Origin of the sequence: Pseudomonas pergaminensis (assembly GCF_024112395.2) — a bacterium.
Lineage (GTDB): Bacteria > Pseudomonadota > Gammaproteobacteria > Pseudomonadales > Pseudomonadaceae > Aquipseudomonas > Aquipseudomonas pergaminensis.
In genome coordinates this window covers 5612501-5843186 of record NZ_CP078013.2, presented here as the reverse complement: position 1 = coordinate 5843186, position 230686 = coordinate 5612501, and the positions used below count along the sequence as shown (strand labels likewise).

The window sequence follows — 230686 nt, the reverse complement described above, 5'->3', positions numbered from 1 at the left end:
TTGCCGGGAATCAGTCGCGACAACGGGCCGGCAAGTTGTTCTGCCAGGCGTGGTTCCAAGCGTTCCCCCAACAGCAACGATGGCCGCACGATGGTCAGTTGTGGCCAGTCCTGGGCTTTGAGTGCCTCTTCCATTTCCCCTTTGACGCGGTTGTAGAAGATCGAAGACTTCGGGTCTGCGCCGATCGCGCTGATCACGATTAGGTGCCGCGCGCCCATTTCCCGCGCACGCTTGGCGAACGCCACGACCATGTCCAGGTCGACGGCGCGGAAGGCGGCTTCGGAGCCGGCTTGTTTGATGGTGGTGCCCAGGCAGCAGAAGGCGAGGTCCACCGGGCCGCTCAGTTGCGGCAGGAACACCGCTGGGTCGCCGACCGGGTTTTCCAGGTGGGGGTGTTCGGCCAATGGCCTGCGGCTGGGTGCGAGCACGCGGGTCACGGTGGGTTCGTTGAGCAGGCGATCGAGCAGGTGTTCGCCGGTAAGGCCGGAGGCTCCGGCGAGCAAGATATGCTGAGGCGTCAGGTACATGGTGTTTCCCCCTTGTTACACAGTTCAGCTTAGTTGCCTATGGCTTCCTTGCTATTCATTGAGACGCTTTCGAGCGCCTTTCGTGCCTGCTGTTTGCGTAATAATTGCCAATGGGCGATCACACCCTTGGGGGCCCAGATCTGCGGCTCGGAGGCTTCGAAGTTGTCCGCCTGTTCGCGTTCGGCCACATGCAGTTGCGCCAGCTTGAAGGCTTGCTGCAAGTCGTCGGTCTGGTTGAAGGCTTGGGCGAAGAGGGCGTCGCCGAAGTAGGTGAAGTCGGCCTCCTCGGAACAACCGAAGGACACACGGTCGGCCCGGGAGGCGGTCATGATCAGGGTGCGCTCATCTTTCAAGGCCGGGATGAAACCACCGGAGTAACAGGCGGAAATCACCACGATCTTGTCGCGGTTCTTCAGCGGCGCCAGCACTGCGGCCAGCTCATCGGCGGGCAGGTCAGCCAGCTCCATGCGCGGTTGGTCCAGCACCAATTCGTGTTCGTGGGTGCCGTGGCTGGTCATGTAGATAAACACCAGGTCTTCCGGGCCGGTGCGTTCGGCCAGGGTCAGCACGGCGCGACGCAGGCTTTCGCGGGTGGCCAGGGGGCGGTCGGCGATGTGGTCGCGGTGATTGACCAGGCGAATCTGCCCCCGCGCGCCAAAGCGGGTAGCGAGCATGTTACTGACGTAATCGGCTTCACGCAGGAACACGCTCTGCTTGCCATCGCCGGCCACGGCCAGGGTATACAGCTCGACGGCGGGGGTAGAGGCGGGTACGGCGGCGAGGGCGGTGTCGAGCAGGTGGCCCTGGGCCAGCACGCCGATCTCCAGTGGGTCGGGCAGCAGTTTTCCATCGGCGTCACGCACGCGCAGGCCGTTCACCCAGGTGCCGGCCTGCACGCTGCCGTCGGTAAGCACCAGGGTGCCTTTGCCTTGGTAGCTGTCGCTGTCGAAACCGCCGATATAGAAGCTGCCGTCAGTAAGGTTCAGGCGGCCTTCACCGGTAAAGCGCCAATCGCTGAACTGGCCGACATAGTGGCTGCCGTCGACACCGATCAACTCGCCCTTGCCGCTGAGCGCACCTTCCTTGAACTGGCCGATCCACACGTCGCCATCAGCGTTCTCGTAGCGGCCCTTGCCATTGAGCTGGTTCTGCTTGAACTGGCCGACATAAATATCGCCATCGGCGCTGTTGAAGGTGCCGTTGCCTTCCAGTTGGCCATCGACGAAATGGCCGCTGAACTGGTTGCCGCTGTCGTCGTTGCGCTGGCCTTCGCCATTCGGTTTGCCGTGGGCGAACTGGCCCTGGTACTGGCTGCCGTCCGCCAGCTCCAGGCGACCGAGGCCGGAATACTGGTCGTCCTTGAATTCGCCGCGATAGGTCATCTGGCCCTCTTTGAGGGTACCTTCGCCGTTGCGTCGACCGTTCTTGAAACCGCCCACATAGTGGCTGCCTGCGGTGGTCAGGCTGCCCTGGCCATCGAACAGGCCCTGCTGGAACTGGCCTTTATAGACTTCGCCATTGCTGCCATGCCACTCGCCCTGGCCGTGCCACTGGCCTTTGTCGAACTGGCCGGCGTACCAACTGCCGTTGGGGTAGTCCACGCGGCCCTGGCCTTGCAGCAAGCCATCGACCACATCGCCCCGGTAACGGCCGCCGTCGGGCAGGCGCGCATCGGGCGGCAACAGCGATTCGCCGTCTCCGCAAGCGGTGAGCAACAGGGCAAGGGCGAGGGGAGCGAGTGGGCGCATAGCGGGATCCGGATAATTGAGCGCCGAGTATGCCGCAGCTGCGAGTTTCATACATGAATTTGTGGTGTGCGGGCTTGCCCCGCGTTGGGTGGCGTAGCCGCCCCAAATACAGGCAACTCGTTCCTTCAGGAAGCATCAGGTTGCAGGTTCTGGAGCTGCTTCGCAGCCCAGCGCGGGGCCAGGCCGCTCACCACAAGTGAGGTTTTGTGCCACCGGCCTTACACGAAGTAGAGTGACAACGACTCCGCAATGTAGGCCGGTTTTTCCTGCCCTTCGATTTCCAGGGTGGCAGTGGCCTTGAGCAGCCATTGGCCGGGCTTTTTCTCGGTGACGTCATTGAGGGTCACGTTCAGGCGCACCTTGGAGTTGACCTTCACCGGCTGGATGAAGCGCACGCTGTCCAGGCCATAGTTGACGGCCATCTTCAGGCCTTCGGGCACGATCAGCAGGTCTTCCATCAGCTTGGGCATCAGCGACAGCGACAGGAAACCGTGGGCGATGGTGCTGCCAAACGGGGTTTGTGCGGCCTTGACCGGGTCGACGTGGATGAACTGATGATCGCCAGTGGCTTCGGCGAACAGGTTGATACGCGCCTGGTCGATGGTGAGCCATTCGGAACGTCCCAGTTCCTTGCCGACATAATCTTTGAGCTGCGCTACGGGTACATAGGGCATTGCGTCTCTCCTTGGTTCATCGGTGCTGTTTTTATGGGTTACAGAGAACCAATGTAGATCATCATGGCCAATCAGCCCGGTCAACCCACCATGCTTTTGGCGAATGCCGGTGCATAGGGCTGGCGTGCTTATAATGCGGGCGAGTCCTGAGGGGGGAAGAACGGATGCTGTTACGTGGCCTGACCTGGCTGGTGCTGTTTCAACTGATCGGCACCGCGATCAACCATTTGCTGTTGCCGGTGCTGCCGGGGCCGATCATCGGGCTGCTGCTGATGCTCGGCTTTCTGGTGTGGCGAGGCGAAGTTGGCGAGCCGCTGAGCCTGGCGGCCAGCAGCTTGTTGCGTTACTTGCCGTTGCTGCTGGTGCCGCCCGCGGTGGGGGTGATGGTGTATGCCAAGGACATCGCTGCTGACTTCTGGGCCATTGTCGGCGCGCTGGTGCTGTCGCTGGTGATTGCCATGGGCTTTGTCGGCGTGCTGATGCAGCAGATGGTCAAGCGCAAGGAGAAGGACCAATGACCTTCGACTGGCACGGCGCGTGGACGGCGGTGATTCACCATCCCTTGTTTGGCATCGGTATCACCCTTGGTGCGTACCAGTTGGTGCTGGCTGGCTTCGAGAAAACCCGCTGGATCTTCCTGCAACCGGTGCTGGTCTCGATGTTGCTGGTGATCGGTGTGCTGATCAGCTGTGGCCTGAGCTACGCCGAGTACCGCAAGAGCACCGAGATCATGGGCATCCTGCTCGGCCCGGCGACGGTGGCGCTGGCGGTGCCGCTTTACCTGAACCTGCGGCGCATTCGCCAATTGTTCTGGCCGATTTTTACTACGCTGGTGATAGGCGGGGTGTTGGCCACCGGCCTGTGTGTGCTGCTGGGCTGGTGGTTCGGCGCCGAACACATGATGCTGATGACCATGGCGCCCAAGTCGGTGACTTCGCCGATCGCCATGCTGGTGGCCGAGCAGATCGGTGGCGTGGCCGCGCTGGCGGCGGTGTTTGTGCTGATCACCGGCGTGATCGGTGCGATGATCGGCCCGGCGTACCTGTCACGCCTGGGCGTGCACAGCCCCGAGGCGCGCGGCATGGCGCTGGGCATGACCGCCCACGCCGTCGGCACGTCGGTGGCGCTGCAGGAAAGCGAAGAGTGCGGCGCCTTTGCAGCGCTGGCCATGAGTCTGATGGGTGTGGCCACGGCAGTGTTCCTGCCGCTAGCCGTGTCCGTGATCGTTTAAACCGGGTTTAAGGAAACCTTTATGAGTCTGGCGCTGTTCCCGCTCAATACCGTGCTGTTCCCTGGTTGCACCCTCGACCTGCAGATATTCGAGGCGCGCTACCTGGATATGATCAGTCGCTGCATGAAAAAGGGCGAAGGCTTTGGCGTGGTGTGCATCCTCGACGGCAAGGAAGTGGGCATGGCCCCGGACGGCTACGCGCTGATCGGCTGTGAAGCGCTGATTCGCGACTTCAAGCAGCAGGACAACGGCCTGCTGGGCATTCGTGTCGAAGGCGGTCGTAGGTTCCGGGTACGGGACGCCGGCGTGCAGAAGGACCAATTGCTGGTGGCCGACGTGCAGTGGCTCGAAGAACTGCCGGACCAGCCGCTGGAGGAAGAGGACGCCGATTTGCTGGCGCTGCTGCAGGCATTGGCCGAGCACCCGATGGTGGCTTCGCTGGACATGGACGCCCACGCCGAGGGGCAGCAAGCCTTGGGCAATCAGTTGGCGTATCTGCTGCCTTTCACTGAGACCGACAAGATCGACCTGCTGCAACTCGACGACCCGCAGCAGCGGTTGGATGCGATCCAGATGTTGCTCGACGAGTTGCAGGGCGAACTGTTCACCTAATAGGCGTAGCGCAGCAGAGCATGGGGGGTACCGGTCAACGCGATGAAGCTCAGCACCGCGACCAATGCCGGCAGCAACAGCCACCAGGTCTTTTGCGACATCGCCGGCAGCGGGCTTCGGTATTGGCTGATGCCCAGGCTGAACGCGCACACCGTCATTGCCAACAGCGTGCCGGCGAGGATGTCCGTGGGCCAGTGGGCGCCGAGGTAGACCCGCGACAGCGCAATGAAGGCTGCCGGGATGCAGCCCAGCAGCATCCACGTCAGGCGCAGCCGGATCGGTTGCCCGCGACCGGCCAGGATCGCCAGCGCCAGGAAAAACGCGAACGCGCCGGACGCGTGGCCGCTGGGCATGCTGAAGCTGGTCAGCGGGTCGGTGAGGATTTCCGGGCGGCCACGGGCGAAGAACAGCTTGGTCCCGGTGTTGATTACCGCCGCACCGGCGAGGGTCACGCCAACAAAAATCGCATGACGCCATTGCCGCGCCAGTAGCAGCAGGCCGGTAAAGATAGCGCTGGCTACGAACATCTTCTTGAACTCGCCCAACTGGGTGATGCGCACCATCACTTCGTCCAGCCAGGGGCTGCGGTGTTCCTGCACCAGGGCGCTCAGGCCCTGATCGAAGTCATTAAGGTGGGGGTAGCCGATAAACAGGGCGATCAATACCGTCAGGCTGGCGCAGCCGATCCACAAGGTGGCGCGACGATGGCCGCGCAGGCTGCTGTTCAGGCTTAGGCCCACCACCACCGCGATACAGGCCGCCACAACACCGGCCTCAGGCCAGAAACCCTCGGGCAGCGGCAGGCGGAAGGCCGCGCCGGTCGCCCAGCCCGGCAATAGGTAGGCCACCGACCAGCCGGCCGCGGCAACGATGCTCACCGCCGCGAAGCGCGGGAAGGGCATGTCGCACATCCCGGCCACCATCGGCAGCATGGGCCGCAGCGGGCCGATGAAACGCCCCACCAGCAGGCTGGCGATGCCGTATTTGTGGAAGTAGGTTTCGGCGCTGTTCATCCATTCGGGGTGGTGGCGCAAGCCAGGTAAACGCCGGATATTCTGGTGGAAATGTCGTCCCAGGTAGTAGGAAACCCCGTCACCCAAGAGCCCGCCCAGGAAGCCCAGCAGCAGGGTTTCGCTCAGGGACAGCGCGCCGCTGCCGGCGAGTGCGGCAATGGCAAACAACAATACCGTGCCCGGCACGATCAGCCCGGCGATGGCCAGGCATTCCACGCAGGCGACGATAAACACCGCGACCGCCAGCCATTCGGGATTCAGGGTCAACCAGCCGGTAATGCTATCGAGCCATTGGCCCATACAATCCACTCCATCCAAGTTCGTACACCGTGTAGGCGCCCGGTTTGCCGGCGATGGCCCCCATGGGACCGCCTTCACCGTCAAGCCGGGCGCTTACAGGTCGTGTTATCAAATCAAAAAATAGTCGCGGCCTTCGACCTGGCCCCGGCGCAGCGGGTTCCGCGTGCAATAAGGCGCATAGCCAGCATCGACGAAGCGGTACATCAGGTGCTCATCGCGCCCGCTGGGGATGCCCAGGCGGGTGGTCTGGATGATCTGGCTCGGTGCCTGGCCCACGTCTTCAACGTAGAGCAATTCCTGATCGAAGCGCTTGGCGTCCCACATCGGCACCTTCAGACCCAAGGCCTTGCACAGCAGGGTCTGGCCGGCGCACAGCTTTTGCGAGGCGCGCGGGCTGCCGTCGGCATTCGGGTTGTTCAGCAGCATCTGCGCCAGGCTGGTCGGGCCGGATAATTCATCGACCCATGGATAGGCCGATTTGATCAACACGGCATTGCCTGGCCCATGGGCGCTGAAGTTAAGGGAGTCGCCGCCACGGGCGTAGTACATGTAGATATGGCCACCATCCAGAAACAAAGCCTTACGCTTTTCTGTGTAGCCCAATGACGCGTGACTGCCTTTTTCGGCCACGTAATACGCTTCGGTTTCAATAATTCGCGCCGAAAGCCAGATTTCTCCCACGCGATGGCGTATGACTTTTCCGAGCAAATCGCGCGCGAGCGTTTGTGCGTCACGGTCGAAGAAGCTGTCGGGCAGGGCGCTGGCGGGGAGTTGCGGCGATGAACTGGGCATGGCGGTCAGGGTAAATACGGCTAAATGTGACGGAATCATAACAACTCCCACCTTAATTACCGCTGAACCCCAGGTTTTTACAGTTCATTTCGACCATCCGCCCCTCACCGCTGTCAGTCGGGCGGCGTCACAGCTATAATCTGCCGCTTTCCTCCCTGCCAAGACTCCCTGACCATGACTGAGTCCGTTCTTGACTACATGACCCGCCTGGGTCGCGCTGCCCGTCAGGCCTCGCGGTTGATCGCCCGTGCGAGCACCGCGCAGAAGAACCGTGCCCTGCTGGCTGCCGCCGACGCTCTGGATGCTTCGCGCTCCGAGCTCACCGCCGCCAACGAACTGGACCTGGCCAACGGCCGCGCCAATGGCCTGGAGCCGGCCCTGCTGGACCGCCTGGCGCTGACCCCGGCACGTATCGACGACATGATCGAAGGCCTGCGTCAGGTGGCCAAGCTGCCTGACCCCATCGGTGAAATCCGTGATATGCGCTACCTGCCGTCCGGCATCCAGGTCGGCAAGATGCGCGTGCCCCTGGGCGTGATCGGCATCATTTACGAGTCGCGTCCAAACGTGACCATCGACGCCGCGAGCCTGTGCCTCAAGTCTGGCAATGCCACCATCCTGCGCGGCGGTTCCGAGGCGATCAATTCCAACCGCGCCATTGCGGCCTGCATCCAGCAGGGCCTGGCCGTGGCCGAATTGCCTGCCGAAGTGGTGCAAGTGGTGGAAACCACCGACCGCGCCGCCGTGGGCGCGCTGATCACTATGCCGGAATTCGTCGACGTGATCGTGCCGCGCGGTGGCAAGAGCCTGATCGAACGCGTCAGCCGCGATGCCAAGGTGCCGGTCATCAAGCACCTGGACGGCGTGTGCCACGTGTTTATCGACGTCGCCGCCGACATCGACAAGGCGATCCGCATCGCCGACAACGCCAAGACCCACCGCTACGCCCCGTGCAACACCATGGAAACCCTGCTGGTGCACGTCGGCATTGCCGATCGCGTGCTGCCGCCGCTGGCTGCCATCTACCGCGACAAGGGCGTCGAGCTGCGCGGTTGCGGGCGTACCCGTGCGCTGCTGGGCGCGGACGTGATCGAGGCGACCGAGCTGGACTGGTATACCGAATACACCGCGCCGATCCTGTCGATCAAGATTGTCGACGACCTCGACGAAGCCATCGAACACATCAACACCTACGGCTCCAAGCACACTGACGCTATCGTTTCCGAGCATTTCAGCGATGCGCGACGCTTCCTCAACGAAGTGGATTCCGCCTCGGTGATGATCAACGCTTCGACACGCTTTGCCGACGGCTTCGAATACGGCCTGGGGGCGGAGATCGGTATTTCCACCGACAAGCTCCACGCCCGTGGCCCGGTTGGCCTGGAAGGCCTGACCAGCGAGAAGTACGTGGTGTTCGGCGACGGTCATGTGCGCACTTGATGGGTAAACGCATCGGGCTGCTCGGCGGTACTTTCGACCCCGTGCACATCGGCCATTTGCGCAGTGCCCTGGAAGTCGCGGATGCCCTCGCGCTCGATGAGTTGCGCATGATGCCCAACGCACGGCCGCCCCATCGCGATACGCCGCAGGTGTCACCGCAGCAGCGCCTGGAAATGGTGCGCCTGGCGGTGGACGGCATAGCGCCGCTGGTGGTGGACGACCGCGAGCTCAAGCGCGATAAACCGTCCTACACTGTTGACACCCTGGAACTGATGCGCGCCGAGTTGGCCGCGGATGACCAGTTGTTTCTGCTTTTGGGCTGGGACGCATTTTGCGGCCTGCCCTCTTGGCACCGCTGGGAGGAACTCCTCCAGCATTGCCACATCCTGGTTTTGCAACGCCCGGATGCCGACAGCGAACCGCCGGATGCCTTGCGCAACCTGCTGGCCGCGCGGTCGGTAAGTGACCCCTTGGCCCTGACCGGGCCGAACGGGAATATTGCATTCGTCTGGCAGACCCCGCTTGCGGTGTCCGCCACCCAGATCCGTCAACTGCTGGCCAGCGGGAAGTCGGTACGTTTCCTGGTGCCTGACGCGGTCCTGGCCTACATCGATGCGCACGGGCTTTACCGTGCGTCGAACTGAAAAGGCGTGCTTGAACCTACGCACAGTCGTAGAACGAGCGCCCGAACATACGAGCAAAACGAGTTTTATATGACGAACAAAGACGTAAGCAAAGTTAAGCGCAAAGGCACGTTCAAAAGCGCCCCGCTGCCAGTAGAAGCCCACACCGGCCCTGAGCTGGCTGGCGAAGAGCTGGTAAAAGTTGCCGTGGCGGCCCTGGAAGACGTCAAGGCCCAGGACATCCAGGTGCTGGACGTGCGCGACAAGCAGAGCATCACCGACTACATGATCATCGCCACCGGTACCTCGAACCGTCAGATCGGCGCGATGCTGGACAAGGTCCGCGAAGCCGTCAAAGCCCAGGGCGTGAAGCCGCTGGGTGAAGAAGGCAAGGGCGACAGCGACTGGGTGCTGCTGGACATGGACGACGTGATCGTTCACATGATGACCTCCAACGCCCGTCAGTTCTACGACCTGGAGCGTCTGTGGAAAGGCGCCGAGCAGAGCCGTGCCGCCGATGGCAAGCACCACAGCCCGGAAGTGGGCCATGCGCACTTCGACAAGCTGAACAAAGACCAGGAATAAGGAACGGCTGTGCGCCTGCGTCTGATTGCTGTCGGTTCACGCATGCCCAAGTGGGTGGAAGAAGGCTGGCACGAGTATGCCAAGCGTCTGCCCGCTGAGCTGTCGCTGGAACTGGTAGAGATACCGCTCAATACCCGGGGCAAGAATGCCGATGTGGCGCGCTTTATCCGTCAGGAAGGCGAAGCCATGTTGGCCAAGGTCGGCCCCAACGAGCGCATCGTCACCCTTGAAGTGCACGGCAAACCCTGGAGCACCGAGCAGCTGGCGGTGGAACTGGATCGCTGGCGCCTGGACTCGCGTACGGTCAACTTCATGGTTGGCGGCCCCGAAGGGCTGGCACCGGAAGTCTGCGCGCGGGCGGACCAGCGTTGGTCGCTGTCGGCGCTGACGCTGCCGCACCCGCTGGTAAGGATCCTGATCGGTGAACAGCTGTATCGCGCCTGGACAGTTCTGTCCGGGCACCCTTATCACAAATAATCTGCGCCCCTCCCGATGACCCAACCGATCCGCATCAAGGACCACGAGAAAGACGCACGTCTTGTACGCGCGCGCGTGGTGTTTGGCGCGATCATGGTGGTGGCGTTGTTGGGCGTGCTGATTGCCCGCCTGTATTTCCTGCAGGTGATCCAGTACGACTATCACTCCACGCTGTCGGAAAACAACCGGGTGCATGTGCAGCCGATCCCTCCGACCCGTGGGCTGATTTTCGACCGTAATGGCGTGGTGGTTGCGGATAACCGGCCCAGCTTCAGCCTGAGCATGACCCGCGAGCGTTCCGGCGACTGGCAGCAGATCCTCGATGTGATCGTCGAGGTGCTGCAGCTGACGCCGGAAGACCGGGTGATCTTCGAGAAGCGCATGAAGCAGGGGCGCCGGCCTTTCGAGCCGGTGCCGATCCTGTTCGAGCTGACCGAAGAGCAGATCGCGCGGATCGCGGTGAACCAGTTCCGTTTGCCGGGTGTGGAGGTGGTGGCGCAGTTGGTGCGGCATTACCCGCAAGGGCCGCACTTTGCCCACTCAGTCGGCTACATGGGGCGGATCAACGAGAAAGAGCTGAAAACCCTCGATCCGGTCAATTACAGCGGCACCCACCATATCGGCAAGACCGGCATCGAGCGCTTCTACGAGCCCGAGCTGCACGGCCAGGTGGGCTACGAAGAAGTCGAGACCAACGCCCGAGGCCGCGTGCTGCGGGTGCTCAAACGCACCGACCCGGTGCCGGGCAAGGACATCGTACTGAGCCTGGACATCAAGCTGCAGGAAGCGGCGGAAATGGCCCTGGGCGGTCGTCGCGGCGCGGTGGTGGCGCTGGACCCGAAGACGGGCGAAGTGCTGGCGATGGTCAGCCAGCCAAGCTTCGACCCCAACCTGTTCGTGACCGGCATCAGCTTCAAGGCCTACGCCGAGTTGCGCGATTCCATCGACCGGCCGCTGTTCAACCGCGTACTGCGCGGCCTGTATCCACCGGGGTCAACGATCAAGCCGGCGGTGGCGATTGCGGGGTTGGACGCGGGTGTGGTGACGGCCTCCAGTCGAGTCTATGACCCCGGCTACTACATGCTGCCCAACTACGATCACAAATACCGTAACTGGAACCGCACCGGTGACGGCTATGTCGACTTGGACACCGCGATCATGCGCTCCAACGACACCTATTTTTACGACCTGGCGCACAAGCTGGGTATCGATCGTTTGTCCGCCTACATGGGCAAGTTCGGCCTCGGCCAGAAGGTCTCCCTGGACATGTTCGAAGAATCCCCCGGCCTGATGCCGTCGCGGGAATGGAAGCGTGCGACCCGCCGCCAGGCGTGGTTCCCGGGCGAAACCCTGATTCTGGGTATTGGCCAGGGCTATATGCAGGCCACGCCGCTGCAACTGGCCCAGGCGACCGCACTGGTGGCCAACAAAGGCATCTGGAACCGTCCGCACCTGGCCAAGACCATCGAGGGCGAGAAGCCTTTGGACGAAAACCCGATCCCGGACATCGTGCTGCGCGACCCGTCCGACTGGACCAAGGTCAACCATGGCATGCAGCAAGTGATGCACGGCGCCCGTGGTACTGCGCGCAAGGCCGCGATTGGCGCCCAATACCGCATCGCCGGCAAGAGCGGTACCGCCCAGGTCGTGGCGATCAAGCAGGGCGAGAAATACGACCGCACCAAGGTCCAGGAGCGCCACCGTGACCACGCCTTGTTTGTCGGCTTTGCCCCGGCGGACGACCCGAAAATCGTGGTGGCGGTGATGGTCGAGAACGGCGAGTCCGGCTCCGGCGTCGCGGCGCCCGTGGTGCGCCAAGTGATGGACGCCTGGCTGTTGGCCGACGACGGCAGGCTCAAGCCCGAATATGGCGGCCCCCCTTCAAGCACCGAGGTTACGGCCCGTGAAGAGTAATTTTGACCGCATCCTCTCCAGTGAGGATGTGATGCGTCGCCGTGCGACGTTGCTGCAGCGCATGCACATTGATGGCCCATTGCTGATCCTGCTGCTGACCCTGGCGGCCGGCAGCCTGTTCGTGCTGTATTCGGCCAGCGGCAAGAACTGGGACTTGCTGATCAAGCAGGCTTCGTCGTTCGGCCTTGGGTTGTTGTCGATGGTGGTGATCGCCCAGCTTGAGCCGCGCTTCATGGCGCGCTGGGTGCCGCTCGGTTACGTGGCCGGCGTGTTACTGCTGGTGGTGGTGGACGTTATGGGCCACAACGCCATGGGCGCGACCCGCTGGATTAACATTCCGGGGGTGATTCGCTTCCAGCCGTCGGAATTCATGAAGATTCTGATGCCGGCGACCATCGCCTGGTACCTGTCCAAGCGCACCTTGCCGCCGCAGCTCAAGCACGTAGGGATCAGCCTGATCCTGATTGGCGTGCCGTTTATCCTGATCGTGCGCCAGCCCGACCTCGGCACCTCGCTGCTGATCCTGGCGGGCGGTGCATTCGTGCTGTTCATGGGCGGTCTGCGCTGGCGCTGGATCCTCAGCGTGCTGGCCGCCGCCGTGCCCGTGGCCGTGGCCATGTGGTTCTTCTTTATGCACGACTACCAGAAGCAGCGGATCCTGACCTTCCTCGATCCCGAAAGCGACCCGCTGGGCACCGGCTGGAACATCATCCAATCAAAGGCCGCCATCGGCTCCGGTGGCGTATTTGGTAAGGGTTGGTTACTGGGCACCCAGTCGCACTTGGACTTTTTGCCCGAGAGCCACACCGACTTCATTATTGCGGTAATGGGCGAAGAGTTCGGCCTGGTGGGCATTTGCGCGCTGTTGCTGATCTATTTACTGTTGATCGGTCGCGGCCTGGTGATCACCGCACAGGCGCAGACGCTGTTCGGCAAATTGCTGGCTGGCGCCCTGACCATGACTTTTTTTGTTTACGTTTTCGTCAACATCGGTATGGTCAGTGGCCTGTTGCCGGTCGTTGGGGTGCCGTTGCCGTTCATTAGCTACGGCGGAACTTCGCTGGTGACATTGCTGTCAGCGTTTGGGGTTTTGATGTCGATTCATACGCATCGCAAATGGATCGCACAGGTTTGAATAAGGTGAAGATGTCAATGCAAGTAATGCGCGGCTGGGCGACTCGGCACGCGTCCTGGATGGGCCTGATTGGGCTGCTGGGCGCAACGCAAGAGGCGCAGGCCGGTGACTACGATGGTTCACCCCAGGTCGCCGAGTTTGTCGGTGAAATGACCCGCGACTATGGTTTCGCCGGTGAACAGCTGATGGGCGTGTTCCGCGAAGCCCAGAAGAAGCAGGCGATCCTAGACGCCATCTCACGCCCAGCCGAACGCGTGAAACAGTGGAAGGAATACCGCCCGATGTTCCTCACCGACGCCCGCGTGGCACGAGGTGTGGACTTCTGGCGCCAACACGAGGCGGTACTGGCCCGCGCCGAGCAGGAATACGGCGTGCCGGCCCAGGTGATTGTCTCGATCATTGGCATTGAAACCTTTTACGGGCGCAATACGGGCAGTTACCGGGTGATCGACGCCTTGTCGACCCTGGGCTTCGATTACCCGCCGCGCGCTGACTTCTTTCGCAAGGAGCTGCGCGAGTTCCTGCTGCTGGCCCGTGAAGAACAGGTCGACCCGCTGACCCTCAAGGGTTCCTACGCCGGTGCGATGGGCTTGCCGCAGTTCATGCCAAGCAGCTTTCGCGCCTATGCGGTGGATTTTGACGGCGACGGGCATATCAATATCTGGAGCAACCCTGACGACGCGATCGGCAGTGTAGCCAGCTACTTCAAGCGTCATGGCTGGGTCGCCGGCGAGCCGGTGGTGATCCGCGCCGATGTCGCCGGGGACCGCGCCGACGAAGGCCTGACCCAGGGCATCGAGCCGGCCAAGACGGTCGGGGAGTTGCGGGCGCTGGGCTGGTCGAGTCAGAATGCGCTGCCGGATGATATGCCGGTCACGGCATTCCGCCTCGAAGGCGAAAACGGCCCGGAATACTGGATGGGCCTGAAGAATTTCTACGCAATCACGCGTTATAACCGCAGTGTGATGTACGCCATGGCCGTGCATCAGCTGTCAGACATGCTGGTCCAAGCACGGGGCAACAAGTAATGCGGGCATCGCCGTTCAATCAACCGCTCAAGCTGGTGGCGTTCGCCGCGTTGTCCCTGCTGGTCGTCAGTTGTTCCACCAGCCGTGGTCCGGTGCAGAAGTCGGGGGGCACGGCCGTCCGTTCCCAGCCGGGCCTGGACATCAACCGCGCGCACAAAGACGGCGCGCCGTGGTGGGATGTCGACGTGTCGAAGATCCCGGATGCCACGCCAACCCTGCACACCGGCGCCTACAAGGCCAACCCGTACACCGTGCTGGGCAAGACCTATTTCCCGCTGCAGGAATCCAAGACCTACGTGCAATCGGGCACAGCGTCCTGGTACGGCACCAAGTTCCATGGCCAGAACACCGCCAACGGCGAAGTGTATGACCTGTACGGCATGAGCGCGGCGCACAAGACGTTGCCGCTGCCCAGCTACGTACGGGTGACCAACCTGGATAACAACCGCACGGTCATCCTGCGGGTCAACGACCGTGGGCCGTTCTATTCGGACCGCATCATCGACTTGTCCTACGCCGCCGCGAAGAAACTCGGTTACGCCGAAACCGGCACCGCGCGGGTCAAGGTCGAAGGCATCGACCCGGCGCAGTATTGGGCCCAGCGTGGCAAGCCGGCGCCGTTGATGCTCAATGAGCCGCAGACTCCGCAACCGCAAATCACCGCGTCGGCCGGCAAGGTCGAGCAGTGGACACCGCCGCCACAGCAGCACGCCCCGGACACCGTGGCCGTGCCGCAAGCCGCCCAGGGCGCTTCGCTGGCAGGCGGACAATATTTGCAGGTGGGCGCTTTCGCCAACCCGGATGCGGCAGAACTGTTAAGGTCCAAGCTGAGCAGCATGGTCAACGCGCCGGTATTTATCAGCTCCATCGTGCGTAACCAGCAGACGTTGCACCGTGTACGCATGGGCCCGATCGGCTCGCCGAGCGAGGTCGCGCAGGTGCAGAACAGCGTGCGCCTGGCCAACCTGGGGCAGCCCAGCGTGGTCACAGCAGAATAAGTAAGCATTGATGGTTCAAGCTCGTGCGCGGGCTCGGACCCTGGTTGTTGGCTCGTTGAACAATAAAAACCCAGGGGCAAGGGGTGAGCGGGCAACCGAACACGTGACAGTCTGGAAGCGGGCTGTCTGAATAAGTTTTGCCCGCGAGGGCAAGTTTCCATAAGCAATTTCGAGAGACGGATGAACATCACCACCTTAGCCAAACGCACGTGCCTGCTTATCTCGCTGATCATCACCCCGGCCGCCTGGGCGGTTGAAATGGTGCCGGCTTCACCGCAACTGGCCGCCAAGTCCTGGGTCCTCATGGATGCCGCCAGTGGCAACGTGCTGGTCGAGAGCAACGGTGACCAGCGCCTGCCGCCTGCCAGCCTGACCAAGCTGATGACCGCCTACATCGCGACCCTGGAAATCCGTCGCGGCCAGATCGGCGAGAACGACCCGGTTACTGTCAGCGAAAACGCCTGGCGCACCGGCGGTTCGCGGATGTTCATCAAGGTCGGCTCGCAAGTCACCGTGAGCGACCTGCTGCACGGCATCATCATCCAGTCCGGTAACGACGCCAGCGTCGCCCTGGCCGAGCACATCGCCGGCAGCGAAGACGCATTCGCCGACATGATGAACAAAACCGTGGCCGACCTGGGCATGACCAACAGCCACTTCATGAACCCGACCGGTCTGCCGAACCCAGAGCACTACTCGTCGGCTCACGACATGGCGATCCTGGCGCGCGCAATCATCCGTGTCGACCCGGTGCACTACGCGATCTACTCCCAGAAGGAGTTCTTCTGGAACAACATCAAGCAGCCTAACCGCAACCTGTTGCTGTGGCGCGACAAGACCGTCGATGGCCTGAAAACCGGCCACACCGACGAAGCCGGCTACTGCATGGTGTCGTCCGCCGTACGTGATGGCCAACGCCTGATCGCGGTGGTCTTCGGCACCAACAGCGAGCAGGCCCGTGCGGCCGAGACGCAAAAACTGCTGACCTACGGTTTCCGTTTCTTCGAAACCCAGACCTTCTATCAGAAGGGTACTGAACTGGCGACCGCGCCCGTGTGGAAAGGCGCTACCTCCCAAGTCAAAGCCGGCCTGGCTGAAGACCTGACCCTGACCATGCCTAAAGGCCAGCTGAAAAAGCTCGCCGCCAGCATGACCATGAACCCGCAATTGGTTGCCCCAATCGCCAAGGGTGACGTGATCGGCAAGGTCGAAGTGAAGTTGGACGACAAAGTGGTTCACAGTGCCGACCTGATCGCGCTGGACGCCGTCGACGAAGGTGGTATCTTCCGCCGCGTCTGGGATAGCATCCGTCTATTCTTCTACAGCTTGTTCAACTGATTGTGTGCACCTGCAAAGCCCCGTGTTGATCCGACACGGGGCTTTGCCCGTCGCCACGGCTTACGCTTACGAGGCCGTTACGCCATGACCGATAAAGAAGTAAACGCGCCAAAGATCGAATTCCCAGTGGTGGACTACCCCATCAAGGTGATCAGCGATACCGGTGTCGGCCGTAAAGACCTGATTCTCGAGATCGTGCGTAAACACGCGACGATCAACGATCAGCGCGTGGATGAGCGATCCAGCTCTACCGGCAAATACACGACGATCCAGTTGCACATTGTTGCGACTGATCAAGACCAGCTCTACAACATCAACAGCGAACTGCGGGCCACTGGCTTCGTGCACATGGTGCTGTGATGTCTCACGTCCTGGGCTTTCGCGAGCTCGGCCGGATGGACTACGAGCCCGTCTGGCACGCCATGCAGCGCTTCACCAATGAGCGCGGCACGTCGGCCCCCGATGAGATCTGGCTGGTGGAACATCCGCCCGTCTTCACCCAGGGGCAGGCCGGCAAGGCCGAGCATCTGTTGCTGCCGGGGGATATTCCGGTGGTGCAGGTCGACCGTGGGGGGCAAGTGACTTACCATGGGCCGGGTCAACTGGTGGCTTATCTGCTGCTGGACGTGCGCAAGCTTGGGTTTGGCGTACGTGACCTGGTCAGCCGTATGGAGGCTTGCCTGATCGAGCTGTTGGCCAGTTACGGCGTGAGCGCCGCGGCCAAGCCCGATGCACCCGGTGTGTACGTGGACGGCGCGAAAATCGCCTCACTGGGGTTGCGCATTCGCCACGGGTGTTCCTTTCATGGCCTGGCCCTGAATGTGGACATGGACCTGGCACCGTTCCGGCGCATCAACCCGTGTGGCTATGCCGGGTTGGCGATGACGCAACTGAGCGACCACGCCACACCGATTAAATTTGCCGAGGTAAGTGCCCGGCTGCGTGCGCAGCTCGTCAAACACCTCGACTATGCTGAGCAGACGACCCTTACGGGCGGAATCGACTGATTATGACTACTGATGCAGTGCAAACCATGATCCCGACGCTGGACGTTACCGAGCGTCCGGCCCCGGCCCCGCGTGCCAAGGTGGAAGCCGGCGTCAAGCTGCGCGGCGCCGAGAAGGTTGCACGCATCCCGGTGAAGATCATTCCGACCACCGAACTGCCGAAGAAACCTGACTGGATCCGCGTGCGCATCCCGGTTTCGCCGGAAGTCGACCGTATCAAGGCCTTGCTGCGCAAACACAAGCTGCACAGCGTGTGCGAAGAAGCGTCCTGCCCGAACCTGGGCGAGTGCTTCTCCGGCGGTACCGCCACCTTCATGATCATGGGTGACATCTGCACCCGTCGTTGCCCGTTCTGCGACGTCGGCCACGGCCGTCCGAAGCCATTGGACGTCAACGAGCCGGAAAGCCTGGCCATCGCCATCGCCGACCTGAAACTCAAGTACGTGGTGATTACCTCGGTTGACCGTGACGACCTGCGTGACGGCGGTGCCCAGCACTTTGCCGACTGTATCCGCGAAATCCGCAAGCTGTCGCCGAACGTGATGCTCGAAACCCTGGTGCCGGACTACCGTGGCCGCATGGACGTGGCGCTGGAAATCACCGCCGCCGAGCCGCCGGATGTGTTCAACCACAACCTGGAAACCGTGCCGCGCCTGTACAAGGCCGCGCGTCCGGGTTCGGACTACCAGTGGTCGCTGACCCTGCTGCAGAAATTCAAGCAGATGATGCCGCACATTCCGACCAAGTCCGGCTTGATGCTGGGCCTGGGCGAGACCGATGAAGAAGTGATCGAAGTCATGAAGCGCATGCGCGAACACGACATCGACATGCTGACCCTGGGACAGTACCTGCAACCGTCCCGCAGCCACTTGCCAGTGCAGCGTTTCGTGCACCCGGATACTTTCGCCTGGTTCGCCGAAGAAGGCTACAAGATGGGCTTCAAGAACGTGGCCTCGGGCCCGTTGGTGCGCTCCTCGTACCATGCGGACGAGCAGGCCAAGCTGGTCAAGGCTAGCCTGGTTTCGTAATACAGATTCGGGCAACACCGCTGATCCAATGTGGGAGTGGGCTTGTGTGGGAGCCGGGCTTGCCCGCGATGCAGACGCCTCGGTACAACAGATGCACCGAGGTGATGCCATCGCAGGCAAGCCAGCTCTCACACAAGCCCGCTCCCACATTTGGTTCTGCGTTGGGTAAGGAGAATTGTGGATGACTGTCGCCGTACCTGCCTTGCGACCCGAAGGCACCATCGCCCTGATCGCCCCCGCCGGCCCCGCCACCCTGGACGTCGAAAAAGCCGGCCAATGGATGCGCGCCCGCGGCTACGACCTGCGAATCTTCCCCGGTGTCTATGAGCGCGACGGCTACCTCGCCGGTAGCGATAAAACCCGCCTCGCCGACCTTCACAAAGCCTTTGCAGACCCTGAAATCGATGCGATCTTCTGCTTGCGCGGCGGGTACGGCACGCCACGCTTGCTCGACAGCCTGGACTTCGACCTGCTGCGGGCCAACCCCAAACCCTTCGTGGGTTACAGCGACATCACCGCGCTGCACTTGGCAATCAGCCGCTACGCCGGTTTTGTGACCTTTCACGGCCCGATGCTGAATGCCGACCTGCTCGGCGGCAAGCAACAACCCACCGAGTCCTCCCTGTTCAGCCTGCTGCGCGGCCAACTGGGCGCCGGCAGCGAGTTGGTTCACCCGGTGGCCTACCCGTTGACCACCATCGAGCCTGGCATCGCCTGCGGGCGCTTGCTGGGCGGCAACTTGTCGATGATCGCCGCAGTGATGGGCACGCCTTACGAAATCGACGCCGACGGCATCATTCTGCTTATCGAGGATGTCAACGAGCCGATCTATCGCATCGACCGCCTGCTCACGCACCTGCGTCTGGCGGGCAAGCTGGCGCAGGTTGCCGGCGTGCTGGTGGGGGATGTGGCGGGCGTGGATAACGTGGCGTTGGAGCGGCTGTTGAAGCAGACCTTTGCGCCGCTGGGCGTTCCGGTATTGGCCGGCTGGCGCAGTGGGCATTGTGATCCGAACCTGACCTTGCCGATGGGCGCGTTGGTGAGGCTGGATGCGGGGGAGCAGCGGGTGGTGTTGGAGCAGGATGTAGTGCTTAAGCCTTGAGTTTGAGGTTGCCTGTCAGGCCGTCTTCGCAGGCAAGCCAGCTCCCACACTTGGAACGTATTCCCCTGTGGGAGCTGGCTTGCCTGCGATAACGGTAGTTGCCGTGCGACGGTTTACCGGTTCTGCAGCGATTCCAGCAGTTTCACCGTCGGATACCCATCCGCCGGCCAGCCCAGCGCCTGCTGCGCCGCACGAATCGCCTTGCGCGTGTTGGCGCCGATAATCCCGTCCGGGTTGCCCGCGTCATAGCCGTTGGCACTCAGGGCCGTCTGCAGGTCGATGCGCTGCGAGCGGCTCAGCGGCAGCTCATCTTTTGGCCAATCGCCACGAATCACACCACCGCCACCGAAGCGTTCCGACAACAGGCCTACCGCCAGTGCATAGGACGACGAGTTGTTGTACTTGAGGATCGCGCGGAAGTTATCCAGCACCAGGAACGCCGGGCCACGATAACCCGCCGGCAGCAGCAGGGCGGCGGACAGTTGGTCGACGTTGGGCGGCATGCTTGCGCCCGGTGGCAGTTGGATGCCCAGTTTCAGCCATTCAGCGACCGTCTTGCGGATACCTCCGTCGGCCAGGGCGTAATCGAAGTTCGCCGGCAGTTGTTTCACCTCAAAGCCCCACGGCTGGCCTTTCTGCCAGCCGGAGCTTTGCAGATAGTGTGCGGTGGAGGCGAGGGCATCGGACGGGCTGTTCCAGATATCGCGGCGACCGTCGCCGTCGAAGTCCACGGCGTGGGTGTTGTAGGTGGTCGGGATAAATTGGGTCTGGCCCATGGCGCCGGCCCAGGAGCCTTTCATCTGGTCGGCCTGGATATCGCCGTGCTGGATGATCTGCAGCGCCGCCAGCAACTGCGCCTGCGCGAACGCCGGGCGACGGCCTTCGTAGGCCAGGGTCGCCAAGGAGCGGATCACCGAGTTGTTGCCCTGGAATTGGCCGAAGTTGCTTTCCATGCCCCATACCGATACCAGCGCCTGGCGGTCGACGCCATAACGTTGTTCGATGCTTTGCAGGATATCGGCGTACTTGACCAGCAATGCCTGGCCGTTACGCACGCGCACGGGCGAGAGGGCGCCATCGAGGTATTCCCAAACCGGCCGGGAAAACTCCGGCTGGCTGCGGTCGGCGCGGATCACCGCCATATCGGGGGTGACGTCGGCGAAGGCGGTGTCGAACACGGCGGGGGTGATACCGGCCTGCAGGGCCTGCACACGAAAGGCTGCCTGCCATTCGGCGAAGGTCTGGGTCGGTTGGATATCAAGATTATCCACAGCCAGCGGGGCCACGACAGCGGGCGCTACCACTGGTGCGGTCTGGAGCTTGGGCAGCGGTTGAGCGTCGGCGGCGGTGGGTTTCTCCGCGCAGGCGACAAGCAGAATGAGGCTGGAGGCAGCGATCAATTGGCGAAGGTGCCAGCGACGGGAAAGACTAGAGGGCATGCACAGGTCCAGGGATTACAAATCAGGTGCAGACCTTATCATGCCAGAGGGGCGCTTGCCTTCAGGCAGCCAGAAAGTAAGAAGCCTCCCAGCTATTAGACTGGAAGGGTTCGCGGCGGTAGCTGCCTTTGCCCTTGCCGGCGCGTTCCTGACGGCTGCGGAACAGTGGCTGGGCGATGATGGATTTGGCCTTGTTGGGGCCATGCTTGGATGGCTTTTTGCTCATGATCGGTACTCTCGACAGGTGGGATAAAGCGGTGCGAATCATCTGCCGAAGTTGGGCTGCTGTAAAGCCCTGCGATATGTAGGCGTTTTCGCAACCTGAAGTGGGCACGGTTAATGTGGGAGCTGGCTTGCCTGCGAAATCAGTATGTCAGTGCCGGACATGCAAGCTGACCCACCGCTATCGCAGGCAAGCCAGCTCCCACAGGGAAATGTAGTGCCTGGACGGGGTTATTCGGCGGGGAGGGTCAGGCGCTGTCCAGCCATCAACAGCGACAAACGGCTCAGGCTCATCCACGGCGATCCCGCCGCCTGGCCCTTGATCTGCGCATCAATGCGCTGAGCCTCCAGCAAAAGCTGCGCCCAGCGTTGCGCTGAGTGCCGTTGCAACGCTTTGCTCATCAGCGGTTTGCGTTTGTCCCAGACCGGTGGCCTGGCTTGGCTGAAGGCTTTGTCCAGCGGCGTGCCCTGGCTGTATTGCAGGGCAATATTGGCCAGCACTCGCAGTTCGCGAGCCAGGGCCCACAGAATCACCGGTGGCTCCACGCCTTCGCCGCGCAGGCCTTCCAGCATGCGCAGCGCGTGGGCGGGTTCGCCATTGAGGATCGCGTCCACCAGCCCGAATACATCAAAGCGTGCGCTATCCGCCACAGCGCCCTGGACGGTCTCGACGGTTATCTGCCCGTCTTCGGCCATCAGCTTGAGCTTTTCGATCTCCTGGGCGGCGGCCAGCAAGTTGCCTTCGACCCGAGCCGCGATCAGCTCCACTGCATCCTGGGTCGCCGACAGCCCGGATTGGGACAGGCGTTGGCGAATCCATTGCGGCAGCTGGCTGCTGTCCACCGGCCAGATCTGGATGAACTGGGTCTGCGCCCCTTCCACCAAGGCCTTGCCCCATTTGGTTTTCTGCGCGCTGCCGTCGAGCTTGGGCAGGCTGATCAACAGCACCGTGTCCTCGGCCGGTCGCGAGCAGTACTCCATCAGGGCGGCGGCGCCTTTGTCGCCAGGCTTGCCCGACGGCAGGCGCAGTTCCAGCAGGCGTTTTTCGGCGAACAGCGACATGCTTGCGCCGGCTTGCAGCAACGTGCCCCAATCGAAACTGGCGTCGGCGCTGAAGACCTGGCGTTCGTCGAAACCTTGCTGGCGTGCAGCGGTGCGAATGGCGTCGGCGGCTTCCTGGCACAGCAGCGGGTCATCACCGCTGACAATGTAGACAGGCGCAAGGCCACCTTGCAGGTGTTTGGCGAGTTGAGCGGGGGCGAGTTTCATAGGCAGGGTAAACGGGGCGCTTGGGGCGCCCCGTTTGGCTTACTCGACAGGGACTTCAACAGGCGACTGTTTCGGCGTGTTGTCTTCGTACTCTTTGGCAGCTTTCAGCGCGTCGGCATCAGCCTTGGCCTTGTCGTCAGCGCGTTGCTGCAAGGTCTCAAGTTGTTCCGGCGTGATCATCGACAGGCGCAGAACCATGCGCTGCACCAGCTCGCGACGCATTTCCTTGCGCACCTGGATGATTTCGGAATCCGAACCCACCAGGTTGTTGCCGTCGTGGCCGACGATTTTCTGGATCTGGACGTCGTCACTCATCAATGGCAGGTGGTCGCGGCCCTGGACTTCAAAGCTGAGCACGGTGCTCAGTTCGATGTCGGATGCACGGCCAGCACTGGCGTAGCTCAGGTTGCGCTGGGTTTGCGTTTCATTGGCCAGGAACAGCTTGTAGGTCGCGCCGGTGTAGACGTGAACGCCGTTGTTTTCCAGGACCTGACGCAGCTGGGTCACTGTCTCGCTGTAGGCGTCACGGGCACTGACGTCCAGTTCCTTGATCGCCAGTTCGTTGGTGCCGGTACCGCGCAGATGGAAGCCGCAAGCGCTCAGCAGCACGGCAAGGCCCATAACCAGCAAATTGCGTTTGATCATTTTGTTGCTCCCCTTGAAACCATGTGGGCCTTATCGAGGCCCTGAAGGCTTTGTTCGGCGCAGGGCTCAAGCCCTGCGCCCGATCCGATTAGCTAGCGACGATATTGACCAGTTTGCCAGGCACCACGATCACTTTGCGGATCGTCAGGCCTTCGGTAAAGCGCAGCACGTTCTCGTTGACGCGGGCAGCCGCCTCGACGTCTTCGCGGCTGGCGGTGGCCGGCATGTCGATCTGGCCACGCAGTTTACCGTTGACCTGGATCACCAGTTGCAGCGTGTCCTGTACCAGGGCGCTGTCATCCTGTACCGGCCAGCGCGCATCGATGACGGCGTCGCTGTGGCCCAGGCGGTTCCACAGGTCGTGGCTGATGTGCGGCGTGATCGGGGCCAGCAGCAGGGTGACCGTTTCCAGGCCTTCCTGTACCAGCGCACGGTCCTGCTCAGTGACCTGTGGCGCTTTTTCCAGCACGTTCATCAGCGTCATCACCTGGGCGATGGCGGTGTTGAATTTGTGGTTCTGGCCCACGTCCTGGCTGGCTTGCTTAATGGCCAGGTGGGTACTGCGGCGAATGAGCTTCTGCTCGTCGCTCAAGGCTGCCACGTCCAGTTTGCCCGGCAGGCCCTGGCTGATGTGGGCGTGCGCCAGGCGCCAGACGCGCTTGAGGAAACGGTGCGAGCCTTCAACGCCGGAGTCGGACCATTCGGCGCTCATGTCAGGCGGCGAGGCGAACATCATGAACAGGCGGCAGGTGTCGGCGCCGAACTGATCGATCATCGACTGCGGGTCAACGCCGTTGTTCTTCGACTTGGCCATCTTCTCGGTGCCGCCGATTTCCACCGGCAGGCCGTCGGCGATCAGCTTGGCGCTGATGACCTTGGCTTTGCTGTCGCGCTCAAGCTCGACGTCCGCCGGGTTGAACCAGGTGTAGGCGCCATTGGCTTCACGGCGATAGTAAGTCTCGGCGACCACCATGCCCTGGGTCAGCAGGTTCTTGAACGGCTCATCGGAGCTCACCAGGCCTTCGTCACGCATCAGCTTGTGGAAGAAGCGCGCGTACAACAGGTGAAGGATGGCGTGTTCGATACCGCCGATGTACTGGTCCACCGGCAGCCAGTGGTCAGCCGCGGATTTTTCTACCAGGCCGCCCTCATAGTGCGGCGAGGCATAGCGGGCGTAGTACCACGAGGACTCGACGAAGGTGTCCATGGTGTCGGTTTCACGCTTGGCAGGCTGGCCGCATTTCGGGCAGTTGCACTCGTAGAACTCGGGCATGCGCGCCAATGGCGAACCGGCGCCGTCCGGCACCACGTCTTCCGGCAGGACGACTGGCAGTTGGTCTTCCGGTACTGGCACGTCGCCACAGCTTTCGCAGTGGATGATCGGGATCGGGCAGCCCCAGTAGCGCTGGCGGCTGATACCCCAGTCGCGCAGGCGGAACTGGGTGCGCGAGGCACCGAGGTTTTTCTTGATCAAGGCGACTTCGATGGCGTCGAAGGCGCCTTGGAAGTCCAGGCCATCAAACTCGCCGGAATTGATCAGCTCACCGTGCTCGCCGTAGGCGTCTTGCCACGGGGCCGGGTTGGTGTCGCCCGAACTGGTACGCACCACGGATTTGATCGGCAGGCTGTACTTGGTGGCGAATTCGAAATCGCGCTCGTCGTGAGCCGGCACAGCCATGACGGCGCCATCGCCGTAGTGCATCAACACGTAGTTGGCGACCCATACCGGCAGCTTTTCACCGGTGAGCGGGTGCTCGACGAACAGGCCGGTCGGCAGGCCTTTTTTCTCCTGGGTGGCGACGTCGGCCTCGGCCACGCTGCCGCCTTTGCATTCGGCGATGAAAGCCTGCAGCTCAGGGTTGTTCTGTGCAGCCTGGGTGGCCAGCGGGTGTTCGGCGGCCACAGCGACGTAGGTCGCGCCCATCAGGGTATCTGGGCGGGTGGTGAAGACTTTGAGTGCGCCCGCTTCGCCGATCGAGTCAACGTTGTACGGGAACTGCACTTCCATGCCCTTGGACTTGCCGATCCAGTTGCGCTGCATGGTCTTGACCTGTTCAGGCCAGCCCGGCAGGTCGTCGAGGCTCGACAAGAGCTCATCCGCGTAGGCGGTGATCTTGAAGTAATACATCGGGATTTCGCGCTTTTCGATCAGCGCGCCGGAACGCCAGCCGCGACCGTCGATCACTTGTTCGTTGGCCAGTACGGTCTGGTCGATCGGGTCCCAGTTCACGGTGCCGCTTTTCTTGTAGATCACACCTTTTTCGAACAGGCGCGTGAACAGCCATTGTTCCCAGCGGTAGTAGTCCGGCTTGCAGGTGGTCACTTCGCGGGACCAGTCCACCGCCAGGCCCAGGCTGCGCAGCTGGCTCTTCATGTAGGCGATGTTTTCGTAGGTCCACTTGGCGGGGGCCACGTTGTTTTTCATCGCGGCGTTTTCCGCCGGCATGCCGAAGGCGTCCCAACCCATGGGTTGCAGGACGTTCTTGCCTTGCATGCGCTGGTAACGGGAAATCACGTCGCCGATGGTGTAGTTACGCACGTGCCCCATGTGTAGCTTGCCGCTGGGGTAAGGGAACATCGATAGGCAGTAGTAAGTCTCCTTGCCTGGCTGTTCACTGACTTCAAAGGACTTTTGCTCGTCCCAGAAGGTTTGGGCGGCATTTTCTATTTCACGGGGCTGATATTGTTCGTGCATGGCTACTTTTGAACTGAATAGGGGTGGCCTAATCCTCTTCGGTGCAACATTCAGGTTGATCGACACCAAAAAGCGGCGCGTCCGTGCCCAAACCCTGCGGGAAGTGGAGTTACAGGAAGCGCCGTAGCATACATGACCCCACTCTATCGAGGGAAACCCTGATTGCGCCGGCAGGGCCGTCTGTCGCGGCGCCAGGCAGGTGCAGCCATGGGGGCTACGCTGTTTATTGGGGAGTGAGTCATATCTTCAATGAGGTGAGGGGATGGTTGAATCGCAGCGAATCGTAACGAAACCGGATATCTACGAAGGACTGATCGACCGATTGGGTCGTGCATTGGATGCAGCGAGGACAGCGGGCCGATTGCGTGATGAACGGCCTGTTGAGTTGGAACTGCGTGGGCTTAGCCGCGCGGAGCTGGAACTGATCAACGCTTATCTGGAACGCAATGGGCGCAGTGCGCCTCCCTGGGTGGCAACCCCGCCAGTCAAGGAGCCTACGCATTCAGCCAAGGTGGTGTGGCTCAAGGACTTGTCGGCCGGTCGTGGCCCGGAAAAGCTCCGGTCCGCCCGCTACAAGTAATTCACTCCCCCCTGAACTGCATCATCGCTCTATGTCACTGCAAGACAGGTCACCGTAAAGATTGTCGCTAAACCCCGTTACACCTTAGGCTTCGGGCATCTATGGAGATGCCCGATGCCTATTCGTTACTTCATCAAACAGCTGCTCCTGCCGCCCGGCATTCTCTTGCTGCTGCTGGCCCTTGCCTGGTGGTTTCGTCGCAGCCGCCCGCGCTTGGCCGCGTGCTGCTTTGCCCTGGGCCTGGGCGGCATGTGGCTGATCAGCCTGCCGGTGATGGTGGAGTGGGGGGCTCGTGCCCTGGAAACCGAGCCGCCGCTGGCCCGCGAGGACTGGAGCACCCTGGCCCAGCGTGCCGATGCCATCGTGGTGTTGGGTTCGGGGCGTGAGCGCGGTGACCCGGCGTGGGGCACCGACCAACCCACCGGTACCGGCCTGGAGCGCCAGCGTTACGCCGCACGACTGGCCAAGGCCTCCGGGCTGCCGGTGCTGACCACTGGCGGCCTGCATTACGGCACGCCGCCCAGCGAGGCCGAGTTGATGGCCGTGTCGATGCAGGATGACTTCGGCGTGGCGGTGCGCTGGAAAGAAGAACGCAGCCGTACCACTTGGGAAAATGCTCAGATGAGCGCCGAGATTCTGCTGCCGGAGGGGATCAAGCGCGTGGTGGTGGTGACCCAGGCCTGGCACATGCCGCGTTCGGTGTGGAGCTTCGAGAAGGCCGGCTTTACCGTGGTGCCGGCGCCCGTGGGGTTTCTGGGGGTGGACAACGCCAGGCCGCTGGGCGGGTGGATGCCGGAGTTTGTAGCGGTGTGGCGCAGCGGGCAGTTGATCAATGAAGCGGCGGGGCAGATAGGTTACCGATGGTTCTACCGATAACACTGCACATGCAAATGTGGGAGCTGGCTTGCCTGCGATGGCAGACTGCCGGCCGGCCCATTTGCTGGCTGACCCACCGCTATCGCAGGCCAGCCAGCTCCCACATTGTCATGTGCCTGTCGGTCAAACGGTCTTGGACATCCGGCCCGCCAGCAGCGCCCAGCCAAACAGCCCCAGGCACACAATGATCAACGGCCACGAACGCCAGTGCAGGTACGGCGTAAGGTTGTGCATCGGCACCACTTCCCCGTAAAGGATGCCGCGCTCGAATTGCGGGATCTGCGCGGTGATCTGCCCAAACGGGTTGATCAGGCCGGTCACGCCATTGTTGGTGGCGCGGATCATCCAGCGGCCGGCTTCCAGCGCACGCATCTGCGCCATTTGCAGGTGCTGCAGCGGGCCGATGGAGCGGCCGAACCAGGTGTCGTTGCTGATGGTCAGCAACAGATCGCTCTGGGCTGACAGGCCGGCAGCGAATTCCGGGTACACCACTTCGTAGCAAATGAACGGCGCAATCTGATAGCCCTTGGCCTGCAGCATCGCCTGGTCGGACGGGCCGCGCGCGAAGTCCGACATCGGCAGGTCGAAGAAAGCGATCAAGCCGCGCAGCATGTCCTGCAGCGGCACGTATTCGCCGAACGGCACCAGTTTCTGCTTGAGGTAGGTGCCGTCGCCTTCGCCGACCACGGTGATGCCGTTGAAGTAGCGCTTCTGGTGATGCACTTCCTGGCGGATCGGCACGCCGGTGATCAGCGCGGTGTGCCGGTCGGCGGCGAATTTGCCCATCATGCCCAAGTAGCCCTCGACAGACTCCTTGAGCACCGGCACTGCTGTTTCTGGCCACACCAATAGGTCGACGGGCTTGGAGCTGAAGCTCATATCGCGGTACAGCGCGAGCTGTGCATTGAGCTGCTCCGGGTCCCATTTCATGCTTTGTTCGACATTGCCCTGGATGGCCGCTACGGTCAGTGGCGCACCCGAAGGCGCCGTCCAGGCGTGGTGCTTGAGCGCCAGGCCGATGGCCCAGGGCGCAACCAGCAACACCAGGCCCGCACCGATAAATGCGTTGCGCTTGCCAGCCAGCAGGCGCGGCAGGTTGCACAGCAAGGCTGCCGTGAGTGCCAAGGCAAAGGAAATCAGCCACATGCCGCCCACTGGGGCCAAGCCCGTCAGCGGACCGTCGAGTTGGCTGTAGCCGGAGTACAACCACGGGAACCCGGTCAGGAACCAGCCGCGAAACGCTTCCTGGCCCACCCACAGCGCGGCGAACGTCAGCGCATCGGCCAATGGCGCTTCATTGCGACGCAACCAGCGGGCCCACAGCCAGGCGGGCAGGGCGAAGAACCAGGCAATCGCGGCGGTGAACAGCAGCATCAAGAACCCGGCCAGCAGCACCGAAGCGCCGCCGAAATGGTGGATGCTGTAGTAGATCCAGCTGGTGCCGGCGCCGAACAGGCCGAAACCAAAACACCAACCACGCCCCAGGGCCTGGCGCGGGCTCAGGTCCCGCAGCCCCACGTAGAACACGCCGACCGCGACCAGTGCAAACGGCCACAGGTCGAACGGCGCCAGCGCCAGGGTGGTGATGGCGCCGGCCACCACGGCCAGCAGATTACCGGGCCAGCCGGGGCGGGTTAGGCGCTGCATGTCATTCCTTAGCGGGCAATGGGTGTCAGGCGGATCAGATGGATCCTGCGGCTATCGGCATTCAGGATGCGGAAGCGATAAGCGCCGATCTCGGTGGTTTCGTTACGCTTGGGCAGGTGCCCGAACGCACTCATCACCAGGCCGCCGACGGTGTCGAACTCGTCGTCGGAGAATTCGCTGTCGAAGAACTCGTTGAAGTTCTCGATCGGCGTCAGCGCCTTGATCAGGAAGTCACCGCTGGGCAGCGGCTTGATGTAGCTGTCTTCTTCGACGTCATGTTCGTCTTCGATGTCGCCGACGATCTGTTCCAGCACGTCTTCAATGGTCACCAGGCCGGCCACGCCGCCGTATTCGTCGATCACAATGGCCATGTGATTGTGGTTGGCGCGGAACTCACGCAGCAACACGTTCAGGCGCTTGGATTCAGGCACGAAGGTGGCCGGACGCAGCAGGTCCTTGATGTTGAAGCTGTCGCCGTTCTCCTTGAGGATCAGCGGCAGCAGGTCCTTGGCCAGCAGGACACCCATGACGTCGTCATGGCTTTCACCGATCACCGGGTAGCGCGAGTGCGCCGAGTCGATCACGGCCGGGAGAAACTCCCGTGGGGTCTGGGTCGCCTTGATGCTGATCATCTGCGAGCGCGGGACCATGATGTCGCGTACTTGCAGGTCAGCCACCTGGATGGCGCCTTCGACGATGGCCAGCGCTTCGCTGTCCAGCAACTTGTTCTGATGGGCCTCGCGCAGCAGCTCAAGCAGCTCCTGGCGGTTTTTCGGCTCGTGGGCAAAAGCCTGGGTCAGTTTACCCAGCCATGACTTCTGCCCGTTGCTCGATCGGTCTTCGCTCATAGCGATTACTCTGAATCCTTTATTGTTACAGTTGAGTGTTTTTAAACGTCGTCGTCTGCATAAGGGTCCGGATGACCCAATTCTGCAAGCAACGTTTGTTCCAGTGTTTCCATTTCCTCGGCTTCGTCATCGTCTATATGGTCGTAACCCAAGAGATGCAAGCAGCCGTGGATGACTAGATGGGCCCAATGGGCTTCTAGTTCCTTGCCTTGTTCCTTCGCCTCGCGCTCCACCACCTCGACACAGATGACCAGGTCGCCCAGCAAGGGGATATCCAGCAGTTCATCCGGCACGTCGGCGGGGAAGGACAGCACGTTGGTCGCGTAATCCTTCTGGCGCCAGGTGTGGTTCAGCTCGCGGCCCTCGGGCTCGTCGACTAGTCGAATGGTCAGTTCCGAGTCGGCGGTGCGCTGGCGCAGGGCCAGGGCGCACCATTGACGGAACTGGGCTTCGCTGGGTGCGGGCGCTTCGGTGGCCAGTTGCAGGTCTAGCTCAAGCATCGCGGCGAACGTCCTTGGCCGGCGCGTCGTCGCGATGGTCGAAGCGCTCGTAGGCTTCGACAATGCGCTGCACCAGCGGGTGGCGGACCACGTCCTTGGGCATGAAGTGCGTGAAGCTGATGCCCGGCACGTCCTTGAGCACCTCGATCACCTGGGCCAGGCCTGACTTGGTGCCCTTGGGCAGGTCGACCTGGGTGACGTCGCCGGTGATCACGGCGGTGGAGCCGAAACCGATCCGGGTGAGGAACATCTTCATTTGCTCGACGGTAGTGTTCTGGCTTTCGTCGAGGATGATGAAGCTGTTGTTCAGGGTGCGGCCGCGCATGTAGGCCAGCGGGGCGATCTCGATCACCTGGCGCTCGATCAGCTTGGCTACGTATTCAAAGCCGAGCATCTCGTAGAGTGCGTCGTAGAGCGGGCGCAGGTACGGGTCGATCTTCTGGGCCAGGTCGCCGGGCAGGAAGCCGAGCTTTTCGCCAGCCTCGACCGCCGGGCGCACCAGCAGGATGCGGCGTACTTGCTCGCGCTCCAGGGCGTCGACCGCACAGGCCACGGCCAGGTAGGTCTTGCCGGTACCGGCTGGGCCGATGCCAAAGTTGATGTCGTTGCCGAGGATTTCCTTGACGTACTTCTGCTGATTCAAGCCGCGTGGGCGAATCATGCCTTTTTTGGTCCGCAGGGCCACGCTGGCTTCGGCCACAGGGTTGTTGGCCAGGTCTTCCACCGCCGATTCCTGCAGGTACAGGTGCACCGTTTCCGGCGACAGCTCACTGCCCTTGGTTTCGCGGTAGAGACGGCGCAGCAGGTTTTCTGCGGACGTGGTGTGTTGAGGTTCACCAATGAGCTCGAACTGATTGCCGCGGTTGCGGATCTCGATGCTCAGGCGTTGTTCGATCAAGCGCAGGTGCTCGTCGAACTGTCCGCACAGGTTGGCGAAACGGCGAGCCTCAAAGGGCTCGAGGAGAAAACGATGGGGTTCTACTGTGGGTGCGTTCAAGGTCGCTTTTAGCCGCCCTTTGGCTGTTGAGGTGAAAGAGAGAATAACGCCAGTGGCGCGGGTACGAAAGCACTTACGTTATCGGAATGCTGCGCGGTCCAAATGTGGGAGCGGGCTTGCTCGCGAAGGCGTTGGGTCAGTCAATGCATGTATCGACTGAACCGCCGCCTTCGCGAGCAAGCCCGCTCCCACATTTTGATCTCCGTCAGTCAATGATACCGATGGGTTACGGGATCAACGACCCACGCAACGAATGAGGCTGCGCCGCATCGATGTGCACGTCGGCAAACTGGCCGATCAGGGTCGGATTATCGCAACGGAAGTTTACGATTCGGTTGTTTTCGGTACGGCCCTGCAGCTCGCCCGGGTCTTTTTTCGAGTAGTCGGTGACCAGGATGCGCTGGGTGGAACCGACCATTTGTCGGCTGATCTCGAAACCCTGCTGGTTCAAGCGATGTTGCAGGGCATTGAGACGCTCTTTTTTCAGCGCTTCCGGGGTGTCATCCGCCAGGTCGGCGGCCGGGGTGCCGGGGCGCTGGCTGTAGACGAATGAATAAGAGAAGTCGAAACCGACGTCCTCGATCAACTTCATGGTCTGCTCGAAGTCTTTTTCGGTTTCACCGGGGAAGCCGACGATAAAGTCCGAACTGATGCAGATGCCCGGCACCGCCGCGCGCAATTTGCGCAGTTTGGATTTGTATTCCAGGGCGGTGTGGTTGCGCTTCATGGCCGCCAGGATGCGGTCCGAACCCGATTGCACCGGCAGGTGCAGGTGCTTGACCAGTTCCGGCACTTCCGCGTGGGCCTGGATCAGGCTGTCGGAGAACTCCAGCGGGTGCGAGGTGGTGTAGCGAATCCGCTCGATACCGTCCACGGCAGCCACCACGCGGATCAGCTCCGCCAGGTCGGCCAGGCGGCCATCGTCGGTGAGGCCACGGTAACCGTTGACGTTCTGGCCCAGCAGGGTCACTTCGCGCACGCCGTTTTCGGCCAGGTGGATGATTTCCGACAGTACGTCGTCAAACGGCCGACTGACTTCTTCGCCACGGGTGTAAGGCACCACGCAGAAGGTGCAGTACTTGCTGCAGCCTTCCATGACCGACACGTAGGCACTTGGCCCATCGATACGTGGCTCGGGCAAGTGGTCGAATTTTTCGATTTCCGGGAACGACACGTCGACCTGCGGCAGCTTGGTGAAGCGTGCGGCGTCGATCATTTCCGGCAAGCGGTGCAGGGTCTGCGGGCCGAAGACCACGTCGACATAGGGCGCGCGGTCGCGGATCGCGGCGCCTTCCTGGCTGGCCACGCAACCGCCGACGGCGATCACCATGTCCGGGTTGGCCAGTTTCAATTCGCGCCAGCGGCCCAGCTGCGAGTACACACGGTCCTGGGCCCGTTCGCGGATCGAGCAGGTATTGAGCAGGATCACGTCGGCATCTTCGGCGCGGGCGGTGACTTCCAGGGCCTGGTGTTCGCCCAGCAGATCGACCATGCGCGAGCTGTCGTACTCGTTCATCTGGCAACCGTGGGTTTCGATGTAAAGCTTCTTGGCCATGGGGATCGTCAACTGGTGGTAAAGAACCGCGCATTATAGGGGGCATGCCCATTGGTTCCTAGCGTTGTGCATCGGGTGCCATGCTATAGTTCGCGCCCTCTTTTATATCCCCGATGTGTTGTTCGCCCACCATGACCAAACGTGAAGCTCCAATCTACAAGGTGATTTTCCTCAACCAGGGCCAGGTGTTCGAAATGTACGCCAAGCAGATCTATCAGAGCGATCTGTGGGGTTTCCTGGAGGTGGAAGAGTTCGTCTTTGGCGAGCGCACCCAATTGGTCGTCGACCCGGGCGAAGAGAAACTCAAGGCTCAGTTTGAAGGCGTGGTGCGCAGTTTTGTGCCGATGCATTCGATTGTGCGCATCGATGAAGTCGAGCGCCTGGGCACGCCGAAGATCAGCGAGGCACGGGGCACCAGCAATGTGATGCCGTTTCCGATGCCGATGCCTGAGAAGTAGGGCTTCAGACCGCGTCGCGCCCATCGCAGGCAAGCCAGCTCCCACAGTTGGCCGCATTCCTATGCTGGAACTCGATCGAGTGTGGGAGCTGGCTTGCCTGCGATAGCGATAGAAGTGTCTAGATAAATTCAGGGCAGGGGTGAGAAGGGCGAGCGCCCATCGGCACTCTGCAATTCCTGTAGGTAGTTGCGGAAAATCTGGCCCAGTACCTGGGTGGCCACTTCCAACTCATCGCGCTGCATGTGCTCGGCGACTTCGTCGGCAGTGTCCAGTGCGTCTTCGGCGCCGTTGACCGCGGCCATTTTCAGCACGATGTAGGCCTGGACGTTGTTTGCCGGCACGCCTTCGCCTTTGAAGAACATGTTGCCCAGTTCGAATTGCGCCTGGGCGTGGCCCTGCAACGAGGCTTTCTCGAAGTAGCTCAAGGCTTGGTTGAGGTCGCGGGCAGGGTTTTTGCTGTCGTGGAAGTACTCGCCCAACTCGTATTGCGCCTGCGCATCCCCACCATCGGCCTGTTTCTGGCACGCGCTCAGCGCTTCGGCCTGGCTGTCTGGCTGGGTATTGAGGGTGCAACGACCCATCGCTGGGATTAACAACGAGTTGCCGCCTGCTTGTGCATGTGCCAGCAGCGGCTGAAGGAGCAACAGGCAGCCCAGAACCAGGGTGCGGCCGGTGCGTTTCATGGGAATCGACTTACCTCTGACGGGGCACGCGGACCCTCGGGGGATCCAATAAGCGCGCATTATGAAATAAGCAGGCCTCTGCTTACAAAGTCTTTACTCGTTTTTCTGCTGCTTGGGCAAGTTATCTGCCGGATTGCAGGTGATTTCTCGAAAAAACTCGGAAATCTCTGTAAGCAAAGTAGCAAATCAGACACCGTTTGGCCGGTGCCTGATTTTTTCGGCCTTTTATTTCAGTGCGGCGAAGGCGCGTTCGGCGGCGTCGAGGGTCAGTTTCAACTCGGCGTCGCCATGGGCGATCGAGGTGAAGCCGGCTTCGAAAGCGCTTGGTGCCAGGTACACGCCGCCTTCCAGCATCAGGTGGAAGAAGCGTTTGAACAAGTCGGCATCGCTGCCCATCACGTCATCAAAGGTGACAATGTCGTCGGCGCCGCTGAAGTACAGGCCGAACATCCCGCCCGCCTGGGTGGTAACAAACGGGATACCGGCGGCATCGGCACGCTGTTGCAGGCCGTCGAGCAGGCGTGTGGTGTAGTCGGTCAGCTCGGCGTGGAAGCCCGGGCGGCTGATCAGGCGCAGGGTGGTCAGGCCGGCGGCCATGGCCAGCGGGTTACCCGACAAAGTGCCGGCCTGGTACACCGGGCCCAGTGGCGCGATGTGCTGCATGATTTCACGCTTGCCGCCGAAGCAGCCCACTGGCATGCCGCCGCCGATGATCTTGCCGAAAGTGCTCAGGTCCGGCGTGACACCGTAGTGCGCCTGGGCGCCACCGAGGGCGACGCGGAAACCGGTCATCACTTCGTCGAAAATCAGTACCACGCCGTGCTTATCGCATTGCTCGCGCAGGCCTTCGAGAAAGCCCGGCGCTGGCGGTACGCAGTTCATGTTGCCCGCCACCGGCTCAACGATGATGCACGCCACGTCCTGGCCGACTTCGCTGAGCATCTGCTCGACGGCGGCGATGTCGTTGAACGGCAGGGTCAGGGTGTGTTTGGCAAACGCGGCCGGTACGCCGGCCGAGCTCGGTACGCCTTGGGTCAGCGCGCCGGAACCGGCCTTGACCAGCAGGCTGTCGGAATGGCCGTGGTAGCAGCCTTCGAACTTGATGATGCTGTCGCGGCCGGTGAAACCACGGGCCAGGCGGATCGCGCTCATGGTGGCTTCGGTGCCCGAGCTGACCATGCGCACCATCTCCATCGACGGCACGATGCTGCATACCAAATCCGCCATTTCGGTTTCCATGGCGGTCGGCGCACCGTAGGACAGGCCGTGTTCCAGCTGCTTGCGCACCGCGTCCAGCACGTCCGGGTGGCTGTGGCCGAGGATCATCGGGCCCCAGGAACCCACGTAGTCCACATAGCGTTTGTCATCTTCGTCAGTGACGTAGGCGCCTTCGGCATGCTTGAAGAACAACGGCGTGCCGCCGACGCTCTTGAACGCACGCACGGGGGAGTTCACACCGCCGGGGATGTGTTTCTGGGCATTGGCAAACAGCGTTTCGGAACGGGACATGATGGGGCTCTCTAAACTGAAATTTTAAGCAGATCGTTGAACGCGCGCGCGCGGCGCGTGACTTCCTGGGTCGTGTCGGCGCCAAACAGGCCGTGCACCACCGCCAGCAGGTCGGCACCGTGGGCCACCAAGGGTTCGGCGTTCTCAAGGGTAATGCCGCCGATCACACAGATCGGCAAATGCAAGCGCGCGCGGGCCTGGGCCAGCATCTCGACGGTGGCGGCGGGGGCGCCTGGCTTGGTGTTGGAGTTGAAGAAGCGGCCGAAGGCGACATAGCTGGCGCCTTCCTTGGCCGCCTGCTCGGCCAGTTCGATCTGGCTGTGGCAGGTCGAGCCGATGATGGCCTTGGATCCGAGCAGCGCACGGGCCGGGGTCAGTGGGCCGTCGGTCTGCCCCAGGTGCACGCCGACGCCAAGGCGCGCGGCCAATTCAGCGTCGTCGTTGATGATCAACTGGGTCTTGTAGCGCGAGCACAGTTCCCGCAGCTTTTCTGCTTCGCGCAGCCGGCGGGCTTCGTCGTTGCTTTTGTCGCGGTACTGCAGCAGGGTCAGGCCACCGTCCAGCGCCGCTTCGACGTAGGCAAGGAATTTGCCGGCCAACAGTTGGCTGTCGGTAATGGCGTAAAGGCCACGTAGTTTCATCGGGCAGGCCTCTTGGTCTTAAGAGCAGAAATCCAGCGGCAACCGGCGCGGTACAAACTGGCCCTGGCCGAGTTGTTCAGCGTCACGCAGGGTGCGCCAAGTGTAGTCGAGGGCCGATTGCACGGCGCTCACCAGCCCTTCGCCCTGGGCAATCCGACCCGCCAGTGCGCTGGCCAGCGTACAGCCCGAACCGTGATAACTGCCGGGCAGGCGCTGGCAGGTAAAGGTCTGGCGTGTGCCGTCGCGGCTGTAGAGGCGGTTGTGCACTTCGTGCTCGTCGCCGTGGCCACCGGTAATCAACAGGTGCTTGATGTAGGGCAGCAGCTTCTCGGCGCATTCGTCTGCGGTGCCCTCAGGCAGCTCGGCGAGGATGCGTGCCTCGGGCAGGTTCGGCGTGGCGATCAGCGACAGCGGCAACAACCGCTCGCGCATCGCATAGCCGACTTCGTCCTTGCCCAGGCTGCCACCGCCGCCGGCACGCAGCACCGGGTCGCACACCACCGGCAGGTGCGGATGCGCCTGCAGCAGTTCGACCACGGTGTCGACCATCGCGGTGGAACCGAGCATGCCCAGCTTGACCGCCGCCACTTCGGAGTCACCGAGCACGGCATTGGCCTGGGCCAGTACCCATTCGCGGTCGAGCACGCGGAAATCGCTGACGTTGACCGTGTTCTGCACGGTCAGGGCGGTGACGGCCGGAGCCGCATGGCAACCCTGGGCGAGCAGGGCTTCGATATCTGCCTGCAAGCCGGCGCCACCACTGGGATCATGGCCGGAGAGACAGAGGACAACAGGGCGAGAGCTGTAGATATTCATGGTGCGCGAGCTTACCACCAAACGCTTTTGGCGGGGCCGTCTGGCGATGGTTGAATTTTGCCGGGTGGGTGACGATTTTTTGGCGCGTGGCTTAACGTCAAAAAACCTCTGTAAGGCCTGTTCTAGAGCCTTTCAAAAAATTATTTCAATGGTGTCCAATAGCCTTTAGTGGCTATGCTAGAGTGGATCCAAACTACTTACTGTATTGCCGGTGTACGTCTTCTCAAAAGGAATGGGGGGCTTTTTGACATAACCGGACAGGCCACGCTGGGGCTCTATGCGCTATTTGCTGATTTTATTGTTGTGCGGGCTGCCGATGCTCGCCAGCGCCATCGAGTTCACTCAGGACACGCGAAGCCTGCCGTTGGGCCGAGCCATGCAAGTGCTCGAAGACCCGACCGATGCCCTGACCATCGCCGATGTCACATCCCCCACCTACGCCGCACAGTTCAAGACTCACGACAAAGCCACCCTCAATGCCGGTTATTCACACTCGGTGTTCTGGCTTAAAGTCGACCTGCATTACCTGGCCAAAGACCCGCGCTCCCCGCGCACCTGGTTCCTGGAGCTGGCCTACCCGCCGCTGAACCGCCTGGACCTGTACCAGCGCGACACCACCGGCAACTATCGACTCACGGCCCGCACCGGCAGCGCGTTGCCGTTTTCCAGCCGGCAAGTGAGCCAGAGCAATTATTTGTTCAAGCTCAACTTTGTGCCCGACCAACAGCAAACCGTCTACCTGCGCCTCCAGAGCCAAGGCTCGATCCAGGCACCCTTGACGCTCTGGTCCGGCACCGCGTACCTGGAAGAGCAGCCGCTGCGCTTGTACGTGCTGGGAGCGATCTACGGTGTATTGCTGGGGATGTTGATCTACAACCTGTTCATCTACCTGAGCGTGCGTGACACCAGTTACCTGTATTACATCCTTTATATCGCCTCGTTCGGCCTGTACCAGTTGTCGGTCAACGGCGTGGCCGCGGAGTATTTCTGGCCGAACAACCCGTGGTGGACCAACGCCGCGGTGCCGTTCCTGATTGGCTCGGCAGCGCTGTTCGGTAGCCTGTTTGCGCGCAGCTTCCTGCACACCGCCCAACATAGCCGCTGGATCAATCGTCTGTTGCTTGGGCTGGTGGGCTGCGGCGCCGTGGTGATGCTGCTGGCGCTGATGACCAGTTACGCCTTGGCGTTGCGCCTGGCGACTGGCCTGGCGCTGGTGTTTACCGTGACCATCTTCGTGGCCGCTATCAAGGCCTGGTATTGCGGGCAGCGCATGGCGCGTTACTTCATCATCGCCTGGTCGGCGTTCCTGCTGGGCGGGGTCGTCAACACGATGATGGTGCTGGGCTACCTGCCGAATATGTTCCTGACGATGTACGCCAGCCAGATCGGCTCGGCCATCGAAGTGGCCCTGCTGTCCCTGGCCCTGGCGGACCGCATCAACGGCATGCGCGAGCAACAGGCGCAGATCCTCTTCGACGCCAGCCAGAAGCTCGAAGTACTCAACCAGCAACTGGCCCGCAGCAACCGGCTCAAGGATGAATTCCTCGCCACCCTGACCCACGAACTGCGTACCCCCATGAACGGCGTGATCGGCTCCCTCGAACTGATGCAGACCGTGCCTTTGGATGCGGACCTGGCGCAGTACCAGCAAACCGCCGCCGGCTCGGCGCGGGACATGATGCGTATGGTCAACGGCATCCTCACCCTCACCGAGCTGCAGGCCGGACGCCTGAGCGCCCAGCCCCAAGTGTTCAGCCTGCGCGGCGCACTCGACACGCTGCGCCAGCAGTTCAGCGCCAGCGCCCAGAGCAAAGGCCTGGCGTTTTCCATCGACGTGGCGGACGAACTGCCAGACCGCGTGCAAGGTGACGTCAACAAACTGCTGCAATGCCTGGACTGCCTGCTGGATAACGCGTTCAAATTCACCCACGAAGGTTCGGTTCGCCTGCGTGTGGTCGGCGTGCCCCACAGTGACGGTCGCTTGCGCCTGAGCTTTATCGTCACCGACACGGGTATCGGCTTTGCTTTCCTCGATGAAGCGACCCTGTACCAGCGTTTCTTCCAGCTCGATGGTTCCACCACGCGCGAGTACGGCGGCCTGGGAATCGGCCTGGCCATCTGCCGACAACTGATCGAGTTGCTGGGCGGGCGCCTCACCCATCATTCCGAGCCCCGCAAAGGCAGCCGCTTCCAACTGGAAGTGGAAGTCAGCCCGGTGCCGGCCGAGTCCAAGCCTGCGCCCCATCGGCAACGCGCGCCTCAGGAGTGCGCGGTGCTGTTGGTGGATGACAACAGTGTCGGCCAACTGGTCGTGCGCGGCATGCTGCTCAAACTGGGTTACCGGGTGAAAACCGTGGACTGCAGCGCGAATGCCTTGGCTGCCTTGCAGAGTGGGAATTTCGACGCGGTGCTGTTGGATATTCCCGAAGGTGGTTTTTCGTTGTGCTGCCAGATTCGTGCACTGCCTGGCTGCGGTGAGCTGCCGGTGATCGCCTTGAGTACTTCGCTGAATGTGTCGGAGCGCGAGCATTGTCACGGTGTCGGTGTCTCGGACCGCCTGGCCAAACCGGTGCGTTTCGAGGCATTGCAGGCGGTGTTGGAGCGCCGGTTGCTGGGGCCGGTAGAGGGCGAAAGCGCCGGACATTCGGCGGGTATGCCACTTTTTTAAGCCGTATGACGGTGCTTAACTGAAATTCGGGCCTCAACTGAACGTGGCCTTTTTTCAGGAGGCCCGTCATGAACCTGCATCAGTTTGCCGAAACCCACGACGTCACCAACCAGCCGCCGTCCCTGGATGGCACCAACCTGTACCGTATCGATCTGCCTCTGCAGGAATGGTCGCGCCGCTTTGGCGCCGGCTGGGCGCAGGAACGCATCGATGCCTACGGTGCACTGGCCGGCGGGCCGTTGATGGAAGCCGGGTTCCTGGCAAACCAGAACAAACCCGTGTTCAGCAGCCATGACCGCTATGGCCATCGCATCGACCTGGTGGAGTTTCACCCGGCTTACCACGAACTGATGCGCGCTGCCGTCGAACATGGCCTGCCCTCGCTGCCCTGGGCGCACCCGCAGCCCGGTGCCCATGTGGCCCGCGCCGCCATGACCTACTTGCACAGCCAGGCCGAAGCCGGCACCGGATGCCCGCTGACCATGACCTTCGCCTGCGTGCCCGCCCTGCGTTTGCAGCCGGACCTGGCTGACACTTGGCTGCCGAAAATCCTCAACACCCAATATGACCCACGCAACGTCGGCATCGCCCACAAGGCCGGCGCTACGATCGGCATGGCCATGACCGAGAAGCAGGGCGGCACCGACGTGCGCGCCAACACCACCCGCGCCTATCCGGTGGGCGCCGGCGGCCCGGGCCAGGCGTATGAGCTGGTGGGCCACAAGTGGTTCTGCTCGGCGCCGATGTGCGATGCGTTCCTGACCCTGGCCCAGACTGACAAGGGCCTCACCTGTTTCCTGCTGCCCCGGCACCGCCCGGATGACACGCGCAACGAGTTCTATATCCAGCGCCTGAAAAACAAGCTCGGCAACTGCTCCAATGCCTCCAGCGAAGTGGAGTTTCGTGGCGCCCTGGCCTGGATGATCGGCGAAGAGGGCCGTGGTGTGCCGACCATCATCGAGATGGTCGCCATGACCCGCTTCGATTGCATGGTCGGCTCCAGCGCGCTGATGCGTCAGGCGCTGACCCAGGCTAGCCATCATTGTGCCCATCGTTCCGTGGGTGGCCGCGTGCTCAGTGAGCAACCGCTGATGCAAAACGTGCTGGCTGACTTGGCACTGGAAAGCGAATCCGCGCTGGCCCTGAGCCTGCGCATGGGCCGGGCGCTGGATCATCTGGGGGATGAGCAGGAAGCCAAGTTCGCCCGGCTGGTGACGGCGGTGGGCAAGTATTGGATCTGCAAGCGCGCCCCGGCGATGATCAACGAGGCCGCCGAGTGCATGGGCGGTGCCGGGTATGTCGAGGACAGCATCCTGCCGCGTCTGTACCGTGAGGCACCGGTGAACTCGACGTGGGAAGGTTCCGGCAACGTGCAGTGCCTGGACGTGCTGCGGGCGCTGTCCAAAGAGCCGGGTGTGTTGGAGGCACTGTTTGTCGAATTGGGCGATGGGCACGGCGACCGTCTGCTGGCGCGGCATATCGAGCAACTGAAGTCGGCATTTATGGACACCCAGGACATCCAATACCGCGCGCGGCAGCTCACCGAAGACATCGCCGTGGCGTTGCAGGCCAAGTTGCTACTGGAGGCGGGGAATGCGGCGGTGAGCGATGGGTTTATCGCCAGCCGGTTGGGCGACGCGTCCGGTCGGGTGTATGGCACCCTGCCGCGTGGCGTGGACGTGGCGGCGATTGTCGCCAGGTCCACACCTTGTTGATTGCATTCAAAGTTTGCGTCTGACGGGGATACAGGCAAGATAAAGGCCTGCACGTCAGAACACAGGATGCTTACCGTGACCGAAGCTTTTGTTGTCGTTCAAACCGCTGAAGAAGCCGTGGACCGGCTGGCGGCCCTGCATGAGCGTGCCACGGGCGCGCTCAATCAAGCCCTCAAGCAATACCTCAAAGACCGCGTCGAGCCCGACGCCGAACAACGTGCGCTGTTTCGCTACCCGGAACTGCGCCTGACCTACCACTGCCACGGCGAAGTCCCACAGACTACCCGGGCGTATGCCAAGGTCCAGTTGCCGGGGACCTACAGCGTCACCGTCACCCATCCTGCGGCGTTCCGTAAATACCTGCTGGAGCAGTTGGTGCCGCTGATGCACGACTTCACCGTGACGGTGGAAGTCGGTGTGAGCCAGCAAAACATCCCGTACCCCTACGTGGTGGAGCAGGGCGATGAGCTGGCCGGTTCGGGTGTAACTGCCGCGACCCTGGCCCGTGTGTTCCCCAGCACCGACCTGTCGGCGGCCACCGACGGCATCGCCGATGGCCTGTACGACTGGGAAAACACCGACCCGCTGCCCCTGGCGCTGTTCGATGCGGCGCGCGTGGACTTTTCCCTGCGTCGCCTGGTGCACTACACCGGCAGCGACTGGCGCCATGTGCAGCCGTGGATCCTGCTGACCAACTACCACCGTTATGTCGACCAGTTCATCCTGCATGGCCTGGAACAACTGCGCAGCGACCCGCGCTTTATCCGCATGGTGTTGCCGGGCAACGTGGTGATCGACAAAGCGATGGACCACGGTGAAGCCTCCGCGATTGCTGCCGGGGTGGTGTGGCACCGTTATCAGATGCCGGCTTATCACTTGCAAGCCACTGACGGCCACGGCGTGACCTTGGTCAACATTGGCGTCGGCCCGTCCAACGCGAAGAACATCACCGACCACCTGGCCGTGCTGCGTCCGCATTGCTGGCTGATGATCGGCCACTGCGGCGGCCTGCGCCAATCCCAGACCATCGGCGACTACGTACTGGCGCACGCCTATATGCGCCGCGACGGGATTCTCGACCGCGTGGTGCCGCCGAACATCCCGATCCCGGCGCTGGCCGAAGTGCAGCTGGCGCTGCAGCAGGCAGCCGCCAACGTCACTGGCGAAAAAGGCGAAGAGCTGAAAAAACGCCTGCGCACCGGCACCGTGCTGACCTATGACGACCGCAACTGGGAACTGCGCTGGGCCCAGGAACGCCCGCTGATCAATCTGTCCCGCGCGGTGGCCGTGGACATGGAAAGCGGCACCATCGCCGCCCAGGGGTATCGCCTGCGGGTGCCGTACGGCACTTTGCTGTGTGTGTCGGACAAACCGCTGCACAGCGAAATCAAGCTGCCAGGCTCCGCCAACGCGTTCTATGAGCGTGCGGTGAGCCAGCACTTGAAGATCGGCATCGAAGCGGTGGATTTGCTGCGCACCGAACTCAACTCGCTGCACTCGCGCAAGCTGCGCAGCTTCGACGAGCCGCCGTTCCGCTAAGCGGTTGGGATGGTCATTTAACGGTCAGGCCACTAGCATTGTCGGTCCTGACCGTTAGATGTTCCTTTGCCATGTCCCGTCCCACCCGTCCCGATTCGCGCCGCCCTGGTGTGAAACCCCCGTATTCCGCTGCGCGGCGTGTCGCCAAGGCACCGCCTGCCGAGCCGAAGCTGATCCTGTTCAATAAACCATTCGACGTACTGACCCAGTTCAGCGACGAAGGTGGGCGTGCGACGCTCAAGGATTTCATCGACATCCCCGGCATCTACCCGGCGGGCCGTCTGGACCGTGACAGCGAAGGCCTTTTGCTGCTGACCAATGACGGCCAGCTGCAGGCGCGGATTGCCGACCCCAAGCACAAGCTGGCGAAAACCTACTGGGTGCAGGTCGAAGGCGAGCCGACCGAAGAGCAGCTGCAATGCTTGCGCGAGGGCGTGGAGCTTAACGACGGCAAGACCTTGCCCGCCGAAGCGCGGCCGTTGGATGAGCCCGAGTTGTGGCCGCGCAACCCGCCTGTGCGGTTTCGCAAAAGCGTCCCGACGCACTGGCTGGAGCTGGTCATTCGTGAAGGGCGCAACCGCCAGGTACGGCGCATGACCGCCGCCGTGGGGTTGCCCACGTTGCGGCTGGTGCGCGTGCGGATTGGCGATTGGACAATCGATGGCCTGGATCAAGGCCAGTGGAAGGAAGTGCCAGCGCGCTTATAACGCGCCGGACTCGATCAGGCCGATCACCACGCTCTTGATGATGAACGCGGCCACGCCCAGGCCCAGCACGAAGAACAGGATGAACGAGCCAAAGCGCCCGGCTTTGGACTTCTTTGCCAGGTCCCAGACGATAAAGCCCATGAAAATGATCAGGACAGTGACCAGGCCGGTCATCATCCATTCTTCAAAGAGGGCGGGGTCGATGTTGTTCATGGCGAATTTTCCGACAAAGGCAGGCGGGCAGTATAAGGCAGCGTCTGAGGCGCAACATTGACCTGAGTCGGCGCGGTCAATATGGGAGCTGGCTTGCCTGCGATAGCATCACCTCGGTTTGCTGACACACCGAGTTGCCTGCATCGCAGGCAAGCCAGCTCCCACATTGTTGAGTGGTGATCTCAGGTTCTTAGGTGAGTCAGCGGCAACTCGGTGCTGTTGAGTACCTGGTTCAGCACAAAGCTGGAACGCACGCTGGTCACGCCTTCAATGCGGGTCAGGTGGCCCAGCAGCAGTTTCTGGTAGTGATCCATGTCTGGCACCACCACTTTCAACTGATAGTCAGCATCCATCCCCGTCACCAGGCTGCATTCCAGCACTTGGGGCAGCGTGCGGATGGCCGCTTCGAAGTTCTCGAAACGCTCGGGGGTGTGGCGGTCCATGCCGATCAGCACATAGGCCGTGAGGCTCAGGCCGAGCATCTTGCGGTCGAGCAAGGCGACCTGGCGCGCGATGTAGCCGTCGTCTTCCAGCTGCTTGACGCGGCGCGAGCACGGCGATGGCGACAAGCCGATGCGTTCGGCCAACTCTTGGTTGGAGATCCTCGCGTCGCGCTGCAATTCCGCCAAAATACTCAGGTCGTATCGGTCAAGCTTGCTCATTGGGTTGGCCTTTGTCGTAACTATTGCGGTGAATTATCCATGAAGGGTTAAAAATTGCGCAAGCACTGTTTATTGACGCAATCTTCGCAATCATCTGTCGGGCGCTGGCGGGTATCTTTATCAACAGAATCACCGCCTGGACAACAGTCCACTTGCAGCGAGCCCAATCAGGCCCGCAGCGGCCGCCACCCCAGCAGGGTTGAGCCGGCCTCCAGGCTGCACACTGTCCACAAGACGGCGTGAGGTGAGCCAACGTCAAAAGCGTTGAGCCAGGACGAAGTTCTCAAGGGGTGGCCGACGGGTCACCCCTTTTCTTTTGCCTGCTGATAACCTGTGCGAGAACCGGGCCTCGCTTTTCCAGTCTCATGGACAGGCCCTAATCCGCAGTGAGGAATAGCATGAAGCGCATCTGGCGTTTGGCAGGTGTAGGTTTGCTGATGGTCACCGTTGGCGCCCAGGCAGTGGCCGACGAGCGTGAAAATGCGCCGCGCGGTGAAGGCGGTGGTCAGCATGAACGAGGGCCGGAGGGCGGACGGCCAGGGGGAAGTGAACAGCCCCGCCCGCAGAACAACCCACCGCGTCCGCAGAATAACCAGCCAAGGCCGGAAAACAATCAGCCGCGCCCACAGAACCAACACTTCGATCGCGGAGGCCAGAACGGGGGTGGCCAATGGCAGGGGCGTCCCCAGGGTAATGAGCAGGGGCGACCGGTGCAGCCACCGCAACCACAGCCGTCTAACAACCTGCCGATCCAGAGTCGCCCCGACACCGTGCGCCAGACCCAGGAACCGCGCCAGGGCTATTACCGTGACATCCCGCGACGCAACGACGGCAACCAGCATTGGGAAGCCGGCGGCCCAGGCTCTCGGCCCGGTAACAATGGCGGCGGGTTCAACAATGGCCATCCCGGCGACAACCGCTGGCCAGGCCGCCCCGACGGCCATGGCAATGGTTGGGGCCCGGGCCCGCAACATCGTCCGGGTTACGTGATCGACCGTTTCCCCGACCGCAATTACCGCGTGCCTTACCGTGGCCAGGATTACTTCTACTCCGGCGGCTACTGGTACCGTCCGCAAGGGCCGCGCTACGTGGTGGTGACGCCGCCGTACGGCATCCGCGTGCATTACCTGCCGGACTACGCGCGTGAAGTGTGGATAGGCAGTGCGCTGTTCTTCCTCGCGGCGGGCTCCTACTACACCTACGAAAGCAGCTCCCAGCAGTACGTGGTGGTGCAACCGCCGGCCGCCGTACCGGCACCGCAGCCCGCGCCGCAAGGCAATGGCTATGACGTGGTGGCGTATCCCGCCAACGGCCAGTCACCGGCACAGGTGCAGCAGGACGGCTACGACTGTTATCGCTGGGCTGTGCAGCAAAGCGGTTTCGACCCGCAGCAAGTCACCTACGCCCCCGACCCGGCGGTGGTGCAAACCTACCGTCAGGCTCAGGGCAACTGCCTGAGCAGTCGCGGTTATCAGGTGCAGTACTAGGTTTTGTTGCCTGTGACCACTTCCCGCGGGTCGGCGTGCACCAGCACTTCGGCGCGCGGGTAGGCCTTGTGGATGGCATCGGCGGCCTGGTCGCTGATGCCGTGGGCCACTGACAGCGTCAATTCCCCTGGCAATTCCAAATGCAGCTGCACAAACCAGTGGCTGCCGGAAATCCGCGTGCGCAAATCATGCGCACCCAACACCCCCGGTACACCACGCGCCAGCTCCAGCATGTGCTGGCTGACGTCTGGCGGCAGCTCTTCATCCATCAACACCGCAAAGCTTTCCCGGGCGATCTGGATCGCGCTCCACAAAATGTAGGCGGCGATACCCAGGCCGAACCAGGCGTCGACTTGGTGAAAGCCCATGCCCGCCAGCACCAGCGCCACGAGGATGCTGCCGTTGAGCATCAAGTCCGAGCGGTAGTGCAGTGAATCGGCGCGCACGGCATTGGAGCCGGTTTCGCGGATCACCCGGTGTTGCAGCATCAACAAGGCCACGGTCAACACCAGGGAAAAGATGATCACGCCGATGCTCAACCACGGCGCGCCCACCGGTTCCGGATGTTGCAGGCGCTCGTAGGCCTGGAGCGCGATCAACACCGCACTGCCGCCGATGAACAGCGCCTGGGCCATGCCCGACAGCGACTCCGCCTTGCCATGTCCATAGCGGTGATCGTCATCGGCGGGGCGCAGGGCGTAATGCACGGCGACGAGGTTCAGCAGTGAAGTCACGCCGTCCAGCAGGGAGTCGGTCAAGCCGGCGAGCATGCTCACCGAGCCACTGAACCACCAGGCGATGGCTTTGGTGACAATCAGCACACAGGCCACGCCCACCGACGCGCGGGTGGCCAGGCGCAAGAGCCTGGCGTGTTCGGGGCTGCTGGTCATAGGCGGGTCGAATCCTTAAGCGGCGGGTTGCAGGCCCAGGGTGGCGAGTTGTTGCACGCTGCCTTTGAACTGGATCATGCGCGGGTCGTCGAGCGGCAGGCTGCGGCCGGTTTCTTTCAGGATGATGCTTTGCAGCTTGGCATTGTCGACCTGGCCGTCGGCGCCGATGGCTTCGTGGAGTTTTTGCGGGTCGACCTGGGCGGTCTTGCCCGGCTCGAAGTAGATCGCGCCGGTGGCGAAGTCCACGCCGAAGGCAATCAGGCCGGGGATGACGTAGAACAGCAGGCCGATGGCGTCGAGCACAGCGATGGTCGGGTCGATCTTGCCGTCGATCTGGCCACGGCGGTCCGGGTAGAAGATCGAACCGCAGGCCGTCAGTTGGCTCAGCAGGGTGACGGCGAGGACACCGCCAATGACACGGGAAGCGATACGCATAACATTCTCCTGAACACGATTTAAAGAGGACTATAAGCCAGATCAGCTGAACAACGCCGGTCCAACGTGGGAGCTGGCTTGCCTGCGAAAGCGGTGGAGCAGCCAGCAGTGCATTGGCTGACACGCCGCTATCGCAGGCAAGCCAGCTCCCTCCCTTGATTGCATTCACAATTGATGAGGGTGGCGTTTCTGAGACCATCGTCGGCACTTGGCAGTTCGCCGTTATACTCGCCGCTCTGCTTTGGAGCCAGTATGAATTCGTTGCCGATTGATGAAGTTTTACCCGCCCTGCGTGACGCCTTGGCGATTCGCCATGAAGCCGTTCTGGAAGCGCCCCCCGGCGCCGGTAAAACCACCCGTGTACCCTTGGCGTTGTTGAACGAGCCATGGCTGGCCGGGCAGACCATCCTGATGCTCGAACCGCGCCGTCTGGCAGCCCGGGCGGCGGCCGAACGCTTGGCGAGTGAGTTGGGCGAGAAGGTCGGAGAAACCGTCGGCTATCGCATTCGCCTCGACAGCAAAGTCGGCCCCAACACCCGTATCGAAGTGGTCACCGAAGGCATCCTCACCCGCCGTCTGCAAGACGACCCGGCGCTGGACGGCGTGGGCTTGCTGATCTTCGACGAGTTCCACGAACGCAGCCTCGACGCCGACCTGGCGCTGGCCCTGAGCCTGAACGGCCGCGAGCTGTTTCGCGATGAGCAGCCGCTGAAAATCCTGCTGATGTCCGCCACCCTCGAAGGCGAGCGCCTGGCCAGCCTGCTGGATGACGCGCCGATCCTGCGCAGCGAAGGGCGCATGTTCCCGGTGCAGATGCGCTGGGGCCGGCCTTACCAGCCCGGTGAATTCATCGAGCCGCGTGTGGTGCAAACCATCCTTGAGGCCCTGCATGACGAAACCGGCAGCGTGCTGGTGTTCTTGCCGGGGCAGGCGGAGATTCGCCGGGTCAACCAGCAATTGGCCGAGGCCTTGGGCGATCGCAGTGATGTGCTGCTGTGCCCGCTGCATGGCGAGCTGGACCTTGCCGCCCAGCGCGCCGCCATCGACCCGGCGCCCGCAGGTACACGCAAAGTGGTGCTGGCGACCAACATCGCCGAGACCAGTCTTACTATCAACGGCGTGCGCGTAGTGATCGACGCCGGGTTGGCGCGGGTGCCACGTTTCGACCCGGGCAGCGGCATGACCCGTCTCGACACCCAACGCATTTCCCGCGCCAGCGCCACTCAGCGCGCCGGTCGGGCAGGGCGGCTGGAGCCGGGCGTTTGCTATCGCTTGTGGTCCGAGGACCAGCATGAAGGCCTGGCCGCCTACGGCAGTGCGGAAATCCTTGCGGCCGACCTGGCCGGCTTGGCGCTGCAGTTGGCGCGCTGGGGCGTTACGCCCACGCAGCTGGTGTGGCTGGACGTGCCGCCCACCGCCGCGTATGCCCAAGCCCAGGATCTGCTCGTGCGCCTCGGCGCATTGGACGGCGACAAACTGACCGCCCACGGGCAGAAAATGGCCGAACTGCCGGCCCATCCGCGTATCGCCCACCTGCTGTTGCGCGGGCAGGACCTGGGGTTGGCTGCCACCGCCTGCGATGTCGCGGCCCTGCTGGGCGAGCGCGATATCCTGCGCGGCGGCGGCGCGGATTTGCACAGTCGCCTGGCGCTGTTGTCCGGCGAAGCACGTGCGCGTGGCACCCAAGGCGGGGTGCAGCGGGCCAAGCAACTGGCGCGACAGTATCGCGGCTACTTGAGAGGCCAGGCCACGCAACCGGTGGCCGACCCCGACCACTCGCGCTGGCTCGGCGCCTTGCTCGCCCTGGCTTACCCGGACCGTGTCGCTCAACAGCGTCGCGCCGGCGGCGCTGAATACCGCCTGGCCAACGGCCGCGCGGCGCTGTTCGCCGAAGCCGACAGTCTGATGAAACAGCCTTGGTTGGTCATCGCCGATCTGGGCAGCCGCCAGGGCCAGCGTGAGGAACGCATCTACCTGGCGGCGGACTTTGATCCGGCGCTGTTCGACACGGTGCTCGCCGAACAAGTGCGCAACGTCGACCAGCTGGATTGGGACGAACGCGAAGGCGTACTGCGCGCCGAGCGCCAGCGCAAAGTCGGCGAGCTGGTACTGAGCCGCGAACCCCTGACCGGCCTGGACGAGTCCGCGCGCAGCCAGGCGCTGGTCAACCTGGTGCGCCGCAAAGGCCTCGAGCTACTGCCGTGGACGCCCGAGCTGCGCCAATGGCAGGCGCGGGTCATGCTGCTGCGGCAGCTCGATGCTGGCAAAACCAGCGAGTGGCCCGATATCAGCGACAAGGCGTTGCTCGCCAGCCTTGAACATTGGCTGATGCCTTACCTGGGCAAAGTCTCGCGCTTGAGCCATTTCGCCAACCTGGACATTTCCAGCTTCCTGCACAACCTGCTGCCCTGGCCGCTGCCCCAGCGCCTGGACGAACTGGCGCCACAGCATGTGAAAGTGCCCTCGGGCTCGTCGGTGCGCCTGGACTACAGCGAACAGCCGCCGATCTTGGCGGTGCGCCTGCAAGAACTGTTCGGGCTGGCCGACACCCCGCGCATTGCCGGCGGGCGCCAGGTGGTGAAGCTGCACCTGCTGTCCCCGGCACGCCGGCCGGTGCAAGTGACCCAGGACTTGGCGAACTTCTGGCGCAGTACCTACGCCGAAGTAAAAAAGGATTTGAAAGGGCGATACCCCAAGCATTACTGGCCGGATGATCCGCTGGTGGCCGAGGCAACCGCGCGAATCAAACCGCGTAAATAATCAGCGCCCACAGGATGTGCCTTTATTCATTACGCGGCATCACAAATGATGTTCCCGCCGCCGCATTTATCCGCCCAAGGCAACATTCTAAAGTCTCCACACTTGCCGCCTCATCATGTCGATGAGGGGCGAAGTGGAGACTTTTCCATGCCTTTCATCAGCGTCCGTATTACCCGTGATGGCGTCACCCAAGAGCAGAAAGCCCAGGTCATCGCCGAAATAACCAACACCATGCAAACCGTGCTCAATAAGGACCCGCACCTTACTCACATCGTCATCGAAGAGGTGGATACGGATAACTGGGGCTACGCGGGAATCACCACCACCGAGTACCGAAAAAGAGTCGAATAAACGCGCACAGCCCGTGCTCCCATGGCAGGGATTATTGTGCGGCGGGCAGCAGGAAGCGAGCGATCACCGGCAGGTGGTTGGAAATGCGCAACGTGTCCTCCTGCCGCACTTTCGCCTCCACCCGCTTGATTCGCGGGCTGTAGAACAGGTAATCGAGCGTGCGGTCCGGCCCGTCGACGCTCGGGTCGTTGGGGAAGTGGGTCAGCCACTTCTCACGGTCAATCCCGCTGGATTGGCTGTTGCTCGGGATCATCGGGTATTTGTCCCACAGCAAATGCAGCTCGCTGTCCGGCGAATATTGCCCACGCTTGCCGGCGTCCAGCCGCAGGAATTGGCCCAGGGGCAGCAGGTTGAAGTCGCCGCCGATCAGCCAGGGTGTGCCGCGCCCTTCGAATTTATCCAGCAGCTTGACCGTGGTCTGGACCTGCTCCTGCACCGCGCTGCGCCCAGGGGCGTCACCGTCCAGGCGGGTGTTGAGCACGGCCAGTTGGCCACCGTCGCTCAGCGGCAGGTAGGTCAACAGCAAGGCCGGCTTGGGTTGGAACTGGCGGCTGATGAAGTTCGCCTCGGGGGCCGGCAATTGCAGGCGCTCGGCGTGTTCGATCTGGTAACGGCTGAGGGTCGCCAATTTACGGCCGACGCTGCCGAAGATATGCCGGTCGGGCACGAAGTCGGCTTTCCAGTCGAAGGCCTGGGCACTGCAGGGGTAGAGGTCGACCAGGCGCTCTTGCAACAGGGCAAGCTGGTCTTGGTAATGGGAGGGCTTGGCGTTTTCGTCGAGTTCCTGCAGCAGCAGGATGTCGGGTTGTTCGTCACGGATCACCCGCGCCACTTCGTCGAGGCTGGCGGCCATGTCTTCCACGGTCGGGCGGTCGTCCGGGCCACTGCCGTCGGCGGTGTCGTACCAGAACACGTAGTTCTTGCCGGCGAGGTACTGCACGTTCCAGGTCATGACCTTGAGCGCCTGCCCCGGCAGCAGCGTGGGCGCACGGGGCGCGACACAACTCACCGGCAGGGTTTGCTTCGCCTCGGGGCGCCAGGTCAGGCTGTAGATCAGGGCGGCGAGCAGGCCTGCAATGATCAGCAGGCCCAGCAGGGTTATGCGCAATAAACGGGTCATCGGCTCGGCTTATAGCGTTTCAGGAGTGGCACGGAGCATATCACCGCGCGTCGGCATCGCCACCGATCAGCATGAATAACCGGAACAGCACCACGCTGGTAAACAGTTGCAGGAAGCTGTGGGCACTGTCCAGAAACAGGCCCAGCAGCGGCGCAGGCGTGGGGTAGGCCGCAACGCTGGCGCCCTTGAGCAGCCACAGTGGCGTCATCACGCACAGCAGGCACACCAGGATCAGCCAGAAATGCCCACGGCTCAGGCGGAAGCTTTCCTTCATCGCCTCCAGCGCCGGCATGCCGCGCAGCACCAGCAGGTACTCGGCAAAGGCCAGCACCACCATCAGCCACAGGCCCGGCAGGAAATACAGCGACAGCCCCAGCAGGATCAGCAGCGTGCTCATGGCCGTCAGCAGGGCGAAGCGCGGCCACAGGGTCAGGGCCATGGCCCATACATCCTTGGTAGTCGGTGACTCGCCACGGGTGCGGGCATCCAGAAACAGGATCAACGCGCCGGTGTACAGCGGGTACACCAGCAACCCCACCACCACGCTGTAGCCAGGGAATGCATCCGGGCCCACCACGTGGTTGAGCACCTGTTGCAGCAGGGCTTCGAAAATCACCAACGGCAAACACAGCTGGACGATAGCGCCCAGGTTGCGTTGGGTGAAACGGAAGGAGTCGCGCAGCACGTCTAACGGATTCATCGAGTTCATCGCAGGCCTGAAAGCAAGGGCAACACTTTAACCGATCATCACGGGCGGTAAGCAAACGTAAACCTTGAGTAAAGACCATTGAAACAACTCGTAACACCCCCATAACTAGAGCGGCGCCTGATCACAGGCGAGACCACGATTTCTACCGGCAATCTAACGAGGTCGCCATGAACAGCGAAGAGCAAACCCTGATCGATGGACTGTTTTCACGGTTGCAACAAGCCGAAACGGACTCAGCCCCCCGCGACGCCCAGGCCGAAGCGCGGATCAAGGAGCACATGACGCGCCAACCGGCAGCCGGGTACTACATGACCCAGTCGATCCTGGTGCAGGAGCACGCGCTCAAAAGCCTCGACGCGCTAAACAAGGAGCAGGCGCAGCAGATCCAGCAGTTGCAGGATGAGCTGCAGCGGGCGAAATCCGCGCCAGCCGCTCCGGCGAGCAGCGGTGGGTTCTTGTCGAGCATCTTTGGCGGTGGTTCCCGCGACCCCCAGCCTGCGCAGAGCGCCCCGGCCTCTTCCGGTGGCGGCTGGCGTGAACCGGGGCGGCCTGGGTTCAGCCAGCCTGCGCCGCAGCAGAACTACGGCGCGCCCCAGCAGAACTACCAACAGCCGCAACAAGCGCCGGCAGCCCCGATAGGCAGCGGTTTCCTCGGCGGCGCGATGAAAACCGCAGCCGGCGTGGCCGGTGGTGTGTTGCTGGCCGAAGGCATCAGCAGCCTGTTCCATCACAACCAGCAACCGCAGGTGGTCGAGGAAATCATCGAACAGCCGGCGCCCGCCAGTGACCAGAGCGGCTGGGGCGGCGATGACCAGAAGTACGCCGGCAATGACAACTGGGGCAGTGACAACTCGGACAGCTTCACCGACAGCGATTATTCCGACGATTCTTCTTCCTTCGGCGACGACGATTCCTTCGTCTGACCCACCTCGGCCGGGGCGCTTCGTCGCCCCGGTCTGATTTTTCCCGGAAACCTTCTCGCGGCTGGCATACTGGCACCCTTTCCGGGCCCTGGCGCCTGGCTGTCATGAGGAAGTGCGGTGAAGAAAATTGCAGTGTTCGCCGATGTTCAAAACCTCTACTACACCGTTCGCCAGGCCTATGGCTGCCACTTCAACTACGCCGCGTTGTGGGCTGATATCAGCGCGCGCGGGCAGATCGTCGAGGCGTACGCGTATGCCATCGACCGTGGCGACAGCAAACAGCAGCAATTCCAGCAGATCCTGCGCAACCTGGGTTTCACGGTAAAACTCAAGCCCTACATCCAGCGCAGCGACGGCTCGGCCAAGGGCGACTGGGACGTGGGTATCACCATCGACATCATGGACGCCGCCGACCACGTCGACGAAATCGTGCTGGCCTCTGGCGACGGTGATTTCGACATGTTGCTCGACCGGGTTATCCACAAGCATGGCGTCGAGGCCGTGGCCTATGGCGTACCGGGGCTGACGGCCAATTCATTGATACGCGCCGCCAGTCGCTACGTGCCGATTGAAGGCGCGTTGTTGCTCAAATAAATGCTAAGACGGAGTTGGAACAGGTTTGGAACGTATAGCGGTCATCGACTTTGAAACCACCGGCATCACCCCGAGCAGCCATTGCCGGGCCACTGAAATCGCGGTGGTCATCCTCGAACGTGGCCAGATTGTGGACCGCTACCAGAGCCTGATGAACGCCGGCGTGCGCGTGCCGGGTTTTATCGAGCAACTCACCGGCATCAGCAACGCCATGCTGCGCAGCGCGCCGCCGGCCGAGCGAGTGATGAACGAGGTCAACGAGTTCGTCGGCACCACGCCACTGATGGCGCACAACGCCGCGTTCGACCAGAAGTTCTGGGACTACGAACTGGGCCTGATCCGCCGTACCCGCCTGCAAAAATTCGCCTGCTCCCTGCTTCTTGCACGCCGCCTCATGCCGGCTGCGCCCAACCACAAGCTCGGCACCCTCAACACCTACGCGCAACTGCCCCACACCGGCAAGGCTCACCGAGCGATGGCCGATGCGGAAATGGCAGCTAACCTCACAGCCCACCTGGCCCAGGAACTGCGCCGCACCCACGGCTTGCGCGAACTGTCCCATGAGTTGCTGTGCACCTTGCAGAAAGTGCCGGCGGCGAAGATCAATGAGCACCTGAAGAAGCATCGCGGGTTCTGACCTCGCCACAATCTCCTGTGGGCCCGGTCTTCTCTGTGGTGAACGGGCTTCTGTGGTGAGCGGGCTTGCCCCGCGCTGGGCTGCGGAGCAGCCCCAAAACCTGACACTCCGTGCTAACTGAAAGAACGCGGCGCCCTTAATTGGGGCTGCTTCGCAGCCCAGCGCGGGGCAAGCCCGCTCACCACAAAGCTAGTGTGGCTGCACACACTCCAACGCCCGATCCACCACGCCCTTCGCCATCCCCACCAAATGCATCACCGCCCGCTGCTGCGCCTTCATCGCCCACTCGGCGCTTGCGCCGTCTCCACTGCGCAATGCAGCAAATCCGCCGCATGGGCGATGGCTACGGTTCAGCCACCATTTTTCCCATTGCCCTCCAACTGCCCCAACGGTACCCGCCGCTCTATCGCACTCGACAAAATAATCGAGGTCTTGCTGAACCCGAACTTGGCCACCCGGTTGATCAGGTTCTCCAACTCCGGCATCGACCCCACGGCTGCCTGCATGATCACGCACGGGTCGCCGGTCACCCGATGGCACTCCGTCAATTCAGGGATTTCCGCCAACGCGTCATACACCTTCTGGCTGCCATGATTGGTCAGCCGCAGTTCAATCACGCACTGGATCGGCAACCCCACTTTGGACAGGTCCACCTTGGCCTGATACCCAGTGATCACGCCGCTGGCCTCCAGCTTGGCCACGCGCTCGGCCACGGCGGGGGCGGAGAGGTTTACCGTGCGCGCCAGTTGCGCGTAGGACGCGCGGCCGTCTTCGAGCAGGGCGCTGAGGAGCATGCGGTCGTATTTGTCCATGAGAAGGCTCCCGTTGCGCGTGGCTTTCGAAAACACGGTTTATAGCCTTCACAACCATGCTTTGAAAAGTGTATTGGCGTTTTAAACAGGTTTTGTAACTTATGTTTAACGACCTGTCTTTTTAGAATAAGCCTCCCATCTCCTGCCATAGAGCCGCCCAATGCCTGGCCCACGTCGCTTTCCCTTACCGTTGATCGCCGCCTTTTTTGCGCTGTATGTGATCTGGGGGTCCACCTATCTGGTGATTCGCATCGGCGTGGAGTACTGGCCGCCGTTGTTGCTGGCGGGGATTCGGTTTTGCACGGCGGGGGCGTTGATGTATGGCTTCCTGCGCTGGCGTGGGGTGCCGGCACCGACGTGGCCGCAGTGGAAAGCAGCCGGGATGATTGGTCTTTTGCTGCTCACCGTGGGCAATGGCGGTGTCAGCGTGGCGGAACACATGGGGGTGTCGTCCGGCGTGGCGGCGCTGGCCGTGGCGACGGTGCCGTTGTTCACCTTGCTGTGTGGGTATTTCTGGGGCGCGCGCAACACTCGCTTGGAGTGGGCGGGGGTGATTCTGGGGATCATCGGCATCGCCATGCTCAATATGGGCAGCACGTTGCAGTCGAGCCCTATGGGTGCTGTGTTGCTGTTGGTGGCGGCGGCTTCCTGGGCGTTTGGTTCGGTGTGGAGCCGGCAATTGCCGTTGCCCCTGGGCGCCATGGCCAGTGCTGCGGAGATGCTGGTCGCCGGTGTGGCGCTGTTGTTCGTCAGCGCGCTATCCGGTGAACGCCTGCAGGCCACGCCGCCGCTGGAAGGCTGGCTGGCCCTGGCCTATCTGACGGTGTTTGGCTCGATCATCGCCTTCAACGCCTATATGTACCTGCTCAAGCACGTGCGCCCGGCGGCGGCGACCAGCTATGCCTACGTCAACCCGGCGGTCGCGGTGTTGCTGGGGATCGTGTTCATCGGCGAGACCATCGGCCTGGAAGAGGCGTTGGCCATGCTGGTGATCATCAGCGCCGTGCTGTTGATCAGCCTGCCCCAGTGGCGCAAGCCCAAGCCGGAAATAAGGTAAACTGCGGCGCATTACGCCCTTGCGCTGAATTTTTCCTACGGTAAACACATGACTTTCGCCACCCTTGGCCTGATCGAACCCTTGCTGCGCGCCCTTGAGACGCTTGGCTACCAGACCCCTACGCCGGTGCAGGCGCAAGCCATACCGGCAGTGCTGGCCGGTCGCGACCTGATGGCTGCGGCCCAGACCGGCACCGGCAAGACCGCCGGTTTTGCCTTGCCGCTGCTGCAGCTGCTGACGATGGAAGGGCCGAAAGTCGCCGCCAACTCAGCGCGCGCGCTGATCCTGTGCCCGACCCGCGAGCTGGCCGAGCAGGTTCACGCCAGCGTTGCCGAGTACGCGCAACACCTGCCGCTGACCACTTACGCGGTGTACGGCGGCGTGAGCATCAACCCGCAGATGATGAAGCTGCGCAAGGGCGTCGACATTCTGGTCGCCACGCCTGGCCGCCTGATCGACCTGTTCCGCCAGAACGCACTGAAACTCAACCAGCTGCAAACCCTGGTGCTGGACGAAGCCGACCGCATGCTCGATCTGGGCTTCTCCGAAGAGCTGGCGAACATTTATCGCATGCTGCCGAAAAAGCGCCAGACGCTGCTGTTCTCCGCGACCTTCTCCGATGACATACGCCTGCTGGCGGGGCAGATGCTCAACGACCCGCTGAGCATCGAAGTCAGCCCGCGCAACGTCGCCGCCAACACCGTGAAGCAATGGGTGGTGCCGGTGGACAAGAAGCGCAAGCCGGAGCTGTTTGTGCACTTGATGCGCAAAGGCCGCTGGAAGCAGGTGCTGGTGTTCGCCAAGACCCGTAACGGCGTGGACGCGCTGGTGGATAAGTTGCAGGGCCTGGGCATCAATGCCGACGGCATCCATGGCGACAAGCCCCAGGCTACCCGCCAACGCGCGCTTGACCGTTTCAAATCCAGCGAAGTGCAGATCCTGGTGGCCACCGACGTGGCGGCCCGTGGCCTGGATATCGAAGACCTGCCGCTGGTGGTCAACTTCGACCTGCCGATCGTGGCCGAGGACTACATTCACCGCATCGGCCGTACCGGGCGTGCGGGTAACACCGGGGAAGCGATTTCCCTGGTGTGTGCCGATGAAGTCAACATGCTGTCGGCCATCGAAATGCTGACGCGCCAGACCTTGACCCGCAAGATGGAGCCGGACTTCGAGCCGGAGCATCGTGTGCCGGACACCGATGCCAGCGGGCAGGTGGTGAAGAAACCGAAAAAACCGAAGAAGCCTAAAGCGTCGGGTGGGGGCGGTAAGCGCAACCTGGGCAAGTGGGTGGACAGCGGCGACGTCGCGCCGGCTGAGCCGTCGATCAAGCCGGTGCGCAAGGTGCCGGTGTTCAATACCGGGCCGCGTAAGAAGAAGTAAGTTTTTCAGCGCTGCTGATGGCCTCTTCGCAGGCAAGCCAGCTCCCACATTTGACCGAGTTCCAACATTGGAATGCAGTCAAAGGTGGGAGCGGGCTTGCCCGCGAAGGCGGCTCGGAATTCACCGCAAATCTCCCACATTTGACCGAGTTCCAACACTGGAATGCAGTCAAATGTGGGAGCGGGCTTGCCCGCGAAGGCGGCTCGGAATTCACCGCAAATCTCCCACATTTGACCGAGTTCCAACATTGGAATGCAGTCAAAGGTGGGAGTGGGCTTGCCCGCGAAGGCGGCTCGGAATTCACCGCAAATCTCCCACATTTGACCGAGTTCCAACATTGGAATGCAGTCAAAGGTGGGAGCGGGCTTGCCCGCGAAGGCGGCTCGGAATTCACCGCAAATCTCAGCGGTGAAGCCACTCCAACATCCCCCGCCCAGCCGCTCTGCCACTGGCAAAACACCCGGTCAACAGATACCCGCCCGTTGGCGCTTCCCAGTCCAGCATCTCCCCCGCACAGAACACCCCCGGCAATGGCTTGAGCATCAATCGCTCATCCAGCGCCTCGAACGGCACGCCACCCGCGGTGCTGATCGCCTCATCCATCGGCCGGGTCTTCACCAGGGTCAAGGGCAGCGCCTTGATATCCACCGCCAATTGCGCCGGATCGGTGAAGTGCTCGGCAGGCGTCAACTCACGCAGCAGCGCGGCCTTCACGCCGTCCAACCCCAACTGACTGTGCAGATGCTTGCTCATCGAGCGAGAGCCACGGGGTTTTGCCAAGGCTGCCTGGACTTTGTCCAATGGCTTGCTCGGCAACAGGTCGATATGCACGGTGGCTGAACCATCGCGGTTGATCGCTTCCCGGATCGGCGCCGACAGCGCGTAGATCAAGCTGCCCTCGATCCCCGTCGCGGTGACCACGCATTCGCCCAGGCGAGGCTCGTCATCCCCCAGCCCGATGGCGACGTTTTTCAACGGTGCGCCAGCGAACTTGCTGACCATCAGCTCGCTCCAGGCCGACACCTCGAAGCCACAGTTGCTGGGTTGCAGCGGGGCGTAGGGTACGCCACGATCTTCCAGCAACTTGAGCCACGCACCGTCGGAACCCAGGCGCGACCAACTGCCGCCACCGAGGGCCAGCAGCACGGCATCGCTGTGGACCGTTTTTTCGCCGTCGGGGCTGTGGATAAGTAAGTCGCCCTCGGCATTCCAGCCCAGCCAACGATGACGGGTGTGGATAACCACGCCTTGGTCACGCAGGCGCTTGAGCCAGGCGCGCAGCAGCGGGGCGGCTTTCATATCCGTAGGAAATACCCGGCCCGAGGTGCCGACAAAGGTCTCGATCCCCAAACCGTGGATCCATTCACACAACGCCTCGGCCCCAAATGCGCGCAGCAATGGCGCCATGTGTGGCGCACGTTCGGCGTAGCGCGACAGAAACGCGGGGTAGTCCTCGGAGTGGGTGATGTTCATGCCGCCCACGCCGGCCAGCAGAAACTTGCGCCCCACCGAGGGCATGCCGTCGTACAGGTCCACCCGCACGCCCGCCTGGCTCAGGACTTCGGCGGCCATCAGCCCGGCAGGGCCGCCGCCGATAATGGCAACGTGGGAAGGAGCAGTAGCGGACATCGGCAGGCCTGGTCAAAAACAAAGGGCGCCCATTGTAAGCAATGCGCGCCCCGTGCCGTTAGGCAAAACGTACTCAGGCAAAACCCGTGTTGGCGTACGGCGGGTACTCGTCCGCGCGGTCGGCGTCGGTGATCGGGCCGCCGGTGAGGCCATATTTATCCAGGGTCGGCACCAGGTTGCCAAAGAACGCGTCCTGTTGTTTTTCCCGCTTCACCACCTCGATGATCGGGAACACAAAGCTGGTCACGATGCCCAGACCGGCGGTGGCCCAACCCAGTACGCCGGCGAAGGTCCCCGCGATGGCCGCCGCATCGGCAATGCCGAACAGGCCCGCGCCGCCTTCGATGATCGAGGCGACTGCCGCGCCGGTGCCCAGGGCGCCGCTAGTGAGGGAGAAACCGGCGTTGAGTTTATCCCCGGCAAACGCGCTGTTGACCCCGCTGATCAGGCCGAACACGCCGCCGATAAAGCTGCCGGTGCCGCCGACGATCTTGCCCAGGTTGCCCAGGCGGTTGAGGCCGTCGGTGTTCTGCACCATTTTGCCGGTGGGGAAGTCGCCGATCCCTTGGGGTTTGTTCGGGTCGATCGGGGTGGGTTTCCAGGCCATGCCGTAGCCGGCTTCCTTGGCGTACTTGGTGCCGCCCTCGGTAATCAGGCCGGCAAACTGCATGCCCGCCGCCACGCGCCCGGCGTTGTCCGCCGGGCTGTTGCCGCCCGTGGCCGAGCGCGCCGCCAGTACGCCGCCGGCCAGCAAGGCGCTGCCGATGTGCAGCAGGCCTTGTTTGTAAGAATCGCTGGCGTTGAGCTTCAGCCCGTCCACGGCCTTGGGCAGTACGTCGCTGATCTTCTGGCCCTGACGGTTCACGTCCCACATCGAGCGGATCAACGAGATCACGTCCTGTGGCTTGATCTGCGCCCCCGTGGCGTCTTTGAACATCTCCGGGTCGTCGGCCATGGCTTTCTCGATGATGGCCGTGGTCTTGGCTTCGTCGAAGTTGCCATTGGCATCGCCGAACGCCCCCTTGAGCACGTCGTCGTTGGCGCCGTTGACCAGGGAGTCGGACACCGCCTGGTTGACGTACTGCTGCACCGTCGACGAATCCTGGGCCGAGACTTTGTCGCCGAGAAACTCTTTGAGCAATTCCGCGTGGGCGGCGTACTGGCCGATGACGGTCATCGGGTTGGCATTCGGCTGGGCGAGGGCGTCTTCCAGGTCCTTGCCGTTGAGGATGTGGTCCTTGAAGAACTGCTCGATGTCCCCGGACTTGCCGGACTTTTGCGCGATGACACTGAGGTCCACATGCCCATCGCCGCCCAGTGCCAGGTCGGTGAGGGTGGCGTCGGTGCCGGCCAGGCTCAGGGCGTCCATGAGCGACAGCGGTTTGCCATCAGCCCCTTTGGTGTTCAGGGCGGTGTTGAGCACATTGCCGCTGTTGATCTGGCCGTCCTGGTAGGCCTGCAGTTCATGCTTGATCGCCGGGTCGCTGTTGACGATATCGCGCATGCCGGACGCTTGGTTTTGCGAGAGGAAGGTCTTCACATCCGGGTCACTGGACAACTTGCCGATGGCGGCATCGAGCTGGTCGGTGACCTTGGATTTGGTTGGGTTGAGGTGGTATTCGGTGTCCGCCGTAATCCCCGCATACAGGTCGCCGTCGCCCACTTTATCGCTGGCGGCCATGCGCGCGCGGGCGTCGCTGATTTCCATCATTACGGCGGCTTTGGTCTTGCCGTCGTAGTTCTCCGGGTGTTCGAGCACGTCCTTGGTCAGTTTGGAGGTGTCGACGTCGGCCACCGAGCTGCGTACCGCGGCGTTGCTGAGCATCATCAACACGCCGTGGTCGTCCTTGGGCGCCTGGTTTTCCAGCCATGCGCCGATGTTTTTCTGTTGGGTGATGCCGTCGGCCTTGGCGGTGGCGGGCAGGTCGCCGGCCATGTCGAGGGTGCGCAGCATGCCAGGTGTGGACCAATAGCCTGCGGCGCCGGTCAGCTCGGGGCTCAGGCCCGAGTCATCCTTGATCGCCTTGAGGTTGGCGGTGTTCAGGCTGCCGTTGTTGGCGCGCTGGTTGGGCCCCTGCATTTCCGGGCCAGCGCTGCTTACCAGGGAGATATTGGCCATGACGATGGCGGCGGACTTGGCATTTTCCTTGGCCAGGTTTGTGGCGTCCGGGTTCTTGCTGAGGAAGGTGCCGTAGGACTTCGAGGCGGCCGACAGGTCCTTGTTTGATTGGCTGATGAACTTATCCACATCGGCGTGAGTAATTACTCCGTCGCTTTTGCCCAGGCCGCCGCTGTCGAGGGCGTTCATCAGGCTCGGGCTGCCGGCCAGGTACTTGAGGCAGGCCTGGGCTTCGGGCGGCAGGTCGGCGGGCGGGTTGGAGAAGTCGATGGGGCGGTCGTGCAGGCCCCATTTGTCCCAGTTGTCGCTGAGCATCTTCGAGGCGGCGCGCGGACGGTCGAGGTCGCGTTCTTCCTGGGTTGGCGTGCCGCTGGTGTTGCCGACGATCTTGTCCCAGTCCTTGGCGCTGGCGTACTTGGAGTTGTCGATCCAGTTGGTGTCCACGGCGCCGTCGACGCCAAAGATACCGTTGGATTCTTTCACCACCGAGGCGTACAGGTCGGGGCTGATGGCCTGGGACACGATGATCTTGTCGCCCGAAGCGGTTTCGTAGCGGATCAGCCCGTGGCCGAGTTCTTCCGGGGTGCCCACCAGGCTCACGCTGCCGGCTTCATCGGCACTGGCCAGGCGGTAGCCTTCGTTCTTGCTGTCGTTGATCAGGCCCCAGGTTTCGCCGTCGGACTTCACTTTTTCGTACAGGTCGAGGTTGGTTTCCTTACTGACGACCACCTTGTCGCCCGACAGGGTTTCGTAGCGAATCATCCCCGGCCCGACTTCGTCAGCCGGGCCGATGGCCTTGTAGGTGTCCAGGCCCGGTGCAGTGTCACCGGCCTGGGCGATGCGGTAGCCGTCGGCCTTGCTCTTGTTCAGCGCGTCCACGGCGTCGGCTTTGCCGGCCATGCCGTCAAACAGGTATGGGGTCATCTGCTTGATAATGATGATGTCCTTGCCGTCGCGGGTTTTCAGCTCCAGGACGTTATCGGAAATCTTGGTGATGCTGGCGATGTTGGCCAGCGGCACGCCGGTGTTGCTGATGTCGGCCAGGTTCGGGTCGTCGAGGCGCTTGATCGCTTCTTGGTCGCCAGTGGCTTTGACGTCGGCGATCTTCTGGTCCTTGGTGTTGTCGGTCACGGCCAGCACCTTGAAGTTGCCGGGGTGGGCGGCTTCCTTGAAACCGGACAGGGCGCGGGACATTGCCGCGTCGAAGGTGGCGGCGACTTTCTTCAGGGCGTCGTCATTGCCGGGTGTCGAGTTGCTGCCGATCTTGTACGTTGCCATCGCGGGGTACTCTGAAAGCGGGATAGGCCTTCAAGGTGACGCCAGCGTGCGGCAGTTTTGTTGCAAAACGGCCGCCGGCGCTAAGTTCCACAACGTTTCACTGCTGTGGAAAAGTGTCTGGTCAAAAAACGTACAGTTTCTTACAAGCCATACGGCTAATGGCTTTCAGGCCCTTACGCTCAAGTTATCCACAGGTGGTTCCACAGGGATTGTGGGTAACGCTCACAGTTCAGTGACAGCCTGATGACGTCCACACCCGTTGCGCGCTGTGGTGCAGGATGCCATGGCGGCGGGCGAGGGCCGGGCGGTCCTTGCTGTAGCCGCCGCCGATCACGCCCATCACCGGGATGTCGCGGCCCAGGCAGTGGCGCATCACACTTTCATCGCGGGCGGCCACGCCTTCGTCTGTCAGCTTGAGGTAACCGAGGGCATCGTCCTTGTGCACGTCGACGCCGGCGTCGTACAGCACCAGGTCGGGCTGGTAGAGCGGCAGCAGGTAATTGAGCGCGTCGTCCACCACCTTGAGGTAATCGGCATCGCCCATGCCCATCGGCAGCGGGATGTCCCAGTCACTCTGGGCCTTGCGGGCCGGGAAGTTCTTTTCGCAGTGCAGCGACACGGTGATGGCGTCCGGCGTGTCGTGGAGGATGCGCGCGGTGCCGTCGCCCTGGTGCACGTCGCAATCAAAGATCAGCACGCGATTCACTCGGCCGCTGGCCAGCAGGTAATGGCTGATCACCGCCAGGTCATTGAAGATGCAGAAACCCGCCGGGTAATCGTAGTGGGCGTGGTGGGTGCCGCCCGCCAGGTGGCAGGCCAGGCCGTGTTCCAGCGCCTGCTCCGCCGCCAGGATCGAGCCGCCGACCGCACGTACGGTGCGTCGGGCCAGGGCTTCGTTCCACGGCAGGCCGAGGCGACGTTGGTCTTCGCGAGACAGCTCGCCGCCCATGTAGCGTTCGATGTAGCCCCTGTCATGGGCCAGGGCCAGAATCTCTGGCGTGCACAGTTGCGGGCGCAGCAACTGGCTGTCCTCGGTCAGGCCGCTGTCCACCAGGTGGTCGCGCAGCAGGCGGAACTTGTCCATGGGGAACCGATGGTCCGCCGGGAACTCGGGGCTGTAGTCATCGTGGTAGATCAATGGCAAAGGCATGGGATTTTCTGACGGGAACCTGCGACGGATCTTAACAGCGCTGTACACTCACGCACATGGCAAGGGAGGGGACCCATGGAGCCGATACTGGAATTGGAAAGTGCACGCCTGGTGTTGCGCCAATGGCGCGACAGCGACTTGCCGGAGTTTGCGCGCATGTGCGCCGACCCGCAGGTGATGCGTTATTTCCCGGCCAAACTGAGCCACTTGGAAAGCGCCGCGTTGATCGGCCGCATTCGCGGCCACTTCGCCGAATACGGCTTTGGCCTGTGGGCATTGCAGCGCAAGGACACCGGCGAATTCATCGGCCTTACCGGGCTGCTGAATGTCAGCTTCGACGCCGACTTCGCCCCGGCGGTGGAGATCGGCTGGCGCCTGGCCCGCGAACACTGGGGCCTGGGATACGCCAGCGAGGCCGCGTGGACCGCATTGCGCTGTGGGTTTGATCGCTTGAGCCTGGACGAAATTGTTGCGTTCACCACGGAGGCCAATCTGCCATCACAAAAAGTCATGCAAGCCATCGGTATGCATTACGATCCGCTGGCAGATTTTGAACACCCCAAGGTCGCAGCTGATGACCCGCTGCGCCATCATGTTTTGTATCGCATCACCCGCGCCCAATGGTTGGACACGCTGCACGGATAGGCAGCCCGGAATGCCCCGTAGATTTTAGGAGTTGCTCTATGAGCCAAGTATTGGAAGATCTGGTGGACTTGCTGACCCTGGAGCCGATCGAGGAAAACCTCTTTCGCGGCCGCAGCCAGGACCTGGGCTTTCGCCAATTGTTCGGTGGCCAGGTGCTCGGCCAGTCGTTGTCGGCTGCCAGCCAGACCGTAGAAGAAGCGCGGCACGTGCATTCCCTGCACGGTTATTTCTTGCGCCCTGGCGACGCGAAGTTGCCGGTGGTGTACTCGGTGGACCGCGTGCGCGACGGCGGCAGTTTCAGTACGCGCCGCGTGACCGCGATCCAGAAGGGCCACCCGATCTTCACTTGCACCACCTCGTTCCAGTACGACGAACAGGGCTTCGATCACCAGACCACCATGCCCGTGGTGGTTGGCCCGGAAAACCTGCCGTCGGAGCTGGAACTGACCCAGCAGCGCGCGCACCTGATCCCCGAGCACATGCGCGACAAGCTGCTGTGCCCCAAGCCGATCGAAGTGCGCCCGGTCACCGAAAAAGACCCGTTCAACCCGCAACCGTCCGACCCGGTCAAATACGTGTGGTTTCGCGCCGACGGCGCCCTGGCTGACGCGCCGGCGCTGCACAAATACCTGCTGGCCTACGCCTCGGACTTCGGCCTGCTGACCACCTCGCTGCTGCCCCATGGCAAGACCGTGTGGCAGAAAGATATGCAGGTCGCCAGCCTCGACCACGCGCTGTGGTTCCACGCCGACCTGCGTGCCGATGACTGGTTGCTCTACGCCATGGACAGCCCATGGGCCGGCAATTCCCGTGGCTTCTCCCGTGGCAGCGTGTACAACCGCGCCGGGCAACTGGTGGCCTCGGTGACCCAGGAAGGCCTGATTCGCCATCGCAAGGATTGGGCATGAGCCTGGCGGACGTCAGGCACTGGGTGTTCGACATGGACGGCACCCTCACGGTCGCCGTGCATGACTTCGCGGCCATTCGCGTGGCCCTGGAGATTCCGCCCGAGGACGACATCCTCACTCACTTGGCGGCGTTGCCGACGGAGGTTGCGGCGGCCAAGCACGCCTGGCTGCTGGAGCATGAGCGGGCGTTGGCGCTGGGTTCGGTGGCTGCCGAAGGCGCGGTGGAACTGGTGCGCGAGCTGGCCGGACGTGGCTATCGCCTGGGCATCCTGACCCGCAATGCGCGCGAGTTGGCGCATATCACCCTGGAAGCGATCGGCCTGGCGGACTGCTTTGCCATCGAGGACGTGCTGGGGCGTGATGATGCGCAACCCAAGCCCGATCCGGATGGCTTGCTGAAGCTGGCGACCGCTTGGGACGTGGCGCCGAGCGAAATGGTGATGGTCGGCGATTACCGCTTCGACCTGGACTGTGGCCGGGCGGCGGGAACGCGGACGGTATTGGTGAACCTGCCGGAGAACCCCTGGCCGGAGTTGGCAGATTGGCATGCCGAGGATTGCTCGGTGTTGCGCCGGATGATTTAGATCGGTCTCTGAAGATCCAATGTGGGAGCGGGCTTGCTCGCGAATGCGGTGTGCCAGTCAACATTTTCAGTGACTGACACACCGCATTCGCGAGCAAGCCCGCTCCCACAGTTTTATCCGGTTCCGTCAGTTATTGGACGAACAACACCCGTTGGCCTTCCGGTGACGTAAACATCCCATCCCCGTTATGCCCCACCCCCGGCACTTCCACCAGCTGATGGCTCAACTGCGGATGACGCTGCTTGACGTAGTCAAAATAGTTGTGCCCGCGAATCAGGCGATAGGCGCCTTGGGTTTCGGCGGCGCAGCTTTTATCCAGCGCCGGGTGGTTCGGGTCAGTGTCCTGCTGGCCCAGCAGGTAGGTGATGTTGCGGGACACGTAGGCCTGCTCAAGCTGCTCGGCGCTCTGGCCCTTGGCATAGGCCGGCAGGTTTTGCAGGCCGTACTTCCAGTCGTTGAAATCGGGGCAACTGGCGGTGTCGAATTTCACCGGGCGCTGCGGGGTGAAATAGGCGTAGGAGGATGGATTGGCCACTACGTATCGCAGGCTGATGCCTTCGGTCTGCAGGGTTGGGTGGTCGTGTCCGGTGAGCGCGAAACGCTGCACCACCTGGCCGCCGCCGGAATGGCCGGCGACCACGATCTCTTTGAGCGCCGGGAACAGCTTGCGGTTGCCCAAGTGCTTGATGATCTGGTCGAGAACGCCATAGGAGCTGATCTGCCCCGGACCGGTGGAGGGGTCGCCGGCCATCCAGTCGTTGCCATTCCAGTGCAGCAGCTGGTTGTCCAGGTGGTTACGCTTCACGTCGGATTCATTTAGAAACTGCGGCGCAATCACCAGTGTATGGGCGGCCTGGCCCGCATGCTCGGCGGCGTCTTCACCGCTGTGCAGGTAAGTCTGCGCATTGCGCAGGCGACCATGCACGATGATCAAGGCGCGGGTGACCTGGGGCAGCGGTTTAGTCCAGTCCTGGCTTAAACCCAGGCTGAGGTCGCCGGCCTCCAGGTGGAAACGATCGGGACTGACTTCTTTTACGCCATGCTCTTTTACGGCAGGCCCGGCGGCCAAGGCGGAACAGGTGACCAACAAACCCAGCAGCAATCCCAATCGTTTATTCATCTAAAGACTCTTGGCGGTAAAGGTGTCGCATTGAGTGATCTGGCCCTGGGCGAAGCCGGTCTTGAACCAGCGAACCCGCTGTGCCGAGGTGCCGTGGGTAAACGAGTCCGGCACCACGCGCCCTTGACCCTGTTGCTGCAAGCGGTCATCGCCAATGGCGTTGGCCGCATTCAGTGCTTCTTCAATGTCGCCAGGCTCCAGCCAGTTCAGGCGCTTTTGCGCACGGTTGGCCCATACCCCGGCAAAACAGTCGGCTTGCAGCTCCTGGCGCACCAGCAGGCCGCCATCGCCTTGCATCTGCCGGCCCTGCTGGCGCGCGGCCTGGATCTTCGACGAGATGCCGAGCAGCGTCTGCACGTGGTGCCCGACTTCGTGGGCGATCACATACGCTTGGGCAAAGTCGCCGGCGGCCTGGAAGCGTTGCGACATTTCCCGGAAGAAATCCAGGTCCAGGTACACCTGCTGGTCAGCCGGGCAATAAAACGGGCCACTGGCCGAGGTGGCGCCACCGCAGGCCGAATTCACCCGGCCGCGGAACAGAATCAGTTTCGGGTTTTTGTAGGCTAATCCGTTTTCCTGGAACACCTGCCCCCAGGTGTCTTCGGTGTCGCCCAGTACGGCGCGGACAAAATCAGCTTGCTCATCGTTGGCCGGAGGGGCCTGGCGCGACTGCGTGCTCACCGACGGCGCCTGTTCCATCTGGCCGGTCAGCTGGCCGAGGATCTGCATGGGGTCTTGGCCGGTCAGCCAGCCGATGCCGACGATCAGCACGATGGCCGTGAGGCTCAGGCCCTTGCCGCCCCCAAAGCGCATGCCGCCACCACCGCCTCCAGTGTCATCGCGGGCATCTACCACGTTGTCGCTGCGTCGGCCTTTTTTCCATAGCATGGGGCAATCCTCTCGATGAACTCTGGAACAGTGTTGTTGGTGCGTAGGAATGGCGCCAGCCCGGCTGTCCGACAGGTTCGAGAGCTGCGTAGTATCGCTGCTCTCGGCCGGTCCCGGCAGGGGCGCCAGATGAAACTTGTGTCAGCAATACCGCTTCAGTCGCGGCAGTAACCTTCGCCGGTATCCACCACCAGGCAATCCTTTTTATCCGCCAGCCATTTCAGCCCGGTGGCGGCACCGTCGCCGGCACGCAGCAGTTGCGGGCCGTCTGGACGGGTGAAGGTGATGCCGTCCTCGGCTGCTTCACCCTTGAAGGTGCCCGAGTCATCGGCGTCGAGGCCGTATTGCATGGTGAGGATGTAGTGACCACGGCCGATGCTGTCGTCCTTGGCGATGGTCAGGTTGAGGCCTTCGACGCCGATCCATTTGCCGACCCATTTGTCGGTGGGTGGGGTTTGCGGCACCAGGGTGGCCTGTACGGAAGCCGGCGCGGGCTTGGGCGCGTCCTTGGCTTCTTGGTTGCAGGCGGTGAGCAGGGCAAGGGCAGAAAGAACAAAGAGTATTTTTTTCATAGCGGCAGGGCCTTGGTTAAAAAGTGTACAACGCAGGGGCTAAGGTGCAGCGTTGGACTCGAATCCGGTGATTTAGTGCGCTGTTCGCACGGTGTTTGGTTATGCTCTTGGGGCAGACGCCGACCCGGCTGCTAGATTACCGGGTTGAGTCCTACCGTGCGCCACGCAAGAGAATTCAATGACTGTCAGTACTCCGCTTTCCGGCGTCAACCACCCCTTCAAAGGCATTTTGCTGATTGTGGTGGCGACGTTTCTGTTTTCCAGCCATGACGCCTTGTCCAAATACCTGGCGGGGTTCTACCCGATCGTGATGGTGGTCTGGGCCCGTTACCTGGTGCACACCTTATTGATGGCAGGCATCTTCCTGCCGCAATCGGGCCTGCGGGTGTTGCGCAGCAAGCGGCCGGGGATGCAGGTGGTGCGGGCGCTGTGCCTATTGGGCACCAGCCTGTTTTTCACCACGGCGCTGCATTACATCCCCCTGGCGGAAGCCACGGCGGTGAACTTCCTGGCGCCGATCCTGGTGACGGCGCTCTCGGTGCCACTGCTGGGTGAGCACGTGACGCGTGGCCAATGGCTGGCGGTGATCTGCGGGTTTGTCGGCGTACTGATCATCATCCACCCCGGCGGCGAACTGTTCACCCCGGCGGTGTTGCTGCCGCTGTGTTCGGCGCTGTTCTTCTGCTTCTACCAACTGCTCACGCGCATCCTCAGCCAATACGACACGCCCACCACCAGCAACTTCTTCGCCGGCCTGTGCAATACCTTGGTGATGAGTGCGATGGTGCCGTTCTTCTGGCAGGTCCCCACGCTGTGGCATGGCGTGTTGATGCTGGCCCTGGGCACGTGCGGGATGACCGCGCACTTGATGCTGACCCAGGCGTTCCGCTTTGCGGCGCCGGCCTTGCTGGCGCCGTTCGGCTATTGCCAGATCGTGTTCGCGGGGTTGTTGGGCTGGTTGGTGTTCAACCACACCCCGGACCTGACCACGGTGGTCGGCATCGGGGTGATCTGCATGAGCGGGCTGGCCGCTGCCTGGCAGCAGCGGCGCAGATAGCTTAGACGTCTACGGTCGGGATCTTGCGCGGGGCCATGAAGTACATCCAGGTCAGCGCAATGAAGTACATCGCCGGGATCAGGGTGAACAACACGGTGTAGTTGTTGTTGGTCACCGTCAGGATGTGGCCGACGATCTGGGTCATGAACATGCCGCCAATGGCCGCGCACATGCCGCCGAAACCGAACACCGTGCTCATCATGTGCTTGGGGGTGTAGTCCATCACCAGGCTCCAGATGTTGGCCGTCCAGGCCTGGTGCGCGCCAATCGCCAGGGAGATGGCAAACACCGCGACCCACAGCTGGCTTGAGCCGGCGGCCATGATCACGCCGACGATGCAGCAGGCAAACAGCAGCATCGACAGCAACCGCGCCTTGATCGAGTTCATGCCACGACCGATCAGGAACGACGACAGAATCCCCCCACCTACGCTGCCGAAGTCGGCGGTCAGGTAAATGATGATCAGCGGGATGCCCATCTGGGTCACGTTGATGCCCAGGTTGTATTGCTGGTTCAGGAACGGCGGCAGCCAATACAGGTAGAACCAGAACACCGGTGCGGTCATCGAGTAGGCGAGGGCGAAGGCCCAGGTGCCGCGCATGCGCAGGATGCGGCTGAACGGTACGCGGGGCTGTTCCGGTTCGACTTCCTGCTGCACGTAGTCCAGTTCGGATTGTTTGACGGTGGGATGGTCTTCCGGGTTGAAGTACTTCAAGCCCCAGAACACCAGCCAGATCCCGCCGAGTGCCGACATGCACAGGAACGCCGCCTGCCAGCCCCACACGTGCAGGATCAACGGCAGCAGCATCGGCGTCATCATCGCGCCGACATTGGTACCGGCGTTGAAAATACCGGTGGCCACCGCCCGTTCGCCGGCCGGGAACCACAAGCGTGTGGTCTTGACGCAGGCCGGGTAGTTGGCCGCTTCAGTCAGCCCGAGGATAAACCGGCACACCATGAAACCCACCGCCGAAGTGGCCAAGCCGTGGGCGCCGGTCGCCAGGCTCCATAACAGCACCGCGCAGAAGAACACGCGTTTCACGCCCACCCGGTCGATCAAGCGGCCCTGCAGCACGAAGCCGATGGCGTAGCCGACCTGGAACCAGAAGTTGATGTTGGCGTAGTCCATCGCCGTCCAGCTCATTTCCTTGGCGAGGATCGGCTGCATCACACCGAGCGCGGCGCGGTCGATGTAGTTGAGGGTGGTGGCGAAGAACACCAGGGCCAGCATGCCCCAGCGCGTTTTACCCACGGCCAGGGCGCCGCGGATCTTGTCGCCGATGCCGGCGTGCGGGTTGCCCGGGCGCGCGGCCAGGGCGGAGTTTTGCAGAGGCATGAGGTCGTACCCGTTTTTTTGAAATTTTTATGGTGTGTTCTGGGTCTTTGTTACCGGATCGATGGTGAGCAGCGGCTAAAAAATCGTCAATTCGCCAAAGCGGCATAGTGTTCGATAATCGCACCAAAAACTAACCGGTTCGTACATTTTAATTGCTGTCGACAGTTTAGCGGCCAATAATTTGCCGTAAATAAGACCATCCTCAAATGCCGGGAGTCGCCCATGCAACGCTCTATTGCCACTGTTTCCTTGAGCGGAACCCTGCCAGAAAAGCTCGAAGCCATCGCGGCGGCCGGGTTCGACGGTGTAGAAATCTTCGAAAACGATCTGCTGTATTACGATGGCAGCCCCCGCGAAGTCAGGCAGATGTGCGCCGACCTCGGCATTGCCATTACCTTGTTCCAGCCGTTTCGCGACTTTGAAGGCTGCCGCCGTGACCGCCTGGCCCGCAACCTGGAGCGCGCCGAACGCAAATTCGACTTGATGCAGGAACTGGGCACCGACCTGGTGCTGGTGTGCAGCAATGCCTCGGCCGACTGCGTGGGTGACGAACGCATTTTGCTCGACGACCTCAGCCTGCTCGCCGAGCACGCCGGCCGCCGTGGCCTGCGCATTGGCTATGAAGCGCTGGCCTGGGGCAAGCACGTGAACACCTGGCAACAGGTATGGAACCTGGTGCGCCAGGTCGATCACCCGAGCCTTGGCGTGCTGCTCGACAGCTTCCACACCTTGTCCCTCAAAGGTGACCCGAGCGCCATCGCCGAGATCCCCGGCGACAAGATTTTCTTCGTGCAGATGGCCGACGCGCCGATCCTGGCCATGGACGTCCTGGAGTGGAGCCGGCATTTCCGCTGCTTCCCCGGCCAAGGCGAATTCGACCTGGCGGGGTTCCTCGCGCCGATCATCAAGAGTGGCTACACCGGGCCGCTGTCCCTGGAGATTTTCAACGACGGCTTCCGCGCCGCGCCGACTCGCGCGAATGCGGCGGATGGCCTGCGCTCCTTGCTGTACCTGGAAGAGAAAACCCGCGAGCGCCTGAAGCAGGAAGTGCCAGCGCAACCTGTCGAGATTCTGTTTGACACCCCGGCGGCCAGCGAATACGACGGCATCGAGTTCCTCGAATTCGCCGTGGACGAAAGCCTCGGCGCCAAGCTCACCCATTGGCTGGAACGCCTGGGGTTCGTCAAGGCCGGGCAGCATCGCTCCAAGAGCGTGAGCCTGTTGCGCCAGGGTGATATCAACCTGATCCTCAACTGCGAGCCCTATTCGTTCGCGCACAACTTTTTTGAGGCCCACGGGCCGTCGTTGTGCGCCACCGCGATTCGGGTCAAGGACAGCGCCAAAGCCCTGGAACGGGCGGTGGCGTACAAGGGCCAGCCGTATCGCGGCCTGGTCGGGCCCAACGAGCTGGAACTGGCGGCGGTGCGTGCGCCAGATGGCAGCCTGATTTACCTGGTGGATCAAAGCGAAGGCGGCTTGTATGACACCGACTTCAACCTGCAGCCTGCCGTGTCGTCCAGCGGCGGCTTGCTGCGCATCGACCACATGGCCATGGCCTTGCCGGCCGACAGCCTCGACAGTTGGGTGCTGTTCTACAAGAGCCTGCTGGATTTCGAAGCCGATGACGAAGTGGTGCTGCCCGACCCTTACGGCCTGGTGAAAAGCCGTGCCCTGCGCAGCCGTTGCAGCTCGATCCGCCTGCCGCTGAACATCTCCGAAAACCGCAACACGGCGATTTCCCACGCGCTATCGAGCTATCGCGGCTCGGGCGTGCACCACATTGCCTTCGACTGCGCGGATATTTTCGCCGAAGTGCGCCGCGCCAAAGAGGCCGGGGTGCCGCTGCTGGATATCCCGCTCAACTATTACGATGACCTGGCGGCGCGTTTCGATTTTGACGATGAGTTCCTCAGCGAATTGGCGTACTACAACGTGCTGTACGACCGCGACGCTCAGGGCGGTGAGTTGTTTCACGTGTACACCGAGCCTTTCGAGGGGCGGTTTTTCTTCGAGATCATCCAGCGCAAGAACGGCTATGCCGGCTACGGCGCGGCCAACGTGGCAGTGCGCCTGGCGGCAATGGCCAAATCGCGCAGCGGTGCGGCGCGCCAGGCACGTTTATAACGGCGGGTCGGGTGCTTCCTTCGGCGAGCGTCGCGGCCCATAATCACGGCCTGCATAACACTGGCCGTGAGCGCACCATGACCTCCGAGGCACCCCGCAAGAGTCGTAAGAACAATCCGGAAAAGACCCGCGAGAACATACTCCAGGAAGCCATCGTCGAGTTTGTCCAGCAGGGCCTTTCCGGCGCTCGCGTGGACGCGATCGCCGAGCGTATCCACACCTCCAAACGCATGATCTATTACTACTTCGGCAGTAAGGAGCAGTTGTACGTCGAGGTGCTGGAGAAACTCTACGGCGACATCCGCAACACCGAAACGCGCATGAACCTCACTGCGCTGGAACCGCGCGAGGCGATCCGCCGGCTGGTGGAATTCACTTTTGATCACCATGACCAGAACGTGGATTTCGTGCGCATCGTCAGTATCGAAAATATCCACAATGCCGAATATGTGAAGCGCACCGACACCATCAAGGCGATGAACAGCAAGATCCTTGAAGGGCTGGGCGAAACCTTGCGCCGTGGTGCCGAGCTGGGCTTGTTCCGGGAAGGGCTGGAGCCGTTGGACGTGCACCTGCTGATCAACTCGTTCAGCTTTTACCGCGTGTCCAACCGCCATACCTTCAGTGAGATTTTTCAGATCGATCTGTCGGATGAGGCGGTTAAACAGCGGCATCGGGACATGATTTGTGAGTCGGTGATGCGTTACTTGCAGGCTTGAGTAAGCGCGGCTCTCAAAACTGAAATGCAATCAATGTGGGAGCGGGCTTGCTCGCGAATGCAGTGGATCAGTCGCAACATGGTTGCCTGACCCGCCGCATTCGCGAGCAAGCCCGCTCCCACATTTTTTGATCCGGTTTCGGCAGTTAGGTATTCATGGCCTGGAAATGCGCCAACATACGCTGTGCATCCGGCACTTCCCCACTGAACAACTCAAACGCCTTCACCGCCTGAAACACCGCCATGTTGCCGCCGTCCAAGGTGCGGCAACCCAAGGCGCGGGCGTCGCGTAGCAGTTCGGTTTCCAGCGGGAAATACACGATCTCCGCGACCCACAATTGCGCCCGCAATAACGCTGCAGGCACCGGCGTGCCCGGCAGTTTGGCCATGCCCATCGGCGTGGTATTGACCAAGCCATCGGCCTCGGCCATCGCGTTTTCCAGGTGCTGGCCCACCTGGGCCCGACCAGCGCCGAAACGCAGCGCAAGGTTATCCACAAGGTCACGGGCGCGACTGGCGTCCACGTCGAAAATACTCAAGTGCTGCACACCTTCCGCCAGCAGCGCATGGGCCACCGCCGCGCCGGCACCGCCGGCACCCATCTGCACCACACGCTCGCGGGCGACGTCATTCAAGTTGCGCCGAAAGCCTTCGGCGAACCCCAGGCAATCGGTGTTGTGGCCGATGCGTTTGCCGTCCTTGAACACCACCGTGTTGACCGCGCCAATGCCGCGAGCCTCGTCGGACAATTCATCGAGCAACGGCAGGATTGCCTGTTTGCACGGGTAGGTAATGTTCAGTCCGGTGAAGTGCATGAGTTCGGCGGCGTCCAGCAGGTCGGGCAGGGCGTTGATGTCCAGGCGCAGCGGTTCGAGGTCGATCAGGCGATACAAGTAGCGCAGGCCCTGGGCATCACCTTCCTGTTCATGCAGGTCAGGTGTACGGGAAGCCTGGATACCGGCGCCGATCAGGCCGGCGAGGATGCGCGGTTTCATCGGGACGACCCTTTGAGCAACTGGCTGAAATGTTCCAGGGCCAAGTGGTAGCCATGGCTGCCGAACCCTGCGAGCACCGCCTTGGCGATAGGCGACACAAACGAGTGATGCCGAAAGGCTTCGCGGGCATGCACATTGGAGAGATGCACTTCGATCACCGGGACTTCACTGGCCACCAGCGCGTCGCGAATCGCCACCGAGGTGTGGGTCCAGGCCGCGGGGTTGATCACAATGCCAGCGCAGCGGGCGCGGGCGCCGTGGATCCAGTCGAGCAATTCGCCTTCGTGGTTGGTCTGGCGAAATTCGATGTTCAAACCGAGCTGATCGGCGCTGCGCCCACACAGGGCGGCGACATCGGCGAGGGTTTCGTGGCCGTAGGTAGCGGGCTCGCGGGTGCCGAGCAGGTTGAGGTTGGGGCCGTTGAGCACCAGCACGATGGGCGGCATAGGGTGGATCTCCACAGTTCTTGTTAGTTGCGTGGATAAAATGTACTGGTTGGTTAATTTGGTCAATTGATGGCGCCGGATGTGTTCGATTACCGAACTGTTAATCGGCTCATTGTTGCGGTGGAATCAGATTAGATATCAATTGAAAATCATTCTCGACAACGCTTAAGATGCCCGTCTGTTTCCTTAACATTCCAGGGAGTCGGTTTGTCGGACGTGGATCTCAAAGGCCTGTTTCTCAAGCACGCCGATACCTTGCGCGGGTATCTGGCGCGCAAGGTGCGGGACCCGCAGTTGGCCGCAGACCTGGTGCAGGAGAGTTTCCTGCGCCTGGCGGAAAAACCGGCCGGCGAGCGCATCGACAACTCCCAGGGCTATCTCTATAGAACGGCGAGCAATCTGCTGATCGACCATATTCGCCAGGAAGCGCGGCGCAAGACAGACTCCGTGCCCCACGAGGCGCTGGCCGAGATTGAAGATGAAGTGGCCGGGTTGGAGGCTCAGGCAATGGCGCAGCAACAGCGACAGGCATTGAAGCAGGCACTGGCGGAGTTGCCGGAACGCACCCAGCAGATTTTCCGTCTCAACCGCATCGAAGGCATGACCCACGCCCAGGTCGCCCGGCACTTGGACATCTCTGACAGCTCAGTGCAAAAGCATCTGGCCAAGGCGTTGGCCTACGTGATGCAGCGCTTGCAGGAAGGCGAGGTGGCGCCATCCGACGAATGAGTTACCGAAATGCACCAGGTCAGACGTCACAGCGTTATATAACGAAAAATTCGAGATTCACACGTGAATAGCCAGGGTCCGCAACAGCACAGCATTACCGAGGCGGCCGCCGAGTGGACGGTGCGCTTGCACGCCGGTGCCCTGACCGAACAGGAGCAGGCCGAGCTGCAGCATTGGATCGCCTGCGACAGCCGCCATGAAGCGGCATTGCGCTTTGCCGAGCAGACCTGGGCGGCATTGGGTGACGTGTACAAGGACGAACCGGTGCACCGTCAGCGCCCGCCAGCGGCGACGCCACTCGTGCGGCGTTCCACGCGGCGTCGGCCATGGCAGCGTGCGGCCGCCGTCGCGTTGGTTATGGTGGTGGCCGGTGTCGGCTGGGTGCGCGGGCCGGACATGGTGCTGCGGATGCAAGCCGACTACATCACCCAGAAAGGCGAGGTGCGCACCGTGCACCTGGCCGATGGCAGCAAGGTGGAGCTGGACTCCGACAGTGCCATCCGCCTGGACTACGACGGTGTGCAACGCCGTATCAGCCTGCTCCAGGGCTCGGCGATCTTTGATGTGGCGCCGATGGTGGGTGAGGAAACCCGGCCGTTCGTGGTGCAAAGCGCCGGGGGGCAAACCCGCGCCTTGGGCACGCGGTTTGTGGTGGAGCGCGAGGGCGATAGCCAGGCGTGGGTCGGCGTGCTGGAGCACAGTGTCGAGGTTTCCTTGCAAGCTATCCCGAAAAAGGGGCCGGCCGACCGGGTGGTCAAGGAGGGCCTGGCTGCGCGCTATAACCTCGAGGAGGGCATCGTGCCCCTGGACCAGCTCGATGTAGAGCGGGCCACCAGTTGGCGACGCGGCGTGCTGATTTTTGATCGCCAGCCGTTGGCCAAGGTTATCGAGCAGCTCAACCGCTACCGGCCTGGGCGTGTGGTGTTGGCCGATTCGGCATTGGGTGATCGCGAGGTCAGCGGGGTGTTTCGTCTCGACATGCTCGACACTGCCCTTGGCACGCTGACCCAGGAGCTGCAAGTGCAGCGCTTGGACCTGGCGGGCTTAAGCCTGATCTATTGATTGTCCTGTTGGCGCTGGCCAAGGGACCGTGCTCCCGCCAGCGGCCTGACAGCCGATCCAACTGTGGGAGCAGGCTTGCCCGCGAAGGCGGCCTAACTGCCGACCACTCTCCCACTGTCACCCCACGATCCAAATGTGGGAGCAGGCTTGCCTGCGAAGGCGGCCTAACTGCCGACCACTCTCCCACTGTCACCCCACGGTCCAAATGTGGGAGCTGGCTTGCCTGCGAAGGCGCCCTGACAGCCGACCACTCTCCCACTGTCACCCCACGGTCCAGATGTGGGAGCTGGCTTGCCTGCGAAGGCGGCCTGGCAGCCGACCACTCTCCCACTGTCACCCCACGGTCCAAATGTGGGAGCTGGCTTGCCTGCGAAGGCGGCCTGACAGCCGACCTGGATGTTGGGGCAGACCGGGTACATATCCGTTATTTGGGTAACGGCTGCTATGGGTTCCGCCCTTACGGCGGCTCACTTTTGAAAAGCGCAAAAGTAAGCAAAACGCTCTTGCCCCAACACTCGGCACCTCGCCTAGGCTCGGTGTGCCCGTAATCCGACAGGTATTTGGGGGGCCGCCGCCACGCGCCATCCATGGCGCGGGGCGGCTAAACCGGCATCCCTGCCGGTTTACCCCCCAAATCCCTGTCGAATTCCGGCCAGCGTGTTTGACGGGGCGCCTAAGATCAAAAGCCAGATCACAAGCCAGATCACAAGCCAGATCAAAAGCCAGATCAAGATCACGATCAAAAGCGGCTCGCTTCGCATCGTGGGTACCTGGGGCTAGCGTTGTGTTCGTACCTGTGGTTATCGCCGGCAAGCGGCTCCTTTTTGCTGCCTGACATCCCTTTGTTAAAAAACTTTTGAAAAAGTCTTACTGACTTCCTGCGCGTCGTACGTCTTGCTAGGTGAGAAGCATTCGCATAAACAAAAAACGCTTAGCGCAGGGAACATCCTAAATGTCAGCACTCAACAAGGGGCGTATCACCGGTAGCCGGTTAGCCCTGGCCATTCATCTGGGGCTGTTCGCCGCAGTCGCTCCGGTGTGTGCCGCGCAGCCGCAGTCGGGCGCGACTCAACCTGCCGTGCTGACGTTTGATATTCCCGCGCAACCTCTGGGCAGTGCCGTGCTGGCCTTTGCTGATCAGGCCGGTTTGCAGGTGTTGTTCGACAGCCAGCGTCTGCAAGGCTTGAGCAGCACGGCGATCAAGGGCAGTTTCAGCGTGCAGGAAGGCCTGGGCCGTTTGCTCGGGGCCGCGCCGGTGGAGTATCGCTTTACCAGCGAGCGCCAGGTCACGCTCAACCGTGTCCGCGACGATCACGACGGCGCCATGACCGTAGGCACCACAACCATCACCGGCAACACCACTGGCCAGGCCAGTGATTGGGTGTATCAGACCCCAAAGTCCGTGGCAGTCATCAGCCGTGACATGATCGACAAACGCCCACCCCGTCACGCGGCCGACATGCTTGAGGAAACCGCCGGCGTCTACACCGCCGTCAACCAGCGTGACCCCGGCCTCTCGGTGAATATCCGTGGCGTGCAGGATTACGGCCGCGTGAACATGAACATCGACGGCATGCGCCAGAATTTCAACGTCAACGGTCACCAGCAGCGCAACGGCACCATGGTGATCGACCCGGAGTTCGTTTCCAGCATCGAGATCGACAAGGGCAGCCAGTCGGGGCAGGGTGGGGCGGCCGTACTCGGCGGGATCGCCTCGTTCAAGACCCTGGACGCCAGCGAGTTCCTCAAGGACGGTAAAGAGATCGGCGGACGTTTTCGCGCGGGCAGCGGTATCGGTGAGTTGGGCAACGGTACCTACTTCAATGGCAGTGGCGTGTTTGCCTTTGGTGATGAGCGCGGCGATGTGCTGCTCGGCTATAGCGAGCGGCATTTCGGCAACTACCGCGCCGGTACCCACAATGACCAGAAGCTGGGCACCAACCTGCGTGCGCGCAAGGTCATGCCTGCCGCGTTCGATGATTGGTTGAACAGCGAAGTCGGCGACATGGGCAGCGTGACCCGTTCGCAGATCATCAAGCTCGGCCTCAACCTGCCGAATGACCAGCGTGTGCAACTGAGCTACCTGGAGAGTGACAGCGACAGCAACGATGCCTGGGCCTATACCTCCGATGACAATCAAAGTGTGTTCTACCACCGTGTCAGCAAGAACAACCTCAACGCCAAGAACTTTGCGCTGGACTACAGCTACACGCCGGATAACCCACTGGTCGATCTGAAGGCCAAGGTTTACTACGTCACCACTCAACTGGACCGTGCCAACACACCGAACATGGCGTCGGTGGGCACCGGCAACTACGTGGGGGCCTACACCGATCACTTCCAGACTGACACCTGGGGTCTACAGGGTGACAACACCTCGCGTTTTGATTTCGGCGAATGGGGACATGTGAGCTGGAACTACGGCGTGGAGTTGTACCAGGACGAGTTCAAGCCACGGACCAACAAGGTCGAAGCCGTCAACCTGCTCGGCCTGCTGCCCTATGCAGAAGGCGGCACGCCCGGCGGTAAACGTACCATCGCCAGCCTCTTCAATAACCTGCAATACGAATATGACGACTGGCTGACCGTCGACGGCGGCCTGCGTTACGACCGCTACAGGCTTGAAGGCGAAACCGGCATGACGCTGTACCGGCGTGATCGCTTCTACAGCAGCCTGGTGGGCGCCAAGCGCGTGTCCGAAGTGATTGATATCGACCGTGAGGAAGGCCAGTTTTCCCCGACCTTCGGCATCGCGGTTAAACCCGGCGTGGACTGGTTGCAGTTGTACACCCGCTGGGGCAAGGGCTGGCGCCCACCAGGGGTGACCGAAACCTTCATGACCGGTCGCCCCCACGGCGGCGGCTCGGGGGAGCGTGTGTTTCCAAACCCTTACCTCAAGCCGGAGGAATCCAAGGATTGGGAAGTGGGCATGAACGTGTTCAAGGAAGGGTTGTTGTTCAGTGACGACCGCCTGGGCATGAAGGTGGCTTACTTCGATACCAAGATCGAGAACTTCTCGTTCCTGAACACCAGCGTCAGCCTGCCGGAAACCACCGTCGGCGGCTTTCTCGGCACCATGGCCTACGTCAACAACACCAACCCCACGCGCTTTCGCGGCATGGAGTACCAGCTCAACTACGACATGGGCCGGGCGTACGCCAACTTCAGCTACACCCACATGATCGGCAGCAACGAGTTCTGTTCGAAGAACTACTACCTGGGCGGCGCGAAGAAGAACGGGCCGAGCACGTCGCGTATCGAACGCTATGTGGACGCAAACGGCGTTTCCCGCATCCGGCTCGTGACCCGCTACGAAGTGCTCGACGATGACGTCGCCAACAACAAGGAAAGTTGCGGCCGGATCATGGGTAACGCCACCTACATGCCCGCCGACCGCGGCTCCCTGACCCTGGGGGCGCGCTTCCTGGACAAACGCCTGGATACCGGCGTGCGTGTGCGCTACAGCGCGGGCAATGGGGAGAACCTGAATCAGCAGGGTTACGACCTGATCGACCAGGCGCTCTGGCCCCAGTACACCCTGTATGACCTGTACGCCAGCTACTGGATGACCGACCACTTGAACATTGCGCTGGCGTTGGAAAACGCCACCGATGAGGCCTATTTCGTCGCCATGGGCGATGCCAACAACCTCAGCCTGGCCCGCGGCCGGACCCTGAGCGGGATGTTGGAATACAAATTCTGATCAGTAGCAGCCTGTACTTGATCAATGGTTTTACCCAAGGGTGGGTAAAAAAGTGCGCCACTTGTGCGTGCTCATCAATAGCGTTGTTTAACGAGGTTTAGTGATGACTATTTCTGTTAGCTACGATTCTGGCTTGGGTTCTATCACTGTTAACGAGTACCTGAGCGCCTGGGCCCTGGGCTTCGCCACTGCGGGTCACGGCAGTAGCAATACCGGTGGTTTCAGCAATGGCTCCCTCAGCGGTGACCAGTACGCTACCCACGGTGCCAACAGCTCGGATTACGCCTTTATCGCCGACAGCGACACCAGCAATGGCCTGCACTACGTGTTCAACCCTACGCTGCCGGCGAGCAGCAACCAGAACCACTTCCTGTGGGGCGAGCTGGATAACGTTCAACTGGGCACTGGCCTGGGCGGCGGCGGCGGCAGCGATTTCAGCCTGACCGACTTCAAGGTGGCGTTCAACGGCCTCGACCTGAGCGCGGCGTCGGACGCCGGTCGCGTCGGCAACGAGGTGCAGAGCGTGATTTACGGCCTGATGCAGGGCAACACGTCTGCCCTGGAAACCGTCCTCACCGATCTGCTGGGTTCGATCGGCGAAGGCCTCAACAGCACCTTCGACGACATCGCCGCTGCGGTCGCCAGCCACGCCGCTTCCCCGGCGGCCACCGACGTTGCGCTGGTGGGCGTGCAAGACGTGGCGCAGGACTGGGCACTCGCGGCCTAAACCCTCTGCTGCATGAAAAAAGCGAATGGAAGATCGCTCTCCCATTCGCCGCATGACACACCGTCGTTGCCCAAGCCTTCTAATTCTTCAGGCGACGGCGGTGCCGAATTCTGCGCAGCGTCGCATGGCCTGTCAACGCGGCGACGCTGCCCGCTCAACCCTTTGAGAATCCCCAGATGCGCCACGCCGGCAACGAAACCCTGGCCGCCCTCACGGCCTATAAAAGTGGCTTCTTCAACATCGGCCTGTTCTCGGCGGTGATTAACCTGCTGATGCTCGCCCCGGCGCTGTACATGCTGCAGGTGTACGACCGGGTGCTGGCCTCGGGTAACCAGATGACCCTGCTGATGCTGACGCTGATGATCCTCGGCCTGTTCGGCCTGATGGGCGCGTTGGAGTGGGTGCGCAGCCAGGTGGTGATCCGCCTCGGCACGCAGATGGACATGCGCTTGAACCAGCGGGTGTACGACGCTGCGTTCGAAGCGCAACTCAAGGGCGGCACCCAGGCGGCCGGCCAGGCGCTGCATGACCTGACCACCCTGCGCCAGTTCGCTACCGGCCAGGCGTTGTTCGCGTTTTTCGATGCGCCGTGGTTTCCGGTGTACCTGTTGGTCATATTCCTGTTCCACCCCTGGCTCGGCGTGCTGGCACTGGTTGGCGCGGTGTTGTTGATGGCGTTGGCGTGGGTCAACCATCACGTCAGCCAGGCACCGATGGCGCTGGCCAGCCAGCTGTCCATCGGCGCGAGCCAGCAGGCCACGGCCAACCTGCGCAATGCCGACACCATCGAAGCCATGGGCATGCTCGGCACATTGCGCGCGCGTTGGTTCAGCCAGCATCAAGCTTTCTTGGCCCAGCAAAACCTGGCGAGTGAAAAGACTGCGGCCGTCAGTGCCTGGTCCAAGGGTGTGCGCCTGGCGTTGCAGTCCCTGGTGCTGGGCCTGGGTGCCTTGCTGGCGGTACAGGGCGATATCACGCCAGGGATGATGATTGCCGGTTCGATCCTGATGGGCCGGGTGCTGACCCCCATCGACCAACTGATCGGCGTGTGGAAACAATGGGGCTCGGCGCGCCTGGCGTACCAGCGCTTGTCGCAGATGCTGGCGGACAACCCCGCGCGGCCCGCCCGTATGAACCTGCCGGTGCCCAAAGGCCAGCTGAGCGTGGAGCACGTCAGCGCCTGTGCTCCCGGCAGCCGTCGGCCCGCGCTCGCCAACCTGGGCTTCACCCTGGCGGCGGGCGACGTCTTGGGCGTGATCGGGCCGTCGGGCTGCGGCAAATCCACCTTGGCCCGACTATTGGTGGGCGCCTGGGCGCCCCTGGCCGGCAAAGTGCGGCTGGACGGCGCCGACCTGGCCCTGTGGGACAAGCAGCAGTTGGGGCCGCACATCGGTTACCTGCCGCAAGACATTCAATTGTTCGCCGGCAGCATCGCGCAAAACATCGCACGCTTTGCCGAGGTGGAGGCGGACAAGGTCCTCGCTGCCGCGCAAATGGCCGGCGTGCATGACCTGATCCTGCAACTGCCCCAGGGCTACGACACGCAGTTGGGGGAGGGCGGTGCCGGCTTGTCGGGCGGCCAGAAACAACGCGTCGCGCTGGCGCGTGCGCTGTACGGCCTGCCTGCGCTGATCGTGCTGGACGAGCCCAACGCCAACCTTGATGAAGTGGGCGAGCAGGCCTTGCTCCAGGCCATCAACCAGCTCAAGCAACAGCGCCGTACCGTGATCCTCATCACCCACAAACCCAACGTGCTGACCCTGACGGACCAACTGCTGATCCTCAAGGACGGCCAGTTGCAGGCGTTCGGGCCCACTGCGCGCGTGTTGGAGGCCCGGCAAAAGCCCGCCGCAAACAAGCCGGTGTCGACCCTGAGCATGAGTTACCGCCTCGGTGAAGGAAAACAGGCATGAGCCAGAACAAACCGGTGTTGATCAGCGAGGCGCCGAACAATGTGCTGGCGCTGGATGACAAAAAGTATTCGCGCCTGGGGTGGCTGTTGGTACTCGGTGGCTTTGCCGGTTTCCTCGGTTGGGCGGCATTGGCACCGCTGGACAAGGGCGTGGCGGTGTCGGGCAAGGTCATGGTGTCGGGCCATCGCAAGACCGTGCAACACCCGGCCGGGGGCATCGTCGAGCGCATTGAAGTGCGCGAGGGTGAGGTGGTCAGCGCCGGCCAGGTGCTGCTGCGATTAAAAGAAACCCCATTGCGCGGGCAGATGCAGTCGCTGCGCAGCCAGTACCTGGCCTCCCTGGCCAGCGAAGCGCGCTTGAGTGCCGAAAGCGAAGGGGCGCCGGCGATCACCTTTGGTCCCGAATTGCTCAATGATCCGGAGGCGGCGGGCACCCTGAACCTGCAACGACAGCTGTTCAATAGCCGTGCCCAGGCCCTGGCCACCGAGCAACAAGGCCTGCGCGAAACCATCGCTGGCGCCGAGGCGCAGTTGCGCGGGACACGGGATTCGCAAGCCAGCAAAGTCCAGCAACGCGCGGCGTTGAATGAGCAACTGCAGGGCCTGCGCGAACTGGCGCGTGACGGTTACATCCCGCGTAATCGCCTGCTCGACAGCGAGCGCCTGTACTCGCAGGTCGACGGCGCCATCGCTGAGGACTACGGCCGTATCGGCCAATTGCAACGCCAGGTACTGGAGCTGCGCCTGCGAATCCGCCAGTTGGGCGAAGACTTCCAGAAAGACCTGCGCAGCCAATTGGCCGACACCCGCACCCGCAGCGACGACCTGCGCAACCGCCTGGCCTCGGCCGAGTTCGAACTGGCCAACAGCCGGGTGCGCGCGCCGGCGTCCGGCGTGGTGGTGGGGCTGGACGTGTACACCGAGGGCGGGGTGATCAAGCCCGGCCAGGCGTTGATGGACATCGTGCCCCAGGGTGAACCCTTGTTGGTGGAGGCCAGGGTGCCAGTGCAGATGGTCGACAAGGTGCATCCGGGCTTGCCGGTGGAGTTGCTGTTCTCGGCCTTCAACCAGGCCACCACGCCACGGGTGGCCGGTGAAGTCACCCTGGTCTCGGCAGACCGCCAGGTCGATGAACGCACCGACGAGCCTTACTACACGCTGCGTGCCCAGGTCAGCGCGGCGGGCATGCAACAACTGGACGGCGTGCAGATACGCCCGGGCATGCCGGTGGAAACCTTCGTCAAGACCGGTGAGCGCTCGATGCTCAACTACTTGTTCAAACCCCTGATGGATCGCACCCATATGGCCCTGGTGGAAGAATGAAGGCGCTGTTGTTTACCCTGTGTTTTGGTTGTACCTCGGCGGCGCATGCCCTGGGCTTGCTGGATGCCTACGACTTGGCCCTGCGTAACGACCCGACCTTTCAGGCCGCTATCCAGGAGCGTGAGGCCGGTGAAGAAAATCGTGTGATCGGGCGTGCGGCGTTGTTGCCGAACCTGTCGTGGAGCTATAACAACTCGCGCAACGAATCCGAAGTGACGGCGGGTGATGTCACCAGCGACCGTGACTACCGCAGTTACGCGTCGACCCTGACCTTGCAGCAACCGCTGCTCGATTACGAAGCCTACGCGCGGTTTCGCCAGGGCACTGCCCAGGCATTGATGGCCGATGAGCGTTTTCGAGGCAAGAGCCAGGAACTGGCAGTGCGGGTGCTCAACGCCTATAGCCAGGCCTTGCTGGCGCAAGAACGTATCGAGCTGAGTCGCGCACAGAAACGTGCGTATGCCGAGCGCCTGCAACTCAATGATCGCCTGCTCAAGGGCGGTGAAGGCACGCGCACCGATGTGCTGGAAACCCAGGCGCGCCTGAGCCTGGCCCAGGCCGAAGAGATCGAGTCCCAGGATGTCCAGGACAGCGCCCTGCGCGAGCTGGAAGCCATCGTCGGCCAACCGCTGCAGATCGAAGAACTGGCGCCGCTGACGCGCCAGTTCGACATTCCGCCCCTGCAGCCCAACCGTTTCGAAACCTGGCGCGAAATGGCCATGGCCAATAACCCGGAGCTTAAATCCCAGCACCACGCCTTGGACGTGGCTTCCTATGAAGTGGAACGCAAGCGTGCAGGTCATATGCCCAAGGTCAGCCTGTACGCCAGCAGTCGCCAGACCAGCTCCGATTCGGAAAGCAGCTACAACCAGAAGTACGACACCAACAGCGTCGGCATCCAGGTCAGCCTGCCGCTGTTTGCCGGTGGCGGTGTATCAGCCTCCACGCGCCAGGCGGCGAACCAACTGTCCCAGGCCCAGTACGAGCTGGACGCGCAAACCTCGGCCACGCTGGTGGAGTTGCGCAAACAGTTCAACCTCAACACCAGCGGCGCGGCCAAAGTGCGTGCTTATGAAATGGCCGTCAGCTCTGCCACGGCTTTAGTCGCTGCGACGAAAAAGAGTGTGGCCGGCGGTGAGCGGGTCAACCTCGACGTGCTCGACGCCGAACAACAACTCTTCACCGCCCGCCGCGATTTGGCGAATGCGCGACATGCGTATCTGTTGGCGAGGATTCAGCTGAAGTATTACGCGGGGTTGCTGAACGAGCAGGACTTGCGGGCCTTGGCGGGGTATTTCCAGCCCTCGGCATGAGTGGTTACAACCCGGCATTCGCCGGGTTTTTGTGCTTACTCATCTGTAAAACCGCTTCGGCAAGCCGGCTCCTGCAGTTTTTGCGGGTTAGCGACGGGTCAACAGCACCCCGGATTCCATGTGGTGGGTCCACGGGAACTGGTCAAACAGCGCACACTGGGTAATCTTGTGCGTATCGTGCAGTTGCGCAATATTCGCCGCCAAGGTCTCCGGGTTGCAGGAGATGTACAGGATGTTGTCGAAGCGGCGGGTCAGTTCGCAGGTGTCCGGGTCCATGCCGGCGCGCGGCGGGTCGACGAAGACGCTGCCGAATTCGTAACTCTTCAAATCGATACCGTGCAGGCGACGAAACGGACGCACTTCGTTCAGCGCTTCGGTGAGTTCTTCGGCAGAGAGACGCACCAGCGTGACGTTATCCACCGCGTTTTCATCAAGGTTGCTCAGGGCAGCATTCACTGAGGTCTTGCTGATTTCGGTAGCCAGTACTTTGCGTACACGCGTAGCCAGGGGCAGGGTGAAGTTGCCGTTGCCGCAATACAACTCCAGTAGATCATCCGGGCGATCACCCAGGGCTTCATAAGCCCAGTTGAGCATCTTCTGGTTCACCGTGCCGTTGGGCTGGGTGAAGGCGCCTTCGGGTTGGCGGTAGCTGAAGGTGCGGCCGCCCACGTCGAGTTTTTCCACCACGTAGTCATGGCCGATCACATCGCGCTTGCCCTTTGAGCGGCCGATGATGCTGACATTCAAGTCGGCTGCCAGCTGGTTTGCAGCGGTATGCCAGTGCTCATCCAGCGGGCGGTGATAGCACAGGGTGATCATCGCGTCGCCGGCCAGGGTGGTGAGGAACTCCACCTGGAACAGCTTATGGCTCAGGGCGGCGCTGGCTTGCCAGGCGGCCTTGAGCTGCGGCATCAACTGGTTGATGCGCTGGCTGGCGATGGGGAACTCTTCGATCAGGATCGGCGTGCGCTTGTCGTCCTGGGAGAACATCGCGTAGTGGCGCTCACCGCCTTCGCGCCACAGGCGGAACTCCGCGCGCAGGCGGAAATTCTGCAGCGGCGAGTCGAAGACCTGTGGCTCTGGCGCGTCGAACGGTGCCAGCAGGTCACGCAAGCGCGTGACCTTGTCTTGCAGTTGAGCGGTGTAGCGTGCGGCGTCAAAAGTCATGCGTTGAACCAGCCCAGCTTGATCACAAACAGAATCGACAGAATCACCAGCGCCGGGTTCAGCTCACGGTAGCGGCCCGAAAGCAGCTTGATGGCGGTCCAGGCGATGAAACCGAAGGCGATGCCGTTGGCAATGGAGTAAGTGAACGGCATCGCCAGGGCGGTGATCACCACCGGCGCTGCAACAGTGATGTCATCCCAGTCGATCTCGGCCAGGCCCTGGGTCATCAGCACCGCCACGAACAGCAATGCTGGCGCGGTGGCGAAGGCGGGAACGCTGCCGGCCAGCGGCGCGAAGAACAAGGCCAACAGGAACAGGACCGCGACCACGATGGCGGTCAAACCGGTACGGCCACCGGCACTCACACCGGCGGCGGACTCGATGTAGCTGGTGGTGGTCGACGTCCCCAGCAGGGAACCGGCCATGGCGGCGGTGCTGTCGGCAATCAGCGCACGGCCCATTTTCGGCATGTGGCCGTCCTTGCCCATCAGGCCGGCGCGCTTGGCTACGCCAATCAGGGTGCCGGAGTTGTCGAACAGGTCCACGAACAGGAACGCGAAGATCACACTGACCAGGCCAATGTCCAACGCGCCTTTAATGTCCAGTTGCAGGAACGTAGGGGCCAGGGACGGTGGCATCGACACGACGCCGCCGAACTCGGTGACGCCCAGCAGGATGGACACGAGGGTGACGGCCAGAATGCCGATCAGCACCGCACCGCGCACGGCGAGCGCTTCCAGCGCCACGATGAGCATAAAACCGAGGGTGGCGAGGATCGCCGCGGGCTTTTTAAGGTCACCCATGCCCACCAGCGTGTTCGGGTTGCCGACCACGATACCGGCGTTGTGCAGGGCAATCAGCGCCAGGAACAGGCCGATACCGGCGGCAATCGCCGAACGCAGCGGCAGCGGGATGCTGTTGATGATCCACTCACGGATGCGGAAGATCGACAGGATGAAAAACAGCACCGCCGAAATGAACACCGCGCCCAGTGCAACCTGCCAGGTGTGGCCCATGTGCAGGACCACGGTGTAGGTAAAGAAGGCGTTGAGGCCCATGCCTGGCGCAAGTGCGATCGGGTAGTTGGCGATCAAGCCCATCACGGTCGAGCCGATGGCCGCTGCCAGGCACGTCGCGACAAAGATGGCGCCCTTATCCATGCCGGTTTCGCCGAGGATGCTCGGGTTCACGAACAGAATGTAGGCCATGGCCAGGAATGTCGTGATGCCCGCGAGGATCTCGGTGCGCACGTTGGTGTTGTGTGCCTTGAGTTGAAACAGCTTTTCCAGCATGCCTGCTCCCTGTGACGCTCTGTGGCGTCGTGATTTGTTGACCTCTAAGTCAAAGCACAAACTGCGCCAAGCGCCTGTGGTTTCAGAGAGGATCGGAAAAAGCGGCGCATCATACCAGCAGCCGAGGCCTTGAGGCATACTGCGCCGACGTTTAAACGAAGGTCACCTGCAACATGAAAAACGCCAGCCCGTGGAGTCTAGCCCTGATCCCCTGTATCAGCCTGTTGCTCGGCGCACCACCGGCGTGGGGCGCGACTGCACCGCCCTTGAGCGAAGTGCGCGTGTTCAAGGTTGAGTCGGCCGGTTGCACGGAAACCATCCCCGAGCGCGCACAGGACACCGCGATGTGTACGCACCGCGGCCCCACCAAGGTGTCGGTGATGGAAGTGGGCCTGGGGAATAACCCGGTCGGCCTCTTCAATGGCGCGGTGTTGAATGGCCAGCGCACGGCGGTGTGCCAGGTCGGCAACGTTAGCGAAGCCTGCAGTGGCGCCGGCACCTTGATGGGCTACATCTATGTGTTTGACCTGAATGTCGAGGCCCAGGGCTGGTTCCAATACAGCAACTCGTCCATCAACCCGCCGCGCAACACCTTGTCGACGCAGCTCAATATCCGCTGATCAATCACCTTGAACGCTCAATACCCTGGGAAGTCGTACCCCTGAGACGGCGACTTTCCTGAACGCCGCGGATGTCCACCAACCCGTGAGGTGTTTATGAGCGCGACCCCCAATGGCGCGGCGGCCCAACCGTTCGCCAGCCACTCGATACGCCTGAGCCTCAACGGCCAGGACCGCCAACTGGATGTGTTGCCCTGGACCACGCTGCTCGACCTGTTGCGCGAGCAACTCGACCTGGTCGGCAGCAAAAAAGGCTGCGACCACGGCCAATGCGGCGCCTGCACGGTGTTGCGCGACGGCAAACGAATCAATGCCTGCCTGACCCTGGCGGTGATGTGCGACGGCGCCGAGCTGACCACCATCGAAGGCCTGGCCAACGGCGACCAACTGCACCCGATGCAGCAGGCGTTCATCAAGCACGACGCCTTCCAGTGCGGTTACTGCACCCCCGGCCAGATCTGTTCCGCCGTGGGCCTGGCCAATGAAGGTCGTGCCCACGACAGCGCGCAAATCCAGGAGCTGATGAGCGGCAACCTGTGCCGCTGCGGCGCCTACAGCAATATCCGCGACGCCATCGTGGAAGTCGTGGGAGGTGAGCAATGAACCCCTTCCATTACAGCAAGCCCGTCGATGTACAGGAGGCCGTGCACCTGAGCAGTGGCGCCTCGCGCTTTATTGCCGGTGGCACCAACCTGCTGGACCTGATGAAAGAGAACATCAGCCGCCCCGAGCACCTCATCGACATCACCGGCCTGCCGTTGCATGACATTCAGGAGACGACCGACGGGGGCCTGTTGATCGGCGCCCTGGTGAGTAACGCCGACCTGGCCTGGCACCCGCTGATCGAACAGCGTTACCCACTGCTGTCCCAGGCCATCCTCGCCGGCGCCTCGCCGCAACTGCGCAATATGGCCAGTACTGGCGGCAACCTGTTGCAGCGCACCCGCTGCTACTACTTTTATGACGCCACCGTGCCGTGCAACAAGCGCGAGCCCGGCAGTGGCTGCCCGGCGCGCACCGGCTTGAACCGGATCCACGCGATCCTCGGCGCCAGTGAGCAGTGCGTCGCCACCCACCCATCCGATATGTGCGTCGCCCTGGCGGCGCTGGAGGCGCGGGTGCATGTCGAAGGCCGTGGTGGTGCGCGGATCATCGAGTTTGCCGATTTTCATCGCCTGCCCGGTGATGCGCCGCAACGCGACAACCTGCTGGCCGACGATGAGCTGATCACCGCTGTCGAGCTGCCCGCCGACAACCTGGCGCACCATAGCAACTACCTGAAAATCCGCGATCGCGCGTCTTATGCCTTCGCCCTGGTGTCGGTGGCGGCAGCGCTGGAACTGGACGGCGACACCATCGTCGACGCCCGCCTGGCCCTTGGCGGCGTGGCCCACAAACCTTGGCGCGACCGCGCAGTGGAAGCCGGGCTGATCGGCCAGGTAGTCAGCCGCGAAACCTTCGGCCACGCCGCCGATGCCCTGTTGCAAGACGCCGAGCCGCTGGAACACAACGGGTTCAAGATCAAGCTGGCACGCCGGGGGATCATTCGTGCCCTGAGTGACGCCGCTGTCGCAGGAGAACGCTCATGACCGCTATCGGCAAACCTTTGGACCGGGTCGACGGTCTGCTCAAGGTCACCGGCCAGGCGCGATATGCCGGTGAGTTTCCCGAGGATGGCCTGCTGCATGGCAGCGTGGTGTCCAGCACCGTCGCCAAGGGCCGTGTGCTACGCATCGACGCCTCCAAGGCGCTGGCCCTGCCGGGTGTGGTGGAGGTTATCCACCACCTCAACCGGCCAAAAATCGCCAGTTATGACGATGCTTTCCAGGACGACGACGCCGCCGACGGCTCGCCGTTTCGCCCGCTCTACAACGACCACGTGCTGTACAGCGGCCAGCCCCTGGCGTTGGTGATCGCCGATAACCTCGAGCTGGCGCGGCATGCCGGCTCCCTGGTAGACATCGAGTACGAAACCGAAGCCTTCGAAACCGACCTGTTGGCCCAACAGGAGCAGGCGCATGCCTCGCCGCAGACCCCGCCCGCGCCGCGCGGCAACTTCCAGGCCGAATGGACCGGCGCTGCGGTCAGCCTGGACTTGCACTACAGCACGCCCATCGAACACCACAACCCGATGGAGCCTCACGCCAGCACCGTGCTGTATCAGCCGGACGGTACCCTGCACATCCATGACAAGACCCAGGGCCCACAGAATTGCCAGGCCTATGTGCAAAAGGTCTTCGGCCTGGATAAAAGCCAGGTGCGTATTTTTGCCGCGTTCGTCGGTGGCGCCTTTGGTTCTGGCTTGCGCCCGCAGTACCAGTTGCCGCTGGCGGTGATGGCCGCCCTGGCGCTCAAACGCTCGGTGCGCGTCACCCTGACCCGCCAACAAATGTTTACCTTCGGCTACCGCCCGCGCACATTGCAGCGTTTGCAAATGGGCGCCGCCGCGAATGGACGCCTTACGGCATTGGGGCACACCGCCATCGGCCAGACCTCGCGATTCGAGGATTTCAGCGAGCATGTGGTGGAGTGGAGCGGCATGCTCTATCACTGCGATAACGTGCAGCTTACTTATAAGTTGGTGCCACTGGATGTGTTCACGCCCCTGGACATGCGCGCCCCCGGTGCTGCCCTCGGTGTGATCGGCCTGGAGTGCGCGATGGACGAACTGGCCTGCGCCCTGGGCATCGATCCGGTGCAACTGCGGCTGATCAACTACGCCGAGCGCAACCAGAACGAAGACAAACCCTGGTCGAGCAAGGCCCTGCGCGAGTGTTACCGCGAAGGTGCCGAGCGTTTCGGCTGGAGCCAGCGCAACCCCGAGCCGCGCAGCATGCGTGACGGGCGCCAGTTGATCGGCTGGGGCATGGCCGGCGGGGTGTGGGAAGCCATGCAGATGAAGGCCAGCGCCAAGGCGCGGATCGACGCGCAGGGCAAGCTGACGGTCAGCAGTGCCACCACCGATATCGGCACCGGCACTTACACGGTGATGACCCAGATCGCGGCGCAAGCCAGTGGTGTGGCCGTCGAGGACGTGGTGTTTCTGCTTGGCGATTCGTCATTACCCACCGCGCCGTTGCAGGGCGGGTCGTTTACCGTGTCCTCGGTCGGCACGGCCGTGCAGCAAGCCTGCGAAGCGTTGACCGGCAAACTGCTGGCCATTGCCCGACAGACGTACCCGGTCTTCAAGGAGGCCGAATCCGTGCGCTTCGAAGACGGCCACCTGCATACCGGGGACGTGAGTGTGTCGCTGGCGCAGTTGGTCAAGGACAGCGGCGAGGATGGGTTGGAGGTGCAGGTCGACAGCGAGCCCGATAAGAAACGCGAGGGCTACAGCACTGCCACCCATTCGGCGGTGTTTGTCGAGGTGCAGGTGGATGAAGACCTTGGCACCATCAAGGTGCGCCGCGTGGTCAGTGCGATTGCCGCCGGGCGTGTGGTCAACCCGAAAATGGCCCGCAGCCAGATCCTTGGCGGCGTGGTGTGGGGGATCGGCATGGCCCTGCACGAAGAAACCCAGATCGACCATCAGCTGGGGCGCTACATGAACCACAGCCTGGCCGAGTACCACATCCCGGTTAACGCGGATATTGGCGAGATCGACGTGGTATTTGTCGAGGAGCATGACGAGATCGTCAATGCCCTGGGGTCCAAGGGCGTGGGTGAGATCGGCATAGTCGGGGTGGCAGCGGCGGTGGCGAATGCGATTTATCACGCCACGGGCAAGCGGGTGCGGGAGTTCCCGATCACCTTGGATAAGGTCCTCTGACCCGGACCTATGACCCACTGAAAATCAACTGTGGGAGCCGGGCTTGCCCGCGATGGCGGTGTATCAGTCAACGCATCACTGGCTGATACACCGCCATCGCGGGCAAGCCCGGCTCCCACAGGTATTGAGGCACACCTTAGACGTTGGGCTACTCCACCGGCACATGCATGCGGTCGCGATTCGCCAGGGTCGGGAACAGCTTGATCCACACCCCCGTCACCACCAATGTACCGATCCCGCCCATCACCACGGCGGGTACGGTCCCGAACCAGTGGGCGGTAATGCCCGATTCGAACTCACCCAGTTGGTTGGACGCCCCGATAAACAGGCCGTTGACCGCACTGACGCGCCCGCGCATTTCGTCCGGCGTTTCCAACTGCACGAACGATGCGCGAATGACCATGCTGATCATGTCCGCTGCCCCCAGCACCACCAGCACCGCCAGGGAAAACCAGAACGAGGTGGACAGGCCGAAGGCAATGGTTGCCACACCGAACACGCCGACGGCGGTGAACATCACGCGGCCGACATGGCGGTCCACCGAGAACCGCGCCAGCCACAGCGACATCAACAACGCACCCACGGCCGGCGCCGAACGCAGCAGGCCCAGGCCCCACGCGCCGGTCAGCAGGATGTCCTTGGCGAACACCGGCAACAACGCGGTGGCGCCCCCCAGCAACACGGCGAACAGGTCGAGGGAGATGGCGCCAAGGATGTCCGGGCGGCTGCGGATAAAACGGATGCCGGCCAACAGTGAATCCAGGGTGGCCTTGCCTTTGTTGAGCGGCGTCTGGCGGGCGGGCAGGTTGAGGGTCAGCACGCAGGCGATGAGGTATAGCACCACGGTGGGGCCATACACCCACACGCTGCCAAAGGCGTAGAGCAAACCGCCGAGCGCCGGCGCGACGATGGTTGCCAGTTGCTGGGCCGACTGCGACGAAGCCACGGCCCGTGGGAACAGTGCGCTGGGCACGATGCTCGGCAGTAGCGCCTGGGTGGTGGGCATTTCAAACGAGCGCGCGGCGCCCAGCAGGAACGCGAGGATAAAGATCATCTCGCGGGTCACGTTGCCGGTCAGGCCGCCTATGGCCAGGGACAGGGCAATCAGCGCCTGCACGGTCTGGCAGATGGCCGCGACCTTGCGCCGTTCATAGCGGTCGGCCACGTGCCCGGTGTGCAGCATGAAGAGCACCCGTGGCACGAACTCCACCAGCCCGACCAACCCCAGGTCCAGCACATTGCCGGTCAGTTGGTAGAGGTTCCAGCCGATGGCCACGGTGAGCATCTGGAAACCACTGGCGGTAAAGATGCGCGCCAGCCAGAACGCGATGAAAGGGCGGTGATGACGCAACAGCAACGCGGGTTCACTAGGCATCGGGAATTCAGGTCAGGGCCGGAGGGAGCGCCGAGATTATCATTAAGTTGTAACAGATAGTTGCAAGAACTGAGCTGAGGCAGTCTGTCACGCGGCAAAAGACCACACAGTTCATTCCTGAAAATGGGACTACTCTTTCAGCAATGCTTGATCCAGATCAATGCCCGCCCGGGCGTTGCCCTGGCGGCCCCAGGGCCAGATTCCCTACGCGGTGGGTTAAAAAAAGAAACGAATTGAAATTCGCCAGACTCCATATCCGTGGGGGCAGTGGGTGCAGGCTCCCGCCAGCAGCCGGTATTACCTGACAGAGGAAGACTTATGTTCGGTTTGGAGGCGCTAGATCTCGCCCGAATTCAATTTGCGTTCACCATCTCTTTCCACATCCTGTTCCCGGCGATCACCATCGGCCTGGCCAGTTACCTCGCGGTGCTGGAAGGCTTGTGGCTCAAGACCCGCAACGACACCTACCGTGACCTCTACCATTTCTGGTCGAAGATCTTTGCCGTCAACTTCGGCATGGGCGTGGTCTCCGGTTTGGTCATGGCGTACCAGTTCGGCACCAACTGGAGCCGCTTCTCGGATTTCGCCGGTGCCGTCACCGGGCCGCTTCTTACGTACGAAGTGCTCACGGCCTTCTTCCTCGAGGCCGGTTTCCTTGGCGTGATGCTGTTCGGCTGGAACAAGGTCGGGCGTAACCTGCACTTCTTCTCCACCGTGATGGTGGCTGTGGGTACGCTGATTTCCACGTTCTGGATCCTCTCGTCCAACAGCTGGATGCAGACGCCCCAGGGCTTCGAAATCATTGATGGCCGCGTGATTCCCACCGATTGGTTCGCCGTGGTCTTCAACCCGTCGTTCCCGTATCGCCTGGCTCACATGGCCACGGCGGCCTTTGTCGCCACGGCGTTCTTCGTCGGCTCCTCGGCGGCCTGGCACCTGCTGCGCGGCAAGGACAACCCGGCGATCCGCAAAATGCTCTCGATGGCCATGTGGATGGCCCTGATCGTTGCGCCTATCCAGGCGGTGATCGGCGACTTCCATGGCCTCAACACCTTGAAACACCAGCCGGCAAAGATCGCCGCGATCGAAGGCCACTGGGAAAACATCGGCAACGAACCGACGCCGCTGATCCTGTTTGGCTGGCCCGACATGAAGGCCGAGAAAACCAAGTACGCGGTTGAAATTCCGTACCTGGGCAGCCTGATCCTCACCCACTCCCTGGATAAGCAGGTACCGGCGCTCAAGGAGTTCCCGCCCGAGGACCGTCCCAACTCGACCATCGTGTTCTGGTCGTTCCGGGTCATGGTCGGCCTGGGCTTCCTGATGATCTTCACCGGCCTGTTCAGCCTCTGGCTGCGCCGGGGCGACAAGATGTATACATCCAAGCCGTTCCTGTACCTGGCGCTGTGGATGGGGCCGTCCGGCCTGATCGCGATTCTCGCTGGCTGGTTCACCACCGAGATCGGTCGCCAGCCGTGGGTGGTCTACGGGCTGATGCGCACGGCGGACGCTTCCTCCGGGCATAGCCTGGCGCAGATGACGATCACCTTGGTGTTGTTCGTGGTGGTGTACTTCGCGCTGTTCGGTGCGGGCCTGGGCTACATGATGCGCCTGGTGCGCAAAGGGCCTCAGACCCACGAAGGCAGCGAACCTACCCACGGTGGCCCTGGCCAGAAACGCACGCCGGCTCGTCCGTTGTCTGCAGCCGATGACGGCAGCGACGACGATCACGCGCACATCCAGCACAAGGGGAATTGAGATGGGTATTGATCTTCCGCTGATCTGGGCCGTGATCATCATCTTCGGCATCATGATGTACGTGGTCATGGACGGCTTCGACCTGGGTATCGGCATCCTGTTTCCGTTTATCCCCGGTAAGACCGACCGTGATGTGATGATGAACACCGTGGCCCCGGTGTGGGACGGTAACGAAACCTGGCTGGTGCTGGGGGGCGCGGCGTTGTTCGGCGCGTTCCCATTGGCCTATTCGGTGGTGTTGTCGGCGCTGTACCTGCCGCTGATCCTGATGTTGATCGGCTTGATCTTCCGTGGCGTGGCCTTCGAGTTCCGCTTCAAGGCCAAGGATCACAAGCGTCATCTGTGGGACAAAGCCTTCATCGGCGGCTCGCTGGCGGCGACGTTCTTCCAGGGCGTGGCGCTGGGGGCGTTTATCGACGGCATCCCGGTGGTGGATCGCCAGTTTGCCGGCGGCTCGCTGGACTGGCTCACGCCGTTCACGATGTTCTGCGGCGTGGCGCTGATCATCGCCTACGCGTTGCTCGGCTGCACCTGGCTGATCATGAAGACCGAAGGACCGCTGCAGGAGAAGATGCATAACCTCGCACGGCCGTTGGCCTTCGTGGTGCTGGCGGTGATTGGCATCGTGAGTATCTGGACGCCGTTGACGCACCCGGAAATCGCCTCGCGCTGGTTCACCCTGCCCAACCTGTTCTGGTTCCTGCCGGTGCCGATCCTGGTGCTGGTGACCATGTATGGGCTGATCCGCGCGGTGGCGCGTAACGCGCACTACACGCCGTTCCTGCTGACGCTGGTGCTGATCTTCCTGGGCTACAGCGGCCTGGGCATCAGCCTGTGGCCTAACATCATCCCGCCATCCGTATCGATCTGGGACGCTGCCGCGCCACCGCAAAGCCAGGGCTTCATGCTCGTGGGCACCTTATTCATCATCCCGTTCATCCTGGGCTACACCTTCTGGAGCTACTACGTGTTCCGCGGCAAGGTAACCCACGAAGACGGTTATCACTAGGAGGGTCGTCCGATGTCCGGTAAACCTTCGTTGCACGAGATTGAACAGGCCGAGAAGCAGCCATTGTGGCGACGCTTGGGGTGGCTGGCGATGATCTGGACCGGCAGCGTGCTGGCCCTGTTCATTGTGGCCAGCCTGATGCGCATGTTCATGAATGCGGCCGGCCTGACCACCCACTGACATCCCGATCCGGGCGTTGCAGCCCGGTTTTCAACCCTGCTTCTCGCCAGAGAAGCAGGGTTTTTTTATTTGCGCGCTTTGAGGATCACGAATTTAGGCGTGGTGGCGACTTGCTCGACACCCCGGAACAAGCGCGCCAGCTTGGTGTGATAACCCAGGTGACGGTTGCCAACTATATAGAGGGCGCCACCGACCACCAGGGCTTCCCGCGCCTGTTGGAACATGCGCCAGGCAAGGAAGTCGCCCACCACCTGCTGCTGGTGAAAAGGCGGATTGCATAGCACAACGTCCAGCGATTGCGGCTCTTGCCCGGCTAAACCGTCGGCGGCGCGCACGGCGACATCGCGTTCACCGAGTGCGGCGTGCCAGTTTTCGGCTGCCGACTGCACGGCCATGTAGGACTCATCTACCAAGGTGTAGTGTGCTTCGGGGTTTTGCAGGGCGCTGGCAATCGCCAGCACACCGTTGCCGCAACCCAGGTCCGCCACGCGGGCGCTGCCCAGGTTTTTCGGCAGGTGTGGCAGGAAGGCGCGGGTGCCGATGTCCAGGCTTTCGCGGCAGAACACGTTGGCGTGGTTCAGCAGCTCAATGGCCGGGGTGTCCAAGGTGTAGCGGGTGGGGTAGGGCGAGACGGCGGCGGGGCGTTCTTCAACAGTGGCGATCAGCAATCGCGCCTTCTTCACCGCGAGCGACGCCTGCATCGGCCCAATGTAACGCTCCAGCAACTCGCCGGCCGCCCGTGGCAAGTGCTTGATCATTGCCCCGGCGATCACTTCTGCGCCTGGCGCCAATTGGCCCTGCAAGCGGATCAACTGTTCCTCCAGCAAGGCCAGGGTTTTCGGCACACGGATCAGCACACGATCAAAAGGGCCGACCGGAACCTGGCTGGCGGGAATGAAGGCCACCGCATCAAAGGCCTTGCCGTTGCGCACCAGGTTTTTCTCCAGACCTTGGGCGGCCAGGAATGAATCGCCGCTGGACGTGACTTGCACCTGGCCTTGAAGGCTGGCGGCCAGGGCACCGAAGCTGTCATTAAGCACCAGCACGCGCGTCGCCACCGTCGGCTGCTGTTCGGCCAGATGACTGAGCAGGTACTCGTCGGCGGCATCGAAGGCTTGCAGCGGATCGTTATGTTGCTCTGGCTGGCGGATCAGATCGAGCTGGGCGAAGGGGCTTTCGAGCAGGGGCATGGCGGGGGAGGCTCTGGGTAAACGATGGGTGTTCGGCAGTCTTCGGCCAAACCGTCTGAGTGAACAACGGGCGGCCCCGGGGGCTGCTCAACACTCAGAATTGGGCGTAAATGTTACGTTTTTTTCAGCGGGAATACATGCGGTGTTTCTTTGCCAGTCAAATAATCCCGCTGCGCGCGGCGCAGAGCACGGCGGCAATCTTGTTATTGACCCCCAGCTTTTTGAAACAACTGCAGATATGAAAGCCAACTGTTCGTTCGGACAAGCACAGGATGGTGGCGATGTCTGCTGCGGTCTTGCCCTTGCCGGACCACATGAGGATCTCCCTTTCTCGTGAGGTCAATTTGCTGGCCGGGCTGACGTCCGGGGTCTCGGCATACTTCTGCGCCACCACGGCATGCATTGCATGGCACAACCACAATACCTGGCCGGCATTTTCGTACAGCTCCTCCGGGCTGACGTCGTTGTTGCCCCGTGCCAGAGTCAACATGCTGAACACACCCTGGAAATCATGTACGGCCTGGGTCCACCCCACGCTCACGCCCAAGGTCTGGGCCAACGACCAGAGGCCGGGTGCGTCTTTGAAGGTTTTTTCCTCCCAGACAATGGGCAATACACACTCTTTGCAGCGTTTCACAATGGGGTCTACGTCGAAGAAGCGTGCCTGTTTATACAAAGTTGTCCATTCGTTCGGGTAGTTGCTGATTTCAAATGGATTGGTTTGGTTGTTCGGCTGTTGGGACGTCATCTTGAAAGAGCAGTATTGAAAGCCCAGCTCATACGCCCGGTTGATGACCATCTCAAACACACTGGTGATCTCGTTCTCGCCTTCCAGCTTACGGAGTCGGGTATTTCGCCAATTGATCATTGGTCACTCTCCATGAATTTCCGTGGCCTGGGGTACGTCCTGAACCCCCAAAACCGCACGAAAGTGAGTGTAGGACACGGACTACACTGCGAGAGGAAATTTTTGTTCTTGCGCGGGCGGGTTTAAGAATTTTTCTGCCAGGGGTCAGTTGGTGCTGCTAGCTGCTAGTTGGAAAGTCCCGGCTTTTTAGGGGCTTGAAGATGCTGTAGCGGGCAACTAACAACCTGTTTATAAACCTGCCGGGAATGCTAATAGCGAATTAATTAGTTGTGCAATTATATTGCCATTATCGTGTGCGTTGATGATGCCACTACCCTGCGTGGGTGTTTCCGCGCGCGACTTTGAGGGACACTAGGGCACCTGTAGAACGGAGCCCCCCATGACGGCCAGTGCTGAGAAATTTACCCGCCAGACCTTGCTCGACGTGCAATCGCTGACCCCCAGCCTGTTTACCTTGCGCACCACTCGTGACCCGGGCTTTCGGTTTACCGCGGGCCAGTTCGTGCGCCTGGGGGTGACCAAGGCGGATGGGAGCACCGTATGGCGTGCGTACTCCTTGGTGTCATCACCGTTTGACGAGCACCTGGACTTCTTCTCCATCGTCGTCCCGGACGGTGAGTTCACCAGTGAGCTGAGCCGCCTGCGGGTGGGCGATACCTTGATGGTGGAGCGCCAGGCCACCGGGTTCCTGACGTTGAGCCGGTTCGTGGATGGCCGTGACTTGTGGATGCTGGGCACCGGCACCGGGGTAGCGCCGTTTCTGTCGATCCTGCAGGACTTCGAGGTCTGGGAGAAATTCGAACGCATCATCCTGGTGTACAGCGCACGCGAGGCCAAGGAGTTGGCTTACCAAACCCTGATCAAGGAACTGGGCGAACGCGAGTACTTGGCTGAATATGCGCACAAGCTCACCTACATCCCGACCGTCACCCGTGAACAGCATCCGGGCGCACTGAACGGGCGCATTACCACCCTCATAGAGAGTGGCGAGCTGGAGCGCGCAGCCGGCGTCGAGTTGACCCCGGAACATTCGCGCGTGCTGATTTGCGGCAACCCGCAGATGGTCGATGACACGCGCCAGTTACTCAAACAGCGCGACATGAACCTGAGCTTGAGCCGCCGCCCCGGCCAGGTGGCGGTGGAAAACTACTGGTAATAAAAAAGGCGCCTCAAGCAGGCGCCTTTTTTTTCAAACCGGTCTTTACTGAAGCGGCTTGTCGTTCTGTGCCTTGAGCAGATCGCGGATCTCACCCAGCAACACTTCTTCCTTGCTCGGCGTCGGTGGCAGGCTCGGCGCCACGGCCTCTTCACGCTTCAGGCGGTTGATTGCCTTCACACCCATGAAGATCGCAAACGCGATGATGACAAAGTCGATGATGCTTTGGATGAACTTGCCGTACGCCAGGACAACCGCAGGCAGATCGCCTTGCGCTGCCTTGAGCGTTATCGCCAGGTCGCCGAAATCCACCCCCCCGATCAGCAGACCGAGCGGCGGCATCACCACGTCGCCTACAAACGAGGAAACAATTTTGCCGAAGGCTGCGCCGATGATAATACCGACGGCCATGTCGACCACATTACCTTTGACCGCGAAGGCCTTGAACTCACTGATCACGCCCATAGGTTATTCCTTGTTACAGATGAGAAGGGTGGAACCCAGTGTAATTCAGTCATAGCGGGCTTGCCCGACACAACTGTTAACACTGTTAGTTTTTATCGACACATTAAATCGCAAATAGTTTGCAAAGTGCCACTAATCGCGCGCGAAATACCCGCTATATCAGTGGGTTACCACATTATTTTATTAATCGGGTTGGTACGGCTTTTCTATTTATCTTCTGACGCTCGGGTCACTAGCCTCTGGCAAGCACAACTGAATGTGCACCAAAAAAACCAGAGGAAACCTCGATGAAGAATCCAATGAGCCGCAGGCCTGTTTCAGCGCGATCTGCGTTGGTGCTGGTGACTGCCAGCCTGCTTTCCCTGTCTGTGCAAGCCGCCAACCTGACCCGCGATAATGGCGCTGCCGTGGGTGACAACCAGAACTCGCAGACCGCCGGCGCTACTGGCCCGGTGCTGCTGCAAGACGTACAGCTTATTCAAAAACTGCAGCGTTTCGACCGCGAGCGCATCCCTGAGCGGGTGGTGCACGCGCGTGGCACCGGCGCCCACGGCACCTTCACCGTCACTGACAACCTCAGCGACCTGACCAAGGCCAAGGTGTTCGCCGCCGGCGAAGCCACGCCGGTATTCGTGCGCTTCTCCGCCGTGGTCCACGGCAACCATTCCCCGGAAACCCTGCGTGACCCACGCGGCTTCGCCACCAAGTTCTACACCGCAGAAGGTAACTGGGACCTGGTAGGCAACAACTTCCCGACGTTCTTTATCCGCGATGCCATCAAGTTCCCGGACATGGTCCACGCCTTCAAGCCGGACCCACGCACCAACCTGGACGATGACTCCCGTCGCTTCGACTTCTTCTCCCATGTGCCCGAAGCCACTCGTACGCTGACCGAGCTGTACTCCGACTCCGGCACCCCGGCCAGCTACCGGGAAATGGACGGCAACGGCGTCCATGCCTACAAGTTGATCAACGCCAAGGGCGAAGTGCACTACGTCAAGTTCCACTGGAAGAGCCTGCAAGGCATCAAGAACCTTGATCCCAAGCAAGTCACCGAAGTGCAGGGCCGCGATTACAGCCATATGACCAACGACCTGGTCACGCATATCAACAAGGGCGACTTCCCCAAGTGGGACCTGTACGTGCAGGTGCTCAAGCCTGAAGACCTGGCCAAGTTCGATTTCGACCCGCTGGACGCCACCAAGATCTGGCCGAATGTGCCCGAGCGCAAAGTCGGGCAAATGGTGCTGAACCGCAACCCGGCCAACGTCTTCCAGGAAACCGAGCAAGTGGCCATGGCCCCGGCCAACCTGGTGCCGGGTATCGAACCGTCGGAAGACCGTCTGCTGCAAGGCCGGGTATTCTCCTACGCCGACACCCAGATGTACCGCCTGGGCGCCAACGCCCTGCAACTGCCGATCAACGCCCCACGGGTGACCGTCAATAACGGCAACCAGGACGGCGCGATGAACTTCGGGAAGACCACGACCGGCGTGAACTACCAGCCAAGCCGCCTGTTGCCACGGGAAGAGCCGCAAACCGCGCGCTACAGCCAGTCGGCACTGTCGGGCAGCACCCAGCAGGCGAAGATCCAGCGTGAGCAGAACTTCAAGCAGGCCGGTGACCTGTACCGTTCTTACAGCAAGAAAGAGCGCCAGGACCTGATCGACAACTTCGGCGGCTCGCTGGCGACTACCGATGACGAGAGCAAGCACATCATCTTGTCGTTCCTCTACAAGGCCGATCCCGAGTACGGCACTGGCGTGGCCAAGGTTGCCAAGGGTGACCTGGCGCGTGTGAAGGCGCTGGCGGCAAAACTCACCGACTAACCAGGCAGCCGCCCTATAGGAGCCGGCTTGCCGGCGATGGCGTCCTCGAATACGCCATCACCGGCCAGCCGGCTCCTACAAAGGGGGGTAATACGGAGGATTGGCTATGCGAATTTTCATAGGCGCTGTGTTGGCATGCCTGGCGTTCGGCGCGTGGGCCGAACCGGCCGACCCGGCGAAGCTCAAGACACAACTGCAGGACTATTACTTCGACGCCGCCCGCCGTGGCGACCTCGACATGCTCAACACCTTCATCGATTCCGGCTACAGCCTTAACACCCAAGACGATAAGGGCTACACCGCGTTGATCCTCGCCGCCTACCACGGCCAGGGCCCGTTCGTGGAGCGCCTGCTCAACGCCGGTGCCGACGCCTGCGTGCAGGACAAACGCGGCAACACGGCACTGATGGGCGCGATCTTCAAAGGCGAACTGAAAATCGCCCAACGCCTGCTGGCCACCGACTGCAACCCCGACCAGCGCAACGGCGCCGGGCAGACGGCAGCCATGTACGCCGGGCTGTTCAAGCGGATCGAGTTGCTGGACGAACTGAAAGCCAGAGGCGCCGATCTCAACGCCGAAGACCCGGTCGGCAACAGTGCTTCACGATTGGCCAGCGGTGAAATCCGGACCCCGGCGTCGCGCTGAGCTATCATCGCGGTTTTTCGGTTGGAGGTTCTCAAATGGCAAAGGCCAAGCGCATGTACGGCTGCACGGAGTGCGGCGCGACCTTTCCCAAGTGGGCCGGCCAGTGCACCGAGTGCGGCGCGTGGAACACCCTGACTGAAACCATGATCGAGAGTGGCGGCGCCGCAGCCCCCACCGGTCGTGCCGGCTGGACCGGGCAACAGGCACAGATCAAGACCCTGGCCGAAGTCAGCGTCGAAGAGATCCCGCGTTTCTCCACCGCGTCCGGCGAGTTGGACCGCGTGCTGGGCGGCGGCCTGGTGGACGGCTCAGTGGTGCTGATCGGTGGCGATCCGGGCATCGGTAAGTCGACCATCCTGCTGCAAACCTTGTGCAGCATCGCCAGTCGCATGCCGGCGCTGTATGTCACCGGCGAAGAATCCCAGCAGCAAGTCGCCATGCGCGCCCGTCGCTTGGGGTTGCCCCAGGACAAGTTGCGGGTCATGACCGAAACCTGCATCGAAAGCATCATTGCCACGGCCCGTATCGAAAAGCCCAAGGTGATGGTAATCGACTCGATTCAGACGATCTTCACTGAGCAATTGCAGTCGGCGCCGGGTGGCGTGTCCCAGGTGCGCGAGAGTGCGGCGCTGCTGGTGCGGTACGCCAAGCAGAGCGGCACGGCGATTTTCCTGGTCGGCCATGTGACCAAGGAGGGCGCTTTGGCCGGGCCACGGGTGCTGGAGCATATGGTCGACACCGTGCTGTATTTCGAAGGTGAGTCCGATGGCCGCCTACGTTTGCTGCGGGCGGTGAAGAACCGTTTTGGCGCGGTGAACGAGTTGGGTGTGTTTGCCATGACTGACCGTGGGCTGAAAGAAGTCTCCAACCCGTCGGCGATCTTTCTGACCCGCGCCCAGGAAGAAGTCCCAGGCAGTGTGGTGATGGCCACGTGGGAAGGCACCCGACCAATGCTGGTTGAAGTCCAGGCGTTGGTGGATGACAGCCATTTGGCCAACCCGCGCCGTGTGACCCTGGGCCTGGATCAGAACCGCCTGGCGATGCTGCTGGCCGTGTTGCACCGCCACGGCGGTATTCCCACCCACGACCAGGACGTGTTCCTCAACGTAGTCGGCGGGGTCAAGGTGCTGGAGACCGCGTCCGACCTGGCATTGATGGCGGCGGTGATGTCCAGCCTGCGCAACCGGCCATTGCCCCATGACTTGCTGGTGTTCGGCGAGGTCGGCTTGTCGGGCGAGGTGCGCCCGGTGCCGAGTGGGCAGGAACGTTTGAAGGAGGCGGCCAAACATGGCTTCAAGCGGGCGATCGTGCCTAAGGGCAATGCGCCCAAGGAATCACCGCCGGGCATTCAGATCATTGGGGTGACGCGCCTGGAACAAGCGCTGGATGCACTCTTCGAATAATCGAAGAACTCACTGGCACAGTGTTCCATGTGGGAGCTGGCGTGCCTGCGATTGCGGTGGATCAGCTTGCACAGCATTAGCTGACACTCTGCTATCGCAGGCAAGCCAGCTCCCACATTTTTTAGGTGTTGGTCGTTAGGCCTCTAACAATGCCGCCAACTCCCGGTGCAGTTCCTCCTCATCACCCAGGTTCAGCTCGATCAGCCGCCGCAAATGGCTGATCGACTCCACATCAATGTGCTCGCACTCAAAGCCCAACTGGCCATGATCGTCGTGGGCGAGTTTTACCTGCATCTTTATGTGCGCCTGCGGATCGAGGCGAATATCCACGTCGAAGGGCTCCGCGCGATCACCCCGCCAGTCGTCGGGCCGTTTCACCAGTAAGCCTTTCAGCGATAAATCCACCAGTTGCACCGGCCAATTCCAGCCGTCCTGTGCAATGGTCGTGCGCGCATCAAAGGCAATACGCCGAAAACGTCGGCGATCTGAGGGTTGCTCGCTCATGGTCAAATCCTCTGTGGATAGAGGGATTGTAGCCCCGAGCCATCATCGGGCATTTATTTCTGCTTTTTTTGCCGCCGCAAGGCTCTAGACCAACGTAGGGGGGTGGCCTTTAAGGCCAGTAGCGCTAAACTCCGGATGGCTGTCCTTTCTGTCCACCCTGGCTGGAATATAAAAATGAAAAATAATAATAGCCTGCTACGCCACCTACCCTGGCTGGTGCTGGCAATTGTAGGAGCGTGCGCCCTGGGCGTAGTGGCCTTGCGCCGCGGCGAGGCGATCAACGCCTTGTGGATTGTGGTCGCTGCTGTGGCCATCTACCTGGTTGCGTACCGTTACTACAGTCTGTTCATCGCTAACAACGTGATGCAACTCGATCCACGGCGGGCCACCCCCGCAGTGCTCAACAACGACGGTCTGGACTATGTGCCGACCAACAAACATATCCTTTTTGGTCACCACTTTGCGGCGATTGCCGGTGCAGGCCCGTTGGTCGGCCCGGTGCTGGCGGCGCAAATGGGCTACCTGCCCGGCACGCTCTGGCTGATTGCCGGCGTGGTGCTGGCCGGCGCGGTGCAGGACTTCATGATCCTGTTCCTGTCCACGCGTCGTAACGGTCGCTCCCTCGGCGACATGGTTCGCGAAGAGATGGGCCGCATCCCGGGGACCATCGCGCTGTTCGGCTGCTTCCTGATCATGATCATCATCCTCGCGGTGCTGGCGCTGATCGTGGTCAAGGCCCTGGCCGAGAGCCCGTGGGGCATCTTCACGGTGATGGCGACCATCCCGATCGCGATGTTCATGGGCATCTACATGCGCTACATCCGCCCAGGCCGCATCGGTGAAATTTCGATCATCGGCGTGCTGTTGCTGCTCGGGTCGATCTGGCTGGGCGGGCAGATTGCAGCTGACCCGGTCTGGGCCAAGGCCTTCACCTTCACCGGGATCCAGATCACCTGGATGCTGATCGGCTACGGTTTCGTCGCGGCGGTACTGCCGGTGTGGCTGATCCTGGCGCCACGTGACTACCTCTCCACCTTCCTGAAAATCGGCACCATTATCGCCCTGGCCATCGGCATCCTGGTGACCATGCCCGACCTGAAAATGCCTGCATTGACCCAGTTCATCGACGGCACCGGCCCGGTGTGGAAGGGCGGCCTGTTCCCGTTCCTGTTCATCACCATTGCCTGTGGCGCGGTCTCGGGTTTCCACGCACTGATCTCTTCGGGCACCACGCCGAAGTTGCTGGCCAATGAAAGCCATGCCCGCTACATCGGTTACGGCGGCATGCTGATGGAGTCGTTTGTGGCCATCATGGCGATGGTTGCCGCGTCGGTGATCGAACCGGGCGTGTACTTCGCCATGAACAGCCCGGCCGCGATTGTCGGCACCGACGTGGTCACCGTGGCACAGACTGTCAGCAGCTGGGGCTTTGCGATTACGCCCGAGGCGCTGTCTGCCGTGGCCCATGACATCGGTGAAACCACCATCCTGGCACGTGCCGGTGGTGCTCCGACCCTGGCGGTGGGTATCGCGCAGATCCTGCACAGCGTACTGCCGGGTGAGAACACCATGGCGTTCTGGTACCACTTTGCGATCCTGTTCGAAGCGCTGTTCATCCTGACGGCTGTCGACGCCGGTACCCGTGCCGGTCGCTTCATGCTGCAGGACCTGTTGGGCTCCTTCGTGCCGGCGCTGAAACGCACCGAGTCGTGGACCGCCAACCTGATCGCGACCGCCGGTTGCGTGGCCATGTGGGGTTACCTGCTGTATCAAGGCGTGATCGACCCACTGGGCGGCATCAACACCTTGTGGCCGCTGTTCGGTATCTCCAACCAGATGTTGGCCGGTATCGCGCTGATGCTTGCAACGGTTGTGCTGATCAAGATGAAACGCCAACGCTACATCTGGGTGACTATGCTGCCGGCCGTCTGGCTGCTGATCTGCACCACCACCGCGGGCTTCATCAAGCTGTTCGATGCCAACCCGGCGATCGGCTTCCTGTCGCTGGCCAAGAAGTACAGCGATGCATTGGCCAACGGCCAGATCCTGGCCCCGGCCAAGAGCATCGACCAGATGCAGCACGTGATCTGGAACGCCTACACCAACGCAACGCTGACGGCGCTGTTCCTGTTCGTGGTATTCAGCATCCTGTTCTATGCGCTCAAGGTCGGCGTCGCCGCCTGGGGCAACAAAGAGCGTACGGATAAAGAAGCCCCGTTCCAGGCGGTACCGGACGCGTAATCGAGGATTGCAACCATGTTCAATGACATCAGTCGCCTCGGTAAATACCTCGGTCAGGCCGCGCGCCTGATGGTCGGCATGCCCGACTACGACACCTACGTCGAGCATATGCAAACCAAACACCCGGACAAACCGGTGATGGACTACAAGGCGTTCTTCCGGGAACGCCAAGAGGCCCGTTACGGTGGCAAGGGTGGGCCCAAGTGCTGCTAACCCGATAGTTCGGGCGGGCAGTGATCCCTTGTGGGAGGGGGCTTGCCCCCGATAGCGGTATGTCAGTGACAGATAAGTGCCTGACACACGGCTATCGGGGGCAAGCCCCCTCCCACATTTGTTTTGTGTTTCTTCAAGGAGAATTCTTTGTCCTCTCCCATCCCGGTCACCGTCCTCAGCGGCTTCCTCGGCGCCGGCAAGACCACCTTGCTGCGCCACCTGCTCAAGGCCGAGCACGGGCTTAAAATCGCCGTGATCGAAAACGAATTCAGTGACGCCGGCATCGACACCCAGCTGTTGGGTGCCGAGCCTGTGCAAGTCATGACCCTGTCCAACGGCTGCGTGTGCTGCACCATCCACACCGACCTGACCAAAGCCCTGTACCTGCTGCTTGAACGCCTGGACAGCGGCGAGATCGCCTTCGACCGCCTGGTGATCGAGTGCACCGGCCTGGCCGACCCGGCACCCGTGGCCCAGACTTTTTTCATCGACGAGGACCTGCGCGAGCGCTACATCCTCGACGGCATCATCACCCTGGTGGACGCGGCCCACGCCGAGCACCACCTGACCCAGACCATCGCCCAGGCCCAGATTGGCTTTGCCGACCGCCTGCTGGTGAGCAAGCGTGACCTGGTGGATGACGCCACGTTCGACGCACTCAGCGAGCGCCTCACCCGCATCAACCGCCGTGCGCCGATTCGTGTGGTGGACCATGGCAACATCGACCTGGCGGAATTGCTCGATGTGCGCGGCTTCAACCTCAACGCCGGCATGAGTCTGCGCCCGGTCAGTGCCGCGCCGTCCATCGACCGCATTTCCAGCCTGGTGCTGCGGACTGAAGAGCCGCTGGATATCGACCGGCTCAGCGAATTTATGAACGACCTGCTGGAAGACCACGGCAAGCAATTGCTGCGTTACAAGGGCGTGCTGAACATTGCCGGCGAAGACCGGCGCATGGTGTTCCAGGGCGTGCTGAAGCTCTACGGCTTCGATTGGGATACCGAGTGGGCCAAAGGCGAGGTGCGCGAGAGCGTGATTGTGTTTATTGCCGATGAGCTACCGGAGCAGAAAATTCGCGACGGCTTTGCCAAGGTTTACCAGTCTTGAATTGAAATACGGCCCACTGTGGGAGCTGGCTTGCCTGCGATGGCGGTGGGTCAGCCAATGATGTGCCAGCTGTCAGGCCGCTTTCGCAGGCAAGCCAGCTCCCACTGTGGGAGCGCCGAACAACAGGCATAAAAAAGCCCGGCTCTAGAGCCGGGCTTCTTGTTCAAGCAACTGCAATCAAGCGCCGTACACCGGCAGCTTCTTGCAGATGGCCTTGACCTTCTCACGCACCGCGTCGATCACGGCTTCGTTGTTCAGGTCTGCCAGGATGTCGCAGATCCAGCCTGCCAGTTCCTTGCACTCTGCTTCCTTGAAGCCGCGAGTGGTCACCGCCGGGGTGCCAAAGCGCAGGCCCGAGGTGACGAACGGCGAACGTGGGTCGTTCGGCACGGAGTTTTTGTTCACGGTGATGAAGGCTTTGCCCAGGGCAGCATCAGCATCTTTACCGGAAATGTCCTGCTTGATCAGCGACAGCAGGAACAGGTGGTTCTCAGTACCGCCGGACACCACGTCAAAACCGCGCTCGATGAACACGCTGGCCATGGTCTGGGCGTTTTTCACCACTTGTTGCTGGTAAGTCTTGAACTCAGGCTGCAGGGCTTCCTTGAAGCAGATCGCTTTGGCGGCGATCACGTGCTCCAGCGGGCCACCCTGGGCGCCTGGGAATACAGCGGAGTTCAGCTTCTTCTCGATGTCAGCGTTGGCGCGCGCCAGGATCAGGCCGCCACGTGGACCGCGCAGGGTCTTGTGGGTCGTGGTGGTCACGACGTCAGCGTAAGGCACCGGGTTCGGGTAGACGCCAGCGGCGACCAGACCGGCCACGTGAGCCATGTCGACGAACAGGTACGCGCCCACTTTGTCAGCGATTGCGCGGAAACGTGGGAAGTCCAGGATCTGCGAGTAGGCAGAGAAACCGGCCACGATCATTTTTGGCTTGTGTTCAACCGCCAGGCGCTCGACTTCGTCGTAATCGATCAGGCCGTTGGCATCGATACCGTATTGAACGGCGTTGTACAGCTTGCCGGAGGAGGAAACGCTGGCGCCGTGGGTCAAGTGACCGCCGTGGGCCAGGCTCATGCCCAGGATGGTGTCGCCACCTTGCAGCAGGGCCAGGTACACGGCGCTGTTGGCTTGGGAGCCGGCGTGCGGCTGGACGTTGGCGTAATCGGCGCCGAACAGTTCCTTTGCACGGTCGATGGCCAGTTGCTCAACCACGTCGACGTATTCGCAACCACCGTAATAGCGCTTGCCTGGGTAGCCTTCGGCGTACTTGTTGGTCAGAACCGAACCTTGAGCCTCCATCACCGCAGGGCTGGTGTAGTTTTCCGAAGCGATCAGCTCAATGTGCTCTTCCTGGCGCACGGCTTCTTGCTCCATGGCGGCGAAGAGATCGGCGTCGTACTTGGCAATAGTCAAATCACGGCTGAACATGGCGGTCCTCAAGGATCGGGGGCAGAAAAGGAGGGCATTCTAACCCAATGGGTTTTAGATGGCATATGAAAGGACATCATGTCGCGGATAAGCGGGGCTCATCTGGGGATAAGCGGCGCCAGGGCCGGCCCTATCGCGGGCAAGCCCGGCTCCCACATTTTGATCGGTGAACCCATTCAAGGCTGGGAGCTGGCTTGCCTGCGATGAGGCCATCCGCCCCAGCAAAAAACTCAGTCGAACATGAAGAGGGCATCATTGCTGAACTGCGCCTCGAACCGGTTCGCCGGCATCGGCCGCCCGAACAGGTAACCCTGCACCTCGTCACACCCATGCTCACGCAGGAAGTCCAGCTGCTCATGGGTTTCCACACCCTCGGCGATCACCGCCAGGTTCAGGCTGTGGGCCATGGCAATAATGGCGCGGGCGATCTGCGCATCCTGTTCGCCGGAGGGCAGGCCATCCACAAAGGTGCGGTCGATCTTCAACACGTCGATGGGGAATTGCTTGAGGTAGTTGAGCGACGAATAGCCCGTGCCGAAGTCGTCAACCGCAATGCTCAGGCCCAGGTTTTTCAGGCTGTCGAGAATCTGCATGGCCTCGTTGACTTCGCGCATCAGGATACTTTCGGTCAGCTCCAGCTCCAGGCACGCCGGCGGCAGGCCAGTGTCCTTGAGGATGGTGGCGATGCGCGTGCCCAACTGGCCGTCGGAGAACTGCCGCGCAGAGATGTTCACCGAGACTTTCGGCACGCGCACCTTGTTCTGGTGCCAGGTCTTGAGCTGGCGACAGGCTTCACTGATCACCCAGTCACCCACGTCCACCACCAGGCCCAGCTCTTCCAGCACCGGGATGAAGTCCCCCGGCGGCACCAGGCCACGACGCGGGTGGCGCCAGCGCAGCAAGGCCTCCGCGCCGGTCAGGCGTTTGCCGTCGCCGCTGAACTGCGGTTGGTAATAGAGCACGAATTCGTTCTGGTCCAGGGCGTGGCGCAGGTCGCTTTCCAGCTCCAGGCGTTCCAGGGCGCTGGCGTTCATGTCGGCCTGGTAGAACTGGAAGTTGTTCTTGCCGCGCTCCTTGGCGTGGTACATCGCGGTGTCGGCGTTTTTCATCAGTTGGCTCAGCTCATTGCCGTCCTGCGGGCTGAGGGCGATGCCGATACTGGCGGTCACAAAAAACTCGCGGCCTTCCAGTACGAAGGGTTTCACCAGACTGGCGAGGATCTGCTCGGCTACATGAATCGCCCGGTTCAGCGCCATCTCGCGGCTGACCCGCGGTTGCAGGAGCAAGGTGAACTCGTCGCCGCCCATGCGCGCCACGGTGTCGTCTTCGGCCACGCAGCCCAACAGGCGCGTGGCCATTTCCTTGAGCATGCGGTCGCCGGCGGCGTGGCCGAGGGAGTCGTTGATCGGTTTGAAACGGTCGAGGTCGAGGAACATCAGCACCACCCACGACTTCTGCCGTTCGGCCGACTGCAGCGCGGTGTGCAGACGGTCCTGGAACAGCGTGCGGTTGGGCAGGTGGGTCAGGGCGTCGTAGTAGGCCAGGCGGTGGATGCGCTGCTCGCTGGCCTTACGCTCGCTGATGTCGCTGAAGAAACACACATAGCTGGCCAGGTCGCCTTCGTCGTCGAACACGGCGGTAATGCCGACCCACGCCGGGTAATGCTCGCCATTGCGACGCTTGAGCCACACTTCGCCTTCCCAGGTGCTGTGCTGGTGCAACTGCTTGAGCACGTAGCGCAGGTGGGCTTCCTGCTGTTCGTCGACGGTGAGCATGTTCGGCAACTGGTCGAGCACATCGCTGACCGCATAGCCACTCACCCGGCTGAAGGCCTCGTTGGCCTGCACGATATAACCCGCAGGGTCGGTGATCAGGATCGCCGAGGTGGAGTGCTCGAACACCGTCGCCGCCATGCGCAGGTCTTTTTCGGCGCGGCGTTGCTGGCTGATATCACGGCCTACGCCGAGGATGCCCTCGAAGGCGCCATGTTCGTCCCACACCAGCACCAGGCGCAGCTCGATCGGCACTTTGCGACCATCGGCGCGCAGGCAGTCGAACAAGAACAACTGGGTCTGCACTTCGTCGCGCAGGGTGTTCAGTGCCTCGGCATCGCCCAATGCTCGGCTGACCTGTTCCACCAGGCTATAAATGCCGGTCAGTTGCTGCGGGTTGGCGATGATCGACTGCCAGCCGTTCTTGAACACCCAGTCCACGTCATAGCCCAGCACGGCGTTGACCGAGGGGCTGATGTAGTTGAGGGCCAACTGGCTGTCAGTGGAGCAGATGACGTCGCTGATGCTTTCGGCCAGCATGCGGTAGCGTTGTTCGCTGTCACGCAGGGATTCGCTGGCTTCGATCTGGTCGGTGATGTCCTTGGCCACGCCGATGATGCGGGTGATCTGCGCGGACTTGTCGCGGGCCAGGGCCTGTTCGCGGATGTCAAAGCGCCGCCACTGGTTGTTGCGGTGACGGAAACGCAGCTGGCATTGCAACTGGGTGGTATAGCCGACCTGGCGTTGCGCCAGGCGCAAGTCGTGGTAATGCTCGGCGTCCTCGGGGTGTAGCAGGATTTCCCAGAAGTACTCGCCCATTTGCTGCAGTTCGGCCTTGTTGTAGCCGAGTGTGTGCCCCAAATGGTGGTTGCTGAAAATCATCCGTTGGCTGATCACGTCCTGCACGTACAGGTGGTCGGGCACAGTGCGCACCACGTCCGACCAAAAGCTCTCACGCTCCACCAGCGACAGCTCGATCAGCTTGCGGCTGGTGATATCGCTGATGCTGAGGATCACGGCCTTGAAGTCGTCCTGCTGCTCCGGCAGGCGCATCACCAGCCACAGGTATTGTTCGTTGCCGGCCACGTCCTTGAGCTGGATTTCCAGCTCCAACTGGTGCTGTTGGGTCAGCACGGCTTCGAGAATCTGGTAACCGATGGACGTGGCATTGCGCGGGCAGTCATCGATCAGGCGTTCCCAGGCCTCCTCACAGGAGCCCACGTTGAGCAGTCGCACCGCCACCTGGTTGACCTCGGTGATGCGCAGTTCCTTGAGCAGTTGCTGGCGCTGGTCGGGGTTGTCCTGCAGCCAAGCGTGCAACTGCTCGCGGGTTTCGAGCAGCGTCTTGTCGAAGAAGGCGTTCAGGCCCGACAGGTCAAGCACGCACAGGGCCACGCCGGTGCCTTCGAAAATGTCCTGGTAGCGCCGGCGGCCTTCGTGCACCTGGCGCTGGCGACGGCGCATGTTGAGCAGCACGATCACCAGGACCAGTGAGAACGCCAGGCCCAGCAGGCATTTGCCGATGAAGGCCGGGAGCAATTGCTCCAGCACGGCCGTGCGGTCGAACAGCCCGCGCAGTTGCCAGTCGCTTTTGCTCAGGGGCGTGACCAGTACGCTTTTATTCAGTTCGTCCGGGGTGAGGGCGCCGGCCCATTGGGCTGGCATGCCGCTGTCACGGTTGATGACGCGATGGTTGACGCGATTCTCGATGACCCACATCGGGCGCTGGCCCTCGCCGTCCTGGCGGGTGAGGTTGGCCAGGTAGTTGGGCGCCAGGCGCAATGCCCAGTACAGGCGTGAACCGCCGCTGGGCTGGTGCAGCAACAGATAGATGATGGTGCCGTCGTTGCTGTTGCTCAGGTAATAGGACTGGGCGTGGCTGCGCTGTACCAATTCTTCCAGCCAGGCGCCGTCCTGGCTGTCGGTGGCGCTGTCACTGATCATTGCGCCGCTGGGGGCGAGCAGGGCGACGCTGCGCAGTTCCGGCAGCGAGCGTTGCAAGGTGCGCATCAACGCCTGTTGTTGTTCGCTGTCGCGCGGTGGCTCGACCATCGGCAGCAGGTTCAGGGCGATCTTTGCGCTCAGGGCCATGTTCAGGCTGATCTGTTCAGCCAGGTCGGCGCTGTAGTCGATGGTGTATTGCTGCTGGTTCTTCTGGTTTTGCTGCAACTGGTCCAGCAACTGCCAGAACAATAACGCGAGCAGCATGAGGACAAGCGTCGCCAACGCGCCTTTGAGGGTGCCGTGCAGGGGCGCTCCCGGCGCAATATGAGCGGCGCGCAGAGGAGTTGGCGGCGTGACTTTGGACAAGCTGTGATCCTGCGGTTTGGCTGGACTGGCGCGCGACGTGCACTATAAGCCGGACGCCCGGAGGGCGGCTAGCATGCCTTGACTTGTGGCAAAGTGCCAGCCCCGCCTGGCGGGACTAAAGCACGCCGCCGGTGTGGATCAGGCTGTCCGCCAGCCGAGTCAGGATTGCCAGCGTGAAGAGGCCGATAACCACAGAGGCCGTGCGGTTGATCGTGTGCGGCGTCAACCAGGCGTAACCGCCCCGTTTGATGCGGGCGCCAAACAACACCCAGACACACCCAACCGGCACCACCACAAGGGTGAATTGCGCGACGAACTGCATATACAGGGCCACGTCGGCAAACGTCTGCAGCGGCACGATAAACGAAACGATCAGCAAACCCTTGGGGTTGATCAGCGTCAGCAAAAAGAAATGCAGCCTGGAGACGCGGGCTTCAGGCGCTGATTTGAGTGTTTCGTCGGGATTGCACCACAGCAGGTAGGCGGTCCTGATCAAATAACAGACCGACGCGAACTGCACCAGCTTCAGGCCCCAGGGCGCGCTGTCACCCAGATGGCCGAGCAGGTAGCCCCAAAAGGATATTTGCAGCAGGTAGGCCAGGCACTCCAAAAGGCTCAGTGGCCAGGCGCGCTTGAAGCCGGCGAGTAATCCCGAGCGCAACAACAGCGTATTGGTGGGGCCCGGCATTAATAGCAGCAACCCGAGTGCAGACATGACGCTGAGCATGGAGGGTGTTTCCTGGAGCCGCTGAGGGGGATGGCCAGCTAATCTAACAGATAGATTTCGATACGCTCGGTCACTTAGGTTAACCTTGAGGATTCGCAATGCTATGTACAGCGCCATGACGCTACGTAGGCCTGTTCTCACTTTTTCATGAGGTCCACATTTTGGCTCAATACGTCTTCACCATGCATCGGCTGGGTAAAGTTGTCCCTCCGAAGCGGGAAATCCTGAAAAATATTTCGCTGTCCTTTTTCCCAGGCGCCAAGATCGGCGTGCTCGGCCTCAACGGTTCGGGTAAGTCCACGTTGCTGAAAATCATGGCCGGCGTCGACACCGAGTTCGAAGGCGAAGCCCGCCCGATGCCCGAGCTGAACATCGGCTACCTGCCGCAAGAGCCTCAGCTGGACCCGGCCAAAACCGTGCGTGAAGTGGTCGAAGAGGCCGTCAGCGTGATCAAGGACGCCCAGGCGCGCCTGGACGAGGTCTACGCCGCCTACGCCGAACCGGATGCCGACTTCGACAAGCTCGCCGCCGAACAGGCCAAGCTCGAAGCCATCCTGCAGGCCGGCGACGGTCACAACCTGGAGCGCCAGCTGGAAGTCGCTGCCGACGCGCTGCGCTTGCCGGCGTGGGACGCGAAGGTCGAACACTTGTCTGGTGGTGAAAAGCGTCGTGTGGCCCTGTGCCGCCTGCTGCTGTCGGCCCCGGACATGCTGCTGCTCGACGAACCGACCAACCACTTGGACGCCGATTCCGTCGCCTGGCTGGAGCATTTCCTCCACGATTTCCCGGGCACCGTGGTTGCAATCACGCACGACCGTTACTTCCTGGACAACGTTGCCGGCTGGATCCTCGAGCTCGACCGTGGCGCCGGTATCCCTTACGAGGGCAACTACTCCGGTTGGCTGGAAGCCAAGTCCGACCGTCTGGCTGCCGAATCCAAGCAGCAATCGGCCCATGAAAAAGCCATGAAGGAAGAACTGGAGTGGGTGCGCAAAGGCGCCAAGGCCCGCCAGTCCAAATCCAAGGCACGTCTGCAGCGCTTCGAAGAAATGCAATCGCAGGAATTCCAGAAGCGCAGCGAAACCAACGAGATCTACATCCCGGCCGGTCCGCGCCTGGGTGACAAGGTCATCGAGTTCAAGAACGTTTCCAAAGGCTATGGCGACCGCGTGCTGATCGACAACCTGTCTTTCTCCATGCCAAAAGGCGCGATCGTCGGCGTTATCGGTGGTAACGGTGCGGGTAAATCCACGCTGTTCCGCATGCTGATGGGCAAGGAAACCCCGGACTCCGGCAGCATCGAGATCGGCGAAACCGTGCAACTGGCCTGTGTGGACCAGAGCCGCGACGACCTCGACGGCAGCAAGACCGTGTTCCAGCAGATTTCCGACGGCTCCGACCAGATTCGCATCGGCAACTATGAAATCCCGTCGCGTACTTATGTCGGTCGTTTCAACTTCAAGGGCGGCGATCAGCAGAAGTTCGTCAAGGACCTGTCCGGTGGTGAGCGCGGTCGCTTGCACCTGGCCCTGACCCTGAAAGAGGGCGGCAACGTGTTGCTGCTCGACGAACCGTCCAACGACCTCGACGTTGAAACCCTGCGTTCCCTGGAAGAAGCCCTGCTGGACTTCCCGGGCGCTGCCATTGTGATCTCTCACGATCGGTGGTTCCTTGACCGCGTCGCGACGCACATCCTGGCGTACGAAGACGACTCGCAAGCGGTGTTCTTCGAGGGTAACTACACCGAGTACGAAGCGGACCGTAAGAAGCGCTTGGGCGACGCTGCTGCCCAGCCGCACCGTGTACGGCACAAAAAACTGGCCTGATTTGGGTTGGTTTAAAAAAACGGAGCCTTCGGGCTCCGTTTTTTTATGTGTTTTTCAGGGAGATCGAGGTGGACCCATCGCAGGCAAGCCAGCTCCCACATTTGACCGCGCTGATGCAGATGGGCTCGATCAATGTGGGAGCTGGCTTGCCTGTGATGGCTGATTACTTATTGGTGCACGGCTTGAGCTGAAATCCCCATTTGGGGGCGAAATACGGTGTTTATTTATATCTAGTGCACCATTTAAATTCATAAAGGCGACATTATGCGCTTTTCAGGTGCGGCGTGAATTGCTAAGGTCCGGCTCAATCTCATTTAAAAACAATCAATTTGCCGAGACTTTTCATGATCGAATCCGTCGAATCCTTCCTTGCCCGCCTCAAGAAACGCGACCCCGACCAGCCAGAATTCCACCAGGCCGTAGAAGAAGTCCTACGTAGTCTGTGGCCGTTCCTTGAAGCCAACCCCCACTACCTGACCTCGGGTATCCTGGAGCGCATCTGCGAGCCGGAGCGCGCGATTACCTTCCGGGTGTCGTGGGTGGATGATCACGGCAAGGTCCAGGTCAATCGCGGCTTCCGTATCCAGATGAACAGCGCCATCGGCCCTTACAAAGGCGGCCTGCGTTTCCACCCGTCGGTGAACCTGGGCGTACTGAAATTCCTCGCCTTCGAACAGACCTTCAAGAACTCCCTGACCTCGTTGCCCATGGGCGGCGGCAAAGGCGGCTCGGACTTCGATCCCAAGGGCAAGAGCGATGCGGAAGTCATGCGCTTCTGCCAGGCCTTTATGAGCGAGTTGTACCGGCATATCGGCGCAGACGTGGACGTACCGGCCGGTGATATCGGCGTGGGCGCCCGCGAAATCGGCTTCCTGTTCGGCCAGTACAAGCGCCTGAGCAACCAGTTCACCTCGGTGTTGACCGGCAAGGGCGTGACGTATGGCGGCAGCCTGATCCGCCCGGAAGCGACGGGTTTTGGTTGCGTGTACTTCGCCGAAGAGATGCTCAAGCGCAATGGTCAGCGGGTCGAAGGCAAGCGTGTGGCGGTGTCCGGTTCCGGCAACGTGGCGCAATACGCGGCGCGCAAGGTCATGGACCTGGGCGGCAAAGTGATTTCCCTGTCCGACTCCGAAGGCACTCTCTACGCCGAAAGCGGTTTGACCGAAGCGCAATGGTCGGCCCTGCTGGAGCTGAAAAACGTGCAGCGTGGGCGCATCAGCGAACTGGCCGAGCGTTTCGGCCTGGAGTTCCGTAAAGGCAACACCCCCTGGGAACTGGCCTGCGACATCGCGCTGCCCTGCGCCACCCAGAACGAACTCGACGCCGAAGCCGCCCGCACCTTGCTGCGCAACGGCTGCATCTGCGTGGCCGAAGGCGCCAACATGCCGACCACCTTGGAGGCTGTGGATATCTTTATCGAGGCGGGGATTCTGTTCGCGCCGGGCAAGGCCTCCAATGCCGGCGGCGTCGCGGTGAGTGGCCTGGAAATGTCGCAGAACGCCATGCGCCTGCTGTGGACAGCGGGCGAGGTGGACAGCAAGCTGCATAACATCATGCAGTCGATCCACCATGCCTGCGTGCATTACGGCGAAGAAAACGGCCGGATCAACTACGTAAAAGGCGCCAACATCGCGGGCTTCGTGAAAGTCGCCGATGCGATGCTGGCTCAAGGCATCGTCTAAGCCTCGGCCTCGATACGCAGCACTTCGATCAACTGATCGCCGACGGGGCGTCGCCACAGTACCTCGTCGCCGACCTGGGCGCCCAGCAAGGCGCGGCCCAAGGGCGAGCCCCAGTTGATCAAGCCTGCGCCGGCATCGGCCTGGTCTTCGCCGACCAATTGAATGCGCTGCTGTTCATCCTGCTCATTGGCGAACGTCACCCAACTGCCGATCTGCACCTTGTCGGTGGAGGTGACGGGCGCCACGACCTGGGCGCTCTGCACCCGTTGATTGAAGTAGCGCAAATCCCGCTCAAGGTCCGCCTGGCGCTGTTTATCAGCGTGCTCACCCCTGGCGGATTCGGCGCTGTATTCCTGCTGCAACTGTGCAACCTTGGCCTGCAACTGCGCCAGCCCTTGCGCGGTGAGGCGGTTAGGTTGCTCACTGACCTGGCGCTCCACCGGCTGGTCGGCCTGGGCAGCAGCGTTGTCTTCGTTTACAAAAGCTCGGCTCATGACGTTCTCCCTCTATGGAGTTTGGGCCATGGTCGCCGCGCTTTAGTTTCGATGGATGTCTGAAAGCGACCTATTGCGAGCGATAGGCCCGGGCTGCGTCGCGGTCTTTCTCCTGTTGCCATTCGCGATCACGGTCGTCCCAGTGGCGCTCCTTGTAATCGCGCAACTCCTCGTTCTCGCGCATGGCCTTGCATTGGCGAAAACCATCCTCCCACCCTTCGGCGTATTGGCGGTCCTTCAGATACCGCGGCACGTTCTTGCGAAACTCCCCGGTAATCACCCCCGCCGCCTGGCGACCACTGCTGCAGCCATCATCAAAACCATCGGCAAACGCCGGTGGGTAACCTTTGGCCAGCAACTCCTCATGGGTCGATTGGCAGCCGGCCAACCACATCACTGCACACAGCAATACCGCAGACCGCCACATGGCGTACTCCCTGGCCGTTTCACGGCTGATAGGGAGAGTCTAGAAGGGGATTTGTCGGGGCGGTGTGAAAGGGAGGTGAGAAAGGCGTGGGCAAATCCAAAATTTGCAGGAGCCGGCTTCTCCAGGTTAAGCAGTGCCTAGCAGTGCAGAATGCTCCGCCAATTCCTGCTGGATAAACGCCGCAATCATCGCGCGATACACCTGCTCCGTGACCTCGGGGTTGGCGCCCGCTGCGTTGGACAACTCCCGCACCTTGTCAATCACCTGCTCAACTCGTTGCGCAGCCTTGACACTTTCAGCATCTTTCTTGAAACGCGCCGCTTGTGACACGTAGCGGCCGCGCTCTGCCAGGAGGGTGACGATTTGCTCGTCGACGCGGTCGATATTGTTTCGGACTTCTCCAAGGGTAGTGCAGTTAACGACCATGTTGGTTGAGCTCCTGGTTGGATAGGCCATGCGATGTATTTGAATACAGGGCGATCAGTGTGGGAGCGGGCTTGCTCGCGAATGCGGTGTATCAGCCCAAGTTTCCAGTGACTGGCACTGCGCATTCGCGAGCAAGCCCGCTCCCACCTGTTGATCGTCGCCAGGTTCCGGTCAGTAGTGATACCACTTCACTTCCAGCATCACTTCATTGACCGGTGTCGACAAATGGCTGTACTCGCGCTGTGCGCTCAGGCGCAGGCCCAGGTTGCGGGACAGTTCCCACTGCTGGTTGAGGCTGATGCTGCGGCGTACTTCGCCGTTGGTGAAGAAGTCGCCCTTGGCTTCCAGGCTCAGATTGCCCAATGGGTTTTTCCACAGCACGCCGGTGTTGAAGCCGGCCGCTGGGGAGATGGCTTCGTTGAAGTCGTTGTTGTGTTCCACGCGCACGGTGCCGAGGGCGAAGCCGAGCATGTCGTCGCGCAGTTGCCAGGTGCCGCCGGCGCCGCCGTTGACGTGGGCGACCAGGGTTTCGTCGTCGTGCTTGCCCGGTACCCGCTCCAGGCCGCCGGTGACTTGCCATGACCACGGCTGCAGCAGGGCGTTGCGCGGGGTCAGGGAGCGGATGGTGGCCAGGTCCAGTTGCTGCAGTTGCCAGTGGTTGCCTTCGTACTGGCGCAGTTTCATCTGCAGGATCTCGATCTGTGCGCCAAGGGGGAAACCTTCGGCGTTGTCGTTGAGGTCGTGATAGGCCATGCGCAGGCCGTATTCGCCGAAGGCCTTGTCGCCCCGGGTACCGATGCCGGCCTGCCAGGTGCGCGATTCATGGCCGTTTTCCGGGAGACCAGGGGGCGTGATCTTGAGGTCGGGCGCCGGGTTCTGGTTGATCGCGCGCAATAGTTCGAAGCTGCGCTGGGAGCGTTCGGTGTCGCGTTCCAGGCCGTTGGCGCGGTAGCGGCCAAGGCGGTAGGCGGCGTCGATGATCAGGGCCTGGCGGTCGCGGGGCAGGGCCTTGAAGGCCGGCTCTTGCAATTGCTTCTGGTCGTCGCTGACCTTCAGTACCCATTGCTGCTCGTCGCTGTCCAGCGGCTTGGCGCGTTCCAGCAGTTCGCGTTCACGGGAGGGCCGGTAGTCGATTTTCTCCACCAGGCCGGCATCTTTCACGGCCTTGACCGTGTCGGTCGGGATGGCCGTGAGCGGGAACTGTTCGGTCAGGCGCAGGCCGGGACGTGCCACTTGCAGCAGTTCCAGCAAGCGGTAGGAGCAGTTTTCGTCAAAGAAGAAGTAGTCGAACTGGATCTGCTTGAGTTCCCACACGTGCTCGACCATACGCTCGGTCTCGACCTGCGTGAGGTTGAGGCGGTATTCCCACAGGTCACGGTTTTCGAGGCTGCGGTATTCCGACAGCTTCTCTTGGTAAGGCACCAGGGCGAACAGGCCGGGATAGCCGCCCATCAGGCCTTTCCAGGCGTAGAGGATGCTGTTGTCGGAGCCTTCGATGTAGGCGCCAAAGTTGATCGCATAGCTGAGCAGGGCGGTGTTGTTGCTTTGCACATCGGCCTGGTCGATGCGCAGCAGGGTGTGGCCGAACATCGACGACGGGCTGTTGAGGTAAGCCGCCGGGAAGATCATCACCGCGCTGTGGGGGGCGACGTCCTTGAACCATTGCTTGAATTCTGTGCAGTCCACGGCGGGCAGGTCAGTGAGGTGCAACTGATCCTTGAGCCAGCGGGTACGTGCGGGGTAGGCGCATTGGGCGTGTTTTTCACCCAGGCTGGCCGGCGCGTAGAGCGCGTCAACGGTAGCCTTGAGCTCGGCATCCGGGTGGTGGGCACCGTCGGCTGCGAGGAAGAATTTCTTGTCGCTGACATAGCTGCGCCAGCCACTGATCTTGCCGGCTTCGTAATGGCCGAGGGACAGCCAGAACGGATCGTTGGCCAATTGCTGCAAACGTTGATCATCAAGATGCGGGGCCGCGTACAGCGGAGCGCAGGCAAAGAGTGCCATCCAGGCAAAGCGTTTGAGCATAGGGGCAACTTAAGTCGGAAATAATAAAGACCCAAGGAGGAGGCGGGTCCAAAAATAAAACCCGCGCCTTGGTAGGCGCGGGCTGGTCGAGCTTAAGCCTGGGTAGCGTATTTCGCCAGACGGGCATCACTTTTCAGTACAGCAATGGTGTTGTTGTGCACGTCATCAGCGGTCACGTCAGCCTTGCTGAAGATTTGCTGGAAGTGCTCGTGGGTCACGGCAGCGAAGTGCTCGCGATCTTCTGGTGCAACGCCCAGTACCACAGCGTAGGTAGTCAGCGCTTCGCCGTTACCCTTGGCCATGTCTTCGGACAGCTCGTTCATCATGCCATTCATGGCAATCCAGGACTTGCCGCCGTAGGTCAGGGCGCTGTTGGTGCTGCAACCGTTGGTGCCCGAGGTCATGCCGAAGGTGGCGTTACCCGAAGTACCGTTGGTGGTGGAGGCCAGGAAGTGAGCTGGAGTACCGCGCTGGCCTTCAAACAACATGTTGCCCCAACCGCAGTTCGGGCCACCTGGTGCTTCTGCCATTGCATTGAGGGAGACGACGGTGAAGAGAGTACCGAGAAGGATCCGTTTCATAGCTTTGTTCTCTTTGTGTGCAAACCAATGGACAAGGGTTCAGGCACTTCATAGCGCCCTAGGGATCGGTTATTAGTCCAACCCGCGCAGTTTGGAGTTTAGGCACGTTCCAAGGGTTCCGTGTGTTTTTATAAAACAATCAGAGTTGTTGCGTTTTTTTTGTAGGACGCATCCCCTGTCTATGCTTTCCCACAAGCGCGCCTTGCCAGGGTGCGTAACCGGGAGCCAGAATGCCGTCATCTGCCCCGCCTGATGTAAGGAAGCCCGATGCCTGATCCTGTTGCTGCCAGCTTGCGTCTAGCGCCCGAAGCGCTGACTCGCCCTTTCTCCGCTGAACAGTTCAGCTTCTCGACCACCAATGATTTGGAGCCCTTTCGCGGTGTGCTTGGCCAGGAACGTGCGGTTGAAGCCTTGCAGTTCGGTGTGGCCATGCCACGCCCCGGTTACAACGTATTTGTCATGGGCGAGCCGGGTACCGGCCGCTTTTCGTTCGTCAAACGTTACCTGAAGGCCGAAGGCAAGCGCCTGCAGACCCCGGCGGACTGGGTCTATGTGAATAATTTCGATGAGCCTCGCGAGCCTCGTGCCCTGGAATTGCCGGGCGGCGCGGCAGCGGCGTTCATTGCCGATATCAACGGTTTGGTCGACAACCTGGTGGCCACCTTCCCGGCGGTCTTCGAGCACCCGACGTATCAACAGCGCAAAAGCGCCATCGACCGGGCGTTCAACCAGCGCTACGACAAGGCCCTGGACGTGATCGAACGCCTGGCCCTGGATAAAGACGTGGCGCTGTACCGCGATAGCTCCAACATCGCATTCACGCCGATGCTCGACGGCAAGGCGCTGGACGAGGCCGAGTTCTCGCAGTTGCCGGAAGCCGACCGCGAGCGCTTCCACTCGGATATTTCCGAGCTCGAAGAACGCCTCAACGAAGAACTGGCGAGCCTGCCGCAGTGGAAACGCGAGTCCAACAACCAACTGCGCCAGTTCAACGAAGAAACCATCACCCTGGCCCTGCAGCCGTTGCTGGCGCCGCTGTCGGAAAAGTACGCGGAAAACGCCGCCGTCTGCGGTTACCTGCAGGCTATGCAGGTGTACCTGCTCAAAACCGTGGTCGAGCAACTGGTCGACGACGCCAAGACTGACGCCCAGGCGCGCAAGCTGCTCGAGGAACAGTACTGCCCCAGCCTGGTGGTCGGCCATCCTGTCAACGGTGGCGCACCGGTGGTGTTTGAACCGCACCCGACCTACGACAACCTGTTCGGCCGTATCGAATACAGCACCGACCAGGGCGCGCTCTACACCACCTACCGGCAGCTGCGCCCCGGCGCCCTGCACCGTGCCAATGGCGGTTTCCTGATCCTGGAAGCCGAAAAAATGCTCGGCGAGCCGTTTGTCTGGGACGCCCTCAAGCGTTCCCTGCAGTCGCGCAAGCTGAAAATGGAATCGCCGCTGGGCGAGCTTGGCCGCCTGGCCACCGTGACTCTCAACCCGCAGATGATCCCGTTGCAGGTCAAGGTGATCATCATCGGTTCGCGCCAGCTGTACTACGCGTTGCAGGACGCCGACCCGGACTTCCAGGAGATGTTCCGGGTGCTGGTGGACTTCGACGAAGATATCCCGATGGTCGACGAAAGCCTGGAGCAGTTTGCCCAGTTGCTCAAAACCCGTACGTCGGAGGAAGGCATGGCGCCGCTGACGTCGGACGCGGTGGCGCGGCTGGCGACCTACAGCGCACGCCTGGCCGAGCACCAGGGGCGTTTGTCGGCGCGTATTGGTGACTTGTTCCAACTGGTCAGCGAGGCGGATTTCATTCGCCACCTGGCGGGTGACGAGATGACCGACGCCGGCCATATCGAACGCGCACTCAAGGCCAAGGCCACGCGCACTGGGCGGGTGTCCGCGCGGATTCTCGACGACATGCTCGCCGGGGTCATCCTGATCGACACCGCGGGTGCCGCCGTCGGCAAGTGCAACGGGCTGACGGTGCTGGAGGTCGGTGATTCGGCCTTCGGCGTGCCGGCGCGGATATCCGCCACGGTGTACCCAGGCGGCAGCGGTATTGTCGACATCGAGCGCGAGGTTAACCTCGGCCAGCCGATCCACTCCAAGGGCGTGATGATCCTCACGGGTTACCTGGGCAGCCGCTATGCCCAGGAATTCCCGTTGGCGATTTCCGCGAGCATCGCGCTGGAGCAGTCCTACGGCTACGTGGATGGCGACAGTGCGTCCCTGGGCGAGGCGTGCACCTTGATCTCGGCCCTGTCGAAAACGCCGCTCAAGCAGTGTTTTGCCATCACCGGTTCGATCAACCAGTTTGGTGAAGTGCAGGCCGTGGGCGGGGTCAACGAGAAGATCGAAGGCTTTTTCCGCCTGTGTGAAGCTCGCGGGCTGACGGGTGAGCAGGGGGCGATCATTCCCCAGGCCAACGTGGCCACGCTGATGCTTGATGAGAAGGTGTTGCAGGCCGTGCGTGCCGGGCAGTTTCATATCTATGCCGTGCGTCAGGCGGATGAAGCGTTGAGCCTGCTGGTGGGCGAGCCGGCGGGTGAGCCGGATGCCGAGGGGCAATTCCCGGAAGGCTCGGTGAATGCGCGCGTGGTGGAGCGGTTGCGTGCTATTGCCGAGATGATCAGCGAGGAAGACCTGAAGGAGGCCGAAAAGGAGCTGGCACAACAGGCCCTGGCCGAAGCCAAGCCGACCTGATTTTTTGTCGTGACGCGGTCAAGTGTGGGAGCGGGCTTGCTCGCGAAAGCGGTGTGTCAGAGAAAACTATGCATGACTGACAGGCTGCATTCGCGAGCAACCCCGCTCCCACATTGGGCCTGTGGTGTGTTTAGAAATAGTTGGCAAGTTCGTCATTAAATTGACTAGGGTTGGGGGCCGATGCCCGTTGGTCCCTACAACCTTGGTTTGTTTTGGTTTTCTTCTATTCTGTGCTCAAGGGATATCCACAGGAGTCGCTGGATAGAAACAGCCTCGCCCCAGGCGCAGGTTGAACACCGATCTACCGAGGGTCGCCGCCATGCCGCGCAACCTCTGCCTTACTCGCCAGTGCTTCGGCCTGGTCACCCGTATCGAATGCTCCATTCGCCCTCTCGCGGGGGATAACGGGATGTGGACCTTGTTGTTTGCCGCCGGAATGACCGGTGAGCAGCCGTCCACCATCAAGTCCCAAGGCCCGTTTCCAGGGCCATTCGTGGCGGAAAATATTCTGGAATCCATCGTGGACAGCCTGACCCTGCACGGTTACGAGCTGGCGGGCGACCCGCAGATCTGGTGCCTGCACATGCAGGCCCATCTGCGCCAGCTCAACGGCGGGCATGACCGGTTGGCCCTGTAGCCATCCGGTTATTTGCTTTCGGGTTTGTCCAGCTTGACCTCGAAACCGTATTGCACGGTGCTCAGGTCGGTGCGCTGGTAGCTTTCCAGGGTCGTCGGCTGGCCGTAGAAATAATGCACATCAAACGTCGCCGTGCCGTATTCCTCGGCGCGGTGGCTGACGCCGAGGATTTCCTTGAGGTAGTTGCCGCTGGCGTCCTTGGCGTAGAAGCGCCAGCTGTCGGCGGGGAATTCCTTCTGGTCGACCACCAGCGCGTTGTCCTTGAGCGTCAGCCCTTTGGGCAGCTTCGCCACGTCTATCTCGGCTTTCTCGATGGTCGCCAGGAACAGCGGGATCGAGCCCACCACATACGCCGGGTTTTCCGGGAACAGGTTCAGGTCGTAGGTGAGGGTGCCGCGCGCGGGGTTCAGTTCGAACGCTTCGGTGGGCAATTCGATCGGCTCGCCACGTTCGCCTTTTTCGTCGGCGGTGAAGAAAGTCACCGGCGATTCACTGCTGTTGCGCTCACTGCCCACCAGGTCGTCATTGAACGTGAACGGGTGGTCGAATTCGATGTGCGCGGCGCTGGCATCTTCGACCGACTGGCTGATGGTGACGCTGTTTTTCAGCTGGTCCTCGGTCAGGCTTGCGTCTTTGAGCCAACTGGCGGCGCCGTCGTCATACACGGTGACCGGCATCGGCAAGGCCTGCACGGTGGGTTGCAGGCTGTTCTTGTCGAAGCGCAGCACTGGCAGGTCGAGGTCTTTGCGGGTGCGGGTAGCGGTGGAGAAGTCCAGTACGTTGACCTGCAGATTGTCGATCACGCCATTGAAGTACACCTTGGCGTAGTGGCTGCCCTGCTTGTGTTCGAAGGCTTTCTGTTCATCGGTGAGCTGTTTTTCGAAGGCGTCCGACCAGGCCTTCTGCTTTTGCATTTCGGCCAGTTGTTTCTCGTAGAACGCCACTTGCGCACTGCTTTCGTTGATCGAGCCCGAACGCGTGAGGAATTGCCCGGTGCTGTCCCGCGCCTGTACCAGCAGCGGGTTGGGCGATTCGTCGCCCACTTCGGGCGCCAGCGGTTGGCTGTTGGTCAGCTCGATCTCGGCGTAGTTTTTCTCCAGGAGCAGCAGCTTGAGGCTGATATTGCCTTCGGTACGCGTGTGGCCCACGTCCTTTTTCGACAGGTCAAACGTCAACACCTTGCCGGGCGCGACCACTTCTACCGTGCCCTTGAGGCTCACGGGCTGCGGCTGGCTCTTGTTTTCTGTCTCGATGCCGTCGATGAAGGGATAGGTCACCGTCAGGTCGTCGGGGTTGGTCAGGTTGGAACTGCTGGGGCTCAGCTGGATGCCAGGGTCGGTTTCCGACCATTCCGGTTGAAAGGGGATGACCTTGTTGTTGCTCAAGGTCACCGACTGCCATTCCAGGCCGTGGGGGAAGGGGAACTGGTCGGGGATGTTGAAGTTGAAGGGGAACACCGGCTGCAAGTCGGTCAGGTAGTCGGAATGGGACGTCTTGCGCAGCACGAACAGGCCATTGATGTAAGTGTCGACCAGCGCCTGGGGCGTGGGGTAGTGCTTGAGCAGGGCCAGGGTGTCTTCGCCGTACTCGGCTTCGATGGGCTTGGTGGCGAGCTTGACCCGCGCCCGTTCCAGTAACAGCAGCGAACCGCCCAGGTCGGCGACGGCGTCGCGCAGCTTGGGGTCCTGGATGCTGTCGAGGGATTGTTCGAACTTGGCGGTTTTCTCTTCGAGGGTGGTTTGCTTCTGCTCGTCGCTGGGGGAGCAGCCGCCGGCCAGCAGCAATGCCGCGCACAGGCCGATACTGGCCAAAGGGGATCGCACATCCATCATCTGAGTTTTTCCTGTCCGACGTCATCGAGCCGATTTATTGGGCTCGACACTAGCAGAAAAATTCCCTTACAGATGCCGCACAGGTCAGTTTTCTCGTGGTTACAGGTGTCTTGTAGTGGCTGGTATACTCGCCGCCATTTTTAGCCAAGCTGTGTGAGATCCAATGGAACGCTTTATCGAAAATGCTATGTACGCCTCGCGCTGGCTGCTGGCGCCGATCTATTTCGGCCTGTCCCTGGGGTTGCTGGCGCTGGCGCTGAAATTCTTCCAGGAAGTGATTCACTTGCTGCCGAGCGTGTTCTCGATGGCCGAGTCCGAGCTGATCCTGGTGCTGCTGTCGTTGATCGACATGGCCCTGGTCGGTGGCTTGCTGGTGATGGTGATGATCTCCGGCTACGAGAACTTCGTCTCGCAGCTGGATATCGATGACAACAAAGAGAAGCTCAACTGGCTGGGCACCATGGACTCTTCGTCGCTGAAGATGAAAGTGGCGGCCTCCATCGTGGCGATTTCCTCCATCCATTTGCTGCGCATCTTCATGGACGCCAAGAACGTCGATCCGCAGCACCTGATGTGGTACGTAATCATCCACATGACCTTTGTGGTCTCGGCGTTTGCCATGGGTTACCTGGACAAGGTCACCAAGCACTGATGCCCTGCGCCAGCCTTACTGCTCCACGAAGTAGTAAGGCTGGCGGTTGATCGAGATCTGCTTGATCACCTTTACCGGGGTGGCCAGGCCGTTGGTATGGTCCAGCAACGCAATGTTGCCGGGCTTGGCGCCGAGGTAACTGTGCAGCTCGGCCTCGGTCTGCAGGATCGGCAAGTAGGCCCGCAGATAAAACACACTGGCGCCGGCGATACGTTCGTTGGGCTGGAACAACACCACTTCCCTGCCTTCGTCTTTAAACGCCTGGACCTGGCTGATCGCCGGCACGAACGACTGGCGCACGTCGGCCTTGGGTGCAAACCAGAAGGCCGCGATCAGGTAGCAACCCACGGCCAGGGTGAACACGCCGCCCACCACGCTTGTGTGATGCTTGTGCAACGCGGGTTGGTGGGTTTTCAGCCAGTCCAGCAGTACCCGCGCGTATTCCGCGGCCAGTACGGCGGCGGCAGGTGTGAGTGCCATCAGGTACACGGTGCGTTTGCTCGACGCCAGGGTCAGCAAGGTGAACTGCGCCACCAGCCACACGCTGAAGAACAGGCGGTAACGATTGCGCACCAGGCTTTTACGAAAGTGCCACAAGCCCAAGTACACCAGGATGTTCCACGGCAGGAACGCCTCGGGCAGCTTGGCGATGTAGTAGTAGAACGGCTCGTAGTGCCCGGCTTCGACAAAGGAACCGCTGAACCGGCCGACGCTGTTGGTCAGCAGCACCTCGGTCACCGCCTGCATCCCGCCGCGCTGGTACAGGAAGCCCAGCCAGATGATCAGCGGCACCAACGCCAATACAGTAAACAGTGCCGGCTTGAGCCAGTCGCCAAGGTGCAGGCGCTTGTCCATCAGGCTCGTGCTGGCCAGGTACACAAAAATCACAATGCCTGGCATCGCCAGGCCCAGCACACCCTTGCTGAGCGTGGCGATCACCATTCCCGCGGTAAACAGTGCCCATGCGCCTGTGCTGGAACCTTGGCGGTCGGGCCGTACGGCTTGGTAGAACGCCAGCAACGCGGTGGTGACGCCGAGTGTCAGCAATGAATCCTCACCGACACCGCGCACATTGCTCCAGTAGCTGGCCATGGTCGCCAGAATCAAGGCGGCGCTGAACGCCAGCGTCTGCGGACGCCCGAACCTGCGCAGCATTCCATACAGCAGCATCACGCTGAACAACCCGGCAAACGCCGACGCCAGACGCACCGCCCAGGTGGTGCCGCCAAACAGACGAATCGCCCCGGCATCGATCCACAGGCTCAGGGGTGGTTTTTCCAGGAAGGGCTCACGAAACAACTGGGGCACCACCCAGTTGTTGTCCAGGTGCATGGCCATGGCGATCCCGGCCACGCGGGCTTCGGTGGAGCCTTGCAGCTCGTGGTTACCCAGGGCAAAGAAGAACAACAGACCAGCAAGCAGGAGCAGCAGGGGAGCGGGACGCGTCATGAATGTGGCTACCAAGGCAGGAGGACCGTCCGGGGGGAACGGTCATTGCAATGGGCTAGTATCCGTTGGTGTTTCTGAATATTTCGTGAACGAGTGTTGGATTTTTGTAAGGCTGATTTTGCCGTTATGGCGTTTTCAAACTGGGCACGGCAGCTTTGCCTTGGGCCGTCAGCACCGGCTCCAATTGCTCCCAGGTAAAGCTCAGCTCGTTATCACAGCCATCGCCCTGCGCGGGCGTCGAGAGCTGCAGGCCCTGGGTGTTAAAGCTCAAATCGAAGGTGGAGTAGCTGGTCACCGCCGGGCACCCTTCGTCGACGGTGGTTTGCTTGGAAAGCCAGGCGCTGAACGCAGCGGGCAGTTTGACCTGGCCCGAGTAGGGGCTGTCCCATTGCTCATGGCCTCCCAGCCACGTCCAAGGGTCAACCTTTTCACCGGTTTGCAGGTTCCAACTGTGCAGGCCCCAACTGATGCCCCCGCGCCCGTAGCCTGCCGACCAGCGATAGAAACGCACGGTGATCCAGTGCGATGACCAGTAGTACGGCTCCACCGTGATCTCGCTGGTCGCAGTGCCGCCACTCTGGTCCAGTGAATTACGCCGCTCTCTGTAGAAATCAGCCTGGCCTTCCGGGTTGATGGCCATGCGCGCGAGGTCGCGGTTTATTTCGTCGATGGCCGCCCCGTCGCCTTCGAGTTTCAGGATGACCTGCCCACCTTGGGTCTTCACTTGATAGGCGTGCTCGGCGAAGGTCTTCCTCTCGACCTTTACCGCAGGCGGCACGGCTTCAAGCGGGTTGTTGTAGGTGTCGCTGGCGCAGCCATCGGCGTCTGCACGTTTGAGCACCAACGCCAGGCTTTTACCGCCCAGGGCTTTGCTCCAGGTGCCGGTCAGCGTATCGCCTTGCGGATCATCCAACTGCCAGAACCCGGTTTGCCCGTCCTCCACCCACGGCTCACTGGCGTTGGCTTGGGTAAGCTGAATGGGCGTGAGAATACGCTGGTAGTAGTAGCTGCCATTGGCACCGTGGGCACCGTTGAAACAGGCGGTGATCGCGGACTTGCCCAAGGTGCCCGTCCAGACACCGGCCAGGTCGGCGGCGGTTGCGAGCAGAGGGGCGCAGGCGAGGGCGAGGGCGGCGAGTGGCTTGAACACGGGTATCGGACTTCCGGTTGTCTGATAGAGGAGAGCAGGGTAATCGCAAGTGGGGGCGGATTCCAGACTGACAGCAAAAGGCCGAGTCGCTGAACGCGTCTCGGCCTTTTTGTTACTGGAATGTTTGTGTGTCTTGGGTGAGGACCGGCACGCGCTCAACCAACAACTCGCCCAGCACGACCAGTTGCTGGGTGGCCAGCAGCTTGTGACGGTGGGCGCCCTCGAGTTCGAAAGCCAGGCCGGTGGTCATGGCGTTGAGTGAGGCGAGGGTTTCGCTGGCTTGAATTAGCAGGGTTTCGGGGGGATATCCGGAGCGATGGTGAAGAGGGTTGCGGAGGGGGATTGGGGGTGATCTTTTTCATGATGAAGCTCCCACACTGTTTAAGGAGCTACCGCCCCCTGCTGTCAAACAGGAATGGGTGGCAGCTGTACGCGGGTTGACAGACCGCAAGTGTAGGAACCCGGCGCACCCGAAACTACAAAGACCAATACTCCTACGACATAAGGTTATAAAAACACTTTTGAGCGAACTGCCTGAACCTGAACGATCCTCTGGATGACCACACTCGTTAGTTACGTTGCACTCACGGCAGTAAAGTCGCCGACCGCTTGCGCACATAGCCGCTGGCCGGAACCTCGGTGACTTGCACAGAAAGATCCACCTTATGGCGCAGCAGCGCAGGCGCAAAGATATCGGCCATCACCTCAAGCAGCGCCGTGCTGATCGCGCGTCGCTGCTCATCGTCGCCGGCCTTGCCGGTCACCGTGGAGACGTTGAGGTGGATGAAATGCTGGCGCTCGTCACAATCGCCAACGAACGCGTGGTCGTAGCTGACCAGGCGGGTTTTGACCAGGTCCAGTCGCAACCCCGATACTTCGACCAGTGTTCGATGCAGACGCTGGCAGGCACTTTTGAAATCAACCTCGTCAGCTACCCCTGCGGTGTACTCAAGATAGACATGTGGCATGTTCGGTTTCCCCTCATGTAATAGAACGCCGACCGGCAAGTGCCGGCCGGAGTACACGGCTGTCAGCGGGTCGGGATAACGGGAAACTTGGGGTGCTCCATGGGCATGTCGAGCGTCAGCCCAAGCGGGTCGGTGCGATGGTTCGAGGCGCCGGTGTAGCGCGCCGACACCGGCAGCCACAGGGTGGAATACACCCAGCGCGGCACATTGGAGCTATTGGCAGGCGCCGCATGGATCACGTTCATGTCGTGCACAGTGGCATCGCCGGCCTTGAGTGCAATGGGCGGCGACATCTCGAACTCGTCCAGCACCCATGGGTGCTCGTCGAGCAAGGTCACGTTGTCGCGGCGGTTGAAGTAACGCCCCAGCATGCCCGCTCGATGGCTGCGGCTGAGAAACTGCATGGTGCCCATTTCCGGCGTCAGGTCGACCAAGGCGATCCAGATATTCAACGCGCCCTGCCGATCCAGCGGGTGGTGAGGAAAGTCCTGGTGCCAAGGGGTGTCGCCACCGGCCTCGGACTCGGGGTTCTTGGCGAACACGTGGTCGGAATAGAACCGCACGTCCTCGCCCACCAGTTGCGACGCAATGCTGGCCAGCTGAGGCGAATGGCTGAGCGCCTTGATCTGCGGGCAGGTGCTGGAGACTTCATCCCAGCGCGCATACCAGCGGTAGGCATTCTCGATCTGCTTGCCTGGGTCGTTGCGATCGACCGTGCGCGCCACCTCGCCCATGCGGGTCTTGGCCTCCTGGAGCAACATCTGCACCGTCTCGGCGTTGATCACATTTTCCAGTTTCATCCACCCATTGGCCCGAAAATCCAGGATTTGCTGGGCATCCAGTTGGCGCGGCGCGTAGCCGGAATTTGCCTCGGTCTTCATGACTGCTTGCATGTTCAATCTCCATTGCTTCCAGGGTTTATTGAGCACTGCTTCAGGCGGCCGATTGCGCGGCCAGGGGGTGCTTGCGCAACAACACGAGCGTCAACGCCCAGCCCGCGGCCAACAGCAGCGAGGACAGGGCGATAACTTGGGCGAACCCGTGGCCGAACTGGGCTGCATCGGTCACGTTGATCAACAGGCTGAAGATGGCCACTCCGATCAGGCCACCCACTTGGCGCGAGGCATTGACGATGGCCGAGGCCACGCCGGACTTATCGCTGCTGACGTGGTTGACGGCGGTGGCGGTCAGGGTGGGCACCGTGAGTGAGATACCGAAGCCGATCACAAACATTTGCACGGCGATGTTGGCGTAAGGCGCGCCACCCACGAAGGGTGTCAGTGCCACCACGCCGAGCAACGCGATGGCCAGGCCCAGCGCTAGCAGGCGCCGCTCACCCAACTTGGGCAGCCAGCGGGCAGCCAGCTGATTGCCGAAGAACAGCACCCCGGTCATGGGAATAAAGGCCAGCCCGGTATTGATCACCGAGTAGTGATTGACCTGCTGTAAAAAGATGCTGAACACGAAAATCAGCCCGTAGAACACGAAGTTCACGATCACGCCCAGGATCGAGGCCAGGCTGAACGCCGCGTTGTTGAACACCGTAAGCGGCACCATCGGCCGGGCCGTGCGCGACTCGACCCACAAAAACCCGAGCAAGCCGCCGACAAAGCACACGGCATGCACCGCAACGCGCAGGTCGACACCGTTCTGGCGGCCCAACTCGATCACCGCGTAGGTCAAGTTGGCCAAGGTAAACAACGCCAGCAACTGCCCCCACAAATCGAAACCGCCTTTGTGGTTGGCCGGGATACGTGGCGCATTGATCAGGCACAGCACGATGCCGATCAGGCCAATGGGCAAGTTGATGAAAAAGATGCTGCGCCAGCCGAACACACCAATCAGCAAGCCGCCCACCACCGGGCCGGCGGCCAGCGCAATGCCGGCAACGCCCGCCCACAAGGCAATGGCCTTGCTGCGTTCGGCGGGCACCTCAAAGGTAATTCGCACCAGCGCCAGGGAAGTGGGCACCAACAGTGCCGCGCCGATGCCTTGCAGCGCGCGAAAGCCGATCAGCGCGGGCAAGGTGTCCGCCAGGCCGCAACCGAGCGAGGCCAAGGTAAAGACCGCATACCCCCACAGGAAGATTTTCTTGTGGCCAAACCGGTCACCCAACGCGCCACCGGTCAGCAAAAACGAGGCAAACAACAGCGTGTAGGCGTTGACGATCCATTGCAGTTGCAGCACGTCGGTGGCGAACTCGGCCTTGAAGCTTTCAAGGGCCACGTTGACCACGCTCACATCGAGCAGCACCACCACAAAGCCAAGGCAGGTGGCGAACAGGGTCAACTTCTTATTGCTGGAAGTATCCATTATCAATTCCTCAGGAGGTGTGGAGCGCAGCCGGCAGCGACTGCAGGGTCGCCTCGATCTGCGCCTTGAACGCCAGTGCCGTAGCGCGCTCGACTTTCAGCGAACTGAACGCCAGCGCCGCATGCCAGTTGCCATTGAACCTGCCCAGGTGCAGGACGAAGTCGTAGTTGCCGCCGGAGCGGTTAACCAGGGTTGAGAAGCCGAGCACAGCCGGCGCGGGGTGAGTCAAGAAGCGGTCCAGCGGCCCGGTATTGGTAAAAGCCAGTGCGGGTCGCGGGCTGTCGTTGGCCGCACTGGCTGGGGGGGCGCCCAGTTGCGCGCGGCCCTCGGCGACCGCCTGCGCATAGCGCTCAATACAGCCGAGCACGCCTGGGTTTTGCCGTGCAAAGGCGGTTCTGCGCACATCGATCAGGCAGGCCTTGGTCAACGGATGGCCATGGCTGGCGGGCTCACGCAGTGAATACGCGGTGAACAAGTCGAACGCCGGCACATCCGCGAAGCTCAGATAACTGTGCGCCAGCACCCCACCCCAAATGGCATTGGTGGTGAAGCCAGACCCCGCGCGCAGTTGATCCAGGCGTTCTGTGGCCTGGTGGCTGACCTGCAGCCGGACAAAATCGGCGTAGCTGGCTTTACCCGTCTCAAGGGGTGACCTGCGCCAATGCTTCAGGCGGATATGGAACGCCTGCGACACCCGGCTATCGAGGCTCGCGGGCGTCGCACCGAGGTAACCGGCCAGGCTGTTGACCAGCCTGGCGGTGCTGTAGCCGTCGGAGATCGCATGGTTACGCGTCAGCAGAATGTGGGTCTGGTTGATCTCGGCATCGGCAACCACTAACGCGCGCCAGCCCTCTTGATCCCCCAGCAAGCGGTTCAATTCAAGCTTGAGCAATACGTCGGTACGCTGCGACGGTGGCGTCGTGCTGGTCGACGACTGCACGTGATTGTCGACCGGCACAAACCCGTACTGGCCGTCACCGACTGGCACAATCTTCTGGTGCAGGAACGGGTACTCCGCCACCAATTGCGCGAACGCTTTGCGGGCCTGCACAGGGCCCACACACCCAGGCACCGTCAGCAACGAGGTCACCTGCGTGTTGCCGTTATGTTGCAAAAAGTTCTGGTGAAAGCGCTGTTCCGTTTCGTCGAGCAAGCGGTGCGGTTGCATGGCTGGCCTCCCTGGCAGTGCCTATCGGTCGATGAACTGCATCATTCGCTGCTCGTAGCGCTCACCGGCAACCGCCCACTGCCCCAGCAAGGCCTCGATCGCCTGAAGCTGCTCATCGCTGAGTACGCAGTCGTCGGCGGCGACGTTTTCTTCCAGGTAGGCCACTCGTTTGGTGCCGGGGATCACCGCCAGGTGCGGGCTGCGCGTCAGCAGCCAGGCCAGCGCCAGTTGCGCAGGCGTCATCGACCAGGAGGCGGCCAGTGCCAGAATCGACTCGGTCAGAAAGGTATTGGCGGCGAAGTTCTCTTCGCGAAAGCGCGGGTCCTGCTGGCGGAAGTCATTGGCGTCGTAGTGCGTGGCGCTGACGGCCTTGCCGGTCAAAAAACCTCGGCCCAAGGGGCAGAACGCGACATAGCCGATCCCCAGGTTGTGCAGCAGCGGCAAGATCTCTTGCTCGACATTGCGCTCCCACAACGAGTACTCGCCCTGGACTACAGATATCGGGTGGGTTTTATGGGCGCGCTCGATCGTGCTTGTCCCCACCTCACACAAACCCAGGTATTTGACCTTGCCCTGCTCAACCAGGCGCCCCATCGCGCCTACCACCTCTTCGATGGGAATGGTGGGGTCGAGCCGGTGCTGATACAGCACATCGATGTGGTCCGTGCCCAGCCGTTTGAGGGAGGCCTCGACGACCTTTTGCAGATTGCTCTGCGAGCTGTCGACGCCAACGATCTGGCCGTCGACGATGCGAAAACCAAACTTGGTGGCGATCACCACCTCTTCACGCCGACCGGCAAACGCGCGCTGCAACAACCGCTCGTTGGTAAACGGCCCATACGCCTCGGCCGAATCGAAGAAGTCCACGCCCAGCTCCAGCGCACGGTGCAGGGTACGCACCGATTCGTTGTCATCCGTCGCGCCATACCACTGGCTCATGCCCATGCAGCCAAGGCCGATGCGGCCGACACGCAGCCCTTGAGTACCCAATGTGATCTTGGAAACCATGGAATCGCCCTCCTTGTGATACTGATCGTTCTACATAATTTTCAAAAAATCGGTTCTCCGTCAACACAAAACTTCAATAAATAAAATTTAATTTTCGCCTCAGCGCCGAAAGAACGACCCAGAAACAGCCCTAAAAACCTTTGAATAACAGATGTTTGGTCAAGAAAAACGGCACTTTATTAATCTCGTCATACAATCCAAATGATTGGATCCAATAACTAGAAATATATTGACACATAAATTTCGGAGGACTAAACACTCACAACAGAGACATACCAGTCTCTCTTTCCTTTCACGTGATCGAGGACGAACGCATGGGCAAGATGGACTCTTGGATCGGCCATTGGGAACGCAGGGTGCCGACCTTCAAAGCTGAATGCGCCCAAGCGCAAGCGAACTATTTGGAAAGGCTCGACAAACCCCTCAGGACACAGGAACACGTGCTTGAGGACATCATTTCGGTGTGCCAGAAATCGCTGTTCTGGAAGGAAAACGGCTTTCACGTCAGCCACTGCAACGGCCGCATCACCCGCACCAACATCCCGGTCATGACCTACGAAGGGTTCCGCGAAATCCTGGTGCGTGAAGGCCAGCAAAAAGGCGGGATACTCAGCTGCAGCCCGGTGGTGCGCTGGCTCAAGACCAGCGGCACCACCGGCCAGTCCAAGCGCATTCCTTACACGTTGCACTGGATCCGCCAGTACCGGGTGCCCGCCATCCAGGCCATGTGGGGCTTTTTTGGCCATGACTACCCGGCGCTGCATGCCAACCCCTGGGCCACGCTGGACACCCAAACCGTGCGTGACCCGAGTAACGAATACGTGGAAGGCCTGCCCTACCAGGCCATCAGCAACCGCCACCCGCAAATCGGCAGCGGCGACTGGAACCCGCCTTGGTATGACGCCCCCTGGTTCACGCCGACCCAAGATGCCAGCCATGAACAAAAGATGTACGCCCGGCTGCTGTGGACGTTGGGCGAAGACGTAAGGCTGCTCACCGCGATCAACCCCAGCACCCTGCTTTCCTTGCACCACAGCCTGCTGGAAAACCGCGAGCGCCTGCTGCGTGACCTGCATGACGGCGCCCACACCGGCAGCCTTTTGCGCGCGGCCGACCCGGCCGCCGCGCGACGGCTGGAGACGGTGCTCGCGGCTGACGGGGTGTCGCTGACCGATGTATGGCCTGGGCTTGAGCGCTTCAGTTGCTGGACGGCGGCGTCGGCCAAGCTCTACAAGCCGCAGCTGGAACGGATCATGGGGCAAGCCAAGGTGCTGCCCTTCATGTCGTGCGGTACCGAAGGCGTGGTGACCCTACCGGTGGACGCTGACCAGGACAGCCAACCGCTGGCGGTGGACCAGGCGTTCTTCGAGTTCATCCCCGTGTCGGTGGACATGGATGCGCTGGTACGCGACCAGGTACAACCGGAAACCGTTGCCCTGGACCAACTCAAAGAAGGCGACGAATACCACCTGGTCATGTGGCAGGGCAACGGCATGGTCCGTATGTACACCGGTGATATTTACCGCGTGCACGGCTACTACCGTGGCGTGCCGCGCATCAGTTTCAGCCGCCGCAACGGCGTCATGCACTCCTTTACCGGCGAAAAGATCACCGAGACCCAGCTGCACGAAGCCGTGCAGATGTGCGGCATTCCCAATGCCGGGCTGTACCTGTGCGCTCCGGTCTGGCACGAAACGCCTTACTACGCCGTCGCCATCGAGGCCGGCGGCGCGTCGTGCGGCGAGTCGCAAACCCTCAGCCAACTGCTCGACGGGCACTTGCAGGCGATCAATATCGAGTACGAGTCCAAGCGCTCCAGCAAGCGCCTGGGGCAAATCAAGGTCATTACGGTGCCCGGCAACGCGATCTCCATGGCCATCGAGCGCGAAAAGGCCGCGAGGAAAACCCTGCAGATCAAATACAAGCCCTTCCAACCGGACCTGTCCCTGCTGGGCATCCAGCAATTCTGACTTTGAGAGGCAATCATGAATATGCACTTGTTTGCACACAGCATTGCGCGTGAAGTCCACCACTTGGCTCAGGCAGATCGGCGCATGGCCCTGCACGCCTGGCGTCCACAGCGGCCGCAAGGGGCCATTTTGTATTTTCATGGCCTGCAAAGCCACGCTGGTTGGCTGTGGTCGGTGGGCAACGCTTTCGCCAACCTGGGTATCGCGTTTTACGCTCTCGACCGCGAAGGGTGCGGCATCAGCAGCGGCCAGAAACATGGCTTTCCGGATGTGCGCACGCTGCACGCAGATGCGGCGGCGGCCATCGAGCACATTCGCCGTGAAGTGCCCGACGACATTCCGCTGTGCCTGTTCGGCCACTGCCTGGGCGGGTCGGTGCTGGCTGCCATCGCAAGCAGCGCTTACACGCCATTGCCCTATGACAATCTGGTGATCTGCTCGGCGTGGCTGGGCAAGATGCACGACCGGCTGAGTGAGCAGGAGCGCGCCAGTATCGACCTGGACGACCGGCAGATCCTGTGGGATTCGGGGCTCGACGCCGAAGACTTCACCGCCAACCCGCACCTGGTCGAATTTATCCGTAACGACGCGCTGGCGACCACTCACCTGCAGCATCGCGAACGCAAGAAGTTGCTGGCCCTGGAGAAGGTTTACCTGGCGGCCGACGCCCGTCCCATCGACGCCCCCAGCCTGTTTATCTGCGCCAATAAAGACCCGCTGGTGGACGTCAATGCCACGGTGGGCCACTTCCAGCGCCTGTGTCGCAACGGCTCGACCCTGCTGGTGAATCAAGACAAGCACTACCTGTTTTTTACCCCGGCCATGGGGCAGGTCGTGCAGTTCACCGCCGACTTCGTCAAAGCCAACGGACGCTACGCCTATGACGCCGCCTGAGGTCTACCTTGTGCGCCAGCCCATGGCCAATCCGTTCGTGCATGGCGCCCACCGACGCCTCACTTCAGACAGTGTGGTGCTCAGTTGGACGCTCGGCGCCTTTACCGGGATCGGTGAATGCGCGCCGCGCCGCTACGTGACCGGCGAAGACTGCGAGTCAGTGTTGACCCAACTGCGCAGCCTTGACTTCGCGCGCTTGGCCAAAGCATTGGCCAGCGGCGACCCGGTCGACCGAGGCCGCGCGCTTTATGAGCACGGCCTGCCCGGCGATGCCGATGTAAGCCTGGGCAACAATACCCGCTGCCTGGTGGAAATGGCGCTGCTCGACACTCTGGCGCAACAGGCCGGCCTGCCCATGTCCGCCTACCTGCTGCGCATCACCGATACGGCGCCGATGGCACGCCGCAGCCTGCCCGCGCAGGTCAACATCACCCAGGTGCTCGACCTGTCGCAGCCGGTGCACGCGTTCCTCGAACAGCGCAAACCGTTGCACTCGCTCAAGCTCAAACTGGCCGGCGATGCCCAGGCCAATAAAGAGCGCCTGGACAGCATCAACGCGCTGGCGCCGAGCCTGGCGTTGTATGTCGACCCGAACATGAGCTGGTCCCCCGCGCAACTCCACAGTAGCGCCGCGCAGTTTCGCGAGCTCGGCGTGGCGTTGTTCGAGGAGCCTTTGCCGCGTGGCAGCCTGGAGGATTACCGCCAGGCGCGCCTCAAGCATGGCGTGCCGATCATGCTCGACGAGTCGGTCACCTCGCCCCTGAGCCTGGAACGCGCCTGGCACCACCAGGCGCTGGATGCGGTGAACCTGCGCATTGCCAAGTGCGGGGGCTTGCTCAGCAGCGCAAGAATGATCGAGCAATGCCGCCGCTGGGGCTTGCCGGTTTACCTGGGCGTGCAGGTCGCTGAAGTCGGCCCGCTGATTGCCGCCCACCGCGCACTGCTGGCGGCCTTCGACGGCTTTATCGGCGTGGAGGCCGGCCAGCACGACCGCTTCTTCGACGACCACCTGCTCGACCCCATGCCGGCGATAGACCGGCAACACAACGCCATTCACTTGCCAGCCCACATGCAACCTGGCCTTGGCGGGCGGCTGACCGCCCACGTACTGCCCTACCGCTGCGCCCTCGGCGCAGACCAACATACCTATTTGCCCCACCACATGGAGCGTGCGCGATGAAGTATTTTTCCGATTTGCTTGTGGATCTGTTGATCAACCAGGGCATCGAGTACGTCTGCTTCAACCCCGGCGCGTCATTTCGCGGCATTCATGACTCGCTGGTGCATCACCCCGACGCTGCCGTGCCGGCCATCCTGATGTGCTGCCATGAAGAAATCTCGGTGGCCATGGCCCACGGTTATTACAAGGCCAGCGGCAAGCACATGGCGGTATTGGTACATGCCAATATCGGCTTGCAGCACGCGAGCATGGCCATCTTCAACGCCTGGTGCGACCGCGTGCCCTTGCTGGTACTGGGCGGCAACGGTCCGATCGATGCGGCCCTGCGTCGCCCGTGGATCGACTGGATCCATACGTCCCAGAGCATCGATAAAATCCTCTCCGGCTACACCAAATGGACGGACATGCCAGTCTCCCAGGCCGCCACCCTGGAGTCGGTGCAACGCGCGCTCAAACTCTGCGCCGCCGAGCCCCATGCCCCGTGTTATGTGGCCATCGACAGTGCAGTTCAGGAAGAGTCACTGGCCGACGGGCTCTCACTGCCCGCCGGGCCGGTGCGCCCGGAACGCTTACCGGCGCTGGATGACCAGCAACTGGCCGAACTGGTCACCCAGTTGATGAGCGCGCAGCACCCCGTCATCGCCATCGATTACGCCGCACTCGACGATAAGCAGGCCGAACAGCTGCTGGGTATCGCCAGTCTCACCGGTGCTGCAGTGATTTCACGCAATGGCCGGTATAACGTGCCCAACACTCACCCTCTGGTGTTCCAGGACCATGATGCGCACCTGCTGGGCGAATGCGACTTTCTGTTGGCCCTGGAAGTCCAGGACCTGTACGGCCTGCTGGCCAACTCCGGGCAAAAACCCCACCCAGGTTTGTACATCGCCACCCTGGGCACCCATTCCCTGCTCATCAGCAGTTGGGTGGCCGACAGCCAGAAACTGGTGTGCGCCGACCTGGCCCTGCACGCCAACGTGGTCGCCTCCATCGCACGTATTGCCGAGGCGGTGCAGGCATCCGCCGAACGCCGCGATAGCGCGACACAGGCCTTGGTCAATGAGCGCATCGCGCGTATTACGGCGCACAAACAGGTGCGTCGCCAGGCGTTGCTTGCACAGGTCATCGAACCTGCCGATGGCCTGACCATCGCCCAGGCGCTGATCGCGATCCACGAAGCCATCGGCCATCAGCGTTGGGTACTCACCAACACCGGCAGCGTGACCATCGACACCCTGGTGCGCCAGCTCTGGCCGATCGAACGCAGCGAGGCTTACATCGGCATGAGCGGCGGTGCCGGGCTGGGTTATGGCCTAGGTGCAGCCATCGGCGCGGCCGTTGCCCACAAGGTCACTGGCCGGCTGAGCGTCAACCTGCAATCCGATGGCGACTTGCTCTATACGCCGAGCGCCCTGTGGACTTTGTCGGCCTACGACATTCCCTTGCTGGTGCTGGTGATCAATAACCGCCTTTACCTCAATTCCAAGCAGCACGCCGAACGCATTGCCGACCTGCGCCAGCGGCCCAGCGACCTGTCCAACCTGGGCACCAGCTTCCTTGAAAACGAAGTGGATTTTGTCGCCCTGGCGAAAACCTTCGACCTCTATAGCCCCGGCAGCGCCGACACTCCGGCGGCGATTCAAGAAAAGATCGCCGACTGCCTGGCCTATATGGAAACCCACGGCAAACCCGCCTTGCTTGAAATCAAGACCCTCTAGGAGCTTGCCCATGTCGATCATTTTTGAATGCGTGCGGGACGGCCAGCGCTATGTCACCAGCGCCGGCGCCGCCGGGCAGTACAGCCTCTACCCGGTCGCCGACTTGTATGCGTTGTTGCGCGACACACCGGCGCGCGAATTCCCCGGTGGTCCACTGGCGTATCTGCGCGAACATTCGCCAGCGCCATTGACGGTTACCGACCTCGCGGGCTTCGAGCTGCTGCCATGCCTGCTGCCGCCCGACCCGCGCCAGGGCGTGGTGTGCGGCTTTGGCCTGACCCACCAGAGCAAAGTCGCGCAGCCACCGGAAAGCGACGAGCGCCCGGCCTTTTTTATCAAGGGCTTTGCCGACACGCTCAAGCGCAGCGGCGACGTGCTGCGCATGAGTCGCGGCGCGCTGTCGGCGTGTGAAGAGGCGGAAGTGGTGGCGCTGTTTCTGGTGGCTGACGACGGCCGCCCGAACTACATCGGCTACACCTTCGGCAACGACCTTACCGATATCGCCCTGGCCAAATCCAAGCGCAACTACCTGGCCTACGCCAAGTTGCAGCCCAGCGCCATTTCCCACCTGCTGTATTGGCAGCCCCTGCCCGACCTGATCAGGGGCACAACCTCCATCTACCGCGCGGGCGACCTGCACTGGGAACAGCGTTTCAGCACTGGCCTTTCCTGCCTGTGTTATGACGCCGATGACCTGTTCGACACCCTGTGGCAGCACCCGTCACTGCGCCTGCCCGGCACGCTGATCTACCTCTACATGGGCGCCGATCGCAACAGTGCCGACGCCGGTATCCACCTTAGCCACGGCGATACCGTGGTGTGCGAGTTCGACAGCGGCCCGCGCCTGAGCAACTTGATCGAATGGGAGAACCTCCATGTATAAGCGCATCGTTTTGCTCAAAAGCCCTGACGCCCCGGCTGTCTCGGCGCTGCTGCAGGAACTGCACGGCTTTCCCGGCCGTGTGCCCGGCCTGGTCGCAGTGGAGGTGATTGCCGACAGCGGCGACCGTTCGCTGGGTTACGACCAAGGTTTTATCCTCACCTTTACTGACGAATCCGTGCTCCCCGGCTGGCGAGAACACCCGTTGCACGCAGGCTTTCGCCCGCGCTTACGTGCGTTGTGCGAGATGTTGATTTTCGATTACCCGCTCACACACCCTTTGCCACAGAAGGAAGATCGCCATGCCTACGCTTGAGCGCAATACCCAGGTGCTGGTCATCGGCGGCTCCGCCGGTATCGGCTTTGCCATCGCCAAACTGTTCCACCAGCAAGGAGCCACGGTCACCCTGGCCGGGCGCAATGCCGCACGGCTAAGCCAGGCGGCGCATGACATCGGCGCCGAGGTTGCCACCGTGGCACTGGACGTCACGCAGCCGGCCGAATTGGAGCGCTTTTTTGCCCGGCCCACGCGCTGGAAGCACATCATTGTCACCGCCGCCTCGCTGACGTTCGGGCCGGTGCGCAGCGTTGCGCTAGAGGATGCGCAGCGCATCTTCGACAGCAAGTTCTGGGCGGCGTACCACATTGCCCGGCTGGCACCTTTTGACGAGGATGCCTCGCTGACCCTGGTCTCGGGGCGTTTTGCCCAGCGCGCCGGGCCGCAGACGGCACTGATCAGCGCGGTCAACGCCGGTATCGAAGGGTTTGCCCGTGGGCTGGCCAGCGAACTCTCGCCGGTGCGCGTCAACGTGCTGTCCCCGGGCTTTGTCGACACCGGCATGCACCCCGAAGCACTGGTACAGAAAATGCGCCAACGCAGCCAATCACTGCCTGTCAAACGCATAGCCCGGCCGGAAGACATCGCTTCGGCGGCGCTGCTACTGGCCACCAACCCGATGATCAGCGGCACGGTACTGGCCGTAGACGGCGGGGATACCGTGAGCTTTACCTGAGTTTTTGCGACATATGGGCGAAACACCGAATGGAGTCTGAGATAGACTGGTCTATATCATAATGTTACGGTTTTCGCCCATCCCAACTACTTGAACCTGGAGTTCCGAGTTGTCCGTATCGAAGAAGCAGCATGTCGTCGACACTGCTACCAGCCTGTTTTCCCAGCACGGTTTCCACCCCGTAGGTGTTGACTGGATCATCGAAGCGTCGGGCGTCGCCAGAATGACGATGTACCGTAACTTCAACGGTAAGGAAGACCTGGTCAAAACCGTGTTGACGCAACGCTCGGCGCATCTGATCGAGCAATTGAAAGCGCGCATGGATGAAAAACTCAGCCTGGAAGAAAAGATCATTTCGATCTTCGATTGGCGCGGGCAGTGGTTCTGCTCCACCAGCTTCGCCGGCTGCCTGTTCGGCCGCGCAGTGGCCGAATTTCCGGAGCACTCCGATATCCGCGAGATCGCTCTCGACTACAAGCACAAACTGCATGCGCTGGTAGAACACGAGATAGCCCGCCACCACACCCCCGATACAGCGAAGACCCTCGCGACCTACATCATGATGTTGCTCGACGGGGCCACGGTGAATGCCCAGGCCTTCAGCAAAAGCCACTTTGCCGGCGATGCCTGCGATGCGGCGCTGATGTTGCTTCGATTTAACATGGGCAAGCAGATTCGCTGAGCGTTTTAGCGGTGTGCAGCGATGTCTGACAGCTCCATCTCTCTCGCCTACCTTTGTCACACCCTGGATGATCGAGGCGTTCATTTGGGCGCAGGGAGCGCCAGATGTACTCGGCATAGGCCTTGGTAACGGAGTCTTTCTTCAGTAGCCTGAAAAAAGAACGCATCCGCAAGAGGATCTACAAAACCCGGGATATGGCCCGTGCCGACGTATTCGATTACATTGAGGCGTTTTACAACCGAACGCGTCGTCACAGTCACCTGGGCGGCGTCAGTCCTGAGGCCTTTGAAAGTGCCTCACTTTAAGGCTGGAAAATGTCTACGGGAGCGGGGGTAGTCCACTTCTTCAAGACTGGAAACGAAGGTTGCCGGCTGACACAAAGCGGGCTTTCAGCTTTCTGGGGTTCGCACTGAAGCCTGGCGCTCAGGTCATAAATTTCCGTCTAGGCCATGAGGTAGCTGAAGCCGCCTTGTCAGCCAAGAAAGGACCGACCGACTACCTTTCAGCATTCCTTAGAACAATCGGTATCGTAGTCCTGGTTTTTGTCTTGGAACTTGCCAGCAGTGACAGCGAAGAAAACCATCCCTTGCACCTTCATGGAGTCGCCTGCATTCCGGCGGCCCTCGCTATACAAGCCATCCCCAAGCTACTTGCACCGGAGCCAGACCTGGGCGCATCACCTCCGACAAGGGGTTATCGCCAACGCTGGAGCAATAAGGCAATTGCAGTGACTGAGCTTCAGACGCCGGGTGCTTGGGTATCCTATAGCGGTAAAGAGTTCGACTTTACCGCCCACAACTTGCAATCCAGTCCGGGATACGCCAGCCGACCAGCGACCGCGTTAGGCAAAGAGCTTTATGAGGGGATGCGGGTTTGGCTGCGCTCCTAGAATCACCTTTGCAGCCCTTATGCCGACATCGGGCGCTCATGCTCACGGATACCTTTTTGAGACCGCCAGCAAGCTTCCAGGGCAATCTTGGCTAATCATTGCTGGCGCGGCGAGACTGTCCCCTGGCGCTGCTTCTCTCCTGCTGCACCCTGCTATCGCCTTCGAAGGTGCGATACGTCATACTTCCTGATTTCGCAGAGCTTTCTCGGCGTGATCTCTGGGTGCCCCAGGCAAGCAATCCTCGATTGTCATTCGCTCATCCCCAAATGTAAGCGTTGCCTTGGGTAGGCTGAAAAACAGGCCCGGTTCCAGAAAAGTCCCGCCGAAAAACCTCCTCCGCATCTACCGTAAGCGCACGGCATTGCCCTCGCATTTGACCCCGGTATTTGCATTCAAACTAAAGAGCCGAGGAACGCTTGAGCAGTATCGACTACTCCGCCTTGACCAAAGAACAACTCGTCGAAGTCCTCAAACGGCGCGACGTGCAGGCACGGTGAATCGCCCCGGATTCTCTAGACACCTTGCAAGCTCATTGCGTAACGCTTTTCAAACTCTACCGGTGACAGCTGATTGTTGAAACCATGGCGGCGTTTTACGTTGTAGAACATCTCGATGTAATCGAACACATCACTACGAGCATCTTCCCGCGTGATGTAGATTTTTCGCTTGATCCGTTCCCGTTTTAGAAGCTGGAAAAAGCTCTCGGCCACGGCGTTGTCATGACAGTTGCCTCGGCGACTCATGCTGGCAACCAAATTGTTTGCGCTCAAAAAGCTGCGCCAGTCGGAGCTGCTGTACTGGCTGCCCTGGTCGGAATGAACCATCACCTCTTGCTTCGGTTTACGCCTCCAAACCGCCATCAACAACGCATCAATAGCCAAATCACTGGTCATCTGCGCCTTCATTGACCAGCCAACGACCTGACGAGAAAACAGATCCAGCACCACCGCCAAATACAACCAGCCTTCATACGTACGAATGTAGGTGATGTCGGTGACCCAAACCTTGTTGGGTTCCACGACATCGAACTGGCGCTTCAGCAAATTGGGTGAGGCGACCGCTGGCTTACCGCCGTACTTTCCAGGGCGGCGTCGATAACCTGTCTGAGAGCGCAGCCCTTCAAGACGCATCAGCCTTGCCACGCGATGGCGCCCGCAAACTTCACCGACCTCGCGCAGATCGTCATGGATTTTGCGATAGCCATAAACGCCGCCACTTTCCAGCCATGAATGCTTGATCAAACCCAGCAGTCGCTGGTTGTCTTTGGCGCGTGCAGATTGCGGCTCAGACAACCAGGCGTAATAGCCACTTGGATGGACTTTCAGCGTCAGGCAAAGCCGTCGAATGGAATAGTCGCCGGCTCGCTGCTTGATAAAGGCGTACTTCAACCGCACTCCTTGGCAAAGTACGCGGCGGCCTTTTTTAAGATATCTCGCTCTTCAGTGACGCGCTTGAGCTCCGCTCGCAGACGACGCAGTTCAGCGTGTTGATCATCGTCTTGCTGTCGTTCTTCTAGAGGTTTGCTGTAGCGCTTTATCCAGGCATAGAGGCTATGCGTCGACACACCAAGACGTGCTGCCACCTCAGCGACAGGCAGCTTCTTTTCGGCCACTTGATTGACCGCTTGGATTTTGAATTCTTCGGGATAACGTGGGTTGCTCATGGCACCTCCTAATTGGCCTCAGTTTAAGGCAAAGAGGTGTCTACGAAACCCGAGGCGATTCACGGTATGGGCTGCACTGGGAGCGTCAAAGCATTGACCCAGACAAGGCGCTGAACCGAGATTTTGTCGGGTTCGAGCTTGTTCCTGAGCACTCCTACGGAGAGGGGCCTTGGGAAAACTTGATCGTCGAGGGTGACAACTACGATGCCCTGAGGCATTTGGCAACCACCCACTCTGGTCAGTTTCACCTCATCTATATTGATGTCCCGTACAACACGGGCAATAAAGATTTTGTGTACAACGACAGCTTTTTCGATCCTCGGAACCGCTACCGACATAGCACTTGGTTGGAATTTATCTACCAGCGCCTAGTGTTAGCCAAGGCTCTCCTCAGGGATGGTGGTTCCATCGTGGTGAGCATTGATGACAACGAGCTCTTCAACATGGGGCTTCTGATGAACCAGGTCTTTGGCGAGCGTAGCTTCGTGGCGACTTGCATTTGGCAAAAGCGCTATAGCCGTGAAAATAGAAGCGCCATTGGAGACGCGCATGAATATCTGTTGGTCTACTCGCTGACTCCTGACGCATTCAAGCAACGTCGTGGGCGAATCCCACTAAATGACGCTCAGGCCAAGGTTTACAAGAACCACGATAATCCGTTAGACAAAGACCCGACCAAGCGGTGGCGGGGCATTCCGATGACCGCACAAGGGTTCCGTCCGAATCAGATGTACAAAATCACGTCTCCAACCGGAAAGGAGCATTTTCCGCCTGAGGGACGTTGCTGGTCGATGATTGAACCAGAGTTTCTCTCGCTGAAAGCTCAGAATAAAATTTATTGGGGGCGAGATGGGAGTGCGCAACCTAGCGTGATTCGATATCTCAGTGAGGTCGAAGGACTTGTTCCTTGGACCTGGTGGTCCCACGATGAAGTAGGGCATACCGACGAAGCGCGCAAAGAGATCCAGGATATTTTCGGCACTCAAACCGCTTTTGATACACCGAAACCAACTCGATTGCTTGAGCGTGTGCTGCAAATATGCGCGCCGGAAAAAGATGCTTTGGTGTTGGACTTCTTCGCTGGTTCCGGCACAACTGCCCATGCGCTACTTCGAATGAACAAGGCTGACTGTGGGCAGCGACGGTTTGTTTTGGTTTCCAGTCGTGAATCGACAATTGAAAATCCAGATAAGAATCTATGCCGTGACATTTGCGCCGTGCGTGTTCGCAAGGCAATCGAGGGCTATGCCTCAGAGAAAACAGGTGAGGTTGAGGCTCTCGGTGGATCATTCGCCTACGTCAAAGCCTTGCCAGTGCCCATGCATAGGCTTGAGGAGCGCCTTTCGGATTCCATGGTTTGGACATTTGCTCTTCAAGCTAGTGGACATCCAGTCAGCGCGGTAAAGCCGGCTCTTTCTACATCCATTCAGGGCAATCACTTGGTTGCGTATTGCACTAACAGCAAGCCGTCAACGATGGCAGCACTTCGTGAGTTGTTGGAGTCGCACAAAGGCCCAGCTGTAGTACTTAGCTGGGCTGTTCAAGCAGTCAAGGAAGCGCTTGTAGGAATTGATACCACCGCCAGTTATGTAGCTGTCCCGCAAGACCTACAACGTGCCTTCCGGCAAGGCAATGCGCAAATTCGAGAGCCTATTCCTGCGGAAACAGAAGCAGTTGAAGGGCTGGTAGACGATCAGCATTTGGGAGAGCAGTCGTGAGTCGAACCATCCCTATGCTGTTCCAGGATCAGCACATTGATGTACTGGTTGATCGGTTCAATGTATTGAAGTCTAGTTATGACGCTTTGGGAGCGAAACCGGATGAAGCTGAGCTCACTCGGCTTCGTCGCGATGGTGCTTGCGTGCTCTTGCAAGCGCCAACAGGTATAGGCAAGACGTTGATTGCTTGTGAGTTTATGGCGAGATTTTCGCCGATGGATCGCGTGCTCTGGTTTTGGTTCTCTCCATTTACAGGGGTTTTGTCTCAAGCCAAGGCCTCACTCAAGCAACAGGCCCCGAGCCTCGTGCAGTTGGACATTGACACTGACCGCCAAATCGAGAAGATCACGCCAGGCTCTGTTTTTGTGTTGAGCTGGCAGACAGTTGCGGCGCGTTCCCGTGATTCTCGGTTGGTTCGGCAAAGCGGCGATGTTGGAATGGCCGTAGATGACTTGATCGCGGAGGCCCGGAATGCAGGTTTTCGGATCGGCGTGATTGTTGATGAGGCTCACCACGGTTTCGTCCGCGCAACGGAAGCTGGGCGCTTCTTCGCGCAGGTGTTGGCGCCAGACTACGTCCTGCTAATGACCGCGACGCCACGGGACGCAGATGCAGCCAAGTTTGCCCAGCAGACGGGATACCGTATTGGAGCTCCTGACGAATGGGCCTCGATTACGCGTGCTGAAGGCGTGGAAGCGCAATTGCTCAAGAAGAGCGTAAAGGCGGCTCGATTCATCGCTCAAAACCAAGACGACGCGCAACTGCTGGCCTTCGAAGAAGTCGCCATGTCTGAGGCGACCGCTATGCACCGCTTAATCAAGAAGACACTAATTGATGAGGGGGTAGATTTAGTCCCTCTGATGTTGGTGCAAGTGCCTAACGGTGGTCAGATGCTGGAGAAGGCGAAGAACTACATTATAAACACGCTTTTATTCCCAGAAACGGCTGTGCGCAGCCACACTTCAGATGAGCCCGATCCTAATCTATCTGCGCTTGCTAACGATCCGCAGGTGGAAGTCATTTTATTTAAAATGGCAATCGCGACTGGTTTTGACGCACCGCGAGCATTTACCTTAGCAGCACTGCGTGGCGCGCGAGACGCAAGTTTTGGTGTGCAGGTCGTTGGACGAATCATGCGGGTTCATCGGTTACTTCAAGGTCGTCTCGAGCAGCTTCCTCCGCTGCTTCAGTATGGCTATGTCTTTCTAGCCAATGGTGAAGCTCAGGAAGGACTGCTAAACGCCGCTGCGCAAATTAACCAGCTACCAGGTCAATTGGCTGCTGCTTCACCAGCCACCGTTGTGACTATCGTCGGCGGCCAATCGAGCGTGCAAGTGGTGAAGCCGGGGCAGACGTTTTCACTTCTTGCGAATCAGTCTGTTTCTACGGCCTCTGAAAATGCCGCCGACATTGCAAATTCAGAGGCCTCGACCTCTGAGGTTATTACGTCGTCTAGGCAGGCTACACGGCACGTAACGCCCTTTGGAGGGGAGCAGGCTTCCCTATTTCAGGTGATAAATACGTCATCACGCACCGGAGCCGACAGTGGTTATGAAGATCCTGTAGATCCGCTGCATCCGGGGTTAACGCACGGATTTACAGAAGCCTCTCAATTGGCTAATGCATTCCAGCTTGAGGCAGAATCGACTAGTTTCAATTATCCACTTAGATCCACAGCTCCCCGCTCACTCCAGACCGAAACCTTGCCTGTTTTGTCTGAAGATTTCGAGCTTAGGCTGGCCCAGCACATAGATTTCGCTCGCGTTCTAGGTGACCGACTGAAAGTGCGATCAAGAGTCACGGAACGCGTGACGGACGTGTTTGCTGCGGGTACAACTCCAGAAGATAAAGACGTCTGGGCAACGGTGTCTTCAGCGGCCATCGCCCAGAAAGCCAGACAGATTGCCTTTCAGTTTGAAGATGTTGATCGACGGGAGCTGCTCCAAGCACTTCGGACACGCTTTCGTGAGGTCTTGGTCAACGAAGGACATGAGCCGCCCGTGGACGAGGAAGAGCTGACAAGGCAGCTGGAGCTGGTATTAGTGCGCAATGATAAACTCATTCGCGATGCTCACAAGCGATTAAGGGCGGAGCAGGTAAGCACTGCAACAGTACACCTTCCGGTCTCGGTTTCATCGTTGCTGCCACTAGCGCCAGCAGTCCGGAACCTCTACGGTGTTTTCCCTGATGACCTTCGTCCGCAGGAGCGCGAGTTTGCTGAATTGCTAGACACGTCGCCCGAAGTGATGTGGTGGCATCGCAACCCTAGTAGAAAACCTTCCTCGGTGGCCTTGTATGGTTGGGCCGAAGGTGTTGGCTTCTATCCTGATTTTGTCGTGGGTGTGACGGAGCGTGTTGAAGGGGGCGGAGTCGCTCTAAGTGAGGTAAAAGGGCCGCAGCTTCAACAGTTTGATAAAGCGAAGGCTGGTGCACACCACATTGTCTATGGCCGAGTTTATATGGCTGGTAAAGCCGGTGCTGAAGGTAACTTCCGGCTTTTGCGTCTTACCAGCGACAGCCAAACCTTGGTCGATGACGGTCCTTTCGAAGTTCAGCGACTGCGTTACTCATAGGCGTGATGTTAGCCTTCAACCATGAAAAACTTGAAGGCTACTCCTACAATCGGGGGCAGCCCTGGGTTCGTTAGCAAGAGCAATCATGGGGTTTGACGCGGAAAGACGGCCCCTTAAATTGATCCGACAATTGCACTTCAGCTATTCCTCGCTTCAGCCCCAATCGGGGACAATGCGTACAACCTCGCTGGACCTGAGGTAACCTTCGGAATGTTGGGCCTGGATGCTTAGATGATCCGCCGGATCGCAACCAAAGCTCGACATTAGTCATTGCCTCCAAATGCTCATAGGCCACAGCATTGCTTTCAGAACCGTGGTGTGGCGCCGTGGCGACGACCCATTGAGCGCGCTCTGTTGGCCAATCCAAGAGGCTAAGTCTGTAGCCAGATCCATGACCCAGCGGAGAGTCTCCGGTGAAGACCACGCCGCGGTGACGCCATGTAGGGCCGGGTGACAAGAACACCAGGCACTCTTCGTTCACCGGCGTCAAACGAAGCATGTACATCATCATTTCGGTGGGGGGTGGTGGTACGACAACCTCTACTGCGTTCAGAGGCACAAGGAGATCTGGCTCCCCTCCAGATGCTTGCTTCGTCTTCGCGAATTCACCGAAGTCGAACCAACGTACCTTGACGCTGTGGCGAATCGCCTGAACTGCAATTTTTCTGATCCGTTCTGCTGTGTCGATTAATTCAAGCCCGAACGCAGTCCAGTTCTGATCCATATGATTCTTTCGGGCTTGCTGCCTGAGTAACTTACGCCCTCTGCCAAATGCCTTGGCAGAATCTGCATCATTTAGCTCGTTGAGTTCGAGACTTTCTGTTTGTTTCTTCAACCATGCCAACCCTGCATTGCCTACTTGTTGCTCTGGGCTAAGTTGGTCGTCATTGCTCCTGCTGTCACGTTCAAATTTGCGTCGTTCTGAGGCAATGAGTGCATGCATGTGCGATTCGAACTCGTCGACATCCTGTTGCTCCGGACCTTCGTGCTCGTGCTCGCTCTTGCGTTGAGCTTCATGCGATTCCTCGACAATACTTTTACGCGCGTGAGATTCCGATCTGTGGTCCTGATTGAGGGTGGGGTTGTCTTGGGGCGAAAAATTATCAAACTCTGCAATGAGAGCGTTCACCACTAAATCAGGGTTTTTTAAGAGCTCTGGCAGCGATTCCGACCATGCACCTGGCAGCCAAAATTCACCAACACTGATGGATGACTTGTCTAGCAGGTCCGTGAGACCGCCAGCGTGATCTTTATCGGCATGCGTGCAAACCACGATATGCAAATGGCTGATGGCAAGACGGGGTTTAGAAAGTGCCGCAATCAGCATCCGGCTGCTGTATCCCCCATCTACCAGAATGTTGTAGTTGTCACGTCGAAGAAGAAATGAATCACCAGAAACCGGCAATGCCACAAGCGTGTCCATGCTAATCCAGATTTTTTAGGTAAGTACGCCAGCACAAAAGAGCCCCAGCCTCCTTGTCGTGCCACTTTGGTTTTGAGCGGATGGAAATGAACCAATCTTCATTTATGGTAGCAGTCACTGCTATCCGCTGTGGCCCAACAGGTTGCCTTATTGTGAGCTGGAGACTTTCAGTTCAGGTATGGGCTGAGGTATGGGGTGGAAGGGTTATTTCGCAGAAAGTTGTTATTTTACAAAGTCTTATGGCATTGAAAAGCCGGCTTGTGGCCGGGTTTCTACTGAACCTTAGCTGGAGACTAGCTTCGCGAGCCAGTCCTGCAGAGCGCTGGGGGCCGTGAAGCATCCTCCGTGCAGGCTAACTACTCGTCTATGCGCGCTAGCTAGTAAAGATTACTCGCGGCACGGCAAGGTTAGTGGGCGCTCAATCCGCCATACCAATGATTGCTGACATCGAGAGACTTCCGGTAGCCGCTGCCTGGATGTGCTCGCTCCACCATTTCATCATTGGACGCCTACGCTCGATATAGTCAGCCCGGTTGTAGGCGCTCCGTACCTCATCCTTGTCAACGTGCGCGAGTGCGACCTCAATCAACTCTGGATCCCATCAATGTTCGTTCAGTATGGTACTCGCCATTGAGCGCATACCGTGGCTCACTAGACGCCCCTCAAAACCCATCCGTTTAAGCGCCATATTCGCAGTCTGGCTGTTGCAGTGGGTACGCGGATTTCGATCTGCCGGGAACACATATTCACGGTGCCCACTGAAAGGTCTTATAGCCTCCAAAAGCTCAAGAGCTTGTTGGGTGAGCGGGATAATATGCGTGCGACGCTTTTTAATCCGTTCCGGAGGAATTGCCCATACCTTTTTCTCAAGGTCGATGTCGGCCCAGCGAGCCGTAGCCGCTTCCGCTGGACGAGTCATGGTGTGGAGTTGCCACTCAATCAAGCAGCGTGTTGTCCTCTTGATGCTGGCATTAGCGATAGCTAGCATCAGCTCTTTAAGCTCATCCGGCGCGAGCGCTAACATGTTTTGTTTCTTCGGCTTTTTGAAGACGGAGCGAATACCACTGAGCGGATTCGAGAAGATGAGTCCGGCGTTTACTCCGTAGGTCATGATCTCGTTAAGACGTTGGCTAAGCCGCTTGACCGTCTCTAGGCTGCCCTTTGTCTCGAGAGGTCTCAGCAATTTAATCACCGCTGGCGCAGTGATTGGTGAAATCGGAGTCAGCGCCAGATCGGGGAAGACGTGTAGCGTTAAAGAGCGCCAGATGTCTTCGGCGTACGCGGTGGTCACTGAATCTTTCTTGAGATCAAACCAGGCTGTGGCCACGTTCTTAAATGTGTGCTCCGTGGTCGCCTTCAACGTCTGGCGATCCGTGTCACGCTTTTCCTTAGGATCGAGACCTCGGCCAACTAGCTCTCTGGCGCTAACTGTGCGTTTCCGTGCTTGAGCCAGGCCTACCTCTGGGAAAGTACCCAAACCCATGTTGATCCGTTTCTTGGTAACCGGGTGGATGTAATTGAAGTTCCAGAGCTTCGAGCCATTGGCTCTAACTCTCATCTGAAGGCCGTCACCATCAGTGAGGATGTAGTCCTTCTCCTTTGGCTTGGCGGCCTTGACTTTGATGTCTTAAAGGCGCGCCGCTTGAGCTCCCATGGTGTATTCCAAAACTTAGCAGGTGAACGCTTGGAATACCACTTGGAATACACAGGCTAATAGATGTCATTGGACGAACAAAGACGGTTGTGGAACCTAACCCATTGTATTTTCTGGATTTAAGGCAAAAAAAAAGACGTCCGTGGACGTCTTTAGTTGATCAAATGGTGGAGCCGGGGGGATTTGAACCCCCGTCCGCCAGTACTCCGCTGTCGGTACTACATGCGTAGCCGTTTCTATTAAGTTAACCCTCAGCGACCCGAAGGGCAGGGTGCTTTGGGCGAGTTGTGTAAGTTTTAGCCGCTTCGTCCACAACGTACTGCACGGCGATTCTGTTCTATATGACAATCACTTTGGGTTTACAGACATCCCCTGGTGATTGCTGGACCCGAAGGTACCAGAAGCTCAGGGCTAAGGCTGCTTACGCAGCGAGAGCGAATTCCTGGCCGTAGTTATCGTCATTGGCAACTATAAGAAGTTGCAACAGTGGATTTACGAGTTCTGTTACCAACTCGGCATGCACCTAAAGTTTCGCGACCGGCGTCGAATCCTAAACGGCCCCGTGCTTGTAACTCGTTGTTTCTTAGTGAGTGACAAGCCTGTGCAGTGTACGCCAAACGGTCACGGAAGGCCAACCCGAAGGTGTGCCTTCCGTGACTGAGCAGCTTATTGGCCGCCTTTTTCGCTATTCTGCAGGTCCTGCAGCGCCTTCGAGGTGATCTCGATGCACTTTTTGTCATCGCCCGCGGCGTGGGCCGCTTTGGCCTGGGAGACGGCAGTGTCGATTTCGCCGCTTTTACCGCTGGTGTCAGTGGCGAGCAGCGCTTTACCGTTGTTGATTTTGTCCAGATTGATCTTGCACAGATCGGGTTCGCCCGCAGCGAACACGGGGGAAGCCAGCATCGCAGCGGTAATGAACAAGCCAGCAAGAGCGGAACGCTTCATAGGGTATCTCCTTGCGCAAAAGGGCTCGACGCTGCTGGCGTTCAACGGCTGCCAGCGACATCACTGATGAGCCTCGATTGTCGAGGCCTATGCAGATGACTACGCCGGCGCGCGAGGGTTCTGTTTTTTTTCGCAGCATTAATGGACGCGGGCTTGGGTGACGCGGTCCACCAGGTACACCAACCCGTGATAATCAATGCCGCCATGCTGGCTCAGGCCGATCTCGCAGGTGCGACTGGTGGAGATCCCTTCGCTGCAATATTGCACTGCATCCTTGAGGGTGCGCAGTGAGTGGGCGTTGAGTTCCGGCGTGGTGAAGCCTTTGTCGCCGGCAAAGCCACAGCAATGAATGCCTTCCGGGATGACTACGTTCTTGGAGCAGTGTCGGGCCAGGTCGATCAGCGCCTGGCTCTCGCCCAGGTGCTGGGTACTGCAGGTGACGTGCACGGCGATCGGAGCCTCCTGGGGCGTAAAGTCGAGGCGGTCCATCAGGTGTGTACGGATAAAACGCACGGGGTCGTACAGATCCAGGCGCGTTTCGCCCAGGTCTTGCACCAGGCGCAGGGTGCAGGGGCTGGTGTCGCAGTAGATAGGGTCAAGCCCGCCACGGCTGGCGTGAAGCAGCGCGCCGATCAACTCCTGGCGTTTGTGCTCGGCCTGTTCGGCATAGCCTTTGGAGGCGAATGGCTGGCCACAGCACAGGCTGTCCTGATTGTCGGGAGACACGACTTGGTAACCGGCTTTTTCCAAAAGGCTGCGGGTCTTGTCGTACAGCGACATCTGTTCTTTATCACCTGCCGCCGGGCCCATGGCGCGTGAGACGCAGGCGGCCAGGTAGACCACCCGTGGGCGCTCGTCCGTCACGGCCGGGCTGAAGCGAATGGCTTTTTCCGGCTGCGGCATGGCGTTGGTCCACTGTGGAATCTGCCCCTTGGACAGCCTGGTCACGCTAGCCGACAGCTTCGCCAGGCGAGGCGCGCCGAGCAGCATGCGTGCGCCATTGGCCACATGCAGCGTAAAACGCGCGCCTTGCAGTGCGGTGGCGAAATGAGTGGCAAGCCATTCGGCCGTTTTAGTACGGTCGGCATCGCGGCTACGCAGCTTTTTCACCAGATCGCCGGTATTGATTCCTACAGGGCAGCGCTGGGCGCAAAGTCCGGTGGCGGCGCAGGTGTCGATGCCCTGGTAGTGATACGCAGCTTCCAGCTCAGTGGTGTCGACACCGGCGCGTTTCTTTGCCTGGATGTCGCGCCAGATCACGATGCGCTGGCGCGGGCTCAACGTCAGGCCTTTCGACGGGCACACCGGCTCGCAGAAGCCGCATTCGATGCACTTATCCACAATCTCGTCGGCGGCGGGCAACGGTTTGAGGTGCTTGAGGTGGATTTGCGGGTCTTCGCTGAGCACCACGTCCGGATTGAGAATACCGTTGGGGTCCAGCAGGCGCTTGAGCTGCCACATCAATTGATAGGCGTCGCTGCCCCATTCCAGTTCCACAAACGGTGCCATATTGCGCCCGGTGCCGTGTTCGGCTTTCAGCGAGCCACCGAACTCCACTGCCACCAATTGCGCCACGTCGTCCATGAACGCTTGGTAGCGCGTAACTTCTTCCGCGCTGTTGAAGCCTTGGGTGAACACGAAGTGCAGATTACCTTCCAGTGCGTGTCCGAAAAGTATCGCTTCGTCGTAGTGATGTTTATCGAACAGTTCGATCAAGCGATTCACGCCGATTGCCAGTTGCTCAACCGGGAAGGTCACGTCCTCAATGATCACGGTGGTGCCGGTCTTGCGCACGGCCCCGACGGCTGGGAAGGTGTCTTTGCGGATTGCCCAGAGGCGAGCGTTCTCCGTCGGGTCTTCGGTGAAGTCGACCTGCTTCTCTACCGGAAAAGGGGCCAGTGAAGCCATGATCAGCGCCAGTTGCTCGTGCAGCAAGGACGACGACGCCGCACGGGATTCGATCAACAGGGCGCAGGCATTTTCCGATAGTTGCTGTACGAAAGCGGGCATGCCCGGCTTGTCCTGTACCGAGCGCATGCTGCGCCGGTCCAGCAGTTCGACGGCTGATACCGGTTGGGTTTTGAGGACGGTGACTGCGTTGCAGCAGGTTTCGACATCCGGAAACACAATCAATGCCGACGCTTTGCTCGGGTGATCGATCACGGTGTCGTAGGTGACGGCGCTGATAAACCCAAGGGTGCCCTCGGAGCCCACCAGCAGATGACTGAGAATATCCAGCGGCTCATCGAAATCCACCAGGGCATTGAGTGATAGCCCGGTGGTATTTTTAAGACGGTATTTGTGGCGAATTTTTGCCGCCAATTCAGTGTTGGCGCGGGTCTCATGACCCAGTGTCGCCAGGCGTTCAAGCAGCGTCCCGTGCTGTTCACGAAACGCCGTCACACTGGCTGCGTCTTCGGTATCCAGGCGGCTGCCGTCAGCCAATACCAGGCGTATCCCGGCCAGTGTGTGGTAGGTGTTCTGCGCGGTACCGCAGCACATGCCGCTGGCATTGTTGGCGACGATACCGCCGATTTTGCAGGCGTTGATCGACGCCGGGTCCGGTCCGATCTTGCGCCCGAATGGCGCCAGCCACGCATTCGCCTGAGCGCCAATGACACCGGGCTGCAGGCGGATTTGGGTGCCCTGCCCACGGATTTCGCGGCCATTCCAGTTGTCGCCCAGGACGATCAGGACCGAGTCACTGATGGCTTGCCCGGACAGGCTGGTGCCGGCGGCGCGAAAGGTGACCGGTACATGGTCACGTTGAGCCAGTTGCAGCAAGGCAACGACTTCGTCTTCCGACTCCACGCGGATCACCAACTGTGGGATCAGTCGGTAAAAGCTGGCGTCGGTGCCGAAAGCGAGGGTGGAAAGCGGATCGTCGAAACGCCGATTTTTCGGGATCAGTTGTGCGATGTCGCTTATGAAAGCAGCAGGCAGGCTCATCGGTCCTCCAGAAATAGCTGACGCCGGAATCGTATCCGGCGTCGATTCTTACCCTATTGCGTGCAGGTCTTAGTGCACCAGCATACCGGTGAACCAGTAGGCCTGGGCGAGGGTGATCAGCCCGACGATCGTGGCAAAGAACAGGCTGTGCTTGAGGGTAAAGCGGAACAGGTCGGATTCCTTGCCTACCAGGCCGGTGGCGGCGCAGGCCACGGCGATGGATTGTGGCGAGATCATTTTGCCGGTGACGCCACCGCTGGTATTCGCCGCAACCAGTAAGGTGTCGTTGACGCCGATCTGGTGCGCGGTGGTGGCTTGCAGCGAGCTGAACAGGGCATTGGATGATGTATCAGAGCCTGTCAGGAAAACCCCCAGCCAACCGAGGAATGGCGAGAAGAACGGGAAGGCTGCACCGGTGCCAGCCAATACCAGCGCCATGGTCGAAGACATGCCGGAGTAATTGGTGACAAACGCGAAGGCCAGCACCATACCGATGGAAAGGATCGGCCAGCGCAGCTCGTAGAAGGTCTCTTTTAAAGTGGTAAGACCAGTTTTGATGTCAATCTTCAGCACCAGCATTGAGACCAGCGCAGAGAAAAAGATAGCGGTGCCGGTTGCTGAGATCGGGTCCAGTTTGAACACGGCCGGGATTGCCGTGGGGTTGGTCACGATCGGTGCGACCTTGATCACCAGTTGGTCCAGGTGCGGGATGGCGAAGTTGAACACCCAGCTGTACATCGAGCCACCCGCGGCGAACATCGCCTTGAACGGCTTGAGGGTCCAGAGGGTGACCAGCACGGTGAGAATCAGGAACGGCGACCAGGCCTTGAAAATCTGCACCAGGCTGTAGGGCGAGGCAATCGTGTTGCGTGGCAGGCCAAAACCGCCGGCACTGGCGGTGACTGCTGCACTGGAAGTGGCGCCGGCAATCTGTGCGCCTGCGGTGCGCTTGGGTTGCCAGACTTTCAGGAACAGGGTCAGGGAGATCAGGCTGGCCAGGGCCGAGGTGATGTCCGGCAGTTCCGGGCCGATGAAGTTGGAGGTGAAGTATTGGGTGATGGCAAAGCTCAAGCCCGCGACCAGCGCAGCCGGCCAGGTTTCACGCACGCCGCGCAGGCCGTCCATCATGAATACCAGCCAGAACGGAACGAATAGCGACAGCAGGGGCAGTTGGCGACCGGTCATAGCGCCGATCTTGAATGCGTCGATGCCGGTGACTTGCCCGGCAACGATGATCGGGATGCCCAGGGCGCCGAATGCGACAGGCGCGGTGTTGGCGATCAGGCACAGGCCGGCAGCGTACAGCGGGTTGAAGCCAAGGCCGACCAACAGCGCGGCGGTGATCGCCACGGGGGCACCGAAACCGGCCGCACCTTCCAGAAAGGCGCCGAAGCAGAAGCCGATCAGCAGCACTTGCAAGCGCTGGTCGTCGGTGATCGACAGTACCGAGCTGCGGATGATCTCGAACTGACCGCTTTTGACCGTGAGTTTGTAGAGGAACACCGCAGCGACAATGATCCACGCGATCGGCCATAGACCGTAGGCAAAGCCATAGCCGGCTGCAGCCAGTGCCATGTCTACTGGCATCTGGAAGGCAAAAATTGCCACCAGGATCGACACCGCCAGGGTGATGCTGCCCGCCACGTGGCCTTTGAGGCGAAATACGGCCAGGGCCAGGAAGAAGAATACGATCGGAATGACGGCCGCCAATGCGGACAGGCCGAGGCTGCCGAGCGGGCTGTAGAGCTGTTGCCAGGTTTGCATATGGGGTGGCCCCTGATTGTTGTTGTTTGGTCAGCTTGGATAATTGGTAATACCAATTTACAATCGCTGTTGGCTAGAGTAAAAGCCTTGGCAGGGGTGTGTCAATTTGCCGCCCGAGAAACTTTGGTCTTAGGTGTGCGGGAGAAGTGGCTGATCGGTTGGAATGAGGGCGTTCTGACAGGTGCTGCATTGGCTGCGATAGGCGAGAATAGAGGGCCCGGCGGGTGGTCGGGATGGTGGAGAGTGAGTTATGGCATTTGATCAGGTGCGTCAGCGCCGTTTGTCTGACGATATCGTCGAGCAGCTTGAGGGCATGATCCTTGAGGGCACGCTGAAGTCAGGTGAGCGCTTGCCGGCTGAGCGCGCTTTGGCTGAGCAATTTGGTGTGTCGCGTCCTTCTTTGCGTGAAGCGATCCAGAAGTTGGCGGCCAAAGGTTTGCTCGTCAGTCGTCAGGGTGGTGGTAACTACGTGGCGGAGTCTCTCGGTTCCACCTTCAGTGATCCGCTGCTGCATCTGCTGGAGAACAATCCCGAGGCTCAGCGTGATCTGCTGGAATTTCGTCAGACCCTGGAAGCTTCTTGTGCCTATTACGCAGCATTGCGCGCCACCGAAGTCGATCGCGAGCGGCTTACGACAGCGTTCGAAGCGTTACAGGATTGCTACACCCGCTCTGATGAAGTGAGTCGAGCGGAAGAGGGTGCGGCGGACGCGCGGTTTCACTTGGCAATTGCCGAGGCCAGCCACAATGCTGTGCTGCTGCACACCATTCGCGGCCTGTTCGACCTGCTGAAACGCAACGTGGTCACCAACATTGGTGGCATGTACCAGCAGCGCACGGAAACCCGCGACATGCTGATCAATCAGCACCGGGATCTGTACCTGGCGATTATCGAGGGGCGTGCCGAGCAGGCACGGGAAGTCTCAACACGTCACCTGCTGTATGTGCAGGAAGTGTTGGAAGAAGTGCGTCAGGAAGTTCAGCGTGTGGCGCGTGCGGAACGGCGCAAGGGGATGTAGCCGAAGGAAGCTCCCGCGGCTGCATCACTGCAAGGATCAGTCTTCCTTGCCCTTGTTGCGCACGGCGCGATGCAGCTCACGGTTGGAATCGCGCTCGCGCTCGGTATCACGCTTGTCGTATTCCTTCTTGCCCTTGCCCAAGGCGATCTCGCACTTGACCAGGTGCTTGCTCCAGTACCAGGACAGGCACACACAGGCGTAGCCTTTCTGCTGTACCGCAGCGGCGAGCTTGTCGATTTCACGTGCATTGAGCAACAGCTTGCGCGTGCGCACCGGGTCGGCAATCACGTGGGTGCTCGCGGTGGTTAGCGGGGTGATATGACTGCCGAGCAGCCATGCCTCGCCATCCTTGAGCAGCACATAGCTGTCGACCAGCTGCAGCTTGCTGGCACGCAGACTCTTTACTTCCCAGCCGGCCAGGACCAGACCAGCCTCGAACCGATGTTCGATGAAGTAATCGTGTCGCGCCTTTTTATTTTGCGCGATGGTCCCTGTGGGGTGTTTCTTTTGTTTAGCCATAGGGGCGGCATTATAGGGAGTTGCGAGCGTGTCGGCTACGGTCAACCTGCGTGCTTGAGCGTGTTGGACGAATCCCGGACAATGCGGGCAGTTCTCTGGTTTTTTTCTTTCGCGGATTGGGCTGTTCTTTCGCGATGTTTGCCGCTCAGCTGTGGAAATAACGCACACATGACGACGCATATTCAACGTTCAGCGCTGTTGCCCTATCCGGCACAGGCGCTCTATGACCTGGTCAACGACGTGGCGCGTTACCCGGAATTCCTGCCGTGGTGCTCAACGGCCGAGGTGCTGGAAAGCGGTGATGAGCACATGGTTGCCAGTGTTGGGGTCGCGAAAGGCGGCCTTAGCCAGCACTTTGTTACGCGCAATGTGCTGGTGCCTGGGAAATCCATTGAAATGAATTTGCAGGAAGGGCCGTTTACTCAGCTGCATGGCGTGTGGGTATTCAAGGCGCTGACAGACAAGGCCTGCAAAATCAGCCTGGATCTTTCCTTCGATTACGCCGGGCCTATCGTGCGAGCAACCTTGGGCCCTTTGTTCAACCAAGCCGCCAATACGTTGGTGGACGCGTTTTGCCAGCGAGCCAAGCAACTGCATGGTTGAGATTGAGGTGGTGTATGCCGCCGTGGATCGTCAGGTGTTGCTGGCGGTGACGGTGCCGGCGGGCATGAATCTGCGTGCTGCGGTGCAGGCGTCGGGTATTGCAGTGCAGTTTCCCGAGCTGGATCTGGCTGATTGCCCTTTGGGTATATTTGGCAAAGTGGTAGCGGATGCTGAGGTGCGTGCCGTGCAGGCAGGTGATCGTATTGAGATCTACCGGCCGTTGCTGGCGGACCCAAAAGAGGTGCGCCGACTGCGCGCGGCCAAGGCGGCCCTGGCCAAGCAGAATTCCTAGGCTCGCCAAATGGCAGGCAACAAAAAAGCCCGGCATGCCGGGCTTTTTGCTGAGCGCCGCAATATTACTGCGGGCTGGTGTCCAGAGGTTGTGGCGTCGGGACGGGAACCGTTTCCACGCCGTCGACGTCCTTCTGGATCTTGTCGAGCAGTGAGCCTGGCTTGGCCGGTACTTCGGACTTCGGCTTTTCACCTTCCTGCGCAGGGGCAGTCACGTTGGTGCCGTTATCCTTGCCGAGCAGGGCTTCATCACGGCTCACGCCGGGCATGAAGTCGCCGGACAGGCTGACAAGCTGGTCATTGCCATTGAAGACGACACTGACGCGCTCCTGCTGGCGTTCACCGCCACCTGGTTGCAGGCTGTAGAGATAATCCCAGCGATCGGCATGGAAAGTGTCGGTCAGCAGGGGGTTACCCATGATAAACCGTACTTGCCGTCGGGTCATTCCGGGGCGTAACTGGTCTATCATGTCCTGCGTGACGACATTGCCCTGCTGGATGTCGATTTTGTAAACCCCGGGGAATGAACAACCGGCGAGTGCGAGCAGTCCCACAAAGGTGAAACTGGTTAGCAAGAGCTTGGTGTTTTGCATCGGTGGGCGACTTCCACTATCTTGGCTGGGACAACGTAAACGCCGATCATACCCGTATTAAGAGAAGCTGCGAAGCAGCATCCGCGAGAAAGCTAACCATGGTTGAAAATAGCGAACTACGCAAAGCCGGTCTTAAAGTGACTCTGCCACGAGTCAAGATTCTACAAATGCTCGATTCTGCTGAGCAGCGCCACATGAGTGCCGAGGATGTCTACAAGGCGCTGATGGAGTCTAACGAGGACGTTGGCCTGGCCACGGTTTACCGTGTGCTGACCCAGTTTGAAGCCGCAGGGCTGGTGGTTCGTCATAATTTCGACGGCGGTCATGCGGTGTTCGAATTGGCTGATGGTGGTCATCACGATCACATGGTTGACCTGGATACCAATGAGGTAATCGAGTTCACCAGCCCAGAGATCGAAGCGCTGCAGCACAAGATTGCTGAGGAGCATGGCTTCGATTTGGTTGATCACAATCTTGTGTTGTACATCCGTAAGAAAAAGTAAAAATCGAAGCAGATTCGCTCTGCAAAACGATTGAAGGCGACCCTAGGGTCGCCTTCGTGCTTTCTATAAGGGAGAAAATCGTCAGCTCAAGCTCTCGCTGCCACCACCATTTTCTTCGCGTGCGCCAAGGACTCCTTGGTCAGATCAATGCCGCCGAGCATGCGTGCCACTTCTTCCACCCGTTCCGACTTGTTCAGCTTGGACACGGCTGTGTGCGTTGCATCGCTGCCGCGTACCTTGTGCACGAACAGGTGTTGGTGACCCTGCGCTGCCACTTGCGGCAAGTGGGTGACCGTCAGCACCTGCCCCCGATCCCCGAGACGTCGCAACAATTGGCCAACAATCTCCGCCGTTGGCCCGCCGATCCCTACGTCGACTTCGTCGAATACCAGCGTCGGTACCCGAGAGGTTTGCGCCGTTATCACCTGGATCGCCAGGCTGATCCGCGACAGCTCGCCGCCGGATGCCACTTTGGCCAGGGCCTTGAGCGGCTGCCCGGGGTTGGCGCTGACCAGTAGTTCGACCTGCTCCAAACCGTGGGGCTGCAGTTCGTTGCTGGCGTTGGCGCGCAATTCAATGGTGAAGCGCCCGCCAGGCATGCCCAGGCGTTGGATTTCCACCTCCACCGCGCTGGCCAGGCTCGTCGCAGCTTGCTGGCGCAGGTCGCTGAGTTCGCGTGCCTTCTCCTGATAGTGGCGAGCGAAGGAGGCAAGTTCTTCACCCAGGCGCTCGATGGATTCGTCGTTGGCGTTAAGGGTCTCGATTTCATCCAGCAGTTTTTGCTGCATCGTTGCCACTTCGGTGGGCTGGATTCGATGTTTGCGCGCCAGGGTATAGATGGTGTCCAGGCGTTCTTCTATTTCCTGCAGGCGTGCCGGGTCTGCATCGAAGTGATCCAGGAAGCGGTTCAGTTCGCCGACGGCCTCTTCTACTTGGATCTGTGCACTGGTGAGTAGGGTGGTGGCCTCGCTCAGGGAGTCGGAGGCGTTGTTCACACTGGACAGGCGATTAAGGCTCGCCGTCAGCGCATTGAGTACGTTGCCGGAGTCGCTCTCGCTGCATTGCTCTACCACTTGGCGGCAGATACCCAGCAGGGTTTCCGCGTTGGTGAGATTCTTGTGTTCCTGCTCGAGTTGCTCCAGTTCGGTTTCGCCCAGGCCCAGGCTTTCCAGCTCCTCGAGTTGATAGCTGAGCAATTGATGGCGAGCACGTTGCTCGTCACCGGAGTTGGAGAGTCGTTCCAGTTCCTGCCGCGTCTGGCGCCAGCGTTGAGCGGCAAGTTGCACCTGGCGGGCGAGGTCTGTCGCGCCCGCGTATTCGTCGAGCAGGCGGCGATGAGTGTCGGTTTTCAGCAGGGACTGGTGTTCATGCTGGCTGTGGATATCTATCAGCAGTTCGCCAAGGGCCTTCAGGTCGCCCAGTGGGCAGGGCGTACCGTTGATGTAGCCGCGCGAGCGACCTTCTGCCGTGATGACTCGGCGCAGGATGCACGGGCCGTCATTATTAAGGTCGCGCTCTGCCAGCCAGGCCTCTGCCTCGGGAATATCCGCCAGGTCGAAGGTGGCCAGGATATCGGCCTTGTCCGCACCGGGGCGTACCACGCCGCTGTCAGCGCGATCCCCGAGCGTCAGGCCCAAGGCGTCGAGCATGATCGACTTGCCGGCGCCGGTTTCGCCTGTGATTACGCTCATCCCGCGATCCAGTTCGAGATCCAGGTGTTCAACGATGGCGTAGTTATGTACGGACAGGTGCACGAGCATGACGGCCGCTCCCAGGCTTTAGGTCTGGTTATTTATACAGTGTTTTGTTTGGGGCTGACAATCCTGGCGCTTAGCTCGATTTGCTTGAATGGGCTTCTTTTTTAGCGCAATCAGGAATGTGGAGGCAGGAATTGATCCCGATCACCGGAAAGACTTTTGGTAACGCCTGCGCCCTTGAACCTGGAAATTGTGGCCCCATATACCGGAACAGAAGCGCGAGTTGGGTTCGCGCATGATTTTGAAAGGAGAAATCTATGGCTGACGAACAGACGCAGGATACGCAAACTCCAGACGCCAATTCGGCTGTCGGCGATGAGCTGGCAACTCGTGTGCAGGTGCTCGAAGAGCAATTGGCCGCTGCGCAGGACCAGTCTTTGCGTGTTGCCGCCGATCTGCAGAACGTCCGCCGCCGTGCTGAGCAGGACGTAGAGAAGGCTCACAAATTCGCACTGGAAAAATTCGCCAGTGACTTGCTGCCGATCATCGACAGCCTGGAGCGTGGTCTCGAGTTGTCCAACCCGGATGACGAAAACATCCGCCCGATGCGCGAGGGGATCGAGCTGACCCTGAAAATGTTCCAGGACACCCTGAAGCGTTATCAGCTGGAAGCCATTGATCCAACCGGCGGCGAGCCGTTCAACGCTGAGCATCACCAAGCCATGGCCATGCAGGAAAGCCATGACCTGGAGCCTAACAGCGTGTTGAAAGTGTTCCAGAAGGGCTATCAGCTCAACGGTCGCCTGTTGCGCCCGGCGATGGTCGTGGTGAGCAAGGCGCCTGCACCGGTTTCGCCTTCTATTGATGAGCAGGCTTGAAATACGCCGCAAGGCCCCCATCTATAAGTCAAGCGTTTAAGTGCTACCGCAGTTAGCCACCACTGCTGCGGCATCCAAATTCAAGTTTCGGGAGAGTAAATCATGGGCAAAATTATCGGTATCGACCTGGGGACCACCAACTCCTGTGTCTCCGTCATGGAAAACGGCAAAGCCAAAGTTATCGAAAACGCCGAAGGCGCGCGTACTACGCCGTCGATCATTGCTTACGCAAATGATGGCGAGATCCTGGTTGGCCAGTCGGCCAAGCGCCAGGCTGTCACCAACCCGCACAACACCCTGTACGCGGTAAAACGTCTGATCGGTCGTAAGTTCGACGAAGAAGTCGTACAGAAAGACATCAAGATGGTGCCTTACAAAATCGCCAAGGCTGACAACGGTGACGCCTGGGTTGAGGTGAATGGCAATAAGATGTCTGCACCGCAGATTTCGGCTGAAGTCTTGAAAAAGATGAAGAAGACTGCCGAAGACTACCTCGGTGAAACAGTGACCGAAGCGGTGATCACTGTTCCGGCCTACTTCAACGACAGCCAGCGCCAGGCGACCAAAGACGCCGGCCGCATTGCGGGCCTGGACGTAAAACGTATCATCAACGAACCAACCGCAGCTGCTCTGGCTTACGGTATGGACAAGGCCAAGGGCGACCACACTGTGATCGTTTATGACCTGGGTGGCGGTACCTTCGACGTCTCGGTTATCGAGATCGCTGAAGTTGACGGCGAGCACCAGTTCGAAGTGTTGGCCACCAACGGCGACACCTTCCTGGGTGGTGAAGACTTTGACATTCGTCTGATCGACTACCTCGTTGACGAATTCAAGAAAGAAAGCGGCATGAACCTCAAGGGTGATCCGCTGGCCATGCAGCGCCTTAAAGAAGCTGCCGAGAAGGCCAAGATCGAACTGTCCTCGAGCATGTCGACCGACGTGAACCTGCCGTACATCACTGCAGATGCCACCGGTCCTAAGCACTTGAACGTGAAGATCTCTCGCGCCAAGTTGGAAGCACTGGTTGAAGACCTGGTTCAGCGCACCATCGAACCTTGCCGCATCGCCCTGAAAGACGCCGGTATCGACGTGGGTTCCATCAACGACGTGATCCTGGTGGGCGGTCAGACCCGTATGCCACTGGTTCAGCAGAAAGTGACCGAGTTCTTCGGCAAGGAAGCACGTAAAGACGTGAACCCGGACGAAGCAGTTGCCATGGGTGCTGCCATCCAGGGCGCGGTATTGGCTGGTGACGTAAAAGACGTGTTGCTGCTGGACGTTAGCCCGCTGACCCTGGGTATCGAAACCATGGGTGGCGTGATGACTGCGCTGATCGAGAAAAACACCACGATTCCTACCAAGAAATCCCAAGTGTTCTCGACTGCCGATGACAACCAAGGCGCTGTGACCATTCACGTGCTGCAAGGTGAGCGTAAGCAAGCGGCTCAGAACAAGTCCCTGGGCAAGTTCGACCTGGCCGAGATTCCACCAGCACCACGTGGCGTGCCGCAAATCGAAGTCACCTTCGACATCGACGCCAACGGCATCCTGCACGTCGGCGCGAAAGACAAGGCGACTGGCAAAGAGCAGAAGATCACCATCAAGGCCAACTCCGGTCTGTCTGATGAAGAAATTCAACAGATGATTCGTGATGCTGAAGCCAACGCTGATGCGGATGCCAAGTTTGCCGAGCTGGCTGGCGCCCGTAACCAGGGTGATGCACTGGTTCACTCGACCCGCAAAATGGTCGCTGACGCTGGCGATAAAGTGACTGCTGAAGAGAAGGCTGCTATCGAAGCTGCCGTAGTTGCCCTGGAAGCCGCCGTTAAAGGCGATGACAAGGCCGCTATCGAAGCCAAGATCGAAGAGCTGTCGAAAGTCTCTGCACCTGTTGCGCAGAAAATGTATGCCGAACAAGGTCAGCCAGCTGACGGTGCCGCGCAACAGGCAGAGCCTGAAGCCAAGCATGACGACGTTGTCGATGCCGAGTTCGAAGAAGTCAAAGACCAGAAGTAAGTTGGTCGCCCGGTTGACCGCTATCAAGCGGTGACTGGTAGGATGTCGCCGCGCGGGAGCTTGCTCCCGCGTTGGCGTGTCTGGGGTATGTGAATTTTTACAGCATGCGACAGTGTTCGGGTGCTGGCGGTGTGATCGGGAATGCTCCTGCTTTCCGAGCAATAAATACCGCATTTTGGCCGGGTACCTGGCTAAAAGTAGTAATGACCAGGATCGTTGAATTGACGTGAGTTGGGTCCGGGCCTGTATTGGGGCTCAACGAGTTTGGCAGGGCTCAGGAGGGTCTGGCTGAACGTCCTTAAGAGTGCAAAGACTTATGGCAAAGCGTGACTATTACGAAGTGTTGGGTGTGGAGCGCGGCTCCAGCGAGACGGACCTGAAGAAGGCCTACCGTCGCTTGGCGATGAAGCACCACCCGGACCGTAATCCGGACAGCAAAGAATCCGAAGAGATGTTCAAAGAGGCCAATGAGGCCTACGAATGCCTGTCTGATCCCAACAAGCGTGCGGCCTACGACCAGTATGGCCATGCCGGTGTCGACCCAAGCATGGGCGGCGGCGGTGCCGGTTTTGGCGGTCAGAACTTCTCCGACATTTTCGGCGACGTATTCAGCGACTTCTTCGGCGGTGGTCGGGGTGGTCAGCGTGGTGGTGCCCAGCGTGGCAGCGACTTGCGCTACACGCTGGAGTTGAACCTGGAAGAAGCCGTGCGCGGTACCAGTGTCAATATCCGTGTGCCGACGCTGGTCAACTGCAAGCCGTGCGATGGCTCGGGCGCCAAGAAGGGCTCGTCGCCCATCACCTGCCCGACGTGCGGTGGTATTGGTCAGGTCCGCATGCAGCAGGGCTTCTTCTCGGTGCAGCAGACCTGCCCGCGCTGCCATGGCCAGGGCAAGATCATTTCCGATCCGTGCGACTCCTGTCACGGCGAAGGTCGTGTCGAAGAGTACAAGACGCTGTCGGTAAAAGTGCCGGCTGGCGTGGATACCGGTGACCGTATTCGCTTGTCGGGCGAAGGCGAGGCGGGTACCCAGGGTGGGCCTACGGGCGACCTGTACGTGGTGATCAATGTGCGCGAGCACTCGATCTTCCAGCGCGACGGCAAGCACCTGTTCTGTGAAGTGCCAATCAGCTTTGTTGATGCGGCGCTGGGTGGCGAGTTGGAGATTCCGACCCTTGATGGTCGCGTCAAGCTCAAGATCCCTGAAGGCACGCAGACCGGCAAACAGTTCCGCATCCGTGGCAAAGGCGTTGCGCCGGTGCGCGGTGGTGGTGCTGGTGACCTGATGTGTCGTGTGGCGGTGGAAACGCCGGTCAACCTGAATCGCCGTCAGCGCGAACTGCTGGAAGAGTTCCGCAGTTCGATGGAGGGTGATGACTCCCACTCGCCGAAAACCGCGGGCTTTTTCGATGGCGTGAAGCGCTTCTTCGGCGACCTGTAAGGAATTGAGTATGCGACGTATAGCCGTAATGGGCGCTGCCGGGCGCATGGGCAAGACGCTGGTCGAAGCGGTGCAGCAGCGCTCGCCGGCCTCCGGGCTGACCGCGGCGATCGTTCGTCCGGGCAGCACGTTGATTGGCGCGGATGCCGGTGAGTTGGCTTCGTTGGGGCGTATCGGTGTTTCGTTGTCCGGCAACCTGGAGCAGGTAGCCGACGAGTTCGACGTGCTGATCGATTTCACCCTGCCGGATGTGATGCTGAAGAACCTGGCTTTTTGCCGCAAGGCGGGCAAGGCGATGGTGATCGGCACCACCGGTTTGACGCTTGATCAGAAGCAGTTGCTGGTGGAGGCGGGCAAGGATATTCCTATCGTCTTCGCAGCCAACTTCAGCGTGGGTGTGAACCTGTCGCTCAAGCTGCTTGATCTGGCGGCCCGTGTGCTCGGGGATGAAGCGGATATCGAAATCATCGAGACCCATCACCGCCACAAGATCGACGCACCTTCGGGCACCGCGCTGCGCATGGGTGAGGCGATTGCCGATGCGCTCGGTCGCGACTTGTCGAAAGTGGCAGTGTACGGGCGCGAAGGCCATACCGGTGCGCGTGCGCGTGACACCATCGGGTTTGCAACCGTACGCGGTGGTGATGTGGTGGGGGATCACACCGTATTGTTCGCCACGGAGGGTGAGCGCCTGGAAATCACGCACAAGGCGTCCAGTCGCATGACATTTGCCAAGGGGGCGGTACGTGCTGCGCTCTGGCTGGAAGGTCGCGAGGCGGGCCTTTATGACATGCGCGATGTGCTGGATCTGCACTAATCAGTAGCAAAAAAGGGGTCTCAAGCTTATGCTTAGGCCCCGTTTTTACCCGCTAAGCGACGCCCTGTCGCATTCCCCTGCCTTTAAGGCTCATTAGCGGTGGACCAAAAAAGCCTTTTTCTGTAAGCTACAGCTTTAGTGTGTCCACTAAAAGCGCGCAGAATAATTCAGTGAAGAAGCGGGGTGACGTGTCCATACGTCACTCCGCTTTTTTACAACCTGCGATCGCCCTTTCAGGCTTTATTTACGGGAGGTCTTCTTGACTAAGCCAGCCATACTCGCCCTTGCTGATGGCAGCATTTTTCGCGGCGAAGCCATTGGAGCCGACGGTCAGACCGTTGGAGAGGTGGTGTTTAACACTGCCATGACCGGCTATCAGGAAATCCTTACCGATCCTTCCTACGCCCAACAGATCGTTACCCTGACCTATCCGCACATCGGCAACACCGGTACTACACCGGAAGATGTCGAGTCTGATCGTGTCTGGTCGGCCGGTCTGGTGATTCGCGACCTGCCACTGGTTGCGAGCAACTGGCGTAACACGATGTCGCTGTCCGATTACTTGAAAGCCAACAACGTTGTGGCGATCGCTGGTATCGATACGCGCCGCCTGACACGCATCCTGCGTGAAAAAGGCTCGCAGAACGGCTGTATCATGGTCGGTGACAATATTTCCGAAGAGGCGGCGATTGCCGCAGCGCAAGGCTTCCCTGGCCTGAAGGGCATGGACCTGGCGAAAGTCGTCAGCGTCAAAGAGAAGTACGAGTGGCGCTCCACGGTCTGGGACTTGAAGACGGACAGCCACGCGACCATCGATGCTGCCGAGTTGCCTTACCACGTGGTCGCCTACGACTACGGTGTGAAGTACAACATCCTGCGCATGCTGGTCGAGCGCGGTTGCCGCGTGACCGTGGTGCCGGCGCAAACCCCGGCCAGCGACGTGCTCGCCCTGCAACCGGACGGCGTGTTCTTGTCCAACGGCCCGGGTGACCCTGAACCTTGCGACTACGCTATCCAGGCGATCAAGGACGTGCTGGAAACCGAGATTCCAGTATTCGGTATCTGCCTCGGCCACCAGTTGCTGGCCCTGGCCTCCGGCGCCAAGACCCTGAAAATGGGGCACGGCCACCACGGTGCCAACCACCCTGTGCAAGACCTGGACACCGGCGTTGTGATGATCACCAGCCAGAACCACGGTTTTGCGGTAGATGAAGCCACCTTGCCGAGCAACGTGCGCGCCATTCACAAGTCGCTGTTCGACGGTTCGCTGCAGGGTATCGAGCGCACCGATAAGAGCGCGTTCAGCTTCCAGGGCCACCCTGAAGCCAGCCCGGGCCCGAACGACGTAGCGCCGCTGTTCGACCGTTTCATCAATGAGATGGCCAAGCGACGCTGACTGAGCGGCCTGCGGGCGGCCCCGGATCTCGGTGGCCCCCGCAGGCTCTTCAAAGATTGTTCAAGACGGCTTGCCGACTGACCTGCGGATTTGAGTGACAAACCCATGCCAAAACGTACAGACATAAAAAGCATCCTGATTCTCGGCGCTGGCCCGATCGTGATCGGCCAGGCCTGCGAATTCGACTACTCCGGCGCCCAGGCCTGTAAAGCCCTGCGCGAGGAGGGCTACCGCGTCATCCTGGTGAACTCCAACCCAGCCACCATCATGACCGACCCGGCCATGGCCGACGCTACCTACATCGAGCCGATCAAGTGGCAGACCGTTGCCAAGATCATCGAAAAAGAGCGTCCAGACGCACTGCTGCCAACCATGGGCGGCCAGACTGCACTGAACTGCGCCCTGGACCTGGAGCGCGAAGGCGTCCTGGAAAAATTCGGCGTAGAGATGATCGGCGCCAATGCCGACACCATCGACAAGGCTGAAGACCGTTCGCGTTTCGATAAGGCCATGAAATCCATCGGCCTGGCTTGCCCGCGTTCCGGTATCGCCCACAGCATGGAAGAAGCTAATGCGGTCCTCGAGACCCTGGGCTTCCCGTGCATCATCCGTCCGTCCTTCACCATGGGCGGCACCGGTGGCGGTATCGCATACAACCGTGAAGAGTTCGAAGAGATCTGCGCCCGCGGCCTGGACCTGTCGCCGACCAAAGAGCTGCTGATCGACGAATCCCTGATCGGCTGGAAAGAATACGAGATGGAGGTGGTCCGCGATAAGAAGGACAACTGCATCATCGTCTGCTCCATCGAAAACTTCGACCCGATGGGCGTGCACACCGGTGACTCGATCACCGTGGCTCCGGCACAAACCCTGACCGATAAGGAATACCAGATCCTGCGTAACGCCTCCCTGGCGGTATTGCGCGAGATCGGCGTGGAAACCGGCGGTTCCAACGTTCAGTTCGGTATCTGCCCGAACACTGGCCGTATGGTCGTGATCGAGATGAACCCGCGTGTATCCCGTTCGTCGGCCCTGGCATCGAAAGCCACCGGCTTCCCGATCGCCAAGGTCGCTGCCAAGCTGGCCGTGGGCTACACCCTGGACGAATTGTCGAACGACATCACCGGCGGCAAGACCCCGGCGTCCTTCGAGCCATCCATCGACTACGTGGTCACCAAGCTGCCACGTTTTGCCTTCGAGAAATTCGCCAAGGCTGATGCACGCCTGACCACCCAGATGAAATCTGTGGGTGAAGTCATGGCCATCGGTCGCACGTTCCAGGAATCCCTGCAGAAAGCACTGCGCGGCCTGGAAGTGGGCGTTTGCGGCCTGGACGAGAAACTCGACCTGAGCAACCCGGAAAGCATGAGCGTGCTCAAGCGCGAGCTGACCGTGCCTGGCGCCGAGCGTATCTGGTACGTGGCTGACGCCTTCCGCGCCGGCATGACCGTCGAAGACATCTTCGGCATGAACATGATCGATCCGTGGTTCCTGGTACAGATCGAAGATCTGATCAAGGAAGAAGAGAAGGTCAAGACCCTGGGTCTGGCCAGCATCGACCGCGACATGATGTTCCGCCTCAAGCGCAAGGGCTTCTCCGACCAGCGTCTGGCCAAATTGCTGGGTGTGACCGAGAAGAACCTGCGCACACATCGCCACAAGCTGGAGATCTTCCCGGTCTACAAGCGCGTTGACACCTGCGCGGCCGAGTTCTCTACCGACACCGCCTACCTGTACTCCACCTATGAGGAAGAGTGCGAAGCCGCGCCGTCGGGTCGCGACAAGATCATGATTCTGGGTGGCGGTCCAAACCGTATCGGCCAGGGTATCGAGTTTGACTATTGCTGCGTCCACGCCGCCCTCGCGCTGCGCGAAGATGGCTACGAGACCATCATGGTCAACTGCAACCCGGAAACCGTTTCCACCGACTACGACACCTCCGACCGCCTGTACTTCGAGCCAGTGACCCTGGAAGACGTGCTGGAAATCGTACGCGTCGAGAAGCCGAAAGGCGTGATCGTCCAGTACGGCGGCCAAACCCCGCTGAAACTGGCGCGTGCCCTGGAAGCCGCCGGCGTTCCGATCATTGGCACCAGCCCGGACGCTATCGACCGTGCAGAAGACCGCGAGCGCTTCCAGCAAATGGTTGAGCGCCTGAACCTGCGTCAGCCGCCAAACGCCACTGTGCGCAGCGAAGACGAAGCCATCCGTGCAGCCAGCAAGATCGGCTACCCGCTGGTGGTGCGCCCGTCCTATGTATTGGGCGGCCGTGCGATGGAAATTGTCTACGAAGAAGAAGAGCTCAAGCGTTACCTGCGCGATGCGGTGAAAGTGTCCAACGACAGCCCGGTGCTGCTTGACCACTTCCTCAACTGCGCCATCGAGATGGATGTGGATGCGGTCTGCGACGGTACCGATGTAGTGATCGGCGCGATCATGCAGCACATCGAACAGGCTGGCGTTCACTCCGGTGACTCCGCTTGCTCGCTGCCGCCTTACTCGCTGCCGGCGCACATCCAGGACGAGATGCGCGAACAGGTCAAGAAAATGGCCTTGGAATTGGGCGTAGTCGGCCTGATGAACGTACAGTTGGCGCTTCAAGGCGAAGACATCTACGTCATTGAAGTCAACCCGCGTGCTTCGCGTACCGTGCCATTTGTTTCCAAGTGCATCGGTGTCTCCCTGGCCATGATCGCTGCCCGCGTGATGGCAGGTAAGACCCTGAAGGAAATCGGCTTCACCAAGGAAATCATTCCAAACTTCTACAGCGTGAAAGAGGCGGTGTTCCCATTCGCCAAGTTCCCGGGTGTGGACCCGATCCTGGGCCCAGAGATGAAGTCCACCGGTGAAGTGATGGGTGTAGGCGATACCTTCGGTGAAGCTTTCGCCAAGGCCCAGATGGGCGCCAGCGAAGTACTGCCGACCGGCGGTACTGCCTTCATCAGCGTGCGTGATGACGACAAGCCACTGGTTGCAGGTGTAGCCCGTGATCTGATCAACTTGGGCTTCGAAGTCGTGGCCACTGCCGGGACCGCCAAGCTGATCGAAGCTGCCGGCCTGAAAGTGCGTCGCGTGAACAAGGTGACGGAAGGCCGTCCGCACGTGGTCGACATGATCAAGAATGACGAAGTCACGCTGATCATCAACACCACCGAGGGGCGTCAATCGATCGCGGATTCCTACTCCATTCGTCGTAACGCCTTGCAGCACAAGATCTACTGCACCACCACCATTGCTGCTGGCGAAGCCATCTGCGAAGCGCTCAAGTTCGGTCCGGAAAAGACCGTGCGTCGCTTGCAGGATCTACACGCAGGATTGAAGGCATGACCAAATACCCAATGACCGTCCAGGGCTTTAAGGCCCTGGAAGAGGAGCACGCCCATCTGACCAAGGTCGTACGTCCAAAGCTGAGCCAGGACATCGGTACGGCCCGCGAGCTGGGTGACCTGAAGGAAAACGCCGAATACCATGCTGCCCGCGAGCAGCAGGGTATGGTCGAGGCGCGGATCCGTGACATCGAAGGCCGCCTGCAGAACTCGGTGGTCATCGACGTGACGACCATTCCGAAGACTGGCAAGGTGATTTTCGGCACGACTGTGGAAATCGCCAACGTCGAGACTGACGAAAGTGTGGTCTATCACATCGTTGGCGAAGATGAGGCTGACTTTAAACTCGGCAAGATTTCTGTCGGTTCCCCACTTGCCCGCGCCTTGATTGCCAAGGAAGAGGGCGATGTGGTGGCTGTGAAGACGCCAGGCGGCGTAATCGAGTACGAGATCGTTGAAGTTCGTCACGTCTGAAAGGCGGCGCCCGCTTCGTGCGGGCGCCATGCTTTGGCAGCTTTCCCAGATGCTTTGGGTCGGCGGCCTGTGGTTGTTGCATATTGGTGTACTGCCGGCGCTGGGCCTTATTGGCCTGGCACCGTTGCTGATCGATGAGATCGATGGATTGCTCAGCGCGTTGCTGGTGGGTTTCGCGGCGGCGTGCGTGACGCTCCAGGCGTTGGTGCTGGTCAAGGCCGAGGGCTTGGGGAGTCTATGGCGGGATATTCGCGGGCAACTGCTGTTGATGGCGCTGTATGCGTGCGCAATGTTTTGCGTGGTGCATGTCTGGCTGCCGGAGGCGTTGCGCTGGCAGCTGTTCAGCTATCTTGTGCTAGGGTTCTCCGGCCTGGTGCTGGTCATGCAGCCGGCACCGGGATGGAGTGGCAGGGCACGCGAAGCGCGCCCATGACCCTTTTGTAATTTAAACGCTACTTGAAGCGGTGTACGTTCGACAGTTGCTTGTTGACGCTGAAGTTCTTGCGATAAAGCAGCGCCATCTTGCCGATGACCTGGACCAGGTCCGCTTTGCCCACCTTGCACAGTTCTGCAATGGCGGCCAGGCGCGCTTCGCGGTCAAGGATGTTGACCTTGATCTTGATCAGTTCATGATCGTTCAGTGCACGTTCGAATTCGGCTAACACACCTTCAGTCAAACCGTTATCTGCCACAATCAGAACTGGTTTCAGATGGTGGCCAATGGATTTGTACTGTTTCTTCTGCTCTTGAGTGAGCGGCATAATCTGACCCCTGCGTCTGATCTTGTAAAAAGCGGCGGCCAGTTTACCCGAGCGAGTCCGGGACCGCCCAGTTAATCACGACCCGTTTTATTTTTCGAGGTGGCCCGTGGCCCGTTCCAAAACCAGCCTTAAGTGGCTACAAGAACATTTCAACGATCCTTACGTCAAAAAGGCGCAAAAGGACGGCTACCGTTCCCGGGCCAGCTACAAGCTGCTGGAGCTGCAGGACAAGGACAAATTGTTTCGCCCCGGCATGAGCGTGATCGACCTGGGCGCCGCCCCGGGTGGCTGGTCCCAGGTGGCCAGTCGTCTGATTGGTGGGCAAGGCCGCTTGATCGCTTCCGACATCCTGGAGATGGACAGTATCCCGGATGTGACCTTTGTACACGGTGACTTTACCCAGGACGCTGTCCTGGCCGAGATCCTGGAAGCTGTAGGAAATTCGCAAGTGGACCTTGTGATTTCCGACATGGCCCCCAATATGAGTGGATTACCGGCTGTTGATATGCCGCGCGCCATGTTCCTCTGCGAGTTGGCACTGGATCTGGCGGGTCGGGTATTGCGTCCGGGTGGTGATTTCCTGGTCAAGGTCTTCCAGGGTGAAGGCTTCGACGAGTACCACAAGAACATCCGCAAGCTGTTCGACAAGGTACAGATGCGCAAACCGGACTCTTCTCGTGACCGGTCTCGCGAGCAGTATCTGTTGGCGCGGGGGTTCCGCGGGATCGAAGGCGCCGCCAGTGATGAGCGTCTTTGAAGGTTTGAAGGGAGTCGATAGGTTTTTTTATATCGCTTTCGTCACGAAGCTTTACGAATATTGTGTAGTCAAAGTTTCACAAAGGGTTACAGACGGCGCCTGCCAGTGTTGTAGGTAATGTAGTAAGTTAGGCCGGTGAATATCATGCGAAGCGCGCGCCAGTAGCGGAGCTTGCTTCAGAGGGTAGTTAATTGAACGATATGGCAAAGAATCTGATCCTGTGGTTGATCATCGCGGCTGTCCTGGTGACGGTGATGAACAACTTCTCCAGCCCTAACGAGCCGCAGACCCTCAACTATTCCGACTTCATCCAGCAAGTTAAGGATGGCAAGGTCGAGCGCGTAGCGGTTGATGGCTACGTGATCACCGGCAAACGCAACGATGGCGACAGCTTCAAGACCATTCGTCCGGCAATCCAGGACAACGGTCTGATCGGCGACCTGGTGGACAACCACGTGGTTGTCGAAGGCAAGCAGCCTGAGCAGCAGAGCATTTGGACCCAGTTGCTGGTAGCCAGCTTCCCGATCCTGGTGATCATTGCCGTGTTCATGTTCTTCATGCGCCAGATGCAAGGCGGTGCGGGCGGCAAGGGCGGGCCGATGAGCTTTGGCAAGAGCAAGGCACGCCTGCTCTCCGAAGATCAGGTGAAAACCACCCTGGCTGACGTTGCTGGTTGCGACGAAGCCAAAGAAGAAGTGGGCGAGTTGGTCGAGTTCCTGCGCGATCCGGGCAAATTCCAGCGCCTCGGCGGCCGCATTCCTCGCGGTGTGTTGATGGTTGGTCCTCCGGGTACCGGTAAAACCTTGCTGGCCAAGGCGATTGCTGGTGAGGCGAAGGTGCCTTTCTTCACCATTTCCGGTTCTGACTTCGTCGAGATGTTCGTCGGCGTGGGCGCCAGCCGTGTTCGCGATATGTTCGAACAGGCTAAAAAGCATGCGCCTTGCATCATTTTCATCGATGAAATCGACGCCGTTGGTCGCCACCGTGGCGCCGGCATGGGCGGCGGTCATGATGAACGTGAGCAGACCCTTAACCAGTTGCTGGTTGAGATGGACGGCTTTGAAATGAACGACGGCATCATCGTGATTGCTGCAACCAACCGTCCGGACGTTCTGGACCCTGCGTTGCTGCGTCCAGGCCGTTTCGACCGCCAGGTTGTGGTTGGCTTGCCGGATATCCGTGGTCGCGAACAGATCCTGAAAGTACACATGCGCAAAGTGCCAATGGGTGACGACGTGGCTCCGGCCGTGATTGCCCGTGGTACTCCAGGCTTCTCCGGTGCCGACCTGGCCAACCTGGTCAACGAGGCTTCGTTGTTTGCTGCCCGTACCGGCAAGCGCATCGTGGAGATGAAAGAGTTCGAATTGGCGAAAGACAAGATCATGATGGGCGCCGAGCGCAAATCCATGGTCATGTCCGAGAAAGAGAAGCAGAACACCGCTTATCACGAAGCCGGTCACGCCATTGTCGGTCGCGTTGTGCCTGAGCACGACCCGGTCTACAAAGTGTCGATCATTCCTCGTGGTCGGGCGCTGGGTGTCACGATGTTCCTGCCGGAAGAGGATCGCTATAGCCTCTCCAAGCGTGCACTCATCAGCCAGATCTGCTCGCTGTACGGTGGCCGGATTGCTGAGGAGATGACCCTGGGCTTCGATGGTGTCACTACCGGCGCTTCCAACGACATCATGCGTGCCAGCCAGATTGCACGGAACATGGTGACCAAGTGGGGCTTGTCGGAAAAACTCGGCCCGCTGATGTATGCCGAGGAAGAAGGCGAAGTGTTCCTAGGTCGTGGCGGTGGCGGTCAAAACGCCAGTTTCTCCGGTGAGACAGCCAAGCTGATCGACTCCGAAGTGCGCAGTATCATTGACCAGTGCTACGGCACGGCCAAGCAGATCCTGACTGATAACCGCGACAAACTGGACGCGATGGCCGACGCGCTGATGAAGTACGAGACCATTGATGCCGACCAGATCGACGACATCATGGCTGGCCGCACGCCGCGTGAGCCTCGCGATTGGGAAGGCGGTTCGGGCACCTCTGGCACTCCGCCGGTGGTTCAGAATGAACGCCCTGAAACCCCGATCGGCGGCCCTGCAGCCGACCACTAAGGTTTGAAATGACTTCTGCGTTGTCCTCCACCCGGTTGCCTTGCGGCAACCGGGTTCTTGATTTGGCCCATACACATGTCATGGGCATTCTTAATGTAACCCCTGACTCCTTTTCCGACGGTGGCCGCTTCAGCCAGCTTGATGCTGCATTGCGTCATGCAGAGGCGATGGTCGCCGCAGGGGCGACGCTGATTGATGTCGGTGGTGAGTCGACTCGGCCTGGCGCTCGCGTGGTTTCTCCCTTGGAGGAGCTGGAGCGAGTCGCGCCAATAGTCGAGCGCATTGCGCGTGAGCTGGATGTGATCATCTCGGTGGACACCTCGACGCCAGCAGTGATGCGCGAAACTGCGCGGCTGGGCGCGGGGTTGATCAACGATGTGCGCTCCCTCCAGCGCGACGGTGCCCTTGATGCTGCTGCCGCGACCGGGTTGCCGGTGTGCCTGATGCATATGCTCGGAGAGCCCGGCAATATGCAGGACAATCCTCACTATGATGACCTTGTGGGCGAAGTCAGCGGTTTCCTCGCTGAGCGGGTCGCTCAATGTACTGTCGCGGGGATTGCTGCGGAAAAGATCATCCTTGATCCCGGCTTTGGCTTCGCCAAGACCCTGCAGCACAATCTAAGTCTGTTCAAGCATATGGAATCCCTGCATGCCCTTGGTCGACCCCTTCTGGTCGGCGTTTCGCGCAAAAGCATGATAGGGCTGGCCCTGAATCGCCCGGTGGGTGAGCGGCTGTACGGTGGTCTTGCACTGGCAGCGCTTGCAGTAAGCAAAGGCGCGCGTATCTTGCGTGTGCATGATGTTGCCGAAACAGTGGATGTGGTGCGCATGATTGCCGCAGTAGAATCAGCCGAATAAGAATGATGGAGCACTTATGACTAAGAAATACTTTGGCACCGACGGTATCCGTGGTCGGGTCGGCGAATACCCGATTACTCCTGATTTCATGCTCAAGCTAGGTTGGGCTGCGGGCATGGCGTTCCGGAGCATGGGCGCTTGCCGCATCCTGGTGGGTAAAGACACTCGTATTTCCGGTTACATGTTCGAATCCGCACTCGAGGCTGGCCTGTCCGCCGCGGGCGCAGATGTCATGCTGCTAGGCCCCATGCCGACACCGGCGATCGCTTACCTGACGCGTACCTTTCACGCTGAAGCCGGTATTGTGATCAGTGCTTCGCACAATCCTCATGATGACAACGGCATCAAATTCTTCTCGGGGCAGGGCACCAAGCTGCCGGACGAGATCGAGTTGATGATCGAAGAACTGCTGGATGCGCCGATGACGGTGGTTGAGTCCAGCAAGCTGGGCAAGGTGTCGCGAATCAATGACGCCTCTGGCCGGTATATCGAATTTTGCAAAAGCAGTGTGCCCAGCAGCACCAATTTCGCCGGCCTGAAGATTGTGGTCGATTGCGCACATGGCGCGACCTACAAAGTGGCGCCAAGCGTATTCAAGGAATTGGGCGCGGACGTTACAGTCCTGTCGGCCCAGCCTAACGGGCTGAACATCAATGACAACTGCGGCTCCACACACATGGAGCAATTGCAGGCCGCCGTCCTTGCCGAACATGCCGACCTGGGCATTGCTTTTGACGGTGACGGTGACCGTGTGCTGATGGTGGATCACACCGGGGCCATCGTTGATGGCGATGACCTCTTGTTCATCATTGCCCGCGACCTGCACGAGCGTAACAAGCTGCAAGGTGGTGTTGTCGGTACCTTGATGAGTAACCTGGGGCTTGAATTGGCCTTGGCGGACCTGGGTATTCCGTTTGTGCGCGCCAATGTCGGTGACCGCTATGTGATCGCCGAGTTGCTCGAGCGTAACTGGCAGGTGGGTGGCGAGAATTCCGGTCACGTTGTCTGCTTCCAGCACACCACTACGGGCGATGCGATCATTGCTGCGCTGCAGGTTCTGCTGTCGCTGCGCCGTCGCGAAGAGAGCTTGGCCCAGGCGCGCCAGGCGCTGCGCAAATGTCCGCAAGTACTGCTGAATGTACGGTTTGCCGGCGGCGAAAACCCGATCGAGCACCCGGCTGTCAAAGAGGCGTGCGAGCGCGTGACCCTGGCAATGGCGGGGCGTGGCCGCGTGCTGTTGCGCAAGTCCGGCACAGAGCCGCTGGTGCGCGTCATGGTCGAAGGTGACGACGAAACACAGGTTCGCGGCCATGCCGAAGACCTGGCAAAACTAGTAACTGAAGTTTGCGCCTGAATTCGGCTTGCCAGTGATGATGTGGTTGGGTAACATCTGCGCCCACTTTGACCGACGAGGTACAGCATGCGTCGCACTATGGTAGCTGGTAACTGGAAGATGCACGGTACCCGCGCCAGTGTCGCTGAGCTGATCAATGGCCTTCGTCACTTGGCCTTGCCTAGCGGTGTCGATGTTGCGGTTTTTCCGCCTTGCTTGCATATCAACCAAGTGGTTGATGGCTTGAAAGGCAAGTCGATCCAGGTCGGCGCGCAGAACTCTGCGGTGGAGCCGATGCAAGGTGCGTTGACCGGCGAGATTTCGCCGAGTCAGTTGATCGATGCAGGTTGTTCCTATGTGCTTGTCGGGCACTCCGAGCGTCGTCAGATGATGGGCGAGCGTGATGGGACACTCAATCGCAAGTTCGCAGCGGCACAGGCTTGTGGCTTGATTCCAGTGTTGTGCATAGGGGAGACCCTGGAGCAGCGTGAATCGGGCAAGACTCTTGAAGTTGTCTCGCGTCAGCTGGGCAGCATCATCGAGGAGCTGGGTGTTGGTGCGTTTGCAAAGGCAGTTATTGCTTACGAGCCGGTCTGGGCTATTGGTACCGGGCTGACTGCTACACCGCAACAGGCGCAGGATGTGCACGCAGCCATCCGCGCGCAGTTAGCGGCAGAGAATTCTGAAGTCGCACAAGGTGTGCGTCTTCTATACGGCGGCAGCGTGAAGGCGGCCAATGCGGTCGAACTGTTCGGCATGCCGGATATCGATGGGGGGCTCATTGGTGGAGCTTCCCTGAATGCAGATGAGTTCGGTGCGATCTGTCGCGCCGCGGGAAACTGAAAAAATGCTGGAAACAGTCGTAGTCGTTTTTCATCTGTTGGCTGCCCTGGGCGTAGTTGCCCTGGTTTTGTTGCAACAGGGTAAAGGTGCGGATGCTGGTGCGTCTTTCGGTGCAGGTGCTTCAAATACTGTGTTCGGAAGCCAAGGTTCCTCTACCTTTCTTAGTAAGTTTACTGCTATACTTGCCGCCGGTTTCTTCATAACCAGCTTGGGGTTAGGTTACTTTGCTAAAGAGAAAGCTCATGTGCTGACTCAAGTAGGTCTCCCAAACCCAGCAGTGTTGGAAGTGCCAAAAGCAAAACCGGCTTCTGATGATGTCCCGGTGCTTCAAGAGCAAAAGTCGGCTACTCCAGCGACTGACGTACCTCCAGCTCAAGAGCAGAAGTAAGAAGGTTGTAAACGCTGTATTGCCGAGGTGGTGGAATTGGTAGACACGCAACCTTGAGGTGGTTGTGCCCATAGGGTGTAGGGGTTCGAGTCCCCTTCTCGGTACCAATTATCAGGAGAGCCCGCTGTTGCGGGCTTTCTTGTAGGTGGAAGGTTACATTGACCCTGTAAGGGATCGGTCGTATACTTCCGCCCCAGCTTTGTCGCGGGGTGGAGCAGTCTGGTAGCTCGTCGGGCTCATAACCCGAAGGTCGTCGGTTCAAATCCGGCCCCCGCAACCAGTTTTAGCGGAGCCCCTTTTAAGGGGCTTTTTGTTAGCTGGACACTTTCAACGCCGCTGTTCGACGGCGTTTCAAGGATGGGCGTTTCGCCCATTTTTTTATTTTGCACAGCATGCACATACATGCACGAGGGGGTTCAGGTGTCGAGCAAGCTAGAAGAGTTGCAGGCCTTGTTGGCCCCGGTGGTCGTGGCCCTAGGCTATGAATGCTGGGGTATTGAGTTTTCGGCTCAAGGTCGCCACTCAATGTTGCGCGTTTATATCGATAAAGAGGGCGGCGTGCTGGTGGACGATTGTGCCATTGTCAGCCGTCAGATCAGCGGTGTGCTGGATGTTGAAGATCCGATCTCCGTTGAATACACCCTCGAAGTTTCCTCGCCAGGCATGGAACGCCCACTGTTCACTATTGATCAGTTTGCAAAATTTGCCGGTGAACAAGTGAAGATCAAGCTGCGATCTCCCTTTGAAGGGCGACGCAACTTTCAGGGCCTTCTGCGCGGTGTAGAAGAACAGGATGTCGTGGTGCAGGTAGAAGACCATGAATTCCTGTTGCCGATCGATATGATCGACAAGGCCAACATTATTCCCAGTTTTGACTGAGACGCGGATCCCGCGGATCCAATGGCTTGCGAAAGGCGAGGCGTACGATGAGCAAAGAAGTACTGCTGGTTGTTGAGTCGGTATCCAATGAAAAGGGCGTACCGGCAAACGTGATTTTTGAAGCGCTGGAGCTGGCCCTGGCCACTGCTACCAAAAAGCGTTTTGAAGACGAAGTTGATCTGCGTGTGGAAATCAACCGCCACACCGGTGCCTATGAGACTTTCCGTCGCTGGACGGTCGTTGAAGAAGCCGATCTTGATGATCCGGCCATCGAAACCTGGCCAAGCAAGGTTGCCGAAACGCATCCTGGCGCCAAGGTCGGTGATGTCGTCGAAGAAAAGATCGAATCGATCGAATTCGGCCGTATCGCTGCACAGACCGCCAAGCAGGTCATCGTGCAGAAGGTTCGCGAAGCCGAGCGCGCTCAAGTCGTTGACGCCTATCGCGAGCGCCTGGGTGAAATCATCTCCGGCACCGTGAAAAAAGTCACCCGCGACAACGTGATCGTCGACCTGGGCAACAACGCCGAAGCGTTGCTGGCCCGCGAAGACATCATCTCTCGCGAAACCTTCCGTGTCGGCGTGCGCTTGCGTGCGTTGCTCAAGGAAATCCGCACCGAGAACCGCGGCCCTCAGTTGATCCTGTCGCGTACCGCGCCGGAAATGCTGATCGAGCTGTTCCGTATCGAAGTGCCGGAAATCGCCGAAGGCCTGATCGAAGTCATGGCTGCGTCCCGCGACCCGGGTTCGCGTGCCAAGATCGCGGTCCGGTCCAAGGACAAACGCATCGACCCGCAAGGCGCTTGCATCGGTATGCGCGGTTCGCGCGTCCAGGCAGTGTCGGGTGAATTGGGCGGTGAGCGTGTGGACATCGTCCTGTGGGACGATAACCCGGCGCAGTTCGTGATCAACGCCATGTCGCCGGCTGAAGTGGCGGCAATTATCGTTGACGAAGATGCCCATGCAATGGACATCGCCGTTGGCGCAGACAATCTGGCTCAGGCCATTGGTCGTGGTGGTCAGAACGTGCGTCTGGCCAGCCAACTGACCGGTTGGACCCTGAACGTGATGACCGAATCGGACATCCAGGCTAAGCAGCAAGCTGAAACCGGTGACATCCTGCGCAACTTCATCGAAGAGTTGGAAGTCGATGAAGACCTGGCGCAGGTGCTGGTAGATGAAGGCTTCACCAGCCTGGAAGAGATTGCCTACGTACCGTTGGAAGAAATGCTCAACATCGACGGCTTTGACGAAGACACCGTCAACGAGCTTCGCGCTCGGGCCAAGGATCGTTTGTTGACTAAAGCCATCGCTACTGAGGAAAAGCTGGCAGACGCCCATCCGGCCGAAGACCTGCTCTCGCTTGAGGGTATGGACAAGGATTTGGCGATGGAACTGGCGGTGCGCGGCGTAATTACCCGCGAAGACCTGGCCGAGCAGTCTATTGACGATCTGCTCGACATCGACGGCATTGACGATGATCGTGCCGGCAAGTTGATCATGGCCGCCCGAGCCCATTGGTTCGAGTAACTAGGCGCGGCCTGAGGAGAGAAGTGCATGACGCAAGTCACGGTGAAACAACTGGCCGATGAGGTCAAAACACCGGTAGAGCGCCTGTTGCAGCAGATGCGTGAGGCAGGTCTGCCGCACACCGCCGCCGATGAAGGTGTGAGCGATAGTGAGAAGCAGTCTTTGCTGACTCACTTGAAGAGCAGCCACAAGGCGAAAGTGGAAGAACCGCGCAAGATTACATTGCAGCGCAAAACCACCAGCACCCTGCGTGTTGCTGGTAGCAAGAGCATCAGCGTTGAAGTACGCAAGAAGAAAGTCTTCGTACAGCGCAGCCCGGAAGAAATCGAAGCCGAGCGCAAACGCGAACTGGAAGAACGTCGCGCAGTAGAAAATGCTGCTCGTCAGAAGGCTGAAGAAGAAGCCAAGCGTCGCGCCGAAGAAGAAGCGCGTCGCCAGCCTGCTGCTGCGCAACCCGCTGCCACTGAAGCGGTCGCCGCGCCTAGCGCGCCGGTAGAAGCTGTGCGTGAGGCCGCTCCGGTTGCCGCTGCACCAGCACCTGCTGCTGACGCCCGTAAACGCGACGAACCTCGTCGTCCGGACAAGCCACGTGCTGACGATAACAATCGTCGCGGTGGTGGTGGCGATGGCGAGCGCAAAAACGCTCCACATCGTGCTTCGGTCAAAGAGAAAGCGCCTGCTCCACGCGTTGCCCCGCGTACTACCGACGAAGAAAGCGATGGCTTCCGTCGTGGTGGTCGCGGCAAGGCCAAGCTGAAGAAACGCAACGCCCACGGTTTCCAGAGCCCAACCGGCCCTGTCGTGCGTGAAGTGAAGATCGGCGAGACCATCACTGTGGGCGATCTGGCCCAGCAGATGTCGGTCAAGGCAGCTGAAATCATCAAGTTCATGTTCAAGCTGGGTACTCCAGCCACCATCAACCAGGTACTGGATCAGGAAACTGCCCAGCTTGTGGCTGAAGAATTGGGCCACAAAGTGACCCTGGTCAGCGACACCGCCCTGGAAGATTCCTTGGCCGAGTCCCTGAAGTTTGAAGGTGAGGCTGTTTCCCGTGCACCGGTTGTGACCGTAATGGGCCACGTTGACCACGGTAAAACTTCCCTGCTCGACTACATCCGTCGTGCCAAGGTGGCTGCGGGCGAAGCCGGCGGTATCACCCAGCACATCGGCGCGTACCACGTTGAAACCGACCGTGGCATGGTGACGTTCCTCGATACCCCTGGTCACGCCGCGTTTACCGCAATGCGTGCCCGTGGTGCCAAGGCGACCGACATCGTGATCCTGGTGGTTGCAGCCGACGACGGCGTGATGCCACAAACCATCGAAGCCGTTCAGCATGCCAAGGCAGCTGGCGTTCCGTTGGTGGTTGCGGTGAACAAAATCGACAAGCCGGGCGCTGATCTCGATCGCATCCGTAGCGAACTGTCGGTTCACGGCGTGACATCCGAAGAGTGGGGTGGCGACACACCATTCGTACCAGTCTCCGCGAAGATGGGTACCGGCGTTGACGAACTGCTCGAAGCCGTTCTGTTGCAAGCCGAGGTTCTGGAACTGACCGCGACTCCATCGGCTCCTGGCCGTGGTGTGGTGGTTGAGTCCCGTCTCGACAAGGGCCGTGGCCCGGTTGCGACCGTTCTGGTTCAAGACGGCACCCTGCGCCAAGGCGACATGGTACTGGTCGGTTCGAACTACGGCCGTGTACGTGCCATGCTCGACGAGAACGGCAAGCCAATCAAGGAAGCAGGTCCTGCTATCCCGGTCGAGATCCTCGGCCTGGACGGTACCCCGGACGCTGGCGACGAGATGAGCGTAGTTGCCGACGAGAAGAAAGCCCGTGAAGTGGCTCTGTTCCGTCAAGGCAAGTTCCGTGAAGTCAAGCTGGCCCGTGCTCACGCCGGCAAGCTGGAAAACATCTTCGAGAACATGGGCCAGGAAGAGAAGAAGACGCTTAACATCGTCCTCAAATCTGACGTACGTGGTTCCCTCGAAGCGTTGAACGGCGCCTTGAATGGCCTGGGTAACGACGAAGTGCAAGTGCGCGTTGTCGGTGGCGGTGTCGGTGGTATCACCGAATCCGACGCCAACCTGGCATTGGCTTCCAACGCTGTACTGTTCGGCTTCAACGTGCGTGCCGATGCTGGCGCTCGCAAGATCGTCGAGCAGGAAGGCCTGGACATGCGTTACTACAACGTCATCTACGACATCATCGAAGACGTCAAGAAAGCCCTCACCGGCATGCTTGGCAGCGACGTCCGGGAGAACATCCTGGGTATCGCCGAAGTACGTGACGTGTTCCGCTCGCCGAAATTCGGCGCGATCGCCGGCTGCATGGTTGTCGAAGGCACCGTGTTCCGTAACCGTCCAATCCGTGTACTGCGTGAAGACATCGTTATCTTCGAAGGCGAGCTGGAATCCCTGCGCCGCTTCAAGGATGACGCTTCTGAAGTACGTGCCGGCATGGAATGCGGTATCGGCGTCAAGAGCTACAACGACGTCAAGGTTGGCGACAAGATCGAAGTCTTCGAGAAGGTTCAGGTTGCTCGCAGCCTCTAACTCGCGCACTTCCGGAGCCACGCGGCGTGTGGGCATGGAGATGCCCCGCACCGCGTACGGACTCTAAACGCAACGCCCGGTCTGGCTTTTGTCAGGCCGGGCGTTTGCCGCTTTCAGACCCCACGGGTTTCACCGTGTGGCAGTAACAGGTAACAAGACATGGCAAAAGAATACAGCCGTACCCAGCGTATCGGTGATCAGATGCAGCGCGAGCTGGCCCAACTGATCCGTCGCGAAGTCAAAGACCCACGCGTTGGCCTGGTCACCATCACCGCCGTTGAAGTGAGCCGTGACGTGGGTCACGCGAAGATCTTCATCACCGTGATGGGGCAGGACAGCAGCGAAGAAATCGCGCAAAGCATCAAGGTGCTCAATTCGGCGGCAGGTTTCCTGCGCATGCAATTGGCCCGTGAAATGAAGCTGCGCAGTGTTCCTCAGTTGCACTTCCACTACGATGAAAGCGTCGTGCGGGGTGCGCACCTGTCGGCACTGATCGAGCGCGCCGTGGCTGAAGACAGCCAGCGCCCGTCCACACCTGAAGACGCCAAGGAGTAAGCGGTGGCTCAGGTCAAACGTATCCGTCGCAACGTCAGCGGCATAATCCTGCTCGACAAGCCCATTGGCTTTACCTCCAATGCCGCATTGCAGAAGGTCCGCTGGCTGCTCAACGCCGAAAAGGCCGGGCACACCGGTAGTCTCGACCCCCTCGCCACCGGCGTACTGCCGTTGTGCTTTGGCGAGGCCACCAAGTTTTCGCAATACCTGCTCGATTCCGACAAGGGTTACGAAACCCTGATGCAACTGGGCAAGACCACCACCACGGCCGATGCCGAAGGTGATGTTCTGCAGGTTCGCGACGTGACCGTTGGTCGTGCTGATATTGAAGCTGCTTTACCCGGTTTTCGTGGGGAAATCAGTCAGATACCGCCGATGTACTCGGCGCTAAAGCGTGATGGCCAGCCTCTTTACAAGCTGGCGCGTGCGGGCGAAGTAGTGGAGCGCGAACCGCGTTCTGTTACTATTGCGCGCTTGGAATTGCTCGCCTGTGAAGGCGACACCGCCCGGTTGGCCGTGGACTGCAGCAAAGGCACCTATATCCGTACCCTGGTGGAAGATATCGGTGAGAAGCTCGGTTGCGGCGCGTACGTTGCAGAACTGCGACGCACCCAGGCCGGTCCTTTCAGCCTGGCCCAGACGGTCACGTTGGAAGAGTTGGAAGCGGTACACGCCGAAGGCGGCAATGAAGCGGTTGATCGCTTCCTGATGCCATCGGACAGCGGTTTGCTCGATTGGCCATTGCTGCACTTCTCGGAACACAGCGCGTTCTACTGGCTAAACGGCCAGCCGGTGCGTGCCCCGGATGCGCCGAAGTTCGGCATGGTGCGGGTACAGGATCATAACGGTCGCTTTATCGGTATCGGTGAAGTGAGCGAAGACGGGCGCATAGCGCCGCGTCGACTGATTCGGTCAGAATGACCGAACGAGTGTGGCTGTTAACAGGCACGGTCAACACTCATTTTTAGATACAGGGATTTGTCCCTGGCCTGTTGAAACTGCCCTTTGGGTGGTTTCCTGAAAAAAGGATTGCCTCATGGCTCTCGACGTTCAAGAAAAAGCACAAATCGTTGCTGACTATCAGCAAGCTGTTGGTGACACTGGTTCGCCAGAAGTGCAAGTTGCACTGCTGACCCACAACATCAACAAGCTGCAAGGTCACTTCAAGGCCAACGGTAAAGATCACCACTCCCGTCGTGGTCTGATCCGCATGGTAAACCAGCGCCGTAAGCTGCTGGACTACCTGAAAGGCAAGGATCTGGGTCGTTATCAGACTCTGATCGGTCGCCTGGGTCTGCGTCGCTAATAAGCGATTGCGCTAGAGGTTGGTTGTCTGCCGTGTGTCAGTGGGATTCCCGCTGGCCCATGGCAGGCTCCCAGCCTCAAGTTTTATCTGGATACACGTTTTACCCTGGACTAGCGTCGGGCCGATTCCCGGCATTGCCCAAGAATTTCGCAAGAAGACAAGTTCCCCAAGAGCCACAAAGAAGGTAGGACACCGTGAACCCGGTTATCAAAAAATTCCAGTTCGGTCAGTCGACCGTTACCCTCGAGACAGGCCGTATTGCCCGTCAAGCCTCCGGCGCAGTGCTGGTTACCGTTGATGACGACGTTACCGTACTGGTAACCGTTGTTGGCGCCAAGACCGCTGACCCGAGCAAAGGCTTCTTCCCTCTGTCCGTTCACTACCAGGAAAAGACTTACGCTGCCGGTAAGATCCCTGGCGGTTTCTTCAAGCGCGAAGGCCGTCCTTCCGAGAAAGAAACCCTGACTTCCCGACTGATCGATCGTCCGATCCGTCCGCTGTTCCCAGAAGGTTTCATGAACGAAGTGCAGGTTGTCTGCACCGTCGTTTCCACCAGCAAGAAGACCGATCCGGACATCGCTGCGATGATCGGTACCTCGGCTGCCCTGGCCATTTCCGGTATTCCTTTCGATGGCCCGATCGGCGCAGCCCGCGTTGCCTTCCACGAAAGCACCGGCTACCTGCTGAACCCGACTTACGAGCAACTGAAAGCATCGAGCCTGGACATGGTCGTTGCCGGTACCTCGGAAGCCGTATTGATGGTTGAATCGGAAGCCAAAGAGCTGACCGAAGACCAGATGCTGGGCGCTGTACTGTTCGCCCACGACGAGTTCCAGGCGGTCATCAAGGCTGTCACCGAGCTGGCTGCCGAAGCTGCCAAGCCAACCTGGACCTGGGCTGCTGCCCCGGAAGCCACCGAACTGCTGGGCGCTATCCGCTCCGAGTTCGGCGCTGCCATCTCCGACGCCTACACCATCACCGTCAAGGCCGACCGTTACGCTCGCCTGGGCGAGTTGAAGGACCAGGTTGTAGCCAAGCTGTCCGGTGAAGAAGGCCAGCCTTCCGCCAGCGACGTCAAAGCTGCATTCGGTGAAATCGAATACCGCACCGTTCGCGAAAACATCGTTAACGGCAAGCCACGTATCGACGGTCGCGACACCCGCACCGTACGCCCGCTGAACATCGAAGTCGGCGTTCTGCCGAAGACCCACGGTTCGGCCCTGTTCACCCGTGGTGAAACCCAGGCACTGGTTGTTGCGACCCTGGGCACTGCCCGTGACGCACAGCTACTGGACACCCTGGAAGGCGAGAAAAAAGACCCCTTCATGCTGCACTACAACTTCCCTCCGTTCTCGGTGGGCGAGTGTGGTCGCATGGGCGGTGCTGGTCGTCGCGAAATCGGTCACGGCCGTCTGGCCCGTCGTTCGGTCCAGGCCATGCTGCCGGCTGCTGACGTGTTCCCGTACACCATCCGTGTTGTGTCGGAAATCACCGAGTCCAACGGTTCCAGCTCCATGGCTTCCGTTTGCGGTGCTTCCCTGGCGCTGATGGACGCTGGTGTGCCAATGAAGGCGCCGGTTGCCGGTATCGCCATGGGCCTGGTTAAAGAAGGCGAGAAGTTCGCCATCCTGACCGACATCCTGGGTGACGAAGACCACCTGGGCGACATGGACTTCAAGGTAGCCGGTACCGCCAAAGGTGTGACCGCGCTGCAGATGGACATCAAGATCAAGGGCATCACCGAAGAGATCATGGAAATCGCCCTGGGCCAAGCCCTGGAAGCGCGCCTGAACATCCTCGGCCAGATGAACCAGATCATTGGTCAGTCCCGTACCGAGCTGTCGGAAAATGCTCCGACCATGATCGCGATGAAAATCGACACCGACAAAATCCGTGATGTCATCGGTAAAGGCGGCGCGACCATTCGTGCGATCTGTGAAGAGACCAAGGCTTCGATCGATATCGAAGACGACGGCTCCATCAAGATCTTCGGCGAAACCAAGGAAGCGGCTGAAGCTGCACGTCAGCGCGTTCTGGGCATTACCGCTGAGGCCGAGATCGGCAAGATCTACGTCGGTAAGGTTGAGCGCATCGTCGACTTCGGCGCATTCGTCAACATCCTGCCGGGCAAAGACGGTCTGGTTCACATCTCCATGCTGAGCGACGCTCGCGTTGAGAAAGTGACCGACATTCTGAAAGAAGGCCAGGAAGTGGAAGTGCTGGTTCTGGACGTGGACAACCGCGGCCGTATCAAGCTGTCCATCAAGGACGTAGCAGCAGCCAAGGCTTCGGGCGTTTAATCCCCCCGAGCTTTCAGCTGAAAAAGGGACTCTTCGGAGTCCTTTTTTTATGGGCGCTGGAAAGTAGCGGGAAATCAGCCGTTTAGCTGAATCCAAAAGCCGCAACTTGCATGCAGCCACGATGGTATTCATGCAACTTGCACGATTCCGAAAATTACGTGTTTTTATAACTTGTTGTTTTATATGAGTTTTATTGGCTCATCAAACTTGGCACACTGCCTGCAATATCCCTGTTAACGCTGCAGCATCAAGGTTTACGTACTGCAGACTTTTAATAAAACAGGAGTTACTCGTATGAAGAAGTTCGCTCTCGCTACTGCTACCGCTCTGACCCTGGCCATGGGTGCTAACGTAGCCTTTGCTCAGACTTCCCAAGCCCCTATGACCCTGGCGGCCGGTGAAGTGACCAAGGCTAAAGAGTCCACCTCGGATACCTGGATCACCACCAAAGTGAAAGCTGACCTGCTGACCGAGAAAGGTATTCCTGGTTCGGACATCAAGGTTGAAACCAACAAAGGTGTGGTTTCCCTGTCCTCCGACGTCGCTATTTCGGACTCGCAAAAAGCGACCGCTGTAGCCATCACCAAGAAAATCAAAGGTGTGACTGCTGTTTCTGCTGATGGCCTACTGGCTGGCGGCGCAACCAAAGCTGATGGTATCGATAAAACCAAGGGCGCAGCTGCTAGCGCTAAAGAGTCCACCTCGGATACTTGGATCACCACCAAAGTCAAAGCTGATCTGGTAACCGAAAAAGGCATTCCTGGTACCGACATCAAAGTCGAAACCAACAAAGGTGTAGTTTCCCTGTCTTCGACCGTAGCGGTCACTGAAGCTCAGAAAACTACCGCGGTGAATATCACCAAGAAAATCAAAGGCGTTAAAGCTGTATCGGCCGACGGCCTGAAAGCAGAGTAACGCTGGAGGAATTCGTCTGAACTAGGCGGCAGAGAGTGAGCTAGTTATCCACTCAACGCACCACACAGGTTCATGCGACCGGCCACAAGGATGTGGTCATTAAAGGCCCCGACATTCGTGTCGGGGCCTTTTCTATTTCGCGCTGGATGCAATCTCACGCCAATACAAGTCATCTGTAGGACCTGGCTTGCCGGCGATAGCGTCACCACGGTTCAACTGAAAACCCGAGGTGCCCGCATCGCCGGCAAGCCAGCTCCTATAGATGTGCGGGGTCTATTCGGCGTCCAGGTGCATGGGCGTCACGACCCGTCCGTCCTTCTCAGCCTGACCCAGGTTGGCATCAATGAAGTACACCCGGTCGTCTTCCAGCTGGCCCTTATCCACCAAGTAGTCCTTGATGGTGCTGGCACGGTCCTGGCCCAGTTGACGCAGCAATACATCACTGGTGCTCCAGAACTTGATCACGCCGTCCTTGAGCCTCGCTGTGCGGTCATCGCGGCTCAGGTCTTTCCATTCCGCCGGCGGTTGCTGTTTCAAACGGGTGCGGTAAATGCCTTCAAGCAGAGGCGCCTTTTCACCTTCCGGGACGACCAGCAGCGACGCCTGTGCGGGCACCTTGTCACCCCGGCGCTGGAGCATTTTGTAGTAGTTGTATTGGTATTCACGTTCCAGGCGCTGCGCAGCGAGGAAAGGCCCGTCGCTGCTGGCAGCGGCAGTGCCTTCGATTTCCAGACGCAGGGTAGGACGCTCTTTCAGTGCCTTGGCCAGGGTGTTCAAGGCGCCTTCGGCGTCTTTGTTCAACTCGCTGGAACCTGGGGCGAACGACACATTCCCAAGGTCTTCCGAACCGCCGCCGGTCACCAACCCGCCGATGAATTTGAAGGGCGCTGTCGCTGCGCGCACCACCAGGTTACGCAGGGTCTGCCACACGATGGGCATCACACTGAATTGCGGGTTATTCAGGTCGCCGGTTACCGGCAGTTCGATGGAGATCTTGCCGTCGCTGTCCTTGAGTAGCGCGATCGCCAGGCGAATCGGCAAATCCACGGCATCGGCGCTGTCGACCTTCTCACCCAGTTGCAATTGCTCGACCACCACCTTGTTCTCGGCCTTCAACTGGCCCTTGGTGATCACGTAGTGCAGGTCGAGGTTGAGACGGCCCTTACGGATACGGAACCCGGCGAACTTGCCGGAATAGGGCGTCAGGGTGGTCAGCTCGACGCGTTTGAAACTGGTGGCAATGTCCAGCGCCGCCATCGGATCAAACGGGTTTACGCTGCCTTTGATCGTGACCGGCGCGTAGCGGTCGACCTTGCCCTTGATATCAACGCTGGCTGGTTTGGCCTGGCGGCTGTCAATGGTGCCGATCTGACCGTTGAGCTGCTGAATCGCCGTGGCGAAGTTGGGGGTGAGGCTGAAGTCGGCAAAGTTGGCGGAACCGTCGTTGATCGCAATCTGGCCGATGCGAATGCCCAAGGGCTTGTCCTTGCTGGCGGGCTTGGGTCCTTTGTCGGGGGCTTGCGGAATCAAGAGGTCATCAACGTTGGTGGTACGGTCATCGTTGATCATGAAGCGTGCATACGGCTGCAGCAGGTTGACCTTGTCGATCGACAGGCTGTCGCCGTGCTGGTAGTTGACGCCTTCGAGCACCAGGCGCTGCCATTTGAGGAAGTCGCGGGTCTTGAGGGTGTCCAGCGTGTGTAATTGGTCGACCTGGGCGCGGCCAGTGACCTGCAGTTTCAGAGGGTCAGTGCTTTTCAGGTTTACATCGAGGTTGCTGCCGAGCATGCCGCTGCGCAGTTCCAGGCGGATGAACGGGCTGATGTAGGACTGGGCAACCCGAAGGTCGATGTCCTGGGTGTTCACTTTGAGCTTGGCGCTGACCGGGTTGAGGTTGACCTCGCCGGTCGCCTGGATTTTGCCTTGCTTGCCCACGCCTGAGTCGACTTTCAGGGTAAACGGGCTCTGGTTAAGGCTATCGAAGTTCTGCAGGTCGACGTTCAGCGGGCCTACCTCCAGCGCGACCGCCGGTTTGGCCTGGCGGTCGGCCAGGTGCACCTGATAGTTGCGCAGTTGCACGTCCTTGAGCAGCACTTGCCAAGGCTTGCTCGGCGCGGCGGGCTCGGCTTTTGGCGAGTCGGCGGTCGCCGGTGCGGTGGCAGGCTCCGGCGCCTTGGCCGGTTTGCTCGGTTGGCTGGCGAACAGTTTCTGCCAGTCAAGTTGCCCGTCAGCCTCAAGGGCCGCCCAGGTTTCGAGTTTGTTGCTGCGGATCTTGCCCACCACCACTTGCTGTTTCGCCAGGTCTACCGTGGTCTCGCTGACGTCCAGGCGTTCCAGGCGCACCAGTGGGCGACCGTCGGGCGCCTTGATGGCAAATGGCGCGATGCTGGCGGCGGTGTTGGTGAGGTTCAGCTCGGTCTCTTTGGCCAGGCTGAACTTGTACTCGGTACTGAAGTTGAGCACGCCGTCTTCAAGTACCAGTGGCAGCGCATCACGTACATAGGGCCACCAGGCTTTCATCTTGCCATCGGTGACCTTCAACGTGCCTTCGGAGAGCATCGGCACCAGGCTGAAATTACCTTTCCAGTCGATTCGCCCACCTTCAGGCCCGGCCGCCACCAATGTCATGTCGGCATTGTCTTCAGGCAAGGTGCTGAGGTTTTTCAGTTCGAAGTCGAGCGTATCGTAGAGGAATTCGATCGGTTCGCTGGGGCGCAGGTCCTGAAAGTGCACATAGCCGCCCGCCAGCTTGATGCTGTCGATGCGCAACGGGAAGGGCTTGGCATCAGGATCGGCGGGCGTTGGCTCGCTGGGGGGCAGCTTGAACAACTGTGCGAGGTTCAACTGGCCGGATTTGTCGAACAGCAGCTCGGTCTTCGGCTTGTCCAGTTGCACATCGGCAAGGTGCAGGGCGCGGGTCCAGAGGCTGTCGATCTGAAGATTGGCATAGAGGCGTTCGAAACCCACCTGTTCCTTGCCGGGCTCACCGATCTGGAGCCCCCATGCCGTCACTTCCAGGCTGAACGGGTTGAGCTCGATCCGCTCGATCCGGGCCGGCACCGTGGCGTAATTGGCCAGTTGCTGGTTGGCAATCCGAAGCGCGATACCGGGGAGAATCAAAAAGCCCAGCAAGCTGTACAGGGCAAGAGCGGTCAACAAGGCGCCGGCGGCGCGAATCAATCCTTTGGGCATGGGGTGACGCCATCTATGTCAAACAGGAGTGCCTTGGAGTATGGCACGGGTTTTCGGTTCCGAAGAGCAAGGCCCTTTGAGAAACGTCTTACAGCTGGAGTATCAGGGTTTTCAGCGGTGGCTGTTGATCCTGCGAGGGGAAGTCCGCGCCTGGCGTCATGATTGTCCAGTCACGTACGGGGCGTCCGGCTTTCTCCGCGCAGCGCAGGACCTGTTCGCGCCAATCATCCATGCTGACTTTTGCCAGGTTGTTGCAGCAGATCAGCACGCCATTGTCGGCGGTGGCTAGCAGCGCGGGCTTGAGCAGACTCTGGTAATCGCGCAGCAAGTCGACTGTGCCAAACGCGCTTTTGGCCCAGGCTGGCGGGTCGAGCAGTACCAGATCGTATTGACGCTGCTCCAGGCGTGGATAACTCGGCAGCTTCTGCCCGCGCCGTTGGGTGATCGGCAGGCCCGCCAATTGGCGGATCGCCGGGAAGTAATCCGACTGCACAAATTCCATAGTCGGCAGTTGCGGGTTCAGCAGGCCATTTTCGCGGCCGACCGCCAAGTTGCCCTCGGCGAAGTCCAGGTTGCAAACCTCACGGGCGCCCCCGGCGGCCGCGCTCAGGCCCACGCCGCAGGTGTAGGCGAACAGATTCAGCACGCTTTTGCCGGCACTGTTTGCCTTGACCCAGCCACGGGTGTTACGCAAATCCAGGAACAGCAGCGGGTCCTGCCCGGCATGGCGCCCGCGCACGCGGTAATTGAGGCCCCACTCGTGGCCGATCAGGTCTTCCAGCGCAGCGGACTCGGCACGATAAACCGTGTCTTCGCGGTCGATGCGCGAATTGCCACGGGAGCGGTCGTTGTACACCAGCAACAATTCCAGGCCCATGTACTGGTTGACCTGTTGATGCAGCGCCAGCAGCTCTTCGGTTTCCAGGGCTTGGTGAAAGCTCTGCACCAGCAATTGCGGGCCGTAGCGGTCGATGGTCAGGCCGCCGGCGCCTTCCTGGCTGCCATGGAACAGTCGGTAGCAGTCGGTGCCTTGGGCGTGCAGTTCGCTGATCAGGTCTTGGCGATGATCGAGGGCGGCGCGCAGCGCCTGATTCAGGGAAAACATGGAGCGCGCCTTGCAGGGGAATTGAGGGCGCGAAGTTTAACAGCTATGCACCGTCGCCTACATCAACCCCATCCGTCGATGGGCGCGCTGCACCGAACCGTTGCGCATCGCCCAGCGCAGCATCGGCGCACTGCGCTTGACCCCGGCACGGATCATCTGGCGTTGCAGCGGGCTTTGGTGTTGGTCGAGCATGGCGCTGGCCCAATCCGGCAGCAGGTCGATTCCGGCTTGCATCATCAAACTGCCAAAGGGCTTGGCCAGTAGGCTGGGGGAGGGCGCGTCAAGCAGTAAACGCAGTACTTCGCGGCTGCGATCGTCGCACAGCAATTGTGGGCGGATACGTGCCAGATAATCTGAAATTTCCTGCCGAGAGCGCGGCACATGCCGCGCACCTAACTGTTCGGCGACCAAGGCAATTTCGCTGTAGTAACGGTCCTGGTCTCGACCTGAAAGCTGCGGGTTGCGATAGCGCAGGTGAGCGGCGAGGAAGTTACTGACCTCCGCCACATGCACCCAGGTCAGCAACTCTGGGTCGCTGGCCGCATAAGGTCGCCCGTCCGGAGCGTGGCCGACGACCTGGAGGTGAATGGTGCGGACTTTTTCGATCAGCCATTCGGCGTCTTTGCGCGAACCAAACGTCGTGCCCGAGATGAACTGCGAGGTGCGCCGCAACCGCCCGAGCATGTCCTGACGAAAGTTCGAATGGTCCCACACGCCCGCCAGGGCCAGTGGGTGCAAGGCTTGCAGCATCAAGGCGCTGATGCCGCCGATGAGCATGCTGCTGAAGTCGCCATGCACCTGCCAACTCACCGAATCGGGCCCGAACAGGCCGGGGTCGCCCTTGGGGTTTTCCAGGTCCAGTTGGCCCAGCGACAGGCCTGTAAGGCTCATCAACTGGCTTTCGATACGGCTGCGGATAAATTCCATGGCGACTCAGGGGTTCCTATCGGTTCAAGCGTTTGTCGATCAGGCCATCCACCACGCTCGGGTCGGCCAGCGTCGAGGTATCACCGAGGCTGTCGAGTTCGTTGCAGGCGATCTTGCGCAAAATCCTGCGCATGATCTTGCCGGAGCGGGTTTTCGGCAAGGCCGGTGCCCATTGAATCAGTTCCGGCTTGGCGAAGCTGCCAATTTCCTTGCTGACCAGGTCCAGCAGGTGTTTTTTCAGCGCGTCGTCGGGTTCCACGCCATTCATCGGCGTGACAAAGGCGTAGATGCCCTGGCCTTTGACATCATGGGGATACCCCACCACGGCGGCCTCGGCGACCTGGTCGTGCAGCACCAGGGCGCTCTCCACCTCGGCGGTGCCGATACGGTGACCGGACACGTTGATCACATCGTCGATGCGCCCGGTGATCCAGTAGTCGCCGTCTTCATCGCGTCGCGCACCGTCACCGGTGAAGTAGTAGCCGGGGTAAGGTTTGAAATAGGTGTCGATCATGCGCTGCGGATCGCCGTACACGCTGCGGATCTGCCCCGGCCAGCTCGCTTTGATCGCCAGTACGCCGCTGCCGGCCCCGCTGAATTCTTTGCCCTGTTCGTCGAGCAGCACGGGCTGTACGCCAAACATCGGCTGGGTGGCGCAGCCAGGCTTGATACGCTGCGCGCTGACCAAGGGGCTGAGCATGATGCCGCCGGTCTCGGTCTGCCACCAGGTATCCACAATCGGGCAGCGCTGTTCGCCCACCGCATTGAAGTACCAGTCCCAGGCTTCCGGGTTGATCGGTTCGCCGACGCTGCCCAGCAGACGCAAGCTGGCGCGAGAGGTGCTCTCCAGCGGACCATGGCCCTCGCGCATCAAGGCACGCAACGCGGTAGGGGCGGTGTAGAAAATATTGACCTTGTGCTTGTCGATCACCTGCCAGAAGCGTGAGCTGTCCGGGTAGCTCGGCACGCCTTCGAACATCAGCGAAGTCGCGCCGTTGGCCAGCGGGCCGTACACGATGTAACTGTGGCCGGTGACCCAGCCCACATCGGCGGTGCACCAAAACACTTCGCCCTCGCGGTAGTCGAGCACGTATTTGAAGGTCATTGCGGCTTGCAGCAGGTAGCCGCCGGTGGTGTGCAGCACACCTTTGGGTTTGCCGGTGCTGCCGGAGGTGTAGAGGATGAACAGCGGGTCTTCGGCGTCCATTGGCTCAGGCGGGCAGTCGCTGCTGGCCGCATCCAAGGCTTGTTGATACTTGAGATCGCGGCCTTCGCTCCAGTTAACGGTCGCTCCGGTGCGTTCTACCACCAGCACCGTGCTCACATTCGGGCAACTGGCCAGGGCTTTGTCGACATTCTGTTTCAGTGCTACCGGTTTACCACCGCGCACGCCTTCGTCCGCAGTGATTACGGTGCGGCAGTCGGCGTCGAGAATACGGTCACGCAAGGCATCCGGCGAGAAGCCGCCAAATACCACGGAATGTACCGCGCCGATCCGCGTGCAAGCGAGCATGGCGTAGGCGGCTTCAGGGATCATCGGCATGTAGATGCACACCCGGTCGCCTTTCTTTACGCCACGGCTTTTCAGCACATTGGCCAGGCGGCTGACGTTCTGGTGCAGTTGGCGGTAGGTGATTTTTGAAGATTTTGTCGGATCATCGCCTTCCCAGATGAAGGCCGGCTGATCGGCGCGCAGGGCGAGGTGACGGTCGATGCAGTTGTAGCTGACATTCAGTTGGCCGCCGGCAAACCATTGCGCAGCGCCGGTCTTGATGTCTGAGCGTTGAACGGTGTGCCACGGGGTTGTCCAGTCGAGAAAGCCTTTGGCCTGTTCAGCCCAGAACGTATCCGGCTGATCGATGGATTGGCGATAGAGGCGCTGGTAGTCCTCCTGACTGAGTTGCGCAGCCCGGCGGACGGCATCGGCGGTGGGGAACGTGCTGATATCGAACATGAGCGATCCTTATTCTTGTTTTGGCAACAAGTGATAAAGATGCACCCTGCAAGGGGAGGGTTCAAGGCCAACGTCCAAACGGACGTTGGCCCTGCGATACCTGGATCAGCCGCGGTGACGACCGCGGAAGTAGTTGATCAGGCCCTGGGTCGAAGCATCTTCGGCCGAGGTTTCTTCGGCGCCGGTCAGGCGGTTGTAGACGCCCTTGCCCAGCTCCTTGCCCAGCTCCACGCCCCATTGGTCGAAGGCGTTGATGCCCCAGATCACGCTCTGTACGAATACTTTGTGCTCATACATGGCGACCAGTGCGCCCAGGCGACGCGGGCTGATGCGCTCGACCACGATGGTGTTGCTCGGACGGTTGCCCGGGATCACCTTGTGCGGTGCCAGCTTCTGCACTTCGTCTTCCGGGATGCCTTTGTCGCGCAGCTCGGCTTCGGCTTCGGCGCGGGTCTTGCCGAGCATCAGTGCCTGGCTCTGGGACAGGCAGTTGGCGTACAGCCACTGATGGTGGTCGGACACCGGGTTGAAGCTGACGATCGGCACGATGAAGTCGGCCGGGATCAGTTGGGTCCCCTGGTGCAGCAACTGGTGATACGCGTGCTGACCGTTGCAACCTACGCCACCCCAGATCACTGGGCCGGTATCGGTCGCCACTGGGGTGCCGTCCTGGCGCACGCTCTTGCCGTTGGATTCCATGTCCAACTGTTGCAAGTGCTTGGTGATGTTACGCAGGTAGTGGTCGTACGGCAGGATCGCATGGCTCTGCGCACCCCAGAAGTTGCCGTACCACACACCCAGCAAGCCGAGCAGTACTGGCATGTTGGCTTCGAATGGCGCGTTCTGGAAATGCTGGTCCATGGTGTAGGCACCGGACAGCAGCTCCTTGAAGTTGGACATGCCGATCGCCAGGGCGATTGGCAAGCCGATGGCCGACCACAGCGAGTAACGACCGCCTACCCAGTCCCACATCGGGAAGATGTTTTCTTCGCGGATACCGAAGGCCACGGCTGCCGCGTTGTTGCTGGATACAGCGATGAAGTGACGGTACAGCTCTGCTTCCGAGCCACCCTGGGCCAGGTACCAGGCGCGGGCGGCCTGGGCGTTTTTCAGGGTTTCTAGGGTGTTGAAGGATTTCGACGAGACGATAAACAGCGTGGTCTCGGCGCGCAGCTTCATGGTCAGCTCGTGGAACTCGCTGCCGTCGATGTTCGCCAGGTAATGGCAGCGCACGCCTTTATGGGCGTAGGACAACAGGGCTTCGGAGACCAGCTCCGGGCCGAGGAACGAGCCACCGATACCGATGTTCACCACGTCGGTGATCGGCTTCTCGGTGTAGCCACGCCACAGGCCGTCGTGGATGCGCCCGACCAGGTCAGTGATCTGGTTCAGCACTTTGTGCACGTCCGGCATGATGTTCACGCCGTTCACCGACAACTTGTCGCCCACCGGGCGGCGCAGGGCGGTGTGCAGGGCCGGGCGACCTTCGGACGAATTGACGGGCTCGCCGGCGTACAGCGAGTCGATCGCGTCTTTGAGGCCGACTTCTTTGGCGAGGCCCACGAGCAGGTCACGGGTTTCGCTGGTGATCAGGTTTTTCGAGTAATCGAGGAAAAGTCCGCAGCTGCTCAAGGTGAACTGGGAGAAACGCTGAGGATCGGCATTGAACGCTTCGCGCATGCTGAAATCCTGCATGGCTTGGCGATGTTGATTGAGCGCTTGCCAGGCGGGCAGAGCGGTAACGTCATGAGGAGTGCGGTAGTACGCCATCGCTGCGGGTTTCCTTTTATTACGGGGACTGCCTTTAGGACACTTCTAAGCCCGGAACGTCCAGTCTTTTATCAAGCAATGGATTCCGGACAGCGCTAACCATAGCGCAGGGCGATTACATTAAACCTAGCGTGTCGATATGTCTTGGCTTTGTCTGCGCTAAGGCCGGTACTTTTTTATACCGGCACTTTTATTCACGCAACGAAGAGGGCAACGGGGAGGGGTCAGTCGAGGGTCAGGTGCAGGTTATCGATGAGGCGGGTGGCTCCCAGATAGGCGGCGACCAGGATCACGATATCGCGGTCCTCGGGTGTGGCGGGGCGCAAATGCACGCCTTGGCGTACTTCGAGGTAGTCCAGGCGCAGACCGGCGGCTTCGATCTGCAGCACCTGCTCGGCACGCAGCTTGGCGAAGTCGTGGTCACCGGCTTTGATTGCTGCGCCAATGTGGCTGAGGCTGCGGTACAGCACTGGCGCAATGGCCCGTTGTTCATCGGTGAGGTAGCCATTGCGCGACGACAGCGCGAGGCCATCGTCGGCGCGCACAGTGGGCTCGCCGATGATCTGGATCGGCATGTTCAGGTCATGGACCATGGCGCGGATCACGGCCAGTTGCTGGTAATCCTTCTGGCCAAACACCGCCATGTCCGGCTGGACCATGTTGAACAGCTTGCTGACCACCGTCGCCACGCCTTCGAAGTGCCCCGGACGGCTGGCGCCACACAGGCCTTCAGACAATTGCGGCACGCTGACGCGGGTCTGGCCGGTCATGCCACCGGGGTACATTTCCTCAACGGTGGGCGCGAACAACAGGTTGCAGCCGGCTTGCAGCAGCTTTTCCTGGTCGGCGGCGAGGGTGCGCGGGTATTTGTCCAGGTCTTCGCCGGCGCCAAACTGCAGCGGGTTGACGAAGATGCTGGCCACCACGAAGTCGGCCTGCTGGGCCGCCTTGGTCACCAGCGTGGCATGGCCACTGTGCAGGTTGCCCATGGTCGGCACAAAGCCAATGCGCTTGCCGGCGTTGCGGGCGTGGGTAACAGCGGCCCGCAGTTCACGTACGGTTTTAACGGTGTTCATGCAGAAAATCCGTGTTCGGCGCCAGGGAAGGTCACGCCTTTGACTTCGGCGACGTAGGCGCTTAATGCGTCGTGGATGCTGGCTTGGCCGGCCATGAAGTTTTTCACGAACTTCGGCACGCGGCCGCTGATCGACAGGCCGAGCATGTCGTGCAGCACCAGCACCTGGCCGTCGGTGGCGGAACCTGCGCCGATACCGATCACCGGCACTTTCACGGCCTGGGTGATCTCCGCCGCCAGTTCGCTCGGCACGCATTCAAGCAGGATCATTGCCGCGCCGGCCTGCTCCAGGGCAATGGCATCGGCACGCATCTGGCGCGCCTGGGCCTCATTGCGGCCCTGAACCTTGTAGCCGCCGAGGATGTTCACCGACTGTGGCGTCAGCCCCATGTGCGCGCAGACCGGCACGCCGCGTTCGGCCAGCAGGCGGATCGACTCGGCAAGCCACACCGCGCCTTCGACTTTGATCATGTGCGCACCGGCTTGCATCAGCTTGCCGGCATTCAGGAAGGTTTGTTCGAGCGTCGCGTAACCCATGAATGGCAGGTCGGCGATGATGAAGGCACCATCGTTACCGCGCTTGACGCTGGCGGTGTGGTACGCAAGTTCATCAGTGGTGACGGGCAGGGTGCTGTCATTCCCTTGAAGAACCATGCCGAGGGAGTCACCTACCAGCAGCACTTCAACCCCGGCCTGGCAACTGGCGTGGGCGAAGGTGGCGTCATAGCAGGTCAGCATGGCGATTTTTTCACCTTTGAGCTTGAGGCTCTGCAAGGTGGTCAGGGTAATGTCTGGCATGAAAAGGGTCCTCGTTCAGGCGCTTGGAAACAGCGAGTAACGCGCGTGAGTCTTCGTTTATACAGGCGCACTGTCTTGAGAGCAGTGCTTATAAGGCCTGGATTGCGCCCTTTAGCGCCGGGTTGGCGGCAGCGGGACGCCTATAGTCGTGAGGAGGACACGGGAAGTCAATTGGATGTGTTACCGCATTGTTACGATGGCGGTGTTACCGCTGTTACTGACGCGATTCAGCAAGTGGGAAAGCGATTTTGAGGGGCGTAGGTGAACAAAATGTGAGAGCTGGCTTGCCTGCGATGCAGGCGCCTCGGTCTTTCAGTGAAACCGAGGTGATGCTATCGCAGGCAAGCCAGCTCCCACATTGATCGAGTCAGTTTTGGGGCAAGCGTTCCAGGCCGACAAACGGGCAGGCTGCCAGTAAGTCGTCGAGGGTTTGGCCATCGGGTAACGTCAGGCTGGCGGGTGCCAGTTCGGCCAACGGGTACAGCACAAATGCGCGCAGGTGCATCTGGTAGTGCGGGACCTTGAGGCGCGGTTCATCGATCAAGCGATCACCAAACAGCAGGATGTCCAGGTCGAGCGTGCGTGGGCCCCATCGTTCAAGGCGTTCGCGGCCTTGGTCATTCTCGATGGCTTGCAGCGCGTCCAGCAGTTCCAGGGGCGCAAGGTGGCTGTCCAGGGCGGCCACCGCGTTGGTGTAGCGCGGCTGGCCCGGGAGCAGGGAGTCACTTTGATAGAAGGTCGAGACACCGGCGACGGTGGTGCCTGGCAATTGCGCCAGCGCGTCAAGAGCGCTGCGCAATTGCTGATCCGGGGCCGCGAGGTTGCTGCCCATGCCGACGTAGATGCGTTCCACGTTTATTCGCCTGCTGCGCCCGAGGCATCAGCGGCGCTGCGCTTGCGCTTGGCACCGCTGCGACGGCGCTTCTTCGGGCCTTCGCCGGCGCCATCGCCCTTGCTGCCGAGGTCGCGGATCATATCGCGGCGCTCGCTGTCGTTGGCGTCCTGGTAGTCGGTCCACCATTCGCCCAGGCCATCAGTCTGCTCACCGGCGCTCTCACGCAGCAGCAGGAAGTCATAGCCGGCGCGGAAACGCGGGTTGTCCAGCAACAGGTCGGCGCGTTTGCCGCTGCGGCGTGGCAGACGCTCCTGCATGTCCCAGATCTCGCGGATCGGCATAGTGAAGCGTTTCGGAATAGCGATGCGCTGGCACTGTTCGGCGATCAGCTCATGCGCGGCTTCCTGCATGGCCGGGATCGGCGGCATGCCACGTTCCTGCAAGCGCAGTACACGTTTTGGCAGGGCTGGCCACAACAGGGCAGCAAACAGGAACGCCGGGGTAACCGGCTTGTTCTGCTTGATGCGCAGGTCGGTGTTGATCAACGCTTCGCTGATCAAGGTGTGGGTGTACGTCGGGTTGTATTCCAAGGCCTCGGCGCTGGCCGGGAACAGTGGATCGAATAGCTGCAGGTCCACCAGCATTTCAAAGGTGTCGGCGGCGTAGCCCGAGAGGAACAGCTTGAGCACTTCTTCGAACAGGCGTGCCGAGGGAATTTCCCGCAGCATCGGTGCCAGGTCGCGAATTGGCGCAGCGGTGTGTTTCTCGATGCCGAAGTTCAGCTTGGCGGCGAAACGCACGGCCCGCAGCATGCGCACCGGGTCTTCCTGGTAGCGCTGGACCGGGTCGCCGATCAGGCGGATCAGGTTATTGCGGATATCGTGTACGCCATTGGCGTAATCGAGGATGCGCTCGCTGACCGGATCGTAATAGAGGGCGTTGATGGTGAAGTCGCGGCGCTGCGCGTCTTCTTCCAGGGTGCCGTAGACGTTGTCGCGCAAAATGCGCCCGCTTTCGTTGCGGGAGGACTGGTTAGTGTCTTCCTCTTCATCGTTTTGCGGGTGGCCTGCGCGGAACGTCGCGACTTCGATGATTTCGCGACCGAAGTGGATATGCACCAACTTGAAGCGCCGGCCGATGATCCGCGCGTTGCGGAATTCAGCGCGTACCTGCTCGGGTGTGGCGCTGGTGGCGACGTCGAAGTCCTTGGGCGTGATATTGAGCAACATGTCGCGTACGCACCCGCCCACCAGATAAGCCTGGTAGCCGGCGTTCTGCAAACGTTCGACGATGTTCACTGCATAACGGCTGAATTGAGCGCGTTGCAGCGAATGCTGGCTGCTATTGAGCACTTCAGGCGTGCTGCGTTTGTGTTGCGTACGACGCAAGGGAGAACGGAATGACTGGAACAACTTCTTCAGCATGGGATGCACTGTTTGAAGGAATGTTCGGCCATAACGAAGAATGACCGCATGATGGGCCGGGATTCTAGCATTTAGTCAGGGGATGGTGTAGGAACAAGCTGCAAGCCCCAAGCCAAAAGCTTCAAGAGATTGCTGGAAGGTCAAATCGCGGAAACTACAAGGGGAGCCGAAGCTCCCCCAGAAGTAGTTGCGTGCTCTATTTTTATTATTTATTTCGGGCTTCTTGTTTTTGTTGATCGCCCTCGCCATGAAGCTTCACCTTCATGACACTCCCAATCGGGAGTCAAGAGCAAACGGATTGCTTTGGTCGCTGTGTTGCTGATCTACGATCCAACCAGTTCAGGCTCTGCCTTAGGGCAGTTTTTGTTGTTCTCGGCCTGGTTGCGGGGCAAGCCCCAAATGCAACGCCTCTCCAAAAGAATCAGTTAGCTGCGCCTCCGCCGTGTTGTTTTTGTTATGCGTGAGTCGATTCGTCTTATTTTTATTGTCTTGTACAAAGCTTGTTATTGTTTTTGTACTAAGCATATAGCAGGGTGCGTGCCAACTTTTGCGCCACCCAGCAAAACCGGGGGGTTGAGGTGGTTTCGGGTTTTTGACGGGCCAAAAAAAGCCGGGGCTTCGTTACCGTAAGCCCCGGCTTTTGTTACGCGAAATATCCGCGGTAACAGTTTTTTCACATCGGTGGGTGTTACCTGTGGGCGCGCGCCCTCAGCTCTCGCTGGCCACACCCGTCTTGCGCCGTGGAATACCCAGGCGTTGGCGGCGCTCCCACAGGCATTTGCGGCTTACGCCCAGCTTGCGCGCCAGTTCGGTCTCGGTCATGTGGTCCTGATGCTCAAGGACGAAATGCTGGAAGTAGTCTTCCAGCGACAGGTCTTCAGTCGGCTCATGGCTGGTATTGCTGCCGCCGCCCTGTTGAGGCGCGAGGCCGATGAAGTCGTCATCCTCCAAGTCGCTGAGCTCGATGTCGATACCCAGCAGTTCGGCGGAAATTTCCGGGCTCTCGGACAGAATCACCGCACGCTCGACCGCATTTTCCAGCTCCCGCACGTTACCCGGCCACGAGTAATGCCGAATGGCCTGCTCGGCGTCCGGGGCGAACTTCAGGTCGGTACGGTTGATGCGCGCGCTCTGGCGCAGCAGGAACGCGCTGGCGATCTCGTTGACGTCGGCGCCACGCTCACGCAGGGCCGGCAGCTTGAGCGCGATCACGTGTAGACGGTAGTACAAGTCTTCACGGAACTGGCCGATCTTGGCCAGGCTCTTGAGGTCACGGTGAGTGGCCGCGATCAGGCGCACATCGACCTTTTGCGACTGCACCGAGCCTACGCGGCGAATCTCACCTTCCTGGAGCACGCGCAGCAAGCGCGCCTGGGCTTCCAGTGGCAGCTCGCCGATTTCATCAAGGAACAACGTGCCGCCGTCCGCAGCTTCTACCAGGCCCGCGCGCCCGGCACTGGCGCCAGTGAATGCGCCTTTCTCGTGGCCAAACAGTTCGGACTCGATCAGGGATTCAGGGATTGCCGCGCAGTTCACCGAGATCATCGGCGCCTTGGCACGCTTGGACAGGTTATGCAGGGCGCGGGCCACCAGTTCTTTACCGGTGCCTGACTCGCCTTGGATCAATACATTGGAGTCGGTGGGCGCGACTTTGCGGATCTTGCTGTAGAGGTCCTGCATCGGTGGGCAGGAGCCGATGATGCCGATCTCACCGTTGCTGTTGTCGACGCCTGGCTTGTCGGCCGTTTTTCCGGCCGGGCGCTGTTCGGCTGGCGCACTGCTGGCCGACTGGCGGTCACGCAGGATGCGCGCAACGGCCTGGAGCATCTCGTCATGGTCGAAAGGTTTGGCGATGTAGTCCACCGCGCCCATCTTCATGGAGTCCACTGCCGAACGCAGGCTGGCGTAGCTGGTCATGATCAGCACAGGGGTGCCCTGGCCAAGCTTGATCAACTCGGTACCAGGCGCGCCAGGCAGGCGCAGGTCACTGACAATCAGGTCGAACGTGGGAATGCTGAAACGCTCTTGGGCTTCCTGCACCGAGCCGGCTTCGCTGACTTGGTACTGATTACGTTCAAGCAGGCGACGCAAGGCAGAGCGGATAATGGTTTCGTCTTCGACGATCAAAATGTGCGGCATTGATTCAGTTCTCTCGACGGTCTCAGTTCACAGCGGACGTCGCTTCGACATGACGCGGCAAGGTCACCCGAATACGGGTGCCGCGTTGGCTTTCGGTGTCAGCCGGGCTGTCGATGGTGATTTGTCCATAATGCTCTTCAACGATGGAATAGACCAGTGCAAGGCCCAGACCGGTACCTTCACCTGGGTCCTTGGTGGTGAAGAAGGGTTCGAACAATCGGTCCATGATGTTCTGTGGAATACCGCTACCTTCATCTTCGACGATCAGATCGACCGTATGTTCGAAAGCCTCGGTCTTGACGCGTACCGCACCGCCGGCAGGGGTTGCGTCACGGGCGTTGGACAACAGGTTGATCAGCACTTGGGCCAGGCGTTGTGAGTCGCCGTCGACCCAATGGTCGGGGTCGCACAAGTTGAAGAACTGTACTTCGAAATTGCGCCGGTTCAAGGCCAGCAGCCCAATGGCATCCTGTGCTACTTCGGCCAGGCACACGGCTTCGTCCTGGTTCTGATGGGCGCCGGCATGGGCAAAGCTCATCAGCGACTGCACGATGCGTGAAACACGCTTGGTCTGTTCGAGGATCTGCCCGCTGATCTCGGTGATCTCGCCGTCTTCTTCGCGCTCTTCCCGCAGGTTCTGCGCGAGGCAAGCGATACCGGTGATCGGGTTGCCGATTTCATGGGCCACACCCGCCGCCAGTCGGCCAATGCTGGCCAACCGCTCGGAATGCACCAGCTTGTCTTCGAGCATCTGGGTTTCGGTCAGGTCTTCCACCAGCAACACCAGGCCGCTGTTACCGGGCGCCAGGGGTTCGTCGATGGCGGCTTTGTGCAGGTTGAGCCAACGGGTCTGGCCGTCGAGGGCCAGGTGCTGCTTGTGCAAGTGCTCGTCGGGCAGGTTGATGAAGCCTTGCAGCAATTCTTTCCACGGGTCGCCCAGGGTATTGAGGCGTGAACCGACCACCCGCTGTGCCGCGATACCGGTGAGTTCTTCCATGGCCTTGTTCCACATCAGGATCTCCTGGTCCTTGGCCAGGGAGCACACGCCCATGGGTAATTCCTGCAGGGTCTGGCGGTGGTAGCGGCGCAAGGCATCGAGTTCGGCGGCGAGACCGGTAAGGCGTGAGTGGTAATCCTCCAGCCGGCTTTCGATGAAATGGATGTCTTCGGTCACATAGTTTTCGCCGCCGGCCTTATAGGGCAGGAAGGTTTCCACCATGTCCTGGGACACGCTTGGCCCCATCAAGCCGGACAGGTTGGCCTCGATACGGTCACGCAGGCGCCGCAACGCATAGGGGCGGCGCTCGTCAAATGGCAGGTAGAGGTCGCGCAGCGCCTGTTCGACTTCCTTTTGCGCGGCCTTTGCGCCCAAGGGCTTGGCTAGTTGCGTGGCGAACTCCTGGGGGGAGGCCGCATGCAGTTCGCGGCGTTGCGGGCGGCGTACGTTATCCACCGCGCACGCTTCGGCGGCGCTGGTTTCTTCCGGGCTGGCGTTGGTGAACAGGGAGATCAGCGTGAACATCAAGACGTTGGCGGCCAACGACGCAATCGCCGCCATGTGCCAACTGGTGTCATCCAGCACGTAGATCATGTTCAGCAGCGGGATGTAGAAGCCCTGCAGATTGCCGACCAGCGGCAACAGCATGGTTACGATCCACACCAGGATCCCCGCCAGCAACCCGGCGATGAAGCCGCGGCGATTGGCGGTTGGCCAGTACAGCACCGACAACACGCCCGGCAAGAACTGCAAGGTGGCGACAAACGCGACGATACCCAGGTTGGCCAAGTCCTGCCCGGCGCCCAGTAACAGGTAGAACCCATAGCCGGCCATGATGATCGCGACGATCAGCGCGCGGCGCGTCCATTTCAGCCAGCGGTAGATATTGCCTTCAGCCGGCGGCTGGTACAGCGGCAATACCAGGTGGTTGAGTGCCATGCCCGACAGCGCCAGGGTTGTCACGATGATCAGCCCGCTGGCCGCCGACAACCCGCCTACGTACGCCAGCAGCGCCAAGGCCGGGCTATTCGCGGCAATACCGATGCCGAGGGTGAAGTATTCGGGGTTGGTGGTGGCGCCCAGTTTCAAGCCTGCCCACAGGATGAGCGGCACCGCCAGGCTCATCAGCAACAGGAACAACGGCAAGCCCCAGCTCGCACTGACCAGCGAGCGCGGGTTGAGGTTCTCGGTGAAGGTCATGTGGTACATGTGCGGCATCACAATTGCCGAGGCGAAGAACACCAGCAGCAGCGTGCGCCATGGGCCTTCCTGCAATGGGGTGTGCAGGGCGGCGAGGGCGGTCTGGTTCTGCAGCAGCCACAGTTCCAGCTGTTGCGGGCCGTCGAACACGCCGTACAGCGCATAAAGGCCGACGCCACCGATGGCGATCAGCTTGATCACCGACTCAAAGGCAATCGCAAACACCAGGCCTTCGTGTTTTTCGCGGGTGGCGATGTGGCGTGAGCCAAAGAAAATCGTGAACAACGTGATCAGTGCGCAGAAGGCCAGGGCGACCCGATGCTGTACCGGCTCGCGGGTCAGGATGCTGATGGAGTCGGCCACGGCCTGGATTTGCAGGGCCAGCAACGGCAACACGCCGATCAACATGAAGACAGTCGTCAGCGCGCCGGCCCAGGTGCTGCGAAAGCGAAAGGCAAACAGGTCGGCGAGGGAAGACAGTTGGTAGGTACGGGTGATTTTCAGGATCGGATACAGCAGCACCGGCGCCAGCAGAAACGCGCCGGACACGCCGAGGTAGCTCGACAGAAAGCCATAACCGTACTGATAGGCCAGGCCCACGGTGCCATAGAACGCCCAGGCACTGGCGTATACGCCGAGGGACAAGGTGTAGGTCAACGGATGGCGAATGATCGCCCGCGGAATCATTCCGCGCTCACTGATCCAGGCGACTCCGAACAACGCGGCCAGGTAGGCGGCGCTGATCAGCAGCATCTGGGTGAGGCTAAAGCTCATCGGCATCTTTTTGGCTCTGCAGGATGAAAGTCACGACGATCAGGATCAGCCACAGCAGATAAGGGCGATACCAGGCGCCCGTGGCGTCGATCCACCAATCCATGATGGCGGGGGAGAACAGGTAGATCCCGACGACCAGCAGCAGGACCAATCGATAGATGTACATGTTGGCCTCTGTCTAAAAACGTGCGGCGATGGTAACGGATGCTTGGCAAGCTGCAAGCGCCTTCAGCTCAATTGCGCTTCGGCCAGCGTGAGTGTGCGCGGTATCCGCGTGGCATCCCAGTGCGTAATCCCCCAATCCAGCAGTTCCCGTGGGCTGGCGTGCAACAGTTCGTCACCGGGTTGCTGGCCGAGGGCGCGCAGGGCTCTCAATAGCAAAGGCGTGGCCTGGTCGGGTGTCAACGGCGGTGAACGGTAGGATTTGCCCAGTTTATTGCCGTCCGGCTGGATGATCAGCGGCACGTGCAGGTAGCGCGGTTGGCGCAGGCCGAGCAGTTCTTGCAGGTAGAGCTGGCGTGGCGTCGAGTCCAGCAGGTCGGCACCGCGCACGATATCGGTCACACCTTGCCACGCATCGTCGAGCACGACGGCCAGTTGATAGGCGTAGAGGCCGTCGCGGCGACGGATAACGAAATCGCCTACATCGCGGCCCAGGTGCTGTCGGAATTCGCCCTGTACACGGTCGGTAAAGTGGTACTCAAGCTCAGGCACGCGTAAACGGATGGCGGCATCTTGTTGGTCGTGGCCAGCATTGCGGCATAGGCCCGGGTATATGCCGTTGTAGGGTTCCAGTTGTTTGCGCGAGCAGGTGCAGGCGTAGGCCAGGCCGTGGTTGAACAGGTCATTAAGCACTTTGGCGTAGGCTTCATGCCGCTCGCTTTGTCGGACCAATTCACCGTCCCACTCGAAGCCATAGCTTTCCAGGGCATGCAGGATTGCCGCCTGGGCACCGGGCTCTTCGCGCGGCGGGTCGAGGTCTTCCATGCGCATCAGCCAGCGGCCTTGGTTGGCGCGGGCGTCGAGGTAGGAGGCGAGGGCGGCGACCAGGGAGCCAAAATGCAAATGGCCGCTGGGTGTGGGGGCGAAACGCCCAATATAGGTAGAGGCTGTCATGGGCCGGATACTACTGGAAATTCGGTAAACGCCAGAAACAAAAATGGGGCGTTTGCACGCCCCATTCGTTCAGCTCGGCTGGATTACTTGCCGACCTGTTTTTCCTTGATTTCGGCCAAGGTCTTGCAGTCTACGCAGAGGTCCGCGGTTGGGCGGGCTTCCAGGCGACGAATACCAATCTCGACGCCGCAGGATTCGCACCAGCCGTATTCTTCGTCCTTGATCAGCTGCAGCGTCTTGTCGATCTTCTTGATCAACTTGCGCTCGCGATCACGGGCGCGCAGTTCAAGGGCGAATTCTTCTTCCTGGCTCGCACGGTCGGCCGGGTCAGGGAAGTTGGCTGCTTCGTCCTTCATATGGTCAACCGTACGGTCGACCTCCTGCATCAAGTCCTGTTTCCACTTGTTCAGGATCTTGGTGAAGTGCTCGCGCATGGGCTCGCCCATGTACTCCTCACCTTTCTTTTCTACGTAAGGTTCGAAGCCGTTGAGGCCTTGAGTCTGCTGTTGCTTTGCTTGGGTGGACATGAATAGACCGCCTCTCACTCTTCTAATCCATTGCGCAGGATTGCAACGTCACCGACACCTGCCGGCCCTGCGGCTGCAAGCGGGCGAACTTACCAGATAGATTCGGGGTGCGCCACTCCCGGTTGTCGAGGCCCACGGCAATGGGGTTGCAAACTGCATCAGCCCGTCGTTGCTGGGTATGTGTTGCCTCGAATGTTGATTTTAGTCGTTTTGCCGGCGCTTGCCCGGCCGGCACATGCCGCCGGGCAGGCAATAGAGCATGTTTTACGGCGCGGGTTCGGTAGAATCCAGATTTTGTCCTCACCGTTAAGGAAGGCTAATGGCTCAGCCCTACAGTGCGCGCAGTCGCGCCATCGAACCTTTTCATGTCATGGCATTGCTGGCGCGGGCCAATGAGCTGCAGGCCGCCGGCCATGATGTGATCCACCTGGAAATCGGCGAGCCGGACTTCACCACTGCCGAGCCCATCATTCAGGCCGGCCAGGCAGCGTTGGCCAACGGCAAGACGCGCTACACCGCGGCCCGTGGCCTGCCGGAACTGCGCGAAGCTATCAGCGGTTTCTATCAGCAGCGCTACGGTCTCAACGTCGACCCCGAGCGTATTTTGATCACACCGGGTGGTTCTGGCGCATTGCTGCTGGCCAGCAGCTTGTTGGTGGACCCGGGCAAGCATTGGCTGCTCGCCGACCCCGGCTACCCGTGCAATCGTCACTTCCTGCGCCTGGTGGAGGGCGCAGCCCAGCTGGTGCCGGTCGGCCCAGAGGTGCGTTACCAGTTGACTGCCGACCTAGTGGCCAAGCACTGGGATCAGGACAGTGTCGGCGCGTTGGTGGCCTCCCCGGCCAACCCGACCGGGACGATCCTCACCCGTGACGAATTGGCTGGGCTCTCTGCCGCCATCAAGGCACGCAATGGCCACCTGGTGGTGGACGAGATTTACCACGGCCTCACCTACGGCACGGACGCGGCCAGCGTGCTGGAAGTCGACGACGAGGCGTTTGTGCTGAATAGTTTTTCGAAGTATTTCGGCATGACGGGCTGGCGCCTGGGTTGGCTGGTCGCGCCCCCGGCCGCAGTGGGGGAGTTGGAGAAATTGGCGCAAAACCTCTACATCAGTGCGCCAAGCATGGCCCAGCACGCGGCCCTGGCTTGTTTTACCCCGCAGACACTGAGCATTCTGGAAGAGCGCCGCGCCGAATTCGGCCGTCGTCGCGACTTCTTGCTGCCTGCCTTGCGCGAGCTGGGGTTTGGCATTGCCGTCGAGCCGGAAGGGGCGTTCTATTTGTACGCTGATATCAGCGCGTTTGGCGGTGATGCCTTCGCATTCTGCCGGCATTTCCTCGAAACCGAGCATGTGGCCTTTACCCCTGGCCTGGATTTCGGTCGCTATCAAGCGGGCCATCATGTGCGCTTTGCCTACACGCAAAACCTCGATCGGCTACAGGAGGCGGTAGAGCGAATCGCCCGTGGCTTGCGGAGCTGGCAAGGCTGATGCGCTTTAATCCTCCCCTCGAAGAAGCGCGGCTGATTCGTCGCTACAAGCGTTTTCTTACCGATATCGAAACCGTTACCGGCGAATTCCTCACCATTCACTGCCCCAACACCGGCTCGATGCTCAATTGCATGGTTGAAGGCGGGCAGGTGTGGTTCAGTCGCTCCAATGACCCCAAGCGCAAGTTGCCCGGCACTTGGGAAGTTGCCGAGACGCCTCAGGGCCGCTTGGCGTGCGTGAACACGGCGCGTGCCAATCAGCTGGTCGAGGAGGCGCTGCTGGCTGGGGTCATCACTGAACTCAACGGCTTTACCGCGTTGAAGCGTGAAGTGCCATACGGTCAGGAGAAAAGCCGCATCGACTTTCGCCTGGACTATCCCGACGGCGCGGCCTACGTCGAGGTTAAAAGTGTGACCCTGGGGTTTGATGGCTCTGCGGTTGCAGCTTTTCCCGACGCAGTCACCCAGCGCGGTGCCAAGCATTTGCGCGAATTGGCCCATCTGGCGCGGGAGGGTGTGCGTGCGGTGCAGTTGTACTGCGTCAATCTCTCCGGGATTGACGCCGTGCGCCCGGCGGTGGAAATCGATGCCGGCTATGCTGCTGCCCTGCGCGAAGCCAAGGCGGCGGGGGTAGAAGTGCTGGCGTATGGCGTGCGGGTGACAGCCGAAGAAATCTGTGTGGACCGGCGGCTGGACGTGTTGATCGACTAGAGGTCGACCCACAGGCCTTGGGCGTCTTCGCGGCCGGGCAGGGCGGTGAGGCTTTGGCCGGCGCAGGGGCCGGCAATGCACTCGCCGCTCTCGATCAGGAACAGCGCGCCGTGGGTGGCGCACTGGATCAGGCTGGCGCTGGCGTCGAGAAATCGGTCGGGTTGCCATTCCAGTGGGATGCCACGATGGGGGCAGCGGTTGATGTAGAAGTAGGCAATGCCGTCCCGTCGCACGGCCAACAGCTTGCAACCGTCGATATCAAAACCGAGGCTGCAGTTGGGTGCGAGGTCGTCGGAGGGGCAGAGAAACTTCATTTCAATCCTTTAAGTGCCTTGACGTTCAAATGCAAACAATTATCAAATGCCGGCTTCGCCCGTTAGCTGACCGGGCGCTTTATACGATGCCAGGCGGGCGTTTCCTGTCACATCGATGAGTGCTTGAGCAGCCCTGCCCTTGGAAGGAAACCCTGTTATGCGCCTGAGTGCCAGCGCTATCGCGCTTGTTGTCGGACTGCTGGTCAACTACGGGGCTCAAGCCTCTGAACTGCCACACCGCTGGGTGAGTGCCGGTGGGGCGCTGTCGGAATGGGTGACGGCCCTGGGCGGTGAGTCGAAGTTGGTGGGCGTGGATACCACCAGTCAACACCCGGCGTCACTCAAGGCGTTGCCGAGCATTGGCTATCAGCGGCAATTATCGGCGGAGGGCATTCTGAGTCTGCGCCCGCAGGTACTGGTTGGCACTGAGGAAATGGGCCCGCCGCCGGTGCTGGCGCAGATTCGCAACGCGGGTGTGCAGGTGGAAATGTTCTCGGCGCAGCCGGACCTGCCGACGTTGAAAGGCAACCTTCAGCATTTGGGCAAGTTGCTGGGTAATGAAGCCAAGGCCAACGAATTGTTTACTGGATATGAGCAGGCGCTGGACCAGCAGAAACGCTGGGTGACCAAGGCCCAGTCCACGCAAAAGGCGCCAGGCGTGTTGCTGTTGCTCGGCCATGCAGGCGGCAAGCCACTGATCGCGGGCAGAGACACGGCGGCTGATTGGATGTTGCAACAGGCTGGCGGGCGCAACCTGGCGACCCACACCGGCTACAAGCCGTTTTCGGTGGAGTCGTTGGCAGGGTTGAGCCCGGATGTGCTGGTGTTTGCCGATCGTGCCCTGACCGGTGATGCGGCGCGGGCCGCACTGTTCAAGGAAAACCCGATTTTGGCGTCCACGCCGGCGGCCAAGAGCGGACGAGTGTTTGAGGTCGATCCCACCCTGCTGGTCGGCGGGCTTGGACCGCGCCTGCCGCAAAGTCTCGCGGACCTGTCTGCCGGCTTTTATCCGTCCCAGGCCAAGCCTGCCCCATGACCACTCTGGTTAAACCGAAGACGCTGTTTGTTGGGTTGGCGCTGCTGTGTGTATTGGCTATTTGGCTTTCGCTGGCGTTGGGGCCGGTCAGCTTGCCCTTGCTGGATACGCTCAAGGCGGCGTTGCGGTTGCTGGGCATGCCGATCGAAGCCCAAGGGCTGGAGCAAGCCGAGTTGATCCTGGGGCAGATCCGTTTGCCCCGTACGTTACTGGGGTTGGCCGTCGGTGGTGTGTTGGCTCTGTCGGGCGTGGCAATGCAGGGGTTGTTCCGCAACCCTTTGGCTGACCCCGGGTTGGTCGGGGTGTCCAGCGGTGCCGCGCTGGGGGCGGCGGTGGCGATTGTCGGGGGTTCGATTTTCGGTGGTTTGCCGGACGCGTTCGGGCCATATCTTTTGTCACTGTGCGCATTCCTCGGTGGCCTGGGGGTTACTGCGCTGGTCTATCGACTGGGCCGACGCAACGGCCAGACAAACGTCGCGACCATGTTGCTCGCCGGCATCGCCCTGACAGCCCTCGCCAGTTCGGCAGTGGGCTTGTTTACCTACCTCGCCGACGACGCCACCTTGCGTACCCTGACATTTTGGAACCTGGGCAGCCTCAACGGCGCCAGCTATTCGCGGTTATGGCCCCTGCTGCTCGTGAGTGCTGGCGTGGCGCTGTGGTTGCCGCGCCGGGCCAAAGCGCTGAATGCGTTGCTGCTCGGCGAGTCAGAGGCCAATCACCTCGGTATCGACGTGGAAGGGCTCAAGCGCGAGTTGGTCCTCTGCACGGCACTCGGTGTAGGCGCCGCAGTGGCCGCCGCGGGCATGATCGGTTTCGTCGGGCTGGTGGTACCACACCTGGTGCGTTTGCTGGCGGGGCCTGATCATCGCGTGCTGTTACCGGCGTCGGTCCTGGCGGGTGCGAGCCTGCTGTTGTTTGCCGATCTGGTTGCGCGCCTCGCCTTGGCACCGGCCGAATTGCCAATCGGTATCGTCACAGCGTTTATCGGCGCGCCGTTTTTTCTTTACCTGTTGTTGCGGGGGCGTGCCTGATGCTGCGTGTGGAAGACTTGCAGATCTGTCGCGGCCGAAAGACGGTGTTGGCAGCGGTCACGCTTGATCTACTGCCAGGCCAAGTGCTCGGTGTGCTGGGTCCCAATGGTGCGGGCAAGAGTACGTTGCTGGGGGCATTGTGCGGTGAGTTGCCACCCGACCACGGCAATGTGTGGCTGGATCAGCGCCCGTTGAGCGAGTGGAGTGGCGCGCAGCGGGCGCAGCGCCTGGCGGTATTGCCGCAGAGCTCGACGCTGGACTTCGCTTTCCGTGTAGAAGAGGTTGTTGGCATGGGGCGCTTGCCTCACCAGACCGGGCGCGTGCGTGATGACGAGATTATCGAGGCGGCCCTGCAGGCGGCAGATGTCAGCCACCTGAGCGGTCGCAGCTACCTGGCCTTGTCCGGTGGCGAGCGACAGCGAGTGCACCTGGCGCGGGTACTTGCGCAGTTATGGCCGGGCGAAGCGGGGCAAACATTGTTGCTGGATGAGCCCACTTCGATGCTGGACCCGTTGCATCAGCACACGACCTTGCAGGCCATTCGTACCTTTGCCGATCGCGGCGCAGCGGTGCTGGTGATCCTTCACGACCTGAACCTGGCTGCGCGTTACTGTGATCGTATCCTGCTGCTGGAGGCGGGTCGTCCCCACGCGCTGGATACGCCGGCGCAAGTCATGCAGCCTGAGCCGCTGAAGGCTGTATTTGGCCTGGATGTGCTAGTACAACCCCACCCGGAGCGCGGGCATCCGCTGATCATTGCGCGCTGAAATCGGCTTTTCTCTAGACGGCTTTTCCATAGGCAAAAAAAGACCCGGCAAGAGCCGGGTCAAATAACCGTGATTAGCCTGATGAGGAGATAATCTGAGAGTCCGAACCAATGGTCTTTCAGTTATCGGCTGATCTCGCGACCAGTTGTGATAATCATAACGATTCTCATTTGAGAGTCAACATTTGTTTTTGCATGATCTCCGCGTTTTCTCAAACGGGTGTTCGTAATGCCTGTGAATGCTGGGTTTTGTGGGCGATCTAATTTTTCTGACGCGTCGATATCGCGTCCAATTGTCGGTTCAGCGCCTCCTTGCGCTCGGCCGGGATATCGTTCCAGTGCACATCCATCAACGCCCCTTCGATGGCATATAGCAGCACTTTAGAGGCGCGAAACCCGCGAGTGCGCACAGCTCTGTACGCATCGACGGCACCCAGGCGACGCAAATCGGACGCACTGTGAATGCCCACCGCATGCAGCCACTGTGCTGACGTCTTGCCAAGGTTTTTCAGGTGTTGCAGCTCATCGTTCATCAAGCCTCCTTGCGACGGCCGAATGGTGCGGTGGGTATCGTGACCAGGCAAGCCTGAACAGGAGTGTAGCGCTCAGTAGGAAAAGCGTAGTTCTTTAGTCGGAATCGGCCTAAAGACATATAAGGATGGGGAGATCAGGCAGGCGGGATGTCCCCGGCACGCTTTCGCGAAACCGGGGCTGTTGCAGAGGGATTTAGCGAGTGCGGTAGCGCAGGCGAGTGCCGAAATTGACCGACATGAGGATTTCATCGGCGGTCAGTTCTGGCGGGAAGTAGGTCCCGGAGATCTGTGCATGGGCCAGGCTTGCACCTTCCAGCGGGCAGTCACGCAAATCCAGGCCGCGCAAATCGGCGGAGCGAAAATAGGCGTCGGTAAAATCCACGCCGCTGGCGTTCAGCTCACGCAGGTCCAAACCACGGAAGTCGCCACCGCGCATGTCGATGACGCCGTCTTTAGGGCGTTCCTGATTAAAGCCTCGAATATCGTCTTTATGCAGGAGCGAGTAGAGCGGAGTATCAAGAAGCTTGGGCTGACTCATGACGGCGACTCCTGTTGGATTTATGACGCCATTATAGTGCCACTATTGCTCGGTCGTGCGCCCTAAGTAGGCGACACGACCAAGAAATTTTTCTTACAGGCCTGGCAAGCGCTGGCGAATATGCGCCACCAATGCATCGAGGGTTCCGCTTTCATTGGTTTCGACGCGCTTGCTGAGGAGCAGTTCCTCGGCGGTCAGCGGGTCGCGATTGGCTTGCTGTTGTTCAATAACAGTCAGCGTGGCGTCGGAAGGATCGTTTTTGTCCGCCTGACGTTGTGCCAGCCAGCTGGCAATAACGGCTTGTGGGGCGTTGCAATCCAGGATCAGGAACGGCGCGCCGGTGGCTTCGGCAACCTTGGCGGCTGCATCGCGTTGTTCGCGTTTCAGGAAGGTCGCATCCAGCACAACCGGGTAACCGGCGCGCAATACCGTGTCGGCGATTTCATTCAGGCGCGCGTAGGTCGCTGCGCTGGCGTCGGCAGCGTAGATACCGGCCTGTGGCGTGTTCTCGACATGTTGTTCACCGAACAGACGCTTGCGCTCCACGTCCGAGCGCAGGCGCACGGCGCCCAAGGCTTCTACCAGGCGCATGGCCACGTGGCTTTTGCCCACGGCCGACACCCCGTGGGTAATCGCCAGGAAGCGCGACGGAATGGTGCTGTAGCTTTCCGCCAGGTTGGCGTAGTTGCGGTACTGGCGCAGGGTGGTGGCGCGTTGCACCGGGCTGGCTTCGCTCGGCATGCTGAACAGTGCGATCTTGGCGCGTACCAGGGCGCGATAGGCTTTATAGAAGTTCAGTACTTCCAGGCCTTGATAGTCGCCCGTCAATTCCAGGTACTGGCTGATAAAGCGGCGCGCCAGGGATTTGAGACCACGGTCTTCAAGGTCCATGGCCAGGAAGCCGGTATCGGCGTACACATCGGTGAAGCGGAAAGGCTCGTTGAATTCGATGCAGTCGAAGATCACCACGTGGCCATCGATCAAGGTGGCATTACCCAGGTGAATATCACCGTGGCATTCACGGGTGAAGCCTTCCTGCTTGCGCTGCGAGAACAGCGGCTTGAGGCGCTCGAAGCTGCTTTCGGCCCAGGCCTGCAGTGCTTCCAGTTGTGCCAGGTCGGCCTTGTCGCTGAGGAACGGACGGATCTGCTCGAAGTTTTGGCGAACCGGTGCCATCACTTCGTCTGGAGTCCCGGCCGGGTGTTCCTGCGGCACTTTCGGCGCAGCGAGGTGGAACTGCGCGATCTGCTTGGCCATTTCATCGATGTGCGCGCTGGTCAGTTCGCCGTTGGCTTGCAGCGTGCTGAGCAGTTGGCTCTGCGGGAACTGACGCATCTTCAGTGCGTACTCGATGACCGGGCCGTCGCCACCCAACTGCGGGGCCTCGGCAGTGCCAGTGATTGGCAACACTTCAAGATACAAGTCTTCGGTCAGGCGTTGGTTGAGGCGCAGCTCTTCATTGCAGAAGTGGCCGCGTTTTTCCAGGTCGGTGAAATCCAGAAAACCGAAGTTCATCGGTTTCTTCAATTTATAAGCGTAGGGGCCCGTCAGCACGACCCAGGAAATATGGGTTTCGATGACTTGGAACGCTTCAACCGGGTGGGGGTATAAAGCCGGATTTTGCAGGGCGGCGATCAGAGACTGGCTCACGGGCGATCCTTCGGAGTCGGTGGGAAAACATGGCGGGCATTATGGCGGTTGCAGCCGGTCGTGCAAACCGCTGTCCGGCTCATGTTGATCATCAATAAAGTGCGTATAATCCGCCGCCATGACTCGAACCCGATCTCCCCGTTCCCGTAAAAAACCTCCTTCCCGTGGCCTGCGTCCCTGGCTGGGCTGGGCGCTCAAGCTAGGCCTGGTAGGCCTGGTGGTGCTCGCCGGCTTTGCGGTGTACCTCGACGCCGTGGTGCAGGAGAAGTTCTCCGGCAAGCGCTGGACCATTCCGGCCAAGGTGTACGCGCGCCCGCTTGAATTGTTCACCGGGCAGAAGCTCAGCAAGGATGACTTCCTTACCGAGCTCGACGCCTTGGGCTATCGCCGCGAACCCGTGAGCAACGGCCCGGGTGCGGCCGCCGTCAGCGGTAACACTGTCGACCTGAATACCCGCGGCTTCCAGTTCTATGAAGGCCTGGAAAAAGCCCAGCCGGTGCGCGTGCGCTTTTCTGGCGATTACGTCGCCGAGCTGTCCTCCCTCAATGGTTCGAAGCTGCCTGTGGTGCGCCTTGAGCCACTGATGATCGGCGGCATTTACCCGAAAAACCTTGAAGATCGCATCCTGATCAAACTGGATCAGGTGCCACCGTACCTGCTGGAAACCCTGGTTGCCGTTGAAGACCGTGATTTCTACCATCACTGGGGCGTCTCGCCGAAGTCGATTGCCCGCGCGGTCTGGGTGAACACCTCCGGTGGCAAGATGACCCAGGGCGGCAGTACGCTGACGCAACAATTGGTCAAGAACTTCTACCTGACCAACGAGCGCAGCCTGACCCGCAAGCTCACCGAAGCGATGATGGCGATGCTGCTGGAGCTGCACTACAGCAAGCAGGAAATCCTTGAGGCTTACCTTAACGAGGTCTTCGTTGGCCAGGATGGCCAGCGCGCGGTGCATGGTTTCGGCTTGGCCAGCCAGTTCTTCTTTGGTCAGCCGCTGTCCGAACTGAAGCTGCACCAGGTTGCGTTGCTGGTGGGCATGGTCAAGGGGCCTTCGTACTACAACCCCCGCCGCAATCCAGAGCGTGCGCTGGAGCGCCGCAACCTGGTGCTCGATGTGCTTGAACAGCAGGGTGTTGCCACGGCCGAGCAAGTGGCTGCGGCGAAGAAGATGCCGTTGGGGGTTACCACGCGCGGCAAGCTGGCGGACAGCTCGTTCCCAGGCTTCATCGACTTGGTCAAACGCCAATTGCGTGAAGATTACCGCGATGAAGACTTGACCGAAGAAGGCCTGCGGATCTTCACCAGTTTCGACCCGATCCTGCAGATGAAAGCCGAAGCGTCGGTCAATGACACCTTCAAGCGCCTGACGGGCCGTAAAGGTTCCGATGAAGTGGAAGCGGCCATGGTCGTGACCAACCCGGAGACCGGTGAAGTGCAGGCTATGATTGGCAGTCGCCAGGCCAGTTTTGCCGGGTTCAACCGTGCGCTGGATGCGGTGCGGCCGATTGGTTCGCTCGTCAAGCCTGCGGTTTACCTGACCGCACTGGAAAAGCCTAGCAAGTACACGCTCACCAGTTGGTTGTCGGATGACCCTCTGTCAGTCAAAGGTGCCGATGGCCAGGTGTGGACGCCGCAGAATTTCGATCGTCGCTCCCACGGTACGGTGTTCCTGTATCAGGGGATTGCGCATTCCTACAATATCTCTACGTCGCGACTGGGCCTTGAAGTGGGCGTGCCGAACGTCCTCAAGACGATAGCGCGGCTGGGTGTCAATCGTGAGTTCCCAGCTTTCCCGTCGATCCTGCTGGGCGCTGGCGCGATGACGCCGATGGAAGTCGCGACCATGTACCAGACCCTCGCCAACGGTGGTTTCAACACCCCCATGCGCGGGATCCGCAGTGTGTTGACCGCCGAGGGCGAGCCGCTCAAGCGCTATCCGTTCCAGATTCAGCAGCGTTTTGACGCCGGCTCCATCTACCTGATCCAGAACGCCATGCAACGCGTGATGCGTGAAGGTACCGGGCGTTCGGTCTACAGCGTGCTGCCGGCGAACCTGACATTGGCGGGCAAGACCGGTACCAGTAACGATTCGCGTGACAGCTGGTTTGCAGGTTTCGGCCAGGATGTGCTGGCGGTGGTGTGGCTGGGGCGCGACGATAACGGCAAGACGCCGTTCACCGGTGCCACCGGTGCGCTGCAGGTCTGGACCAGCTTCATGCGCAAGGCCGACCCGCTGCCGTTGAACATGCCGCAGCCGGATAACATCGTGCAGGCGTGGATTGATCCGCACACCGGGCAGGGCTCTGATGCCAACTGTCCGGGCGCGGTGCAGATGCCGTATATTCGCGGCAGCGAACCGCCACCCGGCGCCGCATGCGGTGGCAGTGCCCCTGCTGACGCGGAATCGGTGATGGATTGGGTCAAGGGCTGGATGAATTAAGCAAAGAGGGTTTCAAGTGAACAAGTGGTGGATTCCAGCTATTACAGCTCTGGCTTTGCTCAATGGTTGCGCCAGTGTGCAGCGCGGCTCCATTCCCGTGGTGGACTCGAGCACGGCCGTGTCCAATAACGACCGGATCTCGGCCAATGGCGGTTTCCGCCAGACCGTGACCAATCGTCCCGCCCAAGCCAAGCCACAAGCCATGCCGCAGGATTCGGGCGTAGTGGTGATGGTGCCTGGCGGTGGTGCGGCCACATCGGCGCCAATCAGCGCCGAGCCGTGGACCCCTGGGCCGAGCAACTCCGCCCCGATCGATACCACGCCGATTCAGACGGCACCGGTCACCCAGGGCACCTACAACATGCCATCGACGCCGAGTGGCATTCCCTCGTCCTCCAGCGGCGGCGGCCTGTCGGCTGACGAGCAATTGGACGGGCCGGTGCTGGCCCTGTTGACCACTGCCCAGCAACAGCAGGCGGGTGGTGATCTGAACGGTGCATCGTCGAGTCTCGAACGTGCCCAGCGTGTTGCTCCGCGCGAGCCGCAAGTGTTGTACCGCCTGGCCCAGGTACGCATGGCCCAGGGTGATGCACCCCAGGCCGAGCAGTTCGCTCGTCGTGGCTTGACCCTGGCCAGCGGTCGTCCCGACCTGCAAGCCAGCTTGTGGGCGCTGATTGGCGACGCGCGTGCCGCACAAGGTGATGCTGCCGGTGCTGCCCAGGCACGCCAGAAAGCCAAGGTCAGCCTCTGATGGATGCACGTTTTCCCGCCATTGCCGAACAGTTATTGCTGATTGAGCGAGAGTTGCGCGTGCAGGGCTGGTGGGACGATGTGTCCCCCAGCGTCGAGGCGCTCAGCAGTGTCGAGCCGTTTTCGGTGGATACCCTGGATTTTCACCAGTGGCTGCAATGGATATTCCTGGTGCGCATGAAGCAGATCCTCGAACAGGACCTGCCGCTGCCCAATGCGTCGGGCATCCTGGAAATGGCCGAGATGGTCTACGCCGACCGCCCGTTGGAAAGCCTTGGCTTGCGTAATGCGCTGAAAAAGTTCGACCAATTGATCGTCGACGCTCGTTAATTGCCTGACTGCCGGTTTTTCCGGCAGTCTTGCGCACATTTCTACCGCTTGACGACATTCAGGCGAGTTTTATCCCTCCTCAGAGCCCTTTCTTCTACGTTCTCATGCGCTTAGTTGGAAAAAAGCGCAATTATTGCTTGACTTGAGGGGCCTGAAACAGAAGAATCCAAAGTCCGCTGTATCGGGACTGCCAGAAGCAGGCCCGCTCAGCAGATCATGAGGCGCACATCCGCGCCGACCTGTAACACCCGCAACGCGTTACCTCGCGCTGGGTGGGAAAAGCCCGCAACACTTGGGACGATCCCAATACTTGCTCAGTCAGTGCTGACGTAGTCGGCGACCACCGTCGCTCATGCTCTGTTGAGAAGTAAACCTATTAAGACCCGTCGGTTTTCAACGGACGGTATTCTGGCGTTTTAGAGGTGAACAACGTGGAGCTTTTATCTGGCGGTGAGATGCTCGTCCGCTTTTTGCGTGACGAAGGCGTCGACTATATCTATGGGTACCCAGGTGGTGCTCTGCTGCATGTCTACGACGCACTGTTCAAGGAACCGGCTGTTACCCACATCCTGGTTCGCCACGAACAGGCCGCGACCCATATGGCTGACGGTTATGCCCGTGCCACCGGTAAAGCCGGTGTAGTACTGGTAACGTCCGGCCCAGGCGCAACCAATGCCATTACCGGCATCGCGACTGCGTATATGGACTCCATCCCGATGGTGATCATTTCCGGCCAGGTGGCTAGCACCATGGTTGGTACCGATGCATTCCAGGAAACCGACATGATCGGTATCTCCCGGCCGATCGTGAAACACAGCTTCATGATCAAGCATGCGTCGGAAATCCCGGAAGTCATGAAAAAGGCTTTCTACCTCGCACAGTCCGGTCGCCCGGGTCCTGTGGTGGTCGATATCCCGAAAGACATGACCAACCCGGCGGAAAAATTCGAATACGTCTTCCCGAAGAAAGCCAAGCTGCGTTCCTACAGCCCAGCCGTCCGTGGGCACTCGGGGCAAATCCGCAAGGCCGCAGAAATGCTCCTGGCGGCCAAGCGTCCAGTGCTGTATTCGGGTGGTGGCGTGATTCTGGGCGGTGGTTCTGCACCGTTGACCGAGCTCGCCAAGCTGCTCAACCTGCCGGTGACCAATACCTTGATGGGCCTCGGTGCCTTCCCGGGTTCGGACCGTCAGTTCGTCGGTATGCTCGGCATGCACGGCAGCTACACCGCCAACCTGGCGATGCACCACGCCGATGTGATCCTGGCAGTGGGCGCGCGTTTCGATGACCGCGTGATCAACGGCGCGAGCAAATTCTGCCCGAATGCCAAGATCATCCATATCGACATTGACCCGGCGTCCATCTCCAAGACCATCAAGGCCGACGTGCCGATTGTAGGTCCTGTTGAAAGCGTATTGACCGAAATGGTCGCTGCACTCAAGGACATCGGCGAGACGCCAAACAAGGATTCCGTGGCCAGCTGGTGGAAGCAGATCGACGAATGGCGCGGTGATCGCGGCCTGTTCCCTTACGACAAGGGTGACGGCAGCATCATCAAGCCACAAACCGTGATCGAGACCCTGTGCGAAGTGACCAAGGGCGACGCCTTTGTGACCTCCGACGTGGGCCAGCACCAGATGTTCGCCGCGCAGTACTACAAGTTCGACAAGCCTAACCGCTGGATCAACTCCGGTGGCCTGGGCACGATGGGCTTTGGTTTCCCTGCGGCCATGGGCGTGAAGCTGAGCTTCCCGGACACCGACGTCGCGTGCGTCACCGGTGAGGGCAGCATCCAGATGAACATCCAGGAACTGTCGACATGCCTGCAGTACGGCCTTCCGGTGAAGATTGTCTGCCTGAACAACGGCGTGCTGGGCATGGTGCGTCAATGGCAGGACATGAGCTACAACAGCCGTCACTCCCATTCCTACATGGAGTCGCTGCCGGATTTCGTAAAATTGGTTGAAGCCTATGGCCACGTCGGCATTCGCATCACCGATTTGAAAGATCTGAAGCCGAAGATGGAAGAGGCGTTCGCCATGAAGGACCGCCTGGTGTTCATCGATATTCAGGTGGATACCAGCGAGCACGTCTACCCGATGCAGATCAAAGACGGCTCTATGCGCGACATGTGGCTGAACAAGACGGAGCGTACTTAATCATGCGGCACATTATCTCCCTGCTTCTGGAGAACGAACCCGGCGCTCTGTCTCGTGTTGTCGGCCTGTTTTCGCAACGTAACTACAACATCGAAAGCCTGACCGTGGCTCCGACCGAAGACCCGACACTGTCGCGCCTGACGTTGACGACTGTTGGCCACGATGAGGTGATCGAGCAGATCACCAAGAACCTCAACAAGCTGATCGAAGTGGTCAAGCTGGTCGACCTGTCGGAAAGTGCCCACATCGAGCGCGAGCTGATGTTGGTGAAGGTCAAGGCCACGGGCGCCCAACGTGCCGAGATCAAACGCACTACCGACATTTATCGCGGGCAGATCGTCGATGTGAGCGCCAGCGTTTATACCGTTCAACTGACCGGAACAAGCGACAAGCTGGACAGCTTCATCCAGTCGATCGGGACGGCCTCGATTCTGGAAACCGTACGCAGTGGTGTCACCGGGATTGCCCGTGGCGACAAAGTACTCAGCATCTAACCCAAATTAGCGAATGGCCTTACGGCCTGGATATATAGAGGAACCTCATGAAAGTTTATTACGATAAAGATTGTGACCTGTCGATCATCCAGGGCAAGAAAGTCGCCATCATTGGCTACGGTTCCCAGGGCCACGCTCAAGCGTGCAACCTAAAAGATTCCGGCGTTGACGTGACCGTTGGCCTGCGTAAAGGCTCGGCCACTGTTGCCAAGGCTGAAGCCCACGGCTTGAAAGTGACTGACGTTGCTTCCGCCGTTGCTGCTGCCGACCTGGTCATGATCTTGACCCCGGACGAGTTCCAGTCCGCGCTGTACAAGAACGAAATCGAGCCGAACATCAAGAAGGGCGCCACCCTGGCCTTCTCCCACGGCTTCGCGATTCACTACAACCAGGTAGTGCCACGCGCTGACCTGGACGTGATCATGATCGCGCCAAAAGCGCCGGGTCACACTGTACGTTCCGAGTTCGTCAAAGGCGGCGGTATCCCTGACTTGATCGCGATCTACCAGGACGCATCGGGCAACGCCAAGAACGTGGCACTGTCCTACGCTGCTGGCGTCGGTGGCGGTCGTACCGGCATCATCGAAACCACCTTCAAGGACGAGACTGAAACCGACCTGTTCGGCGAACAAGCCGTACTGTGCGGCGGTACCGTCGAACTGGTTAAAGCCGGTTTCGAAACCCTGGTTGAAGCGGGCTACGCGCCAGAAATGGCCTACTTCGAATGCCTGCACGAACTGAAGCTGATCGTTGACCTCATGTACGAAGGCGGTATCGCCAACATGAACTACTCGATCTCCAACAACGCCGAATACGGCGAGTACGTGACTGGCCCGGAAGTGATCAACGCCGAGTCCCGTCAGGCCATGCGCAACGCCCTGAAACGTATTCAGGACGGCGAATACGCCAAAATGTTCATCAGCGAAGGCGCTACCGGCTACCCTTCGATGACCGCCAAGCGTCGTAACAACGCCGCTCACGGTATCGAAGTCATCGGCGAGCAACTGCGCTCCATGATGCCGTGGATCGGTGCCAACAAGATCGTCGACAAAGCCAAGAACTAAGTCGTACGTATCAAGAGAAAACGCGGCTTAGGCCGCGTTTTTTCGTTTGGGAGGCGGGTTCTGGTATAAAGCTGCATCGTTTGCGGGCGAACACTCGCCGCAAGTATTTGTCGAATTTTTTCACACCGTTGCAAGGTAAAGTCCATGAGCGAACGTCCCGAAGAGCCAAACCAGGCTCCTGACGCCGAAAGCCTGCTACCGATCGATGAGCATGTCGAAGAAGGGCATGACGCTGAAGGCCGCAAGGTCCGGCATCGTGGCATCTATCTGCTGCCCAACCTGTTTACCACGGCGAACCTGTTTGCCGGGTTCTACTCCATCATCAACTCCATGAGCGCCCAAAGTGCGCTGGCGGCAGGCGATGCGGCGAACGCCAGCAAGTATTTTGGCTTTGCTGCAATCGCCATCTTCGTCGCCATGGTGCTCGATGGCCTGGATGGTCGAGTTGCACGCATGACCAATACGCAAAGTGCCTTCGGTGCCGAGTACGACTCGTTGTCCGACATGGTTGCGTTTGGCGTCGCCCCCGCGTTGCTGGCATTTGCCTGGGCGCTGGGTGATATGGGCAAGGTCGGCTGGATGGTTGCCTTCATCTATGTCGCGGGCGCTGCTTTGCGTCTAGCGCGCTTCAACACCCAGGTGGGGACCGCCGACAAGCGTTACTTCATCGGTTTGGCCAGCCCTGCTGCTGCAGGTGTGGTGGCGGGTATCGTCTGGGCGTTCAGTGATTACGGCATCCAGGGCTCGAAGATGTCGTTCCTGGTTGCCTTGATGGTGGCTGCCGCCGGCATGCTGATGGTCAGCAACATTAAGTACAACAGCTTCAAGGAGCTGGACCTGAAAGGGCGTGTGCCTTTCGTGGCGATTCTGGCGGTGGTGCTGGTATTCGCCGTGGTGTTCAGTGATCCGCCGCGAATCCTGTTGCTGGCGTTCCTGGTTTACGCCGCGTCGGGGCCGGTTCAGTACTTGCTGCATCTGCGCCGCGACAAAACATTGCCTTAATGTAATTTCCCCCATACTCCGCAGTCTATTGGTGCATCAGTTCTCCAATGCTGCGGAGTTGCCATGTTAATCAAATTGCCTAAAGCGTCCGATTGCCACGAATCGGATGTCACGCCTGAATCCTTCTACCTCTCTCGCCGCAGCCTGCTCGGTGGTGCGCTTGCCGGTATTGCAGCCAGCAGCTTGCCGCGTTGGGCCGGTGCTGACGAGGCCTCGCGTTATGCCGATGTTGAGTCGGGCAGGGCGCCGGGCTGGTTTGCCGAGAAGCTGCCAGGCACCAAATGGCAGGCCGTCACCGTTAAGGGCGAGGCCATCACGCCCTTCAAGGACGCAACGCACTACAACAATTTCTATGAGTTCGGTACCGACAAGGGCGACCCGGCAGCCAATGCGGGCTCACTCAAGACCGAGCCTTGGAGTGTGGTCATTGATGGCGAGGTTGCGAAGCCAGGCCGTTATGCCCTGGAAGACTTCATGAAGCCTTATCAGTTGGAAGAGCGCATCTACCGTCTACGCTGTGTTGAGGCGTGGTCCATGGTGATCCCCTGGATAGGTTTCCCGATCTCAGCGTTGCTCAAGCAGGTCGAGCCGACCTCCAAAGCCAAATACATCCGTTTTGAAACCCTTCAGGACCCGAAGAGCATGCCAGGGCAGCGTTCGAGTTTTGGTTTGATCGACTGGCCTTATGTAGAGGGCTTGCGTCTAGATGAGGCGATGAACCCTTTGGCGATCCTGGCGGTAGGTATGTATGGGCGCGAATTGCCTAACCAGAATGGCGCACCGCTGCGCTTGGTGGTGCCGTGGAAGTATGGCTTCAAGAGTGTGAAGTCCATTGTGCGCATCAGCCTCGTGAGCGAGCAGCCGAAAACCACCTGGCAAAGCATTGCTGCCAATGAGTATGGGTTCTATGCAAATGTGAACCCGACGGTCGATCACCCACGCTGGACCCAGGCCCGGGAGCGGCGCCTGCCGAGCGGCTTGTTCAGTCCGAATGTGCGTGAGACGCAGATGTTCAATGGTTACTCGGATGAGGTGGCCTCTCTTTATACCGATCTCGATCTGCGGAAAAACTACTGATGCGCTACCCGATCTGGCGCATTGGCGTCTTTATAACGGCGGCGGTATGGCCACTGTTTTGGCTCTATGAGGCGTGGAGTTCTGCTCTGGGGCCGGATCCGGGCAAGGTGCTGGTCGATCGGCTGGGGCTCGGTACTCTTATTCTTTTGCTGATCACCCTAGCAATGACGCCGCTGCAGAAGCTCAGTGGTTGGGCGGGGTGGATAGCGGTGCGGCGGCAACTGGGGTTGTGGTGCTTTGCCTATGTTGTGCTGCACCTGGCTGCATATTGCGTGTTTGTGCTTGGCTTGGACTGGTCACAACTGGGTGTGGAGTTGCGCAAACGGCCCTACATTATTGTCGGCGCGTTGGCTTTCCTGTTGCTGTTGGTATTGGCGGTGACGTCGAATCGTTACAGTCAGCGTCGTATGGGAAGTCGTTGGAAGAAGCTTCACCGCCTTGTGTATGCGATTCTTGGGCTTGGCTTGCTGCATATGCTGTGGATCGTGCGAGCTGATCTGAAGGAGTGGGCTATCTATGCTTCTATAGGTGCGTTGCTCTTGGTGTTGCGGATACC

At 60.5% G+C, this 230686-nt stretch carries 199 protein-coding genes, 2 tRNA genes, 1 other RNA gene and 4 pseudogenes (2 of these 206 cut by a window edge); 116 read left to right on the top strand and 90 right to left on the bottom strand.

Going from position 1 to position 230686, the window contains the following annotated elements:
* The 3 genes from KUA23_RS26565 to KUA23_RS26555 all read right to left on the bottom strand — a co-directional run.
* Positions 1–527, bottom strand: the 5' portion of a protein-coding gene (locus KUA23_RS26565; RefSeq protein WP_078050342.1) for an oxidoreductase. It extends 115 nt beyond the left edge of the window; only the first 527 of its 642 coding nucleotides appear in the window; its start codon is at positions 525–527; the stop codon falls past the left edge of the window.
* 29 nt (positions 528–556) lie between these two features.
* Entirely contained in the window at positions 557–2275 is a 1719-nt protein-coding gene (locus tag KUA23_RS26560; RefSeq protein WP_078050341.1) for a C13 family peptidase, read from the bottom strand.
* 218 nt (positions 2276–2493) lie between these two features.
* Complete coding sequence (locus tag KUA23_RS26555; RefSeq protein ID WP_010206803.1) at positions 2494–2949, bottom strand: MaoC family dehydratase; 456 nt, start codon at positions 2947–2949, stop codon at positions 2494–2496.
* A 164-nt stretch (positions 2950–3113) separates the two neighbouring features.
* Here KUA23_RS26555 and KUA23_RS26550 point away from each other — a divergent pair, with 164 nt between their 5' ends.
* The 3 genes from KUA23_RS26550 to KUA23_RS26540 are packed head-to-tail and all read left to right on the top strand — an operon-like array spanning position 3114 to position 4792.
* Positions 3114–3467, top strand: a complete 354-nt coding sequence (locus tag KUA23_RS26550) for a CidA/LrgA family protein (protein ID WP_015886074.1) — start codon at positions 3114–3116, stop codon at positions 3465–3467.
* Positions 3464–4180: an LrgB family protein gene (locus tag KUA23_RS26545; RefSeq protein ID WP_078050340.1), complete on the top strand. Its 717-nt coding sequence runs from the start codon at positions 3464–3466 to the stop codon at positions 4178–4180. The genes KUA23_RS26550 and KUA23_RS26545 overlap by 4 nt, the downstream gene beginning before the upstream one ends.
* Positions 4181–4201: 21 nt before the next feature.
* Positions 4202–4792, top strand: a complete 591-nt coding sequence (locus KUA23_RS26540) for an LON peptidase substrate-binding domain-containing protein (RefSeq protein ID WP_252993107.1) — start codon at positions 4202–4204, stop codon at positions 4790–4792.
* Here the strand turns inward: KUA23_RS26540 and KUA23_RS26535 are convergent.
* Both KUA23_RS26535 and KUA23_RS26530 read right to left on the bottom strand, forming a co-directional pair.
* Positions 4789–6105, bottom strand: coding sequence for a bifunctional DedA family/phosphatase PAP2 family protein (locus tag KUA23_RS26535; RefSeq protein ID WP_252993106.1), 1317 nt, complete (start codon positions 6103–6105; stop codon positions 4789–4791). The genes KUA23_RS26540 and KUA23_RS26535 overlap by 4 nt on opposite strands.
* A gap of 108 nt (positions 6106–6213) precedes the next feature.
* A complete protein-coding gene (locus KUA23_RS26530) occupies positions 6214–6897 on the bottom strand; it encodes a DNA-3-methyladenine glycosylase (protein ID WP_252994316.1) in 684 nt (227 codons plus the stop codon).
* 174 nt (positions 6898–7071) lie between these two features.
* Between KUA23_RS26530 and KUA23_RS26525 the strand changes: the two genes are divergently transcribed.
* The 13 genes from KUA23_RS26525 to KUA23_RS26465 all read left to right on the top strand — a co-directional run bounded on the left by KUA23_RS26525 (position 7072) and on the right by KUA23_RS26465 (position 19572).
* On the top strand, positions 7072–8337 hold the full coding sequence (locus KUA23_RS26525) for a glutamate-5-semialdehyde dehydrogenase (RefSeq protein ID WP_100492088.1): 1266 nt from the start codon (positions 7072–7074) through the stop codon (positions 8335–8337).
* Entirely contained in the window at positions 8337–8981 is a 645-nt protein-coding gene (gene nadD / locus KUA23_RS26520; RefSeq protein WP_078050336.1) for a nicotinate-nucleotide adenylyltransferase, read from the top strand. Before KUA23_RS26525 ends, nadD begins: the two co-directional genes overlap by 1 nt.
* A gap of 69 nt (positions 8982–9050) precedes the next feature.
* On the top strand, positions 9051–9545 hold the full coding sequence (gene rsfS / locus KUA23_RS26515) for a ribosome silencing factor (RefSeq protein ID WP_010206793.1): 495 nt from the start codon (positions 9051–9053) through the stop codon (positions 9543–9545).
* Positions 9546–9554: 9 nt separating this feature from the next.
* A complete protein-coding gene (rlmH, locus tag KUA23_RS26510; RefSeq protein ID WP_003176297.1) occupies positions 9555–10022 on the top strand; it encodes a 23S rRNA (pseudouridine(1915)-N(3))-methyltransferase RlmH in 468 nt (155 codons plus the stop codon).
* A 15-nt stretch (positions 10023–10037) separates the two neighbouring features.
* The gene (gene mrdA / locus KUA23_RS26505; RefSeq protein ID WP_078050335.1) at positions 10038–11936 is read left to right on the top strand and encodes a penicillin-binding protein 2; all 1899 of its coding nucleotides are present in this window, start codon (positions 10038–10040) and stop codon (positions 11934–11936) included.
* A 31-nt stretch (positions 11937–11967) separates the two neighbouring features.
* A complete protein-coding gene (gene rodA / locus KUA23_RS26500) occupies positions 11968–13071 on the top strand; it encodes a rod shape-determining protein RodA (protein WP_042570827.1) in 1104 nt (367 codons plus the stop codon).
* 17 nt (positions 13072–13088) lie between these two features.
* Entirely contained in the window at positions 13089–14099 is a 1011-nt protein-coding gene (mltB, locus tag KUA23_RS26495) for a lytic murein transglycosylase B (protein ID WP_078050334.1), read from the top strand.
* The gene (locus KUA23_RS26490) at positions 14099–15097 is read left to right on the top strand and encodes a septal ring lytic transglycosylase RlpA family protein (protein ID WP_078050333.1); all 999 of its coding nucleotides are present in this window, start codon (positions 14099–14101) and stop codon (positions 15095–15097) included. The genes mltB and KUA23_RS26490 overlap by 1 nt, the downstream gene beginning before the upstream one ends.
* Before the next feature lie 180 nt (positions 15098–15277).
* Positions 15278–16435 (top strand): D-alanyl-D-alanine carboxypeptidase family protein, encoded by a 1158-nt coding sequence (locus KUA23_RS26485; RefSeq protein WP_078050332.1) that lies wholly within the window; start codon positions 15278–15280, stop codon positions 16433–16435.
* Between the two features lie 84 nt (positions 16436–16519).
* Positions 16520–16795, top strand: a complete 276-nt coding sequence (locus KUA23_RS26480) for a DUF493 domain-containing protein (RefSeq protein ID WP_078050331.1) — start codon at positions 16520–16522, stop codon at positions 16793–16795.
* Positions 16795–17442: a lipoyl(octanoyl) transferase LipB gene (gene lipB / locus KUA23_RS26475; protein ID WP_010206783.1), complete on the top strand. Its 648-nt coding sequence runs from the start codon at positions 16795–16797 to the stop codon at positions 17440–17442. The genes KUA23_RS26480 and lipB overlap by 1 nt, the downstream gene beginning before the upstream one ends.
* Before the next feature lie 26 nt (positions 17443–17468).
* Positions 17469–18470 (top strand): lipoyl synthase, encoded by a 1002-nt coding sequence (gene lipA / locus KUA23_RS26470; RefSeq protein ID WP_162163623.1) that lies wholly within the window; start codon positions 17469–17471, stop codon positions 18468–18470.
* 181 nt (positions 18471–18651) lie between these two features.
* The gene (locus KUA23_RS26465; protein WP_100492089.1) at positions 18652–19572 is read left to right on the top strand and encodes a S66 peptidase family protein; all 921 of its coding nucleotides are present in this window, start codon (positions 18652–18654) and stop codon (positions 19570–19572) included.
* A gap of 113 nt (positions 19573–19685) precedes the next feature.
* Here the strand turns inward: KUA23_RS26465 and KUA23_RS26460 are convergent, their stop codons facing one another.
* From KUA23_RS26460 to leuS, 5 genes are all read right to left on the bottom strand, one after another.
* Positions 19686–21011: a lytic murein transglycosylase gene (locus KUA23_RS26460; protein WP_078050329.1), complete on the bottom strand. Its 1326-nt coding sequence runs from the start codon at positions 21009–21011 to the stop codon at positions 19686–19688.
* A 61-nt stretch (positions 21012–21072) separates the two neighbouring features.
* Positions 21073–21237, bottom strand: coding sequence for an alternative ribosome rescue factor ArfA (gene arfA, locus KUA23_RS26455; RefSeq protein ID WP_252993105.1), 165 nt, complete (start codon positions 21235–21237; stop codon positions 21073–21075).
* Positions 21238–21464: 227 nt separating this feature from the next.
* Positions 21465–22502 carry a DNA polymerase III subunit delta gene (gene holA / locus KUA23_RS26450; protein WP_078050328.1) on the bottom strand — a complete coding sequence of 346 codons (1038 nt, stop codon included), beginning with the start codon at positions 22500–22502 and terminating at the stop codon, positions 21465–21467.
* A 39-nt stretch (positions 22503–22541) separates the two neighbouring features.
* Entirely contained in the window at positions 22542–23147 is a 606-nt protein-coding gene (locus KUA23_RS26445) for an LPS-assembly lipoprotein LptE (RefSeq protein WP_078050327.1), read from the bottom strand.
* An 88-nt stretch (positions 23148–23235) separates the two neighbouring features.
* Positions 23236–25842, bottom strand: a complete 2607-nt coding sequence (gene leuS / locus KUA23_RS26440) for a leucine--tRNA ligase (RefSeq protein ID WP_078050326.1) — start codon at positions 25840–25842, stop codon at positions 23236–23238.
* Positions 25843–26104: 262 nt separating this feature from the next.
* On the opposite strand from leuS, the gene KUA23_RS26435 reads away from it, so the two are divergent.
* Complete coding sequence (locus tag KUA23_RS26435; RefSeq protein WP_078050325.1) at positions 26105–26422, top strand: hypothetical protein; 318 nt, start codon at positions 26105–26107, stop codon at positions 26420–26422.
* A 114-nt stretch (positions 26423–26536) separates the two neighbouring features.
* Positions 26537–27298 carry a YdcF family protein gene (locus tag KUA23_RS26430; protein ID WP_252993104.1) on the top strand — a complete coding sequence of 254 codons (762 nt, stop codon included), beginning with the start codon at positions 26537–26539 and terminating at the stop codon, positions 27296–27298.
* Positions 27299–27421: 123 nt separating this feature from the next.
* On the opposite strand, the gene lnt is transcribed toward KUA23_RS26430, so the two are convergent.
* The 5 genes from lnt to miaB form a co-directional block, all read right to left on the bottom strand.
* Positions 27422–28945, bottom strand: a complete 1524-nt coding sequence (gene lnt / locus KUA23_RS26425; RefSeq protein WP_099491071.1) for an apolipoprotein N-acyltransferase — start codon at positions 28943–28945, stop codon at positions 27422–27424.
* Between the two features lie 8 nt (positions 28946–28953).
* Positions 28954–29793, bottom strand: coding sequence for a CorC family transporter (locus tag KUA23_RS26420; protein WP_010206772.1), 840 nt, complete (start codon positions 29791–29793; stop codon positions 28954–28956).
* A gap of 41 nt (positions 29794–29834) precedes the next feature.
* On the bottom strand, positions 29835–30293 hold the full coding sequence (gene ybeY, locus KUA23_RS26415) for an rRNA maturation RNase YbeY (RefSeq protein ID WP_078050322.1): 459 nt from the start codon (positions 30291–30293) through the stop codon (positions 29835–29837).
* Positions 30286–31290, bottom strand: coding sequence for a PhoH family protein (locus KUA23_RS26410; RefSeq protein ID WP_078050321.1), 1005 nt, complete (start codon positions 31288–31290; stop codon positions 30286–30288). The genes ybeY and KUA23_RS26410 overlap by 8 nt, the downstream gene beginning before the upstream one ends.
* 226 nt (positions 31291–31516) lie before the next feature.
* A complete protein-coding gene (gene miaB, locus KUA23_RS26405; protein WP_100492092.1) occupies positions 31517–32845 on the bottom strand; it encodes a tRNA (N6-isopentenyl adenosine(37)-C2)-methylthiotransferase MiaB in 1329 nt (442 codons plus the stop codon).
* 131 nt (positions 32846–32976) lie between these two features.
* On the opposite strand from miaB, the gene KUA23_RS26400 reads away from it, so the two are divergent.
* Positions 32977–33303: a DUF1820 family protein gene (locus tag KUA23_RS26400; protein WP_003194436.1), complete on the top strand. Its 327-nt coding sequence runs from the start codon at positions 32977–32979 to the stop codon at positions 33301–33303.
* A gap of 128 nt (positions 33304–33431) precedes the next feature.
* Here KUA23_RS26400 and KUA23_RS26395 read toward each other — a convergent pair whose 3' ends face one another.
* The 4 genes from KUA23_RS26395 to KUA23_RS26380 form a co-directional block, all read right to left on the bottom strand.
* Positions 33432–33986, bottom strand: a complete 555-nt coding sequence (locus tag KUA23_RS26395) for a tetratricopeptide repeat protein (protein WP_252993103.1) — start codon at positions 33984–33986, stop codon at positions 33432–33434.
* A 225-nt stretch (positions 33987–34211) separates the two neighbouring features.
* Positions 34212–35495 carry a glutamate-1-semialdehyde 2,1-aminomutase gene (hemL, locus tag KUA23_RS26390; RefSeq protein WP_078050318.1) on the bottom strand — a complete coding sequence of 428 codons (1284 nt, stop codon included), beginning with the start codon at positions 35493–35495 and terminating at the stop codon, positions 34212–34214.
* An 11-nt stretch (positions 35496–35506) separates the two neighbouring features.
* Positions 35507–36136, bottom strand: coding sequence for a thiamine phosphate synthase (gene thiE, locus KUA23_RS26385; protein WP_078050317.1), 630 nt, complete (start codon positions 36134–36136; stop codon positions 35507–35509).
* Between the two features lie 18 nt (positions 36137–36154).
* Entirely contained in the window at positions 36155–36952 is a 798-nt protein-coding gene (locus tag KUA23_RS26380) for a hydroxymethylpyrimidine/phosphomethylpyrimidine kinase (protein ID WP_252993102.1), read from the bottom strand.
* A 277-nt stretch (positions 36953–37229) separates the two neighbouring features.
* Between KUA23_RS26380 and KUA23_RS26375 the strand changes: the two genes are divergently transcribed.
* The 4 genes from KUA23_RS26375 (at position 37230) to KUA23_RS26360 (ending at position 43581) form a co-directional block, all read left to right on the top strand.
* Complete coding sequence (locus KUA23_RS26375; protein ID WP_252993101.1) at positions 37230–39620, top strand: hybrid sensor histidine kinase/response regulator; 2391 nt, start codon at positions 37230–37232, stop codon at positions 39618–39620.
* 68 nt (positions 39621–39688) lie between these two features.
* On the top strand, positions 39689–41335 hold the full coding sequence (locus KUA23_RS26370; protein ID WP_078050315.1) for an acyl-CoA dehydrogenase family protein: 1647 nt from the start codon (positions 39689–39691) through the stop codon (positions 41333–41335).
* 66 nt (positions 41336–41401) lie between these two features.
* Positions 41402–42874 (top strand): AMP nucleosidase, encoded by a 1473-nt coding sequence (gene amn, locus KUA23_RS26365; RefSeq protein WP_161634128.1) that lies wholly within the window; start codon positions 41402–41404, stop codon positions 42872–42874.
* Positions 42875–42945: 71 nt separating this feature from the next.
* On the top strand, positions 42946–43581 hold the full coding sequence (locus KUA23_RS26360; protein WP_252993100.1) for a pseudouridine synthase: 636 nt from the start codon (positions 42946–42948) through the stop codon (positions 43579–43581).
* On the opposite strand, the gene KUA23_RS26355 is transcribed toward KUA23_RS26360, so the two are convergent.
* Both KUA23_RS26355 and KUA23_RS26350 read right to left on the bottom strand, forming a co-directional pair.
* On the bottom strand, positions 43576–43785 hold the full coding sequence (locus KUA23_RS26355; RefSeq protein ID WP_032884769.1) for a DUF2788 domain-containing protein: 210 nt from the start codon (positions 43783–43785) through the stop codon (positions 43576–43578). The genes KUA23_RS26360 and KUA23_RS26355 overlap by 6 nt on opposite strands.
* Before the next feature lie 191 nt (positions 43786–43976).
* Positions 43977–44456, bottom strand: a complete 480-nt coding sequence (locus tag KUA23_RS26350) for an Lrp/AsnC family transcriptional regulator (protein WP_003194418.1) — start codon at positions 44454–44456, stop codon at positions 43977–43979.
* A 398-nt stretch (positions 44457–44854) separates the two neighbouring features.
* On the opposite strand from KUA23_RS26350, the gene KUA23_RS26345 reads away from it, so the two are divergent.
* The gene (locus KUA23_RS26345) at positions 44855–45943 is read left to right on the top strand and encodes a DUF6515 family protein (RefSeq protein WP_099491064.1); all 1089 of its coding nucleotides are present in this window, start codon (positions 44855–44857) and stop codon (positions 45941–45943) included.
* Here the strand turns inward: KUA23_RS26345 and KUA23_RS26340 are convergent.
* Together KUA23_RS26340 and KUA23_RS26335 are read right to left on the bottom strand one after the other, a co-directional pair.
* Positions 45940–46833: a cation diffusion facilitator family transporter gene (locus tag KUA23_RS26340; protein WP_252993099.1), complete on the bottom strand. Its 894-nt coding sequence runs from the start codon at positions 46831–46833 to the stop codon at positions 45940–45942. The genes KUA23_RS26345 and KUA23_RS26340 overlap by 4 nt on opposite strands.
* Before the next feature lie 15 nt (positions 46834–46848).
* On the bottom strand, positions 46849–47268 hold the full coding sequence (locus tag KUA23_RS26335) for a polyribonucleotide nucleotidyltransferase (RefSeq protein WP_078050311.1): 420 nt from the start codon (positions 47266–47268) through the stop codon (positions 46849–46851).
* 252 nt (positions 47269–47520) lie between these two features.
* On the opposite strand from KUA23_RS26335, the gene hrpB reads away from it, so the two are divergent.
* Positions 47521–50028, top strand: coding sequence for an ATP-dependent helicase HrpB (hrpB, locus tag KUA23_RS26330; protein WP_252993098.1), 2508 nt, complete (start codon positions 47521–47523; stop codon positions 50026–50028).
* 147 nt (positions 50029–50175) lie between these two features.
* On the top strand, positions 50176–50379 hold the full coding sequence (locus KUA23_RS26325; RefSeq protein ID WP_078050309.1) for a tautomerase family protein: 204 nt from the start codon (positions 50176–50178) through the stop codon (positions 50377–50379).
* Between the two features lie 31 nt (positions 50380–50410).
* Here KUA23_RS26325 and KUA23_RS26320 read toward each other — a convergent pair whose 3' ends face one another.
* Positions 50411–51499 carry an endonuclease/exonuclease/phosphatase family protein gene (locus KUA23_RS26320; protein ID WP_252993097.1) on the bottom strand — a complete coding sequence of 363 codons (1089 nt, stop codon included), beginning with the start codon at positions 51497–51499 and terminating at the stop codon, positions 50411–50413.
* 40 nt (positions 51500–51539) lie between these two features.
* A complete protein-coding gene (locus tag KUA23_RS26315) occupies positions 51540–52199 on the bottom strand; it encodes a YciC family protein (protein ID WP_078050307.1) in 660 nt (219 codons plus the stop codon).
* Positions 52200–52375: 176 nt separating this feature from the next.
* On the opposite strand from KUA23_RS26315, the gene KUA23_RS26310 reads away from it, so the two are divergent.
* From KUA23_RS26310 to KUA23_RS26300, 3 genes are all read left to right on the top strand, one after another.
* A complete protein-coding gene (locus tag KUA23_RS26310) occupies positions 52376–53131 on the top strand; it encodes a DUF2076 domain-containing protein (protein WP_252993096.1) in 756 nt (251 codons plus the stop codon).
* A 117-nt stretch (positions 53132–53248) separates the two neighbouring features.
* Complete coding sequence (locus KUA23_RS26305) at positions 53249–53725, top strand: LabA-like NYN domain-containing protein (protein ID WP_057024475.1); 477 nt, start codon at positions 53249–53251, stop codon at positions 53723–53725.
* Between the two features lie 25 nt (positions 53726–53750).
* Positions 53751–54362, top strand: coding sequence for a 3'-5' exonuclease (locus KUA23_RS26300; RefSeq protein WP_078050305.1), 612 nt, complete (start codon positions 53751–53753; stop codon positions 54360–54362).
* 189 nt (positions 54363–54551) lie between these two features.
* Here KUA23_RS26300 and KUA23_RS26295 read toward each other — a convergent pair.
* Together KUA23_RS26295 and KUA23_RS26290 are read right to left on the bottom strand one after the other, a co-directional pair.
* A pseudogene (locus KUA23_RS26295) lies at positions 54552–54706 on the bottom strand (DUF3077 domain-containing protein); the annotation flags it as partial.
* Positions 54707–54712: 6 nt separating this feature from the next.
* Positions 54713–55174, bottom strand: a complete 462-nt coding sequence (locus tag KUA23_RS26290) for an Lrp/AsnC family transcriptional regulator (RefSeq protein ID WP_078050303.1) — start codon at positions 55172–55174, stop codon at positions 54713–54715.
* 160 nt (positions 55175–55334) lie between these two features.
* Here KUA23_RS26290 and yedA point away from each other — a divergent pair, with 160 nt between their 5' ends.
* Positions 55335–56231, top strand: a complete 897-nt coding sequence (gene yedA, locus KUA23_RS26285) for a drug/metabolite exporter YedA (RefSeq protein WP_252993095.1) — start codon at positions 55335–55337, stop codon at positions 56229–56231.
* Positions 56232–56279: 48 nt separating this feature from the next.
* Positions 56280–57614 carry an RNA helicase RhlE1 gene (rhlE1, locus tag KUA23_RS26280; RefSeq protein ID WP_100492099.1) on the top strand — a complete coding sequence of 445 codons (1335 nt, stop codon included), beginning with the start codon at positions 56280–56282 and terminating at the stop codon, positions 57612–57614.
* Between the two features lie 402 nt (positions 57615–58016).
* Here the strand turns inward: rhlE1 and KUA23_RS26275 are convergent, their stop codons facing one another.
* The 3 genes from KUA23_RS26275 to KUA23_RS26265 form a co-directional block, all read right to left on the bottom strand.
* Positions 58017–59243 (bottom strand): TIGR03862 family flavoprotein, encoded by a 1227-nt coding sequence (locus tag KUA23_RS26275; protein WP_252993094.1) that lies wholly within the window; start codon positions 59241–59243, stop codon positions 58017–58019.
* 73 nt (positions 59244–59316) lie between these two features.
* Positions 59317–62640 carry a type III effector HrpK domain-containing protein gene (locus tag KUA23_RS26270; RefSeq protein WP_252993093.1) on the bottom strand — a complete coding sequence of 1108 codons (3324 nt, stop codon included), beginning with the start codon at positions 62638–62640 and terminating at the stop codon, positions 59317–59319.
* A 229-nt stretch (positions 62641–62869) separates the two neighbouring features.
* On the bottom strand, positions 62870–63790 hold the full coding sequence (locus tag KUA23_RS26265; RefSeq protein WP_252993092.1) for a histone deacetylase family protein: 921 nt from the start codon (positions 63788–63790) through the stop codon (positions 62870–62872).
* 75 nt (positions 63791–63865) lie between these two features.
* Between KUA23_RS26265 and KUA23_RS26260 the strand changes: the two genes are divergently transcribed.
* The 3 genes from KUA23_RS26260 to KUA23_RS26250 are packed head-to-tail and all read left to right on the top strand — an operon-like array spanning position 63866 to position 65927.
* On the top strand, positions 63866–64435 hold the full coding sequence (locus tag KUA23_RS26260; RefSeq protein ID WP_078050296.1) for a GNAT family N-acetyltransferase: 570 nt from the start codon (positions 63866–63868) through the stop codon (positions 64433–64435).
* A gap of 38 nt (positions 64436–64473) precedes the next feature.
* Positions 64474–65343: an acyl-CoA thioesterase II gene (tesB, locus tag KUA23_RS26255; protein ID WP_025858197.1), complete on the top strand. Its 870-nt coding sequence runs from the start codon at positions 64474–64476 to the stop codon at positions 65341–65343.
* A complete protein-coding gene (locus tag KUA23_RS26250) occupies positions 65340–65927 on the top strand; it encodes an HAD family hydrolase (protein ID WP_252993091.1) in 588 nt (195 codons plus the stop codon). Before tesB ends, KUA23_RS26250 begins: the two co-directional genes overlap by 4 nt.
* A 130-nt stretch (positions 65928–66057) precedes the next feature.
* Here the strand turns inward: KUA23_RS26250 and KUA23_RS26245 are convergent, their stop codons facing one another.
* From KUA23_RS26245 to KUA23_RS26235, 3 genes are all read right to left on the bottom strand, one after another.
* Entirely contained in the window at positions 66058–67047 is a 990-nt protein-coding gene (locus tag KUA23_RS26245) for an alpha/beta hydrolase (RefSeq protein WP_252993090.1), read from the bottom strand.
* Entirely contained in the window at positions 67048–67935 is an 888-nt protein-coding gene (gene ypfJ, locus KUA23_RS26240; RefSeq protein WP_078050293.1) for a KPN_02809 family neutral zinc metallopeptidase, read from the bottom strand.
* 155 nt (positions 67936–68090) lie between these two features.
* The gene (locus KUA23_RS26235) at positions 68091–68507 is read right to left on the bottom strand and encodes a membrane lipoprotein lipid attachment site-containing protein (RefSeq protein WP_078050292.1); all 417 of its coding nucleotides are present in this window, start codon (positions 68505–68507) and stop codon (positions 68091–68093) included.
* A 178-nt stretch (positions 68508–68685) separates the two neighbouring features.
* On the opposite strand from KUA23_RS26235, the gene KUA23_RS26230 reads away from it, so the two are divergent.
* Positions 68686–69564: a DMT family transporter gene (locus KUA23_RS26230; protein WP_078050291.1), complete on the top strand. Its 879-nt coding sequence runs from the start codon at positions 68686–68688 to the stop codon at positions 69562–69564.
* Position 69565: 1 nt separating this feature from the next.
* On the opposite strand, the gene KUA23_RS26225 is transcribed toward KUA23_RS26230, so the two are convergent.
* The gene (locus KUA23_RS26225) at positions 69566–70900 is read right to left on the bottom strand and encodes an MFS transporter (RefSeq protein ID WP_099491020.1); all 1335 of its coding nucleotides are present in this window, start codon (positions 70898–70900) and stop codon (positions 69566–69568) included.
* A 222-nt stretch (positions 70901–71122) separates the two neighbouring features.
* On the opposite strand from KUA23_RS26225, the gene quiC reads away from it, so the two are divergent.
* Positions 71123–73024 (top strand): 3-dehydroshikimate dehydratase QuiC, encoded by a 1902-nt coding sequence (quiC, locus tag KUA23_RS26220; RefSeq protein ID WP_252993089.1) that lies wholly within the window; start codon positions 71123–71125, stop codon positions 73022–73024.
* A gap of 77 nt (positions 73025–73101) precedes the next feature.
* Complete coding sequence (locus tag KUA23_RS26215; RefSeq protein WP_078050288.1) at positions 73102–73743, top strand: TetR/AcrR family transcriptional regulator; 642 nt, start codon at positions 73102–73104, stop codon at positions 73741–73743.
* Between the two features lie 145 nt (positions 73744–73888).
* On the opposite strand, the gene KUA23_RS26210 is transcribed toward KUA23_RS26215, so the two are convergent.
* Positions 73889–74737, bottom strand: coding sequence for a shikimate dehydrogenase (locus tag KUA23_RS26210; protein ID WP_078050287.1), 849 nt, complete (start codon positions 74735–74737; stop codon positions 73889–73891).
* Positions 74734–75183, bottom strand: a complete 450-nt coding sequence (aroQ, locus tag KUA23_RS26205; RefSeq protein WP_078050286.1) for a type II 3-dehydroquinate dehydratase — start codon at positions 75181–75183, stop codon at positions 74734–74736. Before aroQ ends, KUA23_RS26210 begins: the two co-directional genes overlap by 4 nt.
* 207 nt (positions 75184–75390) lie before the next feature.
* On the opposite strand from aroQ, the gene KUA23_RS26200 reads away from it, so the two are divergent.
* The 7 genes from KUA23_RS26200 (at position 75391) to KUA23_RS26170 (ending at position 85952) form a co-directional block, all read left to right on the top strand.
* The gene (locus KUA23_RS26200) at positions 75391–75912 is read left to right on the top strand and encodes an RNA polymerase sigma factor (protein ID WP_078050285.1); all 522 of its coding nucleotides are present in this window, start codon (positions 75391–75393) and stop codon (positions 75910–75912) included.
* Positions 75913–75975: 63 nt separating this feature from the next.
* Positions 75976–76974, top strand: a complete 999-nt coding sequence (locus KUA23_RS26195; RefSeq protein ID WP_252993088.1) for a FecR family protein — start codon at positions 75976–75978, stop codon at positions 76972–76974.
* A 952-nt stretch (positions 76975–77926) separates the two neighbouring features.
* Entirely contained in the window at positions 77927–80677 is a 2751-nt protein-coding gene (locus KUA23_RS26190; RefSeq protein ID WP_252993087.1) for a TonB-dependent receptor, read from the top strand.
* Positions 80678–80780: 103 nt separating this feature from the next.
* A complete protein-coding gene (locus KUA23_RS26185) occupies positions 80781–81404 on the top strand; it encodes a heme acquisition protein HasA (RefSeq protein WP_078050282.1) in 624 nt (207 codons plus the stop codon).
* 176 nt (positions 81405–81580) lie between these two features.
* On the top strand, positions 81581–83317 hold the full coding sequence (locus KUA23_RS26180; RefSeq protein WP_252993086.1) for a type I secretion system permease/ATPase: 1737 nt from the start codon (positions 81581–81583) through the stop codon (positions 83315–83317).
* A complete protein-coding gene (locus KUA23_RS26175) occupies positions 83314–84639 on the top strand; it encodes an HlyD family type I secretion periplasmic adaptor subunit (RefSeq protein WP_078050280.1) in 1326 nt (441 codons plus the stop codon). Before KUA23_RS26180 ends, KUA23_RS26175 begins: the two co-directional genes overlap by 4 nt.
* Positions 84636–85952, top strand: a complete 1317-nt coding sequence (locus KUA23_RS26170) for a TolC family outer membrane protein (RefSeq protein WP_252993085.1) — start codon at positions 84636–84638, stop codon at positions 85950–85952. The genes KUA23_RS26175 and KUA23_RS26170 overlap by 4 nt, the downstream gene beginning before the upstream one ends.
* Positions 85953–86039: 87 nt before the next feature.
* Here KUA23_RS26170 and trmA read toward each other — a convergent pair whose 3' ends face one another.
* Both trmA and KUA23_RS26160 read right to left on the bottom strand, forming a co-directional pair.
* Positions 86040–87119: a tRNA (uridine(54)-C5)-methyltransferase TrmA gene (gene trmA / locus KUA23_RS26165; protein ID WP_078050278.1), complete on the bottom strand. Its 1080-nt coding sequence runs from the start codon at positions 87117–87119 to the stop codon at positions 86040–86042.
* Positions 87116–88411, bottom strand: a complete 1296-nt coding sequence (locus tag KUA23_RS26160; RefSeq protein WP_078050277.1) for an NCS2 family permease — start codon at positions 88409–88411, stop codon at positions 87116–87118. The genes trmA and KUA23_RS26160 overlap by 4 nt, the downstream gene beginning before the upstream one ends.
* A 173-nt stretch (positions 88412–88584) precedes the next feature.
* Between KUA23_RS26160 and KUA23_RS26155 the strand changes: the two genes are divergently transcribed.
* From KUA23_RS26155 to KUA23_RS26140, 4 genes are all read left to right on the top strand, one after another.
* A complete protein-coding gene (locus tag KUA23_RS26155; RefSeq protein WP_252993084.1) occupies positions 88585–89031 on the top strand; it encodes a DUF4879 domain-containing protein in 447 nt (148 codons plus the stop codon).
* A gap of 96 nt (positions 89032–89127) precedes the next feature.
* The gene (locus tag KUA23_RS26150; protein WP_100492114.1) at positions 89128–89634 is read left to right on the top strand and encodes a (2Fe-2S)-binding protein; all 507 of its coding nucleotides are present in this window, start codon (positions 89128–89130) and stop codon (positions 89632–89634) included.
* Positions 89631–90620, top strand: a complete 990-nt coding sequence (locus KUA23_RS26145; RefSeq protein WP_078050274.1) for an FAD binding domain-containing protein — start codon at positions 89631–89633, stop codon at positions 90618–90620. Before KUA23_RS26150 ends, KUA23_RS26145 begins: the two co-directional genes overlap by 4 nt.
* Positions 90617–92800 carry a xanthine dehydrogenase family protein molybdopterin-binding subunit gene (locus KUA23_RS26140; protein ID WP_099491010.1) on the top strand — a complete coding sequence of 728 codons (2184 nt, stop codon included), beginning with the start codon at positions 90617–90619 and terminating at the stop codon, positions 92798–92800. Before KUA23_RS26145 ends, KUA23_RS26140 begins: the two co-directional genes overlap by 4 nt.
* Before the next feature lie 148 nt (positions 92801–92948).
* Here KUA23_RS26140 and KUA23_RS26135 read toward each other — a convergent pair whose 3' ends face one another.
* Positions 92949–94175, bottom strand: coding sequence for an MFS transporter (locus tag KUA23_RS26135; RefSeq protein ID WP_214498330.1), 1227 nt, complete (start codon positions 94173–94175; stop codon positions 92949–92951).
* A gap of 318 nt (positions 94176–94493) precedes the next feature.
* Here KUA23_RS26135 and KUA23_RS26130 point away from each other — a divergent pair, with 318 nt between their 5' ends.
* From KUA23_RS26130 to KUA23_RS26120, 3 genes are read left to right on the top strand one after another with little or no spacing between them, the layout of a single operon-like run.
* Positions 94494–95933: a cytochrome ubiquinol oxidase subunit I gene (locus KUA23_RS26130; protein WP_252993083.1), complete on the top strand. Its 1440-nt coding sequence runs from the start codon at positions 94494–94496 to the stop codon at positions 95931–95933.
* Position 95934: 1 nt separating this feature from the next.
* The gene (gene cydB / locus KUA23_RS26125; RefSeq protein ID WP_078050270.1) at positions 95935–96942 is read left to right on the top strand and encodes a cytochrome d ubiquinol oxidase subunit II; all 1008 of its coding nucleotides are present in this window, start codon (positions 95935–95937) and stop codon (positions 96940–96942) included.
* 12 nt (positions 96943–96954) lie between these two features.
* Positions 96955–97122 carry a DUF2474 domain-containing protein gene (locus KUA23_RS26120; RefSeq protein ID WP_078050269.1) on the top strand — a complete coding sequence of 56 codons (168 nt, stop codon included), beginning with the start codon at positions 96955–96957 and terminating at the stop codon, positions 97120–97122.
* 65 nt (positions 97123–97187) lie between these two features.
* Here the strand turns inward: KUA23_RS26120 and KUA23_RS26115 are convergent, their stop codons facing one another.
* On the bottom strand, positions 97188–98312 hold the full coding sequence (locus KUA23_RS26115) for a methyltransferase (RefSeq protein WP_078050268.1): 1125 nt from the start codon (positions 98310–98312) through the stop codon (positions 97188–97190).
* Between the two features lie 157 nt (positions 98313–98469).
* Positions 98470–99180: a helix-turn-helix transcriptional regulator gene (locus KUA23_RS26110; protein WP_100492117.1), complete on the bottom strand. Its 711-nt coding sequence runs from the start codon at positions 99178–99180 to the stop codon at positions 98470–98472.
* Positions 99181–99559: 379 nt separating this feature from the next.
* Between KUA23_RS26110 and KUA23_RS26105 the strand changes: the two genes are divergently transcribed.
* Entirely contained in the window at positions 99560–100336 is a 777-nt protein-coding gene (locus tag KUA23_RS26105) for a ferredoxin--NADP reductase (protein ID WP_099491007.1), read from the top strand.
* 45 nt (positions 100337–100381) lie between these two features.
* Here KUA23_RS26105 and mscL read toward each other — a convergent pair whose 3' ends face one another.
* Positions 100382–100801 carry a large-conductance mechanosensitive channel protein MscL gene (gene mscL, locus KUA23_RS26100; protein WP_078050265.1) on the bottom strand — a complete coding sequence of 140 codons (420 nt, stop codon included), beginning with the start codon at positions 100799–100801 and terminating at the stop codon, positions 100382–100384.
* 287 nt (positions 100802–101088) lie between these two features.
* On the opposite strand from mscL, the gene katB reads away from it, so the two are divergent.
* From katB to radA, 3 genes are all read left to right on the top strand, one after another.
* Positions 101089–102630, top strand: coding sequence for a catalase KatB (gene katB, locus KUA23_RS26095; protein WP_078050264.1), 1542 nt, complete (start codon positions 101089–101091; stop codon positions 102628–102630).
* A gap of 106 nt (positions 102631–102736) precedes the next feature.
* Positions 102737–103276, top strand: a complete 540-nt coding sequence (locus tag KUA23_RS26090; protein WP_099491006.1) for an ankyrin repeat domain-containing protein — start codon at positions 102737–102739, stop codon at positions 103274–103276.
* A gap of 35 nt (positions 103277–103311) precedes the next feature.
* Positions 103312–104679: a DNA repair protein RadA gene (radA, locus tag KUA23_RS26085; RefSeq protein ID WP_252993082.1), complete on the top strand. Its 1368-nt coding sequence runs from the start codon at positions 103312–103314 to the stop codon at positions 104677–104679.
* A gap of 135 nt (positions 104680–104814) precedes the next feature.
* Here the strand turns inward: radA and KUA23_RS26080 are convergent, their stop codons facing one another.
* Positions 104815–105183 (bottom strand): PilZ domain-containing protein, encoded by a 369-nt coding sequence (locus tag KUA23_RS26080; RefSeq protein WP_099491005.1) that lies wholly within the window; start codon positions 105181–105183, stop codon positions 104815–104817.
* 174 nt (positions 105184–105357) lie between these two features.
* Here KUA23_RS26080 and KUA23_RS26075 point away from each other — a divergent pair, with 174 nt between their 5' ends.
* The 3 genes from KUA23_RS26075 to yjiA all read left to right on the top strand — a co-directional run bounded on the left by KUA23_RS26075 (position 105358) and on the right by yjiA (position 108744).
* Positions 105358–107424, top strand: coding sequence for a carbon starvation CstA family protein (locus KUA23_RS26075; RefSeq protein WP_034107129.1), 2067 nt, complete (start codon positions 105358–105360; stop codon positions 107422–107424).
* A gap of 15 nt (positions 107425–107439) precedes the next feature.
* Entirely contained in the window at positions 107440–107637 is a 198-nt protein-coding gene (locus KUA23_RS26070; protein ID WP_003194308.1) for a YbdD/YjiX family protein, read from the top strand.
* Positions 107638–107784: 147 nt separating this feature from the next.
* Positions 107785–108744 (top strand): GTPase, encoded by a 960-nt coding sequence (gene yjiA, locus KUA23_RS26065; protein WP_252993081.1) that lies wholly within the window; start codon positions 107785–107787, stop codon positions 108742–108744.
* Positions 108745–108921: 177 nt separating this feature from the next.
* Here yjiA and glyA read toward each other — a convergent pair whose 3' ends face one another.
* From glyA to KUA23_RS26050, 3 genes are all read right to left on the bottom strand, one after another.
* Entirely contained in the window at positions 108922–110175 is a 1254-nt protein-coding gene (glyA, locus tag KUA23_RS26060) for a serine hydroxymethyltransferase (RefSeq protein ID WP_017737423.1), read from the bottom strand.
* 230 nt (positions 110176–110405) lie between these two features.
* Positions 110406–114257, bottom strand: coding sequence for a bifunctional diguanylate cyclase/phosphodiesterase (locus KUA23_RS26055; RefSeq protein ID WP_306428747.1), 3852 nt, complete (start codon positions 114255–114257; stop codon positions 110406–110408).
* A 115-nt stretch (positions 114258–114372) separates the two neighbouring features.
* Positions 114373–114984, bottom strand: a complete 612-nt coding sequence (locus KUA23_RS26050) for a LysE family translocator (RefSeq protein WP_078050255.1) — start codon at positions 114982–114984, stop codon at positions 114373–114375.
* Between the two features lie 161 nt (positions 114985–115145).
* Between KUA23_RS26050 and ettA the strand changes: the two genes are divergently transcribed.
* The gene (gene ettA, locus KUA23_RS26045; protein ID WP_025859215.1) at positions 115146–116810 is read left to right on the top strand and encodes an energy-dependent translational throttle protein EttA; all 1665 of its coding nucleotides are present in this window, start codon (positions 115146–115148) and stop codon (positions 116808–116810) included.
* Positions 116811–117154: 344 nt separating this feature from the next.
* Entirely contained in the window at positions 117155–118492 is a 1338-nt protein-coding gene (gene gdhA / locus KUA23_RS26040; RefSeq protein ID WP_252993080.1) for an NADP-specific glutamate dehydrogenase, read from the top strand.
* On the opposite strand, the gene KUA23_RS26035 is transcribed toward gdhA, so the two are convergent.
* The 5 genes from KUA23_RS26035 to KUA23_RS26015 all read right to left on the bottom strand — a co-directional run bounded on the left by KUA23_RS26035 (position 118489) and on the right by KUA23_RS26015 (position 122445).
* A complete protein-coding gene (locus tag KUA23_RS26035) occupies positions 118489–118986 on the bottom strand; it encodes a GreA/GreB family elongation factor (RefSeq protein ID WP_252993079.1) in 498 nt (165 codons plus the stop codon). The genes gdhA and KUA23_RS26035 overlap by 4 nt on opposite strands.
* 70 nt (positions 118987–119056) lie before the next feature.
* A complete protein-coding gene (locus KUA23_RS26030) occupies positions 119057–119413 on the bottom strand; it encodes a hypothetical protein (protein ID WP_078050252.1) in 357 nt (118 codons plus the stop codon).
* Between the two features lie 126 nt (positions 119414–119539).
* Positions 119540–119839: a chorismate mutase gene (locus KUA23_RS26025; protein ID WP_099490998.1), complete on the bottom strand. Its 300-nt coding sequence runs from the start codon at positions 119837–119839 to the stop codon at positions 119540–119542.
* 171 nt (positions 119840–120010) lie between these two features.
* Positions 120011–121864: an Lnb N-terminal periplasmic domain-containing protein gene (locus tag KUA23_RS26020; protein ID WP_252993078.1), complete on the bottom strand. Its 1854-nt coding sequence runs from the start codon at positions 121862–121864 to the stop codon at positions 120011–120013.
* A gap of 92 nt (positions 121865–121956) precedes the next feature.
* Positions 121957–122445, bottom strand: a complete 489-nt coding sequence (locus KUA23_RS26015; RefSeq protein WP_015885974.1) for a DUF3015 domain-containing protein — start codon at positions 122443–122445, stop codon at positions 121957–121959.
* Positions 122446–122712: 267 nt separating this feature from the next.
* Here KUA23_RS26015 and KUA23_RS26010 point away from each other — a divergent pair, with 267 nt between their 5' ends.
* Both KUA23_RS26010 and KUA23_RS26005 read left to right on the top strand, forming a co-directional pair.
* Positions 122713–125151 (top strand): Lon protease family protein, encoded by a 2439-nt coding sequence (locus KUA23_RS26010; RefSeq protein WP_078050248.1) that lies wholly within the window; start codon positions 122713–122715, stop codon positions 125149–125151.
* A gap of 319 nt (positions 125152–125470) precedes the next feature.
* Complete coding sequence (locus KUA23_RS26005; protein WP_025859221.1) at positions 125471–125788, top strand: PA4575 family protein; 318 nt, start codon at positions 125471–125473, stop codon at positions 125786–125788.
* A gap of 8 nt (positions 125789–125796) precedes the next feature.
* Here KUA23_RS26005 and KUA23_RS26000 read toward each other — a convergent pair whose 3' ends face one another.
* Positions 125797–127620, bottom strand: a complete 1824-nt coding sequence (locus KUA23_RS26000) for a hypothetical protein (RefSeq protein WP_252993077.1) — start codon at positions 127618–127620, stop codon at positions 125797–125799.
* 163 nt (positions 127621–127783) lie between these two features.
* Here KUA23_RS26000 and KUA23_RS25995 point away from each other — a divergent pair, with 163 nt between their 5' ends.
* Positions 127784–128272: a TIGR00645 family protein gene (locus tag KUA23_RS25995; RefSeq protein ID WP_010206662.1), complete on the top strand. Its 489-nt coding sequence runs from the start codon at positions 127784–127786 to the stop codon at positions 128270–128272.
* A 15-nt stretch (positions 128273–128287) separates the two neighbouring features.
* On the opposite strand, the gene KUA23_RS25990 is transcribed toward KUA23_RS25995, so the two are convergent.
* The 8 genes and pseudogenes from KUA23_RS25990 to KUA23_RS25955 form a co-directional block, all read right to left on the bottom strand.
* Positions 128288–129721, bottom strand: a complete 1434-nt coding sequence (locus KUA23_RS25990) for an ArnT family glycosyltransferase (RefSeq protein ID WP_252993076.1) — start codon at positions 129719–129721, stop codon at positions 128288–128290.
* A 124-nt stretch (positions 129722–129845) separates the two neighbouring features.
* The gene (locus tag KUA23_RS25985) at positions 129846–130871 is read right to left on the bottom strand and encodes a hypothetical protein (protein ID WP_252993075.1); all 1026 of its coding nucleotides are present in this window, start codon (positions 130869–130871) and stop codon (positions 129846–129848) included.
* A gap of 112 nt (positions 130872–130983) precedes the next feature.
* Positions 130984–131233 (bottom strand): annotated as a pseudogene (locus KUA23_RS25980) (DUF6124 family protein).
* Positions 131234–131455: 222 nt separating this feature from the next.
* Positions 131456–131839 (bottom strand): tautomerase family protein, encoded by a 384-nt coding sequence (locus KUA23_RS25975; RefSeq protein ID WP_058419938.1) that lies wholly within the window; start codon positions 131837–131839, stop codon positions 131456–131458.
* Positions 131840–131901: 62 nt separating this feature from the next.
* The gene (locus KUA23_RS25970) at positions 131902–132732 is read right to left on the bottom strand and encodes a phytanoyl-CoA dioxygenase family protein (protein WP_100492133.1); all 831 of its coding nucleotides are present in this window, start codon (positions 132730–132732) and stop codon (positions 131902–131904) included.
* A 40-nt stretch (positions 132733–132772) separates the two neighbouring features.
* Positions 132773–134152, bottom strand: coding sequence for an MFS transporter (locus KUA23_RS25965; RefSeq protein WP_252993074.1), 1380 nt, complete (start codon positions 134150–134152; stop codon positions 132773–132775).
* 10 nt (positions 134153–134162) lie between these two features.
* A complete protein-coding gene (locus tag KUA23_RS25960; RefSeq protein ID WP_346356362.1) occupies positions 134163–135320 on the bottom strand; it encodes a hypothetical protein in 1158 nt (385 codons plus the stop codon).
* A 21-nt stretch (positions 135321–135341) separates the two neighbouring features.
* Positions 135342–136328, bottom strand: coding sequence for an aldo/keto reductase (locus tag KUA23_RS25955; RefSeq protein ID WP_252993071.1), 987 nt, complete (start codon positions 136326–136328; stop codon positions 135342–135344).
* A 314-nt stretch (positions 136329–136642) separates the two neighbouring features.
* On the opposite strand from KUA23_RS25955, the gene KUA23_RS25950 reads away from it, so the two are divergent.
* The 9 genes and pseudogenes from KUA23_RS25950 to KUA23_RS25910 form a co-directional block, all read left to right on the top strand.
* A complete protein-coding gene (locus tag KUA23_RS25950; RefSeq protein ID WP_306428746.1) occupies positions 136643–138298 on the top strand; it encodes a GH3 family acyl-acid amido synthetase in 1656 nt (551 codons plus the stop codon).
* A gap of 15 nt (positions 138299–138313) precedes the next feature.
* On the top strand, positions 138314–139192 hold the full coding sequence (locus KUA23_RS25945; protein ID WP_252993069.1) for an alpha/beta hydrolase: 879 nt from the start codon (positions 138314–138316) through the stop codon (positions 139190–139192).
* The gene (locus KUA23_RS25940; RefSeq protein WP_252993068.1) at positions 139179–140372 is read left to right on the top strand and encodes an enolase C-terminal domain-like protein; all 1194 of its coding nucleotides are present in this window, start codon (positions 139179–139181) and stop codon (positions 140370–140372) included. The genes KUA23_RS25945 and KUA23_RS25940 overlap by 14 nt, the downstream gene beginning before the upstream one ends.
* Entirely contained in the window at positions 140369–142090 is a 1722-nt protein-coding gene (locus KUA23_RS25935; RefSeq protein WP_252993067.1) for a thiamine pyrophosphate-binding protein, read from the top strand. Before KUA23_RS25940 ends, KUA23_RS25935 begins: the two co-directional genes overlap by 4 nt.
* Before the next feature lie 10 nt (positions 142091–142100).
* Positions 142101–142973: a sugar transporter gene (locus tag KUA23_RS25930; protein ID WP_252993066.1), complete on the top strand. Its 873-nt coding sequence runs from the start codon at positions 142101–142103 to the stop codon at positions 142971–142973.
* Complete coding sequence (locus tag KUA23_RS25925; RefSeq protein WP_252993065.1) at positions 142966–143286, top strand: Dabb family protein; 321 nt, start codon at positions 142966–142968, stop codon at positions 143284–143286. The genes KUA23_RS25930 and KUA23_RS25925 overlap by 8 nt, the downstream gene beginning before the upstream one ends.
* Positions 143273–143983 carry an SDR family oxidoreductase gene (locus KUA23_RS25920; protein WP_252993064.1) on the top strand — a complete coding sequence of 237 codons (711 nt, stop codon included), beginning with the start codon at positions 143273–143275 and terminating at the stop codon, positions 143981–143983. Before KUA23_RS25925 ends, KUA23_RS25920 begins: the two co-directional genes overlap by 14 nt.
* 109 nt (positions 143984–144092) lie before the next feature.
* Positions 144093–144665 carry a TetR/AcrR family transcriptional regulator gene (locus KUA23_RS25915; RefSeq protein ID WP_252993063.1) on the top strand — a complete coding sequence of 191 codons (573 nt, stop codon included), beginning with the start codon at positions 144093–144095 and terminating at the stop codon, positions 144663–144665.
* A gap of 125 nt (positions 144666–144790) precedes the next feature.
* Positions 144791–144970 (top strand): annotated as a pseudogene (locus KUA23_RS25910) (IS3 family transposase); the annotation flags it as partial.
* Positions 144971–146066: 1096 nt separating this feature from the next.
* On the opposite strand, the gene KUA23_RS25905 reads toward KUA23_RS25910, so the two are convergent.
* Positions 146067–147217 (bottom strand): IS3 family transposase gene (locus KUA23_RS25905; RefSeq protein WP_100490110.1). Its coding sequence is split into 2 segments (ribosomal slippage): positions 146067–146983 and positions 146983–147217, totalling 1152 coding nucleotides; the frame shifts between segments, so codons are not numbered across the junction.
* Positions 147218–147396: 179 nt separating this feature from the next.
* Here KUA23_RS25905 and KUA23_RS25900 point away from each other — a divergent pair.
* The gene (locus KUA23_RS25900; protein WP_252993062.1) at positions 147397–148935 is read left to right on the top strand and encodes a site-specific DNA-methyltransferase; all 1539 of its coding nucleotides are present in this window, start codon (positions 147397–147399) and stop codon (positions 148933–148935) included.
* Positions 148932–151508, top strand: a complete 2577-nt coding sequence (locus KUA23_RS25895) for a DEAD/DEAH box helicase (protein ID WP_252993061.1) — start codon at positions 148932–148934, stop codon at positions 151506–151508. The genes KUA23_RS25900 and KUA23_RS25895 overlap by 4 nt, the downstream gene beginning before the upstream one ends.
* Before the next feature lie 70 nt (positions 151509–151578).
* Here the strand turns inward: KUA23_RS25895 and KUA23_RS25890 are convergent, their stop codons facing one another.
* The 6 genes and pseudogenes from KUA23_RS25890 to KUA23_RS25865 all read right to left on the bottom strand — a co-directional run bounded on the left by KUA23_RS25890 (position 151579) and on the right by KUA23_RS25865 (position 160243).
* Complete coding sequence (locus KUA23_RS25890; protein ID WP_252993060.1) at positions 151579–152931, bottom strand: MBL fold metallo-hydrolase; 1353 nt, start codon at positions 152929–152931, stop codon at positions 151579–151581.
* A 418-nt stretch (positions 152932–153349) separates the two neighbouring features.
* Positions 153350–154555: pseudogene (locus tag KUA23_RS25885) on the bottom strand (integrase domain-containing protein).
* 195 nt (positions 154556–154750) lie between these two features.
* Positions 154751–155147: a transfer-messenger RNA gene (gene ssrA / locus KUA23_RS25880) on the bottom strand.
* 104 nt (positions 155148–155251) lie between these two features.
* On the bottom strand, positions 155252–155530 hold the full coding sequence (locus tag KUA23_RS25875) for a hypothetical protein (protein ID WP_010206635.1): 279 nt from the start codon (positions 155528–155530) through the stop codon (positions 155252–155254).
* Between the two features lie 138 nt (positions 155531–155668).
* Positions 155669–158479, bottom strand: coding sequence for an FAD-binding and (Fe-S)-binding domain-containing protein (locus tag KUA23_RS25870; protein WP_252993059.1), 2811 nt, complete (start codon positions 158477–158479; stop codon positions 155669–155671).
* Between the two features lie 69 nt (positions 158480–158548).
* Positions 158549–160243, bottom strand: a complete 1695-nt coding sequence (locus tag KUA23_RS25865) for a lactate permease LctP family transporter (protein ID WP_252993058.1) — start codon at positions 160241–160243, stop codon at positions 158549–158551.
* Between the two features lie 250 nt (positions 160244–160493).
* Between KUA23_RS25865 and KUA23_RS25860 the strand changes: the two genes are divergently transcribed.
* A complete protein-coding gene (locus KUA23_RS25860) occupies positions 160494–161261 on the top strand; it encodes a GntR family transcriptional regulator (RefSeq protein ID WP_078050226.1) in 768 nt (255 codons plus the stop codon).
* Positions 161262–161297: 36 nt separating this feature from the next.
* Here KUA23_RS25860 and smpB read toward each other — a convergent pair whose 3' ends face one another.
* Complete coding sequence (gene smpB / locus KUA23_RS25855) at positions 161298–161780, bottom strand: SsrA-binding protein SmpB (RefSeq protein WP_025857098.1); 483 nt, start codon at positions 161778–161780, stop codon at positions 161298–161300.
* Positions 161781–161948: 168 nt separating this feature from the next.
* On the opposite strand from smpB, the gene KUA23_RS25850 reads away from it, so the two are divergent.
* Both KUA23_RS25850 and KUA23_RS25845 read left to right on the top strand, forming a co-directional pair.
* Positions 161949–162383, top strand: coding sequence for a type II toxin-antitoxin system RatA family toxin (locus KUA23_RS25850; protein ID WP_025857099.1), 435 nt, complete (start codon positions 161949–161951; stop codon positions 162381–162383).
* Positions 162376–162675: an RnfH family protein gene (locus KUA23_RS25845; RefSeq protein ID WP_078050225.1), complete on the top strand. Its 300-nt coding sequence runs from the start codon at positions 162376–162378 to the stop codon at positions 162673–162675. The genes KUA23_RS25850 and KUA23_RS25845 overlap by 8 nt, the downstream gene beginning before the upstream one ends.
* 64 nt (positions 162676–162739) lie before the next feature.
* On the opposite strand, the gene KUA23_RS25840 is transcribed toward KUA23_RS25845, so the two are convergent.
* Positions 162740–163267, bottom strand: coding sequence for an outer membrane protein assembly factor BamE (locus KUA23_RS25840; protein WP_078050224.1), 528 nt, complete (start codon positions 163265–163267; stop codon positions 162740–162742).
* A gap of 98 nt (positions 163268–163365) precedes the next feature.
* Here KUA23_RS25840 and fur point away from each other — a divergent pair, with 98 nt between their 5' ends.
* Positions 163366–163770, top strand: coding sequence for a ferric iron uptake transcriptional regulator (fur, locus tag KUA23_RS25835; RefSeq protein WP_003194220.1), 405 nt, complete (start codon positions 163366–163368; stop codon positions 163768–163770).
* An 86-nt stretch (positions 163771–163856) separates the two neighbouring features.
* Here fur and recN read toward each other — a convergent pair whose 3' ends face one another.
* The gene (recN, locus tag KUA23_RS25830) at positions 163857–165530 is read right to left on the bottom strand and encodes a DNA repair protein RecN (protein ID WP_252993057.1); all 1674 of its coding nucleotides are present in this window, start codon (positions 165528–165530) and stop codon (positions 163857–163859) included.
* A 254-nt stretch (positions 165531–165784) separates the two neighbouring features.
* Here recN and grpE point away from each other — a divergent pair, with 254 nt between their 5' ends.
* The 8 genes from grpE to KUA23_RS25790 all read left to right on the top strand — a co-directional run bounded on the left by grpE (position 165785) and on the right by KUA23_RS25790 (position 176251).
* On the top strand, positions 165785–166345 hold the full coding sequence (gene grpE, locus KUA23_RS25825) for a nucleotide exchange factor GrpE (protein WP_025857103.1): 561 nt from the start codon (positions 165785–165787) through the stop codon (positions 166343–166345).
* Between the two features lie 102 nt (positions 166346–166447).
* Positions 166448–168364, top strand: a complete 1917-nt coding sequence (gene dnaK, locus KUA23_RS25820; protein ID WP_015885931.1) for a molecular chaperone DnaK — start codon at positions 166448–166450, stop codon at positions 168362–168364.
* Positions 168365–168680: 316 nt separating this feature from the next.
* Complete coding sequence (gene dnaJ / locus KUA23_RS25815) at positions 168681–169805, top strand: molecular chaperone DnaJ (protein ID WP_071489991.1); 1125 nt, start codon at positions 168681–168683, stop codon at positions 169803–169805.
* A 10-nt stretch (positions 169806–169815) separates the two neighbouring features.
* Positions 169816–170622, top strand: a complete 807-nt coding sequence (dapB, locus tag KUA23_RS25810; RefSeq protein ID WP_078050221.1) for a 4-hydroxy-tetrahydrodipicolinate reductase — start codon at positions 169816–169818, stop codon at positions 170620–170622.
* 259 nt (positions 170623–170881) lie between these two features.
* Complete coding sequence (carA, locus tag KUA23_RS25805) at positions 170882–172018, top strand: glutamine-hydrolyzing carbamoyl-phosphate synthase small subunit (protein WP_025857106.1); 1137 nt, start codon at positions 170882–170884, stop codon at positions 172016–172018.
* Between the two features lie 105 nt (positions 172019–172123).
* Complete coding sequence (gene carB / locus KUA23_RS25800) at positions 172124–175345, top strand: carbamoyl-phosphate synthase large subunit (protein ID WP_010206612.1); 3222 nt, start codon at positions 172124–172126, stop codon at positions 175343–175345.
* Positions 175342–175818: a transcription elongation factor GreA gene (gene greA, locus KUA23_RS25795; RefSeq protein ID WP_003235048.1), complete on the top strand. Its 477-nt coding sequence runs from the start codon at positions 175342–175344 to the stop codon at positions 175816–175818. The genes carB and greA overlap by 4 nt, the downstream gene beginning before the upstream one ends.
* A gap of 28 nt (positions 175819–175846) precedes the next feature.
* Positions 175847–176251: an MFS transporter gene (locus KUA23_RS25790; RefSeq protein ID WP_078050220.1), complete on the top strand. Its 405-nt coding sequence runs from the start codon at positions 175847–175849 to the stop codon at positions 176249–176251.
* 19 nt (positions 176252–176270) lie between these two features.
* Here KUA23_RS25790 and KUA23_RS25785 read toward each other — a convergent pair whose 3' ends face one another.
* Entirely contained in the window at positions 176271–176579 is a 309-nt protein-coding gene (locus KUA23_RS25785) for a YhbY family RNA-binding protein (protein WP_010206607.1), read from the bottom strand.
* A gap of 106 nt (positions 176580–176685) precedes the next feature.
* Here KUA23_RS25785 and rlmE point away from each other — a divergent pair, with 106 nt between their 5' ends.
* From rlmE to KUA23_RS25705, 16 genes are all read left to right on the top strand, one after another.
* Entirely contained in the window at positions 176686–177336 is a 651-nt protein-coding gene (gene rlmE / locus KUA23_RS25780; protein WP_010206606.1) for a 23S rRNA (uridine(2552)-2'-O)-methyltransferase RlmE, read from the top strand.
* A 200-nt stretch (positions 177337–177536) separates the two neighbouring features.
* Positions 177537–179447 (top strand): ATP-dependent zinc metalloprotease FtsH, encoded by a 1911-nt coding sequence (gene ftsH, locus KUA23_RS25775; RefSeq protein ID WP_010562674.1) that lies wholly within the window; start codon positions 177537–177539, stop codon positions 179445–179447.
* A gap of 8 nt (positions 179448–179455) precedes the next feature.
* Positions 179456–180307 carry a dihydropteroate synthase gene (gene folP / locus KUA23_RS25770; RefSeq protein WP_078050219.1) on the top strand — a complete coding sequence of 284 codons (852 nt, stop codon included), beginning with the start codon at positions 179456–179458 and terminating at the stop codon, positions 180305–180307.
* A gap of 16 nt (positions 180308–180323) precedes the next feature.
* Positions 180324–181661, top strand: a complete 1338-nt coding sequence (gene glmM / locus KUA23_RS25765) for a phosphoglucosamine mutase (protein WP_078050218.1) — start codon at positions 180324–180326, stop codon at positions 181659–181661.
* A 66-nt stretch (positions 181662–181727) separates the two neighbouring features.
* Complete coding sequence (tpiA, locus tag KUA23_RS25760) at positions 181728–182483, top strand: triose-phosphate isomerase (protein WP_078050217.1); 756 nt, start codon at positions 181728–181730, stop codon at positions 182481–182483.
* A 4-nt stretch (positions 182484–182487) separates the two neighbouring features.
* Positions 182488–182871 carry a preprotein translocase subunit SecG gene (gene secG, locus KUA23_RS25755; RefSeq protein WP_010206600.1) on the top strand — a complete coding sequence of 128 codons (384 nt, stop codon included), beginning with the start codon at positions 182488–182490 and terminating at the stop codon, positions 182869–182871.
* A 21-nt stretch (positions 182872–182892) separates the two neighbouring features.
* Positions 182893–182978 (top strand) — tRNA-Leu (locus KUA23_RS25750).
* 96 nt (positions 182979–183074) lie between these two features.
* Positions 183075–183151 (top strand) — tRNA-Met (locus KUA23_RS25745).
* A 140-nt stretch (positions 183152–183291) separates the two neighbouring features.
* Positions 183292–183750, top strand: a complete 459-nt coding sequence (gene rimP, locus KUA23_RS25740; RefSeq protein ID WP_003235029.1) for a ribosome maturation factor RimP — start codon at positions 183292–183294, stop codon at positions 183748–183750.
* Positions 183751–183797: 47 nt separating this feature from the next.
* A complete protein-coding gene (gene nusA / locus KUA23_RS25735; protein ID WP_025857112.1) occupies positions 183798–185279 on the top strand; it encodes a transcription termination factor NusA in 1482 nt (493 codons plus the stop codon).
* Positions 185280–185306: 27 nt separating this feature from the next.
* Positions 185307–187832, top strand: a complete 2526-nt coding sequence (infB, locus tag KUA23_RS25730) for a translation initiation factor IF-2 (RefSeq protein WP_078050216.1) — start codon at positions 185307–185309, stop codon at positions 187830–187832.
* A 159-nt stretch (positions 187833–187991) separates the two neighbouring features.
* A complete protein-coding gene (gene rbfA / locus KUA23_RS25725) occupies positions 187992–188387 on the top strand; it encodes a 30S ribosome-binding factor RbfA (RefSeq protein WP_122540399.1) in 396 nt (131 codons plus the stop codon).
* A gap of 3 nt (positions 188388–188390) precedes the next feature.
* Positions 188391–189308 (top strand): tRNA pseudouridine(55) synthase TruB, encoded by a 918-nt coding sequence (gene truB, locus KUA23_RS25720; RefSeq protein ID WP_025857114.1) that lies wholly within the window; start codon positions 188391–188393, stop codon positions 189306–189308.
* A gap of 115 nt (positions 189309–189423) precedes the next feature.
* Positions 189424–189693 (top strand): 30S ribosomal protein S15, encoded by a 270-nt coding sequence (gene rpsO, locus KUA23_RS25715; RefSeq protein ID WP_003177875.1) that lies wholly within the window; start codon positions 189424–189426, stop codon positions 189691–189693.
* Between the two features lie 194 nt (positions 189694–189887).
* Positions 189888–191993, top strand: coding sequence for a polyribonucleotide nucleotidyltransferase (gene pnp, locus KUA23_RS25710; RefSeq protein WP_017528788.1), 2106 nt, complete (start codon positions 189888–189890; stop codon positions 191991–191993).
* Between the two features lie 294 nt (positions 191994–192287).
* Complete coding sequence (locus KUA23_RS25705) at positions 192288–192908, top strand: BON domain-containing protein (protein WP_078050215.1); 621 nt, start codon at positions 192288–192290, stop codon at positions 192906–192908.
* Positions 192909–193181: 273 nt separating this feature from the next.
* Here KUA23_RS25705 and KUA23_RS25700 read toward each other — a convergent pair whose 3' ends face one another.
* The 15 genes from KUA23_RS25700 to dksA all read right to left on the bottom strand — a co-directional run bounded on the left by KUA23_RS25700 (position 193182) and on the right by dksA (position 212741).
* Positions 193182–196100: a DUF748 domain-containing protein gene (locus KUA23_RS25700; RefSeq protein ID WP_252993056.1), complete on the bottom strand. Its 2919-nt coding sequence runs from the start codon at positions 196098–196100 to the stop codon at positions 193182–193184.
* An 88-nt stretch (positions 196101–196188) separates the two neighbouring features.
* Positions 196189–197205, bottom strand: coding sequence for a class I SAM-dependent rRNA methyltransferase (locus tag KUA23_RS25695; protein ID WP_252993055.1), 1017 nt, complete (start codon positions 197203–197205; stop codon positions 196189–196191).
* Between the two features lie 57 nt (positions 197206–197262).
* Positions 197263–198132, bottom strand: coding sequence for an oxygenase MpaB family protein (locus tag KUA23_RS25690; protein ID WP_028617965.1), 870 nt, complete (start codon positions 198130–198132; stop codon positions 197263–197265).
* 16 nt (positions 198133–198148) lie between these two features.
* Positions 198149–200086, bottom strand: a complete 1938-nt coding sequence (acs, locus tag KUA23_RS25685) for an acetate--CoA ligase (protein WP_252993054.1) — start codon at positions 200084–200086, stop codon at positions 198149–198151.
* Positions 200087–200191: 105 nt separating this feature from the next.
* The gene (gene pgi / locus KUA23_RS25680; RefSeq protein ID WP_078050211.1) at positions 200192–201856 is read right to left on the bottom strand and encodes a glucose-6-phosphate isomerase; all 1665 of its coding nucleotides are present in this window, start codon (positions 201854–201856) and stop codon (positions 200192–200194) included.
* Positions 201857–202080: 224 nt separating this feature from the next.
* Positions 202081–202932, bottom strand: coding sequence for a pantoate--beta-alanine ligase (panC, locus tag KUA23_RS25675; protein ID WP_078050210.1), 852 nt, complete (start codon positions 202930–202932; stop codon positions 202081–202083).
* Positions 202929–203729 carry a 3-methyl-2-oxobutanoate hydroxymethyltransferase gene (panB, locus tag KUA23_RS25670; protein WP_078050209.1) on the bottom strand — a complete coding sequence of 267 codons (801 nt, stop codon included), beginning with the start codon at positions 203727–203729 and terminating at the stop codon, positions 202929–202931. Before panB ends, panC begins: the two co-directional genes overlap by 4 nt.
* Before the next feature lie 367 nt (positions 203730–204096).
* Positions 204097–204582: a 2-amino-4-hydroxy-6-hydroxymethyldihydropteridine diphosphokinase gene (folK, locus tag KUA23_RS25665; RefSeq protein ID WP_252993053.1), complete on the bottom strand. Its 486-nt coding sequence runs from the start codon at positions 204580–204582 to the stop codon at positions 204097–204099.
* Positions 204583–204584: 2 nt separating this feature from the next.
* Positions 204585–205988: a polynucleotide adenylyltransferase PcnB gene (locus KUA23_RS25660; protein WP_078050207.1), complete on the bottom strand. Its 1404-nt coding sequence runs from the start codon at positions 205986–205988 to the stop codon at positions 204585–204587.
* 75 nt (positions 205989–206063) lie between these two features.
* Positions 206064–206237: a hypothetical protein gene (locus KUA23_RS25655; protein ID WP_157806825.1), complete on the bottom strand. Its 174-nt coding sequence runs from the start codon at positions 206235–206237 to the stop codon at positions 206064–206066.
* Between the two features lie 459 nt (positions 206238–206696).
* On the bottom strand, positions 206697–208127 hold the full coding sequence (locus KUA23_RS25650) for a sigma-54-dependent transcriptional regulator (protein ID WP_034107044.1): 1431 nt from the start codon (positions 208125–208127) through the stop codon (positions 206697–206699).
* A gap of 22 nt (positions 208128–208149) precedes the next feature.
* On the bottom strand, positions 208150–211104 hold the full coding sequence (locus KUA23_RS25645) for a sensor histidine kinase (protein WP_177409493.1): 2955 nt from the start codon (positions 211102–211104) through the stop codon (positions 208150–208152).
* Positions 211088–211264 (bottom strand): hypothetical protein, encoded by a 177-nt coding sequence (locus KUA23_RS25640; RefSeq protein WP_003176118.1) that lies wholly within the window; start codon positions 211262–211264, stop codon positions 211088–211090. The genes KUA23_RS25645 and KUA23_RS25640 overlap by 17 nt, the downstream gene beginning before the upstream one ends.
* Positions 211265–211326: 62 nt before the next feature.
* Positions 211327–212214 carry a tRNA glutamyl-Q(34) synthetase GluQRS gene (gene gluQRS, locus KUA23_RS25635; protein WP_252993052.1) on the bottom strand — a complete coding sequence of 296 codons (888 nt, stop codon included), beginning with the start codon at positions 212212–212214 and terminating at the stop codon, positions 211327–211329.
* A gap of 83 nt (positions 212215–212297) precedes the next feature.
* Positions 212298–212741 (bottom strand): RNA polymerase-binding protein DksA, encoded by a 444-nt coding sequence (gene dksA, locus KUA23_RS25630; protein WP_025857127.1) that lies wholly within the window; start codon positions 212739–212741, stop codon positions 212298–212300.
* A gap of 319 nt (positions 212742–213060) precedes the next feature.
* Here dksA and KUA23_RS25625 point away from each other — a divergent pair, with 319 nt between their 5' ends.
* Together KUA23_RS25625 and sfsA are read left to right on the top strand one after the other, a co-directional pair.
* Positions 213061–214233: a pyridoxal phosphate-dependent aminotransferase gene (locus KUA23_RS25625; RefSeq protein ID WP_099490972.1), complete on the top strand. Its 1173-nt coding sequence runs from the start codon at positions 213061–213063 to the stop codon at positions 214231–214233.
* Positions 214233–214943 carry a DNA/RNA nuclease SfsA gene (gene sfsA, locus KUA23_RS25620; protein WP_252993051.1) on the top strand — a complete coding sequence of 237 codons (711 nt, stop codon included), beginning with the start codon at positions 214233–214235 and terminating at the stop codon, positions 214941–214943. Before KUA23_RS25625 ends, sfsA begins: the two co-directional genes overlap by 1 nt.
* Here the strand turns inward: sfsA and KUA23_RS25615 are convergent.
* Complete coding sequence (locus KUA23_RS25615) at positions 214940–215257, bottom strand: Rieske (2Fe-2S) protein (protein ID WP_078050202.1); 318 nt, start codon at positions 215255–215257, stop codon at positions 214940–214942. The two genes, sfsA and KUA23_RS25615, sit on opposite strands and share 4 nt — an antisense overlap.
* Before the next feature lie 157 nt (positions 215258–215414).
* Here KUA23_RS25615 and KUA23_RS25610 point away from each other — a divergent pair, with 157 nt between their 5' ends.
* From KUA23_RS25610 to KUA23_RS25600, 3 genes are read left to right on the top strand one after another with little or no spacing between them, the layout of a single operon-like run.
* Entirely contained in the window at positions 215415–216293 is an 879-nt protein-coding gene (locus KUA23_RS25610) for a heme/hemin ABC transporter substrate-binding protein (protein ID WP_252993050.1), read from the top strand.
* Positions 216290–217327 (top strand): FecCD family ABC transporter permease, encoded by a 1038-nt coding sequence (locus tag KUA23_RS25605; RefSeq protein ID WP_078050200.1) that lies wholly within the window; start codon positions 216290–216292, stop codon positions 217325–217327. The genes KUA23_RS25610 and KUA23_RS25605 overlap by 4 nt, the downstream gene beginning before the upstream one ends.
* Positions 217327–218094 (top strand): heme ABC transporter ATP-binding protein, encoded by a 768-nt coding sequence (locus KUA23_RS25600; protein WP_078050199.1) that lies wholly within the window; start codon positions 217327–217329, stop codon positions 218092–218094. Before KUA23_RS25605 ends, KUA23_RS25600 begins: the two co-directional genes overlap by 1 nt.
* 259 nt (positions 218095–218353) lie before the next feature.
* Here the strand turns inward: KUA23_RS25600 and KUA23_RS25595 are convergent, their stop codons facing one another.
* The 3 genes from KUA23_RS25595 to KUA23_RS25585 all read right to left on the bottom strand — a co-directional run bounded on the left by KUA23_RS25595 (position 218354) and on the right by KUA23_RS25585 (position 220814).
* Complete coding sequence (locus KUA23_RS25595) at positions 218354–218626, bottom strand: TfoX/Sxy family protein (RefSeq protein ID WP_071490018.1); 273 nt, start codon at positions 218624–218626, stop codon at positions 218354–218356.
* Between the two features lie 193 nt (positions 218627–218819).
* Complete coding sequence (locus KUA23_RS25590) at positions 218820–219164, bottom strand: pentapeptide repeat-containing protein (protein ID WP_078050198.1); 345 nt, start codon at positions 219162–219164, stop codon at positions 218820–218822.
* Between the two features lie 93 nt (positions 219165–219257).
* Positions 219258–220814 carry a bifunctional aminoglycoside phosphotransferase/ATP-binding protein gene (locus KUA23_RS25585; protein ID WP_078050197.1) on the bottom strand — a complete coding sequence of 519 codons (1557 nt, stop codon included), beginning with the start codon at positions 220812–220814 and terminating at the stop codon, positions 219258–219260.
* Between the two features lie 118 nt (positions 220815–220932).
* On the opposite strand from KUA23_RS25585, the gene mrcB reads away from it, so the two are divergent.
* The 9 genes from mrcB to msrQ all read left to right on the top strand — a co-directional run.
* A complete protein-coding gene (mrcB, locus tag KUA23_RS25580) occupies positions 220933–223257 on the top strand; it encodes a penicillin-binding protein 1B (protein ID WP_078050196.1) in 2325 nt (774 codons plus the stop codon).
* Between the two features lie 16 nt (positions 223258–223273).
* A complete protein-coding gene (locus tag KUA23_RS25575) occupies positions 223274–224008 on the top strand; it encodes a tetratricopeptide repeat protein (protein WP_099490967.1) in 735 nt (244 codons plus the stop codon).
* Positions 224008–224337 (top strand): YqcC family protein, encoded by a 330-nt coding sequence (locus KUA23_RS25570; RefSeq protein ID WP_078050194.1) that lies wholly within the window; start codon positions 224008–224010, stop codon positions 224335–224337. Before KUA23_RS25575 ends, KUA23_RS25570 begins: the two co-directional genes overlap by 1 nt.
* 431 nt (positions 224338–224768) lie before the next feature.
* Positions 224769–226493 (top strand): acetolactate synthase 3 large subunit, encoded by a 1725-nt coding sequence (locus KUA23_RS25565; RefSeq protein ID WP_078050996.1) that lies wholly within the window; start codon positions 224769–224771, stop codon positions 226491–226493.
* Between the two features lie 2 nt (positions 226494–226495).
* The gene (gene ilvN, locus KUA23_RS25560) at positions 226496–226987 is read left to right on the top strand and encodes an acetolactate synthase small subunit (protein ID WP_003176102.1); all 492 of its coding nucleotides are present in this window, start codon (positions 226496–226498) and stop codon (positions 226985–226987) included.
* A 47-nt stretch (positions 226988–227034) separates the two neighbouring features.
* A complete protein-coding gene (gene ilvC / locus KUA23_RS25555) occupies positions 227035–228051 on the top strand; it encodes a ketol-acid reductoisomerase (RefSeq protein ID WP_003176099.1) in 1017 nt (338 codons plus the stop codon).
* A 144-nt stretch (positions 228052–228195) separates the two neighbouring features.
* Positions 228196–229053 carry a CDP-diacylglycerol--serine O-phosphatidyltransferase gene (gene pssA, locus KUA23_RS25550; protein ID WP_078050193.1) on the top strand — a complete coding sequence of 286 codons (858 nt, stop codon included), beginning with the start codon at positions 228196–228198 and terminating at the stop codon, positions 229051–229053.
* A 63-nt stretch (positions 229054–229116) separates the two neighbouring features.
* Positions 229117–230130: a protein-methionine-sulfoxide reductase catalytic subunit MsrP gene (msrP, locus tag KUA23_RS25545; RefSeq protein WP_252993049.1), complete on the top strand. Its 1014-nt coding sequence runs from the start codon at positions 229117–229119 to the stop codon at positions 230128–230130.
* Positions 230130–230686: the 5' portion of a protein-methionine-sulfoxide reductase heme-binding subunit MsrQ gene (gene msrQ / locus KUA23_RS25540; RefSeq protein WP_078050191.1), read on the top strand. 64 nt of this gene lie beyond the right edge of the window; only the first 557 of its 621 coding nucleotides appear in the window; it begins with the start codon at positions 230130–230132; its stop codon lies off the right edge, out of view. Before msrP ends, msrQ begins: the two co-directional genes overlap by 1 nt.

Bases quoted from the DNA above. Each gene is read 5' to 3' on its own strand.
- KUA23_RS26560 (WP_078050341.1), bottom strand. From the start codon at position 2,275: ATGCGCCCACTCGCTCCCCTCGCCCTTGCCCTGTTGCTCACCGCTTGC.
- KUA23_RS26555 (WP_010206803.1), bottom strand. From the start codon at position 2,949: ATGCCCTATGTACCCGTAGCGCAGCTCAAAGATTATGTCGGCAAGGAA.
- KUA23_RS26550 (WP_015886074.1), top strand. From the start codon at position 3,114: ATGCTGTTACGTGGCCTGACCTGGCTGGTGCTGTTTCAACTGATCGGC.
- KUA23_RS26545 (WP_078050340.1), top strand. From the start codon at position 3,464: ATGACCTTCGACTGGCACGGCGCGTGGACGGCGGTGATTCACCATCCC.
- KUA23_RS26540 (WP_252993107.1), top strand. From the start codon at position 4,202: ATGAGTCTGGCGCTGTTCCCGCTCAATACCGTGCTGTTCCCTGGTTGC.
- KUA23_RS26535 (WP_252993106.1), bottom strand. From the start codon at position 6,105: ATGGGCCAATGGCTCGATAGCATTACCGGCTGGTTGACCCTGAATCCC.
- KUA23_RS26530 (WP_252994316.1), bottom strand. From the start codon at position 6,897: ATGCCCAGTTCATCGCCGCAACTCCCCGCCAGCGCCCTGCCCGACAGC.
- KUA23_RS26525 (WP_100492088.1), top strand. From the start codon at position 7,072: ATGACTGAGTCCGTTCTTGACTACATGACCCGCCTGGGTCGCGCTGCC.
- nadD (WP_078050336.1), top strand. From the start codon at position 8,337: ATGGGTAAACGCATCGGGCTGCTCGGCGGTACTTTCGACCCCGTGCAC.
- rsfS (WP_010206793.1), top strand. From the start codon at position 9,051: ATGACGAACAAAGACGTAAGCAAAGTTAAGCGCAAAGGCACGTTCAAA.
- mrdA (WP_078050335.1), top strand. From the start codon at position 10,038: ATGACCCAACCGATCCGCATCAAGGACCACGAGAAAGACGCACGTCTT.
- rodA (WP_042570827.1), top strand. From the start codon at position 11,968: ATGCGTCGCCGTGCGACGTTGCTGCAGCGCATGCACATTGATGGCCCA.
- mltB (WP_078050334.1), top strand. From the start codon at position 13,089: ATGCAAGTAATGCGCGGCTGGGCGACTCGGCACGCGTCCTGGATGGGC.
- KUA23_RS26490 (WP_078050333.1), top strand. From the start codon at position 14,099: ATGCGGGCATCGCCGTTCAATCAACCGCTCAAGCTGGTGGCGTTCGCC.
- KUA23_RS26485 (WP_078050332.1), top strand. From the start codon at position 15,278: ATGAACATCACCACCTTAGCCAAACGCACGTGCCTGCTTATCTCGCTG.
- KUA23_RS26480 (WP_078050331.1), top strand. From the start codon at position 16,520: ATGACCGATAAAGAAGTAAACGCGCCAAAGATCGAATTCCCAGTGGTG.
- lipB (WP_010206783.1), top strand. From the start codon at position 16,795: ATGTCTCACGTCCTGGGCTTTCGCGAGCTCGGCCGGATGGACTACGAG.
- lipA (WP_162163623.1), top strand. From the start codon at position 17,469: ATGATCCCGACGCTGGACGTTACCGAGCGTCCGGCCCCGGCCCCGCGT.
- KUA23_RS26465 (WP_100492089.1), top strand. From the start codon at position 18,652: ATGACTGTCGCCGTACCTGCCTTGCGACCCGAAGGCACCATCGCCCTG.
- KUA23_RS26460 (WP_078050329.1), bottom strand. From the start codon at position 21,011: ATGCCCTCTAGTCTTTCCCGTCGCTGGCACCTTCGCCAATTGATCGCT.
- arfA (WP_252993105.1), bottom strand. From the start codon at position 21,237: ATGAGCAAAAAGCCATCCAAGCATGGCCCCAACAAGGCCAAATCCATC.
- holA (WP_078050328.1), bottom strand. From the start codon at position 22,502: ATGAAACTCGCCCCCGCTCAACTCGCCAAACACCTGCAAGGTGGCCTT.
- KUA23_RS26445 (WP_078050327.1), bottom strand. From the start codon at position 23,147: ATGATCAAACGCAATTTGCTGGTTATGGGCCTTGCCGTGCTGCTGAGC.
- leuS (WP_078050326.1), bottom strand. From the start codon at position 25,842: ATGCACGAACAATATCAGCCCCGTGAAATAGAAAATGCCGCCCAAACC.
- KUA23_RS26435 (WP_078050325.1), top strand. From the start codon at position 26,105: ATGGTTGAATCGCAGCGAATCGTAACGAAACCGGATATCTACGAAGGA.
- KUA23_RS26430 (WP_252993104.1), top strand. From the start codon at position 26,537: ATGCCTATTCGTTACTTCATCAAACAGCTGCTCCTGCCGCCCGGCATT.
- lnt (WP_099491071.1), bottom strand. From the start codon at position 28,945: ATGCAGCGCCTAACCCGCCCCGGCTGGCCCGGTAATCTGCTGGCCGTG.
- KUA23_RS26420 (WP_010206772.1), bottom strand. From the start codon at position 29,793: ATGAGCGAAGACCGATCGAGCAACGGGCAGAAGTCATGGCTGGGTAAA.
- ybeY (WP_078050322.1), bottom strand. From the start codon at position 30,293: ATGCTTGAGCTAGACCTGCAACTGGCCACCGAAGCGCCCGCACCCAGC.
- miaB (WP_100492092.1), bottom strand. From the start codon at position 32,845: ATGGCCAAGAAGCTTTACATCGAAACCCACGGTTGCCAGATGAACGAG.
- KUA23_RS26400 (WP_003194436.1), top strand. From the start codon at position 32,977: ATGACCAAACGTGAAGCTCCAATCTACAAGGTGATTTTCCTCAACCAG.
- KUA23_RS26395 (WP_252993103.1), bottom strand. From the start codon at position 33,986: ATGAAACGCACCGGCCGCACCCTGGTTCTGGGCTGCCTGTTGCTCCTT.
- hemL (WP_078050318.1), bottom strand. From the start codon at position 35,495: ATGTCCCGTTCCGAAACGCTGTTTGCCAATGCCCAGAAACACATCCCC.
- thiE (WP_078050317.1), bottom strand. From the start codon at position 36,136: ATGAAACTACGTGGCCTTTACGCCATTACCGACAGCCAACTGTTGGCC.
- KUA23_RS26380 (WP_252993102.1), bottom strand. From the start codon at position 36,952: ATGAATATCTACAGCTCTCGCCCTGTTGTCCTCTGTCTCTCCGGCCAT.
- KUA23_RS26375 (WP_252993101.1), top strand. From the start codon at position 37,230: ATGCGCTATTTGCTGATTTTATTGTTGTGCGGGCTGCCGATGCTCGCC.
- KUA23_RS26370 (WP_078050315.1), top strand. From the start codon at position 39,689: ATGAACCTGCATCAGTTTGCCGAAACCCACGACGTCACCAACCAGCCG.
- amn (WP_161634128.1), top strand. From the start codon at position 41,402: ATGCTTACCGTGACCGAAGCTTTTGTTGTCGTTCAAACCGCTGAAGAA.
- KUA23_RS26360 (WP_252993100.1), top strand. From the start codon at position 42,946: ATGTCCCGTCCCACCCGTCCCGATTCGCGCCGCCCTGGTGTGAAACCC.
- KUA23_RS26350 (WP_003194418.1), bottom strand. From the start codon at position 44,456: ATGAGCAAGCTTGACCGATACGACCTGAGTATTTTGGCGGAATTGCAG.
- KUA23_RS26345 (WP_099491064.1), top strand. From the start codon at position 44,855: ATGAAGCGCATCTGGCGTTTGGCAGGTGTAGGTTTGCTGATGGTCACC.
- KUA23_RS26340 (WP_252993099.1), bottom strand. From the start codon at position 46,833: ATGACCAGCAGCCCCGAACACGCCAGGCTCTTGCGCCTGGCCACCCGC.
- KUA23_RS26335 (WP_078050311.1), bottom strand. From the start codon at position 47,268: ATGCGTATCGCTTCCCGTGTCATTGGCGGTGTCCTCGCCGTCACCCTG.
- hrpB (WP_252993098.1), top strand. From the start codon at position 47,521: ATGAATTCGTTGCCGATTGATGAAGTTTTACCCGCCCTGCGTGACGCC.
- KUA23_RS26325 (WP_078050309.1), top strand. From the start codon at position 50,176: ATGCCTTTCATCAGCGTCCGTATTACCCGTGATGGCGTCACCCAAGAG.
- KUA23_RS26320 (WP_252993097.1), bottom strand. From the start codon at position 51,499: ATGACCCGTTTATTGCGCATAACCCTGCTGGGCCTGCTGATCATTGCA.
- KUA23_RS26315 (WP_078050307.1), bottom strand. From the start codon at position 52,199: ATGAATCCGTTAGACGTGCTGCGCGACTCCTTCCGTTTCACCCAACGC.
- KUA23_RS26310 (WP_252993096.1), top strand. From the start codon at position 52,376: ATGAACAGCGAAGAGCAAACCCTGATCGATGGACTGTTTTCACGGTTG.
- KUA23_RS26290 (WP_078050303.1), bottom strand. From the start codon at position 55,174: ATGGACAAATACGACCGCATGCTCCTCAGCGCCCTGCTCGAAGACGGC.
- yedA (WP_252993095.1), top strand. From the start codon at position 55,335: ATGCCTGGCCCACGTCGCTTTCCCTTACCGTTGATCGCCGCCTTTTTT.
- rhlE1 (WP_100492099.1), top strand. From the start codon at position 56,280: ATGACTTTCGCCACCCTTGGCCTGATCGAACCCTTGCTGCGCGCCCTT.
- KUA23_RS26275 (WP_252993094.1), bottom strand. From the start codon at position 59,243: ATGTCCGCTACTGCTCCTTCCCACGTTGCCATTATCGGCGGCGGCCCT.
- KUA23_RS26270 (WP_252993093.1), bottom strand. From the start codon at position 62,640: ATGGCAACGTACAAGATCGGCAGCAACTCGACACCCGGCAATGACGAC.
- KUA23_RS26265 (WP_252993092.1), bottom strand. From the start codon at position 63,790: ATGCCTTTGCCATTGATCTACCACGATGACTACAGCCCCGAGTTCCCG.
- KUA23_RS26260 (WP_078050296.1), top strand. From the start codon at position 63,866: ATGGAGCCGATACTGGAATTGGAAAGTGCACGCCTGGTGTTGCGCCAA.
- tesB (WP_025858197.1), top strand. From the start codon at position 64,474: ATGAGCCAAGTATTGGAAGATCTGGTGGACTTGCTGACCCTGGAGCCG.
- KUA23_RS26250 (WP_252993091.1), top strand. From the start codon at position 65,340: ATGAGCCTGGCGGACGTCAGGCACTGGGTGTTCGACATGGACGGCACC.
- KUA23_RS26245 (WP_252993090.1), bottom strand. From the start codon at position 67,047: ATGAATAAACGATTGGGATTGCTGCTGGGTTTGTTGGTCACCTGTTCC.
- ypfJ (WP_078050293.1), bottom strand. From the start codon at position 67,935: ATGCTATGGAAAAAAGGCCGACGCAGCGACAACGTGGTAGATGCCCGC.
- KUA23_RS26235 (WP_078050292.1), bottom strand. From the start codon at position 68,507: ATGAAAAAAATACTCTTTGTTCTTTCTGCCCTTGCCCTGCTCACCGCC.
- KUA23_RS26230 (WP_078050291.1), top strand. From the start codon at position 68,686: ATGACTGTCAGTACTCCGCTTTCCGGCGTCAACCACCCCTTCAAAGGC.
- KUA23_RS26225 (WP_099491020.1), bottom strand. From the start codon at position 70,900: ATGCCTCTGCAAAACTCCGCCCTGGCCGCGCGCCCGGGCAACCCGCAC.
- quiC (WP_252993089.1), top strand. From the start codon at position 71,123: ATGCAACGCTCTATTGCCACTGTTTCCTTGAGCGGAACCCTGCCAGAA.
- KUA23_RS26215 (WP_078050288.1), top strand. From the start codon at position 73,102: ATGACCTCCGAGGCACCCCGCAAGAGTCGTAAGAACAATCCGGAAAAG.
- KUA23_RS26210 (WP_078050287.1), bottom strand. From the start codon at position 74,737: ATGAAACCGCGCATCCTCGCCGGCCTGATCGGCGCCGGTATCCAGGCT.
- aroQ (WP_078050286.1), bottom strand. From the start codon at position 75,183: ATGCCGCCCATCGTGCTGGTGCTCAACGGCCCCAACCTCAACCTGCTC.
- KUA23_RS26190 (WP_252993087.1), top strand. From the start codon at position 77,927: ATGTCAGCACTCAACAAGGGGCGTATCACCGGTAGCCGGTTAGCCCTG.
- KUA23_RS26185 (WP_078050282.1), top strand. From the start codon at position 80,781: ATGACTATTTCTGTTAGCTACGATTCTGGCTTGGGTTCTATCACTGTT.
- KUA23_RS26180 (WP_252993086.1), top strand. From the start codon at position 81,581: ATGCGCCACGCCGGCAACGAAACCCTGGCCGCCCTCACGGCCTATAAA.
- KUA23_RS26175 (WP_078050280.1), top strand. From the start codon at position 83,314: ATGAGCCAGAACAAACCGGTGTTGATCAGCGAGGCGCCGAACAATGTG.
- KUA23_RS26170 (WP_252993085.1), top strand. From the start codon at position 84,636: ATGAAGGCGCTGTTGTTTACCCTGTGTTTTGGTTGTACCTCGGCGGCG.
- trmA (WP_078050278.1), bottom strand. From the start codon at position 87,119: ATGACTTTTGACGCCGCACGCTACACCGCTCAACTGCAAGACAAGGTC.
- KUA23_RS26160 (WP_078050277.1), bottom strand. From the start codon at position 88,411: ATGCTGGAAAAGCTGTTTCAACTCAAGGCACACAACACCAACGTGCGC.
- KUA23_RS26155 (WP_252993084.1), top strand. From the start codon at position 88,585: ATGAAAAACGCCAGCCCGTGGAGTCTAGCCCTGATCCCCTGTATCAGC.
- KUA23_RS26150 (WP_100492114.1), top strand. From the start codon at position 89,128: ATGAGCGCGACCCCCAATGGCGCGGCGGCCCAACCGTTCGCCAGCCAC.
- KUA23_RS26145 (WP_078050274.1), top strand. From the start codon at position 89,631: ATGAACCCCTTCCATTACAGCAAGCCCGTCGATGTACAGGAGGCCGTG.
- KUA23_RS26140 (WP_099491010.1), top strand. From the start codon at position 90,617: ATGACCGCTATCGGCAAACCTTTGGACCGGGTCGACGGTCTGCTCAAG.
- KUA23_RS26135 (WP_214498330.1), bottom strand. From the start codon at position 94,175: ATGCCTAGTGAACCCGCGTTGCTGTTGCGTCATCACCGCCCTTTCATC.
- KUA23_RS26130 (WP_252993083.1), top strand. From the start codon at position 94,494: ATGTTCGGTTTGGAGGCGCTAGATCTCGCCCGAATTCAATTTGCGTTC.
- cydB (WP_078050270.1), top strand. From the start codon at position 95,935: ATGGGTATTGATCTTCCGCTGATCTGGGCCGTGATCATCATCTTCGGC.
- KUA23_RS26120 (WP_078050269.1), top strand. From the start codon at position 96,955: ATGTCCGGTAAACCTTCGTTGCACGAGATTGAACAGGCCGAGAAGCAG.
- KUA23_RS26115 (WP_078050268.1), bottom strand. From the start codon at position 98,312: ATGCCCCTGCTCGAAAGCCCCTTCGCCCAGCTCGATCTGATCCGCCAG.
- KUA23_RS26110 (WP_100492117.1), bottom strand. From the start codon at position 99,180: ATGATCAATTGGCGAAATACCCGACTCCGTAAGCTGGAAGGCGAGAAC.
- KUA23_RS26105 (WP_099491007.1), top strand. From the start codon at position 99,560: ATGACGGCCAGTGCTGAGAAATTTACCCGCCAGACCTTGCTCGACGTG.
- mscL (WP_078050265.1), bottom strand. From the start codon at position 100,801: ATGGGCGTGATCAGTGAGTTCAAGGCCTTCGCGGTCAAAGGTAATGTG.
- katB (WP_078050264.1), top strand. From the start codon at position 101,089: ATGAAGAATCCAATGAGCCGCAGGCCTGTTTCAGCGCGATCTGCGTTG.
- KUA23_RS26090 (WP_099491006.1), top strand. From the start codon at position 102,737: ATGCGAATTTTCATAGGCGCTGTGTTGGCATGCCTGGCGTTCGGCGCG.
- radA (WP_252993082.1), top strand. From the start codon at position 103,312: ATGGCAAAGGCCAAGCGCATGTACGGCTGCACGGAGTGCGGCGCGACC.
- KUA23_RS26080 (WP_099491005.1), bottom strand. From the start codon at position 105,183: ATGAGCGAGCAACCCTCAGATCGCCGACGTTTTCGGCGTATTGCCTTT.
- KUA23_RS26075 (WP_034107129.1), top strand. From the start codon at position 105,358: ATGAAAAATAATAATAGCCTGCTACGCCACCTACCCTGGCTGGTGCTG.
- KUA23_RS26070 (WP_003194308.1), top strand. From the start codon at position 107,440: ATGTTCAATGACATCAGTCGCCTCGGTAAATACCTCGGTCAGGCCGCG.
- glyA (WP_017737423.1), bottom strand. From the start codon at position 110,175: ATGTTCAGCCGTGATTTGACTATTGCCAAGTACGACGCCGATCTCTTC.
- KUA23_RS26050 (WP_078050255.1), bottom strand. From the start codon at position 114,984: ATGCTCAGCGTCATGTCTGCACTCGGGTTGCTGCTATTAATGCCGGGC.
- gdhA (WP_252993080.1), top strand. From the start codon at position 117,155: ATGATCGAATCCGTCGAATCCTTCCTTGCCCGCCTCAAGAAACGCGAC.
- KUA23_RS26035 (WP_252993079.1), bottom strand. From the start codon at position 118,986: ATGAGCCGAGCTTTTGTAAACGAAGACAACGCTGCTGCCCAGGCCGAC.
- KUA23_RS26030 (WP_078050252.1), bottom strand. From the start codon at position 119,413: ATGTGGCGGTCTGCGGTATTGCTGTGTGCAGTGATGTGGTTGGCCGGC.
- KUA23_RS26025 (WP_099490998.1), bottom strand. From the start codon at position 119,839: ATGGTCGTTAACTGCACTACCCTTGGAGAAGTCCGAAACAATATCGAC.
- KUA23_RS26020 (WP_252993078.1), bottom strand. From the start codon at position 121,864: ATGCTCAAACGCTTTGCCTGGATGGCACTCTTTGCCTGCGCTCCGCTG.
- KUA23_RS26015 (WP_015885974.1), bottom strand. From the start codon at position 122,445: ATGAAACGGATCCTTCTCGGTACTCTCTTCACCGTCGTCTCCCTCAAT.
- KUA23_RS26010 (WP_078050248.1), top strand. From the start codon at position 122,713: ATGCCTGATCCTGTTGCTGCCAGCTTGCGTCTAGCGCCCGAAGCGCTG.
- KUA23_RS26005 (WP_025859221.1), top strand. From the start codon at position 125,471: ATGCCGCGCAACCTCTGCCTTACTCGCCAGTGCTTCGGCCTGGTCACC.
- KUA23_RS26000 (WP_252993077.1), bottom strand. From the start codon at position 127,620: ATGATGGATGTGCGATCCCCTTTGGCCAGTATCGGCCTGTGCGCGGCA.
- KUA23_RS25995 (WP_010206662.1), top strand. From the start codon at position 127,784: ATGGAACGCTTTATCGAAAATGCTATGTACGCCTCGCGCTGGCTGCTG.
- KUA23_RS25990 (WP_252993076.1), bottom strand. From the start codon at position 129,721: ATGACGCGTCCCGCTCCCCTGCTGCTCCTGCTTGCTGGTCTGTTGTTC.
- KUA23_RS25975 (WP_058419938.1), bottom strand. From the start codon at position 131,839: ATGCCACATGTCTATCTTGAGTACACCGCAGGGGTAGCTGACGAGGTT.
- KUA23_RS25970 (WP_100492133.1), bottom strand. From the start codon at position 132,732: ATGCAAGCAGTCATGAAGACCGAGGCAAATTCCGGCTACGCGCCGCGC.
- KUA23_RS25965 (WP_252993074.1), bottom strand. From the start codon at position 134,152: ATGGATACTTCCAGCAATAAGAAGTTGACCCTGTTCGCCACCTGCCTT.
- KUA23_RS25960 (WP_346356362.1), bottom strand. From the start codon at position 135,320: ATGCAACCGCACCGCTTGCTCGACGAAACGGAACAGCGCTTTCACCAG.
- KUA23_RS25955 (WP_252993071.1), bottom strand. From the start codon at position 136,328: ATGGTTTCCAAGATCACATTGGGTACTCAAGGGCTGCGTGTCGGCCGC.
- KUA23_RS25950 (WP_306428746.1), top strand. From the start codon at position 136,643: ATGGGCAAGATGGACTCTTGGATCGGCCATTGGGAACGCAGGGTGCCG.
- KUA23_RS25945 (WP_252993069.1), top strand. From the start codon at position 138,314: ATGAATATGCACTTGTTTGCACACAGCATTGCGCGTGAAGTCCACCAC.
- KUA23_RS25940 (WP_252993068.1), top strand. From the start codon at position 139,179: ATGACGCCGCCTGAGGTCTACCTTGTGCGCCAGCCCATGGCCAATCCG.
- KUA23_RS25935 (WP_252993067.1), top strand. From the start codon at position 140,369: ATGAAGTATTTTTCCGATTTGCTTGTGGATCTGTTGATCAACCAGGGC.
- KUA23_RS25930 (WP_252993066.1), top strand. From the start codon at position 142,101: ATGTCGATCATTTTTGAATGCGTGCGGGACGGCCAGCGCTATGTCACC.
- KUA23_RS25925 (WP_252993065.1), top strand. From the start codon at position 142,966: ATGTATAAGCGCATCGTTTTGCTCAAAAGCCCTGACGCCCCGGCTGTC.
- KUA23_RS25920 (WP_252993064.1), top strand. From the start codon at position 143,273: ATGCCTACGCTTGAGCGCAATACCCAGGTGCTGGTCATCGGCGGCTCC.
- KUA23_RS25890 (WP_252993060.1), bottom strand. From the start codon at position 152,931: ATGGACACGCTTGTGGCATTGCCGGTTTCTGGTGATTCATTTCTTCTT.
- KUA23_RS25875 (WP_010206635.1), bottom strand. From the start codon at position 155,530: ATGAAGCGTTCCGCTCTTGCTGGCTTGTTCATTACCGCTGCGATGCTG.
- KUA23_RS25870 (WP_252993059.1), bottom strand. From the start codon at position 158,479: ATGAGCCTGCCTGCTGCTTTCATAAGCGACATCGCACAACTGATCCCG.
- KUA23_RS25865 (WP_252993058.1), bottom strand. From the start codon at position 160,243: ATGCAAACCTGGCAACAGCTCTACAGCCCGCTCGGCAGCCTCGGCCTG.
- KUA23_RS25860 (WP_078050226.1), top strand. From the start codon at position 160,494: ATGGCATTTGATCAGGTGCGTCAGCGCCGTTTGTCTGACGATATCGTC.
- smpB (WP_025857098.1), bottom strand. From the start codon at position 161,780: ATGGCTAAACAAAAGAAACACCCCACAGGGACCATCGCGCAAAATAAA.
- KUA23_RS25850 (WP_025857099.1), top strand. From the start codon at position 161,949: ATGACGACGCATATTCAACGTTCAGCGCTGTTGCCCTATCCGGCACAG.
- KUA23_RS25845 (WP_078050225.1), top strand. From the start codon at position 162,376: ATGGTTGAGATTGAGGTGGTGTATGCCGCCGTGGATCGTCAGGTGTTG.
- KUA23_RS25840 (WP_078050224.1), bottom strand. From the start codon at position 163,267: ATGCAAAACACCAAGCTCTTGCTAACCAGTTTCACCTTTGTGGGACTG.
- fur (WP_003194220.1), top strand. From the start codon at position 163,366: ATGGTTGAAAATAGCGAACTACGCAAAGCCGGTCTTAAAGTGACTCTG.
- recN (WP_252993057.1), bottom strand. From the start codon at position 165,530: ATGCTCGTGCACCTGTCCGTACATAACTACGCCATCGTTGAACACCTG.
- grpE (WP_025857103.1), top strand. From the start codon at position 165,785: ATGGCTGACGAACAGACGCAGGATACGCAAACTCCAGACGCCAATTCG.
- dnaK (WP_015885931.1), top strand. From the start codon at position 166,448: ATGGGCAAAATTATCGGTATCGACCTGGGGACCACCAACTCCTGTGTC.
- dnaJ (WP_071489991.1), top strand. From the start codon at position 168,681: ATGGCAAAGCGTGACTATTACGAAGTGTTGGGTGTGGAGCGCGGCTCC.
- dapB (WP_078050221.1), top strand. From the start codon at position 169,816: ATGCGACGTATAGCCGTAATGGGCGCTGCCGGGCGCATGGGCAAGACG.
- carB (WP_010206612.1), top strand. From the start codon at position 172,124: ATGCCAAAACGTACAGACATAAAAAGCATCCTGATTCTCGGCGCTGGC.
- greA (WP_003235048.1), top strand. From the start codon at position 175,342: ATGACCAAATACCCAATGACCGTCCAGGGCTTTAAGGCCCTGGAAGAG.
- KUA23_RS25790 (WP_078050220.1), top strand. From the start codon at position 175,847: ATGCTTTGGCAGCTTTCCCAGATGCTTTGGGTCGGCGGCCTGTGGTTG.
- KUA23_RS25785 (WP_010206607.1), bottom strand. From the start codon at position 176,579: ATGCCGCTCACTCAAGAGCAGAAGAAACAGTACAAATCCATTGGCCAC.
- ftsH (WP_010562674.1), top strand. From the start codon at position 177,537: ATGGCAAAGAATCTGATCCTGTGGTTGATCATCGCGGCTGTCCTGGTG.
- folP (WP_078050219.1), top strand. From the start codon at position 179,456: ATGACTTCTGCGTTGTCCTCCACCCGGTTGCCTTGCGGCAACCGGGTT.
- glmM (WP_078050218.1), top strand. From the start codon at position 180,324: ATGACTAAGAAATACTTTGGCACCGACGGTATCCGTGGTCGGGTCGGC.
- tpiA (WP_078050217.1), top strand. From the start codon at position 181,728: ATGCGTCGCACTATGGTAGCTGGTAACTGGAAGATGCACGGTACCCGC.
- secG (WP_010206600.1), top strand. From the start codon at position 182,488: ATGCTGGAAACAGTCGTAGTCGTTTTTCATCTGTTGGCTGCCCTGGGC.
- nusA (WP_025857112.1), top strand. From the start codon at position 183,798: ATGAGCAAAGAAGTACTGCTGGTTGTTGAGTCGGTATCCAATGAAAAG.
- infB (WP_078050216.1), top strand. From the start codon at position 185,307: ATGACGCAAGTCACGGTGAAACAACTGGCCGATGAGGTCAAAACACCG.
- rbfA (WP_122540399.1), top strand. From the start codon at position 187,992: ATGGCAAAAGAATACAGCCGTACCCAGCGTATCGGTGATCAGATGCAG.
- rpsO (WP_003177875.1), top strand. From the start codon at position 189,424: ATGGCTCTCGACGTTCAAGAAAAAGCACAAATCGTTGCTGACTATCAG.
- KUA23_RS25705 (WP_078050215.1), top strand. From the start codon at position 192,288: ATGAAGAAGTTCGCTCTCGCTACTGCTACCGCTCTGACCCTGGCCATG.
- KUA23_RS25700 (WP_252993056.1), bottom strand. From the start codon at position 196,100: ATGCCCAAAGGATTGATTCGCGCCGCCGGCGCCTTGTTGACCGCTCTT.
- KUA23_RS25695 (WP_252993055.1), bottom strand. From the start codon at position 197,205: ATGTTTTCCCTGAATCAGGCGCTGCGCGCCGCCCTCGATCATCGCCAA.
- KUA23_RS25690 (WP_028617965.1), bottom strand. From the start codon at position 198,132: ATGGAATTTATCCGCAGCCGTATCGAAAGCCAGTTGATGAGCCTTACA.
- acs (WP_252993054.1), bottom strand. From the start codon at position 200,086: ATGTTCGATATCAGCACGTTCCCCACCGCCGATGCCGTCCGCCGGGCT.
- pgi (WP_078050211.1), bottom strand. From the start codon at position 201,856: ATGGCGTACTACCGCACTCCTCATGACGTTACCGCTCTGCCCGCCTGG.
- panC (WP_078050210.1), bottom strand. From the start codon at position 202,932: ATGAACACCGTTAAAACCGTACGTGAACTGCGGGCCGCTGTTACCCAC.
- panB (WP_078050209.1), bottom strand. From the start codon at position 203,729: ATGCCAGACATTACCCTGACCACCTTGCAGAGCCTCAAGCTCAAAGGT.
- KUA23_RS25660 (WP_078050207.1), bottom strand. From the start codon at position 205,988: ATGCTGAAGAAGTTGTTCCAGTCATTCCGTTCTCCCTTGCGTCGTACG.
- KUA23_RS25655 (WP_157806825.1), bottom strand. From the start codon at position 206,237: ATGGCGAGGGCGATCAACAAAAACAAGAAGCCCGAAATAAATAATAAA.
- KUA23_RS25650 (WP_034107044.1), bottom strand. From the start codon at position 208,127: ATGCCGCACATTTTGATCGTCGAAGACGAAACCATTATCCGCTCTGCC.
- KUA23_RS25645 (WP_177409493.1), bottom strand. From the start codon at position 211,104: ATGCCGATGAGCTTTAGCCTCACCCAGATGCTGCTGATCAGCGCCGCC.
- KUA23_RS25640 (WP_003176118.1), bottom strand. From the start codon at position 211,264: ATGTACATCTATCGATTGGTCCTGCTGCTGGTCGTCGGGATCTACCTG.
- gluQRS (WP_252993052.1), bottom strand. From the start codon at position 212,214: ATGACAGCCTCTACCTATATTGGGCGTTTCGCCCCCACACCCAGCGGC.
- dksA (WP_025857127.1), bottom strand. From the start codon at position 212,741: ATGTCCACCCAAGCAAAGCAACAGCAGACTCAAGGCCTCAACGGCTTC.
- KUA23_RS25625 (WP_099490972.1), top strand. From the start codon at position 213,061: ATGGCTCAGCCCTACAGTGCGCGCAGTCGCGCCATCGAACCTTTTCAT.
- sfsA (WP_252993051.1), top strand. From the start codon at position 214,233: ATGCGCTTTAATCCTCCCCTCGAAGAAGCGCGGCTGATTCGTCGCTAC.
- KUA23_RS25615 (WP_078050202.1), bottom strand. From the start codon at position 215,257: ATGAAGTTTCTCTGCCCCTCCGACGACCTCGCACCCAACTGCAGCCTC.
- KUA23_RS25610 (WP_252993050.1), top strand. From the start codon at position 215,415: ATGCGCCTGAGTGCCAGCGCTATCGCGCTTGTTGTCGGACTGCTGGTC.
- KUA23_RS25605 (WP_078050200.1), top strand. From the start codon at position 216,290: ATGACCACTCTGGTTAAACCGAAGACGCTGTTTGTTGGGTTGGCGCTG.
- KUA23_RS25600 (WP_078050199.1), top strand. From the start codon at position 217,327: ATGCTGCGTGTGGAAGACTTGCAGATCTGTCGCGGCCGAAAGACGGTG.
- KUA23_RS25595 (WP_071490018.1), bottom strand. From the start codon at position 218,626: ATGAACGATGAGCTGCAACACCTGAAAAACCTTGGCAAGACGTCAGCA.
- KUA23_RS25590 (WP_078050198.1), bottom strand. From the start codon at position 219,164: ATGAGTCAGCCCAAGCTTCTTGATACTCCGCTCTACTCGCTCCTGCAT.
- mrcB (WP_078050196.1), top strand. From the start codon at position 220,933: ATGACTCGAACCCGATCTCCCCGTTCCCGTAAAAAACCTCCTTCCCGT.
- KUA23_RS25570 (WP_078050194.1), top strand. From the start codon at position 224,008: ATGGATGCACGTTTTCCCGCCATTGCCGAACAGTTATTGCTGATTGAG.
- ilvN (WP_003176102.1), top strand. From the start codon at position 226,496: ATGCGGCACATTATCTCCCTGCTTCTGGAGAACGAACCCGGCGCTCTG.
- ilvC (WP_003176099.1), top strand. From the start codon at position 227,035: ATGAAAGTTTATTACGATAAAGATTGTGACCTGTCGATCATCCAGGGC.
- pssA (WP_078050193.1), top strand. From the start codon at position 228,196: ATGAGCGAACGTCCCGAAGAGCCAAACCAGGCTCCTGACGCCGAAAGC.
- msrP (WP_252993049.1), top strand. From the start codon at position 229,117: ATGTTAATCAAATTGCCTAAAGCGTCCGATTGCCACGAATCGGATGTC.